This window comes from Massilia orientalis (assembly GCF_030411975.2).
Lineage (GTDB): Bacteria > Pseudomonadota > Gammaproteobacteria > Burkholderiales > Burkholderiaceae_D > Telluria > Telluria orientalis.
Window position 1 is genome coordinate 115,344 of record NZ_JASNRB020000002.1, and the last position, 229,158, is coordinate 344,501.

Sequence of the window (229,158 nt, forward strand, 5' to 3'; positions counted from 1 at the left end):
CTGCACGCGCTGCTGACGGCCGAGCTGGCCGACCGCGCCGGCTGGGAGACGCTGATCGCGCTCGCGGGCGAGGCCGGCCAGGACGACCTCGTGGCCGGCTTCACGCTGGCGCTGGAAGACGAGCACCGGCACCTGGTGCTCGTCCAGGGGTGGTATCACGAAGCCATCGGGCTGACGCCCGTTGCCGGGATGCTGCCGCCGGGCGGGTCGGCCGGGATGCCGCCCGATTCGACGACCGCGCCCACGACGTCGCCGGACGTGACGACGCCGGGACCGGGGGCGGACATCTGAGTCCATTTCGCCTAAAATAGAGGGATGGCCCACATTTCGCTCGTCCTGCCGTTCGCCCTCCCCGCTCCCGAATTCGCGCCCGACCTGACCCGTGCCCTGCAGGCGCCGGCGCTGGCCGCGCTGTTGTCGAAAATATCAGATGCGCGCTACCGCCCGCTGGACACCGACGCCCGCGTCCTGCCGTATGAGCTCTGGATCGCGCGGGCGCTGGGTGTCGCGCACGGGCTCGTCCCGGGGGTCGCGACCAGCGCGATGCGCGCAATCGGCCTCGATCCGGACGACGGCATGTGGTTCGTCGTGAACCCGACCCATATCCAGATCGCGCGCACGCATTTGCAGATGGGCGACATGCGCCAGCTCGACCTGCGCGAGGACGAAGCGCGCGCCCTGTTCGACAGCGCCCGCCCCTGCTTCGAGGACGCGGGCTACGCGCTCGCCTGGGGTGCCCACGACACGTGGTTCATGCGCGCCGACGACTGGACGGACATCGGGACGGCGAGCCCGGATGCGGCCGTGAACATGAACCTGACGGACTGGATGCCGTCCGGCCCGCAGGCGCGCGCCTTCCGCAAGCTGCAGAACGACGTGCAGGTGACGTGGTTCACGGATCCGGCCAACGCGGCGCGCGAGGCGCGCGGCCAGTTGCCGATCAATTCGTTCTGGCCGTGGGGGAATGCGAGCATGGCGACCGAACACGCCCAGCAACTGGTGGCGAAGGTCTCCGGCAAGCCGCTCGTGCGCCCGCGCGTGGCGGCGTTCGACACGCCCGGCTGGCTGACGGCGCTGGCCGACCGCCGCCTGGACACCCTGGCCGGCCTGGATTCGATCCTGGACGAGGATGGCCACTGGCTGCTCGCCTGCGGCAACGTGGCGGCGTCCGGTATCGCGGCCGACTGGCATGGCTGGCTGCAGCAGATGCAGCGCCTGGAGACCGAGCTGTTCGCGCCCTTGCTGGCCGCATTGAAATCCGGCCGCATCAAGGAAGTGCGCCTCGTGCTGAGCCACCGCGACGGCCACCTCGAAACGACGACGACCCCGCTGGCGCAACGTAAATTCTGGCGCCGCCCCACCCTGGAACGACTGCTTTGAAGACCCGCATCACCATCCGCCCCTGCCCCGTACGCCAGTCCGAAATGCTGCGCCAGGGCGGCATCCACCCCGTCCTCGCGCGCGTGTTTGCGTCCCGCGGCCTGACCGACCCGCGCGAGTTGGCCGTCGAGCTGCAAGCGCTGGTACCGCCCGGCGCGCTGCGCCAGATCGACGCGGCGGCCGTGTATCTCGCCGACGCCATCGCGGCCGGCAAGAAGATGACCATCGTCGCCGACTACGACTGCGACGGCGCCACCGCCTGCGCCACGGCGATCCGCGGCCTCACGGCGATGGGCGCGCGCGTCGACTACATCGTGCCGAACCGCTTCGAGTACGGCTATGGCCTGACGCCGGAAATCGTCGAACTGACGGCGCGCGAGAAATCCCCGGACATCATCATCACCGTCGACAACGGCATCGCCAGCATCGACGGCGTGGCGGCGGCGAAGGCGCGCGGCATCGACGTCGTCGTCACCGACCACCACCTGCCGGGCGACGCGCTGCCGGACGCGCGCGTGATCGTGAACCCGAACCAGCCGGAATGCGGCTTCCCCAGCAAGCACCTGGCCGGCGTGGGCGTCGTGTTCTACGTGCTGCTGGCACTGCGGGCGGAACTGCGCCGGCGCGGCGTGTTCGACGCGCAGACGCAGCCCAAGCTCGACAACCTGCTCGACCTCGTCGCGCTGGGCACCGTCGCCGACGTGGTGAAACTCGACACGAACAACCGCATCCTCGTCGCGCAAGGCCTCAAGCGCATGCGCGCGGGCCGGATGCATGCGGGCGTCGCGGCGCTGTTCCGCGTGGCGGGCCGCGAGGCGCGCTGCGCGTCGCCGTTCGACCTCGGCTTCGCCCTCGGTCCGCGCCTGAACGCCGCCGGCCGCCTGGAAGACATGTCGCTCGGGATCGAATGCCTGGTCACGGACGACGAGGGCCGCGCCTGGGCCATCGCGCAGGAACTCAACGACATCAATTTGAAACGGCGCGAGATCGAGGCCGACATGCAGGGTACGGCGCTGTTGCACCTGGACGATTTCAAGCCGGCGGACGCCAGCACCATCGCCGTGTTCGACGACGGCTGGCACCAGGGCGTGATCGGCATCGTCGCCTCGCGCCTGAAAGAGAAATTCTACCGCCCGACGATCACGTTCGCACCCGCGGGCGACGGCTGGATCAAGGGTTCGGGCCGCTCGATCCCGGGCTTCCACCTGCGCGACGCGCTGGACCTCGTATCGAAGAAGGTGCCGGGGCTGATCGACAAGTTCGGCGGCCACGCGATGGCGGCCGGCCTGACGATCCGCGGCGACCATTTCGACACGTTCGCGCAGGCGTTCGAAGCCGTCGGCCGCGCGTGGCTGACGGAGGCGCAGCTGGAGCGTATCGTCGAGACGGACGGCCCGCTGGAAGACGATTTCTACAGCACGCAATTCATCGAACTGCTGGACGGCCAGGTCTGGGGCCAGGGGTTCGCGCCGCCCGTGTTCTGCGACGAATTCCGCGTCGTCAGCCAGCGCATCCTGAAGGACAAGCACCTCAAGCTGCTGCTGGAGCGGAACGGGCGGCGCTACGATGCCATCTGGTTCGGGCATACGGATGCGCTGGGCGACAAGGCGCGGGTGGCGTTCAGGCTGGATGCCAATGAATACAACGGCGTGACCAAGGTGCAGTTGCTGGTGGAGCACGCGGAACCTGTATAACCCGTCGTCCCCGCGAAAACGGGGACCCATACTGAGCAACCGACTTCGGAACCTCAGCATGGATTCCCGCCTGCGCGGGAATGATGGTTTTACGTTACGGGCCTAGCGGGTAAAAATCGGCGCCTGCGTCACCGCCCCCATCCCTTCGCCCAGGTAGAAGCTCGGATGCGGCGGCTGGTTGTAGCCCGCATTCTGCCCCGCCACCTGCGCGCGATACTGCGGATCGTGCATCAAGGTCGGAATGCGCGCAGTGGTCGGCGCCGTCGTCGTGAACACGAGCAGCGCCGAGTTGTCCGCCGTGCGCCACACGACTTCCTCGCGCCAGTCGCCGAGGATGTCGGCCGACAGCACCGGCGTCGCCTTGGTGCCGTTGTTCGACGCCGCCCCGTACGGCGCGCCGTCGAGCAGGCGCACGACGCTCCCCGTCGTGGGCTGCCATTTGTTGATGACGGTGCCGTCGAGCAGTTCGCGGCCGAGATCCCCATCCCACCAGCTGGCGAAATTCATGTTCCCCGGACGCGCCGCGGAGATCTGGTGGCCGTTCGCCGCCATCAGGCCGCCGCGCGACGCCCAGCACTCCTCGCCCAGGTAGTTCGGATCGATGTCCGCGCACACGCCGCGGCCGACGTCGGCGCCGCTGCCGCTGACGCCCCACAGGACCTGGCCCGTCGCCGCGTCGTGCATCTCGGAGCCGGTGGCGCCGTAGCAGGACGGCGTCTCGTGCACCATGTACGCCTGCAGGCCCGCGCGGGTCGGGTCGAGTTTGCCGACGTGCAGCGCGTCGCCGTGGCACAGGCCGGTGCTGTACAACATGTGGCCGTCGCTGCCGATCGCGGCCGCGCCGTAGACGATGTCGTCGCGGCCGTCGCCGTCGACGTCCGCCACCGCGAACCAGTGCGAGCCCTGGCCGCGGACGGCGCTGCCTTCCTTGTCCGTGTCGAACACCCAGCGGCTGGACAGTACGCCGTCGCGGTAATCCCACGCCGCGACCACGGCACGCGTGTAATAGCCGCGCGAGAAGATGGCGCTGGGCCGGCGGCCGTCCAGGTAGGCGACGCCGCCCAGGAAACGGTCGACGCGGTTGCCATAGTTGTCGCCCCACGCCGCCACCGAGCCGCGCGCCGGCAGGTAATCCGTGGCCGCCAGCGCCTTGCCCGTGCGGCCATCGAACACGGTCAGGTACTCTGGACCGGACAGGATGTAGCCGTTCGCGTTGCGGTAGTCGGCATTGGCGTCGCCGATCACCTTGCCCTGGCCGTCGACGGTGCCGTCGGCCGTCTTCAGCATCACCTCGGCCCTGCCGTTGCCGTCGAAGTCGTAGGCGACCACCGTCGTGTAATGGGCGCCCGCGCGGATGTTGCGGCCCAGGTCGATGCGCCACAGCCGGGTGCCGTCGAGTCGATAGGCGTCGACATACGTGTTGCCGGTATAGCCCGACTGCGAATTGTCCTTGGCATTGGTCGGCTGCCATTTGACGATCAGCTCGTACTGGCCGTCGCCGTCCAGGTCGGCCGGTGTGCCGTCGTTGATGTCGTACGTGTAGGCCTCGCCCTTCGGCGTGACGCCGCCGGCCGGCCGCTGCACGGGGATGCGCAGGACGGGTTGGCTCCACGTGGCGCCGGCCGCTTCGTCCTTCTTTTCGTGCCCGTCGACGATCGCGCGCACGGTGTAGCGGGCCGCCGGCGTGCCGTTCGTGTCCGTGAAATTGCTCGCCGTAAGCGGCGCCCCGTTCAGGCGGACGCCGTCGCGGTAGAGGTTGAAACGGGTGTCGGGGTCGTCGACGCCCAGCACGCGCCAGCTGACGAAGACGCCGCCGCCGGTGGCGACGGCGACGACGCCGCGGTCGAGTTTTTCAACCTGCTTGCCCTGCGCGGCAAACGCGGATTGCGTGAGGGCGAGCGCCAGCAGCCCTAGCGGTGCAACGGTTCGGATCGGTATCATGTCTCCAGCCTGCTCGTCGTTGTTGTCGGGCGTTCGAGTATCTGGATTGGCCTGGCGAGTGTCAATTCGGTCCAGGCAAGCAGTCACAATGTTGAGCGGGCCGGCTACTCGTTCTTGCCGCACTGACAGGGCGGCGCCTCGCCCCGGTCGAACACGATCTTCCACCGCCCCGGCGCTTCCAGCCGCCAGATCGAGTTGTAGCGTCCGACCACCTTGCCGCTGGGGTCGTAGACGGGCCCGCCGCTATAGGCCAGGGTGCCGGAATCCACGACTTCCACCTGCTCCGGCTCCCACGAGAATGGCGCGCGTTCGCCGTCGTAATACTTGCGCCACGCATTCGCGACAGCCTCGCGCCCGCGCAGCGGGGTCGGACCGGAAAAGAAGATGGCCTCGTCGGCCAGGAAGGAGGTGAACGCGGCGTGGTCGCGCGCCTTCATCGTCGCGGCAAAGGCACGCTCGATGTCCGCCACCTGTTTCTTCAGCTCGTCGTGCGACGGCCGCGCCGCGCTCGCCATAGCCAGCATCAGCATGCTGATGCACATGACCCCAATCGACAGCAGACGCATCGCGCCCCCCTTTAACGTCGTTGCCCAGGATGATGATTTGACAAGCCTTGAATTCTGGCATGGCAATTCGGTTTGTACAAGACGCTTGCGCGACGTCCGAAAGCGGAGTATATATAGTCCATAACCGGAGAATTCCTCATGAGCTTCGCTTACGCCTACCCCAAGAGCCGGTTCGAACCGGCGGTACTCGTCGACCTGTCCGCCCGCTCGGAACGCGAACGGCTGTCGGAATCGGCCCTGAAAGGCTTCTTTCGCCTGGCCGGCGCCTGGCAGATCCGCGACGAGGATGCGCGCGAGCTGCTCGGCGGCCTGTCGTCGTCCTCGTTCTACGAATGGAAGAAGCACCCCGCGCGGGTGCTGGAAGTCGACCGCATCACCCGCATCTCCTACCTGCTCGGCATCTATAAAGCCCTGCACATCCTGTACGGCGACAAGCTCGCCGACGACTGGATCCACCTCCCCAACACCAATCCCATCTTCAACGGCCGCACGCCGCTGGCCTACATGCTGGGCGGCGGCCTGCTGGCGATGCAGACCGTGCGCCGCCTGCTCGACGCCCGCCGCGGAGGGCTGTGAGTGAAACTCATCCCCCGTTTGACGGCGCTGCGGCAGTTCGATACGTGCCGCCTGATCCCGTCGCGCTTTGCCGACCTCGAAGATTCCGTGCTGGCCCCGCTGGCCGATGACGACGGCATGCTGCGCGACCTGTTCGACCTCGACAACGCCACCAACGACCGCCTGCGCGGCGAATCGGGCCTGCTGCCCGGCATCGGCGTCGACGAACTCGTGTTCGGCGTGCCGAACTTCCGCATCGTCAACGCGGCCTACACCTATGCACGCCCTGAAGGCAGCCGCTTCAACGACGGCGAACGGGGCGCGTGGTATTGCGCGTTCGAGATCGAGACGGCGCTGGCCGAGGTGGCGTTCCACAAGACCGTCGAATACCAGGAAATCGGCCGCTTCGACGACAGCGTGAGTTACCAGGCCCTGCTGGCCGATTTCAGCGCCGGCTTCCACGACCTGCGCGGCGCCGGCGCGTGGGACGACTGCCTCGCGGCCGACAGCTATGTCGCGTCGCAGGCGCTGGCGGCGGAGCTGCTGGAGGCGGGTTCGATGGGCGTCATCTATCCGAGCGTGCGCCGGCCCGAGGGCACGAATCTCGCATGCTTCCGCCCCGCATTGGTCGGCAATGTCCGCAAGGGGCATGCATATCGGTTAACATGGGCGGGTTCGCCGCGTCCCGCCATCGAACCCCTCTGAACCAGACACCGCCATGAAAACCGATCCGCTCAAAGACACCGAACTGCACGACAAGATCAACCGCGAGACCGCCCGCGTGCACTGGTCCGAACTCGAACGCCATTTCGCCCACGGCGCCGTCGTGTATGTGAGCGAAGAACTGGATCTCGTCGAAGTCGCGCTGCGCATCGCCCACGATGACAAGGATGCCATCGGCCGCTGGATGAACGACGGCAAGGTTGCCAAGGTATCCGACGTGCAGGCGAGCACCTGGCAGGCGTCCGACACCCTGTTGTGGGCATCCGTCGTGAGCCCGTTCGTGCTCGTGCAGCCGGAAAAGCATGCCGTCCACTGAGAAAGTGTTGGCCAGCAAGCACATTACCGTACAGCAACTAGATTTTAAGAAATGTGATCCCTCCGAATCCGCTATACTGGCGTGAAGTGAGGAAGTTTATGCAAAGCAACTTACAAGAAGACGACCCGATCCTGACCACGAGCGAAGTCGCGCGCCTGCTCGGCGTGGCGACGAGCACCGTGCAAATCTGGATGGAAAGCGGCGCGATCGAATCGTGGAAGACGCCGGGCGGACACCGCCGTACGCGTCTCTCCCTCGTGCAAGGCCTGATGCATGGCGACGACCAGGCCCGGTCGACCCCGAACCCCAGCACGGACAAGGAATACCAGCCGGCGTCGCAACCGGGCTACCCCGTCGGCGTCGGCGAACGTTCGCGCCTCGCCGCGCTGGCCGCCACCGGCCTCGTCGACACCGACGAGGAAGCCCGCTTCGACCGCCTCGTCCGCCTCGCCTCGATGGTGACCGGCTCGCCGATCGCCCTCATCTCCCTGCTGACGTCGACCCGCCAGTGGTTCAAGGCCCGGGTCGGCCTCGCCGGCCGCGAGACGCCGCGCGACTGGGCGTTCTGCTCGCACGCGATCCTGAAAAACGAGCTGTTCGTCGTCGAAGACGCGATGGAAGACGAGCGTTTCCGCACGAATCCGCTCGTGCTGCAGGAACCGCACATCCGTTTCTATGCCGGCGTGCCGCTGCGCGACAAGTCCGGCCAGCCGCTCGGCACCTTGTGCGTGATCGACCGCGAACCGCGCCGCCTGCGCGCGGCCGAAGTACAAGGCCTCATCGACCTGGCCGAGATCGCCTCGAGCGAGATCCAGGCCACGGGCCGCAACGTCCGCAACTGATCAATGCCGGTGCGCGCGGTGCGCGAGCGCGTGCGCGGCCGCGCGCATGAGCATATCCGCCCGCTGCGGGTCCGGCTCGGACAGCGCCAGCTCCTGTAACGCTTCCGGATACTCCAGCTCGGCAGCCCGCGCCAGCCACGCGCGCGCGGCGGCCGCGTCGGGCAGTCCGCCTTCCCCGTCCGCCAGCATGTGCGCCAGCAGGAACATCGCGGCGGGTTCGCCGCCCTCCGCCCGTTGTTGCAGGCGGCGCCGCGCGGCGTCGGCGTCGGCGTCCGCGTCCGCGCACGCAGGCAGCGCCAGCGCGGCCAGCAGCATCGCCGCAAGCAATCTCTTCATTTCGACAGGTCGACCGCGTACAGCGCGACCCCTTTGCCCTGACCGTCATCGGCGCGCACTTCCGTGACGTTGTCGATGCCGGCAGCGCGCGCCAGGTCCAGCTTGCCCGGCGGCGCGTGGAACACGACCGGCCCGGCCGTCGTCACGGGCGTGAAGCGCCAGCTGCGCGCGGCGCCGTCGGCCGCCCGCGTGAGCCGCTTGTGCGCGCGGATCCAGGCGATGAGCACGTCGCGGTTCGCGTCCGGCGACGCGATCACGGTCTTGCTGCCATCGAGACCCGGGAAGTTGCCGCCGCCGCTCGCGCGGTAGTTATTCGTCGCGACGAGGAACGCCTGGCCGCACGCGACCGGCTTGCCCTGCCACGTGAGGTTGCGGATGCGCTGGCCGGGCGGGCGCGTCACGTCGATCTCGTAGTGCAGATCCGGGTCGGTGACCGTGTCGAAGTTATAGCTGGGGAAGCCGCCGTTGACGAGTTCCTGCGGTTCGGCGCGCGCCGGCTCGATCGTGTTGAAACGGTGCGCCGCCTTTTCCAGCCACGCCGTCAGCGCCGCACCGTCCACCTTGACCGCGTACAGCGAATTCGGATACAGGTACAGGTCCGCCGCATTATTCAGCGCGAGGCTGCCGGGTGCCACGTCCGTGTAATCGCCCGGTCCCGCCGCGCCGGCCTTGAACGCGGCGGACACGGACAGCACCGGCAGATTCGCGTACTGCGGCAGGTTCGCCTTCACGTAGGCGCGCACGTAATCCGCCTGCGCTGCGTTGACGGGCTGGATCGCGGACGGATCGCCCACGTCGGCAAAATACGTCGACATGCGGAAGTCCGTGCTGCCGACCGGCGTTTTCACATAGCGTATCGTCGCCTCGTGCTCGGCGCGCACGAGGTCGAGCACGGCCGGGTCGGCGGCCACATACGATTTGTCCGCCTGCTGCGTGGCGCGCGTCTCGACGACGGTATTGTCACGGGCGATCGTCCAGCCCTTGCCGTCGTGACGCAGGTCGAAGCGGATCACGCCGAGGTTCTTGCCCCACAGGCTCGCCATCACGGTCGGCACGCCGAACACGGTGCCGCGCGCCTTGTCGACGTTCGGGAGATTGAACTGCGCCACCGTGCTCGTGGGGTTCGGGAACTGCTGGTGCGCGTGGCCCAGCAGCAGCGCGTCGATGCCGGGCACCTGCGCGAGGTAGTAATTCCCGTTTTCCATCGTGGGCGAGTACGGACTCGCATCGAGGCCGCCGTGCGAGATCGCGACGATCACGTCGGCGCCCTTCCTGCGCATCTCCGGAATGTAGCGCCGCGCCGTCTCGACGACGCCTTCCGTGGTGACGCGGCCTTCCAGCCAGCGCTTGTCCCAGGACAGGATCGTGGGCGTGGTGAAGCCGATGATGCCGACCTTGACCGTCGCCTCGACGGGCATTCCGGCGGCGTCCTCGGCGTGCACGCGCTTCTCGATGATGCGGTACGGCGCGAACAGGGGCTGGTGCGTCCTGACGCTGACGACGTTCGCCAGCACGATCGGGAAACCGGGGCCGGCGCATGGCTTCTGCGCGCGCGCGACGCCTGGCACGTCGAAGCGGTTGCCCGTGACCTGGCCGAGAAAACCCAGGCCATAGTTGAAATCGTGGTTGCCGACGCCGCCGCCGTCATAGCCGAGCCGCTTCATCACCTTGTGGATGCCCAGCAGCTCGCCGCATTTCACCGGCGCGACGACGGCCTGGTAATCGCCCAGCGCGCTGCCCTGGATCGTGTCGCCGTTGTCGAGCAACACCGTATTCGGGAAGTCGCGCCGCGCCTGGGCGATCAGGGTCGCCGTGCGGTCCAGGCCCAGCGACGGGTCGGCCGCCAGCTTGAAATAATCGTAACCGACGACGTTCGCGTGCAGGTCGGTGGTCTCCAGGATCGCGAGCGTGGCATGAGTGCCTGCTGGCAAAGGTGCGCGCGGCACAGGTGCCGCGCCGGCCGCGGAGGCCATGGCCGCGAGCGGCAGCAGGCGGAACAGATGGGAAAGGTGGCGCGTCATGGGCTCGCATCATAAAGCATGCGCGCACTAAGGTATAATCTCCGGTTCGATTCAACCACAGAAAATTGCCACAGACCATGGAAGCTGAACGCATCAATGCCCTCTCGTCCCTGCTGAACGACCTGACCAGCCGTGAAGCCGAACTTCGGAGGTATCTTTGACTTCGACCGCAAAGCGGAGAAGTTAGAGCAGGTCAACCAGGAACTGGAAGACCCCGCCATCTGGAACGACCAGAAACGCGCCCAGGACATGGGCCGCGAGAAGAAGGCGCTGGAAGGCGTCGTCCTCACGCTGGAAAAGGCGCGCGCCGACCTGGCGGACGCGTCCGACCTGTTCGAGATGGCACGCGAAGAAGGCGATGACGCCACGATCGAATCGGTCGAAGGCGATGCCGACGAGATCAAGAAGGTCATCGAGGCGATGGAATTCCGTCGCATGTTCAGCAACCCGATGGACCACGCCAGCTGCTTCATCGACATCCAGGCCGGCGCCGGCGGCACCGAGGCCCAGGACTGGGCGTCGATGCTGATGCGTCAGTACCTGCGCTATTGCGAGCGCAAGGGCTTCAAGGCCGAGGTGATGGAATTGTCCGAGGGCGAGGTCGCCGGCATCAAGACGGCCACCATCAAGGTCGAGGGCGAGTACGCCTACGGCCACCTGCGTACGGAAACCGGCGTGCACCGTCTCGTGCGCAAGTCGCCGTTCGACTCCGCCAACGGCCGCCACACGTCGTTCTCGTCGATCTTCGTGTACCCGGAAGTGGACGAGTCGATCGAAATCGACATCAACCCGGCCGACGTCCGCATCGACACGTACCGCGCGTCCGGCGCGGGCGGCCAGCACATCAACAAGACCGACTCCGCGGTGCGCCTGACGCACGCCCCGTCGGGCATCGTCGTGCAGTGCCAGAACGACCGCTCGCAGCACCGCAACAAGGCCGAAGCGTTCGACATGCTGCGCGCGAAGCTGTTCGAGCTGGAGCTGCGCAAGCGCATGGCCGAGCAGCAGAAGCTGGAAGATTCGAAGACCGACGTGGGCTGGGGCCACCAGATCCGTTCGTACGTCCTCGACCAGTCGCGCATCAAGGACTTGCGCACCGGCTTCGAGACCGGCAACACGAAGAACGTGCTGGACGGCGACCTCGACGACTTCATCTCCGCTTCGCTGAAGCAAGGGGTGTAAGCCGATGGCCTTCATCTTCGACATGGACGGCACCATCGTCGACAACATGGCGTTCCACACGGATTCCTGGCTGGCGTTCTTCGAGCGCCACGGCAAGACGTACGACGCCGACGCGTTCTTCCGCGAGACGGCGGGCGCGCAGGGCCGCGAGATCCTGCGCGAGCGCCTCGGCCCGGAGATCACGGACGACGAGATCGCCGTGCTGGCGCACGAAAAAGATGCGCTGTACCGCGAGATGTATGGCCCGCACCGCAGCGCGATCCAGGGCTTCGAGGACTTCGTGACGGCCGCGCGCGCGCAAGGCGTGAAGCTGGCGGTGGCGACGTCCGCCCCGCCCGCGAACATCGTCTTCACGCTCGACGAGCTGGACCTGCGCCGCCATTTCGACACCGTCGTCGGCGCCGCCGACGTCGCGCGCGGCAAGCCGCATCCGGACGTCTTCCTGAAAGCGGCCGGGAAGCTGGGCGTCGACCCGCGCAGCTGCATCGTGTTCGAAGACGCGCCGATGGGCGTGGAAGCGGCGCGCCGCGCCGGCATGAAGGCCGTCGTCATCACGACCACCCTGCCCGCCGACGCGTTCCGCGAATTCGACAACGTGATCCGCATCGTCGAACACTACGAAGACCTGAACGTCGGCAACCTGCTCGGCACCCCATGATCCCAAACTAGACCGATACTGACATGAGCACCGAAAACCAAGAACAACAACACGAGCCGTCGACTCTCGCGGCCGAAGACAACAAGATCATCGCCGAGCGCCGCGCCAAGCTGGCCGCGCTCCGCGAAAAAGGCATCGCGTTCCCGAACGACTTCGTCCCGCAGCACAAGGCGGCCGATCTCACCGGGCAGTTCGGCGGCTGGACCCGCGAACAGCTGGAAGCGGAACCGCAGCAGGTCGTGCTGGCCGGCCGCATGATGCTGAAGCGCGAAGCGGGCAAGAAGGCCGCCTTCGCGACGCTGCAGGATGCGTCGGGCCCGCGCGCCGACGGCCGCATCCAGATCTACGTCACCCTGGACAACACGGGCGAAGAGGCGATGGAAGCGCTGCGCCACTACGACCTGGGCGACATCCTCGGCGTCGTGGGCACGCTGTTCAAGACCAAGACCGACGAACTGACCGTCAAGGTCACGACCCTGCGCCTGATCACCAAGGCCCTGCGCCCGCTGCCGGACAAGTTCCACGGCCTCGCCGACCAGGAAACGAAGTACCGCCAGCGCTACGTCGACCTGATCATGAACGAGGAAACGCGCCGCACGTTCAAGGCGCGCACGGCCGCGATCTCGTCGATCCGCCGCTTCATGCAGGACCACGGCTTCATGGAAGTCGAGACGCCGATGCTGCACCCGATCCCGGGCGGCGCCGCGGCCAAGCCGTTCATCACGCACCACAACGCGCTCGACATGCAGATGTTCCTGCGCATCGCGCCTGAGCTGTACCTGAAACGCCTCGTCGTGGGCGGCTTCGACCGCGTGTTCGAGATCAACCGTAACTTCCGCAACGAGGGCGTGTCGATCCGCCACAATCCGGAATTCACGATGATGGAGTTCTACGCCGCGTGGACCGACTACAAGTGGCTGATGGACTTCACGGAAGCCGTGATCCGCCAGGCCGCCATCGACGCGCACGGCACGGCCGACCTGACGTACGGCGGCCGCGCGCTGGATCTGAGCAAGCCGTTCCACCGCCTGACGATCGTCCAGGCCATCAACAAGTTCGCCCCGCACTACACGGACGAGCAGCTGCACGACATGGACTTCCTGAAGGCGGAGCTGGCGAAATTCGGCGTCAAGCCGCACGTCATCTCGGGCCTGGGCGCGCTGCAGCTGTCGCTGTTCGAAGAAACGGCGGAAGCGCAGCTGTGGGAACCGACCTTCATCATCGACTACCCGGTCGAAGTGTCGCCGCTGGCGCGCGCGTCGGACTCGCGCGAAGGCATCACGGAACGCTTCGAGCTGTTCATGGTGGGCCGCGAGATCGCCAACGGCTTCTCGGAGCTGAACGATCCGGAGGACCAGTCGGCACGCTTCCTGGCCCAGGTCGAAGCGAAGCAGGCGGGCGACGAGGAGGCGATGTACTACGACGCCGACTACATCCGCGCGCTGGAATACGGCATGCCTCCGACCGGCGGCTGCGGCATCGGTATCGATCGTCTCATGATGATCATCACCGATTCGCCGAACATCCGCGACGTGCTGCTGTTCCCGCACCTGCGCAAGGAAGATTAAGCGTCACGCATCACGTTAGCTCCAGAACGTCGTCCCTGCCTTCGCAGGGACGACGGTGTTCTTGCGTTATTTATCTTATCGCACCACCCGATAGCAGGGCACATACTCCTTGCCCGGCAGTTTCATGCGGCTCTGCTCCACGAACGACTGCAGCAGCGCATCCATCGGCGCCATGATCTCGTTCTCGCCGTGGATCTCGAACTTGCCGAACTGTTCGATCGCGCGGATACCCTCTTCCTTCACATTGCCCGCGACGACGCCGGAGAACGCGCGGCGCAGGTGCGCGGCCAGCAAATGCGTTTCCTGGTTCTTGTGCAGCGACAGGTTGCGCATGTTCTCGTGCGTCGGACGGAACGGCCTCTGGAATTCCGGGTCGATGCGCAGGCCCCAGTTGAAGTAGTACGCGTCGCTGCGCGACTTGCGGAATTCGCGCACCTGGCGGATCCCCTGCTGCATCTCGCGCGCCACCGCGTCAGGGTCGTCGATGATGATCTTGTAGCGGCGCTGCGCCGCCTCGCCCAGCGTCAGGCCGATGAAGTGGTCGATCTGTTCGAAGTACTCGCGCGCCGTCGCCGGCCCCGTAAACACGAGCGGGAACGGCTGTTCCGCGTTGTCCGGGTGGAGCAGGATGCCGAGGATGTACAGGATCTCTTCCGCCGTGCCGGCGCCGCCCGGGAACACGACGATGCCGTGACCGGTGCGCACGAAGGCTTCCAGGCGCTTCTCGATGTCCGGCATGATCACGAGGTCGTTGACGATCGGGTTCGGCGACTCGGCCGCGATGATGCCCGGCTCCGAGATGCCGAGATAGCGGCCGCCCTGCAGGCGCTGCTTCGCGTGGCCGATGGTGGCGCCCTTCATCGGGCCCTTCATCGCGCCCGGGCCGCAACCCGTGCAGATGTCGAGTTCGCGCAGGCCGAGCTGGTAGCCGACGTGCTTCGAATAGTTGTACTCGACGCGGTTGATCGAGTGGCCGCCCCAGCACACGACGAGGTTCGGATTGCGCTGCGGCTGGATCACGTTGGCGTTGCGCAGGATGTGGAAGACGGCGTCCGTGATGCCTTCCGGGCGCGTGAGGTCGAAGCGCGGATTGTCCGTCACCTCGAAGTTCACGTAGACGATGTCGCGCAGGACCGAGAACAGGTGCTCGTGGATCCCCTTGATCATCTTGCCGTCGACGAAGGCGTGGGCGGGCGCGCCGCGGATATCGAGCTTGATGCCGCGTTCGCGCTGGATGATCTTGATGTCGAAATCCTTGTAGCGTTCGAGCAGTTCCTTGCCGTCGTCGATCGAACTGCCGGAGTTGAGCACCGCCAGCGCGCACTTGCGGAAGATCTGGTACAGCCCACCCTGGCTCGTATCGAGGAGCTTGGCCACTTCGGCCTTGGACAGGACTTCCAACCGGCCTTCCGGAGAAATCAGCGTATCGACAACGTCGTAGTTCATGGTGTATTCCTTTTCTCTACTGTGAATCGGTGTGGCTTTTGCACCAATATACGACAAGTCAACCGAGTTTGCGTCTCCGTTTTCGCTTATGCCGATTCCGCATACGGCTGAGCTGTAAAAAGCTGGCCCCATATGCACGATTTCCACTAAAATGCGACGCTAGCCGGGGTCCTTACCCAGGACACGCCGGCCAGGAAAAGACAATCACTCTTAAAAAGATTAGGGGAGGAACCGCATGAGCGGTGCAGCTACTTCAACCGCCGAACCGAAGGCGGTCCCGGAATTCAAGCAGATCATGGGCCATCCGGCGCCCCTCTGGATGCTGTTCATGACCGAATTCTGGGAACGCTTCGCCTTCTACGGCATCCGTTGGGCCCTGGTGCTCTACATCGTCGCCCAGTTCTACGGCGGAGACGGCTCAGGCCAGGCCGACGCCAACCTGACCTATGGTTCCTACCTCGCCCTCGTGTACGCAGGCGCCGTGTTCGGCGGCTACATCGCCGACCGCGTGATCGGTTACCAGCGCTCGATCCTCGTCGGCGCGTCGTTCATGGTGGCCGGCCTGTTCGCCATCACCATCCCCAACCCGGACATCTTCAAGCTGGGTCTCGCCACGATCATCGTCGGCAACGGCATGTTCAAGCCGAACATCTCCGCCATGGTCGGCCAGCTGTACGGCATCAACGACCAGCGCCGCGACTCCGGCTTCACGATTTTCTACATGGGCATCAACGGCGGCGGCTTCCTCGCCCCGATCCTGACCGGCGCGCTGGCGCAGAGCATGTCCAGCCAGACCGGCGTACCCGCGTACAAGGTCGTGTTCTTCGCCGCCGGCGTGGGCATGATCCTGTCGCTGATCTGGTTCCAGATCGGCCGCCGCATGCTGAAGGGTATCGGCGCCGCCCACGGTCCGCTGGCCAACCCGGTGCGCCTCGTCGGCGTCGTCATCGGTTCGCTGCTCGTCATCCCGGTCGTGTACTTCCTGCTGAAGCTGGGCGCCGAAAAGCTGCAGGGCGTGCTGTCGGTCCTCTTCATCATCCTCGCGATCATGCTGATGGTGGAAGGCATCCGCGGCGGCGCGGTCGTGCGCGACAAGACGATCGCCATGCTCGTCATCTTCTTCTTCAACGTGATGTTCTGGTGCTTCTTCGAGCAGGCCGGCAGCTCGTTCACCTTCCTGGCCGAATACATCGTGCGCCGCGACTTCGGCGGCTGGACGTTCCCGACCGGCTGGTTCCAGTCCGTGAACACGCTGGCCATCATCGTGTGCGCGCCGATGGTCGCCGCCGTGTGGGTCGCGATGGGCCGCAAGAACCCGTCGATCCCGCGCAAGTTCGGCCTGGGCCTGATCTTCAACGGCCTCGCCTTCCTGCTGCTCATGTTCGCGCTGCAGCACCTCGTCGGCGCCGACAGCAAGATCCCGTTCTGGACGCTGTTCATGGTGTACGTGATCCAGTCCATCGGTGAACTGTGCCTGTCGCCGATCGGCCTGTCGATGGTGACCAAGCTCGCGCCGACCCGCCTCGTGGGTCTGGGCATGGGCGGCTGGTTCCTGTCCACCGGTATCGGCAACAACCTGTCGGGCATCTTCGCTTCCGTCGTATCGGGTGAAAAAGGCATGACCGTGGAATCGGCGCTGTCCGGCTACACGTTCGGCTTCTGGGCCCTGATCGGCGCCGGCGTGCTGCTGTTCCTGGTCGCACCGCTGATCCAGAAACTGATGCACGGCGTGAAGTAAATCTCGACGCTTCGGCAGCGACGGCGGCCCGCGGGCCGCCGTTATCGTTTACACGAACGCCAGATCGTGCAGCTGGATCGTATCGTCGATCCAGTCCTCGCAGTGGCCGAAGCGATAGCCCAGTGCCTGCGCGCGCGCCGTGTCGAGCACCATCGCGCCCGGCACGTCGAACGGCGACAGCCGCCCCATCTCCGCCGGCGGCACGCGCCGGCGCATGCGTACGGGCGTGTCGAGCACGGCGCCGACCCGCTCGTACAGGCTTTTCGCCGACAGCGCGCCGTCGCAGGCCGCATTCACCGGCCCCGTGAAATCCTGCATCCCGACCCACACGAGGAAGTCGGCCGCACCCTGCAGCGGCATGAAGGACAACACGGCGTCCGGGTTCGAGTATTCCAGCACCCCGTTCGTGCGCGCCAGTTCCACGTAGTACGCGAGGCGGCCGGTGAAGTCTTCCGGCCCGCCCAGCACGTGCGCCAGGCGCGGCGTCACGAGGGGCAGCGCGCCGTCGCGCACGAGATAGGCCTCCGCCTGCACCTTGCCCGCGACATAGCACTCGGTCGCGCGGCACGGGTCGTGCCACGGATAGCCGGTGTCGATCCGCTGCGCCTCCACGGCCAGGTCGCTCTCGCGCAGCGGGTCGGCATGGCCATGGCCGAGGGCGCGGTAGGCGTCGATCGTGGACGCCATCACGTAGCGTCCCACCTTGCCCGCGAACGTGCGCACGGCGATGGCCGCGTCCAGCGGGTTGTAGCACATCTGGTCGTACACGATGTCGAACGGGCCGAGATGGGTGAACGCGTTGCGCATCGCGGTCTCGTTGCGGCGGTCGACGCGCACGCGCACGATGCGGTCGCCGAACGGGTCGGGCGCATAGCCGCGCGTCGCGATGGTGACGCCATGGCCGGCGCGCAGCAGGCGCTGCACGAGCAGCTTGCCGATATAACGGGTACCGCCGATCACCAGGACATTCTTGGACATGAAGTTTTCCTTAGTCTGTGGGCGAGGCTCGTAGCACTGTTTTGGTGAATCCGTTATATTCTGTAACTAGAACGGCAATTGTTCAAACGAGAAAAATAAATCTTATGAATAAGAAAAACTTACGCTCGGGGATGGCGTGAAACCGCTGCGCAGCCTTTCCGGGCTGATCGATTTCGATTGCGCCGCGCGCTGGGGCAGCTTCAAGCTGGCCGCGCGCGAGCTGCACAAGACGCCCGCCGCCGTCAGCCTGCAGGTCAAGCAGCTGGAAGAAGCCATCGGTTTTCCACTGTTCGTGCGGCATCCGCGCCACATCGCGCTGACGGCCAAGGGGCAGGAACTGGCGATCGTGGTCGCGCGCATGCTGGCGGACCTGCGCGGGAAAGTGGCGGCGTTGCAGCGGGGCGACGAGGAAGCGGTGCTGCGCATCTCGACGACCCACTCGTTCGCGATCAAGTGGCTCGTGCCGCGCATGTCGCGCTTCACCAAGCTGCATCCGGAGCTGGACCTGCGCATCGACTCGAACGACACCCCGGTCGACATCGAGGACGATGCCGTCGACGTGGCGATCCGCTACGGCCCCGTGCGCGACGACGACCCCGCGCTGCTGTTCCGCGAACGGCTCGTGCCCGTGTACAGCCCGGATCTGCTGGCGGAGGGCCAGGACGCCCTGCAGATGTCGGACCTGACCCGGTTCCCGCTGCTGTGCGAACGCACGCCGGAAACGTGGCTGCAGCTCCTCAACGAGAACCGCGCGCTGAAAGGCGATTACGATTTTGCGCGCACGTACAGCCACTGGGGCGTGCTGGCGCAGGCGGCCGTCGCGGGCCAGGGGATCGGCCTCGTGCCGTACGGGATCGCGTTCGAGGACATCCGTGCGGGGACACTCCTTCAGCTCGCGTGCAGGAGCGCGCCGTTCGGCTACGGGTACCGCCTGCTCGTCAATCCCCACAAGGAAGCGATGACGAAGGTCCAGCATTTCCGCGACTGGATCGTCGCCGAAATGGAGGCCATGAAGGCGACGATCGCCTGATTATCTACGTGCCTTCTCGCGGCCCACGACGTACAACAGCACGCAGATCGCCGCATACGGCAGGATCGACAGCAGGTCCGCGCCGGCGCCCGCGAAGAACGGATTCGCGGCCTCGGCCCACTTGTTCATCGCATCGTCGAAGCCCGTCATCACGCCGGCCGTGATGGCGATGATGATGCCCGCCAGCGCGCCGCCCGCGATGTAGCCGGAGGCCAGCAAGGTGCCCGAGCTGCGGTCGCCCGCGGCCTGTAATTCTTCCTCGTTCAGGCCCTGGTACTGCGGCAGCCCGCTGTTGCGGCGGTCGACCATCCAGCGGATGATGCCGCCGATCGCGATCGGGAGCGTGGACACGAGCGGGAGGTACACGCCCACCGTGAACGCGAGCGACGCGACGCCCGACATCTCAAGCACGACCGCGACCATCACGCCGAACAGCACGAGGGTCCACGGCAGCTGGTGATCGAGGATGCCCTTGATGATGTAGGACATCAGCACGGCCTTCGGCGCATCGAATTTCTTGACCTCGGTGCCGTCCGGCCGCGTGTGGTACTGGCCGTTGATGCCCGGGTCGACGAGCCAGGCAAGCGAGCCGTCGGCGCGCACGAGGTATTTGCCGGCGGGGCCGCCGACCGTGTCCGTCTTTTGCCAGACTTTATACGTGGCGTGATCGGATGCGGCCTGCGGGCCTTGCAGCTGCGCGGACTCCGTCAGCTTCGATGCGTCCGTCCTGATGTGCGGCGCCACCTGCGCGGCCGGCACGTACACGGTGCCCGCGTCGTTCAGCTTCAGCAGGATCGGGCCGAGGATCAGCGCGGACGCGAGCGCGCCCGCGAGGATCGCGTACTGCTGCAGTTTCGGCGTCGAGCCGACGAGGAAGCCCGTCTTGAGGTCTTGCGACGTCGTGCCCGCGTTGCTGGCGGCGATGCAGACGATGGCGCCGACCGACAGCGCCGTCACGTAGTAGCGGCCGCCCGTCCAGCCCATCACGAGGAAGATCAGGCACGTGAACAGCAGGGTCGCCACGGCCATGCCGGAAATCGGATTCGACGACGAGCCCACCTCGCCCGTCAGGCGCGAGGACACGGTCGAGAACAGGAAGCCGAACACGAGGATCAGCAGCGCGCCCAGCACGTTCATGTGGAGCGGCGTCGCGAACGTGATCACGGCGATAATGCCCAGGCAGCCGATGACGACCCATTTCAGCGGCATGTCCTGCTCGGTGCGCAGCGACGTATCCACGTTCGAGGCTTTACCGATGCCGGCCAGGCCGCCTTTCAGGCCGTTCCAGATCGTGGGCAGCGAGCGCACGAGCGAAATGAGACCGCCGGCCGCCACGGCGCCCGCGCCGATGTACAGCACGTAGGCGCTGCGCACGTCGTCCGGGCTCATGTCGCGGATCAGCATCGTGCCCGGCGCCACCGGCACCGTCAGGGAATCACCGAAAAACTTGATCATCGGGATCAGGAGCAGGTAGGACAGCACGCCGCCGCCCGCCATGATCATCGCGATGCGCGGGCCGATGATGTAGCCGACGCCCAGCAGCTCCGGCGAGATCTCGGCGCCTGCCGAACCGGATTTCAGCGGTGCGTCGAAGATGAAGTTGACGGTGTCCTTCCACAGCTTCAGGGAGATATTGAGAACCTTGTACAGCAGGCCGAGACCGAAGCCGCCGAAGATAATGAAGGCACGCCGGCGGGCATCCCTGGCTTCGTCGGAATCCGCGTCGCGCACTTCGCCGGCGGCCGCGCGCGACGTTTCCGTGGCCGCGGCCTTCAGCACTTCGGCGCACGCGGTGCCTTCCGGGTACTTCAGTTCGCGGTGCTGGTCGACGATCATCGTGCGCCGCATCGGGATCATCATGAGGATGCCCAGCAGGCCGCCCAGTACGCCCACGAGCATCACGCGCGAGATCTCCAGGTCGAAGCCGAGGATCATGATCGCGGGCATGGTGCAGCCGAGGCCGAACGCGAGCGATTCGCCGGCCGAACCGGCCGTCTGCGTGATGCTGTTTTCGAGGATCGTCGATTCGCGTCCGCCCATCTTCTTCGCGAGCCCGAACAGCGTGATCGCAATGACGGCCACGGGAATCGATGCGCTGACGGTCAACCCCACCTTCAGCACGAGGTACAGCGACGATGCGCCGAAGACCATGCCGAGCACGGTGCCCATGATCAGGGCGCGCCAGGTCAGTTCGGGGAGGTCCGCCGACGCCGGGATATACGGTTTGACCGCGGGCGGATGGGGATCGTAGGGCATCGGAGGGATTTCCTTCAGGCGTGGGTAGAGTCAAACAGGACTGCCGGGATCGCCACGCAGCCCTTGAAAGCGTGACTATCTCACATGCCGTAGGTTAAGAAAAGCGGATTATAATTTCTTAAACCGCCCGTGTTTACGGCCTCAACGGGGTTTTACGACCCCCATCAAGAGAGTTCAGTTTTGGCAACTATCCCCCGCCGCCAGCGCGGCTTCCTGCTCCCCATCCTGGCCGTCGCGGCCGCCCTCGTCGTCCTGTTCATTGCCGGCGTCGCCGGCTACGTGGTGTTCCGTGTGCTGCCCAACGTGCCGGCGCTGGATGCCGTCACCGACTACCGGCCCAAGATCCCGCTCCGGATCTATACGGCAGACAACGTCCTGATCGGCGAGTTCGGCGAAGAGCACCGCGATTTCGTCCCGATCAATAAAATCCCGGACCTGATGAAGAAATCGCTGCTCGCCATCGAGGACGCCCGCTTCTACGAGCACGGCGCCATCGACTGGAAGCGCGCGATGGGCGCGGTCGGGTCCAACCTGCGCGGCGGCTTCGGTTCCGGCGGCGCGTCGACGATCACGATGCAGGTCGCGCGTAACTTCTTCCTGTCGCGCGAAAAGCGTTTGACGCGCAAGATCAACGAGATCGCGCTCGCGTACAAGATCGAGACCGCCCTGTCGAAGGACGAGATCCTCGAACTGTACATGAACCAGATCTACCTGGGCCAGCGCGCCTACGGTTTCTCCAGCGCCGCGCGCATCTATTTCAACAAGACGCTGGACCAGTTGTCGGTCGCCGAGATGGCCATGCTGGCGGGCCTGCCGCAGAACCCGGCGCGCCACAATCCGGTCGCGAATCCGAAGCGGGCGCGCGAGCGCCAGCACGCCGTGCTGGGCCGCATGCGCGCGCTGAACTACATCACCGAAGCGCAATACGAGAAGGCCATGGCCGAACCGCTGCGCGTCAACCAGCGCGGCGTGCAGGAATTCGGCACGCACGCGGAATACGTGGCCGAACTGGCGCGCCAGGCCGTCTACAGCCAGTTCAAGGAAGACGCGTACACGAAGGGCATCAAGGTCTACACGACGATCCTGAAGCCCGAGCAGGACGCCGCCTACGCCTCCGTGCGCCGCAACGTGCTCACGTACGACCAGCGCCACGGCTGGCGCGGTCCGGAAGGCCGCATGGAACTGCCGTCCGACCCGGTCGAGCGCGAAGACGCGATCGGCGACGCGCTGGGCAAGCGCCCGACCAGCGATGGGCTGATCCCGGCCGTCGTGCTCTCGGCGACGGGCAAGACGGTACGCGTGGAGACGGCCGACGGCGACACGGTGGACCTCACCGGCGCCGGCCTGAAATTCGCGCAGGCCGGCCTGTCGTCCAGCGCCAGGGAAAAGATGAAGCTGACGCCGGGCGCGATCATCCGCGTCGCGAAGGATGCGAAAGGCAACTGGAGCGTCGCGCAGGTGCCGCAGGTGGCCGCGGCCTTCGTCGCCATCGATGCCGATACGGGCGCCTACCACGCGCTCGTCGGCGGCTTCGACTACAACTTCCAGAAGTTCAACCACGTGACGCAGGCGTACCGCCAGCCCGGCTCCGGCATGAAGCCGTTCATCTACTCGGCCGCCGTCGACAAGGGTTATTCGCCGGGCACGCTCATCCTCGACGCGCCGCTCGACATGCCGGGCGAGGATGCCGGCAAGACGTGGTCGCCGCAGAATGACGACGGCAAGTGGGACGGTCCGATCACGATGCGCCGCGCCCTGGCCGAATCGAAGAACGTCCCGTCCGTGCGGCTGCTGCGCGCCGTCGGCGTGCCGTATGCGCACGAATTCATCGCCAGGTTCGGCTTCGACCTCACGCGCCAGCCGTCGAACTACACGCTGGCGCTGGGCACCGGCGCGGCGACGCCACTACAGATGGCCGGCGCATACGCCGTCTTCGCGAACGGCGGCTACCGCGTGCAGCCCTACCTGATCGCCCGCATCGAGGATGCCGACGGCAAGATCATCCAGGAGACGAAGGCGCCCGCCGAACACACCGACGAACAGCGCGTGCTCGATCCGCGCAACGCCTTCATCACCGACAGCATGCTGCGCGACGTGACCCGCTACGGCACGGGCGCCGAAGCGACCAAGGCGCTGGGCCGCACTGACATCGCCGGCAAGACCGGTACGACGAGCGATGCCGTGGACGGCTGGTTCTCGGGCTATGGCGGCAACGTCGTCGCGGTCGCGTGGATGGGCTACGACGATCCGAAATCGCTGGGCGGCCGTGAATTCGGCGCCACCGTCGCGCTGCCGATCTGGATCGACTACATGCGCGTGGCGCTGGCCAAGCGCCCGCAGCAGGAAGAGCGCCTGGCGCCGGAAGGCGTCGTGCGCGAGAACGACGACTGGGTGTATGCCGAGTTCGCGGAAACGCCGACCCTCGGTGGCATCGACCTCGACCAGGCGCCCGATCCGAACGCCGTGCAGCCGGTGGACGGCATGGTCCCGCCGGGCCAGCCGGGCCAGCCTGGCCAGCCGGTGCAGCCGGTGCGGCCCGTGCCGCAACAACAGCAGCCGTCGAATACGCTGTTCTGACCCGCTGGTCACTCGACGAACGGGCCGCCGCGTGCGGCCCGTTTTCATTGGCAGGCCGGCAATCGCATTGCAACAAATGGAAGAGATCGTACGTCCAGTCCTACATGTCTGTACGAACTCATCCTATTTCGAACGCAAAAGTGTGCCCCCATGATGGCGTCACTTTTACAAAAGGAGTCAATATGAAAAAGTACCAAGCCCTTCTGATCGGCGGCCTGATGGCCATGTCCCTGGCCGCATGCAGCTCGACCGGCACCAGCGGCAGCGACAGCAGCAGCGCCAGCGGCAGCTCCTCGTCGGGCGCGATGTCGACCAGCTCGGGTTCGAGCTCGACCGGCACGTCGGAATCCGGCACCATGGGCACCGCGACCAACGCCACCAGCACGACGCCGACCGGCATCTCCGCCGGCGGTACCGGCAACTCGAACGCCACCGGCCAGGGTACCAACCCGGCACCGGCCCAGACCACCGGCAACCAGTAACCGTCTTCGTCGTCCGGCCAACCAGGCCGGACGACTCCCGCCTGGTTGGCACGAGGGCGGCCCGCACGTTGTTCGACTATAATGGACGCTCGTCCTGACGAACCCGAACAGCACCGCGTCAATGCCCTTCGACCTCACCAAACACCTTCCCAAGCCCGGAACCCGTTTCGCCCTGCCCCAGCTGCATGGCTCGGCCGATGCCTATGCGCTCGCCGTCGCCGCCCTCGCGCTCAAAGCCAGGAAGCAGATGCTGACCGTGATCGTCGCGAATGCCAGCGACGGCCAGCGCCTGCTCGATGAAATTCCCTGGTTCGCGGAAGGCAAGCTGTCCTGCCACCTGCTGCCGGACTGGGAGACGCTCCCGTACGACGCGTTCTCGCCGCACCAGGACCTCGTGTCCGAACGCCTCGCCACGCTGCACGAAGTCCGCAACGGCCAGTGCGACGTGCTCGTCGTGCCCGCGACGACGGCCCTCGTGCGCCTCGCGCCGCCGTCGTTCCTGGCCGCCTACACGTTCTTCTTCCGCCAGGGCGAAAGCCTGGACGAAGCGAAGCTGAAAGCGCAGCTGACCCTGGCCGGCTACACGCACGTCACGCAGGTGATGTCGCCGGGCGAATACTCGGTGCGAGGCGGCCTGATCGATCTGTTCCCGATGGGTTCCGCGCTGCCGTACCGCCTGGACCTGTTCGGCGACGAGATCGAGACGATCCGCACGTTCGACGCCGACACCCAGCGCTCGCTGTACCCCGTGAAGGAAGTGCGCCTGCTGCCGGGCCGCGAATTCCCGATGGACGAGGCGTCGCGCACGGCCTTCCGCGGCCGCTGGCGCGAACGCTTCGAAGGCGATCCGTCGCGGTCGACGATCTACAAGGACATCGGCAACGGCATCGCCTCGGCCGGCATCGAATACTACCTGCCGCTGTTCTTCGACGGGACGGCCACGCTGTTCGACTACCTGCCGGACGAAGCGAGCCTCGCCCTCGTCGGCGACATCGAATCGGCTATCCAGCGCTTCTGGCTCGATACCGAATCGCGCTACAAATTCCTCAAGAGCGACCGCGACCGCCCGATCCTGGAACCGAAGGAGATCTTCCTCGGTGCCGAGGATTTCTTCGTGCAGGCCAAGCCGCACGGCCGCTGGGCGATCGCGCGCGACGCGAACGCGGGCGCGTCCGAATTGTCCGCGCCGGTGCCCGACATCGCCGTCAACCGCCGCCTCGACGATCCGCTCGCGAACCTGCGCTCGTACCTGATGCAGGCCACCGGCAAACGCGTGATGATCTGCGCCGAATCGGCCGGCCGGCGCGAGACCCTGCAGCAGTACTTCAACGAGTACAAGCTGGATCTCGCATTGATCGAAGGCTTCGACGGCCTGCGCGCGACGGCGGCGAAGGTCGTGCTGGGCGTCGCGCCGCTGCAGGCGGGCTTCGAGCTGATGGAAGAAGGCGCCGGCCATCTCGTGTTCATCACGGAGACGGAGCTGTACGCGGGCACCGGCCGCCGCGCGGGCAAGAAGAAGCAGGAAGCGGGCTCGCAGGTCGAGTCGATGGTGCGCGACCTGTCGGAGCTGAAGATCGGCGATCCCGTCGTGCACATCAATCACGGCATCGGCCGCTACCTGGGCCTCGTCAGCATGGACCTGGGCGAAGGCGAGACGGAATTCCTGCACCTGGAATACGCGAAAGAGTCGAAGCTCTACGTGCCGGTGTCGCAGCTGCACGTGATCTCGCGCTACTCGGGCGCCGCGCCGGACGACGCGCCGCTGCACACGCTCGGCTCCGGCCAGTGGGACAAGGCGAAGAGAAAAGCCGCGGAACAGGTGCGCGACACGGCGGCCGAGCTGCTGAACCTCTACGCCCGCCGCGCCGCGCGCCAGGGCCATTCGTTCGAATACTCGGCCACCGACTACGAAAACTTCGCGCAAAGCTTCGGCTTCGACGAAACGCCGGACCAGCGCGCCGCCATCGCCGCGGTCATCCAGGACATGACGTCGGGCCGGCCGATGGACCGCCTCGTGTGCGGCGACGTCGGCTTCGGCAAGACCGAGGTGGCCCTGCGCGCCGCGTTCATCGCCGTCATGGGCGGCAAGCAGGTCGCGATCCTCGCGCCGACCACGCTGCTCGCGGAGCAGCACGCGCAGACGTTCTCCGACCGCTTCGCCGACTGGCCCGTGCGCATCGCGGAACTGTCGCGCTTCCGCACCGGCAAGGAGATCAACAACGCGATCAAGGGCATGGCCGACGGCACCGTCGACATCGTGATCGGCACCCATAAACTGCTGTCGCCGGACGTGAAGTTCACGCGCCTCGGTCTCGTCATCATCGACGAGGAACACCGCTTCGGCGTGCGCCAGAAGGAAGCGCTGAAGGCCCTGCGCGCCGAAGTCGACGTGCTCACGCTGACCGCGACGCCGATTCCCCGCACGCTGGGCATGGCGCTGGAAGGCCTGCGCGACTTTTCCGTCATCGCGACGGCGCCCCAGAAGCGCCTCGCGATCAAGACGTTCGTGCGCAGCGAGGACGGCTCGGTCATCCGCGAGGCCTGCCTGCGCGAGCTGAAACGGGGCGGCCAGATCTACTTCCTGCACAACGAAGTCGAGACGATCGAGAACCGCCTCGCGATGCTGCGCGAGCTGCTGCCGGAAGCGCGCATCGCCGTCGCGCACGGCCAGATGCACGAGCGCGACCTGGAAAAGGTGATGCGCGATTTCGTCGCCCAGCGCTACAACATCCTGCTGTGCACGACGATCATCGAGACCGGCATCGACGTGCCGACCGCGAACACGATCATCATGCACCGGGCCGACAAGTTCGGCCTCGCCCAGCTGCACCAGCTGCGCGGACGCGTCGGCCGCTCGCACCACCAGGCCTATGCCTACCTGCTCGTGAACGATGTGCTCGGACTGTCCAAGCAGGCGCAGCGCCGCCTGGACGCGATCCAGCAGATGGAAGAACTGGGCAGCGGCTTCTATCTCGCCATGCACGACCTGGAAATCCGCGGCGCCGGCGAAGTGCTGGGCGAGAACCAGTCGGGCGAGATGCTGGAAATCGGCTTCCAGCTGTACTCCGACATGCTGAACGAAGCGGTGAAGGCGCTGAAGGCCGGCCGCGAACCGGACATGAGCGCGCCGCTGTCGTCGACGACGGAGATCAACCTGCACGTGCCCGCCCTGCTCCCGGCGGACTTTTGCGGCGACGTGCACGAGCGCCTGTCGATTTATAAGCGCCTCGCGAACTGCGAGGAGCAGGGCCGCATCGACGACATGCAGGAAGAACTCATCGACCGCTTCGGCAAGCTGCCCGATGCCGTGAAGGCGCTGATCGAGACGCACCGCCTGCGCATCGCGGCGAAGTCGGTCGGCATCGTCAAGATCGACGCGCATGCGGATGCCGCCAGCCTGCAGTTCATGGAAAAGCCGCCCATCGACCCGATCAGGATCATCACGCTCATTCAAAAGAACCGCCACGTCAAGCTGGCCGGCCAGGACAAGCTGCGCATCACGGCCAATATGCCGGACCTGGCCGCGCGCGTGAACCAGGTCAAGCAGACCATCAAACAACTCCTCGCTTAAAACAGAACACCGAACCTATCATGTCCAAGAAGCTCGTCCTCCAGGGTCCAGCGGCCGACCAGGCCGCACTCGCACACATTGCCGCCCTCGCCCGTCCCGCACGCACCACCGAACTCCACGCGCACGCGCTCCGTTGCGACGGGTTCGACTTCACGCCGGCACTGAAAGCGCAAGTCGAGACGGCCGCCCACGCCGCCGGCATCGACGCGACGTTCGTCGACGCGGACCTGACCCTGGCCGATTTCAAGCTGGTCGCGATGGACATGGATTCCACCTTGATCACCATCGAGTGCATCGACGAGATCGCGGACATGCAGGGCCTCAAGCCGCAAGTCTCCGCGATCACGGAAGCCGCGATGCGCGGCGAACTGGATTTCTCGGAAAGCCTCACGCGCCGCGTCGCGCTGCTGGAAGGGTTGCCGGTCGACGCGCTCGAGCGCGTGTACGAAGAACGCCTGCGCATCTCGCTGGGCGGCGAAGCGATGCTGCAGGCCGTGCAGGCCGCGGGCCTGAAGACGCTGCTCGTCTCGGGCGGCTTTACCTTCTTCACCGAACGCCTCAAGACGCGCCTGGGCCTCGACTACACCCATGCGAACGTGCTGGAAGCGGCCGGCGGCGTGCTGACCGGTAAAGTTGTCGGCGGCATCGTCGACGCGGAGGAAAAGAAGCGCACCGTCGAACGCGTGTGCGCCGAGCTGGGCATCGCCACGACTCAGGCCATTGTCATGGGCGACGGCGCCAACGACCTCAAGATGATGGGCGTATCCGGCCTGTCCGTTGCCTTCCGCGCCAAGCCCGTGGTGCGCGCGCAGGCCGACGTGGCGCTGAATGTCACGGGCCTCGACGGCCTGCTTGCCGTCCTCGCCTGACGCCTCTCCTGATCTGGCGCAAGGGCTATGCGGTGTGCATGTGTAGATTGATGGGGTCCGCTCGTCGATCACGGAGCCCGCGATGCCGTCACGCCGCACATTTCTCCACGCCTTGCCGGCACTGGCCGGCTGCCTGACGCTGCCGGCCGTCCGCGCCCAGTCCTCCAGCGCCTGGTGCGCCACGTGGGGCACGGCGCCGGCCGGCCCGCCGCCGTCCGCCAGCCTGCAGACGTTCAGCAACCAGACGCTGCGCCTGATCGTCCACACGAGCATCCCCGGCAACCGCGTGCGCGTGCGGCTGTCGAATGAAATGGGCAGCGGGCCTCTGCGCATCGGCGCCGCCCACATCGGCGTGCGCTCCGGCGGCGCCAGCCTCCTCGCAGGCAGCGGGCGCGACCTGACGTTCGGCGGATCGTCGGGCGCCACCGTCGCACCGGGCGATCCGCTGGTCTCCGACCCCATCGACTTCGCCGTGCCCGCGCTGGCCGACCTGGCCGTCAGCCTCTGGCTGCCAGGCAGCACGCAGGCGACGTCGATCCACGACCTCGCGCTCCAGACGAACTACGTGTCCGTCGCCGGCAATTACGCGGGAGCGAACACGCTGCCCGTGCAGCGCACGCTGGCCTCGTGGCCGTTCCTGACCGCAGTCGACGTGACGAGTGCCGCCGGCACGCCGTCCGCCATCGTGGCCCTGGGCGATTCGCTGACGGATGGCGTGCGCAGCACGAGCAACGCCAACCGCCGCTGGACCGACTACCTGGCGCGCCGCCTGCGCGCCGAGACCCTGCCCGGCAGCGCGCCCATCGCCGTCGTCAACCGGGGCATCAGCGCGAATTCGCTGCTGACGGACTATCCGACGGCGCTGCTGTCCGGCCGCGACGCGCTGGAGCGTTTCGACCGCGACGTGCTGGCCACGGCCGGCGCGCGCTGGCTGTTCGTCCTCATCGGCATCAACGACATCCTCTATAGCTCTGCGTCAAGTCCCGTCCCCGCGGAATCCCTGCAAGCGGGCTGGCTGCAACTGATCGCCCGGGCGCGCACGCGCGGCATGCAGGTCATCGGCACGACCTTGCCGCCGTACGAAGGCCATGCGTATTTCACGACGGCGCGCGATGCCGTGCGCCAGCGCGCCAACGCGTGGATCCGGACGTCCGGCGCCTGGGATGCCGTGGCGGACTTCGACGCCGTGCTGCGCGATCCGGGCCGTCCCACGCGGCTGCTGCCGGCCTACGACGGGGGCGATCACCTGCATCCGAACGATCTCGGCTACGAAGCCATGGCGAAAGCGATACCGTTGGGCTGGTTCGGTGTATAGTTTGCTTGTGGCAACAATTCAGGTGAATATCATGGCCATCTCTTCCCTCTCATCGACGCCCACCCCGACGCCAAACACGTCCGTGACGACGAAACCGCCCGAGCCCGCGACGCAGGATCCGGCGACCCGCGTGACCTTGTCGAACCTGTCCGAACAAGCGAGCATCGTCGCGACCCTGGGCAACCGCGACAGCGGCGTCCAGACGTATGACGCGACGGGCCTGCTGAACGCGGTCGCGCAGGCCGGCATGGCGCAGGCGGACACGGCCGCGCCGGCGCCGACCGATCCGGCCGCATCCGTGGACACGTCCGCAGCGTCCAGCACGTCCGTGGCGGCCGCCGTGCCGGGCGATTGGGGCACGATCCTGAAATCGAATCCCGCACTAACGAGCGTCGCGGTCGAAGACGCCGTCGCGCAGGGCATCGTCAACACGATCAATGTCTACGTGTGACCGCTACATGGACGGCGCGTAATGCATGTAAAGCGGGGTAAAACCGCCCCGCTTGCCCATCAGGTTTGCTGTCCCGTGACGTTATAAGGCTCGGCGCTCGACGCAACGACGCGATCGGCGCCTCTTGTCAACTCACGGGAGAATCAGCATGACCGTATCCGCAATCTCGACCACCTCGGTGTCCCCACAGCCCGCCTCCCGCGGCGGCGCGATGAAATCGCTCGTCGACGGCATCAACAGCGGCGACCTCGCGAGCGCCAGGGCGGCGTTCGACACGCTCCAGAAAAACCGCCAGGGCGCGACCGATGCGTCGGGGACCACGAACCAGCGCGACCAGGCCATCGCCGCCATCGGCAAGGCCCTCGACAGCGGCGACGCCGATGCGGCCAAACAGGCGCTCGCGAAGCTGCGCGACGACCGCAAGGAAGCCAGCGGCGGAACGCAGGGAGCGCAGCACCACCGGAGCCACCGGACGCAAGCCGGCGGCGCAGAATCGCTGACCTACAGCGCGTCCGCAACGACCCCGCCCACCGCCGCGCCGGGCGCCACCATCGACGTATCGGCCTGACCGTCCACCCTGGCCCGGCGTGCCGCCGGGCCTGTCCCGCGCTAACAAATCAGCAACTTTGTGACATTCCGCGTATATGCATATTCGGAATTCTCATGCTCGCAAGCGGCCCCTTGTGTGGCCGACAATGCTGGCATCCTCCCCAGAATAGCCGTAATTCGTCTATCACAACAAGCAAGATTGCCCTTCATGCATCAATTTCACAACAGTATAGACAGGTGACGATTGTGAATACGGCTGGGCGCTCGTTACACTGGGTCACGCCTGGCCGGCATCCACCCGGTGCGGTTGGGCGTTCTCACAACAACAACCATCGACGAGAGAATAAGGATGACCCAACTCCGCGCCGTACCCGTCTTTACCCGCACTTTGCTCGCTTCCTCGCTGTTCCTGGCCTTCTCTCCCGCCTGGTCCCAAGAGACCCCTGCCGATCCTCCCCCCGCCACTGCGCCGCAGGCACAGCCGCCCGCCGACAAGGGCATGGCGTCCGTCGTGGTGCTGGGCTCGCGCTCGACCGCGCGCACGGCGCTGGACTCGGCCGCGCCGGTCGGCCTGATCGGCGCCAAGGACATGGCGATGGCCGGTCCGGTGGAACTGGGCAAGCTGTTGCAGACGCTCGACCCGTCCTTCAACTTCTCGACCACGTTCATCAGCGACGGCACCGACATCATCCGCCCCGCCACCCTGCGCTCGCTGGGCCCCGACCAGCTGCTCGTGCTCGTGAACGGCAAGCGCCGCCACCAGCAGGCGCTCGTCAACGTGCAGCAGACGATCGGCCGCGGCTCGGCCGGTACGGACATCAACGCGATCCCGATGTCGGCGATCCAGCGCATCGAGGTGCTGCGCGACGGCGCCGCCGCGCAGTACGGTTCCGACGCGATCGCCGGCGTGATCAACATCGTGCTGAAGAACCAGACCAACGAAACGCAGCTGTCCGGCACCGTCGGCGGCACGACCGAGGGCGGCGGCGAGCTGCGCCAGGGCAGCGTCAACAAGGGCTGGACGATCGGCGACGGCGGCTACATCAACCTGACGGCCGAGGCCCGCCACCGCGGCGAAACCAACCGCGCGGGCGTGGACTCCCTCCGGGTCGACCCGCCGCGCGTCACGCAGCGCATCGGCGACAGCCTCGCGAAAGACAAGTACTTCTGGTGGAACTCGGCCGTTCCCGTGTCGAGCGCGGGCGAGTTCTATACCTTCGGCGGCGTATCGCACCGCACGGGCGATTCGGCCGGCTTCTTCCGCTCGGCGGGCGACGGCCGCAACGTGCCTGCCGTCTACCCGAACGGCTTCCTGCCGAACATCCGCACCACCGTCAAGGATGCGTCGCTGGCCGTCGGCTACCGCCGCGACCTCGCGAACGACTGGAAGGTCGACGTCTCGCTCAACCACGGCCGCAGCGAACTGGATTTCCACGAAAAGAGCACGATCAACGTCAGCTACTGGTTCGAGCCGAAACCGGGCGGCGGCATCTATGCGGAGTCCCCGCTGGAAGCCGATACCGGCAAGCTGAAATTCAAGCAGACGACGTTCAATGCCGACCTGCGCGGCCCGCTGGACGTCCTGGGCAGGAAGATCAACTTCGCGACGGGCTTCGAATGGCGCCGCGACGGATATGCGATCGACGCCGGCGACCCGGTCTCGTACCAGTACGGCCGCACCAACAATCCGGCCATCGTGATCAAGGACCAGACGGGCGGCGCGGCCGCGTCGGGCACGCAGGGCTTCCCCGGCTACACGCCCGCTACCGCCGTCGACGATGCACGCCACAATATCGCGCTGTACGCCGACGCCGAATACAACATCACGCCGCAGCTGCTGGTCGGCGCCGCCGCGCGCTGGGAAAAATACTCGGACTTCGGCAGCACGACGACCGGCAAGCTGTCGCTGCGCTATGACCCGAGCCGCCAGGTGGGTTTCCGCGGCACGTTGTCGACCGGCTTCCGCGCACCGAGCGTGCAGCAGAAATTCTACAGCTCCGTGTCGACGAACCTGAACAGCGCCGGCGTGCTGACCGAGACGCTGACGGCGCGCGAAGGCAGCGCCGTCACCAAGGCCTTCGGCATTCCGAACCTGAAGGAAGAAACGTCGAAGAACGGCAGCGTGGGCATCATCCTGCGTCCGGCCTCGAACTTCTCGGTGACCGCCGACCTGTGGCGCATCGACATCGACAACCGCATCGTCTTCTCGTCGAACATCGCGCCGGAATCGGGTGCGTGCGCGACGGCCGCCGCCTGCCCGATCAAGGCCATCCTCGATCCGCTCAAGGTCGGCCAGGCGCAGTTCTTCACGAACGCGATCGACACCGAAACGAAGGGCCTGGACATCGTCGCCGAGCACACGACCCGCTGGCCGGCCACGACGCTCGTGCTGTCCGCGCAGCTGGACTTCAACCGCACGTCGGTGACGGGCCGCCATTCGGATTCGCCGGTGCTGACGGGCGCCCAGCTGTTCGACGACTCGCAGGTGACCCTGATCGAACGCGGCCAGCCGCGCCAGCACCACGTGCTGGCGGCCGACCTGACGCACGGCCAGTGGAACGGCAACGTACGCGCCAACTGGTACGGCGAAGTGCAGGGCCAGGGCTTCACCGCACCGTTCGTGCAGACCTGGGACGGCAAGTGGATCGTGGACGCCACCGTGCGCTACAACTTCTCGAAGTCGACCAGCCTGACCGTCGGTTCGAACAACATCTTCAACACGTTCCCGACCAAGTGGGACCCGGTCAAGGCGGCGCCGTTCCCGCAGCTGGGCTTCACCTACTGCTGGGAGACCTGCCCGTTCGGCATCAACGGCCGGTCCTGGTCGGCCCGCCTGGACGTGGCTCTGTAAGCGCAGGATGCGGGCGCGCGTCGTCTCCGGACAGGCGCAGCGCCCAGCGGATCGCCTCCGTGTACATGCGCGCCACGTCGGGATCGTCGAAGGCTTCCTTCGCGTGCCCGATCGTGGACGCGAACACCCGTCCCTTGCCGTACTGCTTGATCCAGGCGACGGGGACGTCGCGGTCGGGCGGCAGCTGCTCCGGGATGCGCGTCATGTCCAGCCGCTCGCCGTCCATGCTGAGCAGGACTTCCGCATCGGCGCGCGAGAAATTCCGCACGACGTAGAGCTCGTCCTGCCGGATCCAGCGCGCCGGCAGGAACGACGTCATCGGGCTGTCGCGGTTCTCGGTCCGCAGCGGGAACGGGAACAGCGGCCAGGCGTGATTGTTGAAGGGGTGGGACACGAACGCCCCGCCCACCATGTCCACGTATTCCTTCCAGCCGTGGTTCGCGTCGACGCCGCCGTGGATCGCGACGAGTCCCCCGCCCGCGCGCACGAAGTCGAGCAGCGCGGCCTTCTGGGAAGCGTCCAGCCCCCAATCGCCGGTCGCGCTGACGACGACGACCGCATCGAAGTCGCGCAGGCCCACGGGCTGGAAGCCGGCCGTCATCGGCTGGCCGCCGCGCCCGTTGACGACGGCTGAATTCCGTGCGCATGTCGGTGTCCCACAGATGCGTCGCGCGGCCCCAGTTGTAGACGGCGGCCATCCCGGCCGGGATCGAATCGTGATGCCAGCCGCGCGCCCCGCCCAGTACCAGCACGTGCTTGGGCGAAGGCGAACGCATGCCGGGCGGCACCGGGGACGCCGGCGCCGCGCCCGGCGGCGGGGGCGTGACGGCGATGGGGCCCGCGTTGGCGGGCGGTCCGGCCCAGGTGCCGTGCGATACGGTTTGCGCGGCTGCGCCGCCCATCGTTGCGGCCAGGACGAGCGCGGCCAGCACACCGGCGCGCATCATCAGTACGGCCCGCGGATGAAGTCGCGCACATGGGCGCGGTACACACCCGCGAGTTTCTCGTGCAGGTCCGCGGGCAGCGGCTGCACTGCCGCCGCGTCCACGTTGGCCCGCACCTGCTCCGGGCGGCTCGCGCCGGGAATCACCACCGACACCTGCGGGTGGTCGAGGATCCAGCGCAGCGCCATCTGCGCCATCGTCATCCCGGCCGGCACCAGCGCCGCCACCTGCTCGGTGGCCGCGATGCCGCGCTCCAGTTCCAGTCCGGCGAACGTCTCGCCCACGTTGAACATCGCGCCGTCGCGGTTGAAATTGCGGTGGTCGTCGTCGCGGAACGTCGTCGCCCGCGTGATCTTCCCGCCCAGCAGGCCGCTCGCGAGCGGCAGGCGCACGATGATGCCGACCTTCTTGTCCGCCGCGCGCGGGAACAGTTCCTCGGCCGGCTTCTGGCGGAAGATGTTGAAGATCACCTGCAGCGACGCGAGGCCGTCCTGTGCCAGGCACATGAGGCCTTCTTCGACCGACTCCACGCTGGCGCCCCAGCGCTTGATCAAGCCCTCCTGTTGCAGCTCGCGCAGCCAGTCGAACACGTGGCCCTGGCGCAACACCTCCGTCGGCACGCAATGCAGCTGCGTGAGGTCCAGCGCGTCCACCCGCAGGCGCTCGAGCGAACGCTGCGTCGCTTCGCGCAGCGACGCGCGCGTGTAGCCGTCCGGGTAAATACCCGCGCGGCCCAGTTTCGTCGCCACGACGATATCCGCATCCTTGCGGCCGGCGAGGAAGCGGCCGATCGAACGCTCGCTGGCGCCGTCGCCGTAGACATCGGCCGTGTCGATGAAGCGCACGCCCGCGTCGATCGCCGTCTGCAAGGTCTGCTGCGCGATGTCGTCGTTCCAGTCGTTGCTCCAGCCGCCGCCCAGCTGCCAGCAGCCCAGGCCGATTTCCGGTATCGTCAGGCCGTCGGGGCCCAGTTGTCGTCGCTGCATCATCTTCCCTCGTTAGTCGTTGTGTGGGTGCGCTACTGTACCCGATCCAGCGGCAGCGCCATCAGGATCTCGTCGTAAAAAACGCCGTCGACCCGCAAGGTGCGCGGCTCGCGGCCATAGGGGACGAACCCGAGCGACTCGTACAGGGCGAGCGCGCGCGGGTTCCGGGCATTCACCGCCAGGTGGATCTGCAGCACGCCCTGCGCCCGCGCATGCGCGCACGCGGCGGCCAGCAGGCGCCGCGCGAGGCCGCCGCGCCGATGCGCCGGTTGCACGTAGACACCCCACAGCATCGCCCTGTGCGCCACCTGCGCCAGCGGTTCGCGCCGCACGCCGGCGATCGCGACGAGTTCGTCGCCCGAAAACGCGCCGAACACGGCCTGGAATACCGTCGGCGCGATGCGCGCGCGGACCTCGGCCGGCGTGCGTCCCGCCTCTTCGTCGCGGGTGGGCCAGATCGCGAGCGGCGACTCGACGGTCGCCTGGACGCGCAATTGCTGGAACGCGGCCCAGTCGTCTTCCTGCAGCAGCCGGATCTGTTCAGTCATAGCGGCACCGGCGGTTCGACATCGGCGGGACGGCGGCGCGCGGCCAGGCTCGCGCTGGTCGCGGCGCCGATCGACGACGCGACGATGAGCCCGATCGCGAGCCACTGCGACACGTCGAGGTGCTCGCCCAACAGCACGAGGCCCATCAGCGCGCCGATGGCCGGCTCCGCGCTGAGCAGGGTGCTGAACGTGTTGGCCGGCAGGCGGCGCAGCGCGACCATCTCGAGCGAATAGGGGATCGCGCTGGACAGCACGGCCACGGCCAAGCCGAGCAGCAGCACGGACGGTTCCAGCAGCGCCGCGCCCGCGTGCGCGATGCCGACCGGCGCGGCGATCAGTGCGCCGAGCACCGTGCCCCAGCTCGACGCGGCCGCGCCGTAGGCGGCGCTGGCGCGCTTGCCCGCCAGGATGTACACGGCCCAGCAGGCACCCGCGACGAGCGCGAACGCGATGCCGCGCCAGTCCACCGCCGGCGCATCGCCGCCCAGCGGCAGCAGCAGCGCGAGGCCCACGCACGCGAGCGCGATCCAGGCGAAGTCCAGGCGCCGGCGCGACGTCGCCACGGCCACGACGAGCGGCCCCGTGAACTCGACGGCGATCGCGATCCCCAGCGGTACATACGCCAGCGCCGAATAAAAGCTCAGGTTCATGGCGCCCAGCGACAGGCCGTATTGCAGCAGCGCGCGTCCATCACCCCGCACGCCGATGCGCCACGGCCGGAACACGATCGCGAGGATCACGGCGGCGAAGGTCAGCCGCATCGCGGTGGCGCCGGCCGCGCCGACGACGGGGAACAGGTGCTTGGCGAGCGAGGCGCCCGTCGTCAGCGAGACGAGGGACAACAGCAGGGCTGCGTAGGGAACAACGGACGGACGCGTGGAAGAGGACATCGAAAGCGGCGTGTAGCGAAACCTGCAACGATATCATCAAACCGGCCCCCTCCGCCGGCGCTACGATGGGACTGGCCCGGTAACGCTCTTTTTCCGGATCATGAACATCTGTAACAGCCTGTAAAACAACAGGCACGCGCCAACGGATTCTTTATAGTTGGCAGGTGAGGAGAACCGCCATGATCAAGCTCGCTATTATCGTTTCCTGCGCCGCCGCCCTGACCGGTTGCGCCACGTATTACCCGGCGCCGGCCAACTACGGCACGCGCGCCTATTCGCAACCCGATGCCAACGGCTGGCAGGTCGTGTCCGTGACGCCGGTGGCGCCGGGGACCGGTGCGGCCGCGGCGGCATCGGGCGACGCCGGCCGCGTGACCTATTCCCCGGCCCCGGCGACCGTCGTGACCCAGCCGGTGTACGTCGCGCCGCCGGTCTACGCGCCCGCGCCGATCTACGCGCCGGCCCCGTTGTATGCCGACCCGCTGTGGTATCCGCCGATCTCGATCGGCCTCGGCTTCAGCTGGAACCACTGGAGCGGCGGCCATCGCGGCGGCTGGGGCCATCGCGGCGGGTGGCGTCACCGCTGACGCCCGCTCCACCGACAAGGCTGCGCTTCGGCGCAGCTTTTTTTTCGCGGGTACCCCTGCTGCCTGACGCTTTCCTTACGCATTTGCATGAATGACGCATGTTGCATCGCGTCACATCAATCGATTGCTGTTGTCTGATTGCCATTCTACAATCGCCTCACGATGGGCCCGGCACTGGTCCGCGGTGCCCGGCGTAAAACGAGAATACGACTACGGAGACGACAATGAATTTCAAGGTAAAGGCATTGGTTGCAGGGGTAGTGTTGGGTTTTTCGATGTCGGGCATGGCGGCGGAGCCGGTCAAGATCGGCGTGTCCGGTCCGTTCACGGGCGGGTCGGCGCCGATGGGCGTGTCGATGCGCGATGGCGTCCGTCTCGCCGCCGCTGAAATCAATGCCAAGGGCGGTGTGCTGGGCCGCAAGATCGAACTGGTCGAACGCGACGACGAAGCGAAGAACGAACGCGGCGTGCAGGTCGCGCAGGAACTCATCAACAAGGAGCGCGTCGCCGCCACCGTCGGCTACATCAACACGGGCGTCGCCCTCGCCTCGCAGCGCTTCTACCAGCAGGCGAAGATCCCCGTGATGAACAACGTGGCCACCGGCTCCATCGTCACCAAGCAGTTCGCGAACCAGCCGCAAAACTTCATCTTCCGCAACTCCGCGAACGACACCATCCAGTCCGCGATGATCGTCGAGGAAGCGATCACGCGCCGCGGCTTCAAGAAGCCGGCGATCCTCGCCGACTCCACCAACTACGGCCAGCTGGGCCGCGAAGACCTCGAGAAGGTGCTCGACAAGAAAGGCGTGAAGCCGGTCGTCGTCGAGAAATACAACATCGGCGACGTCGACATGACGGCGCAGCTGCTGCGCGCCAAGCAGGCCGGCGCCGACGTCGTCCTCACCTACGGCATCGGCCCCGAGCTGGCGCAGATCGCCAACGGCATGCAGAAGCTGGGCTGGAAAGTGCCGATCGTCGGCAGCTGGACGCTCGCGATGGCCAACTTCATCGACAACGCTGGCAAGAACGGCGACGGCACCCGCATGCCGCAGACCTTCATCCAGAACCCGGACACGCCGAAGCGCAAGGCGTTCATCGACGCCTACATCAAGGCCTACAACCCGCCGGGCGGCCGCATGCCGTCGGCCGTGTCGGCCGCGCAGGGCTACGATTCCGTGTACCTGCTCGCCGCCGCCATCCAGCAGGCCGGCAGCACCGAGGGTCCGAAGATCGCCGCCGCGCTGGAAGACCTCAAGACGCCGGTCGAAGGCGTCGTCACCACCTACAACAAACCGTACTCGCATACGGACCATGAGGCCATCAACTTCGAGAACACCAAGTTCGGTGAAGTGAAGGATGGGCGAGTGGTGCAGGCCAAGTAACGTAATCCGTCGTTCCCGCGGAAGCGGGAACCCATACTGACGAACCGGATTCCGTATCCCGGACATCCCGCAGTTCGAACGAGGCCCGGCTTCGGCCCTTCAGCATGGGTTCCCGCCTGCGCGGGAACGACGAGCTCTATCCACGTGCCGCCCCTGGAGGAACCATGGAGATCCTGCTCCAACTCGTCGTGTCCGGCATCGCGCTCGGCATGATCTATGCCGTGATCGCGTTCGGCTACCAGCTCACGTTCGCCACGTCCGGCACCCTCAACTTCGGCCAGGGCGAGGCGCTGATGCTCGGCGCGCTCGTCGGCCTGTCGCTCGTCGGCACCATCCACGGCGGACCTTATCTCGGCTACTGGCTGATGATTCCCATCGTCGTCCTGTTCGGCGCGCTGCAGGGCGTGTTCGTCGAATGGATCGCCGTGCGGCCCGCGATCCGCATCAAGTCGGAGTTCGGCTGGATCATGTCGACCATCGCCCTCGCCATCATCTTCAAGAACGTGGCCGAGAACATCTGGGGCAAGGACGTGCTGCCCTTCCCGTCGCCGCTGTCGTCCGAACCGTTCACCGTGCTCGGCGCGAACGTGCAGCCGATGCAGGTGGCCGTGATCGTCGGCGCGCTCGCCATCATGTTCGCCGTCGAGATCTTCAACCGCAAGTCCATCTACGGCAAGGCCGTCGTCGCCACCGCGAACGACCGCGACGCGGCGGGCCTCATGGGCATCAACACCGGCATGGTCATCACGTTCTCGTACGCGCTGTCGTCCGCGACGGCCGCCTTCGCGGGCGCCCTCGTCGCACCGCTCACGCTCACGAGCGCCACGATGGGCGCGTCGCTGGGCCTGAAGGCGTTCGCCGTCGCGATCATCGGCGGGCTGACGTCGGGCATGGGCGCCATCGTCGGCGGCATCATCCTCGGCATCGCGGAGACGGCGACCGGCTTCTACCTGTCGACCGGCTACAAGGAAGTGCCGGGCCTCGTCCTGCTGCTGCTCGTGCTGGCCGTGAAGCCGTCCGGCCTGTTCGGCAAGGCCGCCATCAAGAAGGTATGACGATGAACAAGCTGACCTGGAGCGGCGCGATCGCGGGCATCGCGCTGCTGGCCGCCTTTCCCGTGCTGGTCGGGAACCCGTACTACATCCACCTCGTCGAAACGATCCTGATCTACGCGATCCTGCTGTTCGGCCTCGACATCGTCGTCGGCTACACGGGCCAGGTGTCGCTGGGCCACGCCGGCCTGTTCGGCGTGGGTTCGTACGTGACGGGCGTGCTCGTGATGAAGCTGGGCGCCGCATGGTGGCTCACGCTCCCCGCCAGCATCGCCGGTGCGGCGCTGTTCGGCGCGATCCTCGCCCTGCCCGCCCTGCGGGTGACGGGGCCGTATCTCGCGATGGTCACGCTGGCCTTCGGCACCATCGTGCAAATCCTCATCAACGAGATGACCTTCCTCACCGAGGGCCCGATGGGCATCATGCTGACGAAGCCCACCGTGGCCGGGCACGAGCTGTCGGAAGTCGAGTACTACTACGCCGTGGCCGCGCTGATGATCGTGTCGCTGCTGCTCGTGCACCGCCTGCTCAAATCGCACATCGGCCGCGCGTTCGAGGCGCTGCGCGACAGTCCCATCGCGTCGGACTGCATGGGCGTCTCCGTGTACCGTTATAAAGTCTATGCGTTCGTGATCAGCGCCGGCTTCGCGGGCCTGGCCGGCAGCCTGTATGCCTATTCCGAACAATACATCTCGCCCAACACGTACAACTTCGAGCTGACGATCCTGTTCCTGCTCGCCGTGATCATGGGCGGCCGCAAGACCCGCAGCGGCGCGCTGATCGGCGCCGTGATCGTCGTGATGCTGCCGAGCCTCCTGTCCGACATCGACCTGTTCCGCCGCATCGCCATCGGCGCCGCGATCCTCGCCGTCGTCGGCGCGGGGCTGCTGCTGGCGCGCCGCAAGACGACCGCGCGCCGCGTCGCCATCCCCGTCGTGGCGACGCTGGCGCTGGCCGTGGTCTCCTACAAGCTGGAAAGCATGGTCGACTGGCGCCTGACGATCTTCGGCCTCATGACGCTGTTCGTCGTCTACTACCTGCAGGAGGGCATCGTGGGCTTCCTGCGCGACCTGCTCGGGCGCGGCCGCACGCATGCGCGCGCGCTGGCGGACCACGGCGGCGATCCGTTCGCCGGCGTGCCGCAGGCGGAAGCCACCGGCGGCGATCTGCTGAAAGTCGAGCAGGTGCTGATGCAGTTCGGCGGCCTGAAGGCGCTGAACCAGGTGGACCTGGCCGTCGCGCGCGGCACCGTGCACGGCCTGATCGGGCCGAACGGGTCGGGCAAGAGCACGATGATGAACGTCCTCACCGGCATTTATAAACCGACGGCCGGCCGGGTCGTCTTCGCCGGCAGCGGCATCACGGGCCGCACGCCGGCGCAGATCGCGCTGGGCGGCATCGCGCGGACGTTCCAGAACGTGCAGCTGTTCGGCGAGATGACGGCGACGGAAAACATCCTCGTCGGCCTGCACCACAGCTTCCGCTCGAACGTGTTCGACGCCATGCTGCACACGCCGCGCCGCTTGCGCGAGGAACTGGCCGCGCGCGCGCGGGCGGCCGCGATACTGAGTTTCGTCGGCCTCGCCGACCTCGCCGACGAAGAAGCGCGCAACCTCCCCTACGGCAAGCAGCGCCTGCTGGAGATCGGCCGCGCGCTGGCGCTGGACCCGCGCCTGCTGCTGCTGGACGAACCGGCCGCGGGCCTGACGGCGCCGGACATCCGCGAGCTGATGGCCATCATCCGCAAGATCCGCGACCACGGCATCACCATCGTCCTCATCGAACACCACATGGACGTCGTGATGTCGATCTCGGACACCGTCACCGTGCTGGATTTCGGCCAGAAGATCGCCGAGGGCACGCCGGCGCGCGTCCAGTCCGACCCGCGCGTGATCGAAGCCTACCTGGGCGGCGCCGGCGAACCCGCCGCCTCCGCCGCCGTCTGAGGAGACCGCATGCTCACCATCGACAACCTGCACGCGGCCTATGGCAAGGTCGAAGTGCTGCACGGGATCTCGCTGGAAGTCCCGAAAGGCAAACTCGTCACGCTGATCGGTTCCAACGGGGCCGGCAAGACGACGACCATGCGCGCCATCTCCGGCATGATCAAGCCGCGCGGCGGCAAGGTAATGCTCGCCGGCCGCGACATCACCGGCATGGAATCGCACCGCATCGCGCGCGCGGGCCTCGCCCATTCGCCGGAGGGGCGGCGCGTGTTCGCGACGATGACCGTCACGGACAACCTGCTGCTGGGCGCCTTCCCGCGCTTCACCCGCTCGCGGCCGAAGGGCGACGTGCAGCACGACCTGGAGCGCGCACTGGAACTGTTCCCGCGCCTGAAGGAACGCCGCGCGCAGCTGGCCGGCACCCTGTCCGGCGGCGAGCAGCAGATGCTGGCGATGGCGCGCGCCGTCATGCTGAATCCGGACGTCGTGCTGCTGGACGAACCGTCGATGGGCCTCGCGCCGATCCTCGTCGACGAAGTCTTCCGCATCATCGCGCGGCTGAAGACGGAAGGCGTTACCATGCTGCTCGTCGAGCAGTTCGCCCAGGCCGCGCTGAACGTGGCCGATTACGGCTATGTGCTGGAAAACGGCAGCATCGCCGTGCACGGCCCCGCCGCGAGCCTGAAGAACGATCCGAAGGTGGTCGCGGCCTACCTGGGCGGCGCCCACTGACGGATCGCATCCGCCAGCGCATCGAGGTCCTCGGGCCCGCTGTACAGGTGCGGCGTCACGCGCACGATCTCGGTGCCGCCGAATTTGCGCGTGACGGTGAAGATGCGGTGTTCATCCATCAGCCGCCGCGCGACCTCCGCGGCCGGCACACCGTCGATGCCGAACGCGCCCAGCGCGCAGTGCAGGTTCGGATCGCGCGGCGTGTAGATCCGCACGCCGGGCAGGTCGCGCACCTGGTCCATCCAGCGCCGCGCGAGCCAGCGCAGGCGCGCTTCCTTGTTGCGCGCGCCGATCGCCGCGTGGAACGCCAGCGCGTCCTCGATGGCCATGATCGGCGCCGGCGGCACGGTGCCGAACGCGCCCAGCTTGTCGATGTCGGTGCGGCCGAACGTCACGTCGCCGTACAGCGGCGCGATGTCGGCGATGCGTTCGCGTGCGATGTACAGCAGGCCCGTGCCCAGCGGCGCGCCGACCCATTTGTGCAGGTTGAACGCCGCGAACTGCGTGCCCAGTTGCGGGATCCTGTAGTCCAGTTGCGCGAGCGCGTGAGCGCCGTCGACGATGGGATCGACGCCGCGCTCGCGCGCCAGCGCGGCCAGGCGCGCCACCGGCATGATGCGGCCGGTACGGTGCACGATGTGCGTGATCAGCAGCACGCGGGTGCGCGGCGTGATCGCGTCCGCGTACAGCGCCGCGATCGCGTCCTCGTCTTCCAGGTCGTGGGGCACGTCCACCTCGATGACGGCCAGGCCCTTGCGCGCCGCGACCATGCGGACGATGTCGTGACTGAAGTCGTAGTCGTGGCGCGCCATCAGGATCGCGTCACCGGGTTCGAACGGATAACCCTGGAACACGATATTCAACGACTCGACGGCGCTGCGGGTGATCAGGAGCTCATCGGGCGCGACGCCGGTGAAGCCGGCGAGCAGCGCCTTCACGTGCGCGAGGCGCGCGGGCCAGCGCTTGCGCAGGAAGAACGCGTTCTCGACGTCGACCTCGTCCTGGTAACGCTTGAGCGCCGCGCGCACGGGATCGGCCGGCATGCCGAAGTAGCCGTTCTCCAGGTTGATGAAGTCGGGCGAGCGCGTGTATTGCGCGCGGACGGTGGACCAGAACGATTCGTCGTCGGGAAGGATGGCGGTCAAGACGGGCTCCTGTCGGGCGTTGTGCAACCGCCATCATAGCCCGCCCCGGTCAATGCTGCAGGCGTCCCCCCAGCGCCAGCGCCGCCGCGAGATTGCGCGCCGCGCGGCGCAGGTTGTCCGCGCCCGCAGCCAGCGCCTCGGCGACGGAACACGGCCGCGCGACCGCCGCGACCACGACCTCGATGCCGTGCGCGTGCACGGCGTCCGCATCGACCGCGAGGCCGCCGCCGATGGCGACGACGGGCTTGCCGTGGCGGCGCGCGACGTTCGCCACGCCCATCGGCGTCTTGCCGTGCACGGTCTGGCCGTCGATGCGGCCCTCTCCCGTCACGACGAGGTCCGCGTCGCGCACGGCCGCATCGAGCCCGACGGCATCAAGCACGATCTCGACGCCGGGTTTCAGCTGCCCTTCCAGGAACACCACCATCGCGGCCGCGATGCCGCCGCCGGCGCCCGCGCCAGGGGTTTGCGCGATGTCCTCGTCAAGGTCGCGCCGGATGACCTCCGCATAATGCGCGAGCGCGGCGTCGAGCTGGGCGACCATCGCCGGCGTCGCGCCCTTCTGCGGGCCGAACACGGCGGACGCGCCGCGCGGGCCGACGAGCGGGTTGTCGACGTCGCACGCGATCCGGAATTCGGCCTCGCGCACGCGCGGGTCGAGCCCGGAGGCGTCGATGCGGTCGAGGCGCGCCAGTTCCGCGCCGCCCGGGCCGAGGTCCCTGCCGTCCGCATCGAGCAGGCGCACGCCCAGCGCCTGCAGCATGCCGGCGCCGCCGTCGTTGGTCGCGCTGCCGCCCACGCCCAGCACGAACCTGCGCGCGCCGGCATCGAGCGCGGCGCGGATCAGTTCACCCGTGCCGCGGCTCGTGGCCGTGCGCGGATCGCGCAGGTCGGGCGGCACCCCTTCCAGGCCGCTGGCCGCCGCCATCTCGATCACGGCGGTGCCGCCGGCCTCGCCGTAGAACGCGTCCACCGCCTGGCCCAGCGGGCCTGTCACGCGCACGTCCACGCGCCGGCCGCCGGTCGCGTCGATCATGGCCTGTACCGTGCCCTCGCCGCCGTCGGCCACGGGCACCTTCACGTAGGTCGCGTCGGGCCAGATCTCGCGCATGCCGGCCTCGATGGCGTCGGCCACCTGCAGCGCCGTCAGGCTTTCCTTGAACGAATCGGGGGCGATGACGATCTTCATGGGTTGTCCTTGATCTCGATGCCCGCAAGGATATACGAGCCCGGACTTCAGCGGGAATATATTGCTTTATCGACAAAAAGTCGTTCATAATCCTGCGTCCCGACCCAGGAGACACCATGCTGCGCTTCGACGACGTGAGCAAATCATATGGATCCCGGCCCGTCCTGCAACGGCGGACCGGACGCTTCGCGCCGGGCGCCTACGCATTACGGGGGCCGAACGGCATCGGCAAATCGACCTTGCTGCGGGTGCTGGCCGGCGTCGACGAGGCCGACGGCGGCGACATCGTCATCGACGGCCACTCCCTGCGCGCGCAACCGGCCTCCGCGAAAGCCCGCCTGGCCTACGCGCCGGACGAGTGCCCCGTGTACCCGTTCGTGACGGGCCGCGAACTGCTGGCGTTCGTGGCCTGGGCCAAAGGCTGCGCGATCCCGGACAAGGTCACCCGCATCGTCGAACGCTTCGGCCTCGCGCGCCATCTCGACACGCGCTGCGGCGCCATGTCGCTGGGCACGCAAAAGAAGCTGATGCTGGCGGCGGCGTGGATCGGCGAACCCGCCGTGCTGCTGCTCGACGAACCGTCGAACGGCCTCGATGCGGACGCGCGCGCCGTACTCGCCGACCTGCTGGCGGCGCAACGGGACACGTCCGTCGTCTTCATGTCCACGCACGACAAGGCATTCGCGGATGCGATCGGCGCGGCAGAGATAGAATTCGAAACACTCACAGACCGTTAATCGGGGAGGTGCGATGACACAGCCTGCTTCACTCGTCGTGGTGGCCGCCGCGCTGGCGTCGCCGCCGGCGCATGGCCGGCAGCAGGACCCGGTGTATGTCGTGCAATGAACCGGCAGGCCGACATGGACACGCAACTTTTCTTCATCTGCTTCCTGACGTTCGTGATCCACCTGATCGGGACCCTGGCGTATTCGGTGCGGATCGCCGGCGTACGGACCGGGCGGATCGCCGTGTCGCTGGCCCTGTTCGGCATTCTCATGCTCGTGTCGCGGACGTCGAATTCGTTCCTGGGCCCGTTCCTGGCGAAGCGCGTCGAGACCCACCTCGACGCCCTGGCCGGCGGCGCGCTGCTCGCCGATTTTCGCTGGCTGCTCGTGTCCGCAAGTCTTGCGACGGTGTCGGGCGCCCTGCTGATTCCGACGTTCCAGCGTGTATTCTGCCGCGCGGTCCTGCATTTCCAGGCACATCGCTCGATCCCGAAGCTGATCCTCCATGGTTTCTTCAAGGGTGGCCTGTCGTACGTCCGGGACGTCGCCCGCATGCCCGCCGCGCGCAACATGACCGGATTCCGGTCGGGACATGGCGTGTCGGGCCGGATCACGCTGCTGAACGTCGGCGCCACCGCGCTCTGGACCGTCGGCGTGTTCGCGGCCCTGTACGCCGGCGTGCTCGACCCGTCGGTCCGCGTCACCTCCAGCACGCTCTCCTCGATCATCAACGGCGGCGCGACCATCATGATGGCCGTGTTCATCGACCCGCACATGTCGGGGATGACGGACGATGTCGTCGAAGGCAACGTCACGGAAAGCCAGTTCAGGAAGGCCGTCGTCTGGCTGGTCGGCAGCCGGCTGGCCGGCACCGTCGCCGCGCAGGCGTTGCTGGTACCGGCGTCGCTGCTGATCGCGTCCGTGGCCCGGGTCATATGACCGGGCACGTGCTGTTTCGACGCGCAACCCACGCCGACATCCCCGCCATGTCGCGCATCCGGCTGGCCGTCACCGAGAACGCCTTGCGCGACCCCACACGGATCACGGTCGCGATGTACGAGGATTATCTGGAACGGTCGGGCCGCGGCTGGGTAGCCGAAGCCGATGGCGGCATCGTCGGGTTCAGCTACGCCGACAACGTGAACGCGTCGATCTGGGCGCTCTTCATCCAGCCGGGCCAGGAAGGCCGGGGACTCGGCAAGGCGCTGCTCGAGCGGGCGGCGAACTGGCTGTTCGCGCAAGGCCACGCGCAGATCCGGCTGACGACCGGCGCCGGCACCCGCGCCGACCGCTTCTATGCCGCCCAGGGCTGGCGCCGCGCGCCCGTCGGCGCCACCGAGATCGCGTACACGCTGGCGCGCCCGGTGGTATCCTTGGCGCCATGACTACCGATTCCGATATTGAACTGTCCGGCCCATTCCAGGCCAGGGACGCCAATGGCCGTAACCTCGACGTCAAGTCGATCCGCATTTTCGACGAGGGCTACGGGATCATCGACGTGTACGTGAAATTCAAGGACCGTCTCGACCCCGGCGCCTACAAGGACTCCGTCCTCGTGCGCGCCATCATCGACCGGCTGCGCGCCGTCGGGTACAAGGGGCCGGACTTCGGCCACAGCGATCCCGGCCTGCAGGAGAGCCGTCTCATCGTGCTCGAGGCGCCCGAGGAATTCGCGCCGTTCGCGAAAAGCAAGGGGTGGAAGAACCTGGCCGAGGATTTCGACGAGTAACGCGTCATGCCGCGCCGGTCTGGTCCCCGGCAAAATCAGATTGTTTCGTGATACACGCGCTGGCCGCCTTGCGGTTGGCGTGCTCCGCCCTAGACTGGGATGACCACACCGGCGGCCGACATCGTGCCGTTGCGACGCGATGCCTGACCGAAGTCTCCATGTACTTCGTGAAGGAACGATCATGCGTCCCCTGTCCCTGATGCTCATCCCCGTCCTGCTCGTGTCCGCGTCCGGCACGCAGGCGCAAACCCTGGCGCCGGACGACCCGGTCGCCGTCGTCCAGGTCAAACCCATGGACGGGCCCTACCGCCTGCGCAACGAGCAAGCCCGGCAGATCGCGGGCACGTACGAGATGTCGAACGGCTGGTCCGTCGACGTGCGTCCCGACATGCGCCACGTGGACGTCCTCATCGACCGGAACAGGCCGCTGCGGCTCCTTACCATATCGCCCCGGAAGTTCGTGTCCGGCGACGGTAACGTGACCATGGAATTCAGCCGCGGCAACGACGAGAACGACATGACGCTGCGCTACGTGCCGGGCGTCGGCATGGCCGAGGTCGTGCTCACCTCGGTGCCGATCGCGCAGCGCTAGCCGCCGCCGCCCGCCCCGAACAGATCGTGCGCATCGAGGATCGCGTACGTGATCCCGGGATGGCGTTCCAGCACCCTGCGCACGGCCGCGGGCACGGACTGGCGCACCTTCTTGCACAGGCCCGGACGGTCTTCCAGCACGATGAGGATGCCGCGCAAGGTGCGCACCTCGTTCGGACCGGGCGCGATCTTCAGTTCGACGCCGAGGTTGGCGCGGATGCGCTCCTGCAGACGTTTCAGGTCATCGTAGCTGGCGACGGCGTCGATGCGCTCGAGCAGTTTTTGCTCTTCCGTGCGGGTGAGGCGCAACGGGCGCAGGTCCGCGTCCGGATCGGCGAGCAGGATCTCGCGCTCGCAGACGCAGGCGCCGGGGGGACATTCGGTGCGGATGGGTATCGATACTTGTTGCAACATGGGGTCACGCTGTCAACGGATGGCTCGTCCGGGCAAGTAGTGTATCTCATTTAATACGCCCGCCATGCGCCGCCAGTGCGAGCCCTTCCAGAATACGCCGTGGCAGCGGTCGCACGTGCTGAACTCGTCCTGCGTGGCGGCCACGCGCGGCGGCAGCCGATCCCTCACCTCCGCCTTCGCGATGGGCCGCAGCGGCGCATTGCACGACAGGCACAGTGTGAACGGGCGCATGCGCTCGGCCAGGCCGAAGCGCTCGGCCACTTCGCGCAGCTGCGCTTCCGCCTTCAGCGCCCGCACGTAGCAGCCGTACGCGATGCCGCGGCGCTTGAGCAGTTCGCGGTCGCGCGTCAGCACGGCGCGGCCGTCATCGAGCGCGATCGCTTCGACTTCGGCGTCGTTCAGCGTATTGCGGTAGATGGTGTCGAACCCCGCCATTCTCAACAGCCGCGCGAGACCGCCGAGATGCGCATCGGCGACAAAGCGCACGCGGCCCGGCGGACGCTGGTCCAGCCGCGCCACGTCGGCCACATCGAAGGTCGTGAAGCGCGGGTAGACGGCGATGCGGTCGCCCTCTTCCAGGATGTCGTCCAGGCCCCGCGGCTCGCCGTTCAGGAGCACCAGTTCCACCTCGGTGTGCGGCACGCCGAGCGCCTCGATCATGTGCTTGGTCGTGGCGGCGCGCGCGCACGGCGCCGCGAAGGAGCGGCCGCGCCGCTCACGCGCGAGGAAGTCGTTCAGTTCGCCGTAGAAGCGGAACGTCGCGCTGACCATGATTCGTCCACGCCGCGCAGCACGTCCAGTGCGTTCGGCACCGAATGGCCCTCGGCCGTGTTATCGAAGATGCACCAGAGGTCCGCGCCGGGCTGCTCCATCGCGACGATCCGCTGCTCGACCTCGCGCAGGAACTCCGGCGAATAGGACGAGTAGTAGATGTGCGGCGTGCCGTGCAGGCGGATGTAGGTCGACGCCGTCGTCGGCGCGTGCGGTCCGGGCTGGCCGGCGGGCGGATCGGCCATCACGCGCGTGACGCCGTGCTCGCGCAGCAGCGCGGTCGCCGTGTCGCCGAACCACGTCGGATGGCGCCCTTCCAGCGCCAGCATGCAGGGAAAGCGTGCGCGCAGGCGCGGCAGGAAACCGGCGACGGTCTCCGCATCGAACACGCCGCTGGGCGGCAGCTGGACGAGCACGCAGCCCAGTTTCGGGCCCAGTTCGCCGGCTTCGCGGACGAAACGGTCGAGCAACGCGTCCGCGTCGCGCAGCTTCGCCTCGTGCGTGATCGCCTTCGGCAGCTTGACGGAGAAACGGAAGGCGTCGGGCACGCTGGCGGCCCAGCGGGCGTACGTCTGCGGCTGGTGCGGCCGGTAGAACGACGAGTTGATCTCGACCGCGGGGAACACGGCCGCGTAGCGCTCGAGGTGGCTGCCTTCGACGGGGAAGTCGGCCGCCACATCCTTGTTGAGGCCCCAGCCGGCGCAGCCGATCAGGGGCCGATTGACTGCCGTGGATTGCAATTCGCTCATCTGGACCCATGTTGGAGGGCATCCGCCCGGCATCCGATTCTATGTCGAACGGCATGATCGACGGCGCACGCGCCACCGGGCCCAGAATATCGATTACCTACAGGAGGAACACCATGGCCGAGTCCCTGCACATCGTCTGTCCGCACTGCGACGCCGTCAACCGCGTCGCGGGCGAGCGCCTGGCCGACCAGCCCGTCTGCGGCAAATGCGCCAAGGCGCTGTTCACCGGCCAGCCCACGGACGTGTCGTCCGCCCGCTTCGACAAGCACGTCGGGCGCAACGATATCCCCGTCCTCGTCGATTTCTGGGCCGCGTGGTGCGGCCCGTGCCGCATGATGGCGCCCGCGTATGCCCAGGCCGCCGGCCGGCTGGAGCCGCACGTGCGGCTGCTGAAGGTCGATACGGAAGCATCGCAGGATCTCGCGGCGCGCTACAACATCCGCAGCATCCCGACGATCGCCTTGCTCCAGGGCGGCCGGGAGATCGCGCGCCAGGCCGGGGCGATGGATGCGAACCGCCTCGTCGCGTGGGTGCAACAGACGGCACGGGCCGCCTGACCGTTGTCGCGCCAAAGTCGCGCACGTCCGTGCGCTTAATTAACGGTATATAATTTAACAAAACCGCAAGTGTGGCATTCATGCCGCACTGCGCTGCACACGTCCGCCGAATTCGGCAGGCTCGGCGTCCAGCTCGAGACGATCCGCTACGCCAACAGCTTCGACGGGAATGGCTCGATCACCGGCAACTGGTATGGCGCATGCAATCGCGATTGCGTCATCATCGGCGCGTACGGCTTCACGAACCGCCTGGCCGCCAGGGGCGACATCGACATCGCGAACGTCAGCTACAAGCTGCCGGGTTCGATCGGTCCGTTCAGCGGCTTCGTGGTCTACAACGACTGGAGCCGCCTCAGGAAATCCGCCGCCGGCTATGCCGACAGTTACCAGAACGTGACGGGCGTGACGTTCTCGTCAGGCGGCTGGGCGATAATCGTCGACGTCGCGAACGCCACGAACGAGCCCTATCTGTCGCCGGGGTTCGGCAACGCGCTCGCCACGGGAGGCGGCGCCAGATCGTCCGGTCATCGTTTCAATGCTAATATCGGTTACTACTTCTGATTAGCAGGGACACCATGGCCCAGGAACTCGTTTACGAACGCGGCCTCGAGGATGCCAAGCAGTTCGCCCGCATCCTGTACGTCGCGCATGCGCTCACGTTTTTCTTTTCGCTCGGCACGCTGTCGATCCTCGTGCTGATCGTAAATTACATGCGCCGGCCCGATACGGCCGGGACGATGGTGTACAGCCACCACACGTGGATGATCCGGTCGTTCTGGTTCTACCTGGTCTGGATGGTGGTCGCGGTGGTGCTTGCCATCACGATCATCGGGATTCCGATCGCGTGGCTCGTCGGCGCGGGTGCGTGGGTGTGGATGGCGTACCGGATCATCCGCGGCTTCCTCGACCTGAACAACAACCGCGCGATGCCGGTGTGATCAGAGCCGGCCGAGCGCCTGCTCGATGTCCGCGATGAGATCGTCGGTCCCTTCGAGGCCGATGTTGAAGCGCACGAGCGGGCCCGTGTCGGGCCAGTCGCGCCGCATCCCCTGCATCCGGTACGGCACCGCGAGACTGTGCGTCCCGCCCCAGCTGTACCCGATGCCGAACAGTGCCAGCGCGTCGACGAAGCGGTCGACCTGCTCGCCCGAAAAACGCGCGTCGAAGACCACGGAGAACAGGCCGCCCGCGCCCGTGAAATCGCGCTGCCACACGTCGTGGCCGGGGCAATCCTCGAATGCCGGGTGCAGCACCTTCGCGATTTCGGGACGGCCTTTCAGCCACGCCGCCACCTTGCGCGCGGACGCATCGTGCGCGTCGAAGCGCAGCTTCATCGTTTCCAGCCCGCGCAGCACGAGCCAGGCATCGTCGCCGCCCACGCCCATGCCGAGGCGCATGTGCGACGTCGCGATGCGGTCGTTGATGGCCGTGTCGCGCGTGATCACGGCGCCCATCAGCACGTCCGAGCCGCCCGACTGGTATTTCGTCAGCGCCTGCATCACGATGTCGGCGCCGACGTCGAAGCCGCGCAGCGCGAGGCCCGCGGCCCAGGTGTTGTCCAGCGCGACCAGGATGCCCTTGTCGTGCGCCGCCGCGCAGATCGCGCGCAGGTCCGGCACTTCCATCGACACGGAGCCCGGCGCCTCGGTCCAGATCAGTGTCGTGTTCGGCTGGATCAGGTCCGCGATGCCCGCACCCACGAGCGGATCGTAGAAGCGTGCGGAGACGCCGAAGTCGTTCGCGAGCCAGCGTCCCAGCTCGCGCGTGGGGTTGTAGACGTTATCGGGCAGCAGGACGTCGTCGCCCGACTTCAGCAGCGCCAGCAGGATCATCGAGATGGCGGCGAGCCCGGACGGCGCCAGCAGACAACGCGTGCCGCCTTCGATGGCGGCCAGGCGCGCTTCCAGCGTGAACGTCGTGGGCGTGCCGTGCAGGCCGTAGGTATAGGCCTGCTTGCTGCGCCAGTCGCCCGAGCGCAGGCTGGCCACGTCCTTGAACAGGACCGTGGACGCGTGGTGGATCGGCGTCGGGTATGCGGCGAAGCCGGCCGGCGGGCGGTAGTCGCTGTGGGTGAGCGTGGTCTCGATCGACTTCTTCGTCACGTCGGATACTCCATGGATATGCCGACGTAAAGGTATGGCGGTTAGGCGACCGTCGCCCACAGGTCGTGCGCATCCGCCTTCGTCACGACCACGTCGATGAATTCGCCCACGGCCGGCTTGGCCTTGCCCGGCGTGAGGGCGCGCTTGATGTGGACGACGCCGTCGATTTCCGGCGCATCCGCAGCCGAGCGGCCGACCGCTTCGCGCGGGCCCGCTTCGTCGACGAGCACGCGGATCGTCTTGCCGACCTTCGCCTGCAGGCGCTGCGCCGAGATTTCTTCCTGCAGCAGCATCACGCGGGCGCGGCGCTCTTCCTTGACCTCGTCCGGCACCGGATTCGCGATCTCGTTCGCCGTCGCGCCTTCGACCGGCGAGTAGGCGAAGCAGCCCAGGCGGTCGATCTGCGCTTCCTTGAGGAAGTCCAGCAGGTATTCGAATTCCGCGTCCGTCTCGCCCGGGAAGCCGGCGATGAACGTCGAGCGGATCGTGAGGTCCGGGTTCATCTTGCGCCATGCCTGGATGCGATCGAGGTTCTTCTCGCCGCTGGCCGGGCGCTTCATGCGCTTCAGGACGTCCGGATGCGCGTGCTGCAGCGGGATGTCCAGGTAGGGCAGGACGTGCTCGCCCATGAACGGGATCACCTGGTCCACGTGCGGGTACGGGTACACATAGTGCATGCGCACCCACGCGCCGTACTGTTTCGCCAACTGGCCCAGCGCTTCCATCAGCTGCGTCATGTGCGTCTTGACGGGGCGGCCGTTCCAGAAGCCGGTGCGGAACTTGACGTCCACGCCGTACGCGCTCGTGTCCTGCGAGATCACGAGCAGTTCCTTGACGCCCGCCTTGAACAGGTTCTCCGCTTCCTGCAGCACGTCGTGGATGGGACGCGACACGAGGTCGCCGCGCATCGACGGGATGATGCAGAAGCTGCAGCGGTGGTTGCAGCCTTCGGAAATCTTCAGGTAGGCATAGTGCTTGGGCGTGAGCTTGACGCCGTGGTCCGGCACGAGGTCGATGAACGGGTCGTGCGGCTTGGGCAGGTGGATATGGACGGACTCCATCACTTCGGCCACGGCGTGCGGACCGGTCACCGCGAGCACCTTCGGGTGCACCTTGGTGATGATGTCGCTGCCCGATGCATCCTTCTTGGCGCCGAGGCAGCCCGTGACGATCACTTTGCCGTTTTCGGCCAGCGCCTCGCCGATCGCATCCAGCGATTCCTGCACGGCCGCGTCGATGAAGCCGCAGGTGTTGACGATCACGAGGTCCGCGCCGGCATACGACTTGGCGGTCTCGTAACCCTCCGCGCGCAGCTGCGTGAGGATCTGTTCGGAGTCGACGAGCGCCTTCGGGCAGCCGAGCGAGACGAAACCGACCTTCGGCGGCACGGCATTGCCGGCGGCGTCGGAGGTGGCGGGAAGAGGGTTACGGCGGAGTTCTTGCATTGTCGGATTGCGGCAAACGTTCAGGGCAATCCGCGATTGTACAGGAAGCGGGGGCGGAGGGAAATCGATGGCCTTGGAACGTCGCCCCTGCGAAGGCAGGGGCCCAGTTTCAGCGCCGCGGGAGCGCTTGGGAATCTGGATTCCCGCCTACGCGGAAAGTCATTTCCGGCAATGCCGGGAAGTCACTTCCGGCAATGCCGGGAATGACGAATTTGAGTGCGCCGGACTTTATGCACTCATTTCTTCTCCGGCGGCACCCCGAACGGGAACGCGCCGAACATCGCCTTGCTCTGGCTCTGCATCTGCTCCTGCATCTGCAGGAACAGGTTCTTGCTCTGGTCGATGTAGTTGTTCATCATGCCCTGCATCATCGGGCCCTGGATGTTCATGAACTGGGTCCACATCTCGGTGCTGAACGGCTTGCCTTCCATCGCGCCCGTGGCCGAGCCGACGAATTTGTTCTGGATGTCGGTGAACGCCTGCACGTTCTTTTCCAGGTAGGAACCCATCATGCCCTGCATCGCGTGGCCGTAGTAGCGGATGATCTGGGACAGCACGCCGCTGGAGAACATCGGCACGCCGTGCGCTTCCTCTTCGAGAATGATCTGCAGGAGGATGCTGCGGGTCAGGTCTTCGTTCGTCTTGGCATCCACGACCGTGAACTCGTCGGAATCGAGGACGAGTTGCTTCACGTCGGACAAAGTGATGTAAGAACTGGTCTGGGTGTCGTACAGCCGGCGGTTCGGATACTTCTTGATCAGGCGTTCAGTGCTTTTTTTGACACTACTCATCTCATTTCCATGTACAGCGCCGTAGCGCATTTATTATGCGGCGACCGCGGGGATCTCCTGCGGCGTCTCCGATTCCAAGAGGATATCCGCTAAAAATACCACGTTGCGAACGCAGGTGCAGCAATTATTCGCTGAGCAACTGAATGATTTTTTTCGCAACGCGGCTGCCGCCTCTTCAATCGGCCCTGGCCTTGACGTATCGGCCCGGCGCCGGCTCGATCGCCGGATACTGCGCATTGCCCGGCTGTGCGGGCGGCGCGACTTCCTTGCCGCCGTGTTCAACGAGGAATTTCGCCCATTCCGGCCACCAGCTGCCCTTTTTCTCGACGGCGCCGGCGAACCAGTCGGCCGCCGTCTTCGGCCGCGTCTTGCCGCCCTCGTTAACCCAGTAGCTGCGCTTGTTCTTCGACGCGGGGTTGATCACGCCCGCGATGTGCCCCGATGCGCCGAGGACAAAACGGTTGTTCTTCGGCTTTTTCGGGTTGAGCAATCCCATCGACGCGAACGCCGCTTCCCACGGCACGATGTGGTCTTCCTTCGAGCCGTACAGGAAGGACGGGCAATCGATGGCGCCAAGGTCGACCTTGACGCCGGCCACCGTCAGCGCACCCGGCACCTTCAGCTTGTCTTCGAGATACGTGTTGCGCAGGTACCAGCAATACATCGGCCCTGGCAGGTTCGTGCTGTCGGCATTCCAGTACAGCAGATCGAACGCGGGCGGCGTCTTGCCTTTCAGGTAGTTTTGCTGGACATAGTTCCACACGAGGTCGTTCGGACGGAGTGCCGAGAACGTCGTCGCCAGGTCGCGTCCCGGCATCAGGCCGCCGCGGGACAGCTGCTGTTCGCGCAGCTTGACCTGGGTCTCGTCGACGAACACGTCGAGCACGCCCGTGTCCGAGAAATCGAGCAGCGTGGTGAACAGCGACAGGCTGGCGGCCGGCTTCTGGCCGCGTGCGGCCAGCACGGCCAGCGCCGTCGCGGCGATCGTGCCGCCCACGCAGAAGCCGAACACGTTCACCTTGTCCTGGCCCGTGATGGCGCGCGTGGCGTCCAGTGCGCGGATCGCGCCCTGTTCCACGTAATCGTCCCACGTCGTGCCGGCCAGGCTCTGGTCCGGATTACGCCAGGACAGCATGAACACCGTATTGCCCTGCTCCACCAGGTAGCGGACGAGGGAATTCTCCGGCTGCAGGTCGAGGATGTAGTATTTGTTGATGCACGGCGGCACCATCAGCAGCGGCACCTCGTGCACGGTGGGCGTCGTCGGCGTGTACTGGATCAGCTGGAACAATTGATTCTCGAACACGACCGTGCCCGGTGTCATACCGACATTGCGGCCCACTTCGAACGCGGACTCGTCCGATTGGGAGATGCGGCCCTTCTGCAGGTCGGCCAGCATGTTCTGCAAGCCTTTCGTGAGACTCTCGCCCTTGGTCTCGATCATTTTCTGCTGGGCTTCCGGATTCGTCGCGAGGAAGTTCGCGGGCGACATCGCATCGACGATCTGCTGGACGGCGAACCGGATTTTCTGCTTGTCGCGCGGCGGCGCTTCGACGGCCTCGGCCAGCGCCATGAGGAATTCGGAATTCAGCAGGTAGGACGCGACGCTGTACGCGGACATCGCGTTCGCCGTCCACTCGGGCGCGGAAAAGCGGCGGTCGCTGAACGACGGCAGCTTGCCGGTGACAAGATCCTGCCACAGCTTCATCGTCTTTTGCAGGTAATCGTTGCGCAGCGCTTCCAGCTTGCCCTGCGACAGCCCGGCGCCGATATCGCCCAGCATCTTGGCCACCGGTGCGAACGCTGCCGAGCCGTCGGCCCCGTCGGGGAGTTTCATCCAGGACTGCCAGGCGGAGGGATCGGTGAATTGCGCAAACGGCGCCATCCAGGGTGCGGCAAGCATCTGCGGGGTAGCATCAGGCGTATTCATAAGGCGTCCATTGTGTAGAATCGTTTTATCGACAGCAACCGGAGCATCGCATGTGGATCGTAGCCATAGGATGGATGTACGTCGTAACCCTGATGGCGGCGACGGAGCCGACTGTGGTTGGCGGCATTATGACTTTTTTCGGCTATGGCGTGTTGCCATTCTCAATCGTTTTTTACCTTGCGGGATCAAGACGGCGGCGCGCCCGCGCGGCACAGGCGGCGTCGAGGACGGCTGACGGAACACCGGTCGTGCCCGTGGCAGGCCATCTGGCCGGCGCCGATGGCGGTGCGGCCGGAGACGCCCGCGATGGGGGCCGCTGAACGGCCCGCGCTTACTTCAACCAGATGAGGCTGGCCTGCCGGCCGGTGACGCCGTCGCGGCGATAAGAATAGAACCAGTCGGTCTCGGTCGCCGTGCAACGGTCACCACCATGGACGCGCGTGATCCCGTCGCGGGCCAGCATGCGACGCGCCAACAAATACATGTCCGCCAGATACTTGCCCGGTCGCCCCGCATACGGCCGGAAAGCGTCGTCCACCTGCCCCGGCAACGCGGCCTCGAAGGCGGCCAGCACGTCGCCGCCCACTTCGAACGCGTCCCGGCCGATCGCCGGCCCGAGCCAGGCCGTGATCTCGCCCGCGCCGGCCGCGCGCATGGCCGCGACCGTCTGACCGAGCACGCCGCCGGCCAGCCCACGCCAGCCCGCATGCGCGGCGCCCGCGACCTTGCCGCCCAGGTCCGCGAACAGCACGGGCAGGCAGTCGGCCGTGAGGATGGCGCAGACGACGCCCGGCACCGTCGCGATGCTCGCATCGCCCGTAAGCACGGGACCGCCCGGCTGGACGGCCGCCGCATCGACGACGTCGGGACCGTGCACCTGCGCGATCCACGCGGGCGGGCCCGGCAGGCGCGCGCGCAGGCGCATCCGGTTGGCCTGCACGGCCTCCGGATCGTCGTTCACGTGCCTGCCCAGATTCAGCCCGCCACCGTCGCGCCCGTCGCCGAACGGGCCCATGCTGACGCCGCCACGCCGCGTCGTGGCCAAGGCACCGAACGCGTCAGGCAGATCGGGCCATTGGGTCGCGGGGTGGATCAGATCAGCGTCCTGCAGATCGGATTCCGGCATCAGATCGCTTCCGGTTCTTCGATCCCGGCCTGTTCCAGAAGTTCCGCGAAATCGTCGGCCAGCGGCACGACCCATTCCATGTGCTCGCCGGTGGCCGGGTGCGTGAGCCCAAGACGGCGCGCCTGCAGCGCCTGGCGGTGGAAGAACGAACGCAGGTGCTGCTTGCCGTACACGGTGTCGCCGACGAGGCTGTAGCCCAGCGACTGCATGTGCACGCGGATCTGGTGCGTGCGGCCCGTCTCCAGGCGGCATTGCACGAGGCTGACCGGGCGGCGGTCGAGTTCGCCCGTCTCCAGCAGTTCGTAGTGCGTGATGGCCGGCTTCGCCGACGGGCTGTTCGACACGGCCATCTTGACGCGGTCCTTCGCATCGCGGCTGATCGCCGAATCGATGGTGCCGTAGGCACGCGGCGTGCCCCACACGAGCGCGAAATATTCGCGTTTCACCGTGCGCGCCTGCAGCTGGCGCACGAGGTCCGTCTGCGCTTCCAGCGTCTTGCCGACGACCATCAGGCCGCTCGTGTCCTTGTCGAGGCGGTGCACGATGCCGGCACGCGGCACGGACACCAGTTGCGGGCAGTGATGCAGCAGCCCGTTCAGCAGGGTGCCCGACCAGTTGCCCGAGCCCGGATGCACGACGAGGCCGGCCGGCTTGTTGATGACGATGATGGCGTCGTCCTCGTGGACGATGTCCAGTTCCATCGCTTCCGGCGTGTAGGCCGTGTCCTCGGGCGCCGGCTGCGGCACGACGGTGACCGTCTCGTCGCCATAGGCCGTGCTCTTGCCCTTCGCCGGCTTGCCGTCGACGAGGATGTGGCCCTCGTCGAACCATTGCTGCAGGCGGCTGCGCGAGAACTGGGGCACCAGCCCGGCCACGACCTTGTCCAACCGCTGGCCGCAGTGTTCTGGCTCCAGTTCCAGGGAGATCGGAGAATAATCAGGGCCACCGGTGCCGGCATCGAGCTCGGCGTCGAGGTCCTCATCCAGGTCGGGGTCGAAAAGGTTTTCCGCCGAATTCGGCGCAGCAGTTAATATCACGTCAGTCCCATCGGCTATAATCAGCCGTTCGTTGAATCTCGGTAAAACTTTCTTGCACTAAGAGCTTATGCAAAAAAAATTGTCTGTATTAGTCCTGACTAGCGTCCTGCTCAGTTTGTCAGCTTGCGGTTTGTTGCCGGAAAGATCCGACGAAAACAAGAACGTGTCAGCATCGAAATTATACGCTGACGCGCAGGAGGAAATGGCGGGCGGCCATTACGAAGCCGCGATCAAGCTGTTCGAACGCCTCGAATCCAACTATCCGTTCGGCACCTACGCCGCCCAGGCGCAGATGGAGATCGCCTATGCGCACTACAAGGCGCAGGACCAGGCCGAGGCGCTGGCCGCCGTCGAACGCTTCATCAAGCTGCACCCGAACCACCCGCAGGTCGACTATATGTACTACCTGCGCGGCCTGATCAATTTTAACGACCAGATCGGCTTCCTCAGCTTCATCTACGCCCAGGATCCGACCGAGCGCGACCCGAAGGCGACGCGTGAAGCGTTTGCCGCGTTCAAGGAACTGGTCGACAAGTTCCCGAACAGCAAGTACGCGCCGGACTCGGTCGCCCGCATGAACTACCTGATCAACGCGATGGCGCAGTACGAAGTGCACGTGGCGAACTACTACTACCGCCGCGGCGCCTACCTGGCCGCGCTGAACCGCGCCCAGGGCGCCGTTACCCAGTTCAGCGAAGCCCCGGCGCGCGAGGAAGCACTGTTCATCATGATTCGCGCCTACGACAAGCTGGGCATGTTCGACCTGCGCGACGACACCCAGCGCATCTTCACCATGAACTACCCGAACAGCCGCTTCATGGGCGGCAAGGGTTCGGGCGACGCGCCGTGGTGGAAGTTCTGGGCCAAGGCCGGCCCCAAACCGGCGCCGAAAGACGCCGTGCAGTAACCCCAGTGCCCGCGGAAGCGGGCTTTTTTTCGCCCCCCTGCCCCAAAATTCGGGGGCAGAGCACATTTCCGATCAATATCCTGCGACCAGTTGCTCTGGCAACGCTCTGCGCGCGTGCACGCCGTCCATGGGCATTCGCGCCCGGCGCCACGCGCAGAACTTACTTCGAGGATCTTGCGCAAAAAAGTGCTCTGACCCCGAATTTGTCGACGTCGTCAGCCTTCGATGCGCCGGCGGAACACCCAGGATTTGTCCGTCGACACGGCCTCGTCGTACGCATACCCGTCCACGTCGAAGTCCTTCAGGCGCTCGACGTCCGTGATGCCCTCCTCGGCCGCATGGCGCGCCATCATCCCGCGCGCCCGCTTGGCGAAGAACGAGATGATCTTGTACCTGCCGTTCTTCCAGTCTTCGAACACGGGCGTGATCACGGACACGTCCAGCAGCTTCGGCTTGACGGACTTGAAGTATTCTTCGGACGCGAGGTTCACGAGGACCGGCGCGCCCGCCTCCTTCAGGTCCGCGTTCAGCGCGGCCGTCACCCGCTCGCCCCAGAAGGCATACAAATCCTTGCCGCGCGGGTTCGCGAGACGCGTGCCCATCTCCAGGCGGTACGGATGCATGGCGTCCAGCGGTCGCAGCACGCCGTACAGGCCCGACAGGATGCGCACGCGGTCGCGCACATAACCGAGCGCGTGCTTGCCGAGCGTGCGCGCAGCCAGGCCCGTATACACGTCGCCGTCGAACGACATGATGGCCTGGCGGGCGTCGGCGTGGTCCGGGTGCCAGTCGGCGTAACGGGTCACGTTCAGCACCGACAGCTGGTCCGAGATATCCATCAGCGCGCCGATCTCGGCCGGCGATTTCGGCTTGAGAACGCGGATCAATTCGGCGGCATCGTCGATGAAGCGGGGCGTCGTGCGCTCCTGCGTGGTGGGTGGCGATTCGAGGTCGAGGGACTTGGCGGGCGAGAGAACGATCAGCATTTAGTTATAAAACACGTACAGCGGGTAAAATTGCTGACATGATACCTGCTTCAGCGAAACCCATCGTCATCGACACCAACGTCTGCCTCGACCTGTTCGTTTTCCGCGACCCGCGCTGGGCGCCCCTGCTCGCCGCGCTGGAGTCCGGCACGGTGCGCGCCGTCACGCGCGCCGACTGCCGCGACGAATACCGGATCGTGCTGCATTATTCTCACCTGCCGCTCGACGACGATACCCGTCCGCAGGCGGAGGCCGCCTTCGACGCCCTGATCGAGGTCGTGGCGCCGACGTCGCGCGCGCTGCGCCTGCCGGTCTGCACGGACCGCGACGACCAGAAATTCCTCGAGATCGCGCGCGACGCCGATGCCGCCGTCCTCGTCACGAAGGACAAGGCGTTGTTGAAACTGGCCCGCCGCGCCGCGCGCGAGAACCTCTTCCGCATCATGACGCCCGACGCTTGGGTCAAGACCGAGGCGCCGGCAGCCCCACCCACCCCGTACGCACCATGACCACACCCGTCCTGCAATCGCGCCTGCCGGCCGTCGGCACCACCGTGTTCACCCTGATGTCCGCGCTCGCGGCCGAGCACGGCGCCGTCAACCTGGGCCAGGGCTTCCCCGACTTCGACTGCGATCCGCGCCTGCTGGACGCCGTCGACGCCGCCATGCGCGCGGGCCACAACCAGTACGCGCCGATGACCGGCCTGCCCGTGCTGCGCGAGGCCATCGCCGCCAAGCTGGCCGCGCTGTACGGTCACGCCTACGATGCCGCCACCGAGATCACGGTCACGGCCGGCGCCACGCAAGGCATCATCACCGCGATCCTGTGCGCCGTGCATCCGGGCGACGAGGTGATCGTCATCGAGCCCTGCTACGACAGCTACCAGCCGTCGATCACCCTGGCCGGCGGCGTGCCGGTGCCCGTCGCGATGCGCGTGGACGCCGGCGGCTACAGCGTGCCATGGGATGCCGTCGCGGCGGCCGTCACGCCCAGGACCCGGATGATCGTCGTGAACACGCCGCACAACCCGACCGGCACGATCCTGCGCCGGGCCGACCTCGATGCGCTGGCCGCCATTGTCGACGGGACCGATATCCTGATCCTGTCGGACGAGGTGTACGAGCACATGGTCTACGACGGCCAGCCGCATGCGTCGGTGAGCCGCCATCCCGTGCTGGCGGCGCGCGCGTTCGTCGTGTCGAGCTTCGGCAAGACCTATCACGCGACGGGCTGGAAGGTGGGCTACGTGGCCGCGCCGGCGCCGCTGATGGCGGAATTCCGCAAGGTCCACCAGTACAACGTCTTCAGCGTGAACACGCCGATGCAGGCCGGCCTGGCCGCCTTCATGCGCGACCCGGCGCCGTGGCGCGACCTGCCCGCGTTCTACCAGCGCAAGCGCGACCTGTTCCGCGCGGGGCTGGCGAACACGCGGTTTACCCTGCTGCCGGCGGACGGCACGTATTTCCAGTGCGTGCGCTACGACGGGATTTCGGACCTGAGCGAATCCGAATTCGCGCAGTGGCTGACGCGCGAGATCAAGGTGGCCGCGATTCCCGTGTCGGCCTTCTACAGCAAGCCGACGGAGTCCGGCATCGTGCGGTTCTGCTTCGCGAAAAAGGACGAGACGCTGAACGGCGCCCTCGAGCGGTTGGCGACAGTGTGACGCGGGCTCAGTGCGAGAGCTGCTGGATGCGGCGCTCCACGAACCCCTGCAATTCCTGCGACAACCCCCCGCCGGCGCGCGCCCGCTGGAACGCGTCGAGCGCCTCGCCGTTGCGTTTCTCGGCCTGCAGCGAGATGCCGAGACCCATCCACCACACGCCGTTCGACGGCACCGCGCGCACGGCCTGGTGATACTGCTCGGCCGCCTCGCGGTGACGCTGCTGGCGTGCCAGCGCGGCCGCCAGGAAGGCGTGGTAGTCGGCGTCGTTGCCCGCGTACGGCAAGGTACGCATCAGGGTGTCGATGCCGTTGCCGCCGCGCTCGATCTGCAGGCGCGCGAGCAGCATCGCCATCGCGGGCTGGCGCGGGTCCAGCGTGAGGCCCAGCTGCAGCTGGCGCATCGCCTCGTCGTTGCGGTTCGCCTCGATCAGCAGGCCGACCAGGGTCTGGCGCGCCGCTTCGTGCGCCGGCTCGTATTTCAGCGCCTGCTCCAGCGCCGCGACGGTCTCGGTCATGCGGCCTTCCTGCAGGCTCGCCAGTGCGCGCCGGTATTCGCCTTCCGCGCGCTGGGCGCCCGTCTCCTGGCGGCCCTGGGCGCCGCGTTTGCCCTTCGGCGCCGCGTCGTCGTGCGCGGCCGCGCGCGCGGCGGCCACCATCGCGGCGGACGTCGTCTTCGGGGACTTGCCCCGTGCGGCCAGCGCCTGCGCCATGGCGCGCCGCGCCGCGCGCGCTTCCGCGCTGTCCGGCTCCATCGGCGCCACGTCCTGCGCGCGCACGGACGCCGCCTGCGCCGCCTTCTCCGCCTTCTCCGCCTTGCGCGCCGCGGCTTTCTCTTGCGCGAGGCGCTTGCGTTCCGCGCGCCGCTCCGCCCGCGTCATGTGCTGCGTCGGCGGCGCGTCTGCGGTCTTTTCCACGGCGGGCGGCGGCGCCGCCGGCGCTGCAGGCGCCTGCACGGCCACCGCCGGAGAAGCCTGCACGGGGCCCGTGACCACCGGCGCCACCCGGACGGCAGCGGCGGGCGCCGGCGCAGCCGGTGCCGGCGCGCGGTGCGGTTGGGTCAAGGCCAGCCAGCAGACTGCACTCGCGGCGAGCGAGCCGCCGACGGCGGCCGCGATCGCGCGCCGGTTCAGCCGGTACGGCTCGCGCGCGACAGGCTTCACCTGGCCTGGCAGCTCGCCGTCCTTGGGCGTGCCGCGCGCGTCCAGGTCTTGCAGCATCTTGTTAATCAGGCTCATTCCCGCTCCCCGTCAATGGCTCAACGCCCAGGCCAGGCCCGCGCCGGCGGCGGCCAGCGCGGCGGCCGAGGCGGCCCAGGGCCACACGCGGCGCCTGCTCGTCGCGAGCGTGTCGCGCGCGGCCAGGTTCACGTGCGCGCGCGCGACCTGCTGGCGTCCCTGGCCGTAGCACAGCATCATGGCCTTGTGCGCGAGGATGTTGACGAGGCGCGGCACGCCGCCGCTGGCGCCGTACAGGCGGGCCACCGCAGCGCGCGAGAACAGGCGCGCCCCATCATACCCGGCCACGCGCAGGCGGTGCGCCACATAGTAATCGAGGTCGTCGCGGCTCAAGGGACCGAGATGATAGTGGAACGTGATGCGCTGGGCGAGCTGGCGGATCGATTGCAGCTCCAGCTTGCGGTTCAGCTCCGGCTGGCCGAACAGGACGATCTGCAGCAGCTTGCGCTTTTCCGTCTCCAGGTTCGTCAGCAGGCGCAGCGCCTCCAGCGTCTCGACGGGCATCGCCTGTGCCTCGTCGAGACACAGCAGCACGCGCTTGTCCTCGCCCGCCAGCTGCAGCAGCCGGTGCGTGATCGCTTTCAGGACCTGGTGCTGGTCGGCGTCCTTGTCGTAGCCGACTTCCAGCTCGTCCGCGAGCGCCAGCATCAGGGTGCGCGGTTCGAGGTACGGGTTCGGGATGTACGCGGTGACGAATTCCGGACCCAGTGTCGCCATGAACTTGCGGCACAACAGGGTCTTGCCGGTGCCGACTTCGCCCGTGATCTTGATGAAGCCCTCGCCGCCGCGCGCCGCGACGAGCAGCGTGTTCAGGGCTTCCTGCGAATGCGGGGCGCCGAAGAAGAAGCTGGTGTCCGGCGTGATCCCGAACGGCAGTTCGCGCAGGCCGAAGTGGGCCGTGTACATTCAGCGGCTCCCCCGGATGCGCGGGTCGAGCTGCTCGATGCGGCGGCTCGTGTCGAGCAGGTCGTCGTTCCAGTTGTTGATGCCCTCGACGATGGTCGGCTTGATCAGCACGACCAGTTCGCGCTTCTGGTTCACGCGCTTCTTCGCGCCGAACAGCGCCGACAGCACGGGCACCTTGCCGGTTCCGGGCAGCTGCGAATCGTCCGCCGTCGACGACTGGCGCATCAAGCCGCCGATGGCGACGACCTGGCCGTTCTGGCCGCGCACGATGCTGTCCAGTTCCGACGTCGCCGATGCCGCGAGCGGCAGGTTCAGGCTGCCGGCCGTGCCCAGGTTGACGGACTTGTTGATCGTCGAGACCTGGCTCACGGACGGGTGCACGTGCAGCAGGATGTTGCCCTTCTCGTCGATCTGCGGCGTGACGTCGAGGACGACGCCGGAGAAGAACGGCTGCAGGGTGACGCTCGGCGACACGGTGTTGCCGGTCGTCGTGGAGTTCGTGGTCGTCTGCACGCCGGTGACGTAGAACTCGTCGGTACCGATCTTCAGCACGGCCTTCTGGTTGTTGACGGCCGCCACGCGGGGGCTCGACAGCACGTGCACGGTGCCCTGCGTTTCGAGGAACGAGATCAGCGCCGCGAAGTTCGCGGTCTGCACGGCCAGGCCGAACATCGAACCGGCCGCCCCCGCCGCGTTCGACAGCGAGAAGCCGCTGCTGGCCGACAGGCCGGTGCTCGGATCCGTGATCACGGCCGGCTGGCCGCCGCCGAACGGCAGCGGCGTGAGCGTGGCGCCCGGCGCGATCATGCCGCCCGAGACGCGGTTGTCGTGGCCGCTCTTGATCGACGCGAACGATGCCCAGTTGACGCCGCTCTGGTAGCTGTCGTTCAGCTCCACTTCGAGGATCTTCGCTTCCAGGATCACCTGGCGGTCGACGGCGAGCTGGGTGGCTTTCAGGTAGGCGTCGACGTTGCGCAGCTCGTCCGGCATCGCGCGGATCACGAGCACGCCCGACTGCGGGCTGACGACGACGCTGCGGCCGCCCTCCTTCGAACCCACGATGGCCTCGATGGCCAGTTTCAGGTCGCCCCAGAAATCGTTGGCGGACGTCGTGGCGACGTCCGTGCTGTCCATCTGCCCGCCGTTCTGGCCGTTCGGGTTGTTGCCGTTGTTGTTCTGGTTGTTGCCGTTGTTGCCGTTCTGGTTCTGGCCCTGGTTGTTGCCGTTGTTGCCGTAGCCGTTGCCGTTCTGGTTGTTGACCGCGTTCGAGACCGACGTCGACGTCACGCGCGTGCTCGACATGCCTGAGCGCTTGCCGACCAGGTAGTTCACGTGGAACATCTTGGTCTGCATCGTCAGCGGCTTGATCGAGATGCGCGTGCCGTCGATCTTGTAGTCGTAACCATACATCTCGCGGATCGCGTCGAGCGTCTCCGGCAGGGTCACGTCCTTCAGGTTCGCCGTGATGGTGCCGGCGACGTCCGGATGCACGAGGATGTTGTAGCGCGTGCCCGCGACGATCGAGCGGAAGAACTGCTGCGCCGGCACGTTGTTGAAGGAGACGTTGAAACGCTCTTCCAGCGCGGGCCGCGCCTTCGGCAGTTGCGTCGCCAGCGCGGCGGCCGGCGGCAGCAGCGCGTCGGCGACGGCCGCGTCGACCGTCGGCGCGGCGGCCGGGCGCTTGTTCGCGCCGCTCGCCACCTCGCCCTTGATGTTGTCGTAGGTGGCCGAACTGGGCGTCGTCTGGCAGCCGGACAGTGCCAGCAGCGCGGCGGCGGCCGCCGCCATGGAACGCATCGGAATACGCTTGTCGTTCATCCTCATCCTCTGTCAGCGCCGCACGGTGACCGTGGCGGCGTGGTCGCCCTTGATGCCGCCTTCGGCTTCGGCGTACAGGCGCAGCACCTGGCGTTCGCCGCCGCGCGCCAGTTCCACCTCGTTCTCGCGGATGCGCACGACCTTCGCGCCGCGGAAGCTCTCGCCCTGGCGCACCGTCTCGCCGTCGATGACGGCCACGTGGCGCCCGCCCGCCGCGCGCCCGATCAGGATCGATTGCAGCTGCGGGCCGCTGCTCACGGCCTGCGGACCCAGCGCGACCGGCGTCGCCGCCGCGGGCGGTTTCGTCGGGTCCTGCAGCGGCTGCGCGTGGGCGCCGCCCGCCAGCAGCAGCGCCAGGAATGCGGCGCGCAGGGCCGGCTTCATCGTCGTCGGAATCACAGCTTCATCCATTTCGGGTCCAGGCTCAGGGTGTACAGCGTCAGGGTCAGGCGCACGTCCGGATACGCTTCCGCATCCAGCTGCGCCTTGCCCCAGAACAGCTGGGTGGGCAGCGTCTCCAGCGCCTGCATGTAGTCGACCATGTCGAGATAGCTGCCGCGCACCGTCAGTTCGACGCCGTGGCGGTACAGCAGGTCGGGCGATTTCACGACGGGCGGCGGCGCCGGTGCGGCCGGTGCGGGCGGTGCCGCCGCTGCCGGTGCCGGCGCCGCGCCTTCGGTCAGCGTCGACACGGGCAGCGTCTTCAGCGACACGAGCTTCAGGCGCCCGTTCGCGCGCAGGATCGCTTCCAGCAGCGGCGCGATGCGTTCCGGCGGCACGAGGCCTTTCTGCATCGTGCGCAGCTCGTCGCTCGTGCGCGCCGTCTCGGCCCGCAATTCGCCCAGGTGCTTGCGCAGCGCCTCGTTCGGATCGTTGCCGTAGGCGCGCGCCTTGCCTTCGATGTCGGCCGCGATGCCGCCGATGGTGATGGTCTGCTGCTGCAGGGTCGAGCGCAGCGCGGCTTCCTTGCGCGACATCGGCGCGAACACGAAGCTATTCGCGAGGAACACCAGCATGACGACGGCGGCGCCGAATGCCATGATGCGTTCGCGCGGCTGCAGCGCTTCCACGCGCGCCGTGAACTGGAGCCAGCGGCGCTTCATGGCTGGCCTCCGGTGGCCGGCGCCGGTGCCGCACCGGCGCCGGCCGACTGCAGGCTGAATTCGACGTACGGCGCCGGTGCATCGGACTCCTTGCCGTCGGCGCCGAGCACCTTGACGGTGGACGCCTGGCCGATCTGCATGCTGCCCACCGGCTTGCCCTGCAGGACGCGCTCATTGCGCAGGCGCGCGAGGTAGCCCGGCACGAGGGCCGGATCGAGCGCGCGCCCGCGCACGCCGATCTCCGTGCCGGCGCCCGTGATGGTGACGCCCGTCAGCCACAGGCCGTCGACGCTTTGCCGCGCCAGCGCGCGAAAGTATTCCGCATAGCCTTCGGTATTGCCCAGGTCACCGCGCTGGATGACGTCGGCCACGCGCCGCAAGGCATCGTGCTCGGCCTGGGCCGCGGCCACCTCCGCTTCGAGGCGGCCGTCCTTCGTGCGCGGCGCGAATTCGGCGGTGGCGGCTTCCAGGCGTTTCTGCGCGGCCTGCACCTCCGCCTCGCCGCGCGCGACCCTCGCTTCCAGCTGCGCGATGCGCACCTTGGCGTACACGCCCGTGCCGACGACGAGCAGCACCAGCACGCCGAGCGCGCCGGCCATCGCGTTGACGGAGAAGATCTTCTTCTGCGGCTGGAACGCGGGATTGAACAGGTTGATCTGCTGGCTCATGCCGCGCCCTCCTCGACGCGCAGCGCGGCGCCGATGGGCACGAAGAAGCGCTGCTGGCGGCCCGGTTCGGCCAGGTCCGGCACGCGTTCGAGGTCCAGCACGTCGGCCAGGTCGAGCGTCTCGACCCGCGTGTACAGGTTGCTCGACAGGTAGTCTTCGAGGCCCGTGGCGCCGGTCGGCGCGAGCACGAGCTTGGCCACGCTGATGAACGAGAACTGGCGCTCGAAGTTGTCGAGGGAGCGCTGCAGCTCCAGCGTGATCTTGTCGAAGGCCTGGTGCTTGCGGTCGTGGTCGTCGTCGAGCAGCAGGGCCAGCGTGACGTCGATGCGGCGCGACAGATACAGCTCGCCGCGCCACGACACGGTCAACAGGCCGCCGTCCTCGCCGAACGACAGCAGCGCGATGCCGCGGCCGTCCTGCTCCAGCAGCGCGGACACGTTACGCTGGGCCATCTCGGGGATGTCGATCGCGCGCAGTTTCACCTTGGCCGCGTTGAACATCTTCTGGCGCGCGGACACGATGCTGTTGCGCGCCGCGATCGCGAACACGCTCTGCTGCGGGCGCACGACGGCGTTCGGGTCGAGCGGGACGTCGAGGACGTCGAACGTGGCGTCGTCGATGGGGAAATCGAGGATGTCCTTGAGGCGCCAGCGCATGGCGCTTTTCAGTTCCTCGCGCGGGACGTTCGGCGATTCGACCGACATGAACTGGTAATCGCCCCCGGCCAGCACTGTCGTGCAGCGGTAGCTCGCGCTGTGCATCTCCTTCGCGGCCTTGTCGAGGCTGTCCGCGGACGGGGCGCCGGGGAAGAAGACGGCATGCGTCACGGCCGGCTTCGCGCCATGGCGCACGCTGGCCGCCGCGATCCCGTCGCGCTGCGGCACCATGGCCAGCCAGGCTGCATTGTTCTGTGCTTTACTGAAAAAACCCATGCGTGGCGATGGTTATCCGTGACTTGGTCGAGATAAGTGCGATAGAGGCTTGATTATATTCAAGCGGTAGGAAATTCCGATACCAAATTTTTACTCTGGGAGAATATATTTGGTTTTCCGTGTGGAACTACTAATGGGGTGTGGTCAATACGCAGCATTCGGCCTGTAAACGACAATCGGGACCGCGCGTTGCGGTCCCGATTGATCCAGCGTAAAAACGCTTAGTTGCAGTTTGCCGCCGTGCCGTTCACTTTGATCGACGGTGCGCCGCCCGCCGTCGTCGCCTCGGTGTACTGGACATAGCAGTTCGCCTCATTGGTCGTGCCCGCAAGACTCTGCGGTACGAGCTTGATCGACGCACCCGAAGCATTGGTACCCGTCGTAGCGGCCGTCGCGATGACCTTATAGTCGACGCCATCCTTCATGCCGGCGGCCTCCGCGAGATTGCTGTCCGCCACCGGATAGCCGGTCGTGGTGTTGATGTTCATCGTCACGCCTTCGACCGTGAGTTGCTTGGTCGTGGTCACGTTCGGATCGACCATGAACTTGCCATGGGCCATTGCCGCCGTCGCGCTGAGCGCACCTTTCGCAGCATTCAGGCTGGCCACGCGGGCATCGCTGCCCAGGTTGGCAAACTTCGGCAGTGCCGTGGCAGCCAGAATGCCCAGAATAACGATCACGACGATCAATTCGATCAAGGTAAAGCCGCCCTGCGCATTGTTCTTGATACTTACTTTCATGCTCTCTCCGATTTAGGTACGGCATTCCCGGCCGCGTGGGTTTTGATTAACGACCGCCTTGCGTATCGATTTCATTCAATGCAAGACTCATCATTTGTTTCCCTGCGTCAGCAGGAGTTCGGGTTAATTCTACCTTGAACGTGGGCAATTTCGATTTGCCCGAAGCAAATCTTTCTCGTTCTGAGGTGAGATAGACAAGGGTTTTGTCGCGTGGGTCAAACACCCACCCGTTTCGTGCCACGCTACCCTGCTCGGATAGTGCGAATTCGCCAAGATAATCGGCCGGCGGCCGTGCCAGCAGGCGCATCGGATTCTGCCCGGCGAGCGCCGCGAGCGCATCGGGATGGCGGGCCGCCTCGACCTGCAGCGCGGTGCGCAGCGCGGCCACGGTCTGGCGCGCCGCCGCGTCCTCGGCCGCGCGGCGGTAGCCGTCCAGGCGGTGCAGCAGCACGGTCGACAGCGCCGCCGTGATGGCGGCGACGATCGCGAATTCGTACAGGGTGAACCCGCGGGCTGTCTTCACACGAATCATGGATGCCTCGTCAATGATGCAGGGCTGCCTTGCCCAGGTCCCAGATCGGCAGGAAGATGCCGAGCGCCAGCACGAGCACCATCGCACCGAGGAAGGTGATCAGGATCGGCTCGATCTGGCTGGACAGCGTCTTGAGCTCGTAATCGACCTCGCGCTCGTACATCTGCGCGATCTCGTCCATCAGGTCGTCGAGCGAGCCGGATTCCTCGCCCACGGCGATCATCTGCAGCACGATCGGCGTGAACACCTGGGCGTTGGTCGCCGTGCGCAGGATGCTTTCGCCCCGCTCGACGCCGTCGCGCATCTGGTCCAGGCGCATGGTCAGGTAGGCATTGTCGGCCGTCTGCGCGACGACCGAGAGGGCTTGCACGATCGGCACGCCGCTGCGGATCGACAGCGCGAAGCTGCGCGCGAAGCGGGCCATCGTGGCCTTGTGGATGATCTTGCCGGCGATGGGGAAGCGCAGCTTCCAGCGGTCCCACGCCAGGCGTCCGGACACGGTCCGCGTCCACGCCCGCACACCGAAGAAGGCCGCCAGGGCGGCGCCGAGCATCACGGGCCAGTACTCGACGGTGAAGCGCGACGTCGTGATCAGGATGCGCGTCATCAGCGGCAGCTCGGCGTGGAAGCTCTGGAAGACCTTTTCGAACTGCGGAATCACGAACACGTTCACGACGACCATCGCCGCGATCATCGCGACGATGACGAACGTGGGATAGCGCATCGCCGTCTTCACGCGGTCGCGCATGTCGCGGTCGAATTCCAGGTGGTCGAACAGGCGCAGGAAGACTTCTTCCAGGCGGCCCGTCATCTCGCCCACGCGCACCATCGACAGGTAGAACGGCGTGAAGCATTCCGTATGACGGCGCATCGCGGTCGACAGTTCGCGGCCCGCGTCCAGCGATTCGCGCAGGTCCTGGATCACGCGCGCGAAGCTTTTATTGGTCGCCGATTCCTGCAACCCGGCGAGGCCGCGCATGATCGGCACGCCCGATTTCAGCAGCGTGTAGATCTGGCGGCTGAACAGCTGCACGTCGATCGACGTGACCTTCTTGCGCGTCAGGCGTTCCCACAGGCTGTCGTTCGCGCCGGCGGCGTTGCCCGGCGTCGTCGCCTTGCGGGTGGTCGGGGTGATGTCGAGCGGCGTGACGCCCGTGCCGAACAACTGGTCGGCGATGGCGCTGCTGTCGGCGCCTTCCAGCACCCCCTGCATCAATTCGCCGCGCGCGTTGCGGCCCTTGTAGGCAAAGAACGGCATGAATGTCTATCAGTCTTCCATCTGGTTGCTGATCCGCATGGCTTCCGCCACCGTCGTGCGGCCCTGGATCGCGAGGCGCACGCCGCTGCGGCGCAGCGTCTCGCCGCGCATCTCGGCATGCGCCACCTTCAGGAAGTGCGACGGGTCCGGGTGGTTGGCCGCTTCGTTGACGGCGCGCGTCATCTCCAGCAGTTCGTACACGCCCGTGCGGCCGCGGTAGCCCGTGCCGTTGCAGTGCGAGCAGCCGCGCCCATGGAAGAACGGCACCGTTTCGGCGCGGTCGCCCAGTTCGGCGCGCAGCCAGGCGCGTTCCGGCGCCGGCAGCTGGTACGGCTCGGAGCAGCTTTCGCAGATCACGCGCACCAGACGCTGCGCCAGCACGGCCTGCAGCGAGCCGCTCACCATGTAGCGCGGCACGCCCATGTCCATCAGGCGCAGCGGCGTGGAGGCGGCATCGTTCGTGTGCAAGGTCGACAGCACGAGGTGGCCCGTCATGGCGGCTCGCAGGCCGATCTGCGCCGTCTCCTGGTCGCGCATCTCGCCGACGAGCACGATGTCCGGGTCCTGGCGCAGCGCGGAACGCAGCACGCGCGCGAAATTCAGCTCGATCTTGTCGTTGACCTGCACCTGGTTGATGCCCGACAGCCGGTATTCGATCGGGTCCTCGACCGTGATGAGCTTTTTCTCGACGGAGTTCAGCTCGGCCAGGGCGCTGTACAGCGTGGTCGTCTTGCCGGAACCCGTCGGCCCCGTCACGAGCACGAGGCCGTTCGGCCGCTGGACGATGGCGCGGAAGCGTTCCACCAGCGCGGCCGGCATGCCGATCGCATCCAGGCGCAAGTTCATGCCCACCTGGCTCAGCAGACGCATGACGACGGATTCGCCGTACTGCGTGGGCATCGTCGAGATACGGACGTCGATGCGCTGGCCGCGCACCTTGACGGCGAAGCGGCCGTCCTGCGGCAGGCGTTTTTCCGAGATGTCCAGGTCCGCCATCAGCTTCAGGCGCAGCGCCAGCGGCGTCGCGATCTTGATGTCGGCTTCCGTCTGCAGGTGCAGCACGCCGTCGATGCGGAAGCGGATCTGCAGGCGGCCGTCCTGCGGCTCGATGTGGATGTCGGACGCGCGCACCTGGGCCGCGTCGTCGAATACCGACTGCAGCAGTTTCACCACCGGCGCTTCTTCGAGGCCGGAGTTGGCGGACAGCGCGTTGAAGTCGACGGAGGTCGTGTCGCCCAGGTCCTGTTCGAGCTCGCGCGCCAGGCCCGTGATCTCGCCCGTGCGGCGGTAGATGCGGTCGATGGCCTGCAGCACTTCCGTCTCGTTGACGACGGCCAGCTCGACGCCCTTCTTGAGCAGGCGCGCGATCTCGTCGTAGGCAAACAGGTCGGTCGGGTCGGAGACGCCGACGAGCATCGTCTCGCCGCGGTCTTCCAGCACGAGCGCACGGAAGCGGCGCGCCTGCGTTTCCGGCAGCAGGCGCACGACGTCCTGGTTGATGTTGTAGAACTTGAGGTTGAGGTAAGGGATGCCCAGCTGGCGCGCCAGGGCGCCCGAGATCTGCTCCTCCGTGACGAAACCGCTCTCGACGAACACGCGGCCGAGCTTGCGGCCCGTGCGCTTCTGGTCGGCAAGCGCCTGGTTCAGCTGGTCTTCCGACAACAGCTTTTGTTGCACCAGGATTTCGCCAAGTCGGACTTTTTCGGGCCGGGCCATACCACCTCTTCGATCAATGTAGGACTAGTCCTTCATTGTATTCCAGAGGAACGAAAAATTAACATGGAGAATGACTTTACGTAAGGCAAAACGTATCGTCCGCGCGACTCCGTGTCACTCCTGCATGCCACACAAGAAACAAATGTTGCCAGGATTCGGGGTCAAGGTCCACTTTTTCCCCGACGCGCGGCGTTAAATCTTCGATAAAACAGACACTTGCGTGTGCGGCACCTGCCCAGAATGTGCTCCGACCCCGAATTTACATGAGGTGGCTGCTGGGCTACCATGCTCGCAAGGCGCCTGGGCTGCGCATTATCCGCGGAGCTTGCTGTGCAGCTGTTACAACGTCGTTCTCTCCCTTCCATACGCGCCAAGCTCGTGACGCTCGTGCTGGCGTGCGCCTTGCCGATCCTGATCGGCTACATCGTGTTCGCCAGGGACGCCGACCAGCGCGAACGGGTCCACGTCGCCGAGGATGCGGAGATGATCGCGCGCGCGCTGGCCGCGGCCGTCGACCGCGACCTGGCCAACGGCGAAACGGCGGCGCGCACCCTGGCCAACCAGGCGAATCTCGCCAGGGGCGACCTGGCCGCGTTCTACACGGCGGCGCGCCGGCTGCTGCGCCCCGAATTCCCCGCCTATGCGGTCGCGGTCAGCGCGCCGGACGGCAAAGTCCTCCTCGACACGCGCCACGCTCTCGGCAGCACGCTCCCGCCGCGCGGCAACGAGGCCGACATCCGCGCCGTCTTCGCCAGCGGCGACGCCGTCACGTCCGGCCTGCACCGGGGCGACGCCACGCAGCCCTGGGTGATCTCGATCAGCGTGCCGGTCTGGCGCGAGGGCAAGGTCGCGTATGCGGTGACGGTCGAACTGCGCCCGCGCCGCCTCCAGGAACTGCTCGCGAACCAGAACCTGCCGGCGCGCTGGAGCGCGATCGTGTTCGACAACAACCGCAGGCTGGTCGCCTACCGCGGCCACACGCCGCACGGGATCGGCGACAGGATGCATCCGGAGCTGATCAAGGCGGTGGCCCGCAGCCCGGTCGGCATCGTCGAGCTGACGGCGCACGGTCCGCAGGCCATGTACTCCGCCTATGCGCGCACGCTGGGCCACGACTGGGCCGTGGCGATCGGCTTTCCGCGCCACGCCGCGCGCGAGATCCTCGGGCCCGATCCCGCCACGACGCTCGCGTGGATCGCCGTCATGCTGGCCGTCAGCCTGGGCCTGGCCTGGCGCATCGGCGATTCGATCGCGCGCTCGGTGCGCGCCCTGACCGAGCCGGCAGCGGCCCTCGGCCGCGGCGAGGCGCTCGTGATCCCGCCGCTGGCGATCCGCGAGGCGGCGACCGTCGCGCGCGCGCTCGGCAAGGTCGAAGGCGAACTGCAACAATACCGCGCCGGCCTGGAGTCGCTCGTGGCCGAGCGCACCGACGAACTGCAGCGTTCCTCCGCCATGCTGGCGACCGTGTACGCGACGGCGCCGGTAGGCCTCGCGTTCCTCGACCGCAGCCTGAAGGTCGTGATGATCAACGACTACCTCGCGGCCGTGAACGCGCTCCCCGCCAGCGCCCACATCGGCCACACCCTGCCCGACCTGCTGGGCGAACGGGGCATCCACATCGAACGGCCCTACCGCCACGTGCTGACGACGGGGCGACCGCTGATCGACGTCGAGGACAGCGGGGAATCGCCCGCGGAGCCGGGCATCATGCGCCACTGGATCTGCAGCTACTACCCGGTGTACGGGCGGGATCGGGACCTGGTCGGCATCAACGCCGTCGTCCTCGACATCACGGAACGCAAGCGCCAGGAACAGCGCAACCGCGACAACGAGGTGATGTTCCGCGCGCTGTTCGAAGGCTCGGGCGACGCCCACGTGCTGATCGCCTACGGGGCCGGCTTCATCAGCGCCAACCAGGCGGCGATCGACCTGTTCGGCTGCGCGGGCGCGGACGAATTCCTCGCGATGGCGCCGGCCAGCAGCTCGCCCGACTTCCAGCCGAACGGCCGCCGCTCGGACGAGCTGTGGCACGAGGCGATGCGGCGCACGCTCGACACGGGCGGCAACCGCTTCGAGTGGATCTACCGCCGCCGCGACGGCTCGCTGTTCCACGCCGACGTGTTGCTGAACAGCGTCGACATCGGCGGCCGCGGCATCGTGCAGGGCACCATCCGCGACATCACCGCGCGCGTGGAAACGGCCGCCGCGCTGCGCGCCGCCAGCCGCCGGCTGGAAGAGAGCGAGCGCATGATCCGCACCGTGACGGACCACCTGCCCGCGCTCGTCGGCTACTGGGACGCCGACATGCGCTGCCGCTTCGCCAACAAGCCTTATCTCGACTGGCTGGAGCGCGACGCCGCCGACGTGATCGGGCACACGCTGGTCGAACTCATCGACGAAGACCAGGTCCGCGAAGTGATGCCGCACCTGGAGGCCGTGCTGCGCGGCGAGCGCCAGTTCTTCGAGCGCAGGCTGCACCGCAAGGGCTCCGGCAAGGTGATCCAGGCGTGGGGCAGCTACATCCCCGACTTCGACGCCGACGGGCGCGTGCAAGGCTTCTACATGCTGCACGCGGACATCACGGAACTGAAACGCACCCAGTCGCGCCTGGAGGAAGCGTTGCACGCGGCCGAAGCGGCCAGCAGCGCCAAGGGCGAGTTCCTCGCCAACATGAGCCACGAGATCCGCACGCCGATGAATGCCATCATCGGCCTCGCACGTCTGCTCGAGGAGGCCGACCTGGGCCGGCGCGAACGGGGCTACGTCGCGCGCATGCAGATGGCCGCGCGATCGCTGCTGTCGATGCTGAACGACGTCCTCGATTATTCGAAGGTGGAAGCGGGCCAGCTCGTGCTCGAACAGACGCCGTTCGCGCTCGACGACGTCCTCGCCAGCATCGCCGCGATGTCCGCCACGAGCGCGTGGAACAAGGGCATCGAACCCGTGTTCGCGGTCCACCCGGACGTGCCGGCGCGCCTCGTGGGCGACCCGATGCGCCTCGGCCAGGTGCTGCTCAACCTCGTCAGCAATGCGATCAAGTTCACGGAACGTGGAGAAGTCGTGCTCACCATCGAACCGGCCGGTCCGGACGCGCTGGCGTTCACCGTGCGCGACACCGGCATCGGCATCCCGCCCGAACAGCAGCAGCGCATGTTCGAGGCCTTCTCGCAGGCCGACACGTCCACGAGCCGCAAGTACGGCGGCACGGGCCTGGGCCTCGCCATCAGCCGCCGCCTCGTGCGCCTGATGGGCGGCGACCTGCGCGTGGACAGCGTGCCCGAGCGGGGCGCCACGTTCCGCTTCACGGCGCCGTTCGGCATCGCCGGCGACGCCGCGCCCGCACCGCCTGAAACGGCGCCGCTGCGCGTCCTCGTCGCCGACGACAACGCGAGCAGCCGCGCCGCGCTGGCCGCCCTGCTCGCGGGCCGCGGCTGGCACGTCGAGACGGCCGCCAGCGGCGCGGACACCCTCGCGCTGCTGCGCGCCGCCGGGCCGTTCGACGTCGCGTTCATCGACAGCGTGCTGGGCGACCTGGACGGCGCGTCCGTGATCGCCTTCGCGCGCGCCGACCAGGCGATTTCCCTGCCCCGCTGCGCGCTGCTCGCGGCCGACCCGGAACGGGAACGCCTCGACGCCGTGGCGGCCGACCTGCGCATCGACGCCGTGCTCGCGAAACCGTTCACGCCGGGCGCGGTGGCCGACGCGCTGGCGGAACTGCACAGCGGCGCGCCCGCGCCGGCGAGCGGACGCCCGACGCCGCTGGGCGGGCGCCTGGCGGGCATGCGCGTGCTCGTCGTCGAGGACAACCTCCTCAACCAGGAAGTGGCGAACTACGTGCTCGTGCACGCGGGCGCCAGCGTCGATTTCGCCGCCAACGGCCGCAGCGCCGTCAGCATGCTCGCCGAACATTCGGCCGACTGCAGCGCGCACTACGACGCGGTGTTGATGGACTTGCAGATGCCCGTGATGGACGGCTTCGAGGCGACCCACGCGATCCGCGCCATGGGGCTCGACCGGCTGCCGATCATCGCAATGACGGCCAACGCGCTGGACGAGGACCGCCGCCGCGCGCTGGCCGCGGGCATGAACGATTACCTCGCCAAGCCGATCGACGTGGACGAACTGGTGAACATGCTGGTCCGCGTCACGGGCCGGCCGGCAGCGTCCCCGTCCGAAGCGGCGCAGACGGCGCTCGCCGCCGGGCTGGCCGTGCCCGCTTACCTGCCCGGCATCGACCTCAAGGCGACGCTGCCCCGCTTCGGCGGCAATTTCGCCAGCTTCGCCGCGTTGTTCAGGCGCTTCGAGAGCTCGCAGGGCGGCGCCGTGGCCGACATCCGCGCCCTGCTCGACGCCGGCGACCGCGCCGGGGCGGGCCAGGCCGCGCACCGCCTGCGCGGCGTGGCCGCCAACCTGGGCGCGACGGACGTGGCGAGCCAGGCGCTGGAGCTGGAACAGGCGCTGCGCAGCGAGGACGAGGCGGCGCTCGCGCTGCGCCTCGCCCGTCTCGACGCCGCGCTGTCCATCGTGCTGGAGGCGGCACGCGACCTCCCCGCACCGGAGGCCAAGCCCGCGCCGGCCGCGGCGCCGGAAGATAGCGCTATCCTGCAGCGCGAGTTGGCGCAGCTCCTTGATTTGCTCCACAATAACAACATGAAAGCGATCGCGCAGTTCGAGACGCTGCGCCCCGCCCTCGCCCGCCTCGAACCATGCCAGGTGGCCCCGCTGGCGGAGGCCGTGGCGACCCTGCGCTTCGAAGAGGCGGCGCAACTGGTGCGGACGCTACTGGATACGAAGGAGGATGCATGAGCTGGACCGACATGGCCGTCAACGGCCGCGTCCTGGTGGTCGACGATGCGATGGAAAATATCCAGATCCTGCACGGCGCCCTGCAGGACGAGCACGAGGTGTTGTTCGCGATGGACGGTCCACGCGCGCTCGAGATCGCCCGTACCCAGCAGCCCGACCTGATCCTGCTCGACGCCGTCATGCCCGGCATGGACGGGTATGCCGTCTGCAAGGAGTTGCTGGCGGCACCCGAGACGAGCGACATCCCCGTGATCTTCGTGACGGCGCTGAAGTCGCCCGAGGACGAGACGCGCGCCCTGGGCGCCGGCGCGGCCGACTTCATCAGCAAGCCGGTGAACGCCGCCGTCGTGCGGGCCCGCGTGCGCACGCAGCTGACCGTCAAGCGCCAGCGCGACGCCCTGCGCGCGCTGATCCTCACGGACGCCCTGACCGGCGTCGCGAACCGCCGCGCCTTCGACGAGCGCCTCGACGCCGAATGGCGCCGCTGCGGCCGCGCGGGCCTGCCGGTGGCGCTGATCCTCGTCGACATCGACCACTTCAAACTGTACAACGACCACTACGGCCACCAGGCCGGCGACGCGACGCTCGTGCAGTTCGCGACCGCGATGCGGCGCGCCGCCGCGCGCACGCAGGATCTCGTGGCGCGCTACGGCGGCGAGGAATTCGCGATCCTGCTGCCGCAGCTGGACGGCCGTGGCGCCACCGGCGTGGCGCACCGCCTGATGACGGAGCTGGAGCAGATGGCGATCCCGCACGCCGCATCGCCCACGGCCTCCCGCCTCACTGCCAGCATGGGCATCGCCTGCATGGTGCCGGGCGAACACAGCATCCCGGCCGACCTGATCCAGGTGGCCGACGCCCTGCTGTACCAGGCCAAGGCCGAGGGCCGCAACCGCTACAAGCTGGGCGGCGCCGACTGCGCCGCCTAGCTGTCACGCGTAGCGCCGCACGAGGAATTCGGCCACGCACACGGGCTTCGTGCCGCCCTCGCGCTCGACCGTGACGTCGAGTGTGAGCTGGCTCGATCCATCTTCATCCTCCAATGCCGCCAGCACGATCGCCGCGCGCACACGGCTGCCGGCCGGCACCGGCGCGGGAAACCGCACCTTGTTCAAGCCATAGTTGACGACGAGCTTCGCATCGACCATGACGAGGACGTCGGCCAGCATCGACGGCAGCAACGACAGGGTGAGGAAGCCGTGCGCCACGGTCCCGCCGAACGGCGATTCGCGCGCCGCGCGTTCGGGATCGATGTGGATCCACTGGTGGTCGTCGGTGGCGTCGGCGAACGTCGCGATGCGGTCCTGGCCGATCTCGAACCAGCGCGACCGGCCCAGCTCCGTGCCGACGAGGCCCCGCAGCGCGTCCAGCCCCGTCACTTCGTGCAGGGCGCTAGCCATGGCGTGCCTCCCCGCCGGGCCGGCGCCCGAACATGCCCATGCCCTCGACCGTGCACACGGTCTCGCCATGCTGGTTGAGCGCGACCCACGTCGACCAGACGATGCCGCGGTCGGGCTTCGACGTGGACGCCTTCACCCGCGTGGTCCGGTAGTGCACGTTCAACGTGTCGCCCGCGCGCACGGGCGCGAGCCAGCGCACGCCGTCCAGGCCGGGCGAGCCCATGCTGGCCGACCGGTTCATCAGCCCGTCGACGACCATCCGCATCATCATGCTGCACGTGTGCCAGCCGCTGGCGATCACGCCGCCGAAGATCGACGCCTCGGCCGCGCCGCGATCGAGGTGGAACGGCTGCGGATCGAACTCCCGCGCGAACGCGACGATCTCGTCTTCCGTGACGGTGCGCGTGCCCAGGTCGATGTCCTGGCCGGGTTCGAAATCCTCGAAATACCAGTACTCTTTCATGCCGCCTCCTCGTCATCGTAAAAGCCCGGCTGCGCGATGAAGCGGGCCAGGTGATGGTCGCAATCGCCCAGCGTCAGCTCGATCGTCGACAGGCGCTTGAAATAATGCGACGCCGGCAACTCGTCCGTTACGCCCATCCCGCCGTGCAACTGGATCGCCTGCTGGCCCACGAAGCGGGCGGCCTGGCCCACGCGGTACTTGGCGGCCGCGACCGCGCGGCGGCGCTCGGCGACAATGCCCGTGCAGGCATCTTCGGCCTGGTGCCCGGCGGCCTGCTGCTCGGCGGCCAGGCGCACGGCGGCCAGCAGCGCCATCGAACGGGCCTGCTCCAGATGCACGTACATGTCGGCCATGCGGTGCTGCAAGGCCTGGAACTTACCGATCGGCACGCCGAACTGCTGGCGCGTCTTGAGGTGGTCGAGCGTCGCGCCGAACAGCGCATCCATCGCACCCAACGCTTCCGCGCACAGCAGGCCGGCGCCATGGTCGGCCGCCGCTTCCAGGATAGTCCAGCCTTCGTCCACGGTGCCGATCACGGCATCGGCACCGACCGTCACGTCGCGCAGCAGTACGTCGGCCGCACGCTGGCCGTCCAGCATGCGCACGTCGCGCATGACCACGCCCGCCGCGTCCGCCGGCACCGCGAACAGCGTGATGCCGTCCTCGTCGCGCTGCGCGCCGGCCGTCCTGGCCGACACGATCAGCAAGCCGGCCTGCGCGCCATGCAGCACGACCTTCTTTTCGCCGTTCAGGCGCCAGCCGGCACCGTCCGGGGTGGCGCGCATGGCGATATCGCGCAGGTCGTGGCGCGACTGGCGCTCGCCCAGCGCACAAGCCAGTTTCAGGTCGCCCGCCGCCACGCGTTCGAGCAGCGCTTCATGCGCACGCCCGCGGCGGAGGAACTCGGCGCCGAACATCGTTGCGAAATACGGTTCGACAACGAGGCCGCGGCCGAGTTCCTGCATCACGACGAACATGTCGACGGCATCGCCATCGAAGCCGCCCTGCGCTTCCGGCAGCGGCAGCGCCGTCAGGCCGAGCTCGGCGAGCGTGGCCCAGGCGGCCTCCGACACGCCGGCCGGCGACCCGACGATGGCGCGGCGCGCCTCGAACGTGTAGTCGCGCGCGATCCAGCGCTTGAGCGCATCCGCCAGCTGCAGCTGCTCTTCCTTGAAGTTGAAGTCCATGTCTTTCCTCACAGGCCCAGGATCATCTGGGAGATGATGTTGCGTTGGATCTCGTTCGAGCCGCCGTAGATCGACGTCTTGCGGAAATTGAAGTAGTGCGGCAGCAGCGGCGCGGCGAAGTCGTCGTCGATGGCGCTGTGCGCCTGCTCGCCTTCCAGGTAGGCCGGGTCGAACGGCAGCGCCAGCGGGCCGGCCGCCTCGACCATCAGTTCCGACAGCCGCTGCTGGATCTCGGTGCCGCGCACCTTCAGCACGGACGCTTCCGGTCCCGGCGCCTTGTCGGCTTGCGCCAGCACGCGCAGCACCGTCATCTCGAGGGCCATCAGCTCGATCTCGAGGTCCGCCACTTTTGCCGCGAACAGCGGATCGCGCAGCAGCGGCGCGCCGTTCTTCTGCTCGCGCCGGGCGAGCGCCTTGAGCCGGGCCAGCTCGCGCTTGGACCGGCCCACGGCCGCGATCCCCGTGCGCTCGTGACCCAGCAGATATTTCGCATACGTCCAGCCGCGGTTTTCCTGGCCGACGAGGTTCGCCACGGGCACGCGCACGTTGTCGAAGAAGACTTCGTTCACCTCGTGGTCCTCGTCGAGCATGATGATGGGGCGCACGGTGACGCCCGGCGCATGCATGTCGATCAGCAGGAACGAGATGCCCTCCTGCTTGCGCACGGCCGGGTCGGTGCGCACGAGGCAGAAGATCATGTCGGCGTGCTGGGCCAGCGTCGTCCACGTCTTCTGGCCGTCGACGATGTAGTGATCCCCGTCGCGCACCGCCGTCGTCTTCAGCGACGCGAGGTCGGACCCGGCGCCCGGCTCGGAATAGCCCTGGCACCACCAGTCCTCGCACGCCAGGATGCGCGGCAGGTAGTACGCTTTCTGTTCCTCGCTGCCGAAGGCCATGATGACGGGCGCGACCATGTTCACGCCGAACGGCAGCACGGGCGGCGTACCGGCGCGGGCGCATTCTTCCTCGAAGATGTGGCGCTGCACGGGCGTCCATCCCGGGCCGCCATACTCGCGCGGCCAGCCGGGCGCGGCCCAGCCCTGGCGCGCGAGGATGCGGTGCCAGCGCACGTAGTCGTCCTTGTGCAGGCGCAGGTGGTTGGCCACCTTGTGGCGCAGGTCGGCCGGCAGCTCGGCCTCGAGGAAGGCACGCACCTGGTCGCGGAAGGCCAGGTCGTCACCGGTATAGGTCAGGTCCATGTTGTCTCCTTTGTTATGCCGGCCAAAAAAGCACGACCGTTCAAAAGATTGTACCCGAAATCATCCGGCGAGAAACGCGGCGTACAAATGCAAACGCCCCCGCGCGGGCGGGGGCGTTCGTGCTGCCGCGTGCCGTGTCGATCAGCGCTTGCGGCGACGGACGATGCCCATCGCGCCCAGCATGCCCGCCATCATCAGGGCGATCGACGACGGTTCCGGCACGGCCGCCGCGGGCGCGGCCGGCAGGCCCACGCCGACATCGTCACTGATGCCGCCGATGCCGCCGCCGTTGCCGGTGTTGCCGCCGGCATGGCCGTTCTGCGCCGGGATCGGCAGTTGGACGATGGCGCCGCCCTCCTGGCCGCCGGCCGCCGGCGTGATCACCGTCGCACCGTTCCCGTTGTTGTAATTGCCGGACGGGGCGCCGTCGACGCCGTTGCCCGCATTCGTCGAGCCGCCGCCCTTGGTGGAACCACCGCCGGCCACCGCCGTGCCCCCGCCGGACGCGCCGCCGCCATTCGACGCGCTGCCGCCGCCGGACGCGCCGCCCCCGGTCGCGCCATTGCCGAAGCCGCCGCCGAAGCCGCCACCGTTGCCCACCGTCACGCTCCCCGATTGGCCGACCGTGACGACCTTGCCGTCGCTGGTGGACACCACCGCCATGCCGTTACCCAGCATCGCCGCCAGCCTGGCGTTGCTCGTGCTCAGCAGATAGGTGCCTTCGATGCCCTGCGAATACGTCAGTTTGACCGGCGCACCGCTCTGGCCGACGTTGGCGCTGGCCTTCTGGTACAGGGTTTCGGCCAGGTTGCCGCTGCCGTAGGCGGCGCCGCCGACCAGGCTCGTGCCGTTCGCCAGCACGCCCGAACTGACCACGTCCGCGCCGTTCCCGCCGGTCCATCCGGACAGGAAGCCCGATTGGTTCCCTGAGACCACTTCTGCCTGGGCTCCGCATGCGGTCCCGACCAGCAGAGCCGCCGCGATGAGGTAACGAGTTGTCATATTGCACTCCTTGCTCAGTTCATAAAGTTATTGTTAAATTAACTGCTGAGTGAATGTAGCACACCTATAAAAAATACAATTTTCAATTGAGCGGCATAAAAAAAAGGCGAGACTCCCAGGGGAGCCTCGCCTTCAGCCATCCGGTAAGGATGAATGCTTAACTTGTGGTTATTTCACATTTGGCAACCGATCAATTGCCGGGTTGTTTCAACATCGACATGTACGGCATCGCGCGCGACGCCATGCGGGTGTCGGCCTTCAACATGCCGGCCTCGTCGGCCAGGATGTGGGCAGCTTCCTGCAGATACACGTCCTTGGCGTTCTTGGCGGCCTTCTCTGCGGCCAGTTCCGCCGTCAGGCTGCGCTCGTCGCCCTGCAGGCCGTCGTCCGCGCTCGCCGCGCCCTTCAGCACGACATTCGTCTTCTTCGGGCTGGTCGGCGTCGGCACCTTGCCGCGCTGCTCCTTGCTGCCCGGGCCGGACACCGGCTCATCCGGATTATCCTTGCCGGCGAGGCGCGATTCGCGCAGGCGGGCCTTCGCTTCCTGGTTCTCGCGCTCCTTGCGGCGCACGGTCTCGTTCAGCGAGATGAGATTGTCCTTGCGGACCTTCAGCGCCTCGGCGATGTCCTGCTCGATGTCCAGGAAGTCGCGGTCCTTCGCGACGCGGGAATCGTGCTTCTTCTGCAGCGGGTTGAACAGCTCCTTCAGGTCGCCCGACGGCATGTACGTCGCCGGCTTGATCTGTACCCACGGCAGCGCGTTGTCGTAAGACGATTCGCCGAAGTTGTCGTCGTCCGACGTGACCGGGAACCTGATGTCCGGGGTGACGCCGCGCAGCTGCGTGGTGCCGCCGTTGATGCGGAAGAACTGGGCGATCGTCATCTTGAGCTCGCCGTACTTCATCTTGTCGTTCTGCGAGAAGCGGTCGAGGTTGATCAGCGTCTGCACCGTGCCCTTGCCGAAGCTCGGCTCGCCGATGATGACGCCGCGGCCGTAATCCTGGATCGCGGCGGCGAAGATTTCCGACGCCGATGCCGAACCACGATTGATCAGCACGCCCATCGGGCCGTCCCACGCGAGGCCGGCGTCCGTGTCGCTCTCGACTTCGACGCGGCCTTCGGCGCTGCGCTGCTGCACGACCGGGCCCTTGTCGATGAACAGGCCCGTCAGCTCGACGGCCTCGATCAGCGAACCGCCGCCGTTGTTGCGCAGGTCGATCAGGACGTTGTCGACCTTCTCTTTCTTCAGTTCGCCGAGGATGCGCTTCACGTCGCGCGTCGCGCTCTTGAAGTCCTTGTCGCCCTTGCGGCGCGCCTCGAAGTCCTGGTAGAAGGTCGGCAGCTGGATCACGCCGATGCGGCGCTTCACGCCGTTGTCCGTGACCTCGATGACCTTCTTCTTGGCCGACTGCTCTTCCATGCTGATCTTCTGGCGCACGAGGGAAATGGTCGTGTGCTTGCCGTCCTGGCCGGCGTCGGCCGGCAGCACGTCCAGGCGGACCGTCGAGTTGCGCTCGCCGCGCACGAGCTGCACGACGTCGTCGATGCGCCAGCCCATGACGTCCGTGACTGGGCCGTTGCCCTGCGCGACGCCGACGATGCGGTCGCCCACCTTCAGCTTGCCGGATTTGTCGGCCGGGCCGCCCGGGACGATCTCGCGGATCACGGTGTAGTCTTCGCGCGACTGCAGCACGGCGCCGATGCCGTCCAGCGACAGGCGCATGGCGATGTCGAAGTTCTCGGCCGAGCGCGGGCCCAGGTAGTTGGTGTGCGGCTCGATGGCCATCGCGTACGCGTTCATGAACATCTGGAACACGTCTTCGTTGTTCAGCTTCCTGAGGCGGTTCTGGTAGCCCTCGTAACGCTTGTCCAGCGTCTCGCGGATCGCCTTCTCGTCCTTGCCGGCGAGCTTCAGGCGCAGCCAGTCGTTCTTGACGCGCTTGCGCCACAGGTCCTTCGCCTCGTCCTCGTTCTTCGCCCACGGCGCCTTCTCGCGGTCGATCTGCAGCGATTCGTCCGTGGTGAAATCGAACTTGCCCTTCAACAGCTCACGCGCATACGTCATGCGGTCGAAGAAGCGCTGCTGGTACACGTTGTAGATCTGGAAAGGGACCGTCAGGTCTTCGTTGTTGATCGCATCGTCCAGCTTGGTGCGCACGGGCGCGAAGCTGTCGATGTCGGCCTGGGTGAAGTAGAGTTTCTCGCTGTCGAGCGCCTTGAAGTAAGCGTCGAAGATCTTCGCGGACATCGCGTCGTCCAGCGGCGTCGCCTTGTAGTGGTAGCGCGCGAGCACGCGCGAGGCCCACAGCGCGGCCTGGGTCTGGGCGGGGGCCGGCTTGATCTGGACGATGGGGGCCGTGTCGGTCTTGGCCGCGGCAACCTTCTCGGGCTGCGCCGTGACCACGTGGGCCGACATGGCAAACGCCAGCGCGACCGTCAACAACTGCTTCTTCATTCTTGGTTCTCCGGACGGGAATATTCATGCGACTGCTTGGCGGGAGGGCCGGCAGTCGCGCCGACGCAGCGGCGGATGCAACCCATTCTACAGGATAGCGCGGCGGCGCAGAGCCGGCTTGTACGCGTCTTCAGCCGAGCTTAAGTCTTCATGGCGCCCTCGGGCCTACGCTTTTACAAATCGAAACAAACTGGTTTGAAACCAACAGTAAGCCAGGCCGCCCGCCGCGATGATCAACAGATAAGGCCAGCTGCGCGCGCTCAATTTCCAGTCGACGGGCGATGGCCAGAACGACAGGAACTGCGGTGCCAGCAGCAGGGTCAAGGCCAGGTCGGCCGGGCCGAAGTGCCACGGGGCGCGGGTGCGCCACCAGGCCACGGTCACCGGCACGAACAGCACGAGGAACGGCGCCAGCGCCGCGGGCGCGGCGTTGTACCAGCGCAGGTTGGCGAACGAGACGGAGCCGAGCTCCCACACGCGCCCGTTGCGGCGCGGGATGATGGTAAAACCGACGGGTTCGGCGCCCAGCAGCAGCCCGACCGAGAAATGCGCGAGCTCGTGGCAGAACGTGCCGACGGCGCTGAACAGGAAGAAGACGGGGTGCGCCCGCGTCACCATCCAGATCAGGAACGCGAGCGCGAGCGACGGCACGAGATACAGCAGCATCTCGCCCAGGCCGCAGGCCCAGGCGGGCAAATGGGAGGCGCAGCCCGCAAGCCAGGACATGGCCGCGGCGCGTCAGCCCAGATAGAAACAGCGGGCGCAGGCCTGGCGGTAGCTCTCGTTGCCGCCGATGCTGACCTGCTCGCCTTCGCGGATGCGGCGTCCTTCCGGATCGACCCGGATGTTCATCGTCGCCTTCTTGCCGCACGTACAGATGTTCTTGATTTCCTCGATATCGTCTGCCAGCGCCAGCAGGTGCGCGGAACCGGGGAACGGGTCGCCGCGGAAATCGCTGCGCAGGCCGTAGCAGATGACGGGCACGCCGCGCACCTGCGCCAGCTGGTGCAGCTGCACGACCTGCTCCTTCGTCAGGAACTGGGCTTCGTCGACGAGCACGCAGGACACGGCCGGCGCCTTGTCCAGGAAATTCGTGGTCGTGTCGAACACGTCGGTCTGGCGCTGCGGCCCCAGGCGCGAGGTGATCTGGCCGACGCCGTAGCGGTCGTCGATGGCGGCCGTGTACAGCTGGACCTTCTGGCCCTGCTCTTCATAGTTGTGCGCCACCTGCAGCAACGACGTCGACTTGCCCGCGTTCATTGCCGAATACCTGAAATAGAGTTTTGCCACTGCCCTGTCCTGCCCTGGAATGCCGTTGTACGATCCGGGGATTATAGCAATCCCGCCGGCAATCGGACATGGCGCGGCGGGCCGCCGTCACTCGCCCGGATGGTATTTGCGCTCGAGCTGTTTTTCGATATCTTCCTTGTAATACAGCACGTCCTTGAATTCGCCGCGGCTGTACATCGCGGCCTGGTCCGCGAAATGGGGCGAGGCCGGATCCCCGCTCTCGCCGCCGGCCAGGATGCTCTTCGCGCGCACGCGCGGGCCGAACTCGACGGCGGCGACGAAACTGTTGCCGCGGTCGCCATAGATGCGCTTCGTCGTCTGCTTCGCCGTCATGCCGAACGATGCGAGCGAGCCCCAGTTGGCGGACGTGAAGCCGACGGGCAGGCTCGGCTTGTCGTCGTCGTACTGCTGGCCCACGGCGCCGGACAGGCGCTGGAAGCGGTTGATCTCGCCCCACGGCGTCTTCCAGCTGCCGAAGTCCGCCTGCAGTTTGTCGCTCGCGCGCGCCAGCGCATCCAGCCGTTCGCGCGAGGTCAGCTGCGTTTGCACGAAGTCGACCACCGGCACGCGCTGCGCCTTCGCGCGGCTCGATGCCTGCGCGACCATGTCCTGGCCCCAGTACACGGCAAGCGACGTCGGCACGGAAGCCGTCGAGAAGCGCAGGTCCCAGCCGCGCAGCAGCGCCACCTGGTCGGCCAGGCGAGCCTTCAGCGGATCGCCGTCCGGCAGCGCCTCCCAATCCTTCACCACGGCCGGGACGAGCGGTTCGAACGCCGTCAGGTAGCTGTCGTAGGCCTTCGCGATGAGGCCGTCGAGCGTGACGTCGCGCGCATCGTGCAGCACGCGCTCCGCGTGGACGCCGCGCGGATTCTGCGGCAGCGACCACATATAGGCCGGATAGGACGCGCAATCCGGGCTGCTCGCGCCGAACCCCGTGCACGGCCAGTTGTTCGTGTTGGAGATATAGCCACTCGCCGGATTGAACACCGTGATCGTCTCGCCGACGTCGTGCAGGCCCTTCCACTCGGTGGCCGGGTCGCTGCCGTCGACGGGCTTCGTCCAGTCGAAGCGCGGGTCGCGGCGCGGGATGAAATTGCCGTGGAAGTAGGCGATATTGCCGTCGGCATCCGCGTACACCGTGTTGTTCGACGAATTCGTGCGCAGGTCCATCACCTTGCGGAACGCCGCGTAGTCGCGCGCCTTCGTGCGGCCGTACGACTGCATGAGCGCGTGCATCGGGTCGTCCATCATGCGCACCGCGACCCACTTGCCGTCCTGCGCGCGGATCACGGGACCGTGGTGCGTGAAGTACGCCGTGACGGTGCGCGTGGCCATGCCGTGCGCGGTCCGATAAGGCAGCGCAATCGTCTTCGCGCGCACCGTGCGTTCGCCGGCGCCGTACTTGTACACGAACCCGCCGTCGCGCCGCGCCACCGTTTCCAGGTACTCGTCGATGACGTCGCCGCCGCCCGACGTGTGCATCCAGCCGATGCGGTCGTTGAAGCCCTGGTAGATGAAGAACTGGCCCCATGTGACGGCACCGTACGCGTTCAGGCCCTCCCCACTCACCATGTGGATCTCGGGCCGGAAGTAGAACGACGTGTGCGGATTGATCATCAGCAGCGCGTGGCCGCCGGCCGCCCGGCGCGGCGCGATGGCGAAGCCGTTGGAGCCGCGCGGCTCCGGATCGAAGCCCTTGTCGGCGAGCGCCACGGCGGGCGCCGGTGCCGTCCCGTAGAACGCCTGCAAGGCCTTCAGGTCGATGGTCTCGATGTCGCCGCCGATGCTGCCCTCGCTGAACGCGAGCGCCATCCACGGCTCGAAACGCGTGATCAGCCTGGGCTTGACCTGCGGATGCGTGGCGAGATACCAGTTCAGGCCATCCGCGTACGCATCCATCAGCTTCTTGAGCCAGGCCGGGCTCTCCGCATACTTTGCCTTCAGCCCGGCCGGGTCGATGTACAGCTTCATGCGCAAATCGCGCCAGATCTCCTTCTCGCCCTCGACCTCGGCCAGCCGCCCCAACGCGTTGATGTAATTGAGCTCGACGCGGTTGAAATCGTCCTCGGCCTGCGCGTACAGCGTGCCGAACACGGCGTCCGCATCGGTCTTGCCGAAGACGTGCGGGATGCCCCATTTGTCGCGCAGGATCGTCACGCGCCGTGCCCGGGCCTGCAGGCGTGCGCGCTCGGAGGACGTCGAGGCGGCATGCGGCTTTGCGGCGGCATGCGCGGCCACGGGCTGGACGAGCGCGAACAGCGCGGCGCAGGCGATGGCGACCGGGGTCGCGCGGGACAGCGTCATGAGGGCGCCTCGTTCAGGCGCCGCCGAGCGCGGCGAGCTTCTGGCGCAGCACTTCGTTTTCCGTCATCAAGGTGGCGACGCGGTCCTTCAATTCGCCGACCTGGGCCCGCAAGGCCTTCACCTGGTCTTCCGGCGAATCCGGCACGGTCTCCTTCTTCGGCTTGGCGCCCGTCTTCTGTTCGCGCACCTGGCGCGCGGCCTGCTGCAGCTCCTTGCGTCCGCCGGCGACGGCCGCGACCTGCGCTTCCGGCGGCAGCGACGCGACGCTGGCGGCGGCGCTGACGGAAATCGTCCCGCTGCGCACGGCGTCGACCAGTTCCGGCGCCGCCGTCTTGCGGATGCGCTCGATCTGGCTGAGCGTGTTGGCCGACACGCGCGCGGCCTTGGCCACGTCTTCGCGCGTGCTCCACGGCGGGTCGACCGGATCGTCGGCAGGTTCCGGCGCCGGCTGGTCCGGCGGCGCTTCGGCGGCGCGCTGGGCGGCGCGCGCGGCGACGATTTCCTTCTTGCGCAGCGCGAGCATGCCGCGCTGAAAGTCGGACACGCTGCGGCGCGCGAGGTTATTGTCGATCACCCACAGCATGACGTCTTCGAGCGAGTCGAACTTGTCGTTGTTGACCGTACGAAACTCAATGCCGTGCTTTGTACAAATGTCGTAGCGGTTATGCCCGTCGATCAGGACGTCGCGCCACAACACGAGCGCGTCGCGGCAGCCGTCGGCCAGCAGGCTGCGTTCGAGCGCGGCGTATTCGACGGGCGTGAGGGGGTCGATGAAAGAGCGGAGTTCCTCGTTGATCGTGATATTCAAAATGTGTCCTTGCATGTTTCCTGCCGCGGCAATGGCGGCCGCGGGCGTATCGCCCCGCATGCTACACCATGCGCCGCCAGCCGGCACGCGTCATGCATGTTGAATGGCAACATCGGCCGGATCGGCGCACAATGATGTGGACTCAGCCTTCAGGGAGCGAACGATGAATCGACGCCATGACCGCATCTCCGCCATGTTCATCGAGGCCGTGCTGGACGCCAGCCGGCACCATGGCACCGCCCGCGCCGCCCGCCTCCTGCAAGAGGACGGCGTGGCGTTCGACGTCGCGCTGCGCGTACTGACGCGCCCTGGGGGAAGGCGCCTGAGACCCCGTCCTCCGCATGTGCTGGTCGCGGCGGCGGCGGCCGTCGTGCGGCCGTTCGGGGCGGCGCATCCTCACCGTCGAGACGGATTACAAACCAACGGTTGAGGTTTGCACCATGCTCAATAACGATCGGTTGATATTGACCGCGCCCTGGTCGGGCAGATTCAGGGCAAGACGATGATTGCGGAACGCCTCGCATTGTGCGGAACGATCGCAGGCGGAAAAAGGAGTGACGACCAGCTGCCACATGCGCAGAGGCACCTGGTGCCCGGAGCCGGGATCGAACCGGCACGCCATCGCTGGCACGGGATTTTAAGTCCCGGGTGTCTACCAGTTTCACCATCCGGGCAGCGCGCCGAATTCTAGCACAGCCAGACCCGATCAGGGTCGAGATTGCAATATTGACCGCGATGGCGCGGGTGTCATTCCAGCTTGGAGGTCAGGTCGGCGTGCGCCGGGTCATCCCGGTGACGACCCGGCGCAACCGCATGAGCCGCGCGCGCGACACCCCGAGCCGGAACGTCAAGGCCAGCACCGCCGCGCGCGGCCGGCCAGAGTGGCGGAACGCCAGCCACAGGCAGGACGCGGCGCGGCGGTCGTCGAGGACGAACAATCCGTAGGCCGCCCACCACATCTTGTCGGCCCACAGCGCGCGCTGTTGCGGCGTCAGGCGGCCCGAGCGCAACCATTTCTGGCGGATCAGGAAATTCGAGTGGTGATACCAGGCGCTCGGCTGGGCAAACACGGTGCGCACGACGGACGTGGCCACGATACGGTAGTGCGCCACGACCTCGGGCTGGAAAGCGAAGGCATAACGGTCCGCCAGCCGCAGCCACATGTCGTAGTCTTCGTAGTTCAGGCGTTCATCGTAGCCGCCGACGGCCTCCAGTGCGTCGCGCCGGATCAGCGTCGCCATGGCGGGGATGAAATTACCGTCGGCCAGCCTGTCGAAGATCCGTCCCTGCGGCGGGTCGGTGACGCCATGCGCCTCGATGAAGGGTTTGGGGAGCAATGCCCCCGCCTCATCCATCTGCCCGGCATCGGCATAGATGACGGCCGTGTCGGCGTCGAGCGATTGCGCCAGCGCCACCTGCGATGCCAGCTTGTGCGGCAGCCAGGTGTCGTCGGTGGCGGTCATGCTGACATACGTACCTTGCGCCAGCGCCAGCGCTTCGTTCAGCGAGGCACAGATACCGCGGTTGACCTCGTGGCGGATGAAACGGGCCGCCGGATAATGCTCCGCCAGCCAATTCGCGATGACCTGCGGCGAATGATCGCGCGAGCAGTCGTCGATCACCATCAGTTCGAAGTCCTGGAACGTCTGGGCGCGAATGCTCTCCAGGCAGTCCAGCACGAAACGCTCGTGGTTATAGCAGAGGGCGATGACGGTGACGGTAGGGGTGCGCATGGATTACCGATGCTCTAAATATAAGAACGATTACCAGATAGTAGCTCAGCTGTAGGAAAATTCCTACCCGCTAACTGCCTGACGTTGCGTACTTACATCGCTCGCCGTCCACGAGGCGTGCATCCGCGATCCGGTTCCGCCCGCCCCGCTTGGCCGCATACAGCGCCGCATCCGCCCGCTGCAACAGGTTCGCCAGCGACTCCCCATCAGCGAGACTGCCCACCCCCACGCTGACCGTGTAGCGCACGGCCACGCCCCCTGGTCCGGCCACGGCGGCCCGTTCGAGCGTGCGCCGCAATTCGTCGGCAAGAGACACGGCCGCGTCCGCATCCGAATCCGGCAGCAGGACGGCGAATTCCTCCCCGCCCAGGCGGGCGCACCCGTCGCCGCGCAGCACGGCGGCCGTCCGTGCGACGAGGTCGGCCAGCACCCGGTCGCCGACGGCGTGGCCGTGAGTGTCGTTGATGGACTTGAAGTGGTCGACGTCGAAGATCAGCACCGACAGCGTCCTGCCCGCGCGCACGGCATCCGCGTGGGCGCGCTCGGCGCGGCCAAAGAACGCGCGGCGCGACCAGGCGCCCGTCAGGTGGTCGTGTTCCGCCGCATACCGGGCCTGGCCGATCAGGCCGGCGTTCGCCATCATCACGGCGCCCAGGGTCAGGCCCGGCAGCGCCAGCGTGCCGAGGGCGAAGCAGACGAGGTTGACGGGCGACGCGTCGAACAGCGTGACCTGGGCGTCATGGTGGGACGCGTACATCAGCGCGCGCACCGCGTGGGCCGCCGCCAGGGTCAGCGCGGCGCCGAACGCGAACCGGATCGGATAACGGGCCCGGCCGGGCTGCGCCCAGGGCCGCAGTCCCCAGGCCATGGCGACGCACACGATGCCGTGAAACAGGGACGACAGCGCGACCCGCACCGCCATCGCGTCCACGACGTAGTGGAAAACACCCAGCGCCGCGGTCGACGCAGCCACCAGCACGGCCAGCGCACCGTACGGCGCCGGACGGCCGAGGTGGCGCTGGAAGCCGGCATGCATCAGCGCCGGCGCGCACAGGAACAGCAGGTTCGCGATGTCGATCGACAGCACGTCCGCGATCCGCCCGCGGCCGGCGAACAGCAGCAGCGCCGCGATGGCCAGGACGTTCGCGACCGTCCACTCGCGCATGCCGGACACCCCGCTGCGTGCCAGCGAGCGCAGGACCATCAGCATGATCGCCGACAGTGCGATGGTGACAAGTAAAAGGAGTAAGGCGCTCAAATCGAAACGGGCTGGATGGGCTGGACGTGCAACACTGTCGAGACTGGCACAAGTCCCGGGAAACGCGCGCGAAATTGCGCGGTGGAAATAAACATAAGTTTAGCAAATTTGAGTGACGCGATTTTACCCAGAAGGAATTATTCACGCGTTTTATGGCAAAGTCGTCGAAAAATGCCGACCACGATGATGCAGAAACAACAGGGCAGCCGGCCGGCCACGGCGCGCATCCAGTCCGTCGACGTCTTCCGGGCCTGGCGATCACCGCCGTCATCGCGCTGCACACCGCGCCGCGCGCAGGCCTCGACGCGGTCGGACTGCGCTTCGACGCCCGCACGGTGTGCGACCAGCTGGAACGCTTCGCCGTGCCGCTGTTCTTCATGTTGTCCGGCTATTTCTGGGCAAGCCGCTGCCGGGACCGTGCCGCATGCCGGACGGGCGGCGTCGCGCTCGCCCGGCGCGTCCTCGTGCTGTTCGTCGCCTGGTCCGCGATTTATTTCCTCATCACGGTCGCGGCGGTGGGCTGGGCGGCCGCCACGCGCCCCCTGCCCGGCCTGCCCACCCTGCTGCTGCAAGGCACCAAGGCCCATCTGTGGTTCCTGCCGGCACTTGCACTGGCAGCACTCGTCACCGGCGCCCTGCTCGCGCGCGGGCGGGAGCGCACCCTGCTCGTGCTGGCGCTGGCGCTGTACGCGGCCGGCCTCGCCGGCAAGGCGTACGCCGACACGCCCATCGGCTTCCACACGCCCGTCAACATGCGCAACGGGCCGTGCTTCAGCCTGATCATGTTCGTCACCGGCGTCCGTCTGCAGCGCCTGGGCCCGCGGCCCGCATGGCGCCGGCTCGGTCCCGCGCTGGCGCTGGGCGGACTGGCCCTCCAGCTGGCCGAGGTCGCCTGGCTGCATGCACATTGGGGTACGAACATGGCACAGGATTTCGTGCTCGGCACCTATTTCTATGGATTGGGCATGACAATGCTGGCCCTGTCCGATCCGGCGCCGCTGCGCTGTTCCCGCCTCGCCGGGCTCGGTCCGCTGGTGCTGGGGATTTATGCGTCGCACTTCCTGTTCGTCGACCTGCTTGCCGGCCCGGATGCGCCGCTGCGCGCCATCCCCGGCTGGGACATCATCGTCGTCGCCCTCGTCTTCGCGCTGTCGCTGGCGCTGACGGGCTTGTTGTGGCGGTTCGCGGCCACGCGCCGCCTGGTCGCATGAATCCGGAAGCACCACGTACGGACTGGCCGGCACGGCGCGCTAACGGACGACCGTCGTCGCCCATCTGCGCTACCATCGTCCCATGTGTGGACGATTTGACCAGAGCCAGACCGCGCGCCATTACGCCAACCTGATCGGCTGGACCGACGCCGTGTTCGACAGCGAGTCGAGACCGACGACGAATGCGGCGCCCGGCACCTACCGCCCCGTCATGCACGTGCAGAACGGCGAGCAGCGCGTGGACGACGTGTTCTGGAGTTACCGCGCGAAATGGGCTGAAGGCAAGGTGCCCATCGTCATCAACGCCCGGCTGGAAAAGCTGGCCAACCGCTACTGGTCGCGGCTCGTCAAGAACGGGCGCGGCATCGTGCCCGCCGAGGGCTGGTACGAGTGGACGGGAGAAAAAGGCCACAAGCAGCCCTGGCACATCCACCGCAAGGACCACGCCCCGCTGTTCATGCTGGCCGTCGCCAACTTCGGCCCGTTCGAGGAGAACCGCGCCGAGGCGGGTTTCGTCATCGTCACGGACGACGCCTCCGGCGGCATGCTGGACATCCACGACCGCCGCCCCGTCGTGCTGGAGGCGGAAGACGCGAAACTCTGGCTCGATCCGGGCCTGTCGCCCCAGCAGGCCATCGAACTGGCGCGCCATGCGGCCGTGCCCGCGGATGCCTTCGAATGGTACAAGGTCAGCACGGCCGTCAACCGGGCCGGCGCCGACGGGCCGGAGATCGTCCGGCCGCTGGACGACTAACCTGTCCCACAGTCATTCATTGCCTCGGCAGCTTCGCAACGAAAGCTGAGAACCGCTATTGCAAACGCCGTTATGAGCTAGGTCGTATCGAATGTCGCAACCAAGCGCGGCGATCGATGGTCATACGAGACCGCAAGACATGACGAAAGGGTTGCGCAATGGGTGACTACCTGAGGATCCAAGAAATGTTGAAGGAAGGCGAAGCCTATGCCGGCCTGATACTCGGCAAGAACGGCGAGTCCGACTACCACCTGGTGCTATTGCCGGACGAAGCGTCCGACGTCAGCTGGCCTGCCGCGCGCGAATGGGCTGCCGCGCAGCAAGGCGAGCTGCCGACACGGCGCGAACTCGCCCTGCTGTTCGCCAACCTGCGCGAAGGCTTCGACCGCGTCTGGTACTGGTCGAACGAGTCCCACGACACACGGCCGCAACTGGTCTGGGGGCAGAATTTTGCCAGCGGCATCCAGACCGTGTATGGCCGTCCGTTCCGCGGGCATGCCCGCGCGATCCGGCGCATCGACGCCGGATGACGGCCACGGCAGGCGGTGCGCCGCCTGCCGCAGCGCTGCTGCTACTACTTCGTCGTCTTCGCCTCGGTGAAGACGTTGGAGCGGCCAATGGGCTGATCCATGTTGGCCAGGAACCAGGCCGTCGTCGCCATGACGGCGGCGTGGCGGCGCAGGTTTTCCGGATTCACCTTATCGAAGGTATCGGCGGGGGTATGGTGATAATTGAAGTAATCGGACGAATCGATCCACGGTTCGAAAGTCGGCACGCCCGAATCTTCCAGGTCGTGCAGGTCGCCGGCACCGACGACGTCGTCGCGGCGGAATGCGCCCGCGCCCATCGGATACAGGGCAGCCTGCAGCGGCGCCAGCAGCTTCGCGCCGGCCACACCGATGCCCGCGTGCAGGCCGAACGGACGGCCCGAGCCGCCGTCGTCCTCGTATGCCGCGACATGCTTCTCGGCGAGCTTCTTGTTGACGGCGTCATACGTGTGCCCGCCGCGGCCGCCGTTCTCCTCGTTCATCCAGGCGACGACGCGGATCGTGCGGCGCGGCCGGTAATCCAGCTTGCGCAGCGTGTTGATCACTTCCATCGCGCTGACGACCCCGGATGCATCGTCATTGGCGCCGGTGGCGAGGTCCCACGAATCCAGGTGGCCCGACACGATCACGATCTCGTCGGCCTTGTCCGTGCCCGGCCAGTCGGCGATCACGTTGTAGCTGTCGGCGTCCGGCAGGATCTGCGGCGTCAGGGTCAGATGCATCGTGACGGGGCCGCGCTTCGACAGGCGCGCGATCAGCAGCGAGTCTTCGATCGTGACCGCCGCCGCCGGGATGCGCGCATCGTCCTTGAGGAGCGTGGCGCCCGTGTGCGGGATGCGGTAAGCGGCACCGCCGACGGCGCGCACGAGGGCCGCCGCGGCGCCCATCTCGGCCGCCATGCGCGGGCCGGCCCCGCGGAACGCGACGGCCTGGCCATACGCGGTGCCTGCCAGGCCGCGGTCCGCCATGTTCTGGTCGAACGGCACGTCGAACAGGACGATGCGGCCCTTCACTTCGGCCGCGCGCGCCTTCAGTTCCTCGAACGTGCGCACGACGATCACCGGCGCCGTGATGCCGGCGGCCGGGGTCGCGCCCGATCCGCCCAGCGCGGTCAGCACGATTCTTTGCGTCACGCCCGCCGGACGGCCGTGGTAGTCCACGAGCGCCGCCTTCTCCTCGCCGCGCACCCAGTGCGGCACCTTGATCGGCTGCAGCGTGACCTTGGCGCCCAGCTTGCGCAGCTCGTCGGCGACCTGCGTCACGGCGGCGGCGGCGCCGGGCGAACCCGACAGGCGCGGGCCGACCAGGTCCGTCAGGTCTTCCAGCCGCTGGTACGCGTAATCGCTTTGCAAGGCCGTATCGCGCACCTTGGCGAGCGCGGCCGGGTCATTACCGGGAGTGGCGGCGTTCGCGGTACTGCCCAGCAGGCAGGCGGCGAGCAGGCTCAAGGCGGGGAGACGGAGGCGATTCATGCTTGCAATCCTTTGGTCGGGGGAAAAACCAAAACGATAACGCATCCGCTTGTTTTTGGGGAAATATATTGGCGTAGTCAATCACACGCCGCCCGGCACCAGGCGCACGAGCGTGATCTCGGACGGCGCGCCGAAGCGTTTCGGCGGCCCCCAGTACCCGGTGCCGCGGCTCGTGTACACCCACAGGGAGCGCACCCGGTTCAGGCCGGCGACGAATGGTTGCTGCAGCGGCACGAACAAATTCCACGGGAAGAACTGGCCGCCATGGGTATGGCCGGACAATTGCAGGTCGAAGCCGGCGTCGGCCGCGGCCGGCGCCGTACGCGGCTGGTGGGCCAGCAGGATGCGCACGGCCACGTCGTCCGGCGCGCCCGCGGCGGCCAGGTGCGGGTCGCTCTTGTGGGCGGGATTGAAATGCTGCGCCGTGTAATCCGTGACGCCGGCAATCATGAGCTTGGCCCCGCCGCGGCGCCGGATCACGTGCTCGTTCAGCAACACGCGCAGGCCCAGGCGGCGCACTTCCGCGATCCACTGCTCGGCACCGGAATAATATTCATGGTTGCCGGTGACAAAGAACGTGCCGTCCGGCGCGGACAGGCGCGCCAGCGGTTCCGTGTGCATGGCCAGGCGCTGCACGCTGCCGTCGACGAGGTCGCCCGTGATGGCGATGGCATCCGGCCTGAGCGCGTTGACCTTCGTGACGATGGCGTTCAGATACGGCCGGCGGATGGTCGGGCCCACGTGGATGTCGGAAATCTGCGCGATCGAATACCCGTGCAGGTCTTCCGGCAGGCCGTCGATCGGCACCTCGACCTTGACGACGCGCGCCACGCGGCGGGCGTTGACGAACCCGATGCACGTGATGGCCAGTGCGAGCAGCGGCACCGCGACGGCGCTGTCGTGGGTGAAGCCGGGCCCGCCGGTGCCGCCCAGCGCGAGGGCCACCAGCAAGAGGTCGCGCAGCAGGGTCAGCACGAACAGCGAGGAAAACAGGCCCATCGCGAGCAGCCCGGCCCACGTGAGCGGTCCGGTCCAGCGCGTGCGGCGCAGGCTCGGTGCGACGAGGCCGATACGTACGAGCGCGGCCGACAGGGCGAGCAGCACGGCCCCCGCCAGCATGCCGATGACACCGGCGTCCAGCGCAGGCAACAGCCGCAGGCCGATGTAGGCGTGCAACAGCAGGAGGATGGCAAGAATGGAAACGAAAGAACGCCGGCGCGCCATGGTAGGTTCGTACAGTCGGTGACGCTTCCAAGATGGGGCGGCATGCGCCGACTGCAAGGCCTGCCTGTAACCGATGTTACCGGGGCGGAAGCAGATGTAATAATCTGTATTAACGCGTGGCAGCATACACGGATGTATCTATGATGATTGCATGCCTGGCGTAGTTGCGATCATCCCGATCCCCGTTGAGGCGCAAGGAACTAACCATGTTGAAGAAAAAATGCATTGGTGCCATGCTCCTGGCCGCAGCTGCCGTGTCCACCTCGGCAATGGCTGGCGATCGGGGTGTGAACACTGTCGTGGGCGCACTGGCCGGCGCCGCCATCGGCGGCAGCGTGGGCGGTCGCGACGGCGCGCTCGTCGGGGGTGCCATCGGCGCCGCGGTCGGCAATTCGGTCCGCACCAACGACGACTATTACTACCGCAACCGCGGCTACGCCTACACGGGTGGCTATTCGAACGGCTATTCCGGCGGCTATTACCAGGCGGCACCGGCCTACGTCGAGTCGCGTCCGGTATATGTGGAATCGCCCCGCTATTACTACAACGCGCGCCCGGACGTCGTCGTCGTCGAACGGGGCCGCGGCTACGACCACGACCGCGGCGGCCATCGCGGCTGGGACCGCGACCGCGGCGGCTACGACCGCGACCGCGGCGGCTGGGACCGCGGCCATGACCGTGGCTGGCACCGCTGATCGCAGCAACAGCCAACTTTGAGAACCGCGCCTCGTGCGCGGTTTTTTATTGGCTGTGTTCGCGCTATTTGTGTGAACCGAGATTCGTTGCAGAGGTCAGACGCATCGTCGAGTTAACTCATGAGGAGTGACGATGCGGCCTGACGGTCGACGACTGGTTCGCCATGCTGTTGGCGGTGCAGTTGTCGCCAGACGACCTGGCTCGGCTACGGGAATGGATCGCCCGCAACGCGGATCGACACCCCGGACGTCGACGCGATGCCGAAGATCCCCGGCCGCACGTGCGGCGCGACGACGAGCACGGTACCGACGACGAAGACCCAGACGGCGAACACCGGGGCGCTGAACGTGGCTTTGGACAAGGCTACCTCGACAAGTTGTTAGCACTACAATCTTGTCGACTCTGACGTGTTTTCTCCGTCCCCCTGCTATTCCCCGCCGAGGCGGCACCGGCCGCCCGTTCGGGAGGCTACATGGTCGAGGCAGGCGACATCATCACGTTGACGGCGGGCGCCTGGCGCCTGCAGGCGCCGCTGGGCGGGTCCAGCTACGGCCAGGTGTGGCGCGCGGCGTCCGTGCTGGACGGCACGCCGGCCGCGGTGAAACTCGTCAACCGCGCGCAGATGGACCTTGCGTTGCCGCCCCAGCAGGTCGTCTGGCGCGCGTGCTTCGACGCCGAGATCGCCTTCCTGCGCGGCCTGCAGCCATGGGACCAGCGCCACATCGTGCGCCTGCTCGACAGCGGCGAACACGAGGGCCAGCCCGCGCTCGCGCTCGAATTGCTGGACGGCGACCTCGCCGCCCACGTGGCGACGTTGCGCAGCCGCGGCGACGGCCCCCGCATCGGGCAGGCCCTTGCGTGGACGGCGCAGGTGAATGCCGCGCTGGCGAAGGTCCACCAATACGGCTGGCGCTACCTGGATCTGAAGCCGGCCAACCTGCTCGTCGATGCGCACACCGGCACGCTCAAGCTCGCGGACTTCGGCACCAATCGCCCCCTGCAGGACAGCGCCGCGCATTCGTATGCCGGCACCGCGGCGTGGCAGGCGCCGGAACAGTTCTTTCCCAATGACGCCGGCCGCTACCGGACCGACGCGCGCAGCGACTATTTTGCACTGGGCGCCCTGCTCTACTGGCTCGTCGCCGGCATCCCGCTGCGCTTTTGCGCCGCCTGCGCGGATGCCTACCGGGCCCGGGGCACGGCAGGCGCGGCGGCACTGCGCGCACCCGCGATCCTCGCGCCGGACGAGGCCGCGCTGTTCGCCGGCCACGGTGGAGACGCGTCCGTGGCGCTGCTGCGCGCGCTGCTGGCGGCGCGTCCGGAAGCGCGGCCCCGCCATGCGCTGGAAATCAGCCGCCTGATCGCCCGCGCCGCGGCCGGCGCGAATCCGCTGCGGAGCGCGGCATGAGCCGCACCCGCCTTGCCGCCGGCGCGCTGCTCGCCGCCCTGTGCGCGCTGCAAATGCTCGCGCTGCTGCGCGCGCCGGCCGCGTGGCTGCCCGCGCGGGTCGCACTGACGTTGGCGCCGGGCGCGGCGCTCGACGTCGACCACGCCATGCTCGGCGCCCCCGCGGCGGATACGGGCCGCCTGCGGCTGGGGCGCGACCGGAATGGCACGTGGTGGGCGGCGGACGACGGCACGGGTGCCCCGCTGCGCGTCCAGGACGGCAACCGCCAGCGCCGCAGCGGCGGCGTCGTCCTCAAGCCCGGCCAGCAATTCCAGTTGGGCGTGCTGCGCATGCGCGTCGACGCGGCCGGCGGGGACGCCGTCGACCTGGCGGCCGGCGCCATCCGCTGGCGCTACGACGGCGCCCTGCTGCGCCGCGACGGCAAGCCGCAAAAGGCTTGTCCCGACGCGCGCTTCGCGGACGCGTGGAACCGGATCGTCCCGCGCGCGCTGGCGTTCGGCCGCCCGCTCGTCTTCGGCGGCAACCTCGATTGCGGCAACCGCATCGCAATCGCAGGCTTGCCCCCGCACGCCGCCGGCATCGCGCGCAACGACGACGGTTTCCTGCTGGGCGCCGCACCCGCCGTGCCGCTGCTGCTGGAAGACGACCGCGGCGCGGCATTGCTGGCCGGCCGGCCGCTGCGGCTGGCGGCCGGGCAGACGCTCGTCGCGGGCCGCACGCGCCTGCTGCTCGCCCCAGGCGGCGACGTGCTGCGGCTGCACCCCAACGGCCACGTCGCCCTGTATGCCGACACGCAGAAGCGCCTGCCGGCCGGCGTCGCATGGACGTGGACGCGGCGCGGTCCATGGGACCTGCCGCCACACGCCGCGCTGCCGCTGCTGGCCGTCCTCGGCCTGGCCCTGACGGGCGCGCTGACGGCCCTCGTCCTGAACCCGGCCAACCGTTTGCGCGCGGGTGCGGCGGTCGGCCTCCCGCTGCTGCTGGCCGGCAGCGGCGCCGTCCTGTTCTGGCTGCAGCGCACCGGCACGCCGGCGGGCCCTGGCCTCGGCCTGCTCGTGGCCTGGGCTGCGCTCGCGTTCGCGCTGCTGGCGCCGCGACGGCTCGAACCGGTCCTCGCCGCCGCGCTGCCGCTGCTGGCCGTGGGCCTGCTCGCCCAGCTGGACCTGGGCCTCGGCGCGCCGGACACCGCCTGGCTGCGCCACTTCCACAAGACCGCGGCGCTGCTCGCGCTGGGCACCGGCGCCGCGACATTGGCAAGCGTCGTGCGCCCCGCGCGGCCGCTGCCGCAGGCGCGCATCGAACTGGCGCTGTTGCTGCTGACCGGCGTCGCGCTGCTCGCGCTGCTGCTGCAGGTCGCGTACGGCGACGAGACCGGCGTGTTCGACCTGCAGCCCGTGGAATTCGCCAAGCTGGCGCTTGCCGCGCTGGCCGCGCACTGCCTGGCGCTCGCCTGCGCGGACGGTCCCGCACCGGGCGGCGCATGGCGGCGTGCCCTTCGGGTCGGGGCGCCCGCGCTGCTGTTCATGCTGCTGCTGGGCGTCGCGCTCGTGCAGGTCGACGACTATTCTCCGCTGGTGCTGCTCGCGCTGTGGGGCGGCACGATGATGCTGGCGCAGGCGCTGGCCACGCGCCGCCGCGGCACCGCGCTGGCGCTCGCGTGCGTCGCGCTGGCGGCCGTCGCGACGGTGGCCCTGCTGCGCGGCGCGGGCGCCGACGGCATCGCGCGCTGGGATTTCTATGCGGACCGCTTCCTCGTCTGGCTCGATCCCGGCACGCATCCGCACACGGGACAACAGTTGCTGCTGGGCGCCCGCGCCATCGCGCAGGGCGGCTGGGTGGGCGCCGACGGCGCGTTCGGCGTCACGGTGCTGGGCCGCGATCCGGGCTTCGCGCTGCGCATTCCCGCCGTGCAGGACGATTTCGCCGCGTCGTTCTACCTCGCGCGCCACGGGCTCGCGGCCGCCGTCGGCCTGTGGCTGCTGCAGGCGCTGTTCCTCGCCGCGCTGCTGCGCCTTGCCCTGCGCTGCTGGCTGGCGGGCGCGAACGCGCGCGACTTCCGCGTGGCGTGGCTCGCCCGCCTGCGCTGCTTCTTCCTGGCCGGCGGCGCCGCGTTCGCGTTCGGCCACTTCCTGCTCTCGTGGGGCACCAACCTCGCGATCTTCCCGGTGATGGGCCAGCCGATGAGCTTCCTGTCGGCGGGCGGCTCGCACCTGCTGTTTTTCATCTGCCCCCTGCTAGGTGCCGCTGCCGCCAGCAGCCAAACTTTAGAGGAGAACGAATCATGCCGGTCTACGTCCAACATGAAGCCCTAGGCAAGATCAACGACGTCTTCGACGCCCACGCCATCTGGCAGGCGCCCGGGCTGGCGCTGTTCGCGCGCCGTCCGCTGCTGCGCGACCTGCTGGAACGCTCGCCGCGCGAACAGCGCGGACGCGCCGCGACGCGCTGCTTTTCCCACATCACGCTGGTGCTGCCGCAGGAAGAGGTCGACGACGACCGCCACCTCACGCGCGGCGCCCGCGTGCGCGACCTCGCCGAGTCGCTGTCCGCGCTGCACCGCAAGGATTTCGGCGACCTGCTGCAGGGCGACGACGTCCGTTACCACGTCGTCGGCGCCGACCGCCTGGAGCCGGGCGAGGTCGAAGTGAAGTTCGGCCATGCCGTCTACCTGCCCGCGCCGGGCGAGGCCGTGCAGTACACCGTCAGCGTATCGCGCGACAGCGCCGTGTGGAAGACCGTCTGCCCCATCTACCCGAACCAGAGACTGACCCTGATCGGCCACGACGCGCACGAAGCGACGTACACCGCGCCGGGCTGGCCGTTCGGCGCGGAAGGCGCCGTCCTCCTCATCAACGACGGACCGGACTCTCCGCTCGAAGTGCAGGTGCGGCCGAAGGACGCCTTCGACTGCGGCTACGACGCGGCCGCCGGCTACTGGACGATCAAGTCGCGCCGCGGCGCGGTCGACGCCACCGGCGCCGCGTTGCGCCTGCTGCTGCGGGTGACGCCGAACGCGACGGCCCGCGCGCCGGCGCCGGTCAAACCTGCGTCGGCCCGCCCCGCCGTGTGGAAACCGCGTGCCGTCCCCGACCCCGAACTGACCGCGGTGCCGGTGGCGCGCGCCCCGGCACCGCCAACCGTCGACGCCACGTACGCCCCCGTGTCGCGCCAGCGCGTCACGCTGGCCGCGCTGGCGCTGCCGCGGCTGTCGCGCTATCGCGAAACGGGCGCGCAGGCGCTCGAGATCAACCTGAACCGCGCGTTCGTCCCGTCGACGCAACCGTCGGACACGGTCATCGGCTTCGCCGTCGACGACCAGGACCAGCTGCAGGCGATCACGCAGGCCGGCCGCGAACGGATCGCCGTGCCGGCCGCGTTCAGCCCCGTCGACGGCACGCGCGTGGAACTGGCCGCCTGCGCGCCCGCACTGGCCGACCGCTACTGCGCCCTGCTCGTGCTGCCGCAGCCGCCGGCGCTGCCGGTGGCGCCCGGCGCGCGCTTCACGTTCGGCCGGGGCGCACCCATGCTCGCGGCGCTGCGCCTACTGGATTCGCCGGCCTTCCTGAAGCATGCGGCCGGCACGCCGCCGTCGAGCGCCGACCGCCTGGGCCTGTCGCGCGACGCGTTCAGCTTCGAAGCGGGACCGGACGGCTGGCGGATCGCGCGCCTGTCGCCCACGCAGGCCTTGTACCACCTCGATGACAAGCTGGCATTCGTCGCCGCGATCGACACCGCGACGCCGGAGCAGCCGTACCGCCTGCCGGCCGGGCACCACCTCGTCGCGGGCCATTACGTGCTGCGCTTCGATGCGTGAGGCGGCCATGGCTTCGTGGCTCGTGTGGGCCGGCGCGCTGGCGGCGACGCTGGTGCTGGCCGCGTGGTGCACGCCGCGCGCATGGTGGCGCCGGCCGAACCTGCGGGCGCTGGCCGTCGTCGCCGGCGGCACGCTCGGTGTCGGCCTGCTGTTCTCCACGCTCCTGCCGGCCGCGCCGGAACCCGTGGCCGTGGCCGTGGCAGCCGGCCCGGCCGCCGGCGCCCGCTACCTGGTCGTCGACGACCTGAACTTGCGCGAGGACCGCGGCGTGGTTGCCGCCCGCATGCGCGTGCTGCGCGCGGGGACGGTCGTCAGCGCGACGGGGGCGACGGACGGCGACTGGTGGCGCGTGCGCGTGGAAGGCGGCGTGGAAGGCTGGGCGAGCAGCCTGTGGCTACGCCGCACCGACGAGCGGCATTGACAGGCGCATCGGGTTGTAGCGCACCTTGTCGACCTGCATGGGCGCCGTGCGTTCGAAGCCGAGCGACGCGTAGAACGGCACGGCGAAATTCGACGCATTCACGGTAAAGAAACCCGGGTGCCCGGGCCCGAGCGCCGCCGCGCGTCCCGCGTCCCACAACGCCCGCGCGATGCCGCGCCGCTGGTATGCGGCGTCGACGAACAGGTGGAACACGTGCGTGCCGCCGCGCACACCGATGAAGCCGGCCAGCATGCCGTCGACGACGGCCGCGTGGTAGACGAAGCCGGCGTCCAGGTTGCGGCGCAGGCCCGCGGCGTCGTGCTGGGCGAGGAAGCCGGCGGCGTCCTCCGGCGCGGATTCGTGCAGGAAGAACGTCTCGGCGGCACGGCGCAGGACCGCGGCGGCGGCCGGGATGTCGGCGGGTTCCAGTAGGCGTATTTGCATGCGTCACAAGATAACACGGCAGCCTTGTCGAAACGTCACGTTGGGAAAACCACGCGGGCGTCCCCTGCCGCGTTGACCGGGCCGCAACGCGATCTCGTTCGTGGGCCTGCTCGCCATCTACCGCGCCTGGTGGCGCGCCGACCGCTCGCACGTGAAGCCCTGCGCGGGCTATGGCGCGCGCCTGCGCGAAGGCATGCGAACGGCGTTCGGCTGCCCGCGCTACCGGCGCATCCTGCGCAACGTGGCCACCGTGTTCTTCGCCACCATCGCCTTCGCGGGCCTGCTGCCCGTGTTCGTGCGCGACGTCTTCCGGATGGACGCCAGCGTGTTCGGCACCCTGATGGGCAGCCTGGGCGCCGGCGCCGTGCTGGCCGCATTCTGCCTGCCCGCGATCCGCGCGCGCGTCGACAAGACCAGGATCCTGGCCGCCGCGCTGGCCGTGTATGGCACGATACTGGCCATCCTGCCCTTCCTGCATACGCTGGCGCTGCTCATCCCGCTGATCGTGGTCGGCGGCATGGCCTGGTCGGCCGTCGTGTCGACCCTGAACGCGGCCGCCCAGCTGTCGTTCCCGGCGGACGTGCGGGCGCGCACGCTGGCCATCTATCTCGTCGTGATGGCGGGCGGCTACACGCTCGGCAGCCTGTTCTGGGGCCGCATGGCCGACGCCTGCGGCGTGCGGTTCGCGATGGCGGCGGCCGCGTGCTCGTCAACGCGGCCGTGTTGCTGACGGGTGGACGGCAAAACCCCATCTAATCGAAGCTTGGTCTTCTGGCATTTGCGGTTAGAGTAAAGGATGCCAATTTCTCCCTTCATTGCCGGGCTGCGCTTCGGCCCCCTGGACGTTGCGGCGTGCTCGCGCCTGGGCGCCGGGCCGCGCCTGCGCGCGGAAAACCAGGACAACCTGCTCCTGATCGACACGGACGGCGACGCCGCCTGGCTGCAGGACCAGGCCGTGCAGCGCCGGAGACTCCCCGGCTGGCGTCGCGGCCACGCGCGACTGGCCGTGCTGGACGGCATGGGCGGCCATGGCCATGGCCGCGAAGCCGCGGAAGCCGTCGTCGCCGGCCTGCTCGCGCTGCCGCCGTGCGCCACCGGCGCCGAGCTGGCGCGCCGCCTGGACGCGCTGCACGCCGACCTGCAGCGCCATTTCGCCGACGTGCCCGGCCCCCGTCCCGGCACGACGCTCACGCTGCTGGAACTGCGCGCGGACGACACGCCGCTGCTGTACCACGTGGGCGATTCGCGCCTGTACGAGATCACGCCGGCACGCGCGGCGCCGCTGACGGTCGACCACGTCCCCGCCACCGCCTATGCGATGGCAGGCCTGCTGGGCGAAGCCGACTGGTGGCGCCAGGTCCATGGCGAACACCGGCCGCAGATCGCCCAGGCCTTCCTGCTCGGGAACGCGTTCGCCGACCCGACGCGGCTGAACGACCCGCTGTACGAACTATCGCCGCTGAACCTGCCGTCCTGGCTGTCCGGGCTGGCCGACCGTCGTCCGCTCGCGCTGCGTCCCGGCGCCTCCTACCTGCTGGCGACGGACGGCCTGTGGTCGTGCTCGGACCCGGTCGGCTGGGCCGGACAATGGCCGCAACTGCTGGCCGGCACCGCCGACGCCGCCGCGATGCTGCGCGCGCTGATGGCGGCCTACGACGCCCATCCGGCCGCATTCTTTTTTCCGGACAACGTCAGCGCCATCCTCGTGCGCGTCCCTGGCGCGGCGCGCGACGAGACCGCATTGCCGGGGGCATGACTGTGGTAAATAGTGCATCTTGGAAAAAAGTCTTGCTCAACCATGAAATCCGCGCGCCGCGCTACGCTACAATCGCGTAAGCTGAGGTCCGACGACCCGTCCACAGCCCACATCTGCCGAACCGATAACCGCCCATGAAGCGTTGCAGCAGTCCCGATCACCCGCATTGCACCGTCTGGGTCGCCCCGGGCGAGGCGCAGTGCGCGCACGGCCACCGCCAGCCCGCCGGCGCGGTCGATGTGCTCGGCTCGAGTTTCGAGATGCTGAAACGCGTACGCGCCGCAGGACCGGCGCGGATACCGGCGCCGATCCAGGCGTCGCCACCCCGGCCGCACCTGCACGTGAGCGGCTTCGACCCGCGCGCGGCCGGCGGCCGCCAGGCGATCAAGCTGGAATTGCGGGGCATGCCGGACGACGCGCCGGCGCAACTGACGCTGCTGCTCGAATCGAAGCTGTTGCCGATGGGCGCCGGCCAGTTGCAGTTTTCGCGCACCTTGCGCGGCGACTGGCGGCCCGTGTTCGTGGAATTCTCGTCGCGCGGACGGGAACATGGCCAGTACCGCGTCGACCTGGAAATCCATGCGCGCCACCCGGCGCGCACATGGGTCGCGACGCTCGTGCTGCTCGTGCCGCGCCCGGACGCGTCGCTGGGCGAGATCCACCAGACCTATCTGTCCACGCACAAGAACGTGCGCATCAGCGCCGACGATGCCGCCATCGCCCGGGTACAAGGCCTGGCCGGCGGCGGCGCGATGGACATCGACATCCAGGCCCGCAACGCCTCCATCGCCCAGCTGAACCTCGATGGGAATGCCGGCGGCAAAGTGGCCGTCGGCCTGCCGACCATCGCGTGGGACGAAGACCTGATCGAGATCGACCTGCCCGCCGAGCGCGCGGCGCATCCGTGCCCGGCGAGCGCCGGCTGCCTCGTGTACGCGGAACCGGACGCCGGCGCCCAGCGCCACGTGCGGCTGTTCGCGCTGGACGAATGCGTGCTGGGCCGCTTCGACACCGTCGGCGCCGAGGCCGACCTGCTGCTGGAACACCATGACGGGAACGGGCCCGAACGGGATGGCCTCACGCGCCGGCTGTCCGCGCGCCACGCCGTCATCCGCCCCGCGCGCGGCGGGTTCGAGATCGAGGACGTGTCGCGCTACGGCCTGTTGCTGGACGGCGCCTGGCCGGGCAAGCACGTGCCCGCCCCCCTGCGCCTCGGGATGCGCATCGAATTGACGGCCAGCATACGCGGCGTGGTGACGTTCGTCGTGACCGCGCTGCACGCGCATGCGCTGACACTGCACCGCGTGGATGCCGGCGGTGCGTCCGAGTGCTTCGTGCTGCTGGCGCCCGGCGTCGTGCCCGAGCCGGCGGCGCAGGGGGCCGGCGCCCTGCCGCGCGCGGCGGGCATGCCGGTCCTGTTCCACCGCGACGGCGGCTTCTGGCACCTCGACCCGGCCAGCGGCCAGGAAACCGCCATCGGCCCGGCCACGGTGCTGGACCGCCTCGCCCGGTTCACGGGCCGCGTGCGCTTCGCGGCCAGCCCGCGTCCGGAAGACCTTGCCGAACGCACGGGCGACCGCCGGCGCGCGCACGCACGCCTGCTGGACGCCTGATCAGCCCGGCCGCAGGATCAGGAAGATCAACGCCGCGCCGGTCAGCAGCACGGCTTCCAGCGACAGGACAATGAACGGGATCTGGATATCCTTGGGAATTCGCATGATCGCCTCCTCGTTTGCAGAGTGCGATTCATTATGCGCTCAAGGTAGAGACACAGCGAATTTCCGCCGCGTATCGTGTTGGCTACATCAGGTCGCGTACGATACGAAAACCGACAATGTCGTTCGACAGCGCGGCCGAAAAGCCGTTGCGTAGCGCCGAGCGCAGGTAGCGCGGGTTGTACAGCCAGGAGCCGCCGCGCAGGATGCGGCGGGCCTGGTCGCCGCCCTCTTCCCACGCGCCGCCGTCGAGCGGGGCGCCGTCGTAATTGTCGTGGACGACGTCCTGCACCCATTCCCACACGTTGCCGTGCATGTCGAACAGGCCCCAGGGATTGGCAGGGAACATGCCGACCGGCGTCGTGCCGCGCCGGTACTCGCCGCGCGGGCCGCCGTTATAGGTGAAATTGCCGTCGTAATTCGCCTGGTCCGTCGTGATCCTGTCGCCGAACGAGAACGCCGTCTTCGTCCCGGCGCGGCACGCGTATTCCCATTCCGCCTCGCTCGGCAGCCGGTACGATTTACCGGTCGCTTCGGACAGCCAGCGCACGTAGCGGATCGCGTCGAACCAGTTCACGCCCACGACGGGATGGCGGTCGGTCTGCGCGAAGCCCGGCGCGTCCCAGTCGGTTTCCCCGCTCGGCCGCCAGCCGGTGCTTGCCACGAACACGCGCCACTCGCCGACCGTCACGGGATAACGGCCCATCGCGATCGGCTTCTCGATGCCGACCCAGTGCTGCGGCAGCTCGCGCGCCAGCCAGGCCGGCTGCGAGCCGGCTTCCATCGCGACCTTCCGTTCGTGCTCGGGAGAGCCCATCTGGAAGCGGCCCGTCGGCAGCAGCACCAGTTCCGGCCCCCTGGCGTCGCCGCCGAGGAAGCGGTCGCGCAGCACCCCTTCCGTGTCGGCGACGGGGCTGGCCGGCGTGGGCATCAGTTGCGTCAGCACGGCCTGGGCACGCGCCGCCTCTTCGAGCCGGGCGCGCTTCTGTTCCGCGATGTACGCCGCGGCCGCCCTGGCCTGCACGAGCTTGCGCTGCGCTTCCTCGCGCTCCAGTCTCGCCTTTTCCGCTTCCGCCGCACGCCGTTCCAGCAACTGCTGGCGCAGCGCTTCCTTGCGCGCCGCACGCGCCGCTTCCGCCGCCTGTTTCGCGGCCCGTTCCTGTTCGCGGCGCTGGCGGTCGAGCTGCGCTTTTGCCGCGGCTTCCGCCTGGACCTGCGCCAGCTTGCGCGCCGCCAGTTCGCGTGCGGCGCGCTCCTTGTCGATGGCGTCCGCCGCGGCCTGCGCCGCCTGCGCCGCCTCGTCGACGACCGGCGCCGCGTGCAAGCGCGCGAGCAGATCCGTCACACTCGCCGGACGCTCGTCCGGGTCCTGCGCAAAGCCGGCGCGCAGCACGGCCCACTGCGCATCGTTGAATGCCGCCGGCCTGGCCGGATCGGCGCCGACGGGCAAGGACCCCGTCAGCATTTGATACAGCATGACGGCGACGGCATACACATCCAGCCCGCGCGCCGGCGCGCCGCCGGCGCCGCTGGCTTCCGGCGCGCGATAGCCCGCCGTGCCCGAGCTGGCCGGTGCTTCCAGCGCGAGGCCGCCCGCGCGGGCGCGCGCCGCGATGCCGAAGTCGAGCAGCTTGACGTCGCCGCCGCGCGCGAGGAACACGTTGGCGGGCTTGATGTCGCGGTGGACGAGGTGGTGCCGCTCCCACGCGTAATCCAGCGCGGCGGCCACGGGCGCCAGCACGTCGAGCGCGCGCGCCAGGTCGAGCCGGCCCACGCGCGCCAGCAGCGCGTCGAGGTCCTCGCCGTCCAGGCACTCCATGATGATGAAATAGCTGCCGGTCGCCGGGTCCTGGGCCCAGTCGTAGACGCGCACGATGTGCTGGTGCGCCAATTGGCGCGCACGTGCCGCTTCCTCGATCAAGAGCTTCGCGTGCAGCGAGTTTTCCGTGAGCCGGGGCGGCAGGATCTTCAGCGCGACCTGGGCGCTGTGGCCCAGTTCCGCATGCGTGGCGAGGTCCGTCGCCTGCCACACCTCGCCCATGCCGCCCTGCGCGATCAGGCGCTCGAGCCGGTAGCGGCGGTTCACCGGCCCCACTTCCTGCGTGGCCATCAGGCCGATCTCGGTGCCGGCGCGCACCGGCAAGTCGATCGGCGCGTCGGCTGGATACGCCGCGTCGAGGATCGCGTTCTTGCGGCTGTCGAATTCCTGGCGGCTCAACAGGCCGTCTTCGTGCAGCGCGCGCAGTTCGCGCAGCTTGTCGATCGCCGTCTGCATCATCCCCGCGCCGGCAGCGGCGCGCCGCACGTACCGCAGAACCGGTCGCCGGGCTGAGCGCCCGCGTGACGGCAGATTGCCCCCGCGATCAGCGCGCCGCCCAGTTGCGCCTGCGTGGCCAGCGCCGTCTTGTTGACGTCGTTCTGCAGCGCCAGCAGTTCCAGCTGGTGGCGCCGTTCGCGTTCCAGTTCGTCGTTGCGCCGCGCGCGCTCGCGTTCGACCTGTTCATCCGCGAGGCGCGACGACGTCAGCGCCGCCAGCTGCTCCGCGCTCATGCCGGCCTGCGTGCGCGCCTTCAGCACGTCCGCCAGCAGCGCGGCATTGGTCGCGCCGGCCACGACCAGTTTCGTCGTGTCGTCCACGGCGCCCAGCGTCTCCATGCGGCGCAGCTCGTGCGCGCGCTCGGCCGCGAGCATCTCGGCCTGCAGCACGGCCCGGCACTCCTCGCCATCCAGCGCCACCCGCTGCAGCGCCGCATCGGCCTCGATCGTGCGCAGCAGTTTTTCGTGCTGGGCCAACGCGTCGGCCTGCGTCCCGTCGCGGCGCAGCGCTTCCACGCGCTGGCGCACGGCCTCCACCTCGATCGACTCCTCGCGCTCCGCCGCCCGCAGCCGCAGCGCATGTTCTTGCGCCTCGATCTCGCGCGCGCGCCGCGCCGCGTCTTCCTCTACCGCGTGCAGCCGTGCCAGTTCCGCGCGCTGGCGCGCCGCGTCCTCGATGCCGCGCGCCTGCTCGATCTTGTTGCGGATCTGCTGTTGCAGCAACTGGTGCGCGAAGCGCTGCGCGGCGACCGTGCGCGCCTGCGCCGCGTCCTGGCGCGCGAGGGCGACCTCTTCGCGCATGCGCACGGCGGCCAGTTCGCGCAGATGAGCCCATTCCGTTTCCTGGTCCACGCGCGCGCCGCGTTTTTGCGCCAGTTCATGTTCCAGTTCCGCGACGAGGTCCTGGGCGCCCCGTTCGATCGCGTGCTTGCGCGAACGGGACTCGACGATGCGGCCATACAGCTCGATCTCGCGGGCGCGGATCGCCTGCGCGCGCTCGGCGTTCTGCAAACTCATCTCCGCGCGCTCGATGCCCGCGCCCTGGCGCAGTTCCGCACGCCGGTGCGCCAGGCGCGCCTGGCTTTCCTCGCGCGCGATGCGGCGCCACTCATCGTCCGAATACAGTTCGTCCAACTGGCGCGCATGCTCGACCTTCACCCGCTGCTCGTCCACGGCCAGCCACAGGCTGCCGATGCGGGCGCGGTTGGCGTCGAAGCGGTCGTGGCGCAGCGCCAGCGTCTCCACCCGGACGATGGCAAGCCCGTAATCGGCGAGCAGGGTGGCGAGGCCGCCCTGCAGGTGCTGGTCCAGTTCCGGCCGCAGTTCGCGCTGGCCCGCCATCTCGCGCAGCGAACGGGCGGCGACGAATTCGCCCGCCAGCTGGCGCACCGGCTGCAGCAGCAGTTCGCGCAGGTGGTCGGCCTTCACGGTGCCGGGCATCGTCATGAAATGGCGCGCGAACGCGGGCACGCTCTCGATCCGCACGGACAGCGCCAGCCGCGCGGACACCTCGAGATGTTCGGCGCTGGCCAGGCCATCCAGCTCGAATTCGACCGGCAGCGCGCTGCTCCTCGTGACGAGGATCTCCGCATGCTGGTCGCGCAGCAGGTGGTTCAGGCGCGTAAAGAAGCCTTCGATCTCGTACTCGCCCTGCGGCACTTCCGTGGCCTGGTCGCCCTGCAGGACGTAGGCACGCGCCGTGGCGGGCACGCGCAAGGTCTTGACGAATACGCCGGACAGCGCGCGCACGCCGAAGAACACGGCCAATTCGTCCGGGCCGGGCACCCAGCGGTTCTCCACCAGCACCGGCTCGTTGCGCGGCGTGCCGAGCATCAGGCCGCAGGCGGTGCAATAGCCGTCCGCCGCGCTCGTCCCTCGAGAACAGCGCGGGCACTTTGCCCCACCCAATCCAAACATCCGCAACATCGTCGACTCCTTCCGGCTCACCTGCAAGCCTACATCAAATGATTCCGATCCGCTCCACGCACGCCACGCTCGCGCCGCGCGCACGGACGTCGTCCGCGAAGCCGGCCGGCAGCGCATCGCGCCACGCATGCGGCAGGAGAATACGGTCGCCCGGCCCGGCTTCGCGCAGCAGCAGCGCGCATTTCGGCGCGAGCCCGTCGACCGTATCCACGCGGCCCGCATGCCAAGAGTCGGAGCAGCCCGTCGCCAGCAGCCGCGCACGCGGGATGAATTCGCGGCCGCGCGCGATGCGGTCGGCCAGCACGAGGGCCAGTTCGTACGAGCGGCCGGCGAACGCGGCGTCGCCGAAGCGCACCGTCGTGCGCCAGCGCCCGAGACCGCGGCCATCGAAATGACGCGCACCGGCCAGCGCCTGGCGCACCGCCAGCTGGCGCGCGGCGTCCGCGCCCGCCACGGCGATCGTCTGTTCCTCCTCGATGCGTTCGCCCTCCAGCGGGTGCACGCTCACCTCGACCCAACCGAGGCCGTCGCCGTCTCCCCCGCTGTGCAGCGGGAACCACGCGCGGGCGCTGGACACGCGCGCGCCGGGATCGGGATGGCCGTCCAGCTGGCCCAGGTGGGACAGGCCGTCCGGCCCGCCCAGCAGCGCGTCCGGCGACGCGTCCGCCGCGTCGTGGCCGTCCACACGGCCCAGCTGCCACGCATCCGACCAGCCGTTGGCGACCACGTCCCGTCCGTGCCACACGCCGCGCACGAGTCGGTCGGCCAGCACGAACGCCAGTTCGCAGTCGCGCCCCACAGGCAGCCGGTCGACGCTGAGCACGACCTGGTCGCGGCTGTCGATCTTCGCTTCCGTGTGGCGCGCGAGGCGGACCACTTGCTGCAGGCGTTCGGCCAATGCCGCGTCGCCCGGCACGGTGCACTTGACGTCAGCGCGGCCCGCGCGCTCGCGCCGCGTGGCCGTCACGGTGAGCAGCGTGCCGTCGGGCAGGCGGGTGCGGCACGCGGCCTGTTGGGGTGCGTTCATGCCGCCTCCGCGACGTGTTTCGCCGCGCGCCGGCCGGCGCAATCGGCTTCGAGGTTGGCGACGATGCGCTCGGCCTCGTCGTACAGCGCGGCCAGGCGCTCTCCTTGCGCGCCTTCGAGGCGGGCCAGCAGCGCCCACGCCTCGTCCAGCGCGACGGTCGCGCGGCGGCTGTGGCGCATGCGGCGCAGCTGTTCGTCCAGCGCGAGCGGCTGCCCGGGCGCGGCCAGCACGAGGGCCGGCATCGTCGTGATCTCGACGGACAGGCGGTCCAGGCGCTGCAGCAAGGCCTGCTGCTGGCGGAACTGTTCCTGCCCGTTCGGCAGCGCGCCGAAGCGCAGGCCGCACATCAGGCAAGGCAGTTCGAGGAACAGCCGGCGCATGGCCTTCGCGTCGGCCAGGTCCGGCACGACCTTCTCCGCCACGGGTGCGGGCGCCGCGGCCGCAGTGCCTCCGGCTGCGCGCGCGGCGAGTTGCGCCGCGTAGTCGATGCCGTCCAGTTCGACGGGCACGCAATCGTCCACGGTCAGGCCGAAGCGCAGGTAGAGCAAGCGGTTCAGGCCCTGGCGGAACGCATTCCACTCGTCGATGTCCGCGCACGGCGGCAGTTCGAGCGCGCCCTGCTCCAGCGCGCTGCGCACCGCACTTTCCACCTTCATGCCCAGCGCGGCCAGGTCGACGCGCCCATCCGCTTCCGCGGCCAGGTACAGGTCGAAGCGCTTGCCCGCGGCGGCGGGGTCCTGCGGGTCGATGGCGAACGTCGTGCGCAGGCCGATCTCGGGCGCCTGCGCGTACGGGACCACGGCGATCGTGTACGGCCCCGGATGGAACGCCCAGGCGAGTTCGCCGGGACGCAGCTCGACCTTTTTCCCGGCCGGCGTCGTGGCGCGGCGCGGGCGGCCGTCGGCGTCGACGATGACGACGGGGCAGCCCGCCGGCGCGCCGCAGCCGGGCGACAGCGGCAGCGCGACGGCCGTGCGTCCCAGGGTGCAGGCATCGTGGACGGGCGCGGCGCGCTTGAAGAATGGGATCATGGTGTGTCCGCCTCCAACGGTTCGACGGTGAAACGGGCGCCGTGCGCCTGCAAATGGTCCGAGGGTGCGGCGGCGAACGGCCAGGCGGCTTCGCATTCGCCGTCCGCATCGAGCTGGCCGGCGAGCACCACGCCGCCGGCGCCGTCCACGACGCGCAGCGGCGCGCGCGCGACCAGCAGCGCTTCCGCGAACGGGGCTTGCGGCGCCAGCTGCAGGACCGTGCGCCAGCTTGCGCCGGCCGCAATGAAATGCAGGGTCCACCAGCCGTCGTCCGTCACGACCGTTTCCGGTGCGCCGCTGCTCGCGGCCCGCAGCGCGCCGCGGCTGCCGCGCCACGCGGTCGATGCGGCGGCGCGCCGCGCCAGCGCGAGATGGCGCAGCCGGCGCGCGGTCAGCGGCGATGCCTGCAGCGCGGCCCGCTCGCCGGACGTCAGCTGCCGGCTGCCGTCCAGCGCCGCGGCCAGCGTGGCATCGTCCAGCATCAGGCGGTCGCCGTCCTTGCGGCGGGCCAGCAGCAGGGCTTCCTGCAGCCGGCGTGAGCTCGTGTCGTTGCTATGCATCGCGTCCTCGCTTCGTGTCAAAGGCGGCCGTCATCCGGGCGATCGCCGCGTCGCGCCGCTTGCGCAACGTCGGCAGCGACACCTCGGCCAGTGCCGCCAGCTGCTGCATCGTCGGCAGCGCGCCGGTGGCCGGGTCGCGCCACGCGTCCGGGTAGGACGCGTCGTCGGGGCCCAGCAGCTTCGCGTACACGGCCAGTCCCACCGGCAGGCCCTCGGCCGCCAGCAGGCCGTCCGGCACCGCTTGCGCCACATAGCCGGGGGGCAGTGAAACGCTCAGCGCGAGCGTCTCGAGGCGCGGGTCGGCTTCCTCCGGCGCCGGATCGGGTTCCGGCGCCGCAGCGTCGAGCGCATCCTGCCGCGCTTCCAGGATCCGATCCGGGCCGGGCGTCGCCGCGCTGTCCGATTCCTGCAGCACGCGCCAGTAATCTTCCACCCAGACCGACGCGTCGTCCAGGTCCCGCAGCCAGTCCTCGTCGCGGTTGGCCGACAGCTGTTCGTAATCGCCGATCTCGCGCAGCATGGCGGCGATGCGGTCCGGACTCGTCTTCAGGCTGGCGAAGCGCTTGGAGCGCGTGTGCAGCGGCCCGGGAGCGCCGCCGAAGTCCTCCAGCGAGGCGCTCCAGCGCAGGATCCACTCGGCGCGGCAGTCGTGGATCGTGCGCAGCTGGCGCACTTCGATGGGGTCGGCGCCGTCCGCGATCGCGCGGCCGAGGATCGCGCCGACCTGCGCCCGGTGCGCGCGCCAGTTGGCGAACAGGCGGGCGATGTCGTGGTAGGCGGTGTCCAGCATCCGGTACGCGTACATACGGTTCGGGCTGCACGGACGGCCGCAGGCGGCCTGGTAGTTGTCGGCGTCGACGCGGTCGCGCAGCACGGCGTACATGTCGTTTACCTTCTTGCGCAGGAGTGCGTCGCCGGCGCGACCGTCGGCCAGCGCGGCACACAGGGCGTCCCAGTCGGCCGGACGGGCGCGCAGCTCGACGACGAGCGTCACCGCCAGCTCGTGCACCGTGTCGCCGTAGCCGTTGCCGGCCGCCCGGGCGCGGGCCCCGTGGCGCTGGGCCGTCAGCTGGTCCGTCATGCGCTCCACGTAGCTTTCCAGGTCCGGATGTGCGCCATCGAGACCGCGCAGCGCGGCGAGCGAGCACTGTCCCAGCAACTTGCGCACTTCTTCCCAGCCCGGCTCCTGGTACCGGGTTCCCGGCAAACGCATAAATCCTCTTCGATGTTCGGCCGCTAATAGCAGGACCATAAGGGCACCTGAAAAACCGTCGCAGCAGGTTTTTGACGTGTCCGCAACAGATCATGCCATAGAAACACATCGTTGAGGCGCGCAGATGAGCGGCAAATACCCCTCAATTCGACCCGTTGGCGGCGAGCGCCCCCAGGACGGCCGCCGCGACGGGCGCCGCATGCGCGCCGCCCGTGGCTTCCGAGCGGCTGACGAAGACGGCGACCGCCAACCGGTGCGCCTGCCCCGGCACGCTGTGCGGCTGCAGCCAGCCCGTGAACCAGACCGTCGCCAGCGATCCGTCGCCCACCGGCGCCGTCCCCGTCTTGCCTGACAGGCCGCGCCGGATGCCGGCCAGCGCGGGCGCCCGGAAGGCGCCGGCCGCCGTGCCCGCGTCGACAACGCCCTTCATGCCCGCGCGCACACGGTCGAGGCGCACGCCCAGGGCCGGGCCGTTCGACGGCGCGGCCGGTTTGCCGTCGAGTTCCCCCAGCAGGTGCGGCACGATCGCCCGCCCCTGCCCGACGGCACCGGCGACGAGCGCCATCTGCAGCGGCGTCGCCTGCATGCGCAGGCCGATCGCCATCTGGCGCAGTTCGTGGCGCGTGTGGACCGGGTCGATGGCGGCCGGCGTCGCCTGCAGCGCGTCCCAAGCCGACCAGCCGCCATCCGCCGGCAGCAAACCGCCGTCCAGCCGCAGCGCCTGGCCGAAGCCGAGCCGGTGCGCCATCGCGACGATCGGCCGGACCGGGTCCAGCGCGCCCGGTTCCAGCGGCTGCAGGTCGGGCACGCCGCCGTCGGGCCGGCCGAGCAGGCTCCGGTCGGACAGCTCTCCCGTCCACGCGAACCAGGTGTTCAGGCTGTAGGTCAGTGCCTGGGCGAGGCCCAGCCGGCCGTCCTGGGCGCGCCGGTCGAGGCCCTGGTCGCGGAAGTTCGTGATGCGCACGCGGCCGTCGACAGGATACGTCGGCGCATCGGTGCGGAACGCGAACCCTCGTTCGTGCGCGGCGGCATTGATGCCGGCGAGCGGCAGGCCGTCCAGCAACGCGTCCAGCTGGCGGTCGGACTGTGCGGCCAGTTCCAGGCCGAGGGCGCTGACGATCTTGAACGTCGACCCCGGTGCCCGCTCCGCGCCGCCGTCGTGCTGCAGCGCGGGCAGGCGCAGCGGGCTGGCGGCCGGGTCGACGCGGTCGAAGTCGCGCGCCTCGCGCCAGTTTTCCTGCGTCACGGCGGGCATGCCCGCCCCGGCCGCGGCGAGGATCGCGCCCGTCTCCGTGTCGAGCAGGACGACGCCCGCCTGCCGCCCCGCGGGCACCGGGCCGGCGCCCGTGCAGGCGCGGCCATCCCAGTGCCCGCGCCGCATCGCGATGCAGTCGAGCGCCGCCTGCGCGGCCGCCTGCAGGCGCAGGTCCAGGGTGATCCGCGCCGTGTGGCGTTCGCCCGGCACCCGGCCGAGCGACGTGGCGACGCTGCCCGCCTGGCCCGCGCGCACGCCCAGCATCGTGGCGAGGCCGGCCGCGCGGGCCGCCTCCGTCGGCGCACCGTCGCGCCACAGCGGGATGCCGTTGCGGTCGCCCAGCACGACGTCCGCCAGCGGCACGGACGGACGCGGCGCGGCCGGGCCCAGCGCCTGCCATGCGAGGCGGCCGTCGCGCGCGACGAGGTGGCGGTAACGCGCATCGCCCGGCGTGGCCAGCGCACCCTGGGCCAGCGGTTCCGCATCGATCACGATGTCGGCGGCGTCGGGCAGCAGGTCGAGCACCTGCACCTCGTCCGGCGCGGTGCACGCGCGGCCGTCGCAGCCCGGCTGCGGATCGGTGCGCAACCGGGCGCCGGTCACGTGGCGCAGGCGGCCTGCCAGCATCAGCCGGAGACTCGCCGTCCCGGCGGGTACGGTCAGGCGCAGGCGGGCCACGCCGCCGTCCGCCGGCCACGCGCCGATCCGCTGCCACGGCGCCCAGCCCTGCGGCAGCCGGGCGAACAGGCGGGCGCTGGCGGGGGGCATGTCGTCGGCCAGCGGCACGGGCACCGTCGCCGTGCCTTGCACGACTTCCGCGCGCCACCTGGCGGTCGCGCCGGGCGGCAGGCGCCACGCGAGCAGCCGCCGCTCGGCATTGAAGACGCGGACCTGTTCGCGCACGAAATCGCCGTCGGCGCGGCGATACAAGCGCTCCAGCAGCCGCAGCGCGTCGCCGTCGAGGTTCACGTCATCCCACGGCGTCTTGCCGGCCGCGCGCCATGCGGCGAGGTCCGGCGGGGCCAGTTCGGCCAGGCCGTTCGCACCCAGGCGCACGAGGCCGCGGGCCTGCAGCTGGGCGAACAGCTGCTCGTCTTCCAGCGTGGCCGCGGGCGATGCCGGCACGCGGTAGGCGCCCGGCGCCAGCAGCGTCTCGACCGGTTCGCCGTGCGCCGGCACGGCGACGACCAGCGCGCGTGGCGTCGGTGCGGGGCGGTACAGCTGCACGAGGAGTTCGCCGGCGGCCGGGCAAGCGTTGCTCGGCCGGTGGCGCAGCCGCAGTGCGCCGTCGCGCCACGCCAGCCAGCCCTCGCCGCCTGGCGCGAGCCGTGCCGCGGCGCCGACCCACCGCGCCTCCCCGTCCCAATGCACGTCCAGCGGCGCCCCGGCGCGGCCGTCGACGCGCACGCGCGGCATCGGGCGTTCCGCCAGCAACACGTTGCGCGGGGAAGCGAGGCCTGCCGCGTCGGCGAACGTCCAGCCGATCCGCAGCGGCAGCAGGCGGCCGGGACGCGTGCGGTCGGCGAGCTGGTCGCACAGGTCGACACGCTGCGCCGGTCCGCCGCGCATGCCCGCCAGGATCAGCAGCGCCGCGCCGCCGTGCATGTGCATCGTCACCCCTGGACTGTCGGGCACCGTGAACGCGACGCCCGGCAGCACGGCCGTCAGGCGGGAAGCGCCGTCGCCCATCGGCATCGCGCCGGCAGCGGCCAGCCAGCGCGCGTGCACGACGATGAGCGCGGCGCCCGCCACGGCCAGCAGCACGCAGCCTGCCGTCAGCCAGCGCAGCGGCGCGGGCCCGCGTGCGCGCGGCTGCGCCGCCACGTGCGTGCGCGTGCCGGCACGCAGGTTGCGCGCGCGCCGCAAGCGCGTCCGGTTGGCCGCGACGGCCTCGACGAGCGTTCCGATCATCGCTGGGTTCTCCCTCGTTGTGTCCGTGCGCGCCTAGCCGGGGGCGGATGAAAGCCAGTCCCGCATATCTGCGCTTCGTCCCGCATTTCGTGCGGTTCGTCGCACGCAGGTGGAGACCAGGAACCCTTGTGGCTACAGTACACACATCGACAAGCGCTTCATCACCCAACGCCGCATCCAACCCCGAGGAGAGCATCATGAACGTCATCAAGCACATGGAAGCCGCCTTCATCGTCGCACTCAGCCTGGCCGCCGCCGGCGGTACGGCACTCGACAGCGCCAAGCCCGCACAGGCGACCGCACCCGTCCTCGCGACGACCGCCGGCATCCCCGTCGTGCACGTCACCGCCAAGCGCCTGACGCCGGTCGAGAAGCAGCAGATGCTGGCGCTGGAACGCGTGCGGAGCCGCGCATGATGTTCAGCGCGGGGACGGTCGCCGCCGCCGTCCCCGAACACAATCTGTTTCAGATGTAAGAGTCTGCTTCAACCGCTGAATCGTTCTGCCCGCCGCGCTATATTGGTCACATCCGAAGTCCGGATTGGAGACCGACATGAAACGCCTCGCACTTGCCACCCTGATCGCCATCGGCGCCGCCGCCGCACCGCTTCCTTCCATGGCTTACAGCAATGTCAGCCTGACCATCAGCACCGCCCCGCCGGCCCCGTTGTACGAACGCGTCCCCGCGCCGCGCCACGGCTATGTCTGGGCACCCGGCTACTGGGCCTGGTCCGGCCATCGCCATACGTGGGCGCCGGGTTACTGGGTCGCCGAACGTCCGGGCTATGTCTACCGCGCACCGGCCTGGTACCAGGGCAATGGCGGCTGGTACATGCAGCCTGCCGCGTGGACGCCCTACGGCCACGATCGCGACCGCGACGGCGTGCCCGACCGCTTCGAGCGCCGCCATGACCGCGGCTACGACCGTGGTTCGTACTACAACGACCGGCCGTACTACCGGGACCGCGACCGCGACGGCATCCCCGACCGCTACGAGCGCAACGGCCGCCGCTGGGACGAAGACCGCGACGGCGTGCCGAACCGCTACGACCGCGACCGTGACGGCGACGGTGTGCCGAACCGCTGGGATCGCCGGCCGGACAATCCCTACCGCCGCTAATCCTGGAAACAGCGCCCCGGCGCTGTTTTTCTTTGTAGTATCCTCTCGGCATGAACAACTTCCCCGACCTGGCAAGGATCGCCTACAAGACCGAGCGCGCGGCCAGCCGCCGCCTGGCGCTGGCCGAAGGACTGTCCGCCGACGCGGCGCTGCGCCGTACGCTGGAACTGGCGGCCGGCGCGGCGGGCCTCGCCGCCCTCGTCGAGGTGCGTACCGGCCTGCTGGCCGCCCAGGCGGCGCGCGATGCGGCCCGCGCCTCCGCAAAAGCCGCCGCGACCTCACGGCGCGATGCGCAGCCGACCGCATGGCGCGCGTGGTTCGACGGCTCCGCGAAACCGAACCCGGGCCGCTGCGGCATCGGCGTGCGGATCGAAGGCCCGGACGGCCATGTCGTCGAACTGGCCCAGCCGGCCGGCCACGGCAACAGCAGCGAGGCGGAATACCGCGCGCTGATCGCGTTGCTGGAAACGGCCGCCGCCCACGGCGCGCACGAGCTGACCATCCACGGCGACAGCCGGGTCGTGATCGACGACGTCACCGGCCCCGACCTGTACGCGGCGCCCGCCCTGGCCGGCTATCGCGCCCGGGCGCTGGCGCTGCTGGCCCTCCTCCCCGACGTGCGCCTGCGCTGGGTGCCGCGCCACAAGAACACCGGGGCCGACGCGCTGTCGCAGCGCGCCCTCATTGACTTAGAGACCGATGCAAGCACTCCATCCTGAACTCGACGGCTGGCGGCCCCGCCTCGCCCAACTGGCCGCACAGGCGGTCGCCGACCAGGGCCCCGACGGCGCCCATGACCTGAACCACTTCGAACGCGTCTGGCGCAATGCGCAGGCGCTGCTGGCGCACCACGACCAGGCCGATCCGCTCGTCGTGCTGGCGGCGTGCTATCTGCACGACCTCGTCAACGTGCCGAAGGACGACCCGCGCCGCAGCATTGCATCCCGCCTGTCGGCCGAACTGGCCAGCGAGCGGCTGGCGGCGCTCGGCTTTCCGGCGGACAAGCTGGCCGCCGTCGCCCACGCGATCGAAGCGCACAGCTTTTCCGCCGCCATCCCCGCGACCACGCTGGAAGCCCGCATCGTGCAGGATGCCGACCGCCTGGACGGCCTCGGCGCCGTCGGCCTCGCGCGCATGTTTTATATCGCGGGCCGCATGGGCAGCGCCCTCGCCCACGGCAGCGATCCGCTCGCGCTGGACCGGCCGCTCGACGACAAATCGTATTCGCTCGACCACATCGACGCGAAGCTGGCGCGCCTGCCGGGCATGATGCAGACGGACGCCGGCCGCCGCCTCGCCGCACAACGGCTGCTGATCCTGACGGACTTCCGCAGCGCCTTCGCGGCCGAATGGACTGGCATCCCGCACGTGGCGGCTTGATCGAAAAGCACGCAGTTGTCTGTCGGGCAATCGGTGCTACCATAAACGTTTTCCGCATCGTCCCGGGACGCCCATGGCCAAAAGCGCGAACCTGAATTTCGTCCTCATCTGCGTGTTCGTCGACATGCTCGGCATCGGCCTGATCGTGCCCGTGTTGCCGAGCCTCGTGGGCGAATTCGTCGACAACCGCGCGCAGCAGGCGCTGTGGTACGGCGTGCTGGGCGCCACGTTCGGGCTGATGCAATTCCTGTTCATGCCGATGGTGGGCGCGCTGTCCGACCGCATCGGCCGCCGCCCCGTGCTGCTGTATTCGATGGGCGGCATGTGCATCAACTTCCTCGCGACCGCCTGGGCACCGAACCTCGCCTGCCTGTTCATCGGGCGCGTGATCGGCGGGGCGTCGTCGGCCAGCATGTCCGTCGCGTCCGCGTACGCATCGGACGTGTCCACGCCGGAGAACCGCGCGAAAAGCTTCGGCAAGATCGGCGCCGCGTTCGGCTTCGGCTTCATCTGCGGGCCGATCCTGGGCGGCCTGCTGGGCAATATGGGATTGCACCTGCCGTTCTACGTGGCGGCCGCGCTGTCCGCCGCGAACTTCGTCTACGGTTACTTTGCCGTGCCGGAATCGCTGCCGCGCGAACGCCGCGCGGCGTTCCAGTGGTCGCGCATCAACCCGTTCGGCTCCCTGCTGCGCCTCGTGCGCCGCACGGACATCCGCGGCCTGATCACCGTCTACACGCTCGTCGCCTTCGCGCAAATGATGCTGCAGTCGACGTGGGTCCTGTTCACGACGTTCCGCTTCGACTGGACGCCGCGCGACAACGGCATCGCCCTGTTCTGCGTGGGCGTGTGCTCGATCGTCGTGCAGGCCGGGCTGCTCGCGCCGCTGATCCGGCGCTTCGGCGAAGTGCGGCTGTCGCTGATCGGCCTCGCGTCCGGCGCCGTCACCTACTTCCTGTACGCGATCGCGACGCACGGCTGGATGATGTACGTCTTCATCCTCTGCAACCTTCTGTCGTTCGCCGCGGGACCGGCGCTGCAGGGCATCCTGTCGAAATCGTCGTCCAGCCGCGAACAGGGAGAACTGATGGGCTCCCTGCAATCGATCAGCAGCATCGGCCTCGTCGTCTCGCCGCTCGTCGGCACCCTGCTGCTGGGCGCCGCGAGCCATCTGCCGCCGCAGGACTGGCGCGTCGGCGGGCCGTTCTTCCTGTGCGCCGCCATGCAGGCGGCCGCGCTGCTCGTCGCGCACCGCTACTTCCGCCGCCACGGCATTCCCGAGACGGCACCGGCCGCCGAGCAGGCGTGACGCCATTCGTGCTGGGCGCCGTGCTGGGCGCGGCGCTGCTGCACGCGAGCTGGAACACGCTGCTCAAGCGGCGCGGCGAGCCGCTGCTCGCGACCGTGCTCGTGGTGGCCGGGTCGGCCTGCGTCGCCATTTTGCTGCTCCCCTTCCTGCCGGCACCGGCGCGGGCGAGCTGGCCGTTCATCGCGGCGTCGGGCGTCGTCCAGGCGGCCTACTTCCTGCTGCTCATCGAGACCTACCGCGACGGCCAGGTCAGCCACGCCTACCCGCTGATGCGCGGCTGCGCGCCGCTGCTCGTCGCCATCGTCAACGGGCCGCTGACGGGCGACCGGCTGAGTCCCGGCCAGTGGGTCGCCATGCTGCTGATCTGCGGCGGCGTGCTGGGGCTATGGCTCGCCGCGCCGGCCACCGGTGCGCGCCGCACGACCGTGTTCGCGCTGCTGACGGCCGCCGTCATCGCGGCCTGTACGCTGATCGACGGCCAGGGCGTACGGCGCTCCGGCGCGCCGGCCGCGTACACGCTATGGATCTTCCTGCTGACGGGCGCCTGGGTATGCGCCTGGACGGCCCGCGGCCGCGTGGGCGCGCTCGTGGCGTTCGCGCGCGCGAATCCGCTGGTGGCGCCGCTGGGCGGCCTCGCCTCCGTCGGCTCGTACGGCATCGCGCTATCGGCGATGACGCGCGCGCCGGTCGCCGCCGTCGCCGCGCTGCGCGAGACGTCGATCCTGTTCGCGACCGCGATCGCCGCCTTCATCCTGCGCGAACCCATCGGCCGCGCACGGCTGGCGGCCGTCACCCTGATCGCGTGCGGTGCGGTCGCGATGCGGCTGGCCTGACCCTATTGTCGAGGCGTCGCAACGACGGTCACCACGGACATGGGCCGCGCATGCACGGACAACCTGGCGCCGCATGATGCGGGTTTCGAGGTCGCGAGGCTGTCTTCTGCCCGGGTGATATAGGTCTTGCATGTCATCGTGCCGCGTTTTGCATCCGGTAGCCGGATGTCCAGCATCCGCGACACGATACCTGGATTGACGGCCACGATGACGACTTCATGCGTTTCCGGATTTTCAGCCACCAGCGCATCCGGGTTATCGGATTTCAGGAACCGAAAGCCCGGCCTGATGAATCTCGTGAAATTGGCAAACGCCCAGAATTTCTTCGTGATGTGATAGTCCGGTCGCTCCAGGTTTGAAAAATCAGCCTTGATCAATCCCCAGTTCGAGCTGTTCTTTGGATCGGACGACCTGTTTTCGATGGCTTGCCACAGGACCCAGGCGCGGGGATTCATGCTGTTGATGTCGGTAACGATCTGCTGCGCGAGCGCGATGGCTGGGCGCATGTCGTTGACGTCTTCCCGCACATTGCTGGGCGATAGATCGACTTCCGACATCCAGAACCGTTTGCCGGACGTTTCCGCAATATCCCGCACCCCGCTCTTTCCGATCCATTCGTAGGTATGGACGTTGAGTTGCCGGATGACGCTTTTCGCATCGGGGGACAGGCCGGCCCAGTCGACGAAAAAAGTCTGGGGATTGGTTTCGTCCGGCCCGGATATCTCCGTCTTCATGCCGTATTCGGTCAAGACCTTGGCCAGCGCAATGAACATGCGCGACTGCGCTTCCGGCGACCAATGTGCGCCTTCCTGTTTATTGGTGGAGAACCAATAAGGCGTATTCGGCTCGTTGACCGGAGACAGCGTTCTGAAACGGATACCATGCCGCCGCTCGAGCTCCGCCGTGACGCGCGCGAGATATTTAGCAAATTGGGTTTCGAATCCCGGACGAAGGTTGTCCTCCAATCCATTGACGTTACCGGAAACGAGCCCGCTGCGGGTCATGAAATACGGCGGCGAATTCGAAAACGCCTCGAGGATCAAATCGCGCGGCGTGACCCGCGCTTTGATGGCATCGAGCCACCAGCGCTGCCCGGCATCAGCGGACCAGTCCCAGGCATCGTCTGCGTCCGGATTCCACCCATCCGGCTTGCGCCAGAATCCGGGAATGTCTCCACCGGGCCGCAAATACGATGGTGTCCCGGGCGCATTGCCGCCACCAATATTGTAACGCGCGATGTTAAGTGCAAGACCGTCCCGCCCATAGAGCAGATCGGCCAACCGGGTGCGCTGCGGCTCGGCGAATTTCCCGGTCACATGGGCAAACCAGGCAAGCGCGGTTCCCCATCCTTCAAACGGTGGCGCCGGATGCCGCCAGTCGACATTGATCGCGACGGCAACCGGCGCCGGCTTTTCGTCGGCATGTTCGGCATGGGCGCCGCCTGCCAGGACACCCAATCCGATGACAACCACGTAGCGCAGTACCTTGCGAAACTTCATTCAGCGCTTCTCCATGGTCGAGGTCAGCTTGTGTTCCTTGATGTAGGCGGCGTGATCCGGCAGCCTCGACACGATTTTCTTGAAGTTGCGCTCCAGATTGCCGTATGCATTCGCGAGCATGGCGTCGTCTTGCAGGACCATGGTCGGCATATAGGTTCTTGGTCGAATACCTTGCCCCAACAGGACGGCATGCCACGACGTACTTTGGAACAGTTCTTCGGCAGCAAGGTTCAGTTGTCCACGTTCACGGAACAGCTCGATTCTTTCCTGCAGACTGTCCGGAACCTGCATGGCTTTCACGTAGCGCCATAATGCCGAGTCGTCACGTTCCGTAGCGTGGTAATGCAGGATCAGGAAATCCCTGACGTTTTCGACTTCCCGGCTCGCCTCCTTGTTGAAAGCCTGTGCACACACCGGCGACAAGCCGGCATCCGGAAAATAGCGGATGAGCCGCTGGATGCTGGATTGAATGAAATGAATGCTGGTCGACTCCAGCGGCTCCAGGAACCCGCTGGCAAGCCCGATGGCGACCACGTTCCTGGTCCACGGCGTCCTGCGCCTTCCTGCCGTGAACTTGATGCGGTTGATCGGCGCGAGCGGCTCCCCTTCCAATCCATCCAGCAGACACCGCTCTGCCGCTTCATCCGTGGCGAATTCGCTCGAATACACCACACCGTTACCAACCCGATGTTGCAAAGGTATCCGCCATTGCCAGCCGAAAGGTCTGGCGGTGGAAATCGTGTAGGGCGTCAGTGCCAGCTTTTGTTCACAAGGCACCGCACAGGCGCGATTCATCGGCAACCAACGCGACCAGTCTTCATACTCGACACCCAGCGCCTGCCCGAGAAGCATGGCGCGCACGCCGGAGCAGTCGATGAACAAGTCACCCGGCACAAGCTCGCCCGACTTGAGCTTCAGGCCTGTGATATACCCGTTTTCGGGGTTGCGTTCCGCCGTCAGCATGTCGCCGATCTTGTGGGACACCCCGCGCGCCAGGCAAACCCCCTTCAGGTATGTCGCATAGCGGCCGGCGTCGAAATGATAGGCGGACTGGAGATGCTGAAGCGGATCGCCCGGCCGTTCGGACGCAGGCGCAAATACGTTATGTCGCGCTGCCAGGGTGCATAGCGAGAACTCGGAGAAGTCCGACACTTGCCCCTTCTCTTTCAAACGCAGCCAGTACTGGAAAAAGTAGCCGATGTCGCGTTCCACCCCGTACACGCCGAAAGGGTGGAAATATGTCGAACTGTCGTTGCGCCAGCCGCGAAATTCGATACCGAGCTTGAACGTCGCCCCGGTGGCGCGTATGAACTCGGCTTCATCGATGCCGATCAGTTGATGAAACGCGCGGATCGGCGGAATCGTCGCCTCGCCGACGCCCACCGTGCCGATGGCGTCCGACTCCACCAGGACGATCTCGACGGCGTGCCCAAACGTGTGGGACAACGCGGCCGCCGTCATCCATCCGGCGGTACCGCCGCCGAGGATGACGACCTTCCCAATCCATCTATCCTTGTCCATCCTGTCCCCTTTGGATCGCGTGCACAAAAAGCGCGCCGCGGAAAGACCCGCGGCGCGTTCGCTCATGTCGGCGTTAGAAGCTTGCCTTCAGGGACACGCTGTATCGACGATCGTTAAGTTGCCACAACAAACCGCCCGACGGCCGCTCGACATACGTGTGGTACATCGAGTTCCTCAGATTCACGGCGTCCGCCGACAGCGTGAAGATCTTGTTGATCTGGTAGCTCACCGACGCATCGAGCGACGAATACGGCGCCGCATACTGGTTCGCACCGAACACACCGCTGCCGTTGATCTGGTCGAGGTAGGAGGAACGCCAGTTGTACGCAAGACGCGCCTGTAACGGTCCTTTTTCATAGAGGCCGATCAGGTTGTAGCTGTTCTTGGACAACTTCGGCAACGGAATGAGGGTCCCGGGCTTGAGCTCGACTTTCGAATCCACATAAGTGTAGTTGGCCTGTATGCCGAATCCCTTGAACGGGTCGGGAAGGAAATCAAAGAACTGGGTAAAGCCGGCTTCGATGCCTTTTACCGAGCCCTTGCCGAGATTGATGCTGGTGCCGATATCGTAGATGACGCCACCGAAGTTCATCGGTTCCGTGCCGCCGGCCAGGTAACCGTCGATATCCTTCTTGAACAAACCCAGGAACGCCGTATTGGACGTCCCCCAATAGTCTTCCAACGTCAAATCGTAGGACGTCGCCGTCATCGGTTTCAGGTACGGGTTACCGGAACTGCCCGTCGGACGGCCGTTGGCGTCGTACTGCGAAGGGATGTTCGGATTCAGCTGGACATGGGCGGCCATGTCGGTAAAGTTTGGCCGCGTCATCGTCTTGCTGTAGCCGAAGCGGACCTGCACATCCTCGTTCAGGTGCAGGCGTGTATTGAGGCTCGGGAGGAAATTCCGATAGCTGTTATTGAGCGTGGCGGCGCGTGACCCGGTGCTGTCCTGGACATAGCCGATCGACGTCTGGTCGGTCTTCACGACGCGCATACCGGCGGTACCGTCGAGGTCGTAACCGAATACGCTTGTACCGAAGTCACCCGTGACAAAGAACGACCGCGTCTTTTCGTGTTGTTCATTGATATCGCCCGGTCGGAACGACGTATCGAACGTATAAGTATTTGGCTTTCCGGCGAACAACTGCGCATACGTCGCGACGGTTCGGTCGAGAACGCTCGAGTTGGGATTGGCGTACTCCGGGAACACGGCAACAGGCCAACCAATACCCGGCTGCATGAAATTGCTGGCCGGCCCGGCGTAGGCGAGATCCGGATGTTGCGCAACCGGAATCAGCGGGCAGGCACCCCAGCTGGGGTTGGTGCCCGTATCGTTACAGACACCGGTGTTGTTCCAGTTACCCCGCAACAGCACCTTGGTATCGGCTGCGCGGATGCCGACGTGCAGTTTGGTAAAGAAATGATCGCCGAGGTCGTAGTCGAAATCCTGGCTGAGCGCCGACATCTTCAGCTTGTGACGATCGACCGCATTGGCGAGCCACTCATAATACCAATTCTTCGGATTGCCGAAGTAGGCGTAAGGATTGCCCGGATTGGCTGGATCGACGATCGAAAATGTGGGGATCCTGCCACGCACGTCGAAGGCGAGATTCAGGTTGGGGATATTGGCGACGCTTCTGTTTTCATTGTCGTAAAGCTTGATGGAGTCGCCGTTGCGGTCGGCGTCGTAGTTGGCACGTTCATACGCGAAATCGGTCTTCGACTTGAGCCTGTCCGAAATGCGCCACTTGACGTTCACCGCGGACAGGTTCGTGCGATTGCGAACATCCTGGTCGAACCGGGAAGATGAAAAAATTTGCGGCGACAACGTGCCGCTCGTGGCGCTGCCATCGGGCGCCCACGTCCATGTGGAACCCGCCGCTGCGCGCGGGTCGTTGTTCTTGTCGTCGCCGTAGATGTATTCGCCGCGACGGATGAACGTGTAGTTCGAATAGAGATTTTGTGCCGTGAGGAGAACGTCGCTGTTCACCTGCCACTGGTAGGCGAGCGCCAGGCCCTGGCGCTTTCGCTCACCCGAGTCCTCGTACATCTCGAAGGATGTCGGCACATAGAGTTCCGAGAGGGACCCCTTGTTCGGCATCGAATTGTAGGCCGCAACCTTGGCCGCCGAGGGCGGTTGCGCCGCGTCGGTCGCACATTTGCCAACCGTTGCCGTCAGGCAGTGCTGCTGCTGTTGAAGAACGGCGTCCTGGCGATAATAGGTCTTGCTCGCCGTGGCATTCACCAGGAAGCCCATGCGGCCGAAATCCGTCTTGAACTGGCGGCTCAACAGGCCCGAACCCGACGGTGAATACTTGCGAATCCGGTCGTAGTAATTGGACTTGAGCGTAATGACGTTGATGTCTTCTTTCGAATCGAATGGCAGTCGCGTGCGAATGTTGACCACGCCGCCGACACCGCCTTCGATCAGGTTGGACGCAGCGTTCTTGTAGACGTCGACCCCGGCCATGAGTTCGGAAGGCAGCCCTTCCAGGTCCGGTGCCCGTCCGCCGTTGGCCGTAAAGAAGTCGCGTCCGTCGATCAGGTTACGGACCTGGGTAATGCCGCGGATCGTGATCGCGGGCTCGGTGCGATGGTCGTAATCGGTGCCACCCTCGCCATAGCGGCGCTGGATCTGGACGCCGGCGACCCGCTGCAGCGACTCGACCGTACTCACGTCCGGCAGTTTGCCGATATCGGTTGCCTGGATCGAGTCGACGATCTGATTGGCGTCCTGCTTGAGATCGCGCGCCGACTTCAGCGCCGCGCGCTGACCGGTGACGATGACGGTGCTCGGGGCGCTCGTGTCCCCGCTTGCACTCGCCGAGGCCGCCTCCTGCGCATGCGCGGCCATCGGCCCCGCCACGAGAAGCGCGCAAGCGTTGGCCACCATCGTCTTTTTAATCGTTTTTACATTTCCGTTTCGCACAGCAAATATCTCCTTATAGTAATTTTTGGGTATTGCCTTGTATGCTGCCGGCTCGTTTGGATCCCATTCCAGCCGGCGGGAATGTCGCGTAAGTCATCGCACTGAACCATCGGAGCAGCGCGACAACGTTGTCGCATAAATACAATGTTACGAGAAAAGATTGGCAACAATCCTATGCGGATTTTGTATGGTGGTATAACGATTGCGGATAGATTGGGATAGGCGTCCGGCTCGGCGTGGCCGGGCCGGTGCGCGATGCTGCGGCGCGTCGATGCGGGATCAGAACTTCATTTCGAGCGTCGCGCGCACGCTGCGGTACAGCGGCGTGATGGTGCGCGTCGACTGCGTGCCGTTGCCGGCCAGGACGTAGCTGCTTTCGCTGATGGTGTCCTGCGCGAGCAGATTCGCGGTGGCGACGCGCAGTTGCAGCTTCGGGTCGAATTTCCACAGCGTGTACAGGTCGAGGTCGCGGCGCACGGACTGGTAGCTGATCTGGTTCGCCGACACGCGCACCTGGCCGCCGTTCTTGAACACGTACGAGCCGCCCACGGTCAGCGGTCCGCGCTTGTAATCGGCACCCAGCGTGGCCGAGACGGGCGTCTGCGCGTCCAGGCGGTTGTTCGGACCCGGCACGGAATCGACGTTCGACCAGTTGCGCGACAGGCTCGCGCGCAGGTCCAGCGCCTCCCTCGTGTCGATCAGGGCCTTCAGCGGGAATTTCGCCTCCAGTTCCACGCCGTGCGTGCGCGCCTGGCCCGCGTTGGACGGCGTCGACACCCAGCGCGTGCCGTCGAACAGCACCTGGTTGCGCGTGTAGTCGTCGATGCGCCGGCTCGATACGCTCGCCGACAACAGCGCGCCCTCGGCACAGTAATGCTCGTACGACGCGTCGATGCCCAGCGCCAGCTCGGGCTTCAGGTTCGGGTTGCCGATGAAATCCGGTTCCGTCTGGCTGTTGTTGACGGACGTGAAGCGGTGCGGGATGAGGCTCTGCAGGCCCGGCGCCTTGTACGTGCGCGTAACGGCGAAACGGACTTGATCGGCCTTCGTGCCGGGCAGCTTGTACAGCGTCTGCATCAGCGGGCTCCACACGGTCGAACGCGAGTGCGCCGTCGCGAACGTGTTGCCTTCGGTTCGCGTCTGGATGCCTTCCCAGCGCGCGCCCAGGTACACGGACCAGCGCGGCGTCACGTTCCACTCGTCCTGCGTGTAGACGGCCAGCCGGGCGACATGGGCGTTGTAGATCTCGTCGCCGCCGGGCAGCGCGACGTCGGGCCGGAAATAGTCGCGGTCACGCCGGGCATCGTCGCGCGTCGAATAGCCGCCGTCCCAGCCGAACGCAAGCGCATGGCCTTCCCAGCTGGCGCTCGTGTATTTCCCCATCGAGCTGATGCCGCGGTCCGTGCCGGCCGAGAAAATCACCTCGTGCAGCGCGGGCGACGCCGGGTTGCCGCTGCCGGTGCGATAGGTCGCGTTGGCGAGGGCCCCGTACAGGCCGCTCAGCTTGGCATCCAGCTTGCCGCCGCCCGCGAACTTGTGCACCCAGTTCAGCTCTTCGCGGAAGAAGCGGTTGTCGTTGCTCATCGTCTGGTCCAGCGCCGGATACGCCGGGAGCGGGCCGAGCCGGGTCGACAAACGTCCCTCGGACGCGTTCTGGAAGCGGTTGATGTTGAAGAACGTCTGCGACGTCAGCGTGTCGCCGTTGGCGAAGCTCCAGTTCAGGCGCGGGCCCAGGTTGAAGGCGGTGAACCGGGCGGCGTCGGACTGGCCGCCCAGGCGCAGGCCGTCGAGATGGCCCGCCGTGTCGAGATGCCGTTCGACGGTCGCCGGCTCGCGCCAGAAGTGCGAGCGCGACAGGTTTGCCGACAGCGAATACGACAGCTTGCCGACGCGGTCCGACAGCTGCAGGTTCACGGACGGGTTCGCCACGTCGCGCCCGTGGCCATAGCCCGCCTTCAGTTCGCGCTGCGCCGTTTTCACCGTCTTCTTGAGGACGATGTTGATGGTGCCGGCGATCGACTGCGTGGAGAATTCCGCGCTGGCCGCGCGCAGCACTTCGATGCGTTCGATGACGTCCGGCGCCAGCGAATCGATGGAAAACCCGGCCGGCGCGCGCTCGCCGTTGAGCAGCACCTGCGTGTACCCGCTGCCGAGCCCGCGCATGCGGATCTCGCCGCCGCGTCCGCCTCCCGTCCCGCTGACGGTGACGCCCGGCACGCGCTTCAGCACGTCGAGCACGCTCGTGTCGCCATACTTGACGATCTCGTCGTGATTGACGACGATCTTGCTGGCGGTGTCGTCGCGGCGCGGATCATAGGCGTCGGCCGCGCCTTTGACCTCGACTTGCTGGATCCTGTCGTCCTTCGCAAGCGGTGCCGACGATTGCTGGGCGTGAGCGACGCTCGCGGCGCCGATGGCGGCGGCGAGCAAGGTGAGGCGGAATGGCGTTTTCACGGTATGCATGTCAGAATGGCAAAATAGGCGGCCGCCATTGTCCGTCAGATCATCGGCTTTTTGTTGCTTTTGCGTAAATATTTTTGATATGCATTACCGTTGGCTCGTGCCGCTATAATGGCGCGTCTTCATATCGAGGTTTACCGTGTCCGATCGCCTGAAAGTCCTGCCCCAGTATCTGTTGCCGAAACGGCGCCTCACGACGTTTGCCGGCCGCGTGGCCGGTGCCAATGGTGGTACGGTGACGACGCGGCTGATCCGCTGGTTCGTCGCGAAGTACGGCGTGAACATGCAGGAGGCCGAGAATCCGGACATCACCAGCTACAAGAGCTTCAACGAATTCTTCACCCGTCCGCTGAAAGCCGGCGTGCGTCCGCTGGCCGCGGCCGATTTCGTCTGCCCCGTCGACGGCGCCATCAGCCAGTTCGGCGCGATCGACGATCATCACATCCTGCAAGCCAAGGGCCACCGCTTCACGACGACGGAACTGGTCGGCGGCGACGCGTCCCTCGCCAAGCAGTTCCAGCACGGCTGCTTCGCCAACCTGTACCTGTCGCCGAAGGATTACCACCGCCTGCACATGCCGTGCGACGGCAGGCTGACCCGGATGATCTACGTGCCGGGCGCCCTGTTCTCCGTGAACCCGACGACGGCGCGCGGCGTGCCGAACCTGTTCGCGCGCAACGAGCGCGTCGTGTGCGTGTTCGAATCGCCGGAACACGGCCCGTTCGTGCTGGTGCTGGTGGGCGCGACGATCGTCGGCAGCATGGCGACCGTGTGGCACGGCGTCGTCAACCCGCCCCGCATGCAGAAGGTGACGGAGTGGACCTATGATGACCGCGACATCGTCCTCAAGAAGGGCGAAGAGATGGGGCGTTTCCTGCTCGGCTCGACGATCGTCATGCTGTTCCGCCCCGACACGATCCGCTTCAACCCGGACTGGGCGCCGGAACGCGCCGTGCGCCTGGGCGAATTGATGGGTAACCGGCCGGCCTGATTGTACTGACGAGTTTTTCGTGGCAGCATGGACGCCTTATTTCATGGAGGCAAGCCATGCAGGACACCCTTACCGTCGCCGGCGCCCAGCAGGACATGCGCACGGCTTACCTGGGCGGCGCGCCCGGCCTGTTCGTGTCGGGCACCGTGTGGACCATCGCGGGTCTCGTCTGCCTGTGGAAGTCGCCGCACGACGCCGTCTGGGCCCTGTACGCGGGCGGCGTGCTGATTCATCCCGTCTCCTCCCTGCTGACCCGCCTGCTGGGGCGCTCCGGCAAGCACGCCGCGGGCAATCCGTTCGGCATGCTCGCCTTCGCGACGACGATCTGGATGATCATGATGCTCGCCCTCGCCTACGGCATCGCCCTGTGGCGCATCGAGCTGTTCTTCCCCGCGATGCTGTTCGTCATCGGCGGGCGCTACCTGACGTTCGCAACGGTATTCGGCACGAAGCTGTTCTGGGTGTGCGGCGCCGTGCTGGCGCTGGCGGGCTACGGCCTGGCCGCCCTGCATGCGGCGCCGGCGGCGGGCGCGTTCGCCGGCGGCGCCATCGAGATCGTGTTCGGCATCATCGTGCTGGCTGCGCTGCGCGCCACGAAGGACACGCCGCGCGTATCGGCCTGACGCTTATTCGGACTTGTTCCGGTCCTTGCAGAACACCTCGTCCAGCATATCGAGGAACGCCCGCGTCTTCGCGGGCATCAGCCGGCGGCCGGGGAACACGGCCCAGCCCGTCGAGCCGGGCAAATCCCAGTCCGGCAGCACGCGCACCAGTTCTCCCTTCCTGACGTGCTTGGCCACGATGAAATCCGTGCTCGCCGCGATGCCGGCCCCGCTGCTCGCGATCTTCGCCAGCAACTGCGGCGAATTGGCCGTCAGGCGCGCCGTCAGCTCCTTTTCCCAGCGCACCTTGCCCCGTTGCAGAATCCACGGCACGGCACCGCCCGACCGGCTGAGGATGCACAGCAGGTCGTGCTGCAGCAGATCGTCCGGATGCTCCGGCAAGCCCCGCCGCGCGAGGTAGGACGGCGCCGCGTACAGGCCGAACTGCTGGATGGCCACGCGGCGCGCGGCCAGCGTGGAGTCCTCGGGCAGGTCGCCCATGCGGATCGCGATATCGAAATTTTCCGCGACGAGGTCCACGCGGCGCGGCGACAGGTCCAGTTCGAGCGACACGGCCGGATAGCGGTCCATGAATTGCGGAATCATGTCGGCCATGACGACGTTGGCGAAATCCTGGGGCATCGAGATGCGCAGCTTGCCGCTGGGCGCCGCCTGGCGGTGCTGGGCCAGCGCCCCGGCCGCCTCCACCTCCTCCGCCACCTTGCGCGCGTGTTCCAGCAGGCTCGCGCCGAATTCCGTCAGCATCAGGCGCCGCGTCGTCCGCTGCAGCAGGCGCTCGCCCACGCTCGCCTCCAGCATCGCGATGCGGCGCGATACGGTCGACTTCGGCAAATCGAGGCGCTGCGCGGCCATGCTGAAACTGCCGGCCTCGACGATGCGCGCGAACAGCAGCAGGTCGTTCGGTTCGACGTCCATAGATGGGATTGTTCCACTAGTTGAATAATGTTATCCATTCTACCGTCTAGCGCACGATATTTGGAACCGCTAAAGTGTCCATATCGAAACGCAAACCAAGGAAGACACCATGAACATCCTGCAGATCAATTCCAGCCTGCGCGGCACCCAATCCGAATCGACCCGCGTGGCCAATGCGATCGTCGCCAAAGTGGCCGCCGCCAATCCGGGCGCGACCGTCACCGTGCGCGACCTGGGCGCGAACCCGCATCCGGTGCTGGACGAAGCGGCGCTGGGCGCCCTGTTCACCCCGGCCGACCAGCGCACCGCCGACCAGGCTGCCCGCGTGGCCCTGGACGACGCGCTGATCGCCGAAGCGCAGGCCGCCGATGTGATCGTGCTCGGCGCCCCGATGTACAACTTCGGCATGCCGATCCAGCTGAAAGCCTGGTTCGACGCCATCGCCCGCGCCGGCGTGACCTTCCGCTACACGGAGAACGGTCCGGAAGGCCTGCTGAAGAACAAGAAGGTTTACGTGGCCACGGCCCGCGGCGGCATCTACCCGCTTGATGCCGACCCGCAAGTCCCGCACATCCGCATGCTGCTGAACTTCCTGGGCCTGACGGACCATCAGTTCATTTATTCGGCGGGCCTGGCGATGGGTCCGGAAGCGGCAGCGAAAGGCCAGGCAGAAGCGGACGCCGCAGTCGCAGCCCTGGCATAAACCATCACAGCGTCAAGGAGAGATCATGACCCAGCAAGTGCAAACCCAGGCCGTGGCCACCGGCCGCGGCGTCGAACGCCTCGTCGGCGGCCAGTTCGTGATGGATGGCGCGGGCGTCAAGATCAACCGCGTCCTGACGCAAACGCTGCAGCGCCGCCTCGACCCGTTCCTGATGCTGGACGCGTTCGGCAGCGACAAGGCCGGCGACTACATCGCCGGCTTCCCGGAGCACCCGCACCGCGGCTTCGAGACCGTCACCTACATGCTGACCGGGAACATGCGCCACCGCGACAGCGCCGGCCATGAAGGTTCGATCACGAACGGCGGCGTGCAGTGGATGACGGCGGGCCGCGGCGTGATCCACTCGGAAATGCCGGAGCAGAACGAAGGCCTGATGGAAGGGTTCCAGCTGTGGCTCAACCTGGCCGCCAAGGACAAGATGAGCGCACCGTGGTACCGCGACATTCCCGCCGAAGCCGTGCCCCGCTTCACCCTGGACTCGGGCGCGACCGTGCAAGTGATCGCCGGCAGCTCCCACGGCGTCGCCGGCGCCGTGCAGCGCGAGGTGACGGAACCGCTGTACCTGGACATCGAGCTGCCCGCCGGCGCCACGTTCGAGCAGGCGCTGCCGGCCGGCCACAACGCGTTCCTGTACGTGTTCCGGGGCGAGGTCGTCGTCGAAGGCAAGGCCGTGCCGCAGGCGCGCATGGCGATCCTCGACAACGCGAAGGCCGCCGACGGCGTGCGCATCAAGGCGTCGCAACCGTCGCGCCTGCTGCTGATCGCGGGCCGGCCGCTGAACGAGCCGATCGCGCAATACGGCCCGTTCGTGATGAACACGCAGGCCGAGGTGTTCCAGGCCGTCGAGGACTTCCGTAACGGGAAGTTCACCGACAGCACCGCAGCGTCGGCAGCCTGATCGTCCAGTTTCCCGCGCGGGCGGGCGAGCTCCCCGGAGTTTGCCCACCGCGCGTTTCCCGTTCTTGGTCTACACTAGCGCGCATTGCATGATTGACGTTCGCTAACGATGCCGCTGCTCCCCGTCCTGTCGTCCCTGCTGTCCCGCGCCAGCCGCGCCCTCGGCCTGGAAAGCGTCGACGCCTTCCCGCCCGGCCACCGCTATCCCCATACGCGCTGGGACCGCGCCTATTTCGACATCGCGTCCGACCTGACGGCGGACCGGATGGAGACGGCGATCTGCGAAGCCATCATGAACACGCCGATGGTGTTTGCCCACATCACCCATCCGACGCCGCGCATGCAGCGCGCGCTGCTGGCCATCATCCACGCGCGCCTGCGCCGCGGCGGCACGGCGCCGACGGACCTTGTCGCGATGCTGATCGATGCCTGCGACAGCCCACGCACGCCGGAAGCCCTGCCTGGCCTGCGCGCGGCGCTGGCGTCCACGGACGGCTACGACCCGTCGATGCGCATCGCCCACCTGCAAGCCTGGCTGGCCGACATGCCGGCCGCCTTCGACGTCATCGAAGCGCCGGTGCGGGTGCGGGGCTGAGCGCCGCGTCCCACCGTGCGCGCAGGCGCATGAACGGCGCCTCGACGAGGATGTACAACAGCCACCCGGCCGCCAGCGATGCCGCCATGCATGCGGCGATCGTGAGCGCCTCCTCCGGCCCGTGGCCCGCCTGCGCCAGCCTTTCCGCGACGAGAATGCTGACGGATTTGTGCGTCAGGTAGATCGCGTACGACCACAGCGCGAGCCTGGCCGCGCCCGGCACGCGCACGCGGTGCAGCAGGGAATCCGGCGCCAGCGCGGCCAGGATCAGCAGGGCAAAGCCGAGCGCGAGCAGCGGGTAGCCGGCCACCGTCTGCGCGTATCCATAGTGATCGTCAAGAAACCACGCGAACGTGGCGCCGATGACGGCCGTGCCGGCGGCGAGCAACGCAGCGCCGTGCGCAAGCATGCGGCGCCACAACCCGGGCGCGCGATGCTTCAGCAGCGCGAGCGCCACGCCCGCCAGCAATTCGTCGGCGCGGCACCAGCTCGAGTAGTAGATGTACTGGTAGTAGTAACCCAGTCGGTTAGGTGCATTCTCGCCGTCCTGCCAGATCGTCGCGCGGGCCAGCATGCCGCCCGCGACGGCCAGCAGCAACGCACCCCACGCCCAGCGCTGTCGCACGCCGCCTTGCCCCAGCGCGGCACCAAGGATGGCGGCCGCCGGCAACAGCATGTAGAACTGCTCTTCGATGCACAGCGACCACGCGTGGGAAAACGCGGTGCCTGGCTGCAGATGGATGTTTTGCGTGAACGTGAGGTATTGCCACAGGGGGAGCATCGGCGTGTCGCCGCGCCACGCCGGCCACAACGCGTACAGTGCCAGCACGACCCAGAAATTGGGGAGCGTGCGCAGCAGCCGCCGCACGTAGAACCGGCCAAGGCCGAACCCGCGGGCGGAACCGAGCGCCGCGAAAATCTGGTTGCCGATCAGGTAGCCGGACAGCGCGAAGAACAGGTCGACGCCCGCCCAGCCCATCGTCCCGACCCAGCCGAACGTGGGCGCGTCGCTGACGAACAGCGTGTAGTGGTGCAGCACGACGAGCGTGACCGCAAGGGCGCGCAAGGTATCGAGGCCGTGGATGCGGGACGCAGTCCCGGTATTGACGCCGTCCATGCTGACATTCTTTTACGAAAACCACGGATGATGCCATGGGCGGGGCCGGCACGCTACAATGCCCGCATTCTTTTTTCTTGGAACACGACGCATGATCCCCGCCAGCCAGCTGCACTTCAAGTCCGTCAACTACACCGGCCAGGGCCCCGGCCCGAAAGTCATCATCATGGGTGCCACGCACGGCAACGAAAAGTGCGGCACCCAGGCCATCCAGCGGATCATGGCGGAGATCGACGCCGGTACCCTCCCCATCGTCAACGGCAGCGTCACCTTCGTCCCCATCGTGAACCCGAAGGCGTATGCGCAGAACACGCGCTCGGGCGACCGCAACCTGAACCGCGACCTGTCCCCGAAAGCGGAGCCGCACGACTTCGAAGACCATGTCGCCAACTGGCTGTGCCCGCTGCTCGCTCAGCACGACGTGCTGCTCGACCTGCACTCGTTCAACGCCGCGCACGGCGAACCGTTCGTGATGGTCGGCCCGCTCGACAACGAGGGCCCGCTGGAGCCGTTCACGCACATGCGCGCCGAACGCGCACTTGCACGCCGCCTGGGCGTGCGCCGCTTCGTCACGGGCTGGATGGCCGCGTATGGCGGGGGCGTCCAGCGCCGCTCGCGCGGCAACGCGCAGGAACTGCAAACCGTACTGCGCTACGGCATGGGCACGACGGAATACATGCGCAGCACGGGCGGCTACGCGCTGACGCTCGAATGCGGCCAGCACCTCGACCCGCGCGCGCCGGACGTCGCGTACACGGCGATCATGAACACCCTTGCCTTCCTGAAAATCATCGACGCACCGGAGCCGCAACCCATCCCGTTCGAACAGATGGAAGCCCTGCAGATGGTCGTCGTGCACGACAAGCTCGACGCCGGCGACCAGTTCACGCGCCAGTGGGCCAGCTTCGACCCCGTCGCGGAAGGCGAACAGATCGGCGTGCGTGCGGACGGCACGCCCGTTGTCGCGGAATTCGCGGGCCGCATCCTGTTCCCGGACGTGAACGCCCAGCCGAACCACGAGTGGTACTACCTCACGCGTCCGAATCCCGCGTTCGGGCGCGAGTGATGTCGAGGTCTGCGGACTGACGCCGACGGTGCTACGATGTCCGGCACCGTCCACGCCGCCTTCAGACCATGACGTCCGACACCTTGTTCCTCATCCTCGGCATCCACGCGCTGGCGCTGATCTCACCGGGTCCCGACTTCGCCGTCGTGACCCGCACCGCCATCGTCTCCGGGCGCCGTGCCGGCCTGTGGGCCGCCGCCGGCGTCGCGACGGCGATCGGCATCTACGTCCTCGTCTCGGTCCTCGGCATGTCGCTCGTGCTGGACGCACTGCCGGGCCTGTCGCGCGTGCTGGCCGTCGTCGGCGCGCTGTACCTCGCCTGGCTCGGCATCCAGTGCCTGCGTTCCCGCGGCCAGCTGCCCGAGGCGCAGGCGGCCCAGGCCGGCCACAAGGCGTTCGTCAGCGGCTTCCTCACGAACCTGCTCAATCCGAAGGCCATGCTGTACTTCGGCTCGGTGCTGTCCCAGGCATTGAAGCCGGACCTGGCCACCGCCGACGTCGCCCTGCTCTGGACGCTGCTCGTCGCCGAGTCGCTGCTCTGGTTCGCGCTCGTCGCGCTGCTGTTCTCGTCGCGCCGCGTGCTGGCGTGGCTGCGCGCGCGCCTCGTCTGGCTCGACCGGACGGTGGGCGCCGTGCTGCTCGTGCTGGCCGCCAAGGTCTCCCTGCTCGCCGTGCGCTGAGCGCCGGATCAGCTGCAGGTTGCGCAAATAAATCGCGACGCCGAGGCCCTGCCCGGCGACGAACACGGGATCGCGCCGGTGCAGCGCATAGGCGAGCAGCACGAGCGCCCCGGCGATGCTCAGGTACCAGAACGACACGGGGATCACGCTGCGGCGGTCGCGCTCGCTGGCCAGCCACTGGATGACGAACCGGCCCATGAACACGGCCTGTCCGCCGAAGCCCAGCAGCAGCCACCCATCCACGTCAGCCATCCTGCCTCCTCCTCTGTGCCCGTTGGACGAGCCGGACCAGGCCGATCCTCCGCGGCCACCAGCGCACCTGCGGCGCGCGGAGCGGCGGTGCTCGGGACAGGCAACCCATCTCCCAGGCGCCCCAGGCGAGGCACGCGACCGCGAGCAGGCGCTGCGCGGGCAGCACCGCCGGGATGCCGATGTGGCGGCTGACCACGAGGCTCGCCGCGACGGCCATCAGCACCGCACCGGCCAGCTTGCCGGCCGCTCCCGCCGTCTGCCACGGCCCGTGCCGGCGGGCCTGCAGCGCGAGGCCGCACCACGCGCCCAGCCAGCCGCCCAACATGCCCCACAACACGTCCAGCGGCCAGTGCACGCCGACCATGATGCGCGACACCCCGACGAGACTGGCCAGCACGAGCAGCAGCCCGCGCCACAGCCGCCGGCCGCGCACGCCCATCGCCCAGATGCCGGCGAGCGCGAACGCGGCCGCCGCGTGGCCGGATGGGAACGACACGCGGCGGTAGGCCGGTCCGGCCTGGTGAAACGCGCCGCCCGCGAGCACGGACAACGGACGCGGCACGTCGACGAACGCCTTCGTGACCTGGGTCCACAGGCCCGCCACGACGGCCGCCAGCAGCGCGGCCCAGAACAGGCGCGGCGCACGCCGGATCCAGGGCAGCACAAGCGCCAGCGCCACCGCGCCATCGCCCAGCATCGTCAGGTGGAACCACACGAGGTCGCCGACGCCCTGGCCGCTCCGGTTCAGCCACAGGAACAGCGCACGGTTGGTGCCCGTGGCGAGGATGCCGGCCACCAGCGCCAGCGCGACGGCGGGCGGGAGCCAGGTCCAGGGCGAGCGCAGTGAGACAGGCATCGCCTCACCGTTCGACGTGCACCAGCAGCACGCCGCCTTCGCGGTACAGCACGCGGACGGGTGACGGCAAACCGTCCAGCGCGTCGCTGCGCGTGAGGATGACGTCGCCCGGGCGGGGCGTCGACGTCGCGGGCGTGACGGCGCGGCGGTAGACGGAAAAGCTGGGCACGTTGATGCGCCAGCTGCGCACGGGCCAGCCGGCCTGCCGGGCCAGCAGCGCGGCCCGCTTGACGGGTCCCTGCTGCAGCTCGGCCGCGGCGGGCAGCAGCAGGCCGCCGATGGCGTACGAACAGGCCAGCGCCGCCGCGACGAGGCGGGGCCACGGTCCGCCCGTGGCCGGCCGGCCGGGCCACAGCACCAGCAGCACCACACAAGCGAGCAGGGCGACGGCCTGTGCATGCCATGCGGGGCCGAACATGTCGGTCCGCCCCAGCGCTTCGCGCGCATAGGCGTTGCGCGCGCCGGGTGCGGCAAGTCGCAGCACGAACGGCAGGGCCGCGACGGCGGCGGCCGGCACCAGCGCCGGCCACAGCGCCGCCACGCGGCTACGCAGCGCGTGCCTTTGGCGCGCCATCTGGATGAACAGCGGCGTCGCGCCGTACAGCAGGTAATGCGGCAGCTTGGTGCCCGCCAGCGTGAAGAAGCCGAACACGAACAGGAACCAGCACCACAGCAGGGTGTCGAGCGGCGTCGCGTGCAGCCGCCGGATGCCGGGCAGCGCGGCGAGCAGGAGACCCGTGTACGGCAGCATGAGCAGCAGCAACGCCGGCACATAGAAGAACGGGCTGCCCGCGTGGCCTTGCAGCGGCACGAGGAAGCGTTCGACGTTGTGGCGCATGACAAAGCCGGCCAGGAACGCGTCGCCTCGGGCCGCGTATTCCAGCGCATACCAGGGCCCCGCGACGGCGAGCAGGATCAGCCAGCCGGCCGGGTCGCGCACCGCGCGCCACCAGGCGGCCATCCGCCGCTGCAGCCCGAACGCGAGCAGGCTGGCCGCGGCCGGCACGAGCAGCGCGACCGGTCCCTTCGTCAGCACGCCGAGCGCGATCCAGAAGAATGCACGGCGGCGCCAGCGCGGCCGCGGGTCGACGAGCTCGCGGTAGACGTCGAACAGCGCCAGCGCGAGAAACAGGTTCAGCAGCGCATCGGCGATCGCGCCCCGGCCGACCACGACGACGCCCGCGCTCGTGGCCGCGATGAACGCGGCGGCCCGGGCCGTGTCGCGGTCGACGACCTGGCGCGTGAACGTGTGAATCGCGGCGATCCACGCCATGGCCGCGAGCGCGGACGGCAGCCGCAGCGCGAACTCATCCAGACCAAACAGGCGCACGGATGCGGCCTGCAGCCAGTAGATGAGGATCGGCTTGTCGAAGCGGGGCTGGCCGTTCAGCCATGTCGACACGTAGTCGCCCCGCACCAGCATTTCCCGCGTCGCTTCGCCGAACGCACCCTCGTCCACGTCGAACAGCGGGATCGCTCCCAGGTTGTAAAACAGCCCGAGCCACACGGCCGCCGCCAGCAGGACCGGCCATGCCCACGCCGCCGACACGGCGCGCGCCCCGGACGGGGGCACCGGTACCGTTTGACCACGCGCCGCGCTCATGGCCGCTCCCGTGCCGTACGCGGCCGCTGGTGGGACGGCAGGTCCTCGCCGGCACCGCCGACCGTCTCGCGCACGAGATAGGTCGGCGCCCCGCCCGCTTCGAACCAGGTGCGGGCCAGCATTTCGGTGAGGATGCCCGTGCAGACGAATTGCGCGCCGATTACCACGAGCAGGATGCCCAGCAGGAGCAGCGGGCGCCCCGCGATGGCGGCGCCCTCGCCCAGCTTCAGCCACGTCAGCCACCCCAGCGCGGCGAGCCCGGCGCCGCCGCATCCGAGCCCGATGCGCCCGAAGAAGTGACCCGGGCTGGCGCGGAAGCGCACGAAGAACGCCATCGTGAGCAGGTCCAGCAAGACTTTCACGGCGCGCCCGAGGCCGTACGCGCCGTATTTCGAGCGGCCGTGATGGCGCGGAAAGTGACTCACCTCTTCCTCGCGGATGCGGTCCGGCGACGTGAGGGTCGCCATCCAGCTCGGGATGAAGCGGTGCATCTCGCCGTACAGGCGCACCCGGCGCAGCACGGCGGCACGGTAGACCTTCAGCGTGCAGCCGTAGTCGTGCAGCGGCACGCCCGTCAGCAGGCCGATCAGCCGGTTGCCCAGCCGCGACGGCAGGCGCCGCCACAGGCCGTCGCGGCGCGCGCGGCGCCAGCCGACGAGAAGGTCGAGGTCTTCGTCGAGCAGGCGGCGCACCATGCGCACGATGTCGTGGGGATTGTTCTGCAGGTCGCCATCCAGCGTGGCGATGACGGTGCCGCGCGCGAGGTCGATGCCGGCCTGCATGGCGGCCGTCTGGCCGAAGCCGCGGCGCAGGATCGCACCGCTCAGGTGCCGCGGGCCCGCGGCGACGGCCTCGCGGATGCGTTCGCTGGTACGGTCGCGGCTGCCGTCGTCGACGAGAATCAGTTGCCACGGCCACGGCGCGCCCGCCAGCGCGGCCTGGACCTGGGTCACCAGCGGCAGCACGTTGTCTTCCTCGTCGCGCAGCGGCACGACGATGGATAGCGAGTGGCCCGCCTCGGCCCCCGGCTCACGCATGGCGAACTCCGTGCCGGCCGGCGTGTGCAACCGGGCCCGGCTTCGCGATGAAGACCATCATCCCATCTCCTTGTCGATGCCGGCCGCGGCGGGCTGGCAGCGGTATCTTCGCGCGCGGCCGCGACGCGGGGACGATTCAGGTCAAACGTGCGCGGGTCGTGCGACAATCGGCCGTCTCGCAAGATCTCGACAGAACGACATGCGAATGGAAAATTACGCAAGGACAGTGCGGTGCGCGGTGCTGGCATGCGCGCTCGCCGCGGGCCCGGCGGCACGGGCGCTGGAGGTTCGCGTCGCCTCCCAGGAAGTGCTGGAACCGAAGTGGCTGCGCGCGGGCGCCCGCGTCACCGGCATCTGCCCGGACATCATGACGGCCATCCAGAATATCGAACCGCGCCTGCGCTTCACCGGCTACCAGCGCACCAGCCGTTCGCTGTCCGGCATCGAAACCGGACTGGAGACGGGCACGCTGGATGCCGCCTGCGGCCTCGTGTCGTCGGCACGCCGGCTCGGCATCGGGCAGCCGGTCGGCAAGCCGATCTACCAGGTCCGCCATTACCTCGTGGTACGCAGGAACGATCCGGTGACGATCGAATCGGAGGAAGACCTCGCGCGGCTGGGCGACCTCGTCACGACGCAGCGCGCCTCCGTGTTCACGGAACGCCTGGTCGCGGCCGGTGTGCGGATCGACGATGCGACCGACGACAACCGCGCGAACCTGCGCAAGATCCTGGCCGGCCACGGCCGCTTTGCGTACATCAACGACCTCACCCTGCACTACCTGATCCGCAAGGAAGGGCTGGAAAACCGCGTGCGCGTGCTGCCGGTCGTGCTGGCCGACGAGCCGACGTATTTCTGGGTCAGCCGCAGGGCCGCGCCCGCGCTCGCGCCGTTGCTGGGCGCCGCCCTCGACAAGCTGGAGGCCAGCGGCGAGCTGGGCCGCATCTACGCACGCTGGGCCGGCACGCCCTGATGTTGGTCCGGATGCCGGTCAGGCCGGCGTCAGCAATTTGAGGCCGACGATGCCGGCCGCGATGAGTCCGATCGACAGCAGCCGCAGCGCGCCGGCCGGCTCGCCCAGCAGCACCATCCCGGCCACCGCCGTGCCGATCGTGCCTATGCCCGTCCAGACCGCGTAGGCGGTACCGAGCGGCAGGGTCCGCAGCGCCAGCCCGAGCATGCCGACGCTGCCCGCCATCGTGGCGAGCGTAAACACGGATGGCCACAGGCGCGTGAAGCCCGCCGTGTATTTGAGTCCGACCGCCCACGCGACTTCCAGCAGGCCGGCCACGGCCAGGTAGATCCAGCTCATCGATTGCTCCTGCCCGACGAAAAACCGGCCAGTATAGCAGCGGTCCGGCGATGCCGCCCCGGCAGGGCGAAATCGAGCCGTCCTCTGCAGGATTTCCGACCCTGCTTTAAGATGCCCTCTTTCGCCGCACGAACGCGGCGGATCAACGAAACAGGAGTACCGATGACGACTTTGTTTGACCCGATCAAGGTCGGTAGCCTCGAGCTGCCGAACCGCATCATCATGGCGCCGCTGACCCGCTCGCGCGCCGTGGGCGCCGGCCGCGTGCCGAATGCCCTGATGGCCGAATACTACGTACAGCGTGCCTCGGCCGGTCTGATCCTGTCGGAAGCGACCTCGGTGACCCCGATGGGCGTGGGCTATGCCGACACCCCGGGCATCTGGTCCGACGAACAGGTCGAAGGCTGGAAGCAGGTCACCGCCGCCGTGCATGCCGCGGGCGGCCGCATCTTCCTGCAACTGTGGCACGTGGGCCGCATCTCCGACCCGCTGTTCCTGGACGGCGCGCTGCCGGTCGCGCCGTCGGCCATCCAGCCGAAGGGCACCGTCAGCCTCGTGCGCCCCGTGAGGCCCTACGTCACCCCGCGCGCGCTGACGCTCGAGGAAATCCCCGCCATCGTCGCCGCCTACCGCAAGGGCGCGGAGAACGCGAAGAGGGCCGGCTTCGACGGCGTCGAGATCCACGGCGCCAACGGCTATCTGCTCGACCAGTTCCTGCAAGACAGCACCAACCAGCGCACGGACGCGTATGGCGGATCGATCGAGAATCGTGCCCGCCTGATGCTGGAAGTGACGGACGCGTGCATCGAGGTATGGGGCGCCGACCGCGTCGGCATGCACCTCGCGCCGCGTCGCGATGCCCACGACATGGGCGACTCGGCGCCGCTGGACACGTTCGGCTACGTGGCACGCGAGCTCGGCAAGCGCGGCATCGCGTTCATCTGCGCCCGCGAAGCGATCGGCGCGGATCGCCTCGGCCCGCAGCTGAAAAAGATCTTTGGCGGCGTTTACATTGCCAACGAAAAGCTGACGAAGGAAAGTGCGGAGCAATTGCTGACGAGCGGAGACGCGGATGCGGTCGCCTTCGGTCAATGGTTCATCGCGAACCCGGACCTGCCGGAGCGCCTGAAGCGCAATGCGCCGCTGAACGCGCCGCGTCCGGACAAGTTCTATGCGCCGAGCGCCGAAGGCTATACGGACTATCCGGTCCTGCAGGCCAACGGCTGACGCCGCTCCAATGCCCGGATGCGCACCCTGCCCGTCCGGGCATTTCTCTCCTTTCTCATGCATATATCGCGGTAAAAAAACCTTCATTCGCGGGCGTCACCGATACGATAACTATTGCTGACATGATATTCTTGTGAGATTCCTACTGGCCGTGGCCACAAGCCGCGGCCTTCGTTCAGCCTCGCAAGGAGTCCCGTGAAGACCTGCCACCCCCGCCTGTTGCCGCTCGCCGTCGCCACCGCGCTGGCGTTTGCCTCATCCCCTGCCGTCCACGCCACCACCCCGGCGCGTGCGGACAATGCCTACCTGTCGCAACTCGACGCGGCCGCCCGCTCGGCGCGCGTGTCCAACGTCGACTACCTGCTCGATTTCACGCTCACCGGCAAGGAGACGTTCAGCGGTACGACGACCCTGGCGTTCGACCTGAAGGATGCGGACAGCCCGCTCACCGTCGACCTCGACAAGGCCACGATCAAGTCGCTGACCGTCAACGGCAAGACCGTCACGCCGCGCTACAACGGCTGGTTCATCACGCTGCCCGCCCAGGATCTGGTCAAGGGCCGCAACACCGTCGTCGTCGCCTACGAGCGTCCCCACAGCACGAACGGCGAAGGCCTGCACCGCATGGTCGATCCCGTCGACGGCCGCGTCTACACGTATTCGCATTTCGAACCGGCCGCCGCGCACCAGATGTTCGCCGTGTTCGACCAGCCCGACCTGAAGGCCACGTACCAGGTGACCGTGAGCGTCCCGGCCGACTGGCAGGTGATCTCGACCACGCGCGAGACGAACGTCGCCCCGGCCGGCGACCTGCGCCGCTGGACGTTCGCGAAGACCAAGAAGCTGAGCCCGTACAATTTCTCGATGCACGCCGGTCCCTACAAGATGTGGGAAGACACGAGCGGCAAATACCCGATGCGCCTGTTCGCGCGCCAGTCGGTCGCCGCGCAGATCAAGCCGGCCGAATGGTTCAAGTACACGAAGGCCGGCCTCGCGTTCTTCGACGATTACTTCGGCATTCCCTACCAGTTCGAGAAGTACGACCAGGTGCTCGTGCCGGACTTCCTGTACGGCGCGATGGAAAACGCCGCCGCGATCACGTTCGCCGAGCGCGGCTTCATGTACAAGGCCGACATGACGGCCGAACAGCGCGCGCGTCTCGCCTACGTCATCATGCACGAGATGGCGCACCAGTGGTTCGGCGACCTCGTCACGATGCAGTGGTGGAACGGCCTGTGGCTGAACGAAAGCTTCGCGTCGTTCATGGGCACGCTGGCGACGGCCGAGGCCACGGAATTCAAGGATGCGTGGCGCGCCTTTTACTCGGACGGCAAGCAGCGCGCCTACGCGCAGGACCAGCGCACCACCACGCACCCGATCGAAGTCCCGGTGCCGTCGACCCGGAACGCGTTCGACAACATCGACAACATCACGTATTCCAAAGGCGCGTCGACCCTGATGCAGCTGCGCCACCTGCTGGGCGCCGATGTGTTCCGCAAGGGCGTGCACAACTACCTCGTCAAATACCAGTACCGCAACGCGAAGCTGGACGACTTCATCGGCAGCCTCGGCCAGGCCGCCGGCCGCGACTTGACGGGCTGGACGAAGGAATGGCTGTACCAGCCGGGCGTCAACACGATCGCCGCGAATTACACCTGCAAGGCCGGCAAGGTCACCGGCTTCACGCTCACCCAGACTGCGCAAAGCAAGGCCCTGCCGACCCTGCGCGAACAACGCGTGCAGGTCGCCGCGTTCCGCCTGGACGGCAAGGACTACAAGCTCGAACGCAACGTCGCCGTCACGTACATGGGCGCTAAAACGCCGGTCCCGGCCATGAACGGCGCGGCCTGCCCCGACCTCGTGTACCCGAACTACGATGACTGGGGCTTCGTGAAGGTCCAGCTCGATCCGCGCTCGTTCGACAGCGCACGCAGCCACCTGGCCTTTGTTGCCGACCCGCTGCTGCGCGCCATGCTGTGGCAAAGCCTGTGGGACGGCGTCCGCGACGGCAAGCTTGCGCTCAACGACTTCCTGTCCACGGCACTCAACAATGCGCCGCAGGAAAAAGACTACACGCTGCTCGGCGACGTGCTCGGCAAGGTCCTTGGTGCGAAGCGCTATCTCGACCTGATGGATCCGCAGGCAGCATACGCCCAGGCGGTCACCCGCCAACTGGAAGACATGGCCTGGACGAGCACCCTCGCAAGCAAGGGCGACGACAACTTCCAGCGCCGCTGGTTCGGCACCTATGTCGACGTCGCCAGCTCGCCGGACGCGCTGCGCCGCCTCGCCGCCCTCCTCGACGGCAAGGAACAGGTAGACGGCCTCGCGATCAACCAGGACCTGCGCTGGGCGATCATCGGCCGCCTGAACCGCTACGACTACCCCGGCGCCGCGGCCCTCGTCGACGCCGAGCAGGCGCGCGACAAGTCCGACGCCGGCCAGGCCGCCGCCCTGACGGCCGTCGTCAGCCGCCCCGACCCGGCCGTCAAGACCGAGTGGCTGGACACCGTGCACGACCTGCAGACGAAGCTGCCGTTCTCGAAGGTGCGCACGGCGATGCAGCACCTGTACCCCGCCGAGCAGCACGGCCTGGACGAACAGACGGCCGGCGCGCGTCTTGCACGCCTGCCGCAGCTCGACAAGACGGCCGGTCCCGTCTTCATGCGCGCCTACGGTGCGGCACTGATCCCGGCCGGCTGCACGCCGGCCGCCGTCCAGCGCCTGCAAGCGGCGGCCGACGCCGGCAAGGACCTGTCCGCCGGCACCCGCCGCGCCCTCGTCGACGCGGTGGAGGACGCCCAGCGCTGCGTCACCATCAAGCAGGCGATGACCGCGCACTGAGCATGCGGCACGGCGCGCACACGCTGCCCAACGCCACGTTCGACGCGCGCCGGCGCGGCGTGCTGGCGGTCACGTGCGCCGTCCACCTGCTGGCGCTGTTCCTGTGGACGCAGGAACGGCGCGTCCTTCCCGTCCGCCCGCCGCCCCGGGCCGTGACGATCCTCCTGCAAACCGAACGTGCCCAGCCAGCGCGGCCGCCGCTGGACGCCGACGTGCACCTGCTGCCCGAGCCGTCCCTGCCGGCCCCACCTTCCATAGCCGCGCCCGCGCTGCAGCCCGAACCCGTGCACCGTGCCGATGACGACGACATACGGCATGCCACCCGGCGCGGCCAGCATGCCGACGTACCTGTCGACGTACCTGCCGACGCCGCGCCCGCCGCCGCACCATCGACGCCGGATGCTCTCGCGCCCAACCCCATCGACACGGCCCAGCCGGTCGCCCCAAACATGAACGCACGCGCGGACGCGCGCGCGGGCGCACGCCCTGCGCCAGGCGGCTTCGTGGCTGGTCTCGCGAAGCAGCAGGCCGGACGCATCGACCGCGAACTCCGCAAGGGCAAACCGGGCGTGCCGACCGAAGCAGATACCCCGGCGGCGCGCTTCCAGCGCGGCGTCGAGGCCGCCTACATCGACCGCACGCTGACCTGGCAGTCGGACACGTACACGTCGCCGGACGGCGTGGTCATCTACCGCTTCCGCCAGGGCAACCGCGTGCGCTGCCGCCGCGCCGGCGGCGTCGGCATGCCCCTTGCCGGGATGCCGGGCACCGGCTCGATCACTGCGGCAAGCGCGGGCGCCGCCGGCGACACCGACTGCCCCAAAGGTGTCGTGTGGAACCAGGACTGATGACCGGTGCCGCCCCGCGCTAGCGCCTTGCCGACCTGGCCGGCCTGTCGCCACTGCCCCCGCCGCCACCTCCTTCCTCGCCATTGCCCGGCTGTTCCGGCGCGCGGCACAGCTCGGCCATCCGTTCCCATGCCCCTTCGGCCTGGCAATGCAGGGGGGCATACGCCTGCAGCGCCTTGGACAGGTCGACCGGCTTCATCTCGTTGACCCGGACGTCGTTGTTCACCTTGATGCACATGACGTCCTGCCACGCCGCCGAGTAATTGCGGGGAATGGGCACCGGCCCACGCAACCTGCGTGCTGCCGTTTCGCACTCGCCCTGCTTCAGGTACTGCCCCCGCAGGTTGGCCTGGTCGAGCGTCACGTCCAGGCCCTGCTGCAGGTACAACAGAAGAATCATCGTGTACATCGTCACCTCTCCGTCATTTGCATAGACCGTACGCCGGTCCGGCGGTTCGCTGCGCACGCCTGAGCTGGATCAGTCCGCGGCATCGGTGCCGCGCTAGCCTGACGATCTCGAAAGGACGGCCATGCTCACACTGCTCACCTGGAACATACAATGCGCCCGTACGCCGGACGACGGCGCCGACCTCGACCGCGTCGCCGACCGCGTGCTGGCGTTCGGTGCCCGTTTCGACATCCTGCTGCTGCAGGAAGTCGGTTGCGGCCTGCCCGCGCGCGACGGCCGGCCGGTCGGCGACCAGTTCGCGGGACTCGCCCGGCGCCTCGACCACCTGCACGCCGCGTCCGCGTTCGCCCTCGACACGCGCAACCCGGACGGATCCCCGCGCCGCCTGGGCTGCATGACGTTCGCGCGCGGCCACATCGTCCACGTGCGCCGCCACGCCCTGCCCTGGCCGCCCGATCCCGGGGTGCCTGCGATGCCCCGTGCCGCCCTCGAGACCGTCATCGCGACGGCGGATGGCATGTTGCGCGTGCTGAACATCCACCTCGAGTATTTTTCGGCGCGCCAGCGCATGGCCCAGGTCGAGCATCTGCGCGCACTCCAGGCGGAAGCGCACGCGCACGCGGGCGTCTCCGGCGCGCGGGCGGCGGCGCCCGACGGTCCGGGCGGCGTCCCGTTCGCGCCGCTGCCGCATCCCGCCGCCGCCGTGCTCGCCGGCGACTTCAACATGGCGCCCGGCTCGGATGGCCACGCACGCCTGCTGGCGCCAGGGCCGGACGGCGGCCCCCTGTGGCGCGACGCCTGGGAACTGGCGCATCCCGGCGAACCGCATGCGCCGACCGTGGGGCTGCACGACACCTCGGCCGAACTGCCCTGCACATTCGACTACGCCTGCGTCAGCCCCGCGCTGGCGCCACGGGTGCGCAGGCTCCGCGTGGATACGGCCGCGGCCGGATCCGATCACCAGCCGCTGCTGCTGGAGCTGGCATGAGCAGCGCGGCCGTAAAGACCATCCTGTGCGCGCGCCGACGTAGAATAGACGGCACCGCAGCAACTGGAAGGACTTTTCTTGGATTGGGATTACCCGCACCCGTTCACCCTGCCCCGCGTGCCCGAAGCGGCCGACATCGACGGGCTGAACCACACCAACAACGCCGTCTACGTCCGCTGGTGCGAACAGGCCGGGTGGGCCCACTCGGAAGCACTGGGCCTGTCGCTGGACGATTACCGGCGCCTCGACCGCGCCATGGCGATCCGGCGCGGCGAATACGATTACCTGCTGCCGACCTTTGCGGACGAAGCGCTCGTGCTCGGCACATGGCTCGTCGCGGGCGACGGCAAGCTGGCGATGGGGCGCCGCTTCCAGCTCGTGCGCGAACGCGACGGCGCGACGGTGCTGCGCGGCCGCTGGGATCTCGTGTGCATCGAACTGTCGAGCGGCCGCCCGCGTCGCATGCCGCGGGAATTCCTGGACGCGTACATGACGGTGGTGGTGGACGCGCAGGCCGCGTCCTGACGCGGCACGGAGCAGCGTTCGCGCGCGTCAGCCGCAATTCCCCTGCTGTGCCCGCACGAGCCAGCGCAACGCACCCCACAGCAGCAGGATGGCGATCACCGACGACGCCCCCAGCACCAGCAACGTGAGGTCGTACAGGGCGTTGCCGAAGATCCAGGCGCCGCCCGACACGACCGTGAAGATGTTCGCGAACACGAAGAATTTCGCGGCCGTCAGCAGGCAATGCCGTGCCGCCCGGTCGCGGACGGCCGGGTCGGCGGACTCGAGGTCCCGTTCCAGCGCCTGCGACGCGGTACTGGCGCTTTCCAGATACCGGTAGATATAGCTCGCGACCACGCTGCTCGCCACGCCCACGAGGACGAGGACGACGTCCTTGGCTTCGATCTGGATGTTCATGGTCTCGAGTCTGTTGGTCCACCATCCGGCCGGCTGCCGTCGATGTTGGAGTGGAACAAGGCCGCAAGATTCCGTGCGCGCAGCCGCCAGGCCGATGCGCTCAAGCACCGCCGGCGCGCGCTGGCGTCACTCCGCGTCGATGATCCAGTCCGCCGGCTTGCCGCTGGCCTGGCGCGGCAGGCGCGGGCCGAACGTCCACGCGGCGGGCCGCTCGGGCGCCGTCAGCCGTTCCGCGATCCACGCGGGCAGATCGGCGCGCAGCGCGTCGGCGTCGGCACCGGGTTGCGGCACGACGAAGGCTTTCAGGCGCCGGCCTTCGTCGGGCCGCATCAGCCGCACCGCCGTTTCGCGTACCTGCGGATGCCGGGCCAGCACGTCCGCCACATAGGCCGGGAACACGTTCATGCCGCCGACCTGAACCGCGTCGTCGATGCGTCCCGCGGGCAGGAAATGCGTGCCGTCGGACCAGTCCAGGCGATCCTGCAGCGGATAACGCCGTGGCATACCGTCCGGCAGCGTGCGCGCCAGCGTGGCCGGATCGTCCGTGCGGGACCAGTACGGCAGCAAGGTGAACGGATCGTCTGCCCGGTCGCGCCAGCCGACGCCGGCCGTTTCCGAGCTGCCGTAGACCTGCAGCAGGCGCAGGCCGGCGGCGGCCAGCGCAGCGGCGAGCGCATCCGGACATGGCGCGGTCGACGTCACGCCGACGATATCCGCGCCGAATGCCGGCGTGACCCGTGCGGCCGCTTCCCACCACCCCGGGTGCGCGACGACGAGGTCGCCGGGCCGCACCAGGCTGGCCAGTGCGGCCGGACCGGCCCGGCGCACGTCGATCACCTCGACAGGCTCGGCCGCGCCCGCGAGCCACCGCGGCATCAGCACCGTGAACAGGAAGCCGTAGATGTGGTGGCTGGGCACGGCACTCAGCACACGGCGCCGGCCCGGCACGAGCGACGCCAGCACGGCCACCTCCTGCTCCAGCATGGCGAGCGCATGCGTACAACGCTTAGGGCTGCCGCTGCTGCCCGACGTGCGGAACGTCAGGGCAGCCTCGTCAGTGCCCACGCCGGCTGCCGCGCACGCGTCCAGTCCCGCCCGCGCACTCGCGATCCAGTCGCCGCTGCATGGCCGGGAGAGCAATTGCTCGTCGATGCCGCCGTGCTGCAGGTGCAACGTCTCGACGAGCGCCGTGCCCAGGCCCATCAGCTCCAGTGAATCGACGCCCAGGTCGCGCACGAACTGGGTCTCAGGCAACCACGGCGCGGTCGACACCGGCCGGCCGGGCCGCATCTGCGCCAGCTCGGCGGCGAGCAGGTCCGTGACGACGCGGCGCAGCGCATCGCCGCGCGTCCACCACGCGTCCGGGCAGGCGCCGCGCCCGGTGGCACTTGAGGCAAAATGTGATCGTCCCGGCATGATGTTCCGTCGTCGATGACCGCGCAGACTATGACGGGCCGGCACGCCGCTGTCAAATGCGTACGGACGCGCCAATGTGACATGCGCGCACGATTGGTTTGACAGAGACATGGCGCCATGTCACCATGCCTTTCTTCCCTGCAACACCATTCCGCTGGAGCTTCCCATGACCGCCAACCTGTCCTTCGCCACTCCGGACCTGCACGCGCGCCTCGCGCAACTGGCAGGGGACGATCTCGACGGCCTCGATTTCGGCGTGATCGGCTTCGACGGCGACACCACCGTGTGCCAGTACAACCGTACGGAATCGGAAGCGGCCGGGCTCACGCCGCCGCGCGTGCTGGGCCAGCCGCTGTTCACGAACGTGGCCCCCTGCCTGAACAATTTCATGGTGGCGCAGCGCTTCGAGGATGCCCAGGACGACGGCACGACGCTCGACGACACCATCGACTACGTGCTGACCCTGCGCATGCGCCCGGTAAAAGTCGCCCTGCGCCTGCTGGCCGCGCCCCATACGCCCGTGCGCTACGTGCTCGTCCAGCGCAAAGCATGACGGCGGGCATCGACATGCGCGCAGGCGACGTGCGCATAGGCGACATGCGCGCAGGCGACGCCTACGACCGCCTCGCCGCCGAGCACGAGGCGCTGATGCAGTTCCTGTACCTGGCCCCCGTCGGCCTCGTGCAGACGGCGGCCGACGGCGAGATCCTCATGATCAACCCGGTCTCGGCCCAGCTGCTGATGCCGCTGCAGCAGGACGGCAACCTGGTCAACCTGTTCGACGCGCTCGCGGGCGTCGCGCCCGAACTGCGCCACTTGTGCGCGGCGTTCGCGCGGCCCCGCGGCATGCTGTGCGACGGCCTGCACATCCACGTCGACGGCCGCACGCCGCAGGTGCTGTCGCTGACCCTGCTGAAGCTGGACGGAACGCGCCTGATGGCCGTGCTGGCCGACGTCACGCAACAGGTGCGGCGCGACCGCCAGCTGCGCCAGAACGAGGCGTGGCTGGGCGCCCTCCTTACGAGCATCACCGATTACGCCCTCGTCGGCCTGGACGGCGCCGGCCGCGTCAGCGCGTGGAACGAGACGATCGCGCGCGTCACCGGGCATGGCGAAGACGTCGTCGGCCAGCCGTATTCCGTGTTCTATCCGCAGGGCGCGACGACGTCCGACCACACCCATGACCGCCTGCGCGAGGCCGACCAGAACGGCTGGAGCCTCGACGAAGGCCCGCGCGTACGCGCCGACGGCAGCGAGTTCTGGGCCAGCGCGATGATTTCGCCGCTGCCCGACCGCGACGCGGACGTGGCCGAGCCGGGCGAAGCCGCGTACTGCCTCGTGCTGCGCGACGTCAGCGACAAGCGCGAGGCACTCGATGCGCGCCGCAAATCGCTGTTCTGCGACCACCTGACCGGCGTCGCCAACCGCCGCGCGTTCTTCGAAGCGGCGGAACTGGAACTGGACCGCAACCGCCGCGCGCCGCGGCCGACGGCCCTCGTCCTGCTCGACGCCGATCACTTCAAGCGCATCAACGACCGCCATGGCCACGCCGGCGGCGACGCCGTGCTGCGCCACCTTGGGCAGCTGCTGGCCGCCACGTTCCGCCAGGTCGACGTCGTCGCGCGCGTCGGGGGCGAGGAATTCGCCGTGCTGCTGCCGTCGACCGACCTCGATGCCGCCGTCGCCGTGGCCGAACGGCTGCGCGGACTCGTCGCCGGCCGCCCCGTCGCGTACGACGGCGCGCACATCGCGTGCACTGTCAGCGCCGGCGTCGCCGTGTGCGACGGCGAGGCGCCCGGCCTGGACGGCCTGATGAAACGCGCCGACCAGGCCCTGTACGCCGCGAAGGCGGCGGGCCGCGACCGCGTCGAACGCTGGCATCCGGCCCTGGCCAGCGAGGCGCGCCGATGATCGACACGAACAAGGTCGACGCCTACGAGGCACTGGTCCAGTTTCTCTACCGCGCGCCCATCGGCCTCGTGCAGGCGGGACTGGACGGCACGGTCGACATGCTGAACCCGATGTCGTCCAGCCTCCTGATGCCGCTCGCGCGCGACGGCAGCCTCGATAACCTGTTCACGGTGCTGCAGGACGTGGCGCCGCAGCTGCGCGCCATGACGGCGGACTTCGCGGCGCCGTCCGGCGTCGTGTGCGAAGGCCTGCGCGTGCAGCTGGGCGATGCGGCCGCGCCGGGCGGACCGCAGGTGCTGTCGCTGAGCGTCCTGAAACTGGACGGGACGCGGCTGATGGCCACCGTGACCGACGCCACCGCGGAAGTGCAGCGCGAGCAGGAGCGCCTCGCGCGCCGCCTGCGCAGCCAGGCGCGCACGGACGCGCTCACGCGCATGCCCAACCGCGAAGCCGTGCTGGAACAGCTGCAGCAGATGCTGGGCCGGGCCCCGCTTGCCGACGGCGGCGGCTTCGCACTCATGTTCATGAATTGCGACCGCTTCCGCCAGGTCAACGACGCGCTGGGCCAGGCGGCCGGCGACCGCCTGCTCGTGCAGATCGGCGACCGCATCCGCGCCACGTTGCGTCCGCCGAGCGACCGCATCGACCCGCACGCGGGCGCGGGCCAGATGGCGGCCCGCGTCGGCGCCGACGAATTCGCCGTCGTGCTGGACGGCCTGCGCAGCCGCGGCGACGCCGAGCGCGTGGCCGCGCGCCTGCTCGACGCGCTGGCGCGGCCGCATGCGCTGCACGGCCAGGATATCGTCATCCGCCTGAGCATGGGCCTCGTGTGGAGCGCCGACGCGGGCGCGTCTGCCGGCGAGATGCTGCGCGACGCCAGCATCGCGATGGTCGAGGCCAAGCGCGCGGGCGGAGCCCGCTGCATCGCGTTCGAGACCGCGATGCGCGAACGGGCCGCGCGCCGCGCCGACATCGAATCCGACCTGCGCCAGGCCCTCGTCGAGGACCAGCTGTTCGTCGTCTACCAGCCCGTCGTCGGACTGCGCCCGGACGGCGCCACCGACCATGCCGCCGGCGTCGAAGCGCTCGTGCGCTGGCGCCATCCCGTGCGCGGCGTCGTGCCGCCCATCGAATTCATCCAGGTGGCGGAGGAATCGGGCCTCATCGGCGCGCTGGGCGACTTCGTGCTGCGCAGTGCATGCCGCGACTTCGCCGCGTGGCAGCGCGACCTGGGCGAACGCGCGCCGCGTTTGCTGGCCGTGAACCTGTCGCGCGCGCAGCTGGCGGAACCGGGCTGGCCCGCCGTCGTGCGCGACGTGCTGGCGCAGAACGGCATGCGTCCGGACCAGCTGCAGCTGGAAGTGACGGAAAGCCTGGCGGCGCAGGACCAGCAGGTGCAGCAGCGCCTGCACGAACTGAAGGCCATCGGCGTCACGCTGGCGCTGGACGATTTCGGCACCGGCTATTCATCGCTCTCCAGCCTGCACCAGCTGCCGGTGGACACGGTCAAGATCGACCGCTCGTTCGTGTGCCAGGCCGACACCAGCCACCACCACCGCGTGCTGATCGAGGCGACGGTGAAGGTGGCGCAGAGCCTCGGCATGAGCACGGTGGCCGAAGGCATCGAGACGGAGGCGCAGGCCGCCGCCGTGCGTGCCCAGTCCTGCGCCAAGGGCCAGGGCTATCTGTTCAGCCGTCCGCTCGCCTCGCCCGACCTGCTCGACTGGCTGACGACCCGCTGAACCGCGTTCAGCGCATCGCCAGCGGCCGGCGCCGGCCGGGTGGCGGAAAGCCCGCGTCCAGCAGCGCCAGGTCGTCGGCCGTGAGTTGCGGCGCGAGGTCGAGCGCGGCGCGGTTGGCGCGCACGTGGGCCGGCTGCACGGCCTTCGGAATCGTGACGACGCCGTCCTGGCGCAGCAGCCACGCGAGCGCCACCTGGGCCGGCGTGACGCCGTGGCGACGCGCCACCTCGCCCAGTTGCGGACGGGTCAACAGCGGCGTTTGCCCGGCCGGCGTCGATTCCAGCGGCGAGTACGCCATCACGGGGATGCCGCGCTCGCGGCACCACGGCAGCAGGTCCCATTCGATGCCGCGCTGGACCAGGTTGTACAACACCTGGTTCGCCGCGATGCCCGATCCGCCGGGCAGCGCGGCCGCTTCCAGCATGTCGTCCGTGTCGAAATTCGAGACGCCGTAGGCGCGGATCTTTCCCTCATCGCGCAGGCGCTCGAACGCCTCCAGCGTCTCCGCCAACGGCACGCCGCCGCGCCAGTGCAGCAGGTAGAGGTCGAGATGGTCGGTGCGCAGGCGCCGCAGGCTGCGCTCGCACGCGGCGCGCACGCCCGCGCGCGACGCATTGTGCGGGTAGACCTTGCTGACGAGGTAGACATCGTCGCGGCGGCCGGCGATGGCTTCGCCGACCACTTCCTCGGCACCGCCCTCGCCATACATCTCGGCCGTGTCGACCAGGGTCATGCCGAGATCGAGGCCGAGCCGCAGCGCGGCCACCTCGGCCGCGCGGGCGGACGGGTCTTCGCCCATGTTCCAGGTGCCCTGGCCGAGGATGGGGAGTGGGTTCATGGCGGTCTCCGGCTTCGAAAACACGAAGATACCGCAAATTACGTCAACGTCGTCCCCGCCTGCGCGGGAACGACGGTTTTTCATTTGGCCGCCCTGGCCGTCGCGATCTGGTCGAGGATATGCTTCGGCACCGCAGCGTAATGCTTGAACTCCATCGTGTACGTGGCCCGCCCCTGCGTCAGCGAACGCAGGGTCGTCGAGTAGCCGAACATCTCCGCCAGCGGCACGACCGCGTTGATCAGCTTCCCGCCGCCGCCCGGGATCTCGTCCATGCCCTGCACGACGCCGCGCCGCGTGGACAAATCGCCCATCACGTTGCCCGTGAACTCCTCGGGCGTCTCGACCTCGACCTGCATCATCGGCTCGAGCAGTTCCGGCGACGCCTTGCGCATGGCGTCCTTGAACGCCATCGACGCGGCCACGCGGAACGCGTTCTCGTTCGAGTCCACGTCGTGGTAGGAACCGAAGGTCAGGGTCGCACGCACGTCCACGACAGGGTAGCCGGCCAGCACGCCGTTCGGCAGCGTCTCCTGGATGCCCTTGTCGACCGCGGGGATGAACTCGCGCGGCACGACGCCGCCCTTGATGGCGTCGACGAACTCGTAGCCCTTGCCCGGTTCCAGCGGTTCCAGCTTCAGCACGACGTGGCCGTACTGGCCCTTGCCGCCCGACTGCTTGACGAACTTGCCCTCGACGTTCTCGACGGCCTTCTGGATCGTCTCGCGGTACGCCACCTGCGGCTTGCCGACCGTCGCCTCGACGCCGAACTCGCGCTTCATGCGGTCGACGAGGATTTCCAGGTGCAGCTCGCCCATGCCCGACATGATCGTCTGGCCCGATTCCTCGTCCGTGCGCACGCGGAACGACGGGTCTTCCTGCGCGAGACGCGACAGCGCTATGCCCATCTTTTCCTGGTCGGCCTTCGTCTTCGGTTCTACCGCCTGCGAGATCACGGGTTCCGGGAACGTCATTTTTTCCAGCACGATGACCTTGTCCGGGTCGGACAGCGTGTCGCCCGTCGTGACACCCTTCAGGCCGACGGCCGCCGCGATGTCGCCCGCGAAGACCTCCTTGATCTCCTTGCGCTCGTTGGCGTGCATCTGCAGGATGCGGCCCAGGCGCTCCTTCTGGCCCTTGGTCGGGTTGTACACGGTGTCGCCCGAATTCACGACGCCCGAGTACACGCGGAAGAACGTCAGCTGGCCCACGAACGGGTCGGTCATGATCTTGAAGGCGAGCGCGGAGAACGGCTCGTCATCGGACGGATGACGTTCCAAAGGCTTGTCGTCCTCGTCGTGGCCGGCGATCGCGGGCACGTCCACCGGCGACGGCAGGTATTCGATGACGGCGTCCAGCATCGCCTGCACGCCCTTGTTCTTGAAGGCGGAGCCGGCCAGCATCGGCACGATCTCGCCCGCGATCGTGCGCGCGCGCAGCGCGGCCTTGATCTCGTCTTCCGTCAGCGCCTCGCCGTTCAGGTATTTCTCCGTCAGCTCGGGCGTCGCCTCGGCGGCCGCTTCGATCATCGTCTCGCGCCATTTTTCCGCGACGGGCACGAGGTCGGCCGGGATGTCTTCATACGCGAAGCGCACGCCCTGGCTCGCGTCGTCCCAGCGGATGGCCTGCATCTTGACGAGGTCGATCACGCCCTCGAAATGCTCTTCGGCGCCGAGCGGGATCTGGATCGGCACGGCGTTGCCCTTCAGGCGGTCCCGGATCTGCTGCTGGACGCGGAAGAAGTCGGCGCCCACGCGGTCCATCTTGTTGACGAACGCGATGCGCGGCACCTTGTACTTGTTGGCCTGGCGCCAGACGGTCTCGGACTGCGGCTGCACGCCGCCGACGGAATCGTAGACCATGACGGCGCCGTCGAGCACGCGCATCGAGCGCTCGACCTCGATCGTGAAGTCGACGTGGCCCGGCGTGTCGATGATGTTGATGCGGTGCTCGGCGAAGTTGCCGCCCATGCCCTTCCAGAAGGCCGTCGTCGCGGCCGAGGTGATCGTGATGCCGCGTTCCTGTTCCTGTTCCATCCAGTCCATCGTCGCCGCGCCGTTGTGCACCTCGCCGATCTTGTGATTCACGCCGGTGTAGAACAGAATGCGCTCCGTGGTGGTGGTCTTGCCGGCATCGATATGGGCGCTGATGCCGATGTTGCGGTAACGCTCGATGGGGGTCTTACGGCTCATCACAATCTCCTGTGGATACGGAACGCCAATGTAAGTGCATATACCCCCACTTTCAAGGCCGGGCTGCGTGAACCGGTCTTAAGACAGAGGGCGTAGCTGCACAATGTAACTGAAGTGCGGCGTTCGTGCAGGAGATGCAGCCTGAACGTCGCCCCCGCGGAGGCGGGGGCCCAATTTGCATGCGCAGCGGGTACGCCGAACTTGGGTTCCCGCCTTCGCGGGAACGACGCTGTTCGATATTCAACCGACGATGGTCTGCAGCGCCCGCGCCGGAATCTCGACCGCCACCTCCTGCCGGTCGACGAACAGCCGGTACCGCTGCGGCTGGTCGCTGCGGTTCATGACGACGACGGCCAGGCGCCCGTCCGCGTTGCGGAACGCCGTCGCATCGAGCGTGCTGCGGCTCGTCGTGGCGCCCACGCGGCGCGCCTTCGGACGGATGTAGCGGCTGAAGTGGCCGATGGCCGTGTAGATCGGGGTGAACACGAGCTGGCCTTCGGCGCTCGCGTGCAGCGGCGCGAAGCAGAAGTTGTTCTTGTGATTCGGGCCGCCGCGGCTGTCGAGCAGCATGTTCCAGTCGACCCAGCCGCTGGAGCCTGCGTTCAGGTCCGCGATCATCTCGCGGCCGTAGCGTTCGCCGTTGGCCCAGTCCTGCAGGCGCGCGGGATCGAATTTCTCGATGCAGCCTTCCGTCATCAGGAGGTTCACGTCCGGCCAGGCCGCGTGCACGGCGGCGACGTTGCGGTGCATCGGCTCCCCGCCGGCCCACGTCTCGTACCAGTGGTAGCCGACGCCCCAGATGTACGGCCGCGCCTTCGCATCCGCCAGGATCGTCGCGGCGCGCTGCGGCAGCAGGTCGCGGTTGTGGTCCCACACGATGACCTTCTTGCGGCCCAGTCCCGCCGCCGTCAAGGCGGGGCCCAGGTGGTCGCCGAGGAAGCGGGTTTCCTCGGCGGCGCTGAAGATCATCGACTCCCACTTCTGCTTCGCCATCGGTTCGTTCTGCACCGACAGGCCCCACAGCGGGATGCCGGCCTGCTCGTACGCCTGGACGAATTTCACGACGTAGCGCGCCCACGTGTCGCGGTACTCGGGCAGCAGGCTGCCGCCGGCGAGCATGCTCTGGTTCGACTTCATCCATGCCGGCGCGCTCCACGGGCTGGCGAATACGCGCATGTCCGTGCCGTGGGCGCGCGCAGCCGCCAGCGCGGCGCGCAGCAGCGGCACGCGCAGCTTCAGGTCCGGCGCGATGCTGAACGATGCGAGCGACCGGTCGCCGTCGCGCACGTACGTGTAGCTGCCGCTGCCGAAGTCGGAACTGTGGATCGTCGTGCGCAGGATGTTGTAGCCCAGGCCCGCGCGCGGGTCGAAGTACGCCGCCAGGAACGCCTGCTGCTGCGCCGGCGTCAGGGTCGCGTGGACCTCGGCGACGGCGTCCGTGACGGCGCCGCCGAAGCCGAACACTTCCTGGTAGCGCTTCGACGTGTCGACGAAGACGGCGATGTCCGTCTCCGGCGGCTGGCCTGCCGGCTGGAAGGCGCCGAGCGGACGGGCGGCGAAGCGGTCGGCGCCGGGTGCGGACGTCACGACCTGCCAGCCGGTGGCGCCGGCCGCCGGGGCGGTTGCGGGCGCAGCCGCGGTGCGGCCGGCCACGGCCACCTGGCCGCCCATCAGTGTCGCGGCGCCCAGCAGCCGCATTGCATCTCGTCTCGTCGTCATCGTGTCTCCTGTCGTGTGTTGGCGGCTGCGCGATTGGAAACGTTACCAATCGAAGTCGGACGACTATACCACTCGTCGTTTCATGATGTCAAAAGACTGTTTTACAGAATCTCTTGCACCAGCTCGGACGGCCGGCACAGCCGCACACCCTTGGTCGTGACGACGAACGGACGATTGATGAGGATCGGATGCGCGACCATCGCGTCGAGCAGCGCGTCGTCGGTCGTGGCCGGATCGTCCAGGCCGAGTTCCTTGAACAGCGCTTCCTTGCTGCGCACGGCGTCGCGCACTTGCAAACCCGCCCGGGCGATCAGGTCCTTCAGCTCGTCCCGCGTCGGCGGTTGCGCCAGATAATCGACGACGCGCGGCTCGACGCCGGTCGCCCGAATCGCCTCGAGGGTCGTGCGCGACGTGCCGCAGCGGGTATTGTGAAAAATCGTGATGTCCATCTTGAAAATCCTTGATTGAGAGGCAAGGATGATACCGACGCGGCCGCAACGCTTCCAGTTTTTTTGCTTGTCCGCCTTCTGGCAGCGCTATAAAATGCCCGGTTTGCTTGCCGAGGCGCAATCACCATTGCTTGCAGACGGCCCGCCGTACGGAGAGAACATGGACGACTACCTGGTGCGCCCCGAGGGGCTGCCGACCTTGCGCCAGCGCGCCGCGCTGCGCCTGCTGAACGCGTTCGGCTGGCGCTTCAATTTCAAACCCCTGCCGGGTCCGCACGGCATCGTCGTCGTGTATCCGCACACGTCGAACTGGGATTTCTCCATCGGCCTGCTGGCCAAGTGGGCCGTCGGCATCCAGTTCCGCTGGCTCGCCAAGGATTCGCTGTTCCGCGGCCCGATGGGCGCCCTGATGCGCTACTGGGGCGGCGTGGCGATCGACCGCAGCTCGCCGCAGGGCGCGATCCGGCGCCTCGCGCAGACGATGCACGCGGCCGACTGGTTCTGGCTCGCCATCACGCCGGAAGGCACGCGCAGCTACCGGCCGCACTGGAAGAGCGGCTTCTATCGCATCGCGCTGGCCGCCGACGTGCCGGTGCTGCTCGTCTCGCTCGACTACGGCAAGAAGGTCATCGACGTCACGCGCACGCTGACGATGACGGGCGATGAAACGGTCGACATGGCCGCCATCGCGCAGGCGTACGACGGCGTGCGCGCGCTGTATCCGGAGAAGGCGGCGCCGATCCGCCTGGCCGAACCAGGGCCGCGTTCAGACGACGCCCGCAAGCAGGTATAAGCCGGCCGCGCCGATCGCGGCGCCGGCCATGCGGTGCACGCGTTCCCCCGGCAGCGCGCCGGCCAGCATCACCAGGGCGCTCGCGACCAGGAAGCCGGCGCCGCTCGCCATCCCCGCCAGTTCCCGCCCATGCGCCAGCCCGTGCAGGAAGGCGCACCCACCCACCACGACGACCGCCACCTGCGGCGGCAGGCGCCGCTGCAGGCCGGGCGCGCACGCGACCAGCATCCCCAGCACCAGCACGGTCGCGGCGATCGACGCCTCCAGCGCGGGCAGCACGAGGCCCGCGTGGGCACAGGCCGCGCCGAGCGCCATCATCACGAGGAACGCGGGCGGCAGCACGGCCCCATGGCGCTGCTGCCGGCTCCACAGGCCGACAGCCAGCAGCGCGAACAGGTGATCCAGCCCCGTCAGCGGATGCAGCAGGCCGGCCGTGAAGCCGCCGTCGGGATGCCCCGGATGCGCGGCCGCGGGCAGCGCCACGGCGAGGGTGGCGAGCGCGGCGACCGCACCGCCCAGGCGCGTGCGCGGACGCGGGGACGGGCCTTCATGACGCACGCGGGACTTCGGGTTGTCGTTCCATTTCATGGCTTTCCCTTTCACTGGTCAAGTAATCCCTGCTCGCGGATGAAGCAAACGACGGTGTCCACGCCCTCGCCCGTGCGCAGATTCGTGAACACGAACGGCCGCGCGCCCCGCTGGCGCTGCGCGTCGCGCGCCATCACGTCCAGGTCGGCGCCCACGTGCGGCGCGAGGTCCGTCTTGTTGATGATGAGAAGATCGGAGCGCGTGATGCCGGGTCCGCCCTTGCGCGGAATCTTTTCGCCGCCCGCCACGTCGATGACGTACAGGGTGAGGTCCGACAGCTCGGGGCTGAACGTGGCCGCGAGGTTGTCGCCGCCGGATTCCACCAGCACGAGTTCCAGTGCCGGAAAGTCCGCCTGCAGCCGCGCGATGGCCTCCAGGTTGATCGACGCATCCTCGCGGATCGCCGTGTGCGGACACCCGCCGGTCTCCACGCCCATCAGCCGCTCGGGCGGCAGCGCGTTCGCGCGCAGCAGGATTTCCATGTCTTCGCGCGTGTAGATGTCGTTGGTGATCACGGCCATGTCGTAGCGGTCGCGCATGCGCCGGCACAGCATCTCGCACAGCGCCGTCTTGCCGGAACCGACCGGGCCTCCGATGCCCACCCGCAGGGGATTCGATGTCATGGTTTTACCTCTTTCAGGAACGGTACAACCGTCCATGCTGCACCTCGTGCCGCATCGACAGCATGGACAGGCCGGGCGACCAGTTCGACAGGTCCGCATCGGGCAGCGTGCAGGCCGTGGCGGCCGTGCGTTCGAGATCGGGCCGCAGCGACAGCAGCAGCCGCTGCCCCGCCACCTGCCCCAGCGGCACCGACTTCACGCACACGAGCACCTGGTTCTCGGCCCACGCGAACAGCATCGCCAACACTGCCTCTTCATGCGGGATGTCGAGGGCGTCGACGGCGCATGCGTAGGCGGCCGGCAGCGTCACCTCGCCGCCGAGCGGGCCGACGTCGGCCACGCCCAGCTCCGCGATCAGCCGCGTGAGCGAATAGCCCATCTGGACGGTCTCCGCGCGCGACTCGGCCGTGTCGCGCGACGCGAGGAAGCAGGCGCTCCACTCTGCAATGGCCGCGGTATCGCGCGCGGCGAACGCGCTCAACAAACGCCACAGCAGCGGCGCATCCCAGCGCGCCAGCACCTCGTCGAGATAGCGCACGAGCCACGCGTATGCGCTCGCCGCATCGTGCACGCAGCCTGCCTCGATGGCCGTCTCCAGGCCCTGCGAATAGCTGTAGCCGCCGATCGGCAGCGCCGGGCTCGCGAACTGCAGCAGGTGCAGCAGGCTCGCGGCGTTCATGAGTCCGCCGGCCGGTGGATCTTCTGGCGCAGCGGCACGGGCGCCAGCAGGCCGCGGTGATCGTGATGGCCGTGGCCGCCCGCATACGCGCCCGCTTCCGGTTCGAACTTCGCCTGCTCTTCCTCGACGTGCGCGCCCAGGCCGACCACCATGTCCCTCAGCACCGGATCGACGCGGATCCGCAGCCAGCCCGCGCCGACCTGCGTCTGCGTGTGGCGGTTCCCGAGGTGGAAGGCGCAGCGCGCGAGCAGCGTCGGGTTCGCGCAGCGCACGAGATACGTCGGCTCGGGTGCGGCGACGACGCGCACGACGCGTCCATCTTCCCCCGTCAGCAGGTCGCCGTCGCGCAGCACGGCGCCGCGCACGAGGAACAGCGCGACTTCCTCGCCGGATGCGAGCCGCGCGCGCTGGCGGCACCTTTCGCGCTGGTCGTACGGCAGCTCGAGCAGGTCGTGGACGGTGTCCGCGTGGGCGATCTTCGTATGCAGTGACATCATGATGGCTCCCGATGATCAGAACAGGAAATACCGCTGCGCGAGGGGCAGCACCCTGGCCGGCTCGCACACGAGCAGGCGCCCGTCGGCGCGCACCTCGTACGTTTCCGGATCCACTTCCATGTGCGGCGTGGCCCCGTTGTGGACCATGTCGCGCTTGCGCAGTCGCCGCGTGCCGCGCACCGGGATCACGGTCTTCGCCAGCCCGAGCTCGCGCGCGATACCAAGGTCGAACGCGGCCTGAGACACGAACGTGAACGATTTGCGGAGCCCACCGCCGAACGCACCGAACATCGGGCGATAGTGCACCGGCTGCGGCGTCGGGATCGATGCGTTCGGGTCGCCCATCAGGCTCGCCGCGATCATCCCGCCTTTTAGGATCATCGACGGCTTCACGCCGAAGAACGCGGGCCGCCACAGCACGATGTCGGCGATCTTGCCTGGCTCCAGCGAGCCCACCGCATGCGAAAGACCGTGCGCGATGGCCGGGTTGATCGTGTACTTGGCCACGTAGCGTTTTACGCGCGCATTGTCGCTGCGGGACGTATCGCCTTCCAGCGGGCCGCGCTGCACCTTCATCTTGTGCGCCGTCTGCCACGTGCGCGTGATGGTCTCGCCCACGCGGCCCATCGCCTGCGAGTCGGACGACATCATCGAGATGGCGCCCAGGTCGTGCAGGATGTCTTCGGCGGCGATGGTCTCGCGGCGGATCCGCGATTCCGCGAACGCCACGTCTTCCGCGATGGCGGGGTCGAGGTGGTGGCAGACCATCAGCATGTCGAGGTGCTCGTCCAGCGTGTTCACCGTGTACGGGCGCGTGGGGTTCGTCGACGACGGCAGCACGTTGTCCTGGCCGACGGCCGCGATGATGTCCGGCGCGTGCCCGCCGCCCGCGCCTTCCGTGTGGAACGTGTGGATCGTGCGGCCCTTGAACGCGGCCAGCGTGGACTCCAGGAAGCCGGCCTCGTTCAGCGTGTCGGAATGCAGCGCGACCTGGATGTCCACGCGCTCGGCGACCGAAAGACAATTGTCGATCGCGGCCGGCGTGCTGCCCCAGTCCTCGTGCAGCTTCAGGCCGACGGCGCCGGCCTCGATCTGCTCTTCGAGTGGCCGCGGCTGGCTCACGTTGCCCTTGCCGAAGAAGCCGAGGTTCATCGGGAACGCGTCGGCCGCCATCAGCATCGAGTGGATGTGCCACGCGCCCGGCGTGCACGTCGTCGCCGCGGTGCCGACGGCGGGACCGGTACCGCCGCCGAGCATCGTCGTGATGCCGGACATCAGCGCCTCGTCGATCTGCTGCGGACAGATGAAATGGATGTGCGTGTCGATGCCGCCCGCCGTCACGATCATGCCTTCGCCCGCGATGATCTCCGTCGCGCCGCCGATGGCCAGCGTCACGCCCGGCTGGATGTCCGGGTTGCCGGCCTTGCCGATGGCGGCGATCAGGCCGTCCTTGATGCCGATGTCGGCCTTGACGATGCCCCAGTGGTCGACGATGACGGCGTTCGTGATCACCGTGTCCATCACGTCCGCGCGCACACGCTGCGACTGGCCCATGCCGTCGCGGATCACCTTGCCGCCGCCGAATTTCACTTCCTCGCCGTAGACCGCGTAGTCCTTTTCGATCTCGATGACGAGCGCCGTGTCGGCGAGGCGGATACGGTCGCCCGTCGTCGGTCCGTACATATCGGCATACGCCTGGCGGGAGAGCGCGGCCATCAGACGCCTCCATCGAGCGGGCCGCCCGTCAGGCCCTGGAAGCCATGCACGATGCGCGCGCCGCTCAACGCCACCAGTTCGACGGTGCGCCGCTGCCCCGGCTCGAAGCGCACGGCGGTGCCGGCCGCGATGTTCAGGCGCATGCCGCGCGCCTGCTCGCGTTCGAACTGCAGCGCATCGTTCGCTTCGAAAAAATGGTAATGAGAGCCGACCTGCACGGGACGGTCGCCCGCGTTCGCGACGACGAGCGTCACCGTGCGGCGGCCCGCGTTGAGTGGGATGTCGCCATCCTCGAGGAAGTATTCGCCGGGGATCATGGGGCGCTCACGGGATCGGGTTGTGGACGGTGACGAGCTTGCTGCCGTCCGGGAACGTGGCTTCGACCTGGATGTCCGGAATCATCTCCGGCACGCCGTCCATCACGTCGGCGCGCGTCAGGATCAGGGTGCCCTCGCTCATCAGCTCGGCCACGCTGCGGCCGTCGCGGGCGCCTTCCATGATCGCGGCCGTGATCAGCGCGACGGCTTCCGGGTAGTTCAGCTTCAGGCCGCGCGCGCGGCGGCGTTCGGCCAGCAGCGCCGCCGTGAAGATCAGCAGCTTGTCTTTTTCGCGTGGGGTCAAGTCCATGGCGATCCTTTACGTATTCCAGATGCGCGGCGGCGTGGCCGGCCGGTCCAGCAGGTACGGCCGCAGCACCGTCCAGGCCCCCGTCAGCGCGGCACGGGCCCGTTCGCCGTCGTCGCCGAGGAAGCGCGCCACGAACACCTGCTTCACCTGGCTGACGGCGAGACCCGGATCGACGGCGCGCACCGCGTCCTGCAGGGCCGCGGGCACGGGCTTGCCGACGGCGACGAGCGTCGCGCACACGCTGTGTCCATCCATGCCCAGCGGACTCGCGAGCAGCGCGGGCGTGGCGCCGCCCTGCTCCCACCACACGGGCCGCCCGCCGACGCGGATGCGCGTGCGCTGCCCCACGCGGCCGCGCGTAAAACGTTCGCCGGATGCACGCCGGCCGAAGCACAGCACCTCGCTGCCGATGTAGACGGCGCCCGGGGCCAGGTCGACGTCGTGCGCGAGCATCACGTCGGCGTGGTCGTACACGATGGTTTCCTGCGGCAGCCATTCGATCGCGGCGCCGGGACCGGCGGCCAGGTGCACGTCCTGGCGCGATGTGCGGCCGTTGGCGCGATACCACTTCGCGGCGCCGGGCGACGTGGCCAGCACGTGGCAGCCCGCCGGCACGTCGAGCGCGATGTCGAGCCGGTCGCCGCCGACGATGCCGCCGGGCGGATGCACGACGATCACGTGGCAGGCGCCAGGACCTTCCGGGTATAGCGCCTTTTGCACGCGCAGCGGCCCGCGGTGCTCGCGCCGGACGAGCCGCGTGCAGCCGCCGTCACGGGCGAAGCCGAGGCGCAGGGATGCGTGCCAGGTGGTGCAAGTTGGGTCGTCAAAGGGCATACGCGATGAGTTAGCACGATGCGTGCCACTCGCGGGACAGGGACACCGGTGGACGCGGCGCACCGGCACGGCACCTACGGCACCGGAACGGTGCAGGCGCACGCCCAGATCAGGTGATCAATATGATTTCGGCAATATCAAAGGTGAAGCCGGCAGACGGCCGCGCGTGGCGACCAGGGAGGGGGGAAACAGAGGGTGTCCGCGAGCCCGACCGGCGAAGAATGCCGGTCAAGCAGGCGAACCGGGGCTGGAAACGATCAGCGGCGGCGGCGCAGCGGGCGGGCGATACGGACCGGACGCAGGGCGCGTTCGCGGTCGGCGGCGCGCTTGTAGGCGGCCAGTTCGAACGTCAGCGCCAGGGCGATGCCGGCCGGGACAGCGGCGGCGAAGCCAAGGGCGAGCAAGGCGACGGTTGACAACAGAATAACGATAGTACTTGGGCGCGGCATGATATCCACCTTTTCTCTAAAACCGTGGTTCCATCCTGCCACAGCTGGGATTTGCTTGCAATCACGTGTCGTGCCGTGCGAGGGCATTCCAGGCATTTGCTGTACTTAAAAAGAGACGTCCGCTGAGCTCACTCAACAAAGTCGACGCGCGCAGGCGGTCCAGCACCGGCCCCTTGACCTCGGCCAGGTGCAGCCGGACGTCGCGCCGGGCCAGGGCGCGATTCAATTCGAGCAACCCGAACAGCGCCGAACTGTCGATGGCGTTCACGGCCGACAGCACGAGCACGAGATGGCGCGCCGCGCGGTGTGCGGCCAGTTCTTCCTCGATGCGCTCGCTGACCGCTTCGATATTCCCGAAGAACAGCCCCGCGTCCACGCGCAGCAGCAGCACGTTCGGGTCCGTCTCGGCCGAGTACCGGTCGATGTTGCGGAAGTGTTCAGTGTGCGGAATCCGGCCCAGCACCGCGATGTGAGGCCGGCTCTCGCGCCAGATCATCGTCCCCAGCGACAGCAGCAGCCCCAACACGACGCCCGCCTCCACCCCGAGCAGCAGGACGCCGCCGCTCGTGGCCAGCAGCGCGAGCGCGTCGGCGCGGTCGTAGTGCCATGCGGTGCGCAGGGTCGACCAGTCCAGCAGGCCGAGCACGGCGACGATGATCGTCGCGGCCAGCACGGGCAGCGGCAGCAGCGCGAGCCAGCCGGTGGGCAGCACGAGCGCGCCCGCGAGCAGCCCCGCCGTGATCACACCCGCCAGCTGGGTGCGCGCGCCGGCCGCGAAGTTCACGGCCGAGCGCGACAGGCTGCCGGTCACGGGAAAGCCGCCGGACAGCGCGCTGCCGACGTTGGCCAGGCCCAGCCCCACGAGTTCGCGGTTCGTGTGCAGCTTTTCCGCGCGTTTCAGGGCCAGCGTCTGCGCACCCGACATCGCGATCAGGAAGCTCATGAAGCCGATCAGGAGGGACGGTTTCAGCAGTTCCTGCCAATGCGCAGCGGACGTCGCCAGGCGCAAGCCCGGCAGCCCGGACGGCACGGCACCGATCACCTGCACCCCCATGCGGTCGAGGCGCAACGAGGCCACGAGCGCGATGCCACCCAGGACGAGCACCATCGGCGCCAACCGCGCGGCGACGTCGGCCGCCCCGCACGGCATGCCGAGCCGGCGCAGCAGCGGCGCCAGCCAGCGCCGCGCGAACAGCAGCAGCGCGATACTCCCGACGCCCAGCGCGGCGCTGGGACCGTGCACGTGTGGCAGCGCGCCGCCCAGCAAGGTGCGCACCTGCCCCAGCGAGATGACGACGGCGGAGCCCAGCGTGAAGCCGCTCATCACGGGACGCGAGAAGAAGTTGGCGAGGTAGCCCACGCGCAGCAGGCCGCACGCGAGCAGCACGGCCCCGGACACCAGCGCCAGCTGCGCCGCCAGCATGCCGTACAGCGCGCTGCCGGGCGATGCGAGGGGCGCCAGCGCCGACGCCGTCATCAGCGAGATGATCGCCATCGGCCCGACGGATTGCGAGGAACTGGTGCCGAACAGCGCGTACAGCAGCGGCGGCACGATGCTGGCATACAGGCCCGCGACGGGCGGCAGGCCGGCGACGAGCGCGTAGGCCATGCCCTGCGGGATCATCATCATGGCCACGACGATGCCGGCGCCCACGTCGCCCGCGAGATCGTCGCGGCGGTACGCCCGCAGCCAGCCGAGCAGCCGCGGATTCATCGACACCATGCTGCTCACTGCATCGCCAGTTCGACGCAGTTGCGGCCCGCCCGCTTGGCGCGCGCGAGGGCGGCGTCGGTCCGCTGCGTCAGCGAGTCGCCGCTCTCCTGCTCGCCCAGCTGGGCCACGCCGAGGCTCACCGTCACGTGGTCGCAGCCGGGAATCTCCGCCTGCTCGATCGCCACCCGCACCTTTTCCGCCATTTTCAAACCGTCGATGGCGCTCGTGTGCGGCGCGATGATGTGGAATTCCTCGCCGCCCGAGCGCACGAGGATGTCGCTGGCGCGCAGGACGGCGCGCGTCGTGTCGGCCACGGTGCGCAGCGCCATGTCGCCGACGGGATAGCCGTAGGTGTCGTTGACCGCCTTGAAACGGTCGATGTCGAACGACAGCAGCGCGAGCGGCACGCGGTAGCGGCGGGCGCGCTTGATCTCTTTTTCCAGCAATTCCTCGCCGTGGCGGCGGTTCGCGACGCCGGTCAGCGCATCCGTCGTCGAGATGTACGTGAGGCGCGCCGTCAGGTGTTCGTTTTCCTGGCCGATGGCGACGAGGCGCAGGCCGAAGGCGGCCAGGCGCGTCACGTCCTGCAACGTCGCCCACTCGTCCGGCGTGAGCTCGCGCGCGGCGCCGAACAGCAGCGACAGCGCGCCGCGCGGCGTGCCGGGTCCGTCGGCGGGAATGGGCAGGCCCAGCGCCATCGCGACGCCGTGCGCGCGCAGGCCTTCCGCCAATGCCGGCTCGCCCGATTGTTCCGGGACTTCGATCAACGCAGCCGTGCCGCCCGCCGCGGCCAGCAGGCCGGGGAATGCGTGGCGCAGCGGCGCCTGCAGGAGGCGGTCCGTGCGCTGCAGCAGCGCGCCGAGCAGCAATCCTTCCGGTCCCTGCTGGGCTTCCAGTTGCAAATCGTTGCCGTCCTTGAGCAGGAAGACGCCCGCATGCAGCACGCCCGGCCACGCGCGCAGCGCGGCGCACAAGGCTTCGGACAAAGTATGTGCATCTTCCGCCTCGTCCAGCGCGGCCTGCACGCGGGCGCGCAGGTCCAGCAGGGTGCGCAGGCCGGCGGCGTCGCTCGCCGGCGCTTCCGGCTGCGCGCGGCGCGTGCCCACCGCGGCGCGCAGCGCGGCCGCGTCGAGCGGCGTGACGGCATAGTGCACGGGGCCGTGCACCATCAGCGCGGGCAGCCAGGCGGCGCCGGCGAACGGACACAGCAACAGCACGGGCGCGCCGGCGCGGCGGGCGACGAGGTCGCCGAGGGCTTCCGCGTCGATGCTGGGCTCGAATCGGTCGAGGTCGATCACGAGCAGGTCCGGCTGCTCCCGCGCCATCAGGCTCGCGGCGACGTCGGCGCTGTCGGCCAGGTGCAGGCGTGCGAACAGGGAGGCGCAGGCGTCCCCGAATTCGGCGCGCCGTTGCGCCATCGGACTCAGGTATATCGCGGTCTGCTCTAGCATGAATCACCTCTGGAATACTTTGTTACGCTAACAAGTTTGCCACAAAGCACCTGTAACAGCCAGCAAATGCGCGCAATGTGTGGAAGCGCACCGTCAGCGCGTCCTCGGGGCGGGAATACTGGCGGAATCATGCACAAGGAGAGCACCATGGCAACACAGGACGACGCAGCGAACAAGCAGAAAGCCATCCAGAACCGCCAGGACCAGCACGACGCCAGCATGCAGAAGGGTGACCCGGGCTCGGGTGGCGCGGCCCAGACGGGGATCCAGCAGCCCAGCGGCGACTTCCCCGCCCAGCACCTGGCCAAGCCGGGCATCGAAGCCCAGATGGAACTGAAGCCGAAGTTCATGGCCGAGCACTACAAGGGCAGCGGCAAGCTGGCCGGCCAGGTCGCCATCGTGACCGGCGGCGATTCCGGCATCGGCCGCGCCGTCGCGATCCTGTTCGCGCGCGAAGGCGCCGACGTCGCCATTCTGTACCTGAACGAACACGAAGACGCGGCCGAGACGCAGCGCCTGATCGAGGCCGAGGGCACGAAATGCGTGACGGTTGCCGGGGACGTGAAGGACATGGAATTCTGCCAGCAGGCCGTCGACCAGATCGTCGCCAGGTGGGGCCGCCTCGACGTCCTCGTCAACAACGCCGCGTTCCAGGAACACGCCGAGTCGCTGCTCGACCTGACGGAAGACCGCTTCGACGAGACGATGCGCACGAATATCTACGGCTACTTCCACATGGCGAAGGCCTGCCTGCCCTACATGAAGCGCGGTGCCGCGATCATCAACACGGGCTCCGTGACGGGCCTGAAGGGGTCGAAGAAGCTGCTCGACTATTCGACGACCAAGGGCGCCATCCACGCCTTCACGATGTCCCTTGCCGCGAACCTGCTGGACCAGGGCATCCGCGTGAACGCCGTCGCGCCCGGCCCCGTGTGGACGCCGCTGAACCCGGCCGACCAGTCGCCGGAGGACATCACCAAGTTCGGCCAGAGCACGACGTTCGGCCGTCCCGCGCAGCCGGAAGAGCTGTCGCCGGCGTACGTCTACCTGGCGTCCAACGTCTGCTCGGGCTATGTGACGGGCGTCGTGCTGCCGATCACGGGGTCGGTGGGCGAATAATTCTCATCCGGGGAGCTCAAAATGGCACGCAGCATGTGGAAGGGTGCGATCAGCTTCGGGCTGGTGCACATCCCGGTAGAGATGTATCCGGCGGCGAGCGACCAGGGGCTCGACCTGTCAATGCTGGACCGGCGCGACTTCGCGCCGATCGGCTTCAAGCGCTACAACAAGGCCACCGGCAAGGAAGTCTCGTGGGACGACATCGTCAAGGGCTACGAGTACAGTGACGGCGAATACGTCGTGCTGTCCGACGAGGACCTGCGCCGCGCCAACCCGGAAGCGACGCAGACGATCGACATCATCGCGTTCGTGAACGCCGAGCAGGTCCCGCTGATCTACTACGAACAGCCCTACTACCTCGCGCCCGGCAAGGGCGGCGACAAGGTCTATGCGCTGCTGCGCGAGACCCTGCGCGACGTCGGCAAGATCGGCATCGCCAACGTCGTCATCCGCGTCAAGCAGCACCTCGCCGCCCTCGTCTGCGTGGGCGACACCATCGTGCTGAACACCTTGCGCTACCCGGACGAGATCCGTCCCACCGACGAGCTGAAAATCCCGGCGGCGGACGCGAAGGCGGCGCAGGTCACGGAGAAGGAATTGCAGATGGCCAGGGCGCTCGTCGAAGGCATGAGCGAGAAATGGAAGCCGCAGCAGTACCACGACACCTACCGCGAGGACGTGATGGCGCTGATCAAGAAGAAGATCGCCGCCAACCAGACCAAGACGCTCACCGAACCGGAGCCGGAAGAAGAGAAACCCGTCAAGTCGAACGTCATCGACCTCGTCTCGCTGCTGCAGGCCAGCCTGGGCAAGAAGCCGGCCAAGGCCGCTGCGGCGGACGATGACGACGACGACGAGCCGCCGCCGTCGCGCAAGTCGAGGAAACCCCCGAAGGACGACGGGGATACCGACAAGGACACGGGCAATCGGCCGCCGCCACGCGCGCGCAAGGCGCCTTCGCATGCGGCCACGCACGCGAGCGCAAAACGTACGACAGCGGCCAAGTCGGCCGCGACGAAAACGGCGACGAAGACGGCGGCAAAGAAAACCGCCGCCAGGGCCGCGGCGAAACCTGCAGCCAAAGCGGCGCCCGTGCGGCGCAGGAAGGCCGCCTGAGTGGATGTCGATACGCTGCTGGACCTGCTGCAATGGCCCGCGATGGCGGTCACGCTGGTGGCCGCCTTTCTCGTCGGCGCCCGTCACGCCAGGAAGCGCGTGATCGGGTTCTGGACCTTCATTCTCAGTAACGTGCTGTGGATCGTGTGGGGCGTGCACGACGAGGCGTGGGCGCTGATCGCGCTGCAGGCCGGCCTCGCCGCGATGAATGTGCGCGCGATCTTCCGCAACGAGCGAGGCGATCCGGCGGATGAACAAGTCGCCGAAGAGCGGCGTACTACCTGATAGTGGCGCCGGGCCTTTCGCACGTCGTTCCCGCGGAGGCGGGAACCCAAGTTTTACGCATATCGGCGGCGCCTGCAAAATTGGGCCCCCGCCTGCGCGGGGGCGACGAATATTTTTTCGGGGGCGACGAGTATCGTTGCGGGAACGACGGGTATCGTTGCGGGAACGACGGGTATCGTTGCGGGAGCGACGGTTATTTTTTCTCCGCCTTGAACCCCAGCGCCTTCATGGCCTTGGTGAGCGTGACCGCGCTCTTGTCGTAGTCCGCCCACGGCGCATTGCCCTCGTCCAGCCGGGTATGCACGTTCTTGACGGTCCAGTGGCTGCCCGACTTCAGCTTCGGCAGTTCTTCCCAGCGCACCGGCACGGAGATGCCCAGGCCGGGCCGCGCGCGTGCCGACCACGCGGCCACCGTCGTCGCCCCGCGGCCGTTGCGCAGGTAGTCGATGAAGATGCGGCCGACGCGATTCTTCGCGCCGCTCTTGGCGGAGAAGCGGTCCGGGATCGTCTTCGCAAGGTGGGTCACGATCGCGCGCGAGAAATCCTTCACCGTGTCCCAGTCCAGCCTGGGCTTCAGCGGCACGACCACGTGCAAGCCCTTGCCGCCGCTCGTCTTGAGGAACGGGTTCAGGCCCAGCTCCTGCAGGAAGGCGCGCATCAGCTGGGCCGCTTCCCGCACCTTGGAAAAGTCGACGCCCTCGCCCGGGTCGAGGTCGAACACCATGCGGTCCGGCGTGTCGTAGTGTTTCGCCGTCGCGTTCTGGCTGTGGATCTCGACGACATTCCACTGCGCGCTGGACAGCAGGCCTTCGATCGTCGCGATCTCCGTCATGCGCGGATGGTCCGGGTCCAGCGCCTGGTCCATCTGCGCGACGCCGGGCATCTTCGCGGTGTCGACGACGTGCTTCTGGAAGAACAGCTCCTTGCCCACGCCATCGGGCGCGCGCACCAGCGAGACGGGGCGGCCCTTCAGGTGTTCCATCATCAGCTCGCCGACGAGCGCGTAATAGCGCACCATCTCGACCTTCGTGACGCCGCTCGCCGCATCCATCACGCGATCGCCGTGCGTCACCTTGAACGTGGCGGGAAGATTGCCCGGCAGGCCGCTCTCCGGCTCGGCCTTCTTCGTCGTCCGCTTGTTCGTCGCCTGTTTAAGGGCGGGTTTCGCATTTTCCACGGGTGTCTCCTGCATGTGCCTGGGCAGTTCGCGCACGACGCTCTTCGCCGGCTTGTCCTTGCGCAGGCCCTGGAATACGGGGTGGCGGATGGAGTCGGTGGCCGTCCACTCCGAGAAGCTGACTTCCGCGACCAGCTCCGGCTTCACCCAGTGGTTCGTCCGTCCCGGCACGGCGCGCGGCGGGAATGGATTCTCGTCCGTCTCGATCGCTTCCAGCACCTCGCGCATGTGGCGCAGCGAGGCGCCGTTGAACCCGCTGCCGCAGTTGCCCGCGTAACGCAGCACGCCATCCTTGTCGTAGTAACCGAGCAGCAGCGAGCCGATGCCCGTGCGGGCGCCATGCGGATCGGTGTAGCCGCCGATGACGAATTCCTGGCGCTGGCCGCATTTCAGCTTGATCCACTCGGGCGAGCGGCGCGTGACGTAGCGCGAGTCCTTGCGCTTGCCGATCACACCCTCCAGCCCGATCTGGCACGCGGCCACGACGAGCTGCGCGGGGTCCGTGCCGAATTCTGCGGAGAAGCGCACCGTGTCCGACGGCCGCGCCGCCAGCGCCTCCTGCAGCAACGGACGGCGCTCGTCGAGCCGCACGTCGCGCAGGTCGTAGCCCTTGAAGTAGGGGGCGTCGAATAGGAAGTAGACGATCTGCGCGCTATTGGAGCCGTCGAACGCCAGCTGCAGCAGGTTGAAATTCGGCTTGCCGTTCTCGTCGTGGACGACGATCTCGCCGTCGTACCAGCCGTCCGGCAGTTTCATCCGGCGGATCTCCTGCTGCAGCGGTTTCAGCTTGTCGGTCCAGTCGTTTCCGTTGCGGGTGACGAGGCGGACGTCCTTGCCCCGCACGCGCGTGACCATGCGGTAGCCGTCGAACTTGATCTCGTAGATGTAGTTCTCCGGATCGGCGGGCGGACCGTCGACGAGGGTCGCCAGCTCGGGCGCCAGCGTCTCGGGCAGGTCGGCCTTGACGGCGCCGGCGGGCATCGCGCCGCGCTTTGCCTGCGCCGCCTTTTTCGGCGCCGGCTTGTCTGCCTTCAGTTCCTCCACCTTCACCTCGGCGCCATGCTCCGGCATCGGCAGGTCCTTCACGCTGTCGGGGAACTCGTCGACGATGGAAAATTCGGCGGCCGGTTTCGCGTACTCGTCGTTTTCCTTGATGAGCAGCCACGGTTCCTGCTTGTCGTCCTCGTGGCCGCGCAGGCGCACGAGGACCCAGCGGCCGTGCATCTTGTGGCCGTGCATCTCGAACTTGATCTCGCCCTTTTCATAACCCTGGCGCGGGTCGCCCACGGGTTCCCACGTCCCTTTATCCCAGATGATGACCTTGCCCGCGCCGTACTGGTGCGGCGGGATCGTGCCTTCGAAATCGGAATACGAGATGGGGTGGTCTTCCACGTGCACGGCCATGCGGCGGTCGTGGGTGTCGTAGCTGGGGCCTTTCGGTACGGCCCAGCTCTTCATGACGCCGTCCAGTTCCAGACGGAAATCGTAATGCAGGCGCGAGGCCCAGTGCTTCTGGATCACGAAGGTGAGAAGACCTTTGCTGGCCTCCCCACCCTCTGCGGGCTCGGCAGTGATCTTGAAATCGCGCTTGGCCTTGTACAGCTTTAACGGGTCGGGCATGGCATCACCTCTGCAGTGTGTGCCTTAGTGTAGGCAGTAGCTGCAGACGCGACTGTTCGCCAGCTAACTCACGTTATTTGCGCTCCGATGCGCTGGCGTCGCGCGCCGCGCGGAACTCGGAGTCCTTCGACCAGTTCGGCCAGGCGCCCGAATCGGCCAGGTCGCGGCCCACCGAGTACAGCACGCCGAGGTCGCGCGCCATGCCGGTGAACGGCCACGACGCGCTCCATTCGTCGGCCGGCTGGTGGTACGCGACGGACACGTATTTGTCCTCGGCGGCCTTGCCCGCTGCGACGCCGCCCTGCTCCCAGTCCTCGCCCGAACCGAACGAGATCGCCGGGACGCCGTGCTTGGCGAACGGGAAGTGGTCGGAACGGAAGAAGTGGCCCGCTTCCGGTTTCGGATCGGCCGAATAGCGGATGCCGTTCTGCCTGGCCTTCGCGACCAGCCGGTCGAGCAGGTCGAGCTTGGCGCTGCCGGAGATCGTGAAGTCGCGCGACGGGCCGTACGGGCTCAGCGCGTCCATATTGATCACGCCGACCGTCTTGCCCAGCGGGTAGACCGGGTTGTTCGCGTAGTATTCCGAGCCCAGCAGGCCCTTCTCTTCCGCCGTCACGGCCAGGAAGACGACGCTGCGTTTCGGTGCCGGGGCCTTGGCATAGGCGCGGCCCAGTTCCAGCAGCGCGGCGATGCCGGTGGCGTTGTCGACGGCGCCGTTGTAGATCTTGTCGCCCTTCGCGTCCGGCAGACCCACGCCCAGGTGGTCCCAGTGGCCGCTGTAGATCACGACCTGGTCCGGGTGCTCGCTGCCCGGACGCACGGCCAGCACGTTCTTCGACGTGATGACCTTGGCGTCGACCGCGTAGTGCGCGGACATCGTCACCCCCTTCAGCTCGACCGGCTTGAACGTGCGGGCCTGCGCCTGCTTCTTGAGCTTGTCGAAGTCCAGGCCGGCGCGCTTGAACAGGTCGACGGCGACGTCGCGCTGGATCCACGCTTCCACCGGCGCGTGCGCCTCCAGCGGGTTCTTGCGCACGATGTCGTACTGGACGTTCGTGTTCGAATTCTTCACCGTGGCCCAGCCGTACGACGCCGGCGCGGTCTCGTGCACGATCAGCGTGCCGAGCGCGCCGCGGCGGGCCAGTTCCTCGAATTTATAGGTCCAGCGGCCGTAGTAGGTCATGGCCTTGCCGCCGAAGTCGCCCTTGCCCGTCTCGAAGTCCGGGTCGTTGATCAGCACGACGGCCAGCTTGCCCTTCAGGTCCTGGCCCTTGAAGTCGTCCCACTTGCGTTCCGGTGCCGTCACGCCATAGCCGACAAATACGAGCGGCGCATTCTTGAAGTCGACGCTCTTCGCGCCCGTCATCGCGGCGCGCACGGCGACTTCGTTACCCTGCGTGAAGGTCTTCGTGGTGCCGCCGGCCGTCACGGACACGTCGACCGGGCCGCTGATCTCGAAGCGGCCCAGCGGGACGTCCTGCGTCCAGCCGCGCTTGTCGTCGACGAGGTCGCCGCCCGGCTGCAGGCCGGCCTGCTTGAACTGGTCGATGATGTAGTCGACGGTCTTCGTCTCGCCGGCCGTGTTCGGGCCGCGGCCTTCGAACTCGTCGGACGACAGGACTTTCACGTCCTGCGACAGGATTTTCGGATCGATGTGGACGGCGTCTGCGGCGTGGGCCGCCAGCGCCGCGGTGGCAAGCGCGATGGCGGTCAGGGTGGTACGGAGGGAAGTTTGTGGTCTCACGAGCGGTCTCTTGGGCGTCGAATTATTGGATGGGCACGGATAGTGCCGCCAAAGTATCGTTCGAATGATTTCCACTGTCAAACATCGTTCCGACAAAAGGATTTCCGTACGTACACTTGTAACGGGATGTAAAGCATCGTCAACGACCCGCCGCACGGCCGCGTTTCTGGCCCAGTAGCACCCCTTAACGACACCTGAAGGAAACACCGCCATGAACAAAATCGTCGCCACCCTGATCGCAGGCCTGTTCGCCACCTCGGTGTACGCCCAGACGACCGCCACCCCGGCCACGACCCATGCAGAAATGAAGGCCGACAAGAAGGCCGCGAAGGCGGAAGCCAAGGAAGAAAAGGCCGACGTGAAAGCGGACGCGAAGCTGGAGAAGAAAGCCGCGGAAGCCAATGCGGACGTCGCCGTCGCCAAGGCAGACGCCGCGAAGACGAAAGCCAAAGCACACAAGAAAGCCGCCAAAGCCAAGGCGGAAGCCGCAGCCGACAAGGCCGAGGCACACGCAGACCAGAAAGCCGCCGCTGCCAAGTAAGCCCCTCCGGCAGCGCATAACCGGCTCAAGCCCCTCCATCCTCCGAAGACAGGGTTCGCCCTGTCTTTTTTTCGTCCGCGATCTACAATGGCAGTCCGTTATCAGCCGGGACTACCATGCACGACATCGTCTTCCTCGATCGCGACAGCCTGATCGCGAACCTCCGCAAACCCTCCTTCGAGCACCGCTGGCGCGACTACCCCGCCACGAACGCGGGCGAGGTCGTCGAACGCCTGCGCGGCGCCACCATCGCCATCACGAACAAGGTGCCGCTGCGCGCGGACGCGATCGCGCAACTGCCGGACCTGAAGATGATCGCCGTGGCCGCGACGGGCACGGACAACGTGGACCTCGCCGCCTGCCGCGAGCGGGGCATCGTCGTCGCGAACATCCGCAACTACTCGCTGGTCTCGGTGCCCGAACACTGCTTCGCGCTGATCCTCGCCGTGCGCCGCAACCTGCGCGCCTACGTGGCCGACGTCGAGGACGGGCGTTGGGAGCAGTCGACACGTTTCTGCCTGCTCGACCACCCGATCGGCGACCTGGCCGGCAGCCGCCTCGGCATCGTCGGCTATGGCGCGCTGGGGCGCCGCGTCGCCCAGATCGCGCGCGCGTTCGGCATGGACGTCGCCGTCACGTCGCGTTCGCCCGTGGCGGACACGGACGTCGTGCAGCTGCCGCTGGACGAGCTGCTGGCCACGTCCGACGTCGTCAGCCTGCACCTGCCGCTCACGGACCAGACCCGCCACATGATCGGACCACGCGAGCTCGCGGCCATGAAGAAGAGCGCCATCCTGGTCAACACGGCGCGCGGCGGCCTCGTCGACGAAGCGGCGCTGGCGCGGGCGCTCACGGAGGGCACGATCGCCGGCGCCGGGTTCGACGTCCTGAGCAAGGAGCCGCCCGTGCCCGACAATCCGCTCTTGCGGCTGCGTCTGCCGAACTTCGTGCTGACGCCGCACGTGGCGTGGGCCAGCGGCGGCGCGATGCAGACGCTGGCCGACATGCTGGTCGATAATCTCGAGGCGTGGGTGGCCGGGAAGCCGACCAACGTGGTCTAACCGTCCGCCCGCAGCGGCAGCTCGATGATGAACACCGTGCCGTGGCCGGGCCGGCTCTCGACCCGGATCGTCCCCTGCAGCAGCGTGGTCACGAGGTTGTACGCGATGTTGAGGCCGAGGCCCGTGCCGCCCTGTCCCATGCGCGTCGTGAAGAATGGATCGAAGATGCGCGACAAGTGCTCCGGCGCGATGCCGCGGCCGTCGTCGGCGAATTCGATGCGCACGCGGTCGCCGTCCAGCGGCCGGGCATCGATGCGCATGTGGCCGCCCGGCGCGTCGAACGCGTGCAGCAGCGCGTTGTTGATGAAGTTGATGACGACCTGGCCGAACGGGCCGGGATAGCTGTCCATCGCAATGCCGGCCGGGACCTGCAGGTCGAGCGTGTGACCGGCACGGCGCACCTGGTTCATCATCGTCGCCGCGATCTCGTGGCAGGCCTGGTCCAGGTCGAAGCGGCGCCGCTGCGTGCTGGCCTGGTCCACCGACACCTGCTTGAAGCTGTTCACGAGGTCGGCCGCGCCGTGCAGGCTGCGCACGATGAGGCCCGCCGCTTCGCGCGCCGCCGCGATCCACGTCTCCAGGTCCGATTTCTTCAGCGCGTTGTGCGCGAAGCGGTCGGCCAGCGCGTTCGTCTTTTCTTCCAGGGTGCTGGCCATCAGCAGGCTGTTGCCGATCGGGGTGTTCAATTCGTGCGCGACGCCCGCGACGAGGGAGCCGAGCGACGCGAGCTTTTCGCGCGCGGCCAGCTGGGCCTGGGTTTCCTTCAGCTGGCGGTAGGCGTCCGCATTGTCCAGCGCGACGCCGACATAGGACGCCAGGGTGCTCAGCATGTCGAGCTGCACGTTCTGGTACGCGCCCGGCCGGCCGCTCTGCACCGTGATCACGCCCAGCACGCGCTGGCCCACGAGGATCGGCACGAACATCAGCGAGCGCGGCGCCGGCGGCGTGTCGGCGTCCGTGCTGGCGGGATCCGCGCCCAGCACGTCGCGCACGAGTCCCGCGAACCGGGCGTAGTCGCGCGCCAGGTCGCCGATCAGGATCTCCTCGCCCGTCGCGAGGCAGTATTCGCCCAGGCCGCGCACGCGCGCGGGCAAGCGTCCCTGTTCGGGCACGCGGCGGCCGTCGGCGACGACGTACGGGTAGTCGATCGGCCCGTCCACGCGCGCCACGCCGATCGCGAACAGCGGCGCGTCCATCAACTGGCGCACCTGGCCGTACACGTTGGCCATGATCGCCTCGCCGTCGAGGTTCGCCGTCAGTTCGCGCCCGATGTCGGACAGCAGCGCGATGTTGCGGCGCGCCTGCTCCACCGCTTCCTTCTGCGCCTCGGCCTCCTGCTTGCGCTTTTCCGCCTGCTCCTTCTGCAGCACCAGTTCCGCCGTGCGCGCGCCGACCTGGCCTTCCAGGCGCGCCTTCTGCTGCACGAGCGCGCGCACGCGCAAGCGGTACAGCGCGACGGCGATGGTCGCCAGCACGGTCGCCACGAGCAGGCGGAACCACCACGTCATCCAGAACGGGGGCGGGATCGAGATGTTCAGGGTAGCCGGACGTTCGCTCCACACGCCGTCCTTGTTGGCGGCCTTCACCTCGAACACGTACTCGCCCGGATCGAGGTTCGTGTAGGTGGCGAAGCGCTTGCGGGCGTCCGTCTCGGTCCAGTCCTGGTCGAAGCCGAGCAGCCGGTAGGCATAGCGGTTCGCCTGCGGATCGGCGTAGTGCAACGCGGCGAATTCCAGGGTGAACACGGAATCGCGGTGGCTCAGGCGGATGGCGCGCAGGCGGTCGACGGCGACGGGCAGCGCGCGCGGCCGGTTGAACACGAGGAAGTCGGTGATGACGACTGCGGGCGGGAACGGGTTGTCGTGGATGTCTTCCGGCTGGAACGACGTCATGCCGTTGATGCCGCCGAAATGCAGCTCGCCGTCCGCGCCGCGCGCCGCCGAGCCGACGAAGTACGAGCCGTCCGTCAGGCCGTCCCTGGCCGCGTAGTTCTTGTAGCGCCCCGTCTCCGGATCGACGCGGGTCAGGCCCGTCGTCGTGCTGACCCAGATCTGGCCGTTGCCGTCTTCGAGGATGCCGCCGATCGGCACCTGCTCGCGCGTGGGTGCGACGGGAAATCTGCGGAACGCCGCCTTGCCGCCGGGCTCCCTCTGCATGCGGTGCAGGCCGCCCGCGGTGCCGACCCACAAGTCGCCGCGCGCTGACTCCTGCAGATAATAGACGCGGTTGTGGCCCAGGCTCGCGGGGTCGCGCGCGTCGTGGCGGAAGTGCGTGAACGTGTTCGTCGCGCGGTCGTAGCGGTCGAGGCCATTCTCGGTGCCGATCCAGATCGTGCCGGCCCGGTCCTCGAACACGGCGAAGCCATAGTTGTCGCCCAGGCTGGCCGGATTCGCCGGATCGTGACGCCAGCCGTGCAGCGTGCCGTCCGCCTCCAGCATGAACAGGCCGCCGCGCGTGACGATCCACAGCGCGCCGGTGCGGTCGAGCGTGAGCGCCTGGACCCAGTTGGCGCCCGCCTCGCGCCCCAGCGGCACGGGTGTAAAACGGCCGCTCGCCGGATCGCGCCACGACAGGCCGCTGGGCGAGCCAACCCACAAGCGCCCCCGTCCCGGCAGCACGCTGCTGACCGTGTCGTCCGGCAGGCTGGCGGGGTCGCGCGGATCGTGGCGCAGCATGTCCACGCGGCCGCTTTCCGGATCGAGGTGCAGGATGCCGCCGCCGGTCGTGCCCAGCCACAGGCGGCCGTCGGCGCCGACGGCGATGCTGCGGATCTTGCGCGCGCTGCGCGGGTCCGCCACCTGCCCCGGCAACAGCGCGAAGCGGGAAAAGCCGCCGCTGGCGAGGTCCGCGCGACTGACGCCGCCGAACATCGTGCCCGCCCACAGCGTCCCCGTGCGGTCGACCCAGATCGACATGACCCGGTTGTCGGACAGCGTGTGGCGGTCGAGGGGCTGGCTGGTGTAGCCGATGAAGCGCCCGGTCGTGGGGTCGCGCCATTTGAGGCCGTCGAGTTCCGTGCCCACCCACAGCGTGTTGCCCTGGTCGTGGTACAGCGACTGCACGCGGCCGTCGTTCATGCCTTCGTCGGCGCCGACATGGTGGCGCTGCGGCGCACCCTGGCCGATGCGCCACGCTTCCAGACCGGCGTCGGTGCCGATCCACAGCGTGTCGCGCGGGCCCATCGACAACGCGGCGACCGCATTGCGCTTGCCGGTGTCGATGTCGTAATGGGCGAAGCGGGCGGCGCCCGCCGGCAGGTGGTCGAGGCCGACGCCGGTGCCGATCCACAGGCCGCCGCGCGGGTCGAGGGCGAGCGCCGTGACGCGGTCGTCGCGCAGGCTGCCGGGATCCCGGCCATCGTGGCGCAGCGTGCGCAGCGCGCCGGTCGCCGGATCGACGTGCACGATGCCGTCGCTGGTGCCGACCCACAGGCCGTTGGCGCCGTCGCCGATGATCGCGGTGACGGCGCTGTTGCGCGCATTGGGTTCCGTGCCGGCCAGCAGGGGCAGCCGGATGAACTTGCGGCTCGCGGGATCGAATCGCGCGAGCCCGCCGCGCGTGCCGAACCACAGCCGGCTCTGGCTATCCTCGTACGCGGCCTGCACGTAGTTGTCGGCCAGGCTGGCCGGGTCGTTGGGGTCGTTGCGAAAGACCTGGTTGCGATAGCCGTCGAAGCGGTTCAGGCCCGCCTGCGTGCCGAACCACATGAAGCCGTCGTGATCCTGCAGGATCGCGAGGACGGATTCCTGCGACAGTCCTTCTTCCAGCCCGATGCGCTCGAAACGCAGGCTGCGCGGACTGCCCGCCAGCGCCAGCGAGCACACGCAGGCCAGCAGCAGGCCGCACAGCATGCGCCGCAGCGCTTGGTTGACTGACGGGAGGAGTTCGGGTTTCCAGGACACAGGGCTAATCTACCAGAACCCCCGAAAATGTTGAATTAAATTAAGACTTCCTCATTCGCCATGCCACTGCTATAATGCGTGCATCGGGCGGCTGTAGCTCAGCTGGATAGAGTACTTGGCTACGAACCAAGGGGTCGTGGGTTCGATTCCTGCCAGCCGCACCAACTTATACGAAAGGCCAGATCGCAAGATCTGGCCTTTTCCATTTGCTGCGCCACATCTCATCATGTCCGACCAGCTCATCATTCGCCCCCTCGATCTCCAGGAGCTCGCCAGTTGGCGCCCGCTGTGGGAAGGCTATAACGCCTTCTACGGACGCAGCGGCCCGACGGCCCTGCCCGAATCCATTACGCAAGTCACGTGGCACCGGTTCTTCGATCCGGCCGAGCCCGTGCACGCGCTGGTCGCGGAAAGCGCAGGCCGCATCGTGGGCCTTGCCCATTACATCTTTCATCGCAGCACGACGCGGTTGCACGACGTCTGTTACCTGCAAGACCTGTTCACCGCGCCCGACAGGCGCGGACTGGGCGTCGGCCGACAATTGATCGAAGCCGTCTACGACAAGGCGCGCGCGGCCGGCAGTTCGCGCGTGTACTGGCAGACGCACACGGACAATGCGGCCGGGCGCGCGCTCTATGACAAGGTCGCGCGGCACCTGGGCTTCATCGTGTACACGCACGAGCTGTAACGCGCTTTGCCAAACTGGAAACCGCTGCTATAATGCGTGCCTCGGGCGGCTGTAGCTCAGCTGGATAGAGTACTTGGCTACGAACCAAGGGGTCGTGGGTTCGATTCCTGCCAGCCGCACCAGCTTATACGAAAGGCCAGATCGCAAGATCTGGCCTTTTTCATTTTGCGCCCCCCTCTTCCGCATCCCGCTGCGCGGACCCAACCCGGATGCCCCGCCGCGCCAGCGCCTCGCGCAGCAGGAATTCGATCTCCGCGTTCACGCTGCGCAAATCGTTGGCGGCCAGCCGCTGCAGTTGCTCCCACAACGCGGGATCGATCCGCAGCGGATAGGACTTCTTGCCGGGACTTGCCATCGACGCACCGCCTCAGTTGTACAGGGTGCCTGCATTGATGATGGGCTGCGCGTCGCGGTCCGAGCACAGCACGACCAGCAGATTGCTGACCATCGACGCCTTGCGTTCCGCGTCCAGCTCGACGATCTCGCGCTCGGCCAGGCCTTTCAGGGCATCTTCCACCATCGTGACGGCGCCATGCACGATGCGGGCGCGCGCACTGATGATCGCCTGCGCCTGCTGGCGGCGCAGCATCACCTGGGCGATCTCGGGGGCGTAGGCCAGGTGCGTCAGCTTCGCATCCAGCGTTTCGACGCCAGCCGCCTCGAAGCGCGCGGTCAGTTCCACGCTGAGCGCTTGCGCCACTTCCGCCGCGCCGCCGCGCAGGGTCGTTTCGCCCGGCGCGAGGTCCTCGCCCTCGTCGTACGCGTATTGCGCGGCCAGGTGGCGCAGCGCCGCTTCGGCCTGCACGCTGACGTAGCGCTCGAAATCGTCGACCTCGAACAGCGCCTGGGCCGTATCGCGCACGCGCCAGACGACGGCGGCGGCCAGTTCCACCGGATTGCCCCGCTTGTCGTTGACCTTCAGCGTCGACATATTGAGGTTGCGCGCCCGCACGGTCAGCTTGCGCTTGCGATACAGCGGGAACGCCCAGAGCAGGCCCTCGCCGCGGTCCGTGCCCATATAGCGGCCGAACAAGGTCAGCACGGCCGTCTCGTTCGGCTGCAGCATGTACAGTCCTGCGCACACGAACACGCCGGCAAGGACGAGCGCAATGCCGGCCAGCGCCGCCCCGCCCGCCATACTGCCCAGAACGGACAGGTGGACCAGCCAGGCGCCGGCCAGGACGGCGAGGATGCCACCGGCCAGGGCCAGGTAGCCATTCATCGAAGAGAGCGGTATTTCCTGACGAGTGTGTGCGGACATGCAGGATCCCATGAGGTTATATGAAAGTGATATCACTTTAGGATCACCTTTCCGGGTTGTCAAGCATTCCATTTTGTCATTCGGGGCAAGCCTGCTATAATGCGTGCCTCGGGCGGCTGTAGCTCAGCTGGATAGAGTACTTGGCTACGAACCAAGGGGTCGTGGGTTCGATTCCTGCCAGCCGCACCAACTCATTACGAATGGCTCATAAAACGCATTGTGTTTTATGAGCCATTTTTCATTGATGCGTACCGTTCTGCGACGTTTTCCGTCTTTTCTGCCTTTGCGGTTTTCTTCGACGCGCGCCGTCTCGCCTCACGCAATTCCATCACGCAATATTCTTGCCACGCCAGCGCGCCCCGTTACGCGGTCTCGCCGGAAATGAATGTTCCACTGAAGCGATCTATTTCATCGTTTCCTTCTCTCTTTCTTTAGATCACTTTATTAGAAACAACTATATCTGTCGAATAAATTTACATCGATTTTTTTTAACCAAGAGTTTCTAAATTAAATCGCTGTAAACACAAGGTTTCTATTTCCTGGCATGGTCATTGCAGCATTAATCATTGCATTACCACCCATCTGAAACCAGGGAGAAATCATGTTCCGCACAAATTTTGTAAAAGCCAGCGTAGCCTGCTCCATACTGTTCGCTGCACAAGGCGCATTTGCCACTACGGTATCGTGTACCGGCGTATCGCCCGCTTACGATATTTCGGGCAAAGTCAGTAATACCAGTAATTGCGCAATTCTCTCGCCGATCGACGCCAACCAGAATGACAACAATCTCTCCACGATCAATTCCGGCGGCTTCTTCAGCATCTCGAACTGGGTGTTCGGCGGGAAGTACGACAATATGAACTCTTCCGGAGGCAGCGACACCTCGGCACTGTTCAACTTCACCGGCAACAACGTGTCGGGCACCTACATCTACGCCGGCGGCTCCCCCGCACCGCAGGACGTGATGCTGATCTTCAAGGACGGCGACAATACCAACCTGGTCGGGTATCTGCTGAAGATGCCTTACGGCGGCACTTACTCGTCGCCGTTCACCGATCCGCCGTTCCCGCTGAATGGCGCCTCGACCGTGCACAATATCTCTCACATCTCCGTGTATTACCGGAATGGCGACGGATCGGGCGATTCGGGCGGCGGCGAAGTGCCGGAACCCGCGACGCTGGCACTTCTCGGCCTCGGCTTGCTCGGCATGACCAAATTGCGCCGCAAAGGCTGATTTTTTCGGCCGCATTCCCCGCTCATTTCAAAGCCCACCGCCCGGTGGGCTTTTTTTATTCCAGGCTCATAAAAAAACCTTGATTTGACTGCAAGTCACTTTCCTTGTTTTTAATCGTTTCGTTTTTTCTGATTCCCTCTCTTTACCCCGCAATGTATTAATTTCATTATCACATCCATTTCACTTTCGATATTGAACTGTTGCGTCGGTGCAATTAAATCGCGATACGCTTACATTTTCTTTCCATTTCGCAGTAAATTTATTTCCGGAAACGATTATGATTTCCCGAAACAGCTGAACGCTGCTTATTGAAAAGGGCAAAGCCCGCGAAAGCGGGTGACGCAAAGTCAACGGTCTAACGAGCTTAGGCTCCAAGACGGCAGGACTGCCAATGCCAGCTTTCGATACAGGCCATCGCCTGTCGCGACAGAACGTCATTGCGCACGATCCTGCTAATTTTTATCTCAAGGAATCGTACGTGATGAAGTCCGCACACACCTCGCTCAGCCTGCTGCCGATGTTGATCGCCAGCACCCTTTCCATCGGTGCCGCACAGTCCGCCCTCGCCGCGCAAGACGCCGGCTATGCGCGCGGCCGCATCCTGGTCGAGGCGCGCCCGGGCCTGTCGGACGCGGCCCTGGATCGCATCCTCAAGGAACACGGCGGCAAGCGCCGCAAGGTCGGACAAAGCCGCCTGCAAATCGTCGACCTGCCGGCCAACGCGTCGGAAGTGGCCGTCGTCGCGAAGCTGGCGCACCGCCCCGAACTCAAATTCGCGGAACTCGACCGCATCGTGCCGGCCGCGCTGGCCGTGACCGACCCGTATGCGGGCAGCGAGTGGCACCTGAACAAGATCGGCGCGACCAGCGCGTGGGACAGCTCCCTCGGCCGCGGCGTGACGATCGCCGTGCTCGACTCGGGCGTGAACGTCAACCACCCCGACCTCAAGGACCGCCTCGTCGCGGGCTATAACGTCTATGGCGGCAACACCGACTTGACGGACGTCTGCGGGCACGGCACTGCCGTCGCCGGCACGGCGGCCGCCACGTCCAACAACGCGGCCGGCGTGGCCGGCATCGCGGGCGCGGCCAGCATCATGCCCCTGCGCATCGCCTACAGCGACAGCACCGGATGCCACGCCTACTTCAGCACGATCGCCAGCGGGATCACGTATGCGGCCGACCACGGGGCACGGATCGCGAACATCAGCTATACCGGCATCGCCGGCAGCTCCGCCATCCTCAGCGCGGCCCGCTACATGAACAGCAAGGGCGGTCTCGTGTTCGTTTCCGCCGGCAACAACAACGTCGACGAGAACGTGGTGCCCGATCCGGCGCTGGTCGTCGTGTCGGCCACCGACAGCAACGACGCCAAGGCCAGCTTCTCGAGCTGGGGCAGCTTCGTCACCATCGCAGCGCCGGGCACGAACATCTGGACGACGAACAATTCGCTCGGCTATTCGGCATGGAACGGCACGTCGTTCTCGGCCCCGGTCACTGCCGGCGTCGCCGCGCTGATGATGGCGGCCCGTCCCGACCTGGGCGGCAACACGATCCAGTCGCTGCTGTACTCGACGGCCGTCGATCTCGGCGCGGCCGGCCGCGATCCGGTGTTCGGCTACGGCCGCGTGGACGCCGCCGCCGCCCTGCGCGCCACCGTGGCCTACCAGCCGCCGGTCGACACGGCCGCCCCGCTCGCATCGATCGCCGCGCCGCTGGCGAACAGCTCGGTCTCCGGCCTCGTCGGCGTCTCCGTGAATGCCGGCGACAACGTGGGCGTGGCGCGCGTCGACCTGAAGGTCAACGGCACCGTGGTCGCCACGGACACCGCCGCGCCGTACAGCTTCAGCTGGGACTCGACCGGCGTCGCCAACGGCATGGCCAGCCTGGTCGCCGTCGCCTACGACGCTGCGGGTAACGCCGGCCAGTCCGCCGCCGTCGCCGTCAACGTCGCCAACAGCGTGACGACGGTCAGCAAGGACACGACGGCGCCTGCCGTCGCCATCGGCAATCCGGTGGCGGGTACGGTCAACGGCAACGTCGCGGTCTCGATCAACGCGACGGACGACGCGGGCGCCGCCGGCATCAAGACCACGCTCGTCATCGACGGCCAGACGAAGGCCCAGGGCACGGGCGGTACGCTCGGCTATAACTGGAACACGCGCAAGGTCGCTGCCGGCCAGCACACCATCACCGCGACGGCGCGCGATGCGGCGGGCAATACCAGCAGCACGTCGGTCACCGTGACGACGAAGTGATCTCGTATTTGCCAAAAGGAAAAAGTCCGCTATAATGCCGGCCTCGGGGCGGCTGTAGCTCAGCTGGATAGAGTACTTGGCTACGAACCAAGGGGTCGTGGGTTCGATTCCTGCCAGCCGCACCAACTTATACGAAAGGCCAGATCGCAAGATCTGGCCTTTTTCTTTATCTTCGCGGATTTCTGCCGAACCGGCATCATTGCCCTTTGCGAAACCGCGATTCGCCGCTATAATGCGTGCCTCGGGCGGCTGTAGCTCAGCTGGATAGAGTACTTGGCTACGAACCAAGGGGTCGTGGGTTCGATTCCTGCCAGCCGCACCAGCTTATACGAAAGGCCAGATCGCAAGATCTGGCCTTTTTCATTGCCGCGTCCCCTCCTCCGGTCTTTTAGCCGTATCCCCTGCGATCTTGACGATCGCCCCAATGCCTGTCTGCAAACAGAAAAAGCTCAGCGGCGGATTTTCTCGCGTCTTTACGTAGGAGTGAACCTACAAATACTATGCAATTTGGCTGATCGCCGCCGATGACTGATGCCAGACACACCAACTCCTCTATGAAAAGCGGGTGAAAACCGCATCCTGGCGGAAACTATTTATGTTCAGCATCTTTCCGCGAAGTAGCGCACACTTCGGTGATTTTCCGTGCTTTTTATCGATGGTTTGATACGATGAACTTCCCCGATTCTTGAAAACCAAGCTGCAGGACGCGGCTGTTTCTTTGCGAGGTAAGAAATGAAAAAATCACTGATTGCTGCTGTTGTATTGGCTTCTGCGTCGTTCGTTTCCACCGCTGCCATGGCGGCCACCGTCGGCAACACCCCGCAGGTCCTCGACCTGACCGACGGCGCCGGCTTCTTCGGCGACACGTTCGCAACCGGTAACAACGGCAATACCTTTGCCGACCGCTTTACCTTCGCCGTCGAAGGCACCACCGGCTGGAACCTCGACGCCATCATCTCGTCGGTGAGCCGCAGCGCCGACACCGGTCTCGACATCACCGGCGTGTCCCTGTACAACGCCACCGGCAACGCGCTGATCTCGTCGGGCAAATCGCTGCAATCCGGCGACATCGACGTCTGGACGATCTCGAGCGACAACCTGGCTGCCGGCAACTACTACCTGCAAGTGAGCGGCAACCTGGTGTCGGACCAGGCCGCCAGCTTCGGCGGCGCGGTGTCCCTGGCTGCCCCGGTGCCGGAACCGGAAACCTACGGCATGATGCTGGCCGGCCTGGGCGTCCTCGGCTTCCTGGCTCGTCGCCGCAAGCAGGCCAAGCCGGCTTGATAGCCCCCTTCGCATGAGTCGGGCGGAAGCGCACGCGCTTCCGCTTTTTTTTATGTGCGCAGCTTCTTGATGACGCTGCGGTTCCCCAGGATTTCCTCGATCTGCTCGAAGCGCACGGGCTTGACCATATGGTGGTCGAAGCCGGCCTCGAACGCCAGTTGGCGGTCCTTTTCCTGGCCCCAGCCCGTGACGGCGACCATGACGGTCATCGTGCAGCACGACAGGTCGCGGATGCCCCGCGCCAGGTCGTAGCCGGACATCTGCGGCAGGCCGATGTCGAGGAAGGCGTAATCCGGACAGAAGCGCTTGGCCGCGGCCAGCGCATCCGCGCCATTGTGCGTGATGACGACGCTGTGCCCCATCGCCGTCAGCAGCGCGCCGATGCTGTTGACGAAGTCGACGTTATCGTCGGCGAGCAGGATGCGGTACGTTTCCGCGCTGATGAACGACATTGGCGTCGGCTTCGCGGGCAGCTCCGGCTCGACGACGATCGGCAGCCGCACGACGAACTGGCTGCCATGGCCGAGGCCCGCGCTGTGCGCCTCGATGGAGCCGCCGTGCAGCTCGACCAGCTTGCGCGCCAGCGACAGCCCCACGCCCAGGCCGGCCACCGAACGCTCCAGCGTCGAATCGACCTGCACGAACATCTCGAACACGGTGTCCAGCATGTCCGGCGCGATGCCGATGCCCGTATCGGACACGACCAGCGTCAGCGTGCGGTCGTCCACCGTCGCCCTCAGGCCCACGCGGCCGCCGCGATTCGTGTATTTGGCCGCGTTATTCAAGAGGTTCGAGAGGATTTGCGCGAGACGGGTCGCGTCGCCGTTCAGGAACACGGGACGGTCCGGCAGGTCGATCGTCAGCTCGTGGCCATGCAGCTCGATGTACGGCCGCACGACTTCCAGCGCGTCGTTGACGACCGCTTTCAGCTCCACGCGGCCGCTCTTGATGGTGAATTTGCCGGTATTGATGCGCGAGACGTCCAGCAGGTCGTCGACGAGGCGCACCATCTGGCGCAGCTGGCGCTCCATGATGTCGGTCGCGCGCTGGGTCGCCTGCGCATCGCCGCTGCGCAGGCGCAGGATGTCGAGGCCCGTGCGGATCGGCGCCAGCGGGTTCCTCAGCTCGTGCGCCAGCGTGGCGAGGAATTCGTCCTTGCGGCGGTCCGCGAGGCGCAGCGCCTCCTCCGCGCGCTCACGCACCTGCATCTCGTGTTCGAGGGTCGCATTCGCTTCCTGCAACGCGTGCGAGCGGCGGCCGATCTCGGCCAGCATGTCGTTGAAGGCGGCCACGAGGACGCCGATTTCTCCGCTGTCGTTGCCCGGCACGCGCAGGGTGAAGTCGCGCCGCTGCATCACCTGGCGCGCGACGTTCGTCACGGCCGCGAGCGGCCGCGTGATGGCGGCCTGCAGGCGCGACGCGACGAGGCCCGCGATCAACAGCGCGCCCAGCATCACGGCGCCGAGGATGGCGCCGTAGCTGAACAGGCGGTCGACGAGGCCGTAGCGCGAGCGCAGGTAGACCGTGCCGACCATCTCGCCGTTTTCCACGATGTTGCGGAACACCGCCACTTCGCCGCCCTCGATGCGGTAGCCGGACGGAGCCGGGCGCGCCGGGATCGGCTGGTTCGGGGCCGCCGCGTACGTGGCGAAGCGCGTGCCGTCGCTCGTGTAGATCGCGGCGGCGAGGATCTGCGGGCGCACGCGCAGGACGGCCAGATTCTGGCGCGCCGTCTCCTCGTCGTTGAACGTGAGGGCCGGGGCGGTCACACGCGCCATGATGTCGGCCTGCGTCATCAGGTCGTCCGTCCAGTAGCGCTGGAACGCGCGCAGGTCGAACAGCAACATGGCGACGGAAGCCGCCAGTAACGCGACGAACGTCGTCGATACCGCCATCAGAATCAGTTTGCCGCGGACCGTGCCGCCGTCGCGCATTACCATCACTGCGCTCCTTTCTGCACCCGGTTCGCCACCGTCAGCAGGCGCGAACTGAGTTTGATGCCATTGCGTTCCGCCGCATCCAGCGCGACGTCGAAGCGGACCCGTTCGTCGACGATGCGGAAATTGATCACACTACCGAGCTGCAAGCCGTTGTCGCATTCGGTCACGACGAGCATCGCGCCCAGCGCCTGGTGCACGATGCGCGCGACCCGCTGCGGATCGCTCCCGCCCACGAACAGCAGGTGCACCCGGGCCGCCGCATCGCTTTCGCGCAGCTCGCGCACTTCGATCGTGCGGTTGTTGACGGTGCGTCCGGCCACCACGCGCGCCAGCTCGACGGCGAGGTCGTCGGCGCCGATCACGCCGATCGTCAGCGGCGCCGTGGCGTCGGCAAACGCGCTCGCGGGAAAATCGGTATAGCCGAGGAATTTGTACAGGAAAGCCGCCTTCACGCGCCGCTCCAGCGGCACGCCGGGCACGGCGCTCTGCGCGCGCGCGGGCGGCATCAGTCCGGCGCCTGCGCACAGCACGGCCAGCGAGGCCAGCGCCCAGCCGACAAAGGACCGCCGCAGGCCTCGATTCATGGATGGCTTCAGTTGACGATGCATCGGCCGGATGGCAAACCCTGGACTGGAGACGGTGGCAGGAAGCGCCCGGGCTTTCGGCGCCCTACGGAACGGCCGGAAATGGACGGTCCATGATAGCCGGGTATGGTCGACCATGCCAACGCGGCGCGCAGCGGCAGCGTCCATACGCATGGATCGACTGGAAAATACGAAAACGACAGCAAGGCGTCTTTAAACATTTTGCTATCGTAGAACATTTTCTTTGGTGCACCAAGAGTGACCCGATTGAAGCGTGCACGGCTGTGTCATTTATAAAAGCAATGGCTGACATTACAAATCTAAATTGGATTTCTTTTTTGCGATGCAGCATTATGAACCTGTCTCCTCTATTCTCCTCCAAGGATAGATTCAGCCCGCTCCCGTAGCGGGCTTTTTTTTGCCCCGGCGCCCGCACAGGGCCACCTATGCTGTGGTGCAATATCAATAGTGCACGATGTTGTTGTTTTACGACCCGGTTGCCGTCTTTTCCGACTCTGCGCAGGACGCGCAGTCGTGTCGCCCCCTGCTTACAATTTGGGGTACTATGCAACCTCTTTTCGTTTAGATAACAATATTTACCGCGCTATGCTCCATCCCGGCAGGTCCGCACACTCTTCCAGTTCCTACGACTGGTCCGCTTCCCGGCTCGGCGAACCGCAGCAATGGCCGCAGGCACTGAGGCTGGCCGCCGACGTCATGTTCAACACGCCCCTGCCCATGCTGCTCGTGTGGGGACGCGACATGACGATGCTGTTCAACGACGCCTACGGCGCGCTGGCCGGGCCGGCCTACGGACGGGCCCCCGGCGGCGGCGTGCCGCCCGTGATGCCGCCTCCGCTGGCGGTGGCGGGCGACGAGCTGCGGCGCGCCTGGAGCGGCGAGGCCGCGTACGCGCCGGGCCGCAACCTCATGTTCGCGGGCAGCGCGGGCGGCAGCGGCCATTACGACCTGTATTTCACGCCCGTGCGGGCGGACGGCGACGCCGTCGCGGGCGTGCTGTGCGCGCTGGCGCCCGCCGCGCCCGTGACGGAAGCGCCGGCCGAGTCGACCGGTCCCATGCGCATCCTCGTCGTCGAAGACAACGTCGACTCGCAATACCTCGTGTGCGAGATGCTGCGCGCCTTCGGCCACGAGGCGGACGGCGTCGGCCATCCGAACGACGCGCTGGCGCACCTGGCGGCCGGGCAATACGACGTGTTGTTCACGGACGTCAGCCTGCCCGGCATGTCCGGCGTCGACCTGGCGCGCCAGGCCGTGACGCAGGCGCCGTCGATGCGGGTGATCTTCGCGTCGGGCTATGGCGACACCCTGCTGCGCCACGTGGAATTCCCCTACCTGTCGCTGCAGAAGCCCTACGAGCTGGACCAGCTCCAGCAGGCGCTCGACAAGGTGGCGCATCCGCTGCCGGTGCGCACCTGAACGATGGCCCAAAGGTGTGCAACAAAGCGCCCGGGCTGGGCTAGAATCGGTGTACGGCTCATTACGCGCCGTGGACGGACGTGCCCGCGACGGCTGTACCCGTCCATTTTGCGCGGCACCACCGTCGCGCGCGCAGAGCCCAACGCGATGATTGATTTCGAGCCCACCGGCAGTGCACCCCGCCCCTCCGAGCTGACGGACATGCTCGACCCGGCGCCGTCCGCGGTGGTCTCGCGGGGAGGCGTACGGTGAGCAACGAGCGCGACGAGCTGCGGCATCCCTCCGCGCAGCCCGCTGCTGCCGCGGCCGCGACCGCGCGCGAACTGCAGGAAGCGCGCGAAGCGCTGCGCGTGGCCAACGCGCGCATGGAAAACATGCTCGAGAGCCTGGTCGACGGCTTCTGCGCGGTCGACCACCAATGGCGCATCATGTACATCAACGGGCGCGCGCTGGAGATGCTCGCGCCCCTGCAAAAGACCCGCCCCAGCCTGGTCGGCCACGACCTGTGGGCCTCGTTCCCCGAACTGCGCGGCAGCATGCTCGAAACCGTCTACCGGCGCGCAATGGTCAGCCGCGAGACGGCGATCCAGGAATTCTTCTGGCCGGCGCTGAAACGCTGGTTCGAGGTGCGCGCCCATCCGTCGCCGGACGGCCTGACGCTGTACTTCCAGGACATCAACCGGCGCAAGGCCGACCAGCAGGCCCTGCAGCAAGGCAACAGCCGCCTGCAGGTGGCGCTGGCCGCGGGCCGCCTGGGCGACTGGCGCTGGGACGCCGCCAGCGACCGCGTGATGCTGGGCGAACGGGCGGCCGCCGTCTTCGGCCTGCCGGCCGAGCAGCCGCTCGCGTGGAGCGAACTGCGCGCCCGCATCGACCCGGGCGACCGCGAAAGCGTGCGCCGCGCCGTGCTGCAAGCCTTTGCCGGCCACAGCGACCTCGAACTGGAATGCCGCCTGCCGGGCCCGAGCGGCGAACCGCGCTGGGTGGCGCTCGTGGGCCGCGCCGATTACGCCGACCAGGCGCGGCGCGAAGGCGTGCTCGGCATGACCGGCGTGGTGCAGGACGTCACGGCCCGGCGCAGCGCCGCGGATGCCCTGCGCCAGAGCGAGGAGGTATTGCGCGCGCTGGCCAACACGATCCCGCAGCTGGCCTGGATGGCGCAGGCCGACGGCGCCATCGTCTGGTTCAACGAACGCTGGTTCGAATACACCGGCACGACGCCGGACCAGGTCGTGGGCTGGGGTTGGCAGACGGCCGTCGAGCCGACCGTCCTGCCGGCTGTCCTGGAGCGCTGGAGCGCCAGCATCAAGAGCGGCAATCCGTTCGAAATGGAATACCCGATCCGTGGCGCGGACGGCCAGTACCGCTGGTTCCTCACGCGGGTGAATCCCGTCCGCGACCGCCACGGCAAGGTCTTGCGCTGGTTCGGCACGGACACGGACGTCGACGAGGTCAAGCGGGCCGAGCAAGCGCTGCGGGACGAATCGCACGTGCTCGAACTGCTCAACAGCACCGGCAGCGCGCTCGCTTCCACGCGCGACCTGCGCTCGCTGCTGCAAGTCGCCACGGACGCCGCCACGGGCATCGCCGGCGCGCGCCAGGGTGCGTTCCTGTACCACGGACGCAACGACGGCATCGAGCCCGATGCGAACAACCTGTTCACCCTGTACACCGTGTCCGGCGGCAGCCCGGTCGGATTCGAAGCGTTCGGCGCGGCCGGTCCCACCGGCCTGTTCGGCCCGGGCCTGCTGGACCATCCGGCGGGCGTGATCCGCTCCGGCGACGTCACGCTCGACGCACGCCTGCGCGACGCGCCCCCGTTCGGCCTGCCTGCGGGCCACCCGGCCGTGCGCAGCTATCTCGCCGTGCCCGTCGTCGGCCATTCCGGGGAATTGCTCGGCACCATGTTCTTCGGCCACCCCGAAGCGGACGTGTTCAGCGAACGCACGGAACGCATCGTGCGCGGCATCGCGGCCCAGGCCGCCGTCGCCATCGACAACGTGCGGCTGTACGAAGCCGCCCAGCGCGCGGCCGAGGAGCGCAAGGTACTGCTCGAAAGCGAGCGCCAGGCGCGCGCCGAGGCCGAACGGACGAGCCAGATGAAGGACGAATTCCTGGCGACGCTGTCGCACGAACTGCGCACGCCGCTGTCGGCGATCCTCGGCTGGGCCCAGGTGCTGCGGCGCGGCAGCCGCGATCAGAACGACCTGCAGAAAGGCTTGCAGACCATCGAGCGCAACGCCCGCGCCCAGGCCCAGCTGATCGAAGACCTGCTCGACATGAGCCGCATCACGTCCGGCAAGGTCCTGCTCGACATGCAGGCCGTGGCGCCGGCGAGCTTCATCGACGCGGCCATCGAGACGGTGCGCCCAGCGGCCGATGCGAAAAACATCCGCATCGACAAGCAGTACGCGGCCGACCCGGGCCTCGTCGCGGGCGATCCGGCGCGCCTGCAGCAGGTCGTATGGAACCTGCTGTCGAACGCGATCAAGTTCACGCCGCGCGATGGCCAGGTCGGCATCGAACTCGCCCGCAACGATGCGAGCGTCGCCATCACCGTGCGCGACAACGGCGCGGGCATCCGGCCGGAATTCATCACCCACGTATTCGAACGGTTCCGCCAGGCGGACGCATCGATGACGCGCCGCCACGGCGGCCTCGGCCTGGGTCTCGCGATCGTGAAACACCTGATCGAGCAGCACGGCGGCACCGTCCGCGCCGAGAGCGCCGGCGAAGGCAAGGGCGCCAGCTTCACCATCGAATTGCCGCTCGCCAAGCAGCAACCGCCGGCGACGCGCAGCGCACGCGCCGCGATGATCCTGCCGACGCCCGCCACGCCGGAGATGACGGTGCTCGACCTGTCCGGCGTCAACGTGCTGGTGGTCGACGACGACCGCGATGCGCGCGAACTGATCAAGCGCATCCTGAGCGATTGCGGCGCGTCCGTCCGCATCGCCGCCAGCGCGCGCGATGCGTTCGCCCTGTTCAAGGAACGCGTGCCGAACCTCCTGATCAGCGACCTGGGCATGCCGGAAGTGGACGGCTTCGAACTGCTCGACTGGGTCCGCCACCTGGGACGCGAGGAAGGCAGCCAGGTCCCGGCCATCGCCCTGACGGCATTCGCCCGCTCGGAAGACCGGCTGAGCGCGCTGGAGGCCGGATTTTCGGCGCATATCTCCAAACCGGTCGAACCGAGTGAACTAATTGCAACAGTTGCTTCCGTTGTCGGCCCCTCGTCCCCGTTCGTGAATCGTGCCGACGCAGCCACGGCGGGCAGAAATGGCGTACGCTAATAGGGACTGGAGGAATACGAAAGATGTTCCTACCCAAGGACGCGGCGCTGTCCTACAAGAAATTCTCGGCGTTTTGCTAGACTATGAAATGTTGTTCTAGAGCTGGTATGAGTAGTTAAGGAACAAATAATACCGGCCTTGATTTGACGAGAGTACGCATGCCCAGCCGACAAGACATCCTGAACGCGAAGATCCTGGTCGTAGATGATTCCCCGGACAATATCGAATTGATGGAAGAGATATTGCGCGAGGAGGGCTACACCGACGTCAGTTCGACGATGCTGCCGGAACAGGTGTGCCCGCTGCATCGCGAACACAACTACGACCTGATCCTGCTCGACCTGCAAATGCCGGGCCTGAACGGTTTCCAGGTCATGAAAGGCCTGAAGGAAATCGAACAGGGCGGTTACCTGCCCGTGCTCGCCCTGACGGCACAGCCCAGCTTCAAGATCGCCGCGCTGGAAGCGGGCGCCCGCGATTTCATCAGCAAGCCGTTCGACCTGCTCGAAGTGCACAAGCGCATCCATAACATGCTCGAAGTGCGCCTGCTGTACAAGGAACTGGCCCAGTACAGCCGCGCCCAGCAGGAACTGGCGCTGCACGACGCCCTCACCGGCCTGCCGAACCGCCGCCTGCTGGAAGACCGCATCGAAACGGCCCTGCAGCACGCCAACCGCAACCACCACAAGGCCGCGGTGATGTACCTCGACCTGGACGGCTTCAAGGCGATCAACGATACATACGGCCACGCCTACGGCGACGAGATCCTCAAGATGGTGTCGCAACGCCTGCTGTCGAATTCGCGCAAGGAAGACACGGTGGCGCGCCTGGGCGGCGACGAATTCATCGTCCTGCTGGCCGACGTGCACAGCCTGGCCGACGCGCAGGGACCGGCCGCCAAGCTCGTCGAGGCGCTGTCCGAACCGTTCTTCATCAACGACCTGACCCTGCAGTTGTCGACGAGTATCGGCATCAGCCTGTATCCGGACGACGCGGAAAACGTCGTCGACCTGATCAGCATCGCCGACTACGCGCTGTACGAAGCGAAGCGCGCCGGCAAGAACCGCTTTTGCGCCAACGGCAGCGCCGCGCGCCAGGCCGCGCTGGCCGTCAAGCCGACCATGCCGCCGCCCGCCGCGCCGGCCGTCGCGCCATCGCCGGAGCTGGCGCAGCATCGCTGACCGTCGCCGTCCCCATCTCGAATGCCCGTCTTGCGCGGGCATTTTGTTTTTCTCTTTACAACATTCCCCACCTCTAATGTAAAATTTCACAATTGCAATTTAGCATTTTCGATTTTTTACTTTTGAGGATCTCATGGAAGACCTGAAGGAACCGGCTACCGCCACGCCCGTCCACCCTGCCCGGCCGTCCCGCCGCTGGAGCCGCCTGGTGCTGTATGTGCTGGCCACGGTCGGCGCGCTCGCCCTGGCCCTGATCGCGCTTGCTTACTGGCTGCACGCGCACGATGCGCGCAAACGCGTCACGATCGACGAAGCCGCCGTCATCGACGACGTGATGGGCCAGACCTACGGCAAATACTCCGCCGCGAAAAAGGGGTGGCTGTACGTGGGCGAAGACAGCGTAACGTATCTGATGCGCGTCGTGCAGCAGGCGAAGATTCCCGACGGGACGGCTGGCGACGAGCTGTATTTCGTGGCCAGCGGGGCCGCCGTGAACGGCGACGGCCAGGCGGTCTATGGCGTGTTCTACGTGCACCCGGACGGCAAGGACGGCGGCCTGGCCCAGGAAAATACGCAGGTCCGCTTCCTCTCCAACGCCCCGGTCAAGCCTGAACAGGTCCGCTTCGAAGCCCTCAGCGACAACCTGTGGGGCTGGGTCGTCAAGACGCGTTGGGACGCCGAGCCGGACAGCGAAGCCGTCACGACCATGAATACGGTGCTGGCACCGCACGACGGCCAGATCGCCGTGCTGGGAGAATTCCTCGCCGCACGCGACGCGAAACCGGAGGGGTCCTGCGAGGACGCGAAGGCCGCGTACGACGCCTGGCTGGCGCAGATCGCGAACACGGAGGATGGCGACGACGGGGGCATACCGCCGACCCGCTGCGACAAGCGCCGCTGGACCTATCGCACGGCCACCGTCAACGGCAAAATCCCCGTGCCGATCACGGTGACGGCGGGCGGCACGCTGGACGACAAACCGGTGGAAGCACAAACCTGGAAGTTGATGTTCGACACCAGGACGTTCAGCTACGACATTCCGCCGGACCTGCAGAACTAGCGTCGGTGTTGGCCATTAACAACAGGGGAAACGTTGCTTGAATCATACGCCGGGCATGCCACAGGATACCCGGCGCCGGCCTTCGCCGCCGTCCTCTCTCTGGAATCCGCAAATACGATCGTGAACGGCAACCCGTCACTATGCAACAGTCGGTCGGCACAGGCAAATACCGTTTAGTTAAGCAATTTATACGTTTTCAAAATATATACATCGGCATCTTTTCCAAATGTCTTTACTGCTAGGATGAGTAATCTTTGCCAAATGACAAAGAGAATAAAAACAAGCATCAAGACAAGGAAGAGATATCCATGAGCGTACGCCCCACCCGCCTGTTAGCCCGCACGTTGCTCGCCGCCGCCGTGACGAGCGCCTTTCCCCTGGTTGCGCTGGCCGATGAACCGGACCAGTCCGCGACCGCGCAAGACACCGCCGCCGTCGCGAAGCCCGCCGGCCAGCGCCTGGAAACCGTGATCGTGACCGCCCAGCGGCGCGCCGAGAACCTCAAGGAAGTCCCGATGTCGGTCACCGCCATCAAGGGCGAGAAGCTGGACGTGCTGACGTCGGGCGGCGCCGACATCCGCTTCCTGGCGGGCCGCTCGCCCTCGCTGAACGTCGAATCCGACTACGGCCGCTCGTTCCCGCGCTTTTACATCCGCGGCCAGGGCAATACCGACTTCGACCTGAATGCGTCGCAGCCGGTCGGCCTCGTCGTCGACGACATCGTGCAGGAAAGCCCCATGCTCAAGGGCTTCCCCGTGTTCGACGTGGACCAGGTCGAAGTGCTGCGCGGCCCCCAGGGGACGCTGTTCGGCCGTAACTCGCCCGCCGGTGTGATCAAGTTCGATTCCGCGAAACCGGTGTTCAAGACGGAAGGCTATGCCGTGCTCGGCGCCGGCAACTACGGCACGATCAATGCGGAAGGGGCGTACAACGTGCCGCTGTCGGACATGCTGGCGCTGCGCGTCTCGCTGCAGTCGCAGCACCGCAACGACCGCGTGCACAACCCGCGGCCCAACGCCTACACCCGCGATTTCGAAGGCTACGACGACAACGCCGCGCGCATCCAGCTGCTGTTCAAGCCGACGCGCGACTTCTCCGCGCTGTTCAATGCCCACGGCCGCGACATGAAGGGCAATGCGACCCTGTTCCGCGCGAATATCATCAAGAAGGGCACGAACGACCTCGTCGACGGCTTCGACTACGACCGCTACCCCACCGACGGCGGCAACAGCCAGACCTTGCGCACCAGCGGTGCCAACCTGCGCCTGCGCTGGGACCTGGACGGCATGACCCTGCACTCGATCACGGGTTACGAGCACGCATCCTTCTACAGCCGCGGCGACGTGGACGGCGGCTTCGGCGCCGTGTATGCCCCACCGATGGGTCCGAACTATCCTGGCCAGAACGCCTTCATCCCGTTCACCGTCGAGACGGCCGACCTGCTGCCGGAACACGACCAGACGACGCAGGAATTCCGCCTCGAATCGAACACGAAGGATCCGCTCCAGTGGATGGCCGGCGTGTTCTATTTCAACGAACACATCCGCATCGATTCGATCAGCTTCAACACGCTGGCGCCGGGCAATCCGCAGAACGACGCCTACGCGACGCAGACGCAGGACGCCCGTTCGTGGGCGGTGTTCGGCACGCTGAACTACAAGGTCTCGGACCAGCTGAAACTGCGCGGCGGCGTGCGCTATACGAGCGACAACAAGGACTTCGTCGCGCAGCGCTTCGAACCGCCGCAGACGAGCGGCCCGCTGCCGCTGCACAGCGATTCGCACAACGTGAGCTGGGATGCGTCGGCGACGTATGCGCTGGATGCGGACACGAATTTGTTCGCGCGCGTGGCGACCGGCTACCGCGCACCATCGATGCAGGGCCGCCTGAACGGCCTCGGCGACAAACCGTCGATCGCGGGTGCGGAAAAGGCGTTGTCGTATGAAGCGGGCATCAAGGCCGACCTGCTCGACCGCCGCGCGCGCCTGTCCGCGACGGCGTTCCAGTACCGCGTGAAGGACAAGCAGCTGACGGCCGGCAGCGGCACGATCAACATGAACCAGCTGATCAACGCCGAGAAGGTCACGGGCCAGGGCGTGGAACTGGACTTCCAGGCGATCCTGGCGGACGACTGGCGCGCGAGCATCGGCGCGAGCTACAACGACACCGAGATCAAGGATCCGAACCTGTTCGTGCAAACCTGCGGCAACCAGCCCAACACGGGCGGCGTGAACGGCTGCACCCCGACCGGCGCGCCCGGCCCGTTCCCGTACACGCAGAAGCTGAACGGCCTGCCGCTGCCCCGTTCGCCGAAATGGCAGACGAACTTCACGCTGCGCTACTCGCATCCGCTGGCCGACGGTGAACTGTATGCGCTGACGGACTGGTCGTACCGCACCGAGTACAACATGTTCCTGTACGAAGCGAAGGAGTACAAGGCGAAGGCCCTGCTGGAAGGCGGCCTGCGGGTCGGCTACAAGTGGGACAACGGCAAGTACGAGGTTGCCGCATTCGCCCGCAACATCACCAACCGTATCCAGGTGGTGGCGGCGATCGACTTCGACAACCTCACGGGTATCGTCAACGAACCGCGCAACTATGGCGCGCAGTTCCGCGTGAACTTCTGATGATCCGATAGCAACAACGGGCGTGCGCCGCCTGGCGCACGCCCGCAATGGATCAGGCGGCTCCGGCCGTCTTTTCCCCGCCCGGGCCCAGCGCCCGGCAACCGACCGCCTGCTCGTTGTGCGCCTCGATGGCGGCCGCGTTCTGGTGGTCCGAGCTTGCATCCACCTTTTCCGGCGCTACCTCGATACGGGTGATGCTGGATGCCACCGACACCGGGTCGCTGGCCGGGAACGTCATTTCCACGGCGTCGTCGAGCAGCGTTTCCTTGGCCATGGCTTCGCGCGGCTCGGCCTCGGCGCTGGCCATCGTGCGGATCGCACGGGCCCATTTCACGACCTTCAGGTCTGCCAGGTCGGCGATGGTATTGATACCGAACGCATCACGCAACGCATCCGCCTGCTGCTGGGTGACGTCGCGCAGCGCCGTCACGGGCTGGTGCACCAGTTCGCGGAAACATTTGTCGTGATGGGTGTCGTTTACGATGATTTGAATATTCATGTCTGTCCTTTCAAGTGGGCCCCTGACACGTTGCCACTATCGCATACGGCCTTGATACGGTATGTGCGGCACCGAACGATGACCGCGCACGATTGGTTTTCGGGTAAGTACGCGCCCGTGCTACCATGACGAATTGCAACAGTTTTTATCAATTATTTTGCAAAACGGCATGCTCTGCTATCCTGCCGAGCTTGTGAATACAGTTTCCGAGCCTGTTCGAACGCCGTGTCCCTTACCGAAAAACCGAAGATTCTCGTCGTCAACGACGACGCCGCCAGCCTGCTTGCACTGACGAGCCTGCTGGAGCAATGGGCCGACGAAAGCAATTACGAGGTCCTGTCCGCGCGCTCCGGCCAGGATGCGCTGCGCCAGGTACTCCGTCACGATTTCGCGGTGATCCTGCTCGACGTGAACATGCCCGGCATGGACGGATTCGAGACGGCCGAGGCGATCCACCTGCGTCCCCGCTCCGCCGACATCCCGATCATCTTCGTCACGGCCTTCCTCGCCGACGAGATCGACCGCCTGAAGGCCTATCAGCGCGGCGCCGCCGATTTCCTGTTCACGCCCGTGATCCCGCAGGTGCTGCGCGCCAAGGTGCAGGTGTTCGTGGCGCTCGCGACGAAGAACGAACAACTGAAGCGCCAGGCGGAAAAGCTGTCCCAACGCACGACCGAGCTGACCGCGACCAATAAACGTCTCGTGCGCGAGATGGAAGAGCGGCGCGCGGCCGAACGCAAGAGCAGCGCCAAGGACGAATTCCTCGCCATGCTGGGCCATGAGCTGCGCAACCCCCTGTCCGCCATCAGCAGCGCCGGTTCGCTGCTCGGCATGCCGGGCGTCAGCGGCGATGCGATCACGCGGGCCCGCGTGATCATCCAGCGCCAAAGCCAGCATTTGTCGCGCATCGTCGACGATTTATTGGATTTGTCGCGCGCCATGTCAGGCAAGATCCTCCTGTCGCGCAAACGCCTGGACATCGCCACGCTCGTCTCCAGCTGCCTCGACACGTTCCGCGCGACGGGCCGCACGACCGGCTACGACATCGACGCGCAACTGGCGCCGGCCTGGGTCGACGGCGACGCGACGCGGCTGGAACAGATCGCGACGAACCTCATCGACAACGCGCTGAAATACACGCCGGCCGGCGGCCGCATCGAGATCACGGTGGTGCCGATCGGCGAAGACGTCGTGCTGCGCGTGAGCGATTCCGGCGTCGGCATCGCACCGGACCTGCTGCCGCACGTGTTCGACGTGTTCGTGCAGGGCGCGATCTCGATCGACCGCTCGCAGGGCGGCCTCGGGATCGGCCTGTCGCTCGTGCGCCGCCTCGTCGAACTGCATGGCGGCACCGTGAGCGCCTGCAGCCCCGGCAACAGCAGCGGCAGCACGTTCGAGATCCGTCTGCCGCGCACCGACGCGGCGCTGTCCGCCGACACGCCCGCGCGCGCCCGGCCGCAGGAAGCGGGCAAGCCGAAAGTCCTGCTGATCGAAGACAACGACGACGGCCGCGAGATGATGGCGACGATGCTCGCCTCGTTCGGCTATCCGGTGTTGCAGGCAGGCGACGGTCTGGAAGGCGTACGCGTGGCATGCTCGGAAACGCCGGACGTGGCCCTCGTCGATATCGGTCTTCCCGGCATCGATGGCTACGAAGTGGCGCGCCGTTTGCGCCAGGACCCGGCGGCGCGTGCGATCCGGCTGATCGCGGTGACGGGTTACGGTCTCGAAGAAGACCAGCGCCGCGTCATGGAGGCAGGTTTCGACCTGCACCTCGTGAAGCCCGTGGATCTGAATGCCCTGCTCGAACAGCTGGCCGCCGCGGCGCCCGCTCCGGACGACGCGGGCCGGCCGCAAATCCAGCCGGCGGCCGCCGGCTGACCGACAGGATTACAGCGTCGACATCAGTTCCTGCTTGCGCAATGCCATTTCCTGGCCCAGCGCCAGCAGGTCGAGGCCCGCCTTCTTCGCCTTCGGGAACATCTCTTTCTCTTCTTCCTTGACGTGGTGCTCGATCTGTTCGCTGAGCACTTTCACTTTCGCGTCGTACAGGTCGTCGTCCGGCTGCATTTCCTGCAACTGCTTGATCAGGTCTTTCGCCGCGGCGTGCTCGACGATCGCCTCGTCGACCATGTCCTCGCCCTCCTCGACGTTTGCCGCGCGCACGGCCGGATAGAAGATTTCCTCTTCGATGGTCGTGTGGGCGATCAGCGCCTTGCAGATCTTGTCCTTCAGCTTTTCCTTGCTGGTGGTGGCCCGGTCGCCCAGCTGCTCGAACTGTTCGAACATCTCGGCCACTTCGCGGTGGTCGGCGGTCAGGAGGGCGATGGCGTCCTGGCCTGCGGCCATGGCGTTCGACTGGGTGCCGGCCCGTGCGCCGGATTGGGTTCTCGTGCTCATGTTGACTCCTTCAGTGGGGTTATCGGCGCTCGGCCAGAGCCCTTAGAATGACCGGATCTGCAACATCGGACTGTACGGGAACTCACAAAGACGATTCCTGCGCCGTCCCGGCCCAAGCTGTTGTATCATCCCGAGAAACATAATTTGGTTGCCTTCATGAAAGTTTCGGAACCTCATCCGCCGGATTCCGGAGAAGACAGCCAGCATGCGGCGCGTGCCGCCGAGCTGGCCGAACTCCTGGCCCATATGACGACCTGCTGGGACGAAGAACGACGCCTGCTGGCCCGCCGGCTGCACGACAGCCTCGGTTCGTCGATGACGGCGCTGACGATGCATCTCGGCCTGCTGTCGCAGCACCTGCAGGACCAGCCGCAGCGCGACCGCGCCGCGCAGATGAAGCAACTGCTGAACAACATCATCGAGACCAACCGCAAGATGCAGTTGGCGCTCTGGAACGACAAGCTGGAATTCCTCGGTCCCAAGGCCGCCATCGCGGAACTCGTGCAGGAATGGGGCCGCGAGCACGGCATCAAGGCGAAAGCCAGCATGCCGGACGAAGATCCCGACTACACCCGCGCCCAGGGCGTGGCACTGCTGCGCTGCGCCGAGGAAGGCCTGCGCAACATCGTCAGGCACGCACAGGCGGCGAAGGTCGACGTGATCCTCGACGACGACGGCGACCAGGCCATGCTGACGGTGCGCGACGATGGCGTCGGCCCCGGCACGGCCGCCTCCCCGCCCGCGAGCTGCTACGGCCTGCGCATGCTGCGCGAACGGGCCCGCACGCTGGGCGGCACCCTGACCATCGGCGCCGGACCGGACGGCAAGGGCACCGCGCTCACGCTGGTCTTTCCGAAACAGGGAAACTGAGAGACGACGTCACGCTCAGTGCAGTTTGACGAGCGGCGTCGTCCGCCGGATCAGGAAGCGCGCGAACGCCATCAGGCCCGTGCGCAGCGGTCCCAGCACGGCCTTGTGGTGCATCAGGTGCAGGCTCATGTACATGATGCGCGCCATGAACCCTTCCACGAACAGGCTGGCGCCCCGTAGCGAACCCATCAGGCTGCCCACCGTCGTCTCGCGGCCGATCGAGACGAGCGACCCGTAATCGCGGTAGACGTAGGGATCCTTCTGCGCTTGTTCACCCTTGTCGAGGCGCAGGAACGTCTTGAGCAGGTAGTCGGCCTGCTGGTGCGCGGCCTGGGCGCGCGGCGGCACGGGCTTGCCGTTGCCGTCCGTGCAGGCCGCGCAGTCGCCCAGCGCATACACGTCGGGCACGCCTTGTACGCGCAGGTGCGCGTCCACCTCGATCTGGCCGCCCTTCGCGACCGGCAGCCCCAGCGAACCCAGGAATTCCGGCGCGCGGATGCCCGCCGCCCACACGCACAGGTCGGCCGGATAGACATTGCCCTTGTTGTCGCTGACCTGTTTCGGGCCGATGCCGTTCACGCGGCAATCCGTCACGACGCGGATGGCGCGCTGGTCGAGCAGGCGCGCGGCCGCGGCGGACACCCGCTCGGGCAGCGGCGCGAGGATGCGCGGCGCGCCCTCGAGCAGGGTGATGCGCACGTCGCGCTTGACCTGCAGGCGCCGGAAGCCATACGCGGCATACACGCCGGACGCTTCGCGCAATTCCGCCGCCAGTTCGACGCCCGTGGCGCCGCCGCCGATGATGACGATGTCGAGGCCGGAGCCGCCGGCGCCGTCCTCCTTCTGCTGCTCGGCCTGGGCGAGCAGGCGCAGCAGGCGCAGGCGGAACCGTTCCGCGTCCTCGGTGGCATTCAGGGAAATCGTATATTCGCGCGCGCCGGGCACGCCGAAATAATTCGACGTGCTGCCGACGGCGATCACGAGCGAGCGGTAGCCGAGCGTGCGTTCGGGCAGCACCTCCTCGCCGTCGCCGGCCGCGGTGACGGGGGCAATCGTGATGCGGCGCGCGGCCGCGTCCAGCGCCGTCATGGCGCCGTACACGAAGGAAAAGCCGCGGTCGTGCGCGAGCATCTGGTACGACAGGCCTTCCTGGTGGATGTCCAGCGTGCCGGCCGCCACCTCGTGCAGCGACGGTTTCCACACGTGGTACAGCCGGCTGTCGACCAGCGTCACCTTGTCCGGACCGAGTTTGCGGCCCAGTTTGCAGGCCAGCTCCAGTCCGCCAGCCCCGCCGCCCACGATCACGATATCGCTTTGCAAGCCTGCCTCCGTCGGTCGCGCCCGTCGCCGGGCTCACGCAGGCAGTTTACTACGGGGCGGCGAAACCGCCCGGCACGGATCAGTCGTGGCCGTGTCCGTGGCCCTTGCCGTGACCGTTGCCGTGGCCGTGGCCATTGCCGTGGCCGTGACCGCGGTCCCAGTCGCCGTGGCCGCGGTCGTCGCGGTACTCGACGCGCTCGACGACACGCACTTCGCGCGGGCCGCCGCGGTAGTCGCCGCGGTAGCCGACATGCTCGCGGTAGCGCGGCACATAGGTGTTCGTGTACCACTCGTCGCGCACGAACAGGACCGGACGGCCGCAGGCGCCGTAGCGGCCGCAGTACCTGGCCCAGTGCTTGCGGTGGCCCGGCGGCACGCGCAGGTACACGGGCTCCGCGACGTAGTGCGGCGCCGGCGTGATGATCACCGGCTGCGGCGCGTACACGACGGGACGCGGCACGTAATCGCCGATGTCGATGCGGCCATAGAAGCCGGGCTGGCCGATGCTGACGGAGACGTTGGTCTGCGCCAGGGCCGGGAGGGAGGCGGCGCACAGCGCCACGCCGAAGATCAGGGCTTTCATAGGATGACCTCGTTGTAATGTTTAAATGAAGTTTATCAAACGAAATCATATGCACAATTCGCTGCAACACCTGCTTACATTGTCGTTCCGGGCGGGATTACAACAAACCGCAGCGCAACAATTCCACTGCGGTAAGTGCGCAGCTACAATCGCGGCCTCAACCACTGAAAGGCTATCGATGTTCGCGAAATACACCGTGCTGGCCACGGCCGCCCTGCTGGCGGCGGGTGCCGCCAACGCGCAGGTCGGCGCAACGGCCGACGTCGGCTCCACCGGCGTGGGCTTCCACGTCGTCGTGCCGATGGAAACCTATTTGAACGGGCGCTTCGGCGTCAACTACTTCCGCCACGACTTCGACAAGACGTCCGGCGGCGTCGACTACGACATCAAGGGCAAGCTGCAGACGTTCGACGTGCTGTTCGACTGGTACCTGACCGAAGGCAGCAACTTCCACCTGACCGGTGGCCTCGTCTACAACGGCAACAAGTTCAATGCGAAGGCAAAGCCGAACGGCCTCGGCGGCTTCACGCTGAACGGCCACGCGTACACGGCCGCCGACGTCGGCCTGCTGACGGGCCGCATCGACTACCGCAAGGCGGCGCCCTACCTCGGCATCGGCTGGGGCAACGCGCTGGCCCGCTCGTCGCGCTGGACCACGAACATCGATCTCGGCGTCTTCTACCAGGGCAATCCGAACGTCCAGCTGGCCAGCGTCGGCTGCACGGTGTCGAACACGGTCTGCAAGACCCTCGCCAACGACGTCGCCGTGGAACGCCTGCGCCTGCGCGACGACGTCGATGCGTTGAAGGTCTATCCGGTCGTGCGCGCGAGCATCGGCTACCAGTTCTGACGATGTGACCGGCGCGCCGCGCGCCGCGGCGTTGCGCTACGATGCCGCCAAAGGAGGCGCACATCATGAACCATCGCGCACGCTGGAGCCTGCTGCTCCTGGCCTGCCTCATGCTGGTGGCCTGCCAGGACCGGCGCGAACCGGTGAAACCCACCGTCGTGCTGGCCTCGGCCGCCATCGCCGTCACGGCCTGACCGCGCGCCTGCCGCGCGGCCTTCCCCACTTCCGGCCCCACCGCGGGCCGGTGTCCCGTTGCATCCTCGTGTTAGAATCTTCCCTGCCATAAGGCAACGCTAGGGGTCCTGCAGCCGCCACCGCGGCTGCGGGTGAGAAACACCCTCCGAACCTGATCTGGGTAATGCCAGCGAAGGGAAGCATGCGGATTCCGGTCGCGCACCGGCTCCGGTACTCCCTTGCCGGCTCCACCCGTCGCACTTACGAGGAGCCGCATGCATCATCCCGATATCGACCCGGTCGCGCGTCCATGAACGTGATCGTCCTGGGCGCCGGCGTCGTCGGCACGGCATCCGCCTGGTATCTCGCAGACGCCGGCCACGACGTCACCGTCATCGAACGCCGGAGCGGCGCCGCGCGGGAGACGAGCTTCGCCAACGGCTGCCAGATCTCCGTCTCGCACGCCGAACCGTGGGCCACGCCCGCCGGCCTGCTGAAGGTCGTGCAGTCCCTGGGCCGCGCCGATGCGCCGCTGCTGTTCCGCCTGCAGGCGGACCCGCTGCAATGGCGCTGGTGCCTGCAGTTCGTGCGCGAATGCGCGCCCGGCCGCGTGGCCGCCAACCTGCGCCGGATCGTCGCCATGGCCGAGTACAGCCGCCGCAGCCTGCAGGCGCTGCGTGCGCGCACCGGCATCGAGTACGACAGCCTCACGCGCGGCATCCTGCACTTCTATACGGACGCACGGGAATTCGAGCGGGCCTGCCATGCGGCCGCCGCGATGCGCGACCTGGGCTGCCCGCGCATGACGGTCGATGCCGACGAGGCCGTGCGGATCGAGCCGGCCCTCGCGACCGTGCGCCGCAAGCTCGTCGGCGCCGACTTCACGGCCACCGACGAATCGGGCGACGTCCACCGCTTCACGACGCAGCTCGCGGCGCGCGGCGCGGCGGCCGGCATCCGTTTCACCTACAACACGACCGTCACGCGCCTGCTGGCCGAAGGCGGCCGCATCCGCGGCGTGGAAATCATCGATGCGGATGGCCGGCATCGCGTGCTATACGCGGACGCCGTCGTCGTCGCCCTGGGCAGTTTTTCCGTCGGCCTGCTGGCGCCGCTGGGCATCCGGCTGCTGATCTATCCGGGCAAGGGATATTCCGCCACCTACCCCATCCTCGACCCGGACGCGGCGCCCACGGTCTCGCTGACGGACGACGGCCACAAGCTCGTGTTCTCGCGCCTCGGCGACCGCCTGCGCGTGGCCGGCACGTGCGAACTGAACGGCTACACGCGCGACTTGAACCCCGTGCGCTGCGACGCGATCACGCGCCGCGTGCGCGCGCTGTTCCCGGACGCCTGCGACTACGCCAACCCGACCTACTGGGCGGGCCTGCGCCCGCTGACGCCGTCGAACGTCCCGTACATCGGCCGCACGCGGTTCGCGAACCTGTACCTGAACACGGGGCATGGGACGCTGGGCTGGACGATGGGCTGCGGGTCGGGGCGGGCGATCGCGGACATCGTGTCGGGGAGGCGGCCGGACGTCGACTTCGCATTTACCGGCGGTTTCCAGGCTTAGCGGTTACACTGTCGCCTTTCGAAAAGAATAGCCGCTTCCGCCACCATGTCGTTCGCATCGCTCGGCCTGATCGACCAGATCACGCGCACCCTCGCCTCGCTGTCCTACACCACGCCCACCGCCGTCCAGGCGCAGGCGATACCCGCCGTGCTGGCCGGACGCGACGTCATGGCGGCCGCCCAGACAGGCACCGGCAAGACGGCCGGCTTCGCCCTGCCCCTGCTGCAGCGGCTCGTGATGGACGGCGCGCAGGTGGCGGCCAATTCGGCGCGTTCCCTGATCCTCGTGCCGACGCGCGAACTGGCCGAACAGGTGCACGAGAGCGTGCGCGCCTACGGGGCCGGACTGCCGCTGCGCACGATGGTCGCGTACGGCGGCGTCAGCATCAATCCGCAGATGATGCGCCTGCGTAAAGGCGTCGACGTCCTCGTCGCCACGCCGGGCCGCCTGCTCGACCTGCAGCGCCAGAACGCGGTGCGCTTCAACCAGGTGCAGACGCTCGTGCTGGACGAAGCGGACCGCATGCTCGATCTCGGCTTTGCGCGCGACATCGACAACCTGCTCGCGCTGCTGCCGAAACGCCGCCAGACCCTGCTCTTCTCCGCCACCTTCTCCGATCCGATCCGGGCGCTCGCGACGAAGCTGCTGGTCGATCCGGTCAGCATCGAGGCCACGCCGCGCAACACGACCGTGAAGGCGATCCGCCAGTGGATCGTCCCCGTCGACAAGAAGCGCAAGCCGGACCTGTTCCTGCACCTACTGAAGCGCCACGGCTGGCCGCAGGTCCTCGCGTTCGTGAAGACCCGCAAGGGCGTCGACCAGCTCGTCGACCTGCTCGACGCGAAAGGCATCGCGGCCGACTCGATCCACGGCGACAAACCGCAGCCCGCCCGCCTGCGCGCGCTCGACCGCTTCAAGGCGGGCGAGGTGCGCGTGCTGGTGGCGACCGACGTCGCCGCGCGCGGCCTGGACATCGAGGAACTGCCGGTCGTCGTCAACGTCGACCTGCCCATCGTGGCGGAAGACTACGTGCACCGCACGGGCCGCACGGGCCGCGCGGGGGCGTCCGGCGACGCGGTGTCGCTCGTGTGCGCGGACGAAGTCCAGCAGCTGGCCGCCATCGAGGCGCTGACGCAGCAGGCCTTGCAGCGCCAGGAGGAAGCCGGTTTCGAGCCCGAGCACCGCGTGCCGCAGACAAATGCGGCCGGGCAGGTCGTCAAGAAGCCGAAGAAGCCAAAGAAACCGAAGGGCACCGACCGCGACGCGCCCGTCGTGCAGGAAGACGTGCGATTCAGGCGCTGACCGGATCGCGCACGTCCGGCAAGGCAAGATGGCGCGCCTGCGCACGATCAGTTCAGCGATCTTGCCTCCGTTCGTTTGTCGCACCGATTTTACGTGACGCAAGCCGGAAAATAACCACGGTTTGTCACCGCGACGTCACCGCAGCTCCAGCCAGAACTTCCTCACCCCCTCGTCCTCGTCCACCGGCCCGACGGTGAACCCGAGCTTCTTCACGAGGCCGATGACGGGCGCGTTCTGCGGCAGCGCCTCGCCCACGATCTCGCGCGTGCCGCGCGCGCGGCAGTACGCGATCAGCTTGTTCATCAGCATGACGCCCAGGCCCTTGCCCTTCAGGTCGGAGCGCACCGTCACGGCGAATTCCGCGCTCATGTTGTCCGGGTCCGCCACGACGCGGGCCACGGCGAGCGTCTCGGGATGGCCGTCCGGCCCCGTGCGCGTGGCGATGAAGGCCATCTCGCGGTCGTAGTCGATCTGCGTGAAGCGCGCCAGCTGCGCGGGCTGCAGCTCGCGCACGCGCACGAACATGCGGTAGCGGACGTCGTCCGGCGTGAGCGCGTTGAAGAACGCCACGTGGGCGGCGCCGTCTTCCGGGCGGATCGGGCGCAGCAGGATCGTCCCGCCCTGCCACGGCACGACGTCTTCCAGCTCGACCGGATACGGCCGGATCGCGAGCCGGTCGAGCGCATTGCCGGCGCGGTCGGCCATCGCGATGCGCATGCGCGCGTCCAGCACGACGGCGCCGTTGGCGTCCGCGAGGAGCGGATTGATGTCCAGCTCGACGATCTCCGGCACCTCGGCGATGAGGCGCGCCACCTGCACGAGCACGGCGGCGATCGCGTCCAGGTTTGCGGCCGGGTGATTGCGGTAGCCGGCCAGCTGGCGCGCGACGCGCGTGCGCGCGATGAGGTCGCGCGCCAGCACCGTGTTCAACGGCGGCAGCGCGACTGCGTGGTCGTTCACCGCTTCCACCGCGAGGCCGCCCTGGCCGAACAGGATCACGGGACCGAACACGGGGTCGGTCGCCGCGCCCGCGATCAGTTCGTGCGCTTCCGGATTGCGCGCCATCGCCTGCACGATGAAGCCGTCCAGGCGCGCATCCGGCTTCAGTTCCGCGAGGCGTCGCGCCATGCGCTCCGTCGCCGCGCGCACGGCGTCGGGCGTGTCCAGGTCGAGCGATACGCCGCCCACGTCCGACTTCTGCACCACGTCCGGCGACAGGATTTTCACGGCGACCGGATAGCCGATGTCCGCCGCCATCGCCACCGCCTCGTCCGGCGTCGCCGCGGCGCGCGTGGGGACGGTGGGGATGCCGTAGGCGTCGAGGATCGCCTTCGTGTCCGGGTCGTCCAGCAGGTAACGGCCCGTCCGGCGGCCCCGTTCCAGCGCGGCGCGCACGAGGGCGCGCGCCCGTTCGCGGTCCGGTTCGCCGTCGCCGACGGACGCCGGCACTTCCATCAGCAACTGCTGGTTGCGGCGGAAGTTCACGATCTGCAGGAAGCCGTTCACGGCCGCTTCCGGCGTGCGGTAGGCCGGCATGCCCGCTTCGTACGCGATCGTGCGCGCCTCGCCCACGGACTGCAGCCCGAGCCAGCACGCGAGCACGTTGCGCGACGACGCCTTCGCCAGGGGCGCCACGGCGCGCGCCACGTCGGCCGGATCGACGACGGCGTTCGGCGCGTGGATCATGACGACGGCGTTGGCCTGCGGGTCGTGCAGCAGCACGTCGATGACGTCGCGGTAGCGCTCCGGCGGCGCATCGCCGCGCAGGTTCAGCTCACCGGTGCCGCTCCATTCGGGCACGAGGTCGCGCAGCCTGGACACCGTCTCCGGCGCGAGTTCGGCCTGGTGGCCGCCGCCGTATTGCAGCGCATCGCTCGCCAGCACGACCGGGCCGGCGCCGTTGCCGAGGAGCGCCAGCCGCTCGCCGAACAGCGGTTTCGCACGGGCGAGCGTCTCCACGGCGGCGAACAGCTGGTCGGTCGTGTACACGCGCAGCATGCCGGCGCGGCGGATCGCGGCGTCGTAGACGTCGTCCGGCCGCGCGAGCACGCCGGAGAGACATGCCCCGGCCGTTGCCGCTTCCAGCGAGCGTCCGGCCTTGAGCATCAAGGTCGGTTTGCTGCGCGCCGCCGCGCGCGCGGCCGACATGAACTTGCGGGCATAGCGCACGCTTTCCGCATGCACCAGGATCGCGGAGGTGCCGGGATCGCTGGCCAGGTAATCGAGCACGTCGCCGAAGTCGACGTCGGACGATTCGCCCAGCGCGAGGATCGTGGAAAAGCCGACATTGCGCGTGCGTGCCCAATCGAGCACGCCCGCCATCAGCGCGCCCGATTCGGACACGAACGCGATCCGCCCCGCCGCCGCGCCGCCCATCGCGATGCTCGCGTTCAGGCCGATGCCCGGCGCCAGCAGTCCGGAACTGTTCGGGCCGAGGATGCGCAGCAAGTACGGGTTGGCGGCATCGAGCATCGCCTGCTTGATGCTGCGGCCGCGCAGGTCGCGCGCCGTCGACACGCCGGCGCTCATCACGATGGCCGCCCGCGTCCCCAGCTCGCCGAGGCTGCGCACGATGCCGGGGATGGTGGACGGCGGCGTGCAGATGATCGCCAGGTCCGGCGCCGCCGGCAGCCGCGCGACGTCCGGCCAGACCTCCAGGCCGTCCAGCGTCTCGTACTTCGGGTTCACGGGGTACAACTGCCCCTTGAAGCCCCCTTCGCGCAGGTTGCGCAGCATGGTCGCGCCGACGCTTCCCGGACGTTCGGACGCGCCGACGAGCGCCACCGATTTCGGGGCAAACAGTTGCTTGAGATTACGTACGCTCATCCACCGCTCCCAGCCGTGCAAGCCCCACCACGCGGATTGGCTACACTTGGTTCGACATAGACAGGATGATATCAGCGCTCACACACCATGACGGAAACAAACAAGGAAGAAAGCGGAAAAGACGGCGGCTCGCGCAAGGTGATCTACGCGGCGATCCTCGCCAACCTGGGCATCGCCGTCGCCAAGTTCATCGTCGCCGCCATCACGGGCAGCGCCGCGATGCTCGCCGAAGGCATCCACTCCGCGGTCGACACGGGCAATGAATTCCTGTTGCTGGTCGGGGAGCGCAACAGCGAGAAGCCGCCCGACAAGCGCCACCCGTTCGGCTACGGCAAGGCCTTGTATTTCTGGGCGCTGCTCGTCGCGCTGTCCGTGTTTTCCCTGGGCGGCGGACTCTCCATCTACCACGGCATCAGCGCGCTGCGCCATCCGGAGCCGCTCGAGGATCCGATGTGGAACTACGTCGTGCTGGGCGTGTCGGCGTGCTTCGAGGGCTATAGCTGGAACGTGTCGCGCAAGGCGTTGAACAAGCGGCGCAAGCCGGGCGCCTCGCTGTGGCAGACGGTCCACGCGAGCAAGGACGCCTCCGTGTTCACCGTGTTCATCGAAGACACGGCCGCCCTGCTGGGCCTCGCCATCGCGGCCGCCGGCATCCTGCTCGGCCATGTGTTCGACAGCCCGTATTTCGATCCGGCCGCGTCGGTGCTGATCGGCCTCCTGCTCGTGGGCGCCGCGTTCGCCCTCGCGCGCGAGACCGGCGCGTTGCTCGTGGGCGAAGGCATCGGCACGGACGCCACGCGGCGCGTGTGCGAGATCCTGCGCGACGATCCGGCCATCGAGGACGTCGGCAAGCTGCTCAGCATGCAGCTCGGGCCGGACGAAGTCCTGCTGACGGCGGCCGTGCGTTTCAACCGCGGCATGCGCATCGACGAAGTGGAGGCGGCGATCGAGCGCCTGGAAAAGGCGGTGGCGGCCGTGTATCCGGCCATCCGCCACATTTATTTCGAATCGGGCGCGCTGCGCTCGGCGATGCGCTGATCGGCCCGCACGACGGGCAGCGCCCGGAACCGCGGCGAGCGGGCGCGGAACTCGCGCAGCAGGCCGTCGACGACGGCCGCGGTGTGCAGCCGCAGCACCGCCGGATCGGGATTGCGCTTCGCCACGGCGGACAGCACGGCGCATTCCGCCAGCTGCGCCAGCGCCACCGCGACGCCGTCGCGGCCCCGCATGACGGGCGCGCTGGAAAAGTGCGGGCGCAAGTGGCGATCCAGCGCGAACGAGCCTTGTACGAGGCGATCCACACCCATGTCGAAGATCACCCGGTCGATGACCTGCGCGGCCCGTTCGCCTACCTGGCGCTGGCTGCGCATGGTCCGTATCGCGAACACACGCCTCAACATCCCATTCCCGTTTGTTCTCGTTGTAATAGCAATATGCTAGCATGCGTGACCATTTTTGCATCAGGCATTGCGCCCTGGATGCATCGAAATGCAACAGTCCATCGTGCTAGAATGCGCCCGATGAAGACCGTAATGCGCTCACTGATCGCCTGGCTGTTGCTGCTCGCCCTGCCCTTCCAGGGCCTGGCCGCGGCACGCATGCTGCCGTCCGTGAGTGCGCCGGCCGTCGCGCACGCGGCGCCGGTCGCGCAGCACTGCCACGCCACGGCCGTGGCCAAGGCGGACGACGGCGATCACCGGCACAAGCACCGCAGCGTCTGCGGCGACTGCTGCATCGTCGTCGCGCTCGTGCCCGTGCCGCTCGTCCCGCCGGCGTTTCCGCCGCCTTCCATCGCGATCCCCTTCCGCGCCGGCCACCTGGCCAGCGTCGACCCGCCCCTGCTCGAACGTCCTCCCCGCCGCCTCGCCGCCTGATCGCTGTAGTCGCCGCCTGCGCCCGTGCGCGGCGGTGCCATTCACGCATTCGCAACGAGGACGACATGAAACGACTCATCCAGACGTACGCGCTGGCCATGGCGCTGGGCGCCCACGGGGAGATGAAATGAACCCGCGACAACGACTTTTACCGCGTGCGGGCGCGGCCGCCGCGCTGGCCCTGCTGGCCGGCTGCGCGACGGTCACGCCGGACCGCGGCTTCGGCGACGTCGCCGCCACGACACAAAACCGCATCGGCACCGCGCCGCAACTGACGCGCGACGCCACCGGGCAAGGCGCGCTCGCCGCATCGCTGCGCGACCTGCCCGTGTTCCGGGAAGGCCGGCCGCTGGACATGGACACGGCCGTGCGCATTGCCCTCGTCAACCACCCGGGCCTGCAGGCCACGTACTGGAACGTCGGCATCGCCCAGGCGGATCTCGCGCAGGCGGCCCGGCCCCGCAACCCGTCGTTCGACTTCACGCGGCTCGCCGGCGGCGGCGCCCTCGAGATCGAGCGCGGCATCACGTTCGACCTCGTCGGCCTCCTGACGACGCCGCTGGCCGCCCGGATGGAGACGCGCCGCTTCGAACAGGTGAAACGCGACGTGGGCGCGGCCATCGAACGCCACGCCCTCGAGACGCGCACGGCGTGGGTCGAGGCGGTCGCCGCGCGGCAGGCGCTGGAGTACGCGCGCCGCGTGCAGGCATCCGCGGACGCGGGCGCGGAGCTCACCGGCCGCATGGCGAAGGCCGGCAACACGAACCAGCTCGAACTGGCGCGCGAACAGGTGTTCCTGGCCGAAGCGGCGCGCGACGCCGCACGCGCGGACAAGCGCGCAACGAGCACGCGCGAACGCCTCACGCGCGCGCTGGGCCTGTGGGGCCGGGAGGCGGACTACGCCCTGCCCGACCATCTGCCCGACCTGCCGGCCGCGCCGGCGGAACTGGCGGACGTCGAACGCATCGCGCTGGCGCAGCGCCTGGACGTGCGCGCCGCACAGGCCGAGGCGGCCGCCACCGCGGCGGATCTCGGGCTCACGCGCACGACGCGCTTCATCAACGTGCTGGACCTCGGCGTCGCCAACAAGACGCAGACGGGCGAGCCGACTGGGCGCGGTTACTCGCTGTCGCTGGAACTGCCGCTGTTCGACTGGGGCGGCGCGCGCGTCGCCCGTGCCGAAGCCACGTACATGCAGGCCGTGAACAAGGTCGCGCTCACGGCCGTCACGGCGCGCAGCGAGGCGCGCGAAGGCTATCTCGCCTACCGCAACGCGTACGACGTGGCGAAGCATTACCGCGACACGATCCTCCCGCTGCGCAAAAGAATCGGGAAGGAAGTCCTGCTGCGCTACAACGGCATGCTCGCGAGTCCGCACGACCTGCTGGCCGATGCGCGCGCGCAGGCCGAAGCGGTCGGCGCCTACATCGAAGCGCTGGACACCTTCTGGACCGCCCACGCCGAACTGGAAGCCACGCTCGGCACCCGATTGAACAAGGAAAAAACCCAATGACCAGCCGCAGAAACTTCATCACTGGCGCGGCCGGCGCCATGGTCGGCGCCTCGCTCGTGTCGAAGGCCGGCGCGGCCGCCATCCCGGAAGCCCCGGTCCAGTCGTCGCCCGCCACCCAGCCGCCGCTGCATCCGACGAGCGGCCGCCCGTACAACCCCGTCGTCACCCTGAACGGCTGGAGCCTGCCGTGGCGCATGAAGGACGGCGTCAAGGAATTCCACCTCGTCGCCGAACCCGTCGTGCGCGAGATCGCGCCCGGCATGAAGGCGAACCTGTGGGGCTACAACGGCCAGAGTCCGGGCCCCACCATCGAGGTCGTCGAGGGCGACCGGGTGCGCATCTTCGTGACCAATAAACTGCCGGAGGCGACGACGATCCACTGGCACGGCCAGATCCTCCCGAGCGGGATGGACGGCGTGGCGGGGCTCGTGCAGCCCGCGATCGCGCCCGGCAAGACATTCGTCTACGAATTCGTCGCGCGCTACGCCGGCACCTTCATGTACCACCCGCACAGCGACGAGATGACGCAGATGGCGATGGGCATGATGGGCTTCTGGGTCACGCACCCGAAGGATCCGCGCCAGCACGCCGTCGACCGCGACTTCGTGTTCCTGCTGAACGCGTACGACATCGAGCCGGGCAACTACACGCCGAACGTGAACACGATGCTGGACTTCAACCTGTGGACCATCAACAGCCGCGCCTTCCCCGGCACGGACCCGATGGTCGTGCGCAAGGACGACAAGGTGCGCATCCGCATGGGCAACCTGACGATGACGAACCACCCGTTCCACATCCACGGCCACCGCTTCGAGGTGACGGGCACGGACGGCGGCTGGATCCCTCCGACCGCGCGCTGGCCCGAGGTGACGGTCGACATCGGCGTGGGCCAGATGCGCGCCATCGAATTCGTCGCCGACAATTCCGGCGACTGGGCGTTCCACTGCCATAAATCGCACCACACGATGAACGCGATGAGCCACGCCATGCCGAACCTGGTCGGCGTCGACCAGGCCGGCGTGGCGAAGAAGATCAACGACCTCGTGCCGGGCTATATGGTCATGGGCGACAAGGGCGGCTCGATGGGCGGCATGCGCATGGCGCTGCCGGAGAACACGCTGCCCATGATGGCGGGCCGCGGGCCGTTCGGCGACATCGAGATGGGCGGCATGTTCACCGTCATCAAGGTGCGCGAGGGACTCGCGCGGGGCGATTACCGCGATCCGGGCTGGTACAGGCATCCCGCCGGCACGGTGGCGCGCGAGTGGACGGGCGCCGTGCCCGACCCGGTCGGCGCACCGGCGGCGCCGGCGTCCGGGGCGGTGATCGGGACGGCGAAACGGGGTGGGCACGAGGGCCACTGACGGTCCCATCACGCCCATCGGGGCGTTGGTCACACAGGTCGCGCGCTGACGCCGGTCGTCTCCGACAATCTGGTCCACCAGATTGAAAGGACACCGTGATCAAGCCCCATTACGCCGCCCTCCTGCTCGCCCTCGCCGCGCCGTTGGCCCGCGCGGAAGATCCGCCCGCCCCGACCGTGACCGTCACCGCCAGGAAGGAGGCGGTGGTGAGGAAGATCGACAAGACCGTCCACGACGTGTCGAACGCGCCGCGCGCGGCCAACGGGTCCGCGCAGGACGTGCTGCAAGCGACGCCCGATCTGGCGGTGACGGCCGACGGCCAGATCGCCGTCAGGGGCAACACGCAGGTCACGGTCCTCGTCGACGGCAAGCCGACGGCGCTGCTGTCCGGATCGAGCGAGGACCGCGCGGTGGCGCTGCAGACGATGAGCGGCGCCGACATCGCGAGCGTGGAAGTCATCACGAATCCGTCCGCCGCACGGAATGCCAATGGCGGCGCGATCGTGAACATCGTCCTGAAGCGCAACCGCAAGCCCGGCGCGCATGCGCAGGTCCAGGGCAGCGCGACGGACCAGGCGTTGTGGAATGCCGGTGCGTCGGGCGATGTGACGCGGGGTCGATTGAGCGTGCACGCCAACGTGGCGCACCGCCACGACGGCACGCGCAAGGTGCGCCGGTCGGCCGTCGATTGGCATGATCCGCTCACCGGCCGGGCCGGGCAGACGGTGCAATCCTCGGAGGTGTTCGTGCGCCGCGTGGTCGACAGCGCCGCGCTGGGTATCGACTACGCGCTGGGCGACTCGGACAGCATCGGGATGACGGCGCGGCACAGCGGGCGCCGGTCGCGGCCCCTGTTCGACGTGCTGGGCGAGGAGCGCGAAGGCGCCGGCGAAACCATCCACCACCGCATCTCGTACGGCCCCAACGAGCAGTCCGACGACAGCGCGAGCCTGAGCTACGGCCACCAGCGGAACGGCAGCGCGCTGAAGGCGTCGATTCAGCACAGCACCACGGATGCCCTGGTCGACAAGTCGTACCGCGACGTGTTCGTCGTGCCCGCGCGCGCCACCGCCTACAGCCGCGGCGCCGGCAGGACGGCGCGCCGCCTCGACCAGGCCACGGTCGACTGGACGCGCGGCCAGTGGGGCCTGGGCCTCGACATCCAGCACAAGTCCGACTCGATCGGCAACGTCCAGGCCGCCGTCGATACCGCCACGGGCGCCGAAACGCCGGACCGCAACACGACCAATGCGTACACCGTGACGACGACGTCGGCCGCGGCGTATGTGACCGACCGGATCGTGATCGGCAAATGGGAAGCGCTGCTGGGCGGCCGGGCCGAACGCATCGCGCGCTGGCGGGCGTTCGATCCGAGCCTGCATGTGAAGTATGGGCTGCAAGGCGACACCGACCTGACGCTCAGCTACCGCCGCAGCCTGCAGATGCCCGATCCGCGCGACCTGAATCCGTTCACGACGTATGTCGACGCGCAGAACCTCAGGCGGGGCAATCCAGGGCTCGGACCGCAACGCCTGGGGTCATGGGAGATCGGCGTGAACAAGGAGACACCGCACGTGACCGGCAGCCTGGGCGCGTTCTACCGCACGGGCCGCGATACCGTCGTCGATGCACGCACGTTCGAGCATGACGTGCTGGTCACGTCGAAACGGAACGGCGGCGAGGCCCGCGCGGCCGGCGTCACGGCCTCGCTGGACTGGAAGCCCGGCGGACCGCTGCAGTTCGGTATGGACGGCGGCATCTACCGCGTGGTGCTCGACCAGAACGCCGTCGCGGGTTATGTCAACGTCAGGGTCGGGTACGGCGACGTGTTCGTCGACGCGCACGCCCAGTCGGCCGGCATCACGCCGCAGGGCCGCTACGGGCCGACGAGCAGCGTGAACCTCACGTGGAAACACGCGTTGAGCAAGACGCTCGGCCTGACCGTGAACGCCAACGACATCTTCGACGGCAGCCTCCGTGCCTATCGGACCGACACGCCTGCATTCCACCAGGCCGGGTTCGACCACTTCGTCGCCCGGCGCGTGTACGTTGGGCTCGTCAAGCGCTTTTCGCGGTGACCGGATAGCCGGCCGCCACGATCGCCTCGGCGATCCTGTCGAGGTCCGCGGTGCTGTCGACCTTGACCTTCTTCGTGGGCAGGTCCACTTCGACTTTCGCATCCTTGTCGAGGGCCTGCACGGACTTCGTGACGCGGCCCACGCAGTGGCCGCAGCTCATGTCTTCGACGGTGAGTTCATACATCTTGTGTGCTCCTTGGGGTTGGGTTGGAATGATGTCGGGTGCGGGCCGTGGCGCCGGCCGCCAGCGCCGCAGCAGCAGCGCATTCGTGACGACGCTGACGGAACTCAGCGCCATCGCCGCGCCGGCCAGCACGGGGTTCAGCAGGCCCAGGGCCGCGACGGGGATGCCGACGATGTTGTAGACGAACGCCCACGCGAGGTTCTGGCGGATCTTGCGCCACGTGCGGTCCGAGATGTCGATGGCGTCCGCGACGAGCAGCGGGTCGCCGCGCATCAAGGTCACGCCGGCCGTGTGCAGCGCGACGTCCGTGCCGCCTGCCATCGCGATGCCCACGTGGGCCGCCGCCAGCGCCGGCGCGTCGTTGATGCCGTCGCCCACCATGCCCACTGTACGGCCTTCTGCCATCAGGCCGCGCACGACGTCCGCCTTGTCCTGCGGCTGCACCTGCGCGACCCAGCGCGTCAGGCCGAGCGCCTGCGCGACGGCGCGCGCGCTGCCTTCGTTGTCGCCGCTGAGCATCATGCTGTCGACACCGAGGTCGCGCAGGCGGGCGATGGCGGCGCGGCTCGTCGGTTTCAAACGGTCGCCGAACGCGAGCACGCCTTCCACGACGATGCCGCCGCCCGCTTCACGCGCGAGCCACGACACGGTGCGCCCGTCCGCTTCATGGCGTTCGGCCGCGGCCACCAATGCGGCAGCCGGGGCACCGGCACCGATTTCGTCCAGCAATCGGCGGTTGCCGATCCAGACGGCCGCGCCATCCACACGGGCCCGCACGCCGCGGCCCGGCAATGCGGCCGATTCCGTCGCGGCCGGCGCGGCCACGTCCTGCGCGGCCGCCAGGTCCGTCACGGCCCGCGCCAGCGGGTGCGCGCTGCCCTGTTGCACGGCCGCGGCCAGCGCCAGCAGCCGTTGCGGGTCGTCCCCTTCCAGCGCCACCACGCGGGGACGGCCTTCCGTCAGCGTGCCCGTCTTGTCGAACACGACCATCTGCAGGGCGTGCGCCGTCTCCAGCGCTTCCGCGTCCTTGATGAGGATCCCGTGGCGCGCGGCGGCGCCCGTGCCGACCATGATGCCCGTCGGCGTGGCAAGGCCCAGCGCGCACGGGCACGCGATGACCTGCACGGCGACGGCGTTCAGCAACGCCTGCTGCCAGTCGCCCGTGGCGAAGCCCCAGGCCAGCAGCGTGACCAGGGAAATGAGCAGCACGACGGGCACGAACACGGCACTGACCTTGTCGACGAGGCGCTGGATCGGCGCCTTCGCGGCCTGCGCATCCTCGACCATGCGGATGATCCGGGCCAGCATGCTGTCCGCGCCGACGGCGGTCGCTTCCACGAGCAGCAGGCCTTCGCCATTGACGGCGCCGCCCGTCACGCGGTCGCCCTCACCCTTCGCCACGGGCAGGCTTTCCCCCGTCAGCAGGGATTCGTCGAGGTGGCTCGCGCCTTCCACGACCTTGCCGTCGGCCGGCACGCGCTCGCCCGGTCGCACGACCGTCAGGTCGCCGGCGCGCAGGGCGTCGAGGGCGATGACCGTGTCCTGGCCGGCGCGCCGGACGATGGCTTCCGAAGGCCGCAGCGCTTCCAGCGCGCGGATCGCCGCGACGGTCTGGTGCTTCGCCCGGCCTTCCAGCCATTTACCGAGCAGCACGAGCGTGATGACGACCGCGGCCGATTCGAAATAGAGGTGGCCGTGGCCGCCCGCATTCAACAACTGCCAGAGCGACAAGAAATACGCGGCCGACGTGCCGATGGCCACGAGCAGGTCCATGTTCCCGGCGCCGGCCCGCAGCGCTTTCCACCCCGCGCGGTAAAAACGCGCGCCGAGCCAGAACTGGACGGGCGTCGCCAGCAGCAGTTGCAGCCAGCCGGGCAGCATCCAGTCGATGCCGAACGGCGCCAGCAGCATCGGCGCGATGAGGGGAAGGCTCAGCAGCGCGGCCAGCGCCACGGGCCACCACGTCGGCAGGCCCTGCGCCGCCTCCGCCTTCGGGGTCCCGGTCGGCCGCGCCGTGTAGCCGGCCTGCTCGACGGCGGCCAGGATGGCCTGCAGGTCGAGCCCCTCGCCCTGCACGGCCGCGCGTTCCGTGGCCAGGTTGACGCTCGCGTCGCGCACGCCCGGCACTGCCTTGAGCGCCTTTTCGACGCGCGCCACGCACGAGGCGCACGTCATTCCGCTGATGTCGATATCGATCGCCATGGATATCCTCCTGTGATTTCCAGTACAGGATATGCCTTCCCACAATGGTAAGGTCAAGCGGATTGTATAGCGGGCAGCGGATCCAGCGGGCGGAGTTCGTAGCAGAGGTCGGCCCGGTCGGCCGCGGCGGGTGCCGACAACAGGTAGCTGTCCAGGCCGAGCCGGCGCCCGGACGCGTCCAGCTGCGCCGGCCCCAGGTCCGCCTGGCGCAAGACGAGCACGACGTCGTAGGCGAGGGTCGGCACGGCGAACAGGCGCAGCAGGGTGCGCAGCGCCCGGGCGCCCGGGGCGCCGGGCAGGAAGTGCTCGTAGCGGGCGCGGTCGAGAGGGCCGAGGCGCACGCGCACGCGCAGGTCCGGCCGCCAGCTGCGTTCCCCCAGCAGCGCGCGCCGGCCGAGCAGCGCGTTGGTGCCGACGACGGCCTGCTCGCCCGGGGCCAGCGGGTCCCAGTGGCCGATGCCCTCCTGCACGCGCACGGCCACGCCGAAATGGCTGGACAGCACCCGGCCCAGCACGGCCCCCGACACGGGCCGTCGGCGCAGCAGGCCGGCGAACGCGGCCAGCGCGGTGTCCGGCACGCCGTCGTGTGCGAACACGCCGCCGCCGGGCACGCCGGCGAGCGCCAGCAACAGCGGGAGGAAGGCGTCGCGCGGGGCGGCCACGCGGTGTTCGACCCGGTATTTCTGCCACGCGCGGTACCACAGCGCGAGCATGCGCGTGCTGAACATGTCGAGGAAGGCGCGCGCCGCCTGCGCGTCCTGCCCGTCCTGGGGCAGCGCGAGCAGGCGCTCGGTCACATGCAGCGGCAGCGCCCCGTGCGCGCCCAGCAGGCCCATGAAGCTCGGCGTCAGACGGTAGCCGTCGGCATCCAGCGCCGCGGCCTCGATCTGGCTGGGAGGAAACGCCAGCGCGAGGCTGTTCGCGAAGCGCAGGTGGCGGACCAGCGCGCGCCGTTCGGGGATGCCGCGCTCGCCGAGCGCCAGCAGCAGCAGGCGCACGGCCTGGACGAAATCGAAGCGCTGGGGCTGGGCCAGCAGGCGGGCGATCAGGTCCATCCGCCGCTACTGGTGTGCGGAGAGCAGGCGATGATCTCGCGGCCGGTCTGTTGCGACACGACTTCCAGCCGCGTGAAGCAGTTCAGGTGGCCGTTCAGCGCGAAGTACTGGTCGAGCACCTGCACGAACGGATACAGTCCCGTGCCCGCGAACGCGTCCTCGTCGACGGTGAGGCGGATGCCGATGCCCGGCATCAGGCTCGCGACCGGCGCCGCGCCCACCCACGCGCGCACCGTGCCGTGTTCGAGCCCCACGATGCCCGCGATCTGGCGCTGGGCGACCGGGGACCGCGGCAAATCGTACAGCGCCAGCATTTTCTGGAAATCGGCCAGGCCCGCCATCGTGAGGCCCGCGTGGTTCAGCGCGAGGTGGGCGATCAGGCGCCAGTGCGACCCGCGCGTGCCGCCGAAGCGCCGGCCTGGTGTCGGTTTCCTCAGCATGCGGATGGGCGCCAGCGTGGACAGCTCGTCGCTGCGCAAGTCGCCCTGCGGCTGGCCGTACGGCAGGCGCGACGGCACGTCGCGGTTACTGCACGTCAGTTCCGTGGACAGGGTGGCGCCGGCGGCGTCGAGCGGGTGGAAATCGGCGTCGACGAGGGCGATGCGCATCTCGTGGCCGGGGCTGACGGCCGCCGTCGCGTCATCGCGCCGCGCGATCCAGTAGTGCGCGCGGTGCGACGCTTCGCCGCCCGCCCTGCCCTCGTCGCCCGGCGCATAGAGGGGATCGAAACGGGTGACCGTGCCCGTCCCTTCACGCACGAGCCGGACGGCGTCCACGCTGTGGATCTCGTAAGCACCCGCGTGCGCGCCGTCGGCCAGCAGCGGATAGTCGGCGCTCGTGTACGCGAGCTGCACGGGCGCGCCGGCCTTCGGGAACAGGTTGACGACCGGCGTGCAGCCCGGCAGCAGGCTGCGCGCATCCAGGCCGGCCAGCAGGCGGGCCGTATCGGAATCGGGCGCGATGCCGGACAGCGCCAGGTGCAGCGTGAAACGGCGGCAGCGCGGCGGCAGCAGGCCGGCCAGCGCCGCGAGGTCGACGTCGACGAAATTGAATTTTTCCGGATAACAGAAATACTCGGTCAGCAGGCGCGGCGCCGGATGCGAGCGGGCGGAATATGGCAGCATGGCATCCGCGTCCGCCAGGCCGGCCAGGCGCAGCGGGACGCGCGGCAGCGGCAGCCAGCCCTTGTCGCCTTCCGGCTGCACCCAGGCAGCGGCGCAACGGAGGAACAGCGCGTCGATCAGCGCGGCGCGAGTCGACGCTTCGCCGTCGGCGAACAGGCGCCACGCCGGCGGAAGGCGGCCGACGTCGCCGCGCGCCGCCGCGATCGTCAGGCTGATGCCGCAACCGGCCCCGCGCGGTGCGCGCGCCGTGCGCGGCGCGTCGAGCAGCGGCACGAACGCGAGGCGCTCCACCGTGAGCGGCGCCAGCAGCACGTCGTAGACGGTGCGGAACAGGCACGGCGTGTCGGTGCCCGCGCTCGAGCGCAGCATCGTCCCGCGCGCCAGCACGGACGGGGTGTCCGGCACTTCGGCCGGCCCGCGCTGTCCC

The 229,158-nt window shown here is 67.8% G+C and carries 203 protein-coding genes, 6 tRNA genes, 1 pseudogene and 2 riboswitches (2 of these 212 running past the window's edge); of the genes and pseudogenes, 105 read left to right on the plus strand and 105 right to left on the minus strand.

The genetic code is table 11. The features are described 5' to 3' along the window. The 3 genes in view from QPK29_RS02555 to recJ are tightly spaced (at most 44 nt apart) and all read left to right on the plus strand, a layout consistent with a single transcriptional unit that may run on beyond the window. Positions 1-291 carry the final stretch of a ferritin-like domain-containing protein gene (locus tag QPK29_RS02555; protein WP_200948844.1) on the plus strand. It extends 543 nt beyond the left edge of the window, so the window shows 291 of its 834 coding nt (coding positions 544-834); its start codon lies beyond the left edge, outside the window; its stop codon occupies positions 289-291. A 24-nt stretch (positions 292-315) separates the two neighbouring features. Next, a complete protein-coding gene (locus QPK29_RS02560; RefSeq protein ID WP_056131815.1) occupies positions 316-1,380 on the plus strand; it encodes a hypothetical protein in 1,065 nt (354 codons plus the stop codon). Positions 1,381-1,424: 44 nt separating this feature from the next. Further along, the gene (gene recJ / locus QPK29_RS02565; RefSeq protein ID WP_371769837.1) at positions 1,425-3,074 is read left to right on the plus strand and encodes a single-stranded-DNA-specific exonuclease RecJ; all 1,650 of its coding nucleotides are present in this window, start codon (positions 1,425-1,427) and stop codon (positions 3,072-3,074) included. A gap of 102 nt (positions 3,075-3,176) precedes the next feature. Here the strand turns inward: recJ and QPK29_RS02570 are convergent, their stop codons facing one another. Together QPK29_RS02570 and QPK29_RS02575 are read right to left on the minus strand one after the other, a co-directional pair. Beyond that, positions 3,177-5,015, minus strand: coding sequence for a rhamnogalacturonan lyase (locus tag QPK29_RS02570; RefSeq protein WP_371769770.1), 1,839 nt, complete (start codon positions 5,013-5,015; stop codon positions 3,177-3,179). A gap of 104 nt (positions 5,016-5,119) precedes the next feature. Next, positions 5,120-5,545, minus strand: coding sequence for a YybH family protein (locus QPK29_RS02575; protein WP_229502063.1), 426 nt, complete (start codon positions 5,543-5,545; stop codon positions 5,120-5,122). 174 nt (positions 5,546-5,719) lie between these two features. Here QPK29_RS02575 and QPK29_RS02580 point away from each other — a divergent pair, with 174 nt between their 5' ends. The 4 genes from QPK29_RS02580 to QPK29_RS02595 all read left to right on the plus strand — a co-directional run bounded on the left by QPK29_RS02580 (position 5,720) and on the right by QPK29_RS02595 (position 8,017). Beyond that, complete coding sequence (locus QPK29_RS02580; RefSeq protein WP_056131805.1) at positions 5,720-6,157, plus strand: MbcA/ParS/Xre antitoxin family protein; 438 nt, start codon at positions 5,720-5,722, stop codon at positions 6,155-6,157. Then, on the plus strand, positions 6,158-6,841 hold the full coding sequence (locus QPK29_RS02585; protein WP_371769769.1) for an RES family NAD+ phosphorylase: 684 nt from the start codon (positions 6,158-6,160) through the stop codon (positions 6,839-6,841). Positions 6,842-6,854: 13 nt separating this feature from the next. After that, positions 6,855-7,175, plus strand: coding sequence for a DUF2288 domain-containing protein (locus QPK29_RS02590; RefSeq protein WP_056131800.1), 321 nt, complete (start codon positions 6,855-6,857; stop codon positions 7,173-7,175). Between the two features lie 98 nt (positions 7,176-7,273). Beyond that, on the plus strand, positions 7,274-8,017 hold the full coding sequence (locus QPK29_RS02595; protein WP_371769768.1) for a GAF domain-containing protein: 744 nt from the start codon (positions 7,274-7,276) through the stop codon (positions 8,015-8,017). Here the strand turns inward: QPK29_RS02595 and QPK29_RS02600 are convergent, their stop codons facing one another. Continuing rightward, on the minus strand, positions 8,018-8,353 hold the full coding sequence (locus tag QPK29_RS02600; protein WP_371769767.1) for a hypothetical protein: 336 nt from the start codon (positions 8,351-8,353) through the stop codon (positions 8,018-8,020). Continuing rightward, the gene (locus QPK29_RS02605) at positions 8,350-10,374 is read right to left on the minus strand and encodes a bifunctional 2',3'-cyclic-nucleotide 2'-phosphodiesterase/3'-nucleotidase (RefSeq protein WP_371769766.1); all 2,025 of its coding nucleotides are present in this window, start codon (positions 10,372-10,374) and stop codon (positions 8,350-8,352) included. Before QPK29_RS02605 ends, QPK29_RS02600 begins: the two co-directional genes overlap by 4 nt. Positions 10,375-10,451: 77 nt before the next feature. Here QPK29_RS02605 and prfB point away from each other — a divergent pair. The 3 genes from prfB to lysS all read left to right on the plus strand — a co-directional run bounded on the left by prfB (position 10,452) and on the right by lysS (position 13,782). Continuing rightward, positions 10,452-11,556 (plus strand): peptide chain release factor 2 gene (gene prfB, locus QPK29_RS02610; RefSeq protein WP_156403785.1). Its coding sequence is split into 2 segments (ribosomal slippage): positions 10,452-10,532 and positions 10,534-11,556, totalling 1,104 coding nucleotides; the frame shifts between segments, so codons are not numbered across the junction. Positions 11,557-11,560: 4 nt separating this feature from the next. Beyond that, a complete protein-coding gene (locus QPK29_RS02615; RefSeq protein ID WP_371769765.1) occupies positions 11,561-12,214 on the plus strand; it encodes an HAD family hydrolase in 654 nt (217 codons plus the stop codon). A gap of 23 nt (positions 12,215-12,237) precedes the next feature. Beyond that, complete coding sequence (gene lysS, locus QPK29_RS02620) at positions 12,238-13,782, plus strand: lysine--tRNA ligase (protein ID WP_371769764.1); 1,545 nt, start codon at positions 12,238-12,240, stop codon at positions 13,780-13,782. Positions 13,783-13,857: 75 nt separating this feature from the next. On the opposite strand, the gene ppnN is transcribed toward lysS, so the two are convergent. Continuing rightward, a complete protein-coding gene (gene ppnN, locus QPK29_RS02625) occupies positions 13,858-15,228 on the minus strand; it encodes a nucleotide 5'-monophosphate nucleosidase PpnN (RefSeq protein WP_371769763.1) in 1,371 nt (456 codons plus the stop codon). A 235-nt stretch (positions 15,229-15,463) separates the two neighbouring features. Between ppnN and QPK29_RS02630 the strand changes: the two genes are divergently transcribed. After that, positions 15,464-16,966, plus strand: a complete 1,503-nt coding sequence (locus QPK29_RS02630) for a peptide MFS transporter (RefSeq protein WP_371769762.1) — start codon at positions 15,464-15,466, stop codon at positions 16,964-16,966. Positions 16,967-17,014: 48 nt separating this feature from the next. On the opposite strand, the gene QPK29_RS02635 is transcribed toward QPK29_RS02630, so the two are convergent. Continuing rightward, positions 17,015-17,944, minus strand: a complete 930-nt coding sequence (locus QPK29_RS02635) for an NAD-dependent epimerase/dehydratase family protein (protein WP_371769761.1) — start codon at positions 17,942-17,944, stop codon at positions 17,015-17,017. Positions 17,945-18,080: 136 nt separating this feature from the next. Between QPK29_RS02635 and QPK29_RS02640 the strand changes: the two genes are divergently transcribed. Continuing rightward, complete coding sequence (locus tag QPK29_RS02640) at positions 18,081-18,974, plus strand: LysR substrate-binding domain-containing protein (RefSeq protein WP_371769760.1); 894 nt, start codon at positions 18,081-18,083, stop codon at positions 18,972-18,974. On the opposite strand, the gene QPK29_RS02645 is transcribed toward QPK29_RS02640, so the two are convergent. Further along, complete coding sequence (locus tag QPK29_RS02645; protein WP_056131774.1) at positions 18,975-21,230, minus strand: OPT family oligopeptide transporter; 2,256 nt, start codon at positions 21,228-21,230, stop codon at positions 18,975-18,977. Positions 21,231-21,410: 180 nt separating this feature from the next. On the opposite strand from QPK29_RS02645, the gene QPK29_RS02650 reads away from it, so the two are divergent. From QPK29_RS02650 to QPK29_RS02685, 8 genes are all read left to right on the plus strand, one after another. Continuing rightward, the gene (locus tag QPK29_RS02650; protein ID WP_371769759.1) at positions 21,411-23,807 is read left to right on the plus strand and encodes a penicillin-binding protein 1A; all 2,397 of its coding nucleotides are present in this window, start codon (positions 21,411-21,413) and stop codon (positions 23,805-23,807) included. 182 nt (positions 23,808-23,989) lie between these two features. Beyond that, positions 23,990-24,289: a hypothetical protein gene (locus tag QPK29_RS02655; RefSeq protein WP_056131771.1), complete on the plus strand. Its 300-nt coding sequence runs from the start codon at positions 23,990-23,992 to the stop codon at positions 24,287-24,289. 121 nt (positions 24,290-24,410) lie between these two features. Next, on the plus strand, positions 24,411-27,860 hold the full coding sequence (mfd, locus tag QPK29_RS02660) for a transcription-repair coupling factor (RefSeq protein WP_371769758.1): 3,450 nt from the start codon (positions 24,411-24,413) through the stop codon (positions 27,858-27,860). 20 nt (positions 27,861-27,880) lie between these two features. Continuing rightward, a complete protein-coding gene (serB, locus tag QPK29_RS02665) occupies positions 27,881-28,729 on the plus strand; it encodes a phosphoserine phosphatase SerB (protein WP_371769757.1) in 849 nt (282 codons plus the stop codon). An 82-nt stretch (positions 28,730-28,811) separates the two neighbouring features. Continuing rightward, complete coding sequence (locus tag QPK29_RS02670; RefSeq protein ID WP_371769756.1) at positions 28,812-30,044, plus strand: SGNH/GDSL hydrolase family protein; 1,233 nt, start codon at positions 28,812-28,814, stop codon at positions 30,042-30,044. Between the two features lie 31 nt (positions 30,045-30,075). Next, the gene (locus tag QPK29_RS02675) at positions 30,076-30,495 is read left to right on the plus strand and encodes a hypothetical protein (protein ID WP_156403786.1); all 420 of its coding nucleotides are present in this window, start codon (positions 30,076-30,078) and stop codon (positions 30,493-30,495) included. Between the two features lie 148 nt (positions 30,496-30,643). Then, the gene (locus QPK29_RS02680; protein WP_160409802.1) at positions 30,644-31,063 is read left to right on the plus strand and encodes a hypothetical protein; all 420 of its coding nucleotides are present in this window, start codon (positions 30,644-30,646) and stop codon (positions 31,061-31,063) included. 330 nt (positions 31,064-31,393) lie between these two features. Further along, positions 31,394-33,895, plus strand: a complete 2,502-nt coding sequence (locus QPK29_RS02685) for a TonB-dependent receptor plug domain-containing protein (RefSeq protein ID WP_056131753.1) — start codon at positions 31,394-31,396, stop codon at positions 33,893-33,895. Here QPK29_RS02685 and QPK29_RS02690 read toward each other — a convergent pair. After that, positions 33,852-34,496 carry a ThuA domain-containing protein gene (locus QPK29_RS02690; protein WP_371769755.1) on the minus strand — a complete coding sequence of 215 codons (645 nt, stop codon included), beginning with the start codon at positions 34,494-34,496 and terminating at the stop codon, positions 33,852-33,854. The two genes, QPK29_RS02685 and QPK29_RS02690, sit on opposite strands and share 44 nt — an antisense overlap. Before the next feature lie 155 nt (positions 34,497-34,651). Between QPK29_RS02690 and QPK29_RS02695 the strand changes: the two genes are divergently transcribed. Then, complete coding sequence (locus tag QPK29_RS02695) at positions 34,652-34,861, plus strand: hypothetical protein (RefSeq protein ID WP_371769754.1); 210 nt, start codon at positions 34,652-34,654, stop codon at positions 34,859-34,861. Here the strand turns inward: QPK29_RS02695 and QPK29_RS02700 are convergent. Genes QPK29_RS02700 through QPK29_RS02710 form a run of 3 tightly spaced genes read right to left on the minus strand, consistent with a single transcriptional unit; the run spans position 34,842 to position 37,263 of the window. Then, positions 34,842-35,828, minus strand: coding sequence for an aldo/keto reductase (locus QPK29_RS02700; protein WP_371769753.1), 987 nt, complete (start codon positions 35,826-35,828; stop codon positions 34,842-34,844). The two genes, QPK29_RS02695 and QPK29_RS02700, sit on opposite strands and share 20 nt — an antisense overlap. A gap of 29 nt (positions 35,829-35,857) precedes the next feature. Next, positions 35,858-36,373 carry a GNAT family N-acetyltransferase gene (locus tag QPK29_RS02705; protein ID WP_371769752.1) on the minus strand — a complete coding sequence of 172 codons (516 nt, stop codon included), beginning with the start codon at positions 36,371-36,373 and terminating at the stop codon, positions 35,858-35,860. After that, positions 36,370-37,263, minus strand: a complete 894-nt coding sequence (locus tag QPK29_RS02710) for an EamA family transporter (RefSeq protein WP_371769751.1) — start codon at positions 37,261-37,263, stop codon at positions 36,370-36,372. Before QPK29_RS02710 ends, QPK29_RS02705 begins: the two co-directional genes overlap by 4 nt. Before the next feature lie 179 nt (positions 37,264-37,442). Here QPK29_RS02710 and QPK29_RS02715 point away from each other — a divergent pair, with 179 nt between their 5' ends. The 5 genes from QPK29_RS02715 to QPK29_RS02735 all read left to right on the plus strand — a co-directional run bounded on the left by QPK29_RS02715 (position 37,443) and on the right by QPK29_RS02735 (position 42,962). Beyond that, positions 37,443-37,850, plus strand: coding sequence for a hypothetical protein (locus QPK29_RS02715; protein ID WP_371769750.1), 408 nt, complete (start codon positions 37,443-37,445; stop codon positions 37,848-37,850). Positions 37,851-38,074: 224 nt separating this feature from the next. Further along, positions 38,075-39,232: an ABC transporter substrate-binding protein gene (locus QPK29_RS02720; RefSeq protein WP_160409807.1), complete on the plus strand. Its 1,158-nt coding sequence runs from the start codon at positions 38,075-38,077 to the stop codon at positions 39,230-39,232. Positions 39,233-39,396: 164 nt separating this feature from the next. After that, on the plus strand, positions 39,397-40,287 hold the full coding sequence (locus QPK29_RS02725; protein WP_056131728.1) for a branched-chain amino acid ABC transporter permease: 891 nt from the start codon (positions 39,397-39,399) through the stop codon (positions 40,285-40,287). Then, positions 40,284-42,230 (plus strand): branched-chain amino acid ABC transporter ATP-binding protein/permease, encoded by a 1,947-nt coding sequence (locus QPK29_RS02730; RefSeq protein WP_371769749.1) that lies wholly within the window; start codon positions 40,284-40,286, stop codon positions 42,228-42,230. Before QPK29_RS02725 ends, QPK29_RS02730 begins: the two co-directional genes overlap by 4 nt. Positions 42,231-42,239: 9 nt before the next feature. After that, positions 42,240-42,962, plus strand: a complete 723-nt coding sequence (locus QPK29_RS02735; RefSeq protein WP_371769748.1) for an ABC transporter ATP-binding protein — start codon at positions 42,240-42,242, stop codon at positions 42,960-42,962. Here the strand turns inward: QPK29_RS02735 and QPK29_RS02740 are convergent. Both QPK29_RS02740 and QPK29_RS02745 read right to left on the minus strand, forming a co-directional pair. Continuing rightward, positions 42,941-44,107, minus strand: a complete 1,167-nt coding sequence (locus tag QPK29_RS02740) for an aminotransferase class V-fold PLP-dependent enzyme (protein ID WP_371769747.1) — start codon at positions 44,105-44,107, stop codon at positions 42,941-42,943. The two genes, QPK29_RS02735 and QPK29_RS02740, sit on opposite strands and share 22 nt — an antisense overlap. Before the next feature lie 49 nt (positions 44,108-44,156). Continuing rightward, the gene (locus QPK29_RS02745; RefSeq protein WP_056328928.1) at positions 44,157-45,296 is read right to left on the minus strand and encodes a glycerate kinase; all 1,140 of its coding nucleotides are present in this window, start codon (positions 45,294-45,296) and stop codon (positions 44,157-44,159) included. 116 nt (positions 45,297-45,412) lie between these two features. Between QPK29_RS02745 and QPK29_RS02750 the strand changes: the two genes are divergently transcribed. From QPK29_RS02750 to QPK29_RS02770, 5 genes are all read left to right on the plus strand, one after another. Then, entirely contained in the window at positions 45,413-46,033 is a 621-nt protein-coding gene (locus QPK29_RS02750) for an ABC transporter ATP-binding protein (protein ID WP_371769746.1), read from the plus strand. Positions 46,034-46,156: 123 nt separating this feature from the next. Then, on the plus strand, positions 46,157-46,960 hold the full coding sequence (locus tag QPK29_RS02755; protein WP_371769745.1) for a lipid II flippase Amj family protein: 804 nt from the start codon (positions 46,157-46,159) through the stop codon (positions 46,958-46,960). 8 nt (positions 46,961-46,968) lie between these two features. Next, complete coding sequence (locus QPK29_RS02760) at positions 46,969-47,406, plus strand: GNAT family N-acetyltransferase (protein WP_371769744.1); 438 nt, start codon at positions 46,969-46,971, stop codon at positions 47,404-47,406. Further along, positions 47,403-47,750, plus strand: a complete 348-nt coding sequence (locus tag QPK29_RS02765) for a hypothetical protein (protein WP_056131704.1) — start codon at positions 47,403-47,405, stop codon at positions 47,748-47,750. The genes QPK29_RS02760 and QPK29_RS02765 overlap by 4 nt, the downstream gene beginning before the upstream one ends. A gap of 181 nt (positions 47,751-47,931) precedes the next feature. Further along, positions 47,932-48,342, plus strand: a complete 411-nt coding sequence (locus QPK29_RS02770) for a hypothetical protein (RefSeq protein ID WP_371769743.1) — start codon at positions 47,932-47,934, stop codon at positions 48,340-48,342. Here QPK29_RS02770 and QPK29_RS02775 read toward each other — a convergent pair. Genes QPK29_RS02775 through QPK29_RS02785 form a run of 3 tightly spaced genes read right to left on the minus strand, consistent with a single transcriptional unit; the run spans position 48,339 to position 50,275 of the window. Next, entirely contained in the window at positions 48,339-48,755 is a 417-nt protein-coding gene (locus tag QPK29_RS02775) for a hypothetical protein (RefSeq protein WP_371769742.1), read from the minus strand. The genes QPK29_RS02770 and QPK29_RS02775 overlap by 4 nt on opposite strands. Positions 48,756-48,767: 12 nt before the next feature. Then, a complete protein-coding gene (locus tag QPK29_RS02780) occupies positions 48,768-49,526 on the minus strand; it encodes a Mut7-C RNAse domain-containing protein (protein WP_371769741.1) in 759 nt (252 codons plus the stop codon). Beyond that, complete coding sequence (locus QPK29_RS02785; protein ID WP_371769740.1) at positions 49,490-50,275, minus strand: DUF72 domain-containing protein; 786 nt, start codon at positions 50,273-50,275, stop codon at positions 49,490-49,492. The genes QPK29_RS02780 and QPK29_RS02785 overlap by 37 nt, the downstream gene beginning before the upstream one ends. A 113-nt stretch (positions 50,276-50,388) precedes the next feature. Here QPK29_RS02785 and trxC point away from each other — a divergent pair, with 113 nt between their 5' ends. From trxC to QPK29_RS02800, 3 genes are all read left to right on the plus strand, one after another. Continuing rightward, positions 50,389-50,832, plus strand: a complete 444-nt coding sequence (trxC, locus tag QPK29_RS02790; RefSeq protein ID WP_371769739.1) for a thioredoxin TrxC — start codon at positions 50,389-50,391, stop codon at positions 50,830-50,832. A gap of 69 nt (positions 50,833-50,901) precedes the next feature. Further along, positions 50,902-51,393: a hypothetical protein gene (locus QPK29_RS02795; protein WP_371769738.1), complete on the plus strand. Its 492-nt coding sequence runs from the start codon at positions 50,902-50,904 to the stop codon at positions 51,391-51,393. A gap of 14 nt (positions 51,394-51,407) precedes the next feature. Then, the gene (locus QPK29_RS02800) at positions 51,408-51,770 is read left to right on the plus strand and encodes a DUF4870 family protein (RefSeq protein ID WP_056131695.1); all 363 of its coding nucleotides are present in this window, start codon (positions 51,408-51,410) and stop codon (positions 51,768-51,770) included. Here QPK29_RS02800 and QPK29_RS02805 read toward each other — a convergent pair whose 3' ends face one another. From QPK29_RS02805 to phaC, 4 genes are all read right to left on the minus strand, one after another. Next, entirely contained in the window at positions 51,771-52,934 is a 1,164-nt protein-coding gene (locus tag QPK29_RS02805; RefSeq protein ID WP_371769737.1) for a cystathionine beta-lyase, read from the minus strand. Between the two features lie 41 nt (positions 52,935-52,975). Continuing rightward, the gene (rimO, locus tag QPK29_RS02810) at positions 52,976-54,379 is read right to left on the minus strand and encodes a 30S ribosomal protein S12 methylthiotransferase RimO (RefSeq protein WP_371769736.1); all 1,404 of its coding nucleotides are present in this window, start codon (positions 54,377-54,379) and stop codon (positions 52,976-52,978) included. 236 nt (positions 54,380-54,615) lie between these two features. Next, entirely contained in the window at positions 54,616-55,170 is a 555-nt protein-coding gene (gene phaR / locus QPK29_RS02815) for a polyhydroxyalkanoate synthesis repressor PhaR (protein ID WP_056131689.1), read from the minus strand. 175 nt (positions 55,171-55,345) lie between these two features. Then, positions 55,346-57,100: a class I poly(R)-hydroxyalkanoic acid synthase gene (gene phaC / locus QPK29_RS02820; RefSeq protein ID WP_371769735.1), complete on the minus strand. Its 1,755-nt coding sequence runs from the start codon at positions 57,098-57,100 to the stop codon at positions 55,346-55,348. A gap of 50 nt (positions 57,101-57,150) precedes the next feature. On the opposite strand from phaC, the gene QPK29_RS02825 reads away from it, so the two are divergent. Further along, on the plus strand, positions 57,151-57,420 hold the full coding sequence (locus tag QPK29_RS02825; RefSeq protein ID WP_371769734.1) for a hypothetical protein: 270 nt from the start codon (positions 57,151-57,153) through the stop codon (positions 57,418-57,420). A gap of 11 nt (positions 57,421-57,431) precedes the next feature. On the opposite strand, the gene pgeF is transcribed toward QPK29_RS02825, so the two are convergent. Beyond that, positions 57,432-58,226, minus strand: a complete 795-nt coding sequence (gene pgeF / locus QPK29_RS02830) for a peptidoglycan editing factor PgeF (RefSeq protein ID WP_371769733.1) — start codon at positions 58,224-58,226, stop codon at positions 57,432-57,434. Beyond that, positions 58,226-59,263, minus strand: a complete 1,038-nt coding sequence (locus QPK29_RS02835; protein WP_371769732.1) for an RluA family pseudouridine synthase — start codon at positions 59,261-59,263, stop codon at positions 58,226-58,228. Before QPK29_RS02835 ends, pgeF begins: the two co-directional genes overlap by 1 nt. 67 nt (positions 59,264-59,330) lie before the next feature. On the opposite strand from QPK29_RS02835, the gene QPK29_RS02840 reads away from it, so the two are divergent. After that, positions 59,331-60,170, plus strand: a complete 840-nt coding sequence (locus tag QPK29_RS02840; RefSeq protein ID WP_056131674.1) for an outer membrane protein assembly factor BamD — start codon at positions 59,331-59,333, stop codon at positions 60,168-60,170. Between the two features lie 215 nt (positions 60,171-60,385). On the opposite strand, the gene yaaA is transcribed toward QPK29_RS02840, so the two are convergent. Then, positions 60,386-61,156: a peroxide stress protein YaaA gene (yaaA, locus tag QPK29_RS02845; RefSeq protein WP_371769731.1), complete on the minus strand. Its 771-nt coding sequence runs from the start codon at positions 61,154-61,156 to the stop codon at positions 60,386-60,388. A 38-nt stretch (positions 61,157-61,194) separates the two neighbouring features. Here yaaA and QPK29_RS02850 point away from each other — a divergent pair, with 38 nt between their 5' ends. Both QPK29_RS02850 and QPK29_RS02855 read left to right on the plus strand, forming a co-directional pair. Then, positions 61,195-61,665: a putative toxin-antitoxin system toxin component, PIN family gene (locus tag QPK29_RS02850; protein ID WP_056328949.1), complete on the plus strand. Its 471-nt coding sequence runs from the start codon at positions 61,195-61,197 to the stop codon at positions 61,663-61,665. Beyond that, positions 61,662-62,819: a pyridoxal phosphate-dependent aminotransferase gene (locus tag QPK29_RS02855; protein ID WP_371769730.1), complete on the plus strand. Its 1,158-nt coding sequence runs from the start codon at positions 61,662-61,664 to the stop codon at positions 62,817-62,819. Before QPK29_RS02850 ends, QPK29_RS02855 begins: the two co-directional genes overlap by 4 nt. 7 nt (positions 62,820-62,826) lie before the next feature. Here QPK29_RS02855 and QPK29_RS02860 read toward each other — a convergent pair whose 3' ends face one another. The 11 genes from QPK29_RS02860 to QPK29_RS02910 form a co-directional block, all read right to left on the minus strand. After that, entirely contained in the window at positions 62,827-64,053 is a 1,227-nt protein-coding gene (locus QPK29_RS02860; RefSeq protein WP_160409816.1) for a tetratricopeptide repeat protein, read from the minus strand. Positions 64,054-64,065: 12 nt separating this feature from the next. Continuing rightward, positions 64,066-64,959, minus strand: a complete 894-nt coding sequence (locus QPK29_RS02865) for an ExeA family protein (RefSeq protein ID WP_056131659.1) — start codon at positions 64,957-64,959, stop codon at positions 64,066-64,068. Continuing rightward, positions 64,960-66,777 (minus strand): pilus (MSHA type) biogenesis protein MshL, encoded by a 1,818-nt coding sequence (gene mshL / locus QPK29_RS02870; RefSeq protein ID WP_371769729.1) that lies wholly within the window; start codon positions 66,775-66,777, stop codon positions 64,960-64,962. It lies immediately after the preceding gene. Positions 66,778-66,789: 12 nt separating this feature from the next. Beyond that, complete coding sequence (locus QPK29_RS02875) at positions 66,790-67,188, minus strand: hypothetical protein (protein ID WP_371769728.1); 399 nt, start codon at positions 67,186-67,188, stop codon at positions 66,790-66,792. Next, positions 67,173-67,880, minus strand: a complete 708-nt coding sequence (locus QPK29_RS02880) for a hypothetical protein (protein WP_400189715.1) — start codon at positions 67,878-67,880, stop codon at positions 67,173-67,175. Before QPK29_RS02880 ends, QPK29_RS02875 begins: the two co-directional genes overlap by 16 nt. Then, a complete protein-coding gene (locus QPK29_RS02885; protein WP_400189716.1) occupies positions 67,877-68,548 on the minus strand; it encodes a PilN domain-containing protein in 672 nt (223 codons plus the stop codon). Before QPK29_RS02885 ends, QPK29_RS02880 begins: the two co-directional genes overlap by 4 nt. Further along, positions 68,545-69,480, minus strand: coding sequence for a type IV pilus biogenesis protein PilM (gene pilM / locus QPK29_RS02890; protein WP_371769725.1), 936 nt, complete (start codon positions 69,478-69,480; stop codon positions 68,545-68,547). The genes QPK29_RS02885 and pilM overlap by 4 nt, the downstream gene beginning before the upstream one ends. Before the next feature lie 221 nt (positions 69,481-69,701). Further along, entirely contained in the window at positions 69,702-70,220 is a 519-nt protein-coding gene (locus QPK29_RS02895) for a type II secretion system protein (RefSeq protein ID WP_056131647.1), read from the minus strand. Between the two features lie 46 nt (positions 70,221-70,266). Then, the gene (locus QPK29_RS02900) at positions 70,267-70,752 is read right to left on the minus strand and encodes a hypothetical protein (RefSeq protein WP_371769724.1); all 486 of its coding nucleotides are present in this window, start codon (positions 70,750-70,752) and stop codon (positions 70,267-70,269) included. Positions 70,753-70,762: 10 nt separating this feature from the next. Then, positions 70,763-72,010: a type II secretion system F family protein gene (locus QPK29_RS02905; protein WP_371769723.1), complete on the minus strand. Its 1,248-nt coding sequence runs from the start codon at positions 72,008-72,010 to the stop codon at positions 70,763-70,765. Positions 72,011-72,019: 9 nt separating this feature from the next. Further along, entirely contained in the window at positions 72,020-73,726 is a 1,707-nt protein-coding gene (locus QPK29_RS02910) for a GspE/PulE family protein (RefSeq protein ID WP_160409818.1), read from the minus strand. Positions 73,727-74,056: 330 nt separating this feature from the next. On the opposite strand from QPK29_RS02910, the gene QPK29_RS02915 reads away from it, so the two are divergent. Next, complete coding sequence (locus tag QPK29_RS02915) at positions 74,057-78,532, plus strand: PAS domain-containing protein (protein ID WP_371769722.1); 4,476 nt, start codon at positions 74,057-74,059, stop codon at positions 78,530-78,532. Further along, positions 78,529-79,461: a diguanylate cyclase domain-containing protein gene (locus tag QPK29_RS02920; RefSeq protein ID WP_056131635.1), complete on the plus strand. Its 933-nt coding sequence runs from the start codon at positions 78,529-78,531 to the stop codon at positions 79,459-79,461. Before QPK29_RS02915 ends, QPK29_RS02920 begins: the two co-directional genes overlap by 4 nt. 3 nt (positions 79,462-79,464) lie before the next feature. Here the strand turns inward: QPK29_RS02920 and QPK29_RS02925 are convergent, their stop codons facing one another. The 10 genes from QPK29_RS02925 to QPK29_RS02970 all read right to left on the minus strand — a co-directional run bounded on the left by QPK29_RS02925 (position 79,465) and on the right by QPK29_RS02970 (position 90,640). Then, on the minus strand, positions 79,465-79,932 hold the full coding sequence (locus QPK29_RS02925; protein ID WP_371769721.1) for a MaoC family dehydratase: 468 nt from the start codon (positions 79,930-79,932) through the stop codon (positions 79,465-79,467). Further along, the gene (locus QPK29_RS02930) at positions 79,925-80,395 is read right to left on the minus strand and encodes a MaoC family dehydratase (protein WP_056131630.1); all 471 of its coding nucleotides are present in this window, start codon (positions 80,393-80,395) and stop codon (positions 79,925-79,927) included. The genes QPK29_RS02925 and QPK29_RS02930 overlap by 8 nt, the downstream gene beginning before the upstream one ends. Further along, positions 80,392-81,582 (minus strand): acyl-CoA dehydrogenase family protein, encoded by a 1,191-nt coding sequence (locus tag QPK29_RS02935; RefSeq protein WP_371769720.1) that lies wholly within the window; start codon positions 81,580-81,582, stop codon positions 80,392-80,394. The genes QPK29_RS02930 and QPK29_RS02935 overlap by 4 nt, the downstream gene beginning before the upstream one ends. 8 nt (positions 81,583-81,590) lie before the next feature. Continuing rightward, positions 81,591-82,781 carry an acyl-CoA dehydrogenase family protein gene (locus QPK29_RS02940; protein WP_371769719.1) on the minus strand — a complete coding sequence of 397 codons (1,191 nt, stop codon included), beginning with the start codon at positions 82,779-82,781 and terminating at the stop codon, positions 81,591-81,593. Between the two features lie 141 nt (positions 82,782-82,922). Beyond that, positions 82,923-83,783 (minus strand): PEP-CTERM sorting domain-containing protein, encoded by an 861-nt coding sequence (locus QPK29_RS02945; protein ID WP_371769718.1) that lies wholly within the window; start codon positions 83,781-83,783, stop codon positions 82,923-82,925. Between the two features lie 190 nt (positions 83,784-83,973). Beyond that, on the minus strand, positions 83,974-86,238 hold the full coding sequence (locus tag QPK29_RS02950; RefSeq protein WP_371769717.1) for a carboxy terminal-processing peptidase: 2,265 nt from the start codon (positions 86,236-86,238) through the stop codon (positions 83,974-83,976). A 165-nt stretch (positions 86,239-86,403) separates the two neighbouring features. Next, a complete protein-coding gene (locus QPK29_RS02955; RefSeq protein WP_056131613.1) occupies positions 86,404-86,964 on the minus strand; it encodes a hypothetical protein in 561 nt (186 codons plus the stop codon). 12 nt (positions 86,965-86,976) lie between these two features. After that, entirely contained in the window at positions 86,977-87,528 is a 552-nt protein-coding gene (locus QPK29_RS02960) for a thymidine kinase (RefSeq protein WP_371769716.1), read from the minus strand. Positions 87,529-87,615: 87 nt separating this feature from the next. Next, positions 87,616-89,832 carry a penicillin acylase family protein gene (locus tag QPK29_RS02965; protein ID WP_371769715.1) on the minus strand — a complete coding sequence of 739 codons (2,217 nt, stop codon included), beginning with the start codon at positions 89,830-89,832 and terminating at the stop codon, positions 87,616-87,618. Between the two features lie 13 nt (positions 89,833-89,845). After that, on the minus strand, positions 89,846-90,640 hold the full coding sequence (locus tag QPK29_RS02970; protein WP_371769714.1) for a hypothetical protein: 795 nt from the start codon (positions 90,638-90,640) through the stop codon (positions 89,846-89,848). Positions 90,641-90,803: 163 nt separating this feature from the next. Here QPK29_RS02970 and QPK29_RS02975 point away from each other — a divergent pair, with 163 nt between their 5' ends. Then, the gene (locus QPK29_RS02975; protein WP_371769713.1) at positions 90,804-91,070 is read left to right on the plus strand and encodes a hypothetical protein; all 267 of its coding nucleotides are present in this window, start codon (positions 90,804-90,806) and stop codon (positions 91,068-91,070) included. Here the strand turns inward: QPK29_RS02975 and QPK29_RS02980 are convergent. The 4 genes from QPK29_RS02980 to QPK29_RS02995 form a co-directional block, all read right to left on the minus strand. Further along, on the minus strand, positions 91,053-91,214 hold the full coding sequence (locus QPK29_RS02980) for a hypothetical protein (RefSeq protein WP_371769712.1): 162 nt from the start codon (positions 91,212-91,214) through the stop codon (positions 91,053-91,055). The two genes, QPK29_RS02975 and QPK29_RS02980, sit on opposite strands and share 18 nt — an antisense overlap. A 13-nt stretch (positions 91,215-91,227) precedes the next feature. Further along, positions 91,228-91,314: transfer RNA gene (locus QPK29_RS02985), tRNA-Leu, on the minus strand. A gap of 90 nt (positions 91,315-91,404) precedes the next feature. Then, positions 91,405-92,373, minus strand: coding sequence for a glycosyltransferase family 2 protein (locus tag QPK29_RS02990; RefSeq protein WP_371769711.1), 969 nt, complete (start codon positions 92,371-92,373; stop codon positions 91,405-91,407). 70 nt (positions 92,374-92,443) lie between these two features. After that, entirely contained in the window at positions 92,444-93,583 is a 1,140-nt protein-coding gene (locus QPK29_RS02995; RefSeq protein ID WP_371769710.1) for a GGDEF domain-containing protein, read from the minus strand. A 200-nt stretch (positions 93,584-93,783) separates the two neighbouring features. Between QPK29_RS02995 and QPK29_RS03000 the strand changes: the two genes are divergently transcribed. The 3 genes from QPK29_RS03000 (at position 93,784) to QPK29_RS03010 (ending at position 96,126) form a co-directional block, all read left to right on the plus strand. Next, entirely contained in the window at positions 93,784-94,842 is a 1,059-nt protein-coding gene (locus QPK29_RS03000; protein WP_371769709.1) for an acyltransferase family protein, read from the plus strand. 82 nt (positions 94,843-94,924) lie between these two features. Continuing rightward, a complete protein-coding gene (locus QPK29_RS03005) occupies positions 94,925-95,596 on the plus strand; it encodes an SOS response-associated peptidase (protein ID WP_371769708.1) in 672 nt (223 codons plus the stop codon). 185 nt (positions 95,597-95,781) lie between these two features. Beyond that, a complete protein-coding gene (locus QPK29_RS03010; RefSeq protein WP_229412127.1) occupies positions 95,782-96,126 on the plus strand; it encodes a DUF1566 domain-containing protein in 345 nt (114 codons plus the stop codon). Between the two features lie 44 nt (positions 96,127-96,170). On the opposite strand, the gene QPK29_RS03015 is transcribed toward QPK29_RS03010, so the two are convergent. After that, entirely contained in the window at positions 96,171-97,616 is a 1,446-nt protein-coding gene (locus QPK29_RS03015; RefSeq protein ID WP_371769707.1) for a M20/M25/M40 family metallo-hydrolase, read from the minus strand. A gap of 81 nt (positions 97,617-97,697) precedes the next feature. After that, positions 97,698-98,840, minus strand: coding sequence for a metallophosphoesterase (locus QPK29_RS03020; protein WP_371769706.1), 1,143 nt, complete (start codon positions 98,838-98,840; stop codon positions 97,698-97,700). Between the two features lie 206 nt (positions 98,841-99,046). Here QPK29_RS03020 and QPK29_RS03025 point away from each other — a divergent pair, with 206 nt between their 5' ends. Continuing rightward, the gene (locus QPK29_RS03025) at positions 99,047-99,535 is read left to right on the plus strand and encodes a glycine zipper domain-containing protein (RefSeq protein ID WP_400189717.1); all 489 of its coding nucleotides are present in this window, start codon (positions 99,047-99,049) and stop codon (positions 99,533-99,535) included. Positions 99,536-99,741: 206 nt separating this feature from the next. On the opposite strand, the gene QPK29_RS03030 is transcribed toward QPK29_RS03025, so the two are convergent. Continuing rightward, the gene (locus tag QPK29_RS03030) at positions 99,742-99,897 is read right to left on the minus strand and encodes a hypothetical protein (RefSeq protein ID WP_371769704.1); all 156 of its coding nucleotides are present in this window, start codon (positions 99,895-99,897) and stop codon (positions 99,742-99,744) included. A gap of 111 nt (positions 99,898-100,008) precedes the next feature. On the opposite strand from QPK29_RS03030, the gene QPK29_RS03035 reads away from it, so the two are divergent. From QPK29_RS03035 to QPK29_RS03050, 4 genes are read left to right on the plus strand one after another with little or no spacing between them, the layout of a single operon-like run. Then, on the plus strand, positions 100,009-100,944 hold the full coding sequence (locus QPK29_RS03035; RefSeq protein WP_371769703.1) for a protein kinase domain-containing protein: 936 nt from the start codon (positions 100,009-100,011) through the stop codon (positions 100,942-100,944). After that, positions 100,941-103,256 carry an FtsW/RodA/SpoVE family cell cycle protein gene (locus tag QPK29_RS03040; protein WP_371769702.1) on the plus strand — a complete coding sequence of 772 codons (2,316 nt, stop codon included), beginning with the start codon at positions 100,941-100,943 and terminating at the stop codon, positions 103,254-103,256. Before QPK29_RS03035 ends, QPK29_RS03040 begins: the two co-directional genes overlap by 4 nt. Further along, the gene (locus QPK29_RS03045) at positions 103,226-104,758 is read left to right on the plus strand and encodes a hypothetical protein (RefSeq protein WP_371769701.1); all 1,533 of its coding nucleotides are present in this window, start codon (positions 103,226-103,228) and stop codon (positions 104,756-104,758) included. Before QPK29_RS03040 ends, QPK29_RS03045 begins: the two co-directional genes overlap by 31 nt. A 7-nt stretch (positions 104,759-104,765) precedes the next feature. Continuing rightward, positions 104,766-105,179 carry an SH3 domain-containing protein gene (locus QPK29_RS03050; protein WP_371769700.1) on the plus strand — a complete coding sequence of 138 codons (414 nt, stop codon included), beginning with the start codon at positions 104,766-104,768 and terminating at the stop codon, positions 105,177-105,179. Here the strand turns inward: QPK29_RS03050 and QPK29_RS03055 are convergent. Further along, a complete protein-coding gene (locus QPK29_RS03055) occupies positions 105,153-105,623 on the minus strand; it encodes a GNAT family N-acetyltransferase (RefSeq protein ID WP_371769699.1) in 471 nt (156 codons plus the stop codon). The genes QPK29_RS03050 and QPK29_RS03055 overlap by 27 nt on opposite strands. Before the next feature lie 100 nt (positions 105,624-105,723). Here QPK29_RS03055 and QPK29_RS03060 point away from each other — a divergent pair, with 100 nt between their 5' ends. From QPK29_RS03060 to QPK29_RS03070, 3 genes are all read left to right on the plus strand, one after another. Next, positions 105,724-106,353 carry an MFS transporter gene (locus tag QPK29_RS03060; RefSeq protein ID WP_371769698.1) on the plus strand — a complete coding sequence of 210 codons (630 nt, stop codon included), beginning with the start codon at positions 105,724-105,726 and terminating at the stop codon, positions 106,351-106,353. A gap of 66 nt (positions 106,354-106,419) precedes the next feature. Then, a complete protein-coding gene (locus QPK29_RS03065) occupies positions 106,420-107,379 on the plus strand; it encodes a PP2C family protein-serine/threonine phosphatase (protein WP_371769697.1) in 960 nt (319 codons plus the stop codon). Between the two features lie 134 nt (positions 107,380-107,513). After that, on the plus strand, positions 107,514-108,992 hold the full coding sequence (locus QPK29_RS03070; RefSeq protein ID WP_371769696.1) for an FHA domain-containing protein: 1,479 nt from the start codon (positions 107,514-107,516) through the stop codon (positions 108,990-108,992). Positions 108,993-109,179: 187 nt separating this feature from the next. Here the strand turns inward: QPK29_RS03070 and QPK29_RS03075 are convergent, their stop codons facing one another. The 7 genes from QPK29_RS03075 to QPK29_RS03105 form a co-directional block, all read right to left on the minus strand. Then, on the minus strand, positions 109,180-111,372 hold the full coding sequence (locus QPK29_RS03075) for a bifunctional serine/threonine-protein kinase/formylglycine-generating enzyme family protein (RefSeq protein WP_371769695.1): 2,193 nt from the start codon (positions 111,370-111,372) through the stop codon (positions 109,180-109,182). After that, positions 111,369-113,336: a coiled-coil domain-containing protein gene (locus tag QPK29_RS03080; protein ID WP_371769694.1), complete on the minus strand. Its 1,968-nt coding sequence runs from the start codon at positions 113,334-113,336 to the stop codon at positions 111,369-111,371. Before QPK29_RS03080 ends, QPK29_RS03075 begins: the two co-directional genes overlap by 4 nt. 34 nt (positions 113,337-113,370) lie before the next feature. Continuing rightward, positions 113,371-114,363 carry a hypothetical protein gene (locus QPK29_RS03085; protein ID WP_371769693.1) on the minus strand — a complete coding sequence of 331 codons (993 nt, stop codon included), beginning with the start codon at positions 114,361-114,363 and terminating at the stop codon, positions 113,371-113,373. Then, positions 114,360-115,394 carry a hypothetical protein gene (locus QPK29_RS03090; protein WP_371769692.1) on the minus strand — a complete coding sequence of 345 codons (1,035 nt, stop codon included), beginning with the start codon at positions 115,392-115,394 and terminating at the stop codon, positions 114,360-114,362. The genes QPK29_RS03085 and QPK29_RS03090 overlap by 4 nt, the downstream gene beginning before the upstream one ends. Next, positions 115,391-115,954, minus strand: coding sequence for a hypothetical protein (locus QPK29_RS03095; protein WP_371769691.1), 564 nt, complete (start codon positions 115,952-115,954; stop codon positions 115,391-115,393). Before QPK29_RS03095 ends, QPK29_RS03090 begins: the two co-directional genes overlap by 4 nt. Beyond that, positions 115,947-117,167, minus strand: a complete 1,221-nt coding sequence (locus QPK29_RS03100) for a hypothetical protein (protein WP_371769690.1) — start codon at positions 117,165-117,167, stop codon at positions 115,947-115,949. Before QPK29_RS03100 ends, QPK29_RS03095 begins: the two co-directional genes overlap by 8 nt. 142 nt (positions 117,168-117,309) lie before the next feature. Then, complete coding sequence (locus tag QPK29_RS03105) at positions 117,310-120,333, minus strand: penicillin-binding transpeptidase domain-containing protein (RefSeq protein WP_371769689.1); 3,024 nt, start codon at positions 120,331-120,333, stop codon at positions 117,310-117,312. A gap of 197 nt (positions 120,334-120,530) precedes the next feature. Here QPK29_RS03105 and QPK29_RS03110 point away from each other — a divergent pair, with 197 nt between their 5' ends. From QPK29_RS03110 to QPK29_RS03135, 6 genes are all read left to right on the plus strand, one after another. Continuing rightward, positions 120,531-120,749, plus strand: coding sequence for a hypothetical protein (locus QPK29_RS03110; protein WP_056131533.1), 219 nt, complete (start codon positions 120,531-120,533; stop codon positions 120,747-120,749). Positions 120,750-120,885: 136 nt separating this feature from the next. Then, a complete protein-coding gene (locus QPK29_RS03115) occupies positions 120,886-121,452 on the plus strand; it encodes a binary toxin-like calcium binding domain-containing protein (protein ID WP_371769688.1) in 567 nt (188 codons plus the stop codon). A 50-nt stretch (positions 121,453-121,502) separates the two neighbouring features. Further along, a complete protein-coding gene (locus QPK29_RS03120; protein ID WP_371769687.1) occupies positions 121,503-122,171 on the plus strand; it encodes a ribonuclease HI family protein in 669 nt (222 codons plus the stop codon). After that, complete coding sequence (locus tag QPK29_RS03125) at positions 122,152-122,832, plus strand: HD domain-containing protein (protein ID WP_371769686.1); 681 nt, start codon at positions 122,152-122,154, stop codon at positions 122,830-122,832. Before QPK29_RS03120 ends, QPK29_RS03125 begins: the two co-directional genes overlap by 20 nt. A 73-nt stretch (positions 122,833-122,905) precedes the next feature. Beyond that, the gene (locus QPK29_RS03130) at positions 122,906-124,141 is read left to right on the plus strand and encodes a TCR/Tet family MFS transporter (protein WP_371769685.1); all 1,236 of its coding nucleotides are present in this window, start codon (positions 122,906-122,908) and stop codon (positions 124,139-124,141) included. Further along, on the plus strand, positions 124,138-124,974 hold the full coding sequence (locus QPK29_RS03135; protein WP_371769684.1) for an EamA family transporter: 837 nt from the start codon (positions 124,138-124,140) through the stop codon (positions 124,972-124,974). Before QPK29_RS03130 ends, QPK29_RS03135 begins: the two co-directional genes overlap by 4 nt. A gap of 2 nt (positions 124,975-124,976) precedes the next feature. Here the strand turns inward: QPK29_RS03135 and QPK29_RS03140 are convergent, their stop codons facing one another. The 4 genes from QPK29_RS03140 to QPK29_RS03155 form a co-directional block, all read right to left on the minus strand. Beyond that, the gene (locus QPK29_RS03140) at positions 124,977-126,473 is read right to left on the minus strand and encodes a glycoside hydrolase (protein ID WP_371769683.1); all 1,497 of its coding nucleotides are present in this window, start codon (positions 126,471-126,473) and stop codon (positions 124,977-124,979) included. Continuing rightward, a complete protein-coding gene (locus QPK29_RS03145; protein WP_371769682.1) occupies positions 126,474-128,060 on the minus strand; it encodes a tryptophan halogenase family protein in 1,587 nt (528 codons plus the stop codon). A 7-nt stretch (positions 128,061-128,067) separates the two neighbouring features. Beyond that, on the minus strand, positions 128,068-130,887 hold the full coding sequence (locus QPK29_RS03150) for a TonB-dependent receptor (RefSeq protein WP_400189718.1): 2,820 nt from the start codon (positions 130,885-130,887) through the stop codon (positions 128,068-128,070). Positions 130,888-131,202: 315 nt separating this feature from the next. After that, positions 131,203-133,386 (minus strand): TonB-dependent receptor plug domain-containing protein, encoded by a 2,184-nt coding sequence (locus QPK29_RS03155; protein WP_400189719.1) that lies wholly within the window; start codon positions 133,384-133,386, stop codon positions 131,203-131,205. 136 nt (positions 133,387-133,522) lie between these two features. On the opposite strand from QPK29_RS03155, the gene asd reads away from it, so the two are divergent. Both asd and QPK29_RS03165 read left to right on the plus strand, forming a co-directional pair. Beyond that, on the plus strand, positions 133,523-134,374 hold the full coding sequence (gene asd / locus QPK29_RS03160) for an archaetidylserine decarboxylase (protein WP_056131513.1): 852 nt from the start codon (positions 133,523-133,525) through the stop codon (positions 134,372-134,374). Positions 134,375-134,430: 56 nt separating this feature from the next. Next, entirely contained in the window at positions 134,431-134,997 is a 567-nt protein-coding gene (locus QPK29_RS03165; protein WP_371769679.1) for a DUF7010 family protein, read from the plus strand. Positions 134,998-135,000: 3 nt separating this feature from the next. Here QPK29_RS03165 and QPK29_RS03170 read toward each other — a convergent pair whose 3' ends face one another. After that, entirely contained in the window at positions 135,001-135,912 is a 912-nt protein-coding gene (locus tag QPK29_RS03170) for a LysR family transcriptional regulator (RefSeq protein WP_056131507.1), read from the minus strand. A 109-nt stretch (positions 135,913-136,021) separates the two neighbouring features. Here QPK29_RS03170 and QPK29_RS03175 point away from each other — a divergent pair, with 109 nt between their 5' ends. The 3 genes from QPK29_RS03175 to QPK29_RS03185 all read left to right on the plus strand — a co-directional run bounded on the left by QPK29_RS03175 (position 136,022) and on the right by QPK29_RS03185 (position 138,128). Beyond that, positions 136,022-136,615 (plus strand): FMN-dependent NADH-azoreductase, encoded by a 594-nt coding sequence (locus QPK29_RS03175; RefSeq protein WP_056131504.1) that lies wholly within the window; start codon positions 136,022-136,024, stop codon positions 136,613-136,615. 25 nt (positions 136,616-136,640) lie between these two features. After that, positions 136,641-137,534, plus strand: coding sequence for a pirin family protein (locus QPK29_RS03180; protein WP_371769678.1), 894 nt, complete (start codon positions 136,641-136,643; stop codon positions 137,532-137,534). 108 nt (positions 137,535-137,642) lie between these two features. Further along, entirely contained in the window at positions 137,643-138,128 is a 486-nt protein-coding gene (locus tag QPK29_RS03185; RefSeq protein ID WP_371769677.1) for a hypothetical protein, read from the plus strand. On the opposite strand, the gene QPK29_RS03190 is transcribed toward QPK29_RS03185, so the two are convergent. Next, the gene (locus QPK29_RS03190) at positions 138,097-139,245 is read right to left on the minus strand and encodes an acyltransferase family protein (RefSeq protein WP_371769676.1); all 1,149 of its coding nucleotides are present in this window, start codon (positions 139,243-139,245) and stop codon (positions 138,097-138,099) included. The genes QPK29_RS03185 and QPK29_RS03190 overlap by 32 nt on opposite strands. A 91-nt stretch (positions 139,246-139,336) precedes the next feature. Here QPK29_RS03190 and QPK29_RS03195 point away from each other — a divergent pair, with 91 nt between their 5' ends. Continuing rightward, positions 139,337-140,311, plus strand: a complete 975-nt coding sequence (locus QPK29_RS03195; protein ID WP_056131492.1) for a succinylglutamate desuccinylase/aspartoacylase family protein — start codon at positions 139,337-139,339, stop codon at positions 140,309-140,311. A 68-nt stretch (positions 140,312-140,379) separates the two neighbouring features. Continuing rightward, a complete protein-coding gene (locus tag QPK29_RS03200; protein ID WP_371769675.1) occupies positions 140,380-140,991 on the plus strand; it encodes a LysE family translocator in 612 nt (203 codons plus the stop codon). A gap of 24 nt (positions 140,992-141,015) precedes the next feature. On the opposite strand, the pseudogene QPK29_RS03205 reads toward QPK29_RS03200, so the two are convergent. The 4 genes and pseudogenes from QPK29_RS03205 to QPK29_RS03220 form a co-directional block, all read right to left on the minus strand. Then, positions 141,016-141,243: pseudogene (locus tag QPK29_RS03205) on the minus strand (lipid-A-disaccharide synthase N-terminal domain-containing protein); the annotation flags it as partial. Further along, a complete protein-coding gene (locus tag QPK29_RS03210) occupies positions 141,236-142,099 on the minus strand; it encodes a phosphatase PAP2 family protein (protein ID WP_371769674.1) in 864 nt (287 codons plus the stop codon). The gene QPK29_RS03210 and the pseudogene QPK29_RS03205, both read right to left, overlap by 8 nt. Before the next feature lie 4 nt (positions 142,100-142,103). After that, the gene (locus QPK29_RS03215) at positions 142,104-143,702 is read right to left on the minus strand and encodes an ArnT family glycosyltransferase (protein WP_371769673.1); all 1,599 of its coding nucleotides are present in this window, start codon (positions 143,700-143,702) and stop codon (positions 142,104-142,106) included. After that, a complete protein-coding gene (locus QPK29_RS03220; protein WP_371769672.1) occupies positions 143,699-144,739 on the minus strand; it encodes a glycosyltransferase family 2 protein in 1,041 nt (346 codons plus the stop codon). The genes QPK29_RS03215 and QPK29_RS03220 overlap by 4 nt, the downstream gene beginning before the upstream one ends. Before the next feature lie 205 nt (positions 144,740-144,944). Here QPK29_RS03220 and QPK29_RS03225 point away from each other — a divergent pair, with 205 nt between their 5' ends. Next, positions 144,945-145,712 carry a substrate-binding periplasmic protein gene (locus QPK29_RS03225; RefSeq protein ID WP_371769671.1) on the plus strand — a complete coding sequence of 256 codons (768 nt, stop codon included), beginning with the start codon at positions 144,945-144,947 and terminating at the stop codon, positions 145,710-145,712. A gap of 18 nt (positions 145,713-145,730) precedes the next feature. On the opposite strand, the gene sugE is transcribed toward QPK29_RS03225, so the two are convergent. Further along, positions 145,731-146,051, minus strand: a complete 321-nt coding sequence (sugE, locus tag QPK29_RS03230) for a quaternary ammonium compound efflux SMR transporter SugE (RefSeq protein WP_056131479.1) — start codon at positions 146,049-146,051, stop codon at positions 145,731-145,733. Between the two features lie 162 nt (positions 146,052-146,213). Between sugE and QPK29_RS03235 the strand changes: the two genes are divergently transcribed. The 3 genes from QPK29_RS03235 to QPK29_RS03245 all read left to right on the plus strand — a co-directional run bounded on the left by QPK29_RS03235 (position 146,214) and on the right by QPK29_RS03245 (position 150,970). After that, complete coding sequence (locus QPK29_RS03235; protein ID WP_371769670.1) at positions 146,214-147,278, plus strand: alkene reductase; 1,065 nt, start codon at positions 146,214-146,216, stop codon at positions 147,276-147,278. Between the two features lie 195 nt (positions 147,279-147,473). Continuing rightward, the gene (pepN, locus tag QPK29_RS03240; RefSeq protein ID WP_371769669.1) at positions 147,474-150,122 is read left to right on the plus strand and encodes an aminopeptidase N; all 2,649 of its coding nucleotides are present in this window, start codon (positions 147,474-147,476) and stop codon (positions 150,120-150,122) included. A 2-nt stretch (positions 150,123-150,124) separates the two neighbouring features. Next, positions 150,125-150,970 (plus strand): hypothetical protein, encoded by an 846-nt coding sequence (locus QPK29_RS03245; RefSeq protein WP_371769668.1) that lies wholly within the window; start codon positions 150,125-150,127, stop codon positions 150,968-150,970. 19 nt (positions 150,971-150,989) lie between these two features. Here the strand turns inward: QPK29_RS03245 and QPK29_RS03250 are convergent, their stop codons facing one another. Continuing rightward, positions 150,990-151,379 (minus strand): hypothetical protein, encoded by a 390-nt coding sequence (locus QPK29_RS03250; protein ID WP_400189720.1) that lies wholly within the window; start codon positions 151,377-151,379, stop codon positions 150,990-150,992. Positions 151,380-151,500: 121 nt separating this feature from the next. Here QPK29_RS03250 and QPK29_RS03255 point away from each other — a divergent pair, with 121 nt between their 5' ends. Beyond that, on the plus strand, positions 151,501-152,367 hold the full coding sequence (locus QPK29_RS03255) for an endonuclease/exonuclease/phosphatase family protein (protein ID WP_371769666.1): 867 nt from the start codon (positions 151,501-151,503) through the stop codon (positions 152,365-152,367). A 78-nt stretch (positions 152,368-152,445) separates the two neighbouring features. Further along, positions 152,446-152,892: an acyl-CoA thioesterase gene (locus QPK29_RS03260; protein WP_371769665.1), complete on the plus strand. Its 447-nt coding sequence runs from the start codon at positions 152,446-152,448 to the stop codon at positions 152,890-152,892. Positions 152,893-152,919: 27 nt separating this feature from the next. On the opposite strand, the gene QPK29_RS03265 is transcribed toward QPK29_RS03260, so the two are convergent. Further along, positions 152,920-153,288, minus strand: a complete 369-nt coding sequence (locus tag QPK29_RS03265) for a hypothetical protein (RefSeq protein ID WP_371769664.1) — start codon at positions 153,286-153,288, stop codon at positions 152,920-152,922. 126 nt (positions 153,289-153,414) lie between these two features. Continuing rightward, positions 153,415-154,704, minus strand: coding sequence for an AMP-binding enzyme (locus QPK29_RS03270; protein ID WP_371769663.1), 1,290 nt, complete (start codon positions 154,702-154,704; stop codon positions 153,415-153,417). Positions 154,705-154,870: 166 nt separating this feature from the next. Between QPK29_RS03270 and QPK29_RS03275 the strand changes: the two genes are divergently transcribed. Genes QPK29_RS03275 through QPK29_RS03285 form a run of 3 tightly spaced genes read left to right on the plus strand, consistent with a single transcriptional unit; the run spans position 154,871 to position 158,357 of the window. Next, positions 154,871-155,257, plus strand: a complete 387-nt coding sequence (locus QPK29_RS03275) for a phosphonate transporter (RefSeq protein ID WP_371769662.1) — start codon at positions 154,871-154,873, stop codon at positions 155,255-155,257. Then, positions 155,254-156,615, plus strand: a complete 1,362-nt coding sequence (locus QPK29_RS03280; RefSeq protein ID WP_371769661.1) for a sensor domain-containing diguanylate cyclase — start codon at positions 155,254-155,256, stop codon at positions 156,613-156,615. The genes QPK29_RS03275 and QPK29_RS03280 overlap by 4 nt, the downstream gene beginning before the upstream one ends. Next, positions 156,612-158,357, plus strand: a complete 1,746-nt coding sequence (locus QPK29_RS03285; RefSeq protein WP_371769660.1) for a putative bifunctional diguanylate cyclase/phosphodiesterase — start codon at positions 156,612-156,614, stop codon at positions 158,355-158,357. Before QPK29_RS03280 ends, QPK29_RS03285 begins: the two co-directional genes overlap by 4 nt. Before the next feature lie 7 nt (positions 158,358-158,364). On the opposite strand, the gene QPK29_RS03290 is transcribed toward QPK29_RS03285, so the two are convergent. The 4 genes from QPK29_RS03290 to arsC form a co-directional block, all read right to left on the minus strand. Beyond that, positions 158,365-159,195: an aldo/keto reductase gene (locus QPK29_RS03290; RefSeq protein WP_371769659.1), complete on the minus strand. Its 831-nt coding sequence runs from the start codon at positions 159,193-159,195 to the stop codon at positions 158,365-158,367. 80 nt (positions 159,196-159,275) lie between these two features. Further along, complete coding sequence (gene fusA / locus QPK29_RS03295; protein ID WP_056131457.1) at positions 159,276-161,384, minus strand: elongation factor G; 2,109 nt, start codon at positions 161,382-161,384, stop codon at positions 159,276-159,278. A gap of 240 nt (positions 161,385-161,624) precedes the next feature. Further along, on the minus strand, positions 161,625-163,103 hold the full coding sequence (locus QPK29_RS03300; protein ID WP_371769658.1) for a glycoside hydrolase family 30 protein: 1,479 nt from the start codon (positions 163,101-163,103) through the stop codon (positions 161,625-161,627). Between the two features lie 101 nt (positions 163,104-163,204). Beyond that, on the minus strand, positions 163,205-163,552 hold the full coding sequence (arsC, locus tag QPK29_RS03305) for an arsenate reductase (glutaredoxin) (RefSeq protein WP_056131450.1): 348 nt from the start codon (positions 163,550-163,552) through the stop codon (positions 163,205-163,207). A gap of 160 nt (positions 163,553-163,712) precedes the next feature. Between arsC and QPK29_RS03310 the strand changes: the two genes are divergently transcribed. After that, positions 163,713-164,345, plus strand: a complete 633-nt coding sequence (locus QPK29_RS03310) for a 1-acyl-sn-glycerol-3-phosphate acyltransferase (RefSeq protein WP_371769657.1) — start codon at positions 163,713-163,715, stop codon at positions 164,343-164,345. On the opposite strand, the gene QPK29_RS03315 is transcribed toward QPK29_RS03310, so the two are convergent. From QPK29_RS03315 to QPK29_RS03365, 11 genes are all read right to left on the minus strand, one after another. Then, positions 164,319-164,933, minus strand: a complete 615-nt coding sequence (locus QPK29_RS03315; protein ID WP_371769656.1) for a HupE/UreJ family protein — start codon at positions 164,931-164,933, stop codon at positions 164,319-164,321. The genes QPK29_RS03310 and QPK29_RS03315 overlap by 27 nt on opposite strands. Before the next feature lie 11 nt (positions 164,934-164,944). Continuing rightward, positions 164,945-165,556, minus strand: coding sequence for an urease accessory protein UreG (ureG, locus tag QPK29_RS03320; protein WP_056131442.1), 612 nt, complete (start codon positions 165,554-165,556; stop codon positions 164,945-164,947). A 13-nt stretch (positions 165,557-165,569) separates the two neighbouring features. Next, complete coding sequence (locus tag QPK29_RS03325; protein WP_371769655.1) at positions 165,570-166,235, minus strand: urease accessory protein UreF; 666 nt, start codon at positions 166,233-166,235, stop codon at positions 165,570-165,572. Then, the gene (gene ureE, locus QPK29_RS03330) at positions 166,232-166,732 is read right to left on the minus strand and encodes an urease accessory protein UreE (protein ID WP_371769654.1); all 501 of its coding nucleotides are present in this window, start codon (positions 166,730-166,732) and stop codon (positions 166,232-166,234) included. Before ureE ends, QPK29_RS03325 begins: the two co-directional genes overlap by 4 nt. Positions 166,733-166,747: 15 nt before the next feature. Beyond that, positions 166,748-168,448, minus strand: coding sequence for an urease subunit alpha (gene ureC / locus QPK29_RS03335; protein ID WP_371769653.1), 1,701 nt, complete (start codon positions 168,446-168,448; stop codon positions 166,748-166,750). Then, entirely contained in the window at positions 168,448-168,765 is a 318-nt protein-coding gene (locus tag QPK29_RS03340; protein ID WP_371763483.1) for an urease subunit beta, read from the minus strand. The genes ureC and QPK29_RS03340 overlap by 1 nt, the downstream gene beginning before the upstream one ends. A gap of 7 nt (positions 168,766-168,772) precedes the next feature. After that, entirely contained in the window at positions 168,773-169,075 is a 303-nt protein-coding gene (locus QPK29_RS03345) for an urease subunit gamma (protein WP_371763482.1), read from the minus strand. 9 nt (positions 169,076-169,084) lie between these two features. Beyond that, positions 169,085-169,909 carry an urease accessory protein UreD gene (locus tag QPK29_RS03350; protein WP_056131424.1) on the minus strand — a complete coding sequence of 275 codons (825 nt, stop codon included), beginning with the start codon at positions 169,907-169,909 and terminating at the stop codon, positions 169,085-169,087. A 257-nt stretch (positions 169,910-170,166) separates the two neighbouring features. Then, positions 170,167-170,328: a hypothetical protein gene (locus tag QPK29_RS03355; RefSeq protein WP_156133696.1), complete on the minus strand. Its 162-nt coding sequence runs from the start codon at positions 170,326-170,328 to the stop codon at positions 170,167-170,169. 91 nt (positions 170,329-170,419) lie between these two features. Further along, positions 170,420-172,081: a SulP family inorganic anion transporter gene (locus QPK29_RS03360; protein ID WP_371769836.1), complete on the minus strand. Its 1,662-nt coding sequence runs from the start codon at positions 172,079-172,081 to the stop codon at positions 170,420-170,422. 5 nt (positions 172,082-172,086) lie between these two features. After that, positions 172,087-173,523 (minus strand): diguanylate cyclase, encoded by a 1,437-nt coding sequence (locus QPK29_RS03365; protein ID WP_371769652.1) that lies wholly within the window; start codon positions 173,521-173,523, stop codon positions 172,087-172,089. Positions 173,524-173,670: 147 nt separating this feature from the next. Between QPK29_RS03365 and QPK29_RS03370 the strand changes: the two genes are divergently transcribed. The 3 genes from QPK29_RS03370 to QPK29_RS03380 are packed head-to-tail and all read left to right on the plus strand — an operon-like array spanning position 173,671 to position 176,043. Beyond that, the gene (locus tag QPK29_RS03370) at positions 173,671-174,642 is read left to right on the plus strand and encodes an SDR family oxidoreductase (RefSeq protein WP_056131418.1); all 972 of its coding nucleotides are present in this window, start codon (positions 173,671-173,673) and stop codon (positions 174,640-174,642) included. Between the two features lie 21 nt (positions 174,643-174,663). Next, positions 174,664-175,758: a non-homologous end joining protein Ku gene (gene ku, locus QPK29_RS03375; RefSeq protein ID WP_371769651.1), complete on the plus strand. Its 1,095-nt coding sequence runs from the start codon at positions 174,664-174,666 to the stop codon at positions 175,756-175,758. Beyond that, positions 175,759-176,043 (plus strand): hypothetical protein, encoded by a 285-nt coding sequence (locus QPK29_RS03380; protein WP_371769650.1) that lies wholly within the window; start codon positions 175,759-175,761, stop codon positions 176,041-176,043. It abuts the gene before it with no gap. Positions 176,044-176,236: 193 nt separating this feature from the next. Here QPK29_RS03380 and ligD read toward each other — a convergent pair whose 3' ends face one another. Further along, positions 176,237-178,840: a DNA ligase D gene (ligD, locus tag QPK29_RS03385; RefSeq protein WP_371769649.1), complete on the minus strand. Its 2,604-nt coding sequence runs from the start codon at positions 178,838-178,840 to the stop codon at positions 176,237-176,239. Positions 178,841-178,913: 73 nt separating this feature from the next. Continuing rightward, a complete protein-coding gene (locus QPK29_RS03390) occupies positions 178,914-180,584 on the minus strand; it encodes a M28 family metallopeptidase (RefSeq protein WP_371769648.1) in 1,671 nt (556 codons plus the stop codon). Between the two features lie 211 nt (positions 180,585-180,795). Here QPK29_RS03390 and QPK29_RS03395 point away from each other — a divergent pair, with 211 nt between their 5' ends. Then, positions 180,796-181,125, plus strand: coding sequence for a hypothetical protein (locus QPK29_RS03395; RefSeq protein ID WP_056131410.1), 330 nt, complete (start codon positions 180,796-180,798; stop codon positions 181,123-181,125). A gap of 116 nt (positions 181,126-181,241) precedes the next feature. Next, positions 181,242-182,186 (plus strand): D-2-hydroxyacid dehydrogenase, encoded by a 945-nt coding sequence (locus QPK29_RS03400; protein WP_371769647.1) that lies wholly within the window; start codon positions 181,242-181,244, stop codon positions 182,184-182,186. Here QPK29_RS03400 and QPK29_RS03405 read toward each other — a convergent pair. Beyond that, positions 182,183-186,088 carry a sensor histidine kinase gene (locus tag QPK29_RS03405; RefSeq protein WP_371769646.1) on the minus strand — a complete coding sequence of 1,302 codons (3,906 nt, stop codon included), beginning with the start codon at positions 186,086-186,088 and terminating at the stop codon, positions 182,183-182,185. The genes QPK29_RS03400 and QPK29_RS03405 overlap by 4 nt on opposite strands. A gap of 87 nt (positions 186,089-186,175) precedes the next feature. Between QPK29_RS03405 and QPK29_RS03410 the strand changes: the two genes are divergently transcribed. The 3 genes from QPK29_RS03410 to QPK29_RS03420 all read left to right on the plus strand — a co-directional run bounded on the left by QPK29_RS03410 (position 186,176) and on the right by QPK29_RS03420 (position 186,898). Next, positions 186,176-186,252: transfer RNA gene (locus QPK29_RS03410), tRNA-Arg, on the plus strand. A 62-nt stretch (positions 186,253-186,314) separates the two neighbouring features. Then, positions 186,315-186,776 (plus strand): GNAT family N-acetyltransferase, encoded by a 462-nt coding sequence (locus tag QPK29_RS03415; RefSeq protein WP_371769645.1) that lies wholly within the window; start codon positions 186,315-186,317, stop codon positions 186,774-186,776. A 45-nt stretch (positions 186,777-186,821) separates the two neighbouring features. Next, positions 186,822-186,898: transfer RNA gene (locus tag QPK29_RS03420), tRNA-Arg, on the plus strand. Positions 186,899-186,936: 38 nt separating this feature from the next. Here QPK29_RS03420 and QPK29_RS03425 read toward each other — a convergent pair. Then, positions 186,937-187,131, minus strand: a complete 195-nt coding sequence (locus QPK29_RS03425) for a hypothetical protein (RefSeq protein WP_160409858.1) — start codon at positions 187,129-187,131, stop codon at positions 186,937-186,939. A 12-nt stretch (positions 187,132-187,143) separates the two neighbouring features. Then, positions 187,144-187,998, minus strand: a complete 855-nt coding sequence (locus QPK29_RS03430; RefSeq protein WP_371769644.1) for an SPFH domain-containing protein — start codon at positions 187,996-187,998, stop codon at positions 187,144-187,146. 151 nt (positions 187,999-188,149) lie between these two features. On the opposite strand from QPK29_RS03430, the gene QPK29_RS03435 reads away from it, so the two are divergent. From QPK29_RS03435 to QPK29_RS03455, 5 genes are all read left to right on the plus strand, one after another. Continuing rightward, positions 188,150-188,226: transfer RNA gene (locus QPK29_RS03435), tRNA-Arg, on the plus strand. Between the two features lie 412 nt (positions 188,227-188,638). After that, on the plus strand, positions 188,639-189,271 hold the full coding sequence (locus tag QPK29_RS03440; protein ID WP_371769643.1) for a PEP-CTERM sorting domain-containing protein: 633 nt from the start codon (positions 188,639-188,641) through the stop codon (positions 189,269-189,271). 306 nt (positions 189,272-189,577) lie between these two features. Beyond that, positions 189,578-189,664, plus strand: a riboswitch (cyclic di-GMP riboswitch). 88 nt (positions 189,665-189,752) lie between these two features. Continuing rightward, positions 189,753-191,528 carry a S8 family serine peptidase gene (locus QPK29_RS03445; RefSeq protein ID WP_371769642.1) on the plus strand — a complete coding sequence of 592 codons (1,776 nt, stop codon included), beginning with the start codon at positions 189,753-189,755 and terminating at the stop codon, positions 191,526-191,528. Between the two features lie 48 nt (positions 191,529-191,576). Further along, a tRNA-Arg gene (locus QPK29_RS03450) sits at positions 191,577-191,653 on the plus strand. 120 nt (positions 191,654-191,773) lie between these two features. Continuing rightward, positions 191,774-191,850 (plus strand) — tRNA-Arg (locus tag QPK29_RS03455). A 277-nt stretch (positions 191,851-192,127) separates the two neighbouring features. Here QPK29_RS03455 and QPK29_RS03460 read toward each other — a convergent pair. After that, positions 192,128-192,325: a hypothetical protein gene (locus QPK29_RS03460; protein WP_371769641.1), complete on the minus strand. Its 198-nt coding sequence runs from the start codon at positions 192,323-192,325 to the stop codon at positions 192,128-192,130. On the opposite strand from QPK29_RS03460, the gene QPK29_RS03465 reads away from it, so the two are divergent. Then, positions 192,324-192,812 carry an FxDxF family PEP-CTERM protein gene (locus tag QPK29_RS03465; RefSeq protein WP_160409861.1) on the plus strand — a complete coding sequence of 163 codons (489 nt, stop codon included), beginning with the start codon at positions 192,324-192,326 and terminating at the stop codon, positions 192,810-192,812. The two genes, QPK29_RS03460 and QPK29_RS03465, sit on opposite strands and share 2 nt — an antisense overlap. A 50-nt stretch (positions 192,813-192,862) precedes the next feature. Here QPK29_RS03465 and QPK29_RS03470 read toward each other — a convergent pair whose 3' ends face one another. Then, a complete protein-coding gene (locus tag QPK29_RS03470) occupies positions 192,863-194,752 on the minus strand; it encodes a hybrid sensor histidine kinase/response regulator (RefSeq protein WP_160409862.1) in 1,890 nt (629 codons plus the stop codon). Continuing rightward, entirely contained in the window at positions 194,752-195,336 is a 585-nt protein-coding gene (locus QPK29_RS03475) for a YfiR family protein (protein WP_371769640.1), read from the minus strand. The genes QPK29_RS03470 and QPK29_RS03475 overlap by 1 nt, the downstream gene beginning before the upstream one ends. A gap of 606 nt (positions 195,337-195,942) precedes the next feature. On the opposite strand from QPK29_RS03475, the gene QPK29_RS03480 reads away from it, so the two are divergent. The 5 genes from QPK29_RS03480 to QPK29_RS03500 all read left to right on the plus strand — a co-directional run bounded on the left by QPK29_RS03480 (position 195,943) and on the right by QPK29_RS03500 (position 204,937). Then, positions 195,943-196,776: a response regulator gene (locus QPK29_RS03480; RefSeq protein ID WP_400189721.1), complete on the plus strand. Its 834-nt coding sequence runs from the start codon at positions 195,943-195,945 to the stop codon at positions 196,774-196,776. A gap of 248 nt (positions 196,777-197,024) precedes the next feature. Next, positions 197,025-200,069 (plus strand): hybrid sensor histidine kinase/response regulator, encoded by a 3,045-nt coding sequence (locus QPK29_RS03485; protein WP_371769638.1) that lies wholly within the window; start codon positions 197,025-197,027, stop codon positions 200,067-200,069. A gap of 158 nt (positions 200,070-200,227) precedes the next feature. Further along, the gene (locus QPK29_RS03490; RefSeq protein ID WP_371769637.1) at positions 200,228-201,250 is read left to right on the plus strand and encodes a GGDEF domain-containing response regulator; all 1,023 of its coding nucleotides are present in this window, start codon (positions 200,228-200,230) and stop codon (positions 201,248-201,250) included. Positions 201,251-201,383: 133 nt separating this feature from the next. Then, the gene (locus QPK29_RS03495) at positions 201,384-202,310 is read left to right on the plus strand and encodes a hypothetical protein (protein WP_371769636.1); all 927 of its coding nucleotides are present in this window, start codon (positions 201,384-201,386) and stop codon (positions 202,308-202,310) included. 308 nt (positions 202,311-202,618) lie between these two features. Then, positions 202,619-204,937 (plus strand): TonB-dependent receptor, encoded by a 2,319-nt coding sequence (locus QPK29_RS03500; protein ID WP_371769635.1) that lies wholly within the window; start codon positions 202,619-202,621, stop codon positions 204,935-204,937. Positions 204,938-204,989: 52 nt separating this feature from the next. On the opposite strand, the gene QPK29_RS03505 is transcribed toward QPK29_RS03500, so the two are convergent. After that, positions 204,990-205,436: a hypothetical protein gene (locus QPK29_RS03505; RefSeq protein WP_229412137.1), complete on the minus strand. Its 447-nt coding sequence runs from the start codon at positions 205,434-205,436 to the stop codon at positions 204,990-204,992. A gap of 225 nt (positions 205,437-205,661) precedes the next feature. Between QPK29_RS03505 and QPK29_RS03510 the strand changes: the two genes are divergently transcribed. Beyond that, complete coding sequence (locus tag QPK29_RS03510; protein WP_371769634.1) at positions 205,662-207,317, plus strand: response regulator; 1,656 nt, start codon at positions 205,662-205,664, stop codon at positions 207,315-207,317. Between the two features lie 9 nt (positions 207,318-207,326). On the opposite strand, the gene QPK29_RS03515 is transcribed toward QPK29_RS03510, so the two are convergent. Then, positions 207,327-207,836: a hemerythrin domain-containing protein gene (locus tag QPK29_RS03515; protein WP_160409868.1), complete on the minus strand. Its 510-nt coding sequence runs from the start codon at positions 207,834-207,836 to the stop codon at positions 207,327-207,329. Positions 207,837-207,992: 156 nt separating this feature from the next. Here QPK29_RS03515 and QPK29_RS03520 point away from each other — a divergent pair, with 156 nt between their 5' ends. Beyond that, positions 207,993-208,706, plus strand: coding sequence for a sensor histidine kinase (locus tag QPK29_RS03520; protein ID WP_056131360.1), 714 nt, complete (start codon positions 207,993-207,995; stop codon positions 208,704-208,706). Positions 208,707-208,721: 15 nt separating this feature from the next. Here QPK29_RS03520 and QPK29_RS03525 read toward each other — a convergent pair whose 3' ends face one another. Together QPK29_RS03525 and QPK29_RS03530 are read right to left on the minus strand one after the other, a co-directional pair. Next, a complete protein-coding gene (locus tag QPK29_RS03525; RefSeq protein ID WP_371769633.1) occupies positions 208,722-210,026 on the minus strand; it encodes an NAD(P)/FAD-dependent oxidoreductase in 1,305 nt (434 codons plus the stop codon). A gap of 79 nt (positions 210,027-210,105) precedes the next feature. Further along, on the minus strand, positions 210,106-210,609 hold the full coding sequence (locus tag QPK29_RS03530) for a hypothetical protein (RefSeq protein WP_056131354.1): 504 nt from the start codon (positions 210,607-210,609) through the stop codon (positions 210,106-210,108). 178 nt (positions 210,610-210,787) lie between these two features. Here QPK29_RS03530 and QPK29_RS03535 point away from each other — a divergent pair, with 178 nt between their 5' ends. The 4 genes from QPK29_RS03535 to QPK29_RS03550 all read left to right on the plus strand — a co-directional run bounded on the left by QPK29_RS03535 (position 210,788) and on the right by QPK29_RS03550 (position 214,511). Continuing rightward, positions 210,788-211,459 (plus strand): hypothetical protein, encoded by a 672-nt coding sequence (locus QPK29_RS03535; RefSeq protein WP_371769632.1) that lies wholly within the window; start codon positions 210,788-210,790, stop codon positions 211,457-211,459. A gap of 65 nt (positions 211,460-211,524) precedes the next feature. Further along, positions 211,525-211,653 carry a hypothetical protein gene (locus QPK29_RS03540; protein WP_267873850.1) on the plus strand — a complete coding sequence of 43 codons (129 nt, stop codon included), beginning with the start codon at positions 211,525-211,527 and terminating at the stop codon, positions 211,651-211,653. Between the two features lie 91 nt (positions 211,654-211,744). Next, a riboswitch (TPP riboswitch) is annotated at positions 211,745-211,849 on the plus strand. 94 nt (positions 211,850-211,943) lie between these two features. Continuing rightward, the gene (locus tag QPK29_RS03545; RefSeq protein ID WP_371769631.1) at positions 211,944-213,209 is read left to right on the plus strand and encodes a D-amino acid dehydrogenase; all 1,266 of its coding nucleotides are present in this window, start codon (positions 211,944-211,946) and stop codon (positions 213,207-213,209) included. Between the two features lie 45 nt (positions 213,210-213,254). After that, complete coding sequence (locus tag QPK29_RS03550; protein WP_371769630.1) at positions 213,255-214,511, plus strand: DEAD/DEAH box helicase; 1,257 nt, start codon at positions 213,255-213,257, stop codon at positions 214,509-214,511. A gap of 135 nt (positions 214,512-214,646) precedes the next feature. On the opposite strand, the gene QPK29_RS03555 is transcribed toward QPK29_RS03550, so the two are convergent. Then, positions 214,647-217,337 carry a bifunctional acetate--CoA ligase family protein/GNAT family N-acetyltransferase gene (locus QPK29_RS03555; RefSeq protein WP_371769629.1) on the minus strand — a complete coding sequence of 897 codons (2,691 nt, stop codon included), beginning with the start codon at positions 217,335-217,337 and terminating at the stop codon, positions 214,647-214,649. Between the two features lie 87 nt (positions 217,338-217,424). Here QPK29_RS03555 and QPK29_RS03560 point away from each other — a divergent pair, with 87 nt between their 5' ends. Next, positions 217,425-218,375: a cation diffusion facilitator family transporter gene (locus QPK29_RS03560; RefSeq protein ID WP_056131341.1), complete on the plus strand. Its 951-nt coding sequence runs from the start codon at positions 217,425-217,427 to the stop codon at positions 218,373-218,375. On the opposite strand, the gene QPK29_RS03565 is transcribed toward QPK29_RS03560, so the two are convergent. After that, positions 218,336-218,725: a hypothetical protein gene (locus tag QPK29_RS03565; protein WP_156403795.1), complete on the minus strand. Its 390-nt coding sequence runs from the start codon at positions 218,723-218,725 to the stop codon at positions 218,336-218,338. The two genes, QPK29_RS03560 and QPK29_RS03565, sit on opposite strands and share 40 nt — an antisense overlap. A 144-nt stretch (positions 218,726-218,869) precedes the next feature. Between QPK29_RS03565 and QPK29_RS03570 the strand changes: the two genes are divergently transcribed. The 4 genes from QPK29_RS03570 to QPK29_RS03585 all read left to right on the plus strand — a co-directional run bounded on the left by QPK29_RS03570 (position 218,870) and on the right by QPK29_RS03585 (position 224,166). Continuing rightward, positions 218,870-219,211 (plus strand): hypothetical protein, encoded by a 342-nt coding sequence (locus tag QPK29_RS03570; RefSeq protein WP_371769628.1) that lies wholly within the window; start codon positions 218,870-218,872, stop codon positions 219,209-219,211. A gap of 127 nt (positions 219,212-219,338) precedes the next feature. Then, positions 219,339-220,724, plus strand: a complete 1,386-nt coding sequence (locus QPK29_RS03575; protein WP_371769627.1) for a TolC family protein — start codon at positions 219,339-219,341, stop codon at positions 220,722-220,724. Further along, on the plus strand, positions 220,721-222,088 hold the full coding sequence (locus QPK29_RS03580; protein ID WP_371769626.1) for a multicopper oxidase family protein: 1,368 nt from the start codon (positions 220,721-220,723) through the stop codon (positions 222,086-222,088). Before QPK29_RS03575 ends, QPK29_RS03580 begins: the two co-directional genes overlap by 4 nt. A 95-nt stretch (positions 222,089-222,183) precedes the next feature. Beyond that, on the plus strand, positions 222,184-224,166 hold the full coding sequence (locus tag QPK29_RS03585; RefSeq protein ID WP_371769625.1) for a TonB-dependent receptor: 1,983 nt from the start codon (positions 222,184-222,186) through the stop codon (positions 224,164-224,166). On the opposite strand, the gene QPK29_RS03590 is transcribed toward QPK29_RS03585, so the two are convergent. The 3 genes in view from QPK29_RS03590 to tssF are tightly spaced (at most 53 nt apart) and all read right to left on the minus strand, a layout consistent with a single transcriptional unit that may run on beyond the window. Beyond that, positions 224,147-226,552 (minus strand): heavy metal translocating P-type ATPase, encoded by a 2,406-nt coding sequence (locus QPK29_RS03590; RefSeq protein ID WP_371769624.1) that lies wholly within the window; start codon positions 226,550-226,552, stop codon positions 224,147-224,149. The two genes, QPK29_RS03585 and QPK29_RS03590, sit on opposite strands and share 20 nt — an antisense overlap. A 53-nt stretch (positions 226,553-226,605) precedes the next feature. Then, positions 226,606-227,607, minus strand: coding sequence for a type VI secretion system baseplate subunit TssG (gene tssG, locus QPK29_RS03595; RefSeq protein WP_371769623.1), 1,002 nt, complete (start codon positions 227,605-227,607; stop codon positions 226,606-226,608). Then, a protein-coding gene (tssF, locus tag QPK29_RS03600; RefSeq protein ID WP_371769622.1) for a type VI secretion system baseplate subunit TssF crosses the window boundary here: on the minus strand, positions 227,598-229,158 show its 3' portion. It continues 281 nt past the right edge of the window; only the last 1,561 of its 1,842 coding nucleotides appear in the window; its start codon lies off the right edge, out of view; the stop codon is at positions 227,598-227,600. Before tssF ends, tssG begins: the two co-directional genes overlap by 10 nt.

Coding starts and splice junctions, on each gene's coding strand:
- QPK29_RS03235 (WP_371769670.1), top strand. CDS start 146,214: ATGACGACTTTGTTTGACCCGATCAAGGTCGGTAGCCTCGAGCTGCCG.
- QPK29_RS03465 (WP_160409861.1), top strand. CDS start 192,324: ATGGCGGCCACCGTCGGCAACACCCCGCAGGTCCTCGACCTGACCGAC.
- ku (WP_371769651.1), top strand. CDS start 174,664: ATGGCACGCAGCATGTGGAAGGGTGCGATCAGCTTCGGGCTGGTGCAC.
- QPK29_RS03215 (WP_371769673.1), bottom strand. CDS start 143,702: ATGAGCGCGGCGCGTGGTCAAACGGTACCGGTGCCCCCGTCCGGGGCG.
- QPK29_RS02995 (WP_371769710.1), bottom strand. CDS start 93,583: ATGCTGATGGTCCTGCGCTCGCTGGCACGCAGCGGGGTGTCCGGCATG.
- QPK29_RS02865 (WP_056131659.1), bottom strand. CDS start 64,959: ATGTACACGGCCCACTTCGGCCTGCGCGAACTGCCGTTCGGGATCACG.
- QPK29_RS03040 (WP_371769702.1), top strand. CDS start 100,941: ATGAGCCGCACCCGCCTTGCCGCCGGCGCGCTGCTCGCCGCCCTGTGC.
- QPK29_RS02765 (WP_056131704.1), top strand. CDS start 47,403: ATGACTACCGATTCCGATATTGAACTGTCCGGCCCATTCCAGGCCAGG.
- QPK29_RS03105 (WP_371769689.1), bottom strand. CDS start 120,333: ATGATCGGAACGCTCGTCGAGGCCGTCGCGGCCAACCGGACGCGCTTG.
- QPK29_RS03245 (WP_371769668.1), top strand. CDS start 150,125: ATGCGGCACGGCGCGCACACGCTGCCCAACGCCACGTTCGACGCGCGC.
- QPK29_RS03005 (WP_371769708.1), top strand. CDS start 94,925: ATGTGTGGACGATTTGACCAGAGCCAGACCGCGCGCCATTACGCCAAC.
- QPK29_RS02780 (WP_371769741.1), bottom strand. CDS start 49,526: ATGGTCAGCGCGACGTTCCGCTTCTACGGCGAACTGAACGACTTCCTC.
- QPK29_RS03530 (WP_056131354.1), bottom strand. CDS start 210,609: ATGAAAGCCCTGATCTTCGGCGTGGCGCTGTGCGCCGCCTCCCTCCCG.
- QPK29_RS03075 (WP_371769695.1), bottom strand. CDS start 111,372: ATGATGCAGACGGCGATCGACAAGCTGCGCGAACTGCGCGCGCTGCAC.
- QPK29_RS02595 (WP_371769768.1), top strand. CDS start 7,274: ATGCAAAGCAACTTACAAGAAGACGACCCGATCCTGACCACGAGCGAA.
- QPK29_RS03575 (WP_371769627.1), top strand. CDS start 219,339: ATGAACCCGCGACAACGACTTTTACCGCGTGCGGGCGCGGCCGCCGCG.
- QPK29_RS02935 (WP_371769720.1), bottom strand. CDS start 81,582: ATGGACTTCAACTTCAAGGAAGAGCAGCTGCAGCTGGCGGATGCGCTC.
- QPK29_RS02700 (WP_371769753.1), bottom strand. CDS start 35,828: ATGATGCAGCGACGACAACTGGGCCCCGACGGCCTGACGATACCGGAA.
- QPK29_RS02590 (WP_056131800.1), top strand. CDS start 6,855: ATGAAAACCGATCCGCTCAAAGACACCGAACTGCACGACAAGATCAAC.
- QPK29_RS03545 (WP_371769631.1), top strand. CDS start 211,944: ATGAACGTGATCGTCCTGGGCGCCGGCGTCGTCGGCACGGCATCCGCC.
- QPK29_RS02600 (WP_371769767.1), bottom strand. CDS start 8,353: ATGAAGAGATTGCTTGCGGCGATGCTGCTGGCCGCGCTGGCGCTGCCT.
- QPK29_RS03300 (WP_371769658.1), bottom strand. CDS start 163,103: ATGACGACGAGACGAGATGCAATGCGGCTGCTGGGCGCCGCGACACTG.
- QPK29_RS02980 (WP_371769712.1), bottom strand. CDS start 91,214: ATGTGGCAGCTGGTCGTCACTCCTTTTTCCGCCTGCGATCGTTCCGCA.
- QPK29_RS03415 (WP_371769645.1), top strand. CDS start 186,315: ATGTCCGACCAGCTCATCATTCGCCCCCTCGATCTCCAGGAGCTCGCC.
- QPK29_RS02655 (WP_056131771.1), top strand. CDS start 23,990: ATGAAAAAGTACCAAGCCCTTCTGATCGGCGGCCTGATGGCCATGTCC.
- QPK29_RS03560 (WP_056131341.1), top strand. CDS start 217,425: ATGACGGAAACAAACAAGGAAGAAAGCGGAAAAGACGGCGGCTCGCGC.
- QPK29_RS02735 (WP_371769748.1), top strand. CDS start 42,240: ATGCTCACCATCGACAACCTGCACGCGGCCTATGGCAAGGTCGAAGTG.
- QPK29_RS03470 (WP_160409862.1), bottom strand. CDS start 194,752: ATGGTAATGCGCGACGGCGGCACGGTCCGCGGCAAACTGATTCTGATG.
- QPK29_RS03115 (WP_371769688.1), top strand. CDS start 120,886: ATGAAACGCCTCGCACTTGCCACCCTGATCGCCATCGGCGCCGCCGCC.
- QPK29_RS03110 (WP_056131533.1), top strand. CDS start 120,531: ATGAACGTCATCAAGCACATGGAAGCCGCCTTCATCGTCGCACTCAGC.
- fusA (WP_056131457.1), bottom strand. CDS start 161,384: ATGAGCCGTAAGACCCCCATCGAGCGTTACCGCAACATCGGCATCAGC.
- QPK29_RS03025 (WP_400189717.1), top strand. CDS start 99,047: ATGTTGAAGAAAAAATGCATTGGTGCCATGCTCCTGGCCGCAGCTGCC.
- sugE (WP_056131479.1), bottom strand. CDS start 146,051: ATGAGCTGGATCTACCTGGCCGTGGCCGGCCTGCTGGAAGTCGCGTGG.
- QPK29_RS03165 (WP_371769679.1), top strand. CDS start 134,431: ATGCAGGACACCCTTACCGTCGCCGGCGCCCAGCAGGACATGCGCACG.
- QPK29_RS03345 (WP_371763482.1), bottom strand. CDS start 169,075: ATGGACTTGACCCCACGCGAAAAAGACAAGCTGCTGATCTTCACGGCG.
- QPK29_RS03140 (WP_371769683.1), bottom strand. CDS start 126,473: ATGAAGTTTCGCAAGGTACTGCGCTACGTGGTTGTCATCGGATTGGGT.
- QPK29_RS03275 (WP_371769662.1), top strand. CDS start 154,871: ATGACCGCCAACCTGTCCTTCGCCACTCCGGACCTGCACGCGCGCCTC.
- serB (WP_371769757.1), top strand. CDS start 27,881: ATGTCCAAGAAGCTCGTCCTCCAGGGTCCAGCGGCCGACCAGGCCGCA.
- QPK29_RS03185 (WP_371769677.1), top strand. CDS start 137,643: ATGCCGCTGCTCCCCGTCCTGTCGTCCCTGCTGTCCCGCGCCAGCCGC.
- QPK29_RS02715 (WP_371769750.1), top strand. CDS start 37,443: ATGATCAAGCTCGCTATTATCGTTTCCTGCGCCGCCGCCCTGACCGGT.
- QPK29_RS03315 (WP_371769656.1), bottom strand. CDS start 164,933: ATGAAATGGAACGACAACCCGAAGTCCCGCGTGCGTCATGAAGGCCCG.
- QPK29_RS03475 (WP_371769640.1), bottom strand. CDS start 195,336: ATGAATCGAGGCCTGCGGCGGTCCTTTGTCGGCTGGGCGCTGGCCTCG.
- QPK29_RS02920 (WP_056131635.1), top strand. CDS start 78,529: ATGAGCTGGACCGACATGGCCGTCAACGGCCGCGTCCTGGTGGTCGAC.
- ureE (WP_371769654.1), bottom strand. CDS start 166,732: ATGATGTCACTGCATACGAAGATCGCCCACGCGGACACCGTCCACGAC.
- QPK29_RS03070 (WP_371769696.1), top strand. CDS start 107,514: ATGAAGCGTTGCAGCAGTCCCGATCACCCGCATTGCACCGTCTGGGTC.
- QPK29_RS02875 (WP_371769728.1), bottom strand. CDS start 67,188: ATGGATGAAGCTGTGATTCCGACGACGATGAAGCCGGCCCTGCGCGCC.
- QPK29_RS03490 (WP_371769637.1), top strand. CDS start 200,228: ATGCCCAGCCGACAAGACATCCTGAACGCGAAGATCCTGGTCGTAGAT.
- QPK29_RS03325 (WP_371769655.1), bottom strand. CDS start 166,235: ATGAACGCCGCGAGCCTGCTGCACCTGCTGCAGTTCGCGAGCCCGGCG.
- QPK29_RS03090 (WP_371769692.1), bottom strand. CDS start 115,394: ATGATCCCATTCTTCAAGCGCGCCGCGCCCGTCCACGATGCCTGCACC.
- QPK29_RS03085 (WP_371769693.1), bottom strand. CDS start 114,363: ATGAACGCACCCCAACAGGCCGCGTGCCGCACCCGCCTGCCCGACGGC.
- QPK29_RS02745 (WP_056328928.1), bottom strand. CDS start 45,296: ATGAAGATCGTCATCGCCCCCGATTCGTTCAAGGAAAGCCTGACGGCG.
- QPK29_RS03580 (WP_371769626.1), top strand. CDS start 220,721: ATGACCAGCCGCAGAAACTTCATCACTGGCGCGGCCGGCGCCATGGTC.
- QPK29_RS02860 (WP_160409816.1), bottom strand. CDS start 64,053: ATGAGCCTGATTAACAAGATGCTGCAAGACCTGGACGCGCGCGGCACG.
- QPK29_RS02575 (WP_229502063.1), bottom strand. CDS start 5,545: ATGCTGATGCTGGCTATGGCGAGCGCGGCGCGGCCGTCGCACGACGAG.
- QPK29_RS03210 (WP_371769674.1), bottom strand. CDS start 142,099: ATGCCTGTCTCACTGCGCTCGCCCTGGACCTGGCTCCCGCCCGCCGTC.
- QPK29_RS02730 (WP_371769749.1), top strand. CDS start 40,284: ATGACGATGAACAAGCTGACCTGGAGCGGCGCGATCGCGGGCATCGCG.
- ureG (WP_056131442.1), bottom strand. CDS start 165,556: ATGACATCGAATCCCCTGCGGGTGGGCATCGGAGGCCCGGTCGGTTCC.
- ligD (WP_371769649.1), bottom strand. CDS start 178,840: ATGCCCGACCCGTTAAAGCTGTACAAGGCCAAGCGCGATTTCAAGATC.
- QPK29_RS02925 (WP_371769721.1), bottom strand. CDS start 79,932: ATGGCTAGCGCCCTGCACGAAGTGACGGGGCTGGACGCGCTGCGGGGC.
- QPK29_RS02945 (WP_371769718.1), bottom strand. CDS start 83,783: ATGACAACTCGTTACCTCATCGCGGCGGCTCTGCTGGTCGGGACCGCA.
- QPK29_RS03500 (WP_371769635.1), top strand. CDS start 202,619: ATGAGCGTACGCCCCACCCGCCTGTTAGCCCGCACGTTGCTCGCCGCC.
- QPK29_RS02580 (WP_056131805.1), top strand. CDS start 5,720: ATGAGCTTCGCTTACGCCTACCCCAAGAGCCGGTTCGAACCGGCGGTA.
- rimO (WP_371769736.1), bottom strand. CDS start 54,379: ATGCAAGAACTCCGCCGTAACCCTCTTCCCGCCACCTCCGACGCCGCC.
- QPK29_RS03480 (WP_400189721.1), top strand. CDS start 195,943: ATGCTCCATCCCGGCAGGTCCGCACACTCTTCCAGTTCCTACGACTGG.
- QPK29_RS02950 (WP_371769717.1), bottom strand. CDS start 86,238: ATGAAGAAGCAGTTGTTGACGGTCGCGCTGGCGTTTGCCATGTCGGCC.
- QPK29_RS03125 (WP_371769686.1), top strand. CDS start 122,152: ATGCAAGCACTCCATCCTGAACTCGACGGCTGGCGGCCCCGCCTCGCC.
- QPK29_RS03175 (WP_056131504.1), top strand. CDS start 136,022: ATGAACATCCTGCAGATCAATTCCAGCCTGCGCGGCACCCAATCCGAA.
- QPK29_RS03170 (WP_056131507.1), bottom strand. CDS start 135,912: ATGGACGTCGAACCGAACGACCTGCTGCTGTTCGCGCGCATCGTCGAG.
- QPK29_RS03550 (WP_371769630.1), top strand. CDS start 213,255: ATGTCGTTCGCATCGCTCGGCCTGATCGACCAGATCACGCGCACCCTC.
- QPK29_RS02615 (WP_371769765.1), top strand. CDS start 11,561: ATGGCCTTCATCTTCGACATGGACGGCACCATCGTCGACAACATGGCG.
- QPK29_RS03145 (WP_371769682.1), bottom strand. CDS start 128,060: ATGAGCGAACGCGCCGCGGGTCTTTCCGCGGCGCGCTTTTTGTGCACG.
- QPK29_RS03220 (WP_371769672.1), bottom strand. CDS start 144,739: ATGCGTGAGCCGGGGGCCGAGGCGGGCCACTCGCTATCCATCGTCGTG.
- tssG (WP_371769623.1), bottom strand. CDS start 227,607: ATGGACCTGATCGCCCGCCTGCTGGCCCAGCCCCAGCGCTTCGATTTC.
- QPK29_RS02930 (WP_056131630.1), bottom strand. CDS start 80,395: ATGAAAGAGTACTGGTATTTCGAGGATTTCGAACCCGGCCAGGACATC.
- QPK29_RS02855 (WP_371769730.1), top strand. CDS start 61,662: ATGACCACACCCGTCCTGCAATCGCGCCTGCCGGCCGTCGGCACCACC.
- QPK29_RS02645 (WP_056131774.1), bottom strand. CDS start 21,230: ATGCCCTACGATCCCCATCCGCCCGCGGTCAAACCGTATATCCCGGCG.
- QPK29_RS02630 (WP_371769762.1), top strand. CDS start 15,464: ATGAGCGGTGCAGCTACTTCAACCGCCGAACCGAAGGCGGTCCCGGAA.
- ureC (WP_371769653.1), bottom strand. CDS start 168,448: ATGGCCGCGCTCTCCCGCCAGGCGTATGCCGATATGTACGGACCGACG.
- QPK29_RS02690 (WP_371769755.1), bottom strand. CDS start 34,496: ATGACGGCCGGCTTCCAGCCCGTGGGCCTGCGCGACTTCGATGCGGTC.
- QPK29_RS03340 (WP_371763483.1), bottom strand. CDS start 168,765: ATGATCCCCGGCGAATACTTCCTCGAGGATGGCGACATCCCACTCAAC.
- QPK29_RS02770 (WP_371769743.1), top strand. CDS start 47,932: ATGCGTCCCCTGTCCCTGATGCTCATCCCCGTCCTGCTCGTGTCCGCG.
- QPK29_RS02570 (WP_371769770.1), bottom strand. CDS start 5,015: ATGATACCGATCCGAACCGTTGCACCGCTAGGGCTGCTGGCGCTCGCC.
- QPK29_RS02900 (WP_371769724.1), bottom strand. CDS start 70,752: ATGATTCGTGTGAAGACAGCCCGCGGGTTCACCCTGTACGAATTCGCG.
- QPK29_RS03080 (WP_371769694.1), bottom strand. CDS start 113,336: ATGTTGCGGATGTTTGGATTGGGTGGGGCAAAGTGCCCGCGCTGTTCT.
- QPK29_RS03460 (WP_371769641.1), bottom strand. CDS start 192,325: ATGGCAGCGGTGGAAACGAACGACGCAGAAGCCAATACAACAGCAGCA.
- QPK29_RS02955 (WP_056131613.1), bottom strand. CDS start 86,964: ATGTCCTGGCTTGCGGGCTGCGCCTCCCATTTGCCCGCCTGGGCCTGC.
- QPK29_RS03250 (WP_400189720.1), bottom strand. CDS start 151,379: ATGTACACGATGATTCTTCTGTTGTACCTGCAGCAGGGCCTGGACGTG.
- QPK29_RS03255 (WP_371769666.1), top strand. CDS start 151,501: ATGCTCACACTGCTCACCTGGAACATACAATGCGCCCGTACGCCGGAC.
- QPK29_RS03370 (WP_056131418.1), top strand. CDS start 173,671: ATGGCAACACAGGACGACGCAGCGAACAAGCAGAAAGCCATCCAGAAC.
- QPK29_RS03190 (WP_371769676.1), bottom strand. CDS start 139,245: ATGGACGGCGTCAATACCGGGACTGCGTCCCGCATCCACGGCCTCGAT.
- QPK29_RS03430 (WP_371769644.1), bottom strand. CDS start 187,998: ATGAATGGCTACCTGGCCCTGGCCGGTGGCATCCTCGCCGTCCTGGCC.
- QPK29_RS03310 (WP_371769657.1), top strand. CDS start 163,713: ATGGACGACTACCTGGTGCGCCCCGAGGGGCTGCCGACCTTGCGCCAG.
- mfd (WP_371769758.1), top strand. CDS start 24,411: ATGCCCTTCGACCTCACCAAACACCTTCCCAAGCCCGGAACCCGTTTC.
- QPK29_RS03570 (WP_371769628.1), top strand. CDS start 218,870: ATGCGCTCACTGATCGCCTGGCTGTTGCTGCTCGCCCTGCCCTTCCAG.
- QPK29_RS02940 (WP_371769719.1), bottom strand. CDS start 82,781: ATGGACCTGACCTATACCGGTGACGACCTGGCCTTCCGCGACCAGGTG.
- QPK29_RS02775 (WP_371769742.1), bottom strand. CDS start 48,755: ATGTTGCAACAAGTATCGATACCCATCCGCACCGAATGTCCCCCCGGC.
- QPK29_RS02825 (WP_371769734.1), top strand. CDS start 57,151: ATGTGGATCGTAGCCATAGGATGGATGTACGTCGTAACCCTGATGGCG.
- QPK29_RS02910 (WP_160409818.1), bottom strand. CDS start 73,726: ATGGCCCGGCCCGAAAAAGTCCGACTTGGCGAAATCCTGGTGCAACAA.
- QPK29_RS03045 (WP_371769701.1), top strand. CDS start 103,226: ATGCCGGTCTACGTCCAACATGAAGCCCTAGGCAAGATCAACGACGTC.
- QPK29_RS02750 (WP_371769746.1), top strand. CDS start 45,413: ATGCTGCGCTTCGACGACGTGAGCAAATCATATGGATCCCGGCCCGTC.
- QPK29_RS02965 (WP_371769715.1), bottom strand. CDS start 89,832: ATGACGCTGTCCCGCGCGACCCCGGTCGCCATCGCCTGCGCCGCGCTG.
- lysS (WP_371769764.1), top strand. CDS start 12,238: ATGAGCACCGAAAACCAAGAACAACAACACGAGCCGTCGACTCTCGCG.
- QPK29_RS02680 (WP_160409802.1), top strand. CDS start 30,644: ATGACCGTATCCGCAATCTCGACCACCTCGGTGTCCCCACAGCCCGCC.
- pilM (WP_371769725.1), bottom strand. CDS start 69,480: ATGGGTTTTTTCAGTAAAGCACAGAACAATGCAGCCTGGCTGGCCATG.
- phaR (WP_056131689.1), bottom strand. CDS start 55,170: ATGAGTAGTGTCAAAAAAAGCACTGAACGCCTGATCAAGAAGTATCCG.
- QPK29_RS02605 (WP_371769766.1), bottom strand. CDS start 10,374: ATGACGCGCCACCTTTCCCATCTGTTCCGCCTGCTGCCGCTCGCGGCC.
- QPK29_RS03290 (WP_371769659.1), bottom strand. CDS start 159,195: ATGAACCCACTCCCCATCCTCGGCCAGGGCACCTGGAACATGGGCGAA.
- QPK29_RS02885 (WP_400189716.1), bottom strand. CDS start 68,548: ATGAGCCAGCAGATCAACCTGTTCAATCCCGCGTTCCAGCCGCAGAAG.
- phaC (WP_371769735.1), bottom strand. CDS start 57,100: ATGAATACGCCTGATGCTACCCCGCAGATGCTTGCCGCACCCTGGATG.
- QPK29_RS02895 (WP_056131647.1), bottom strand. CDS start 70,220: ATGAAAGTAAGTATCAAGAACAATGCGCAGGGCGGCTTTACCTTGATC.
- QPK29_RS03065 (WP_371769697.1), top strand. CDS start 106,420: ATGCCAATTTCTCCCTTCATTGCCGGGCTGCGCTTCGGCCCCCTGGAC.
- QPK29_RS02800 (WP_056131695.1), top strand. CDS start 51,408: ATGGCCCAGGAACTCGTTTACGAACGCGGCCTCGAGGATGCCAAGCAG.
- QPK29_RS03130 (WP_371769685.1), top strand. CDS start 122,906: ATGGCCAAAAGCGCGAACCTGAATTTCGTCCTCATCTGCGTGTTCGTC.
- QPK29_RS03520 (WP_056131360.1), top strand. CDS start 207,993: ATGAAAGTTTCGGAACCTCATCCGCCGGATTCCGGAGAAGACAGCCAG.
- QPK29_RS03540 (WP_267873850.1), top strand. CDS start 211,525: ATGAACCATCGCGCACGCTGGAGCCTGCTGCTCCTGGCCTGCCTCATG.
- pgeF (WP_371769733.1), bottom strand. CDS start 58,226: ATGCCGGAATCCGATCTGCAGGACGCTGATCTGATCCACCCCGCGACC.
- QPK29_RS03225 (WP_371769671.1), top strand. CDS start 144,945: ATGGAAAATTACGCAAGGACAGTGCGGTGCGCGGTGCTGGCATGCGCG.
- QPK29_RS03150 (WP_400189718.1), bottom strand. CDS start 130,887: ATGGTGGCCAACGCTTGCGCGCTTCTCGTGGCGGGGCCGATGGCCGCG.
- QPK29_RS03120 (WP_371769687.1), top strand. CDS start 121,503: ATGAACAACTTCCCCGACCTGGCAAGGATCGCCTACAAGACCGAGCGC.
- QPK29_RS02685 (WP_056131753.1), top strand. CDS start 31,394: ATGACCCAACTCCGCGCCGTACCCGTCTTTACCCGCACTTTGCTCGCT.
- QPK29_RS03515 (WP_160409868.1), bottom strand. CDS start 207,836: ATGAGCACGAGAACCCAATCCGGCGCACGGGCCGGCACCCAGTCGAAC.
- QPK29_RS03015 (WP_371769707.1), bottom strand. CDS start 97,616: ATGAATCGCCTCCGTCTCCCCGCCTTGAGCCTGCTCGCCGCCTGCCTG.
- QPK29_RS02710 (WP_371769751.1), bottom strand. CDS start 37,263: ATGTCCTCTTCCACGCGTCCGTCCGTTGTTCCCTACGCAGCCCTGCTG.
- QPK29_RS03265 (WP_371769664.1), bottom strand. CDS start 153,288: ATGAACATCCAGATCGAAGCCAAGGACGTCGTCCTCGTCCTCGTGGGC.
- recJ (WP_371769837.1), top strand. CDS start 1,425: ATGCTGCGCCAGGGCGGCATCCACCCCGTCCTCGCGCGCGTGTTTGCG.
- QPK29_RS02850 (WP_056328949.1), top strand. CDS start 61,195: ATGATACCTGCTTCAGCGAAACCCATCGTCATCGACACCAACGTCTGC.
- QPK29_RS02725 (WP_056131728.1), top strand. CDS start 39,397: ATGGAGATCCTGCTCCAACTCGTCGTGTCCGGCATCGCGCTCGGCATG.
- QPK29_RS02670 (WP_371769756.1), top strand. CDS start 28,812: ATGCCGTCACGCCGCACATTTCTCCACGCCTTGCCGGCACTGGCCGGC.
- QPK29_RS03000 (WP_371769709.1), top strand. CDS start 93,784: ATGGCAAAGTCGTCGAAAAATGCCGACCACGATGATGCAGAAACAACA.
- QPK29_RS03445 (WP_371769642.1), top strand. CDS start 189,753: ATGAAGTCCGCACACACCTCGCTCAGCCTGCTGCCGATGTTGATCGCC.
- QPK29_RS02990 (WP_371769711.1), bottom strand. CDS start 92,373: ATGCGCACCCCTACCGTCACCGTCATCGCCCTCTGCTATAACCACGAG.
- QPK29_RS02755 (WP_371769745.1), top strand. CDS start 46,157: ATGGACACGCAACTTTTCTTCATCTGCTTCCTGACGTTCGTGATCCAC.
- QPK29_RS02975 (WP_371769713.1), top strand. CDS start 90,804: ATGAATCGACGCCATGACCGCATCTCCGCCATGTTCATCGAGGCCGTG.
- QPK29_RS03535 (WP_371769632.1), top strand. CDS start 210,788: ATGTTCGCGAAATACACCGTGCTGGCCACGGCCGCCCTGCTGGCGGCG.
- QPK29_RS03270 (WP_371769663.1), bottom strand. CDS start 154,704: ATGCCGGGACGATCACATTTTGCCTCAAGTGCCACCGGGCGCGGCGCC.
- QPK29_RS03200 (WP_371769675.1), top strand. CDS start 140,380: ATGACGTCCGACACCTTGTTCCTCATCCTCGGCATCCACGCGCTGGCG.
- QPK29_RS02635 (WP_371769761.1), bottom strand. CDS start 17,944: ATGTCCAAGAATGTCCTGGTGATCGGCGGTACCCGTTATATCGGCAAG.
- QPK29_RS02785 (WP_371769740.1), bottom strand. CDS start 50,275: ATGAGCGAATTGCAATCCACGGCAGTCAATCGGCCCCTGATCGGCTGC.
- yaaA (WP_371769731.1), bottom strand. CDS start 61,156: ATGCTGATCGTTCTCTCGCCCGCCAAGTCCCTCGACCTCGAATCGCCA.
- QPK29_RS03495 (WP_371769636.1), top strand. CDS start 201,384: ATGGAAGACCTGAAGGAACCGGCTACCGCCACGCCCGTCCACCCTGCC.
- QPK29_RS03055 (WP_371769699.1), bottom strand. CDS start 105,623: ATGCAAATACGCCTACTGGAACCCGCCGACATCCCGGCCGCCGCCGCG.
- QPK29_RS03195 (WP_056131492.1), top strand. CDS start 139,337: ATGATCCCCGCCAGCCAGCTGCACTTCAAGTCCGTCAACTACACCGGC.
- QPK29_RS03155 (WP_400189719.1), bottom strand. CDS start 133,386: ATGCATACCGTGAAAACGCCATTCCGCCTCACCTTGCTCGCCGCCGCC.
- QPK29_RS03590 (WP_371769624.1), bottom strand. CDS start 226,552: ATGGCGATCGATATCGACATCAGCGGAATGACGTGCGCCTCGTGCGTG.
- QPK29_RS03035 (WP_371769703.1), top strand. CDS start 100,009: ATGGTCGAGGCAGGCGACATCATCACGTTGACGGCGGGCGCCTGGCGC.
- QPK29_RS03400 (WP_371769647.1), top strand. CDS start 181,242: ATGCACGACATCGTCTTCCTCGATCGCGACAGCCTGATCGCGAACCTC.
- QPK29_RS02675 (WP_156403786.1), top strand. CDS start 30,076: ATGGCCATCTCTTCCCTCTCATCGACGCCCACCCCGACGCCAAACACG.
- QPK29_RS03180 (WP_371769678.1), top strand. CDS start 136,641: ATGACCCAGCAAGTGCAAACCCAGGCCGTGGCCACCGGCCGCGGCGTC.
- QPK29_RS03555 (WP_371769629.1), bottom strand. CDS start 217,337: ATGAGCGTACGTAATCTCAAGCAACTGTTTGCCCCGAAATCGGTGGCG.
- QPK29_RS02905 (WP_371769723.1), bottom strand. CDS start 72,010: ATGCCGTTCTTTGCCTACAAGGGCCGCAACGCGCGCGGCGAATTGATG.
- arsC (WP_056131450.1), bottom strand. CDS start 163,552: ATGGACATCACGATTTTTCACAATACCCGCTGCGGCACGTCGCGCACG.
- QPK29_RS03350 (WP_056131424.1), bottom strand. CDS start 169,909: ATGCCCTTTGACGACCCAACTTGCACCACCTGGCACGCATCCCTGCGC.
- QPK29_RS03010 (WP_229412127.1), top strand. CDS start 95,782: ATGTTGAAGGAAGGCGAAGCCTATGCCGGCCTGATACTCGGCAAGAAC.
- QPK29_RS03285 (WP_371769660.1), top strand. CDS start 156,612: ATGATCGACACGAACAAGGTCGACGCCTACGAGGCACTGGTCCAGTTT.
- QPK29_RS02880 (WP_400189715.1), bottom strand. CDS start 67,880: ATGAAGCGCCGCTGGCTCCAGTTCACGGCGCGCGTGGAAGCGCTGCAG.
- QPK29_RS03365 (WP_371769652.1), bottom strand. CDS start 173,523: ATGCTAGAGCAGACCGCGATATACCTGAGTCCGATGGCGCAACGGCGC.
- QPK29_RS03020 (WP_371769706.1), bottom strand. CDS start 98,840: ATGGCGCGCCGGCGTTCTTTCGTTTCCATTCTTGCCATCCTCCTGCTG.
- ppnN (WP_371769763.1), bottom strand. CDS start 15,228: ATGAACTACGACGTTGTCGATACGCTGATTTCTCCGGAAGGCCGGTTG.
- QPK29_RS03440 (WP_371769643.1), top strand. CDS start 188,639: ATGTTCCGCACAAATTTTGTAAAAGCCAGCGTAGCCTGCTCCATACTG.
- QPK29_RS03360 (WP_371769836.1), bottom strand. CDS start 172,081: ATGGTGTCGATGAATCCGCGGCTGCTCGGCTGGCTGCGGGCGTACCGC.
- QPK29_RS02720 (WP_160409807.1), top strand. CDS start 38,075: ATGAATTTCAAGGTAAAGGCATTGGTTGCAGGGGTAGTGTTGGGTTTT.
- QPK29_RS03050 (WP_371769700.1), top strand. CDS start 104,766: ATGGCTTCGTGGCTCGTGTGGGCCGGCGCGCTGGCGGCGACGCTGGTG.
- QPK29_RS02840 (WP_056131674.1), top strand. CDS start 59,331: ATGCAAAAAAAATTGTCTGTATTAGTCCTGACTAGCGTCCTGCTCAGT.
- QPK29_RS02705 (WP_371769752.1), bottom strand. CDS start 36,373: ATGACTGAACAGATCCGGCTGCTGCAGGAAGACGACTGGGCCGCGTTC.
- QPK29_RS02560 (WP_056131815.1), top strand. CDS start 316: ATGGCCCACATTTCGCTCGTCCTGCCGTTCGCCCTCCCCGCTCCCGAA.
- QPK29_RS03425 (WP_160409858.1), bottom strand. CDS start 187,131: ATGGCAAGTCCCGGCAAGAAGTCCTATCCGCTGCGGATCGATCCCGCG.
- mshL (WP_371769729.1), bottom strand. CDS start 66,777: ATGAACGACAAGCGTATTCCGATGCGTTCCATGGCGGCGGCCGCCGCC.
- QPK29_RS03280 (WP_371769661.1), top strand. CDS start 155,254: ATGACGGCGGGCATCGACATGCGCGCAGGCGACGTGCGCATAGGCGAC.
- QPK29_RS03095 (WP_371769691.1), bottom strand. CDS start 115,954: ATGCATAGCAACGACACGAGCTCACGCCGGCTGCAGGAAGCCCTGCTG.
- trxC (WP_371769739.1), top strand. CDS start 50,389: ATGGCCGAGTCCCTGCACATCGTCTGTCCGCACTGCGACGCCGTCAAC.
- QPK29_RS03100 (WP_371769690.1), bottom strand. CDS start 117,167: ATGCGTTTGCCGGGAACCCGGTACCAGGAGCCGGGCTGGGAAGAAGTG.
- QPK29_RS03505 (WP_229412137.1), bottom strand. CDS start 205,436: ATGAATATTCAAATCATCGTAAACGACACCCATCACGACAAATGTTTC.
- QPK29_RS03395 (WP_056131410.1), top strand. CDS start 180,796: ATGAACAAAATCGTCGCCACCCTGATCGCAGGCCTGTTCGCCACCTCG.